Raw genomic sequence first — 230,686 nt, forward strand, 5'->3', positions numbered from 1 at the left:
TCCGATTTAAATTCCACTCAGGTACGATTAGAAGCCGTGAAAATACGACAAAAAGATAGGCTTTGTAAAGCCGGAATGCGGTTTTGTTTAGCCCCATCAACGATAAACGAGCGTCGACCGGCAATGGTACGAAAGCCCCTGCCGATCGACGACCCGCTGACTGTCAGCCCATTATTGACAACTAGAGACCTTGCAACCTTTTTAAATAGTATGTCAAAGAACCCAAATCAGCCGACCGACGACATAGCCCTTCTAAAAAATTGGCCGTTAGATATCGTTCCTGCCCTATAAAGAGCGGAAGAACCCAAAAGTAAACGTTTTACATCTGCGATTCACCTTTCGCGCATTCGCTCTTTCGCTCTTTAAAATCTACCACCACGCCTTAAAAAACCGGTATTCTTCCACACCCAGCAAATGCTTCTAAAGAACGGAAATTTTGGCTTCAAAAACTCATCGTCATACCGTCTACCGCTCTGGCCTATTTAAACCAAACGGATCCTATCGCCCTATTGTAAACCCTGTCACCGCTGGGCCTGGTGTATGGTTGTTTCTACTTACTGCCCTACATCTTGCTTTTATTAACTCTATGTGGGATTTTAAAAAAACAGAAACCAACTATCTTCTATCACTTTTCAAAATTTGTTAAACCGTCCTTGCTCTGCATAGCATTTCCATTAAATAACTGCTGATTGTCTGATCAATGGCTAATTTTCAACAGTGAATCAAGTTTTTACCCGCAATGAGTATGTTTAACCGTTTAAAAAGTTATGTTCAGCTAATTAAGTAAATTAGCTTATTTTGCTAGACTAATCTTTGAAGCCTAGCCAGTGTCATGTCTCATTTGCCAGCGTTACCGCCTGAAGGCCAGATTGAGCTATTCCTTGAAACATTCAGTTCATTACCGACATACGGTATTGGCCGAAAGCCGGAGAATGAAATCATTCTTTCAAACGGTAAGATTAGTGGGCAGCACGCTCGCCTGGTTCGCTGTTCGGCGTCCTGTTTTATGCTGGAAGATCTGACCAGCAAACACGGCACTTTTGTTAATGATGTACGGATTAGCCGGAAAGTGGTTGGGCTGGATGATAAAATACGCTTTGCTGATGCGGAATACACCGTAAAACAGCTACTTGGCCTTTTGGTGGACAAGCATCCCTCGTCCGTAGAAACCAGAAAAGTTCTGCCTGAACCGCACCGGGCAAGTAAAGCAAACGCAACGCTGGAATTTGCCCCTGAGTTTGCGGAATTACAACAGGTTTATGAACAGTATCCTAAACTCCGGCGGGACTGTCGAAACCGTGAAAAAATGATTCGGACAGGTAGCGTTATTCTATCCTCTCTGGTGGGGGTCAGCGCCGTATTGACAACGGGGGGTGGGGCCGTACCGTTTATCCAACTGATGTCGGGAGCAGGTCTAAGTATGTTAATTCCGACGTTGTGTTCAACCCTGCTGTCAACTGACGAAAAGCTGGAAATTATTGATAAAGAATACCGGGAAAAATACCGGTGTCCCAATCCCGCCTGCCGGGACCCCTTCGGAACGCGTGAGTGGGAGTTGCTTGCCCAGCAAAAAACGTGTCGGCGGTGTCAGGCGGTTTGGGTTAACTAAAAAAAACTGCACTTCATCATTCACCTTTTGCGAGGCACCTCTATACATAGGCATCAATAACTTTAAAGCCTTTAAACCATGGTAAACCCATCCGAACAGACAGACCTGCACACTGATGCATATCCGCTGCCCCAGGCAACTGACTCCGCCAAAAGTGATTCGCTAAGCAAAAAGAAGATCCTAGCGATATCCGCAGCCGCCATGCTATTGGGCGGTGGGGTTTATACGGTTGCTGACGAGATTCAGAAGCAACCCAACGCAGAGACGGATATAGAAAGGAATAATGCCGCAAGCGAACCTAAACCAAACCTGCCGGTTGAAATTAACGTAGCCGGAAAGGTGGCAGATACCCAGTCTTTTGATCAGGCATTCAGGTCAGCGCGTGAAGAGGTAGGCATAGGTGGTGTTTTCAACTGGCAGGGACGGTGGTACAATACGTTTGAGAAAGAAGAGTGGGGGAGTTTGTCACTCGGGCAGCGGCAGGAATTCACCGAAATGATTCGGGGTGAAAAGCTTCCGGTTAAGCCGTACATTCCGGCTACGGACCAAACGGAAACCGCAGAAGATCAGGCTATACCGGCGGAAACTGAGCCAACCATTATTGAGGGCTCGTTGAACGGCCAGCCGGTCATGGGGCTGGATTTTGATCAGGACGGTATCATTGACACGGTCGTGCTGGATGGGGGCGATGGACACATCTACCGCGTTGTGGATGCAACCGGTGATGCCGGTCTGGATACGGTTTATCAGTATAATTCCCTGGATGGAGAGGTGGTAAGCATGGTTCGTCTGGAGCAGCCTTTTATCCTGTCCAATGACGACTTTAGCGATTCTCTGGAAAACGCGATGGCTCAGGAAGTGGTCGATTCAATCCTCGAACCGGAGGCTCCCGCACCGGAAACTGCCCCGGATTTGCCAACCGAATTCGAGGGTGTGGGCGAAGACGAAACTACCTACCTGGCCAATTTGCAGGAACCGGAAGATGACACGTATGTTAATAACGGCGATGTGCGCGACATGGATGAGTAATGGGCATGAACGGTTTTAAAATAACGCTTATTAATTGTTTATCCTGTGGTCGGCGTATCATGGTCCGGGCTGCCGACGCCGAGCGTGGCACCATCCGGTGTTCGCACGTGGGTTGCGGGGCCGATAACCGTTTGCAAACGGCTTTTCACTACGACCAGGCCATCGTGCAGGGATTGCCCGGATTTGGCTCCCTGACCTATCTGGGACACCCGGAAGTAACGTACCCGCTGCAATTCGGCCCGAACGTGATCGGCACCTCCGAGTCGTGTACGGTACAGGTCGGGCGATTTATCCACGAGGGCCGTTGCTTCATCAGCCGTCGGCATTGTACACTAACCGTTACGTTTGACCAATGGAGTGGCCAGCTACGCTATCAGCTTCAGGATGGAGCCCCCGAACCGGACCAGCCGGAAATACGCTCTAGTCTGAACGGCACGTATCTGAATGGATCGCTACTACAGAAAACCGAACAGATTGATCTGAATCATGACGGAATTATAACGCTCGGGGGAGCAGATCGATTTCGGCTGACGCATTATTTCATACCGCCAGCCATGCTAACTACTTACAAAGTTGAACTTGCCTTTAACCCCGACCGGACCGAGTAACCTATGTACATTACCATAAATCGCCCCGTAGCTTTTTCGCACATTGGACAGCGGACCAGCAACCAGGATACCGTCTATCCGGCGGTAGAGGGGGCCGATGATTCATCACCGCTTTTTCTGGTCTGCGACGGAATGGGAGGAGCGGATAAAGGAGAAGTTGCCAGCCAGTTGCTTTGCCGGGAGATTGGAGCCTATGCCGAAACGGCCCATTTTCCTGTTTTTGATGGGGAGCATTTAAAGGCTGCCCTGGAGCAGGCATACGCGGCCTACTACGCGTATTTGAAGCAGCACCCATTTGTCAACCGTATGGGTTCGACGCTCGCCCTGTTGCAGTTTCATGAGCAGGGAGCAACGGTCGCGCATCTGGGCGACAGCCGGGTTTATCAGGTGCGCGGTGGAAAAATCATCTTCCAGACCAAAGACCACAAACAGGTCAATGACATGGTGGAAGCCGGCATCATCACCGCCGTGCAGGCGCAGACGCACCCCTGGCGAAACCGGCTTAGCCGGGCCGTGGTCGTCAATGCCGGGGAGGTGCCCAGACCGTCGGCGGTGCCCGAGCCGGAGTTAAGCGTGTTGACGGATGTGAGGGCCGGGGATTCTTTTTTTATGTGTACCGACGGCGTTTTAGAGCAAATTGATGACTATGCGCTGGAAGCCATTGTATCGGGACCCGTGCCGGATCAGGCCAAAATAGCGTCGTTACTGGCGCTGTGCCACGATAAAACAAAAGACAATTATTCGGGCTATTTAATCAGCGTTAAGAACGTACAACAAACCTCCCCGGTGCCTAAACCTGTTGCAGTCCCCTGATTATGCTAACACTTTGGTTACTTGGCTTTTGGTTAGGAATGATGCCTCCGCAACCCGCAGTTACCGGGCAGACGTACGCGGTTGTGGTCGGTATTTCCGATTATCAGGCACTTACGTACGCCAACGGAGATCTGCGGTACGCCGATAAAGACGCCCGGCAATTTATTCAATTTCTGCAAAGTCGCTGGGGAGGCCGGGTTGCCACCTCTCACATCCGGCTTTTGACAAACCGGCAGGCAACGTCAGCTAACATCTTTGAGGCACTTCGGCTGTTTCGAAAGGCCGATGCGGGCGACCGCGTGATCCTCTACTTTTCGGGCCACGGAATGCCGGATAGCTTAGTGCCTTATGATGCCCAGCCCGGCGATGATACGCGGTTGCTGACCTACCGGGCCATCAAAGCCGCTTTTCATGCATCGAAGGCATCCACCAAATTATGCATTACCGACGCCTGTTTGTCGGGCGGTATGACCCAGTCAACCCAATCGCAGACGCTGGCGGAGTCGATAGCCAGGGAGGGCGGTAAAACAGGTACCGTCGCGATGCTGCTGGCCAGCCGGTCGACAGAGAGCGCCGTTGAAACCGGGCGGCTGGCCGGTGGGGCTTTTACGCACTATTTGTTGAAGGGCCTGTATGGACAGGCCGATTTGAATCGTGACAAAATCGTAACCATTCGGGAATTGCATCGCTACGTGTCTCCGCAGGTGAAACAAATCACGCGGGGTAAACAGGCACCGGTGTTTTACGGCCGCTTTTCCGATGATCTGGCCTTATCGCACCTTTAAAAAATTAACAGGATTGATGCACACTAATTTCAGCTAATGGCCCAGACGTTTACGTCCTTTCAAGAGTTTAAACGACGGTATCCCATTCGGCCCAATGATCCAGGCGCATCATTGGGCAGTGGTTCGTATGGCCGTGTCATTAAAGTGGAAGATCAGCTTGAAACCGAATGGGTTGCCATTAAAATCAGTGAATTTAAAGGCAATGATTTAAAGTCACTCAAGGCGGAGGTAGAGCTGGCCAGACGCGTGCCCCGACAGGCTAATATTGCCCGTTACGATGCCTGTTACCGGCTGGAAACCGATACCAGCATCAGCGATTTTGCCATCATGAAATACTATCCGGATGGTAATCTGGCGGATTTGCTCCAGCGCGAAACCCTGACGCCTGCTCAACGGTATGACATCACGAAGGGTATTTTGCTGGGGTTGCAGCATTTACACCGCCATCGAATTGTTCACCGCGATTTCAAACCCGCCAACATTCTGATTTCCCGCGATAATGCCGGACGGTTTATTCCTAAAATTGCTGATTTTGGACTGAGTAAACTAGTCAGTGATGACGAGCTTGATGCCTCCGATTTTGATCTGAGCGACGGGCGGGGAACGCCATCGTACAAGGCCCCCGAGCAAATTGAAGGCAGTAAAGTCAGCTTTAACCTCGATTTGTGGGCCTTTGGCATTATTCTGTACGAAATGCTAACGGGCGAAAAGCCGTTTCGGTCCGAGTTGCGCAACGCCAGTGAGCAATCCATTCGGCGCGAAATCGAAAAGAAGATTGTCACGGTAGAGTTACCACCCCGGCTTGCCGAGATCAATGAACCCTACCAGACCATGATCCGGCGGTGTCTGGTACGGGATATTCACGCGCGGGTTCGCAAGGAGGAAGAACTGCTGGACCTGCTGGACCAGATTCCGCCATTGATGGAGGAGGCCGAAAAACTCGTCGAGCGGCAAGCCTACGAACAGGCAATGGCGCTGTATGAGAGGGTGCTGGCCAGGCGGGAAAATCATCCGGAAGCGGAAAAGAAAATAGCTCAGTGCAAAGCCGGCATTCAGCAGCAGCACATTACGCATCTGCTCCATGAAGCCGACCGTTTAGTGGCCTATCGGCAGATGGAGGGGGCTAAAGACCGCTATGAGCAGGTGTTGCAGCTTGATCCGGCGCAGGAAACCGCCGTTCGTGGACTGGCTTTCTGCATAGAACAGCTTCGTCCCAAAACCGTAGAGGCCGCAGCGGAATTGACGGATGTGTATGTGCCAGAAAGCACCGATCTTTTTGCCCCTCCGCCCGTTGCGCCCGAACCCGTTCCGACACCCAGGCTAAAAAAGCAGACGACACCCCCGAAACTCGTGGTCGCTCCGGCGGTTTCTCCGCGAAAAGCGGTGCCCAAAAAAGTAGTGTCACAACCGGTAGCCCAACCTTCAGGATGGCGCTTTCCGTGGCGATTTATTGCCCCGGCGACGGTATTGATAGGAGGGATGGTTTGGTATTTTACTCAGGAGCCCCCCGTCGATGGCCACCTTGTTCAGGGGCAAAAACCGTCCTCCGGATCGGTAAAAACAACTGCTGATGCTATGGAAGTGGTCAATACCGTAGGGGATACACCACCGGCAGAACGCACTGAGCCCGGTTCTTTTGTGGATACCAAAGCCGCTCATAGTAAGCGGGTTAATGTGGCTCTGGGAAAAGCGCGCCAAGCTTTTGAACAGAAAGATTACGAAACCGTCCTTATGCTGACAAACAGCGCCCTTCTACTGGACCCGACCCGCCAGGACGTAATGGACCTGCGGAATGCCGCCGAGCAGGAAAGCAAAAAAAGTGAGAAAAATCCAGCGGGGAATAATACCCAACAAACGCCCGATGTTGCAGCTAACCCAATCGAACCTTCGGAGGATGATAAGCGTCTAAAGGCACAGAAGGAATTTCAGGACCGGTATGAACTGCTGATGGAGGAAGGCACCAAAGCAATTGGCAGTAATAACAAAGCCAGGGCAGCAGCGACCTTTACCAATGCCCAGACACTGGCCAGAGAACACGATCTGAATACCGTCAAAGCCGATGCGGCCTATGCCGATTGTATGCGTCGGGGTCAAAGCTATTTCAATCGGGACGAATTTGAAGGTGCGAAAGACTGGTTTCTGGTGGCACAAGCCTTAAAGGATACGGAGGAGGTTCGCCGAAAAATTAAACAATGTTCTAACTAGGATCTAATTCGATGAGTAAACCATTACGTCTGTTTATTCTTTGCCTTCTGCTGACTCAAGGGCTGTCCGCCAGCCCGGTGCTGGCCCGAACCCATAGCGTCGTCCAGCTGGTCGATGAGGAGTATGATCGGTACAAAAAGAGAGGGGATGATTTCTTTAAAGAAGGCAAATATCAGGATGCCCGTCGGCAATACCAGAATTGCCTTGAAGTACCCGGCTTCGAAAACGACGCCTACGCCAAAAAACGGATTGAAGAATGCAACACAGGGCTGACCTTACGCCAGAAAGTGGAGGATGCCACCCGGCAGGGGCAGAGTAGTCAGGCGGTTGATTTGTTACACCAACTGCTTCACCTGAATCCCGAGGATGCGATTACGATGGGGCAACTGGCCGACCACTACGAGCGCGAAGCGAATAAGCTGTTTAACCAAAAACGCTACCAGGAAGCCCGGCAGAATTATACAGAAGCCATCCAGTTTGCCAACGCGACCAAAAAGGAAACCCTGCAAATCCAGATTCAGAACATTGAAAGGATTCTAACACCAAAACCCACCAAACGAATTGGTCTAAAGGTAGCTACCGGGGTGGTGGCCGTTGGCGCGGGGGCTTTTGCGCTGCTGCTACGGAATGACTATCAATCGAAACTGAGCGCCCTGAATCAGATCAGTCAGAAAGCCGATCCCAACGGTACGGGCATCATCGACAACCGTGATTTATACCGTCAATATGAGGATGCCTATAAAGCCGCTGAAGCCGCTAAACAGAAGAACGGCTTGTTTACGGCCTGTGTTGGAGTAGCCGCCGTGGCTACCTTGGCCGAAGTGTATTTGCTGGTGCGGAAACCCCGGCCCCGCCCTTCGGCATTTCGCTGGCAACCGGCTTCGCAATCCTGGGGTCTGGCCGTTCGGTATTCATTCTGATTACTTTTATCATCTGATCTGATGAAATCTATTTCTACCTTTTTAGTAAGTAGTCTATTGGTGTGCCTCCTGGGAGGTGTTTTTCTGAGCTGCGAAACCTGGGAACTGCCCGGCCGCAAAACGCAACGCAACTGTGTGAAACCGGCGGGTAGCCTCAACGCCCAGATTCAACAGAAAAAAGTTGATTTTTCCATTTCCAATAGTGCCGGAACCATCGACAAGGTTACCTGGGATTTTGGTAACGGCAGCACGACGGTTACCACGGGCCTGACCGTGAGCTATACGTATCCGGAAGCGGGTAGTTTTTCGGTTAAAGCCACACTCTCAAATACCTGCGATAATGAAACCATCCTGTCGCGCACGGTGGAGATTATTGAAGAAGTAAAACCAGCGCTGAGTCTGCAACCTGCCTCTGTAGGCGTGACCAACGCCAGTGTGAGTTTTGTGATTAATCATCCCGGCAATCCGGCTGCGGTTGAATACGGTATTTGCTATTCATCAGGTAATCCCACGCCTGAGGTGGGTAATGACTCCGTTATTCGGGCGGCAAATCCAACGGTGGGCAGTACACTAACCGTCCAACTAACGGGTTTAACGGCCAACACGAAATACTATTGCCGGGCCTACGCCAAATTACCGTCCGGCGAAGTTGTGTACAGCGCGACAACCGAGTCTTTCACAACGCAGATCGACACACTCGCGCAGGATTTGATTGCCGCCATATCCTTCACCGAGGGGTCCCAGTCGGATGCCAGTGGGAACAACAACCATGTCACGCTGGTTGGTAACCCAGAATTTGTGCAAGACCGTAAAGGAAAAGCCAACTCCGCGATTCAGCTGGATGGTCAGAACGACTACTTTTATATGAACGAGAACAGCACCTTACGCCCTCAGTCGCTCTCGGTTAGCATCTGGATCAAGCCCATCACGGTCAACCGTAGTATGCAGATTTATAATAAGTCGCGCTTTAGTGACGGTGCTTTTGAAATGTACAGCTCCCTGATCCGGCCCAATACTGGAGCGCCGGACATTGTTATCAACACCGATATCAAGCAGAACAGCAACTGCCAGGGCGGCATCGGCTGGCAAACCTTTACGTTTACGAGCAGTATTCCGCTCAATACGTGGCACCATGTGGTGATGGTCTACAGTGGAAATTCCGCCCAGATGTATTTCGATGGTGCGCCCCTTTATACCAAAGCCACGTTACCAAAAAATACCATTGATGAATGTCCGGGTGGGGAGTTAAAATTTGGCGCCCAATCCGCCCAGTTCCCCAATTACTTTTATGGTTCGCTGGATGACATTCGCATTTACCGTAAAGCACTAACAGCCAGCGAGGTTCAGGCGTTGTATAACCAATAAACAATACCGTTACTGAATCTTCCTGAGCACCCGCTGCGCCAGCGATTGATAAGGGTGAGTCCGATCCGCACTGATTTGTTTCAGTAGGGGTAAGGCTCGCTCTTTTTGATTGTTCTTGACGTAGGCCAGGGCTAAAAACCACTCGGCTTTGCGGTGCAGTTCGTTCGAGGAGGTTTGCCGGGCTTTTACCAGCAGCGGAATGGCCTGGGCCGCCTGCTTATTGGCCAGATAACTCAACCCCAGCAAATAGTTTTTATACGCTACGGTTTTTTTATCGGCGGGCAAGACCTTTAATTGCTCGATAACCCGGTCGTACCGGCCCGCTTTGTAATTAGTTAATGCGTCCAGAAAGGTTGTCCGTGTTTGGGCGGAAACCTGATCAGTGGGGAAACTTTTCAGTAAGTCGTCGTTTGCATTGGCCGTCACGGTTTCGGTGAGGGCAAGGTCCGCCTGCCGACTGGCGGTTTGCTCGTAAGCGTAGTAGCCAATTCCCAGGACCACCACCACCGACGCAGCCGCAGCCCAGTAGGGCCAGCGGAGGAGAGGACGCACCGGGGCCGGTTGTTCAGCCGTTGGTTTACTGGCGGATAAAGAAGCTTTATAGGCGGTTCGGGTCTGCTCAAGCCGTTGCTGAATGCCCAATGCCCGAAGGCCCAGCCGGAGCTCCCGCTGGCGATCTACTTCCGCCGACAAGTCTGCATCGGTTTGAATATCGTTTTCGAACGAAGCCCGATCCATCGCCGACAATTCGTTGTTTAAATAGGCTTCAATTAACTCAAATTGGTTTTCCGACAGTTTCATAACCCTTCCTTCTTGGCGGTTTGCAGGTACAGTTCTTTCAGCCGCTCCGCGCACTGATACCGTTTCGATTTAACGGATTCTTCTTTCATTCCCAGCCGCTGGGCAATGTCCCGTAAAGACAGTTCTTCGACATAAAACCACTCCAGCAGGTTCCGGCAGACATCTTTTAGCTGGTGCAACGACTTCTGTACGGCGCTGACAATGGTCATTCGTTCCAGATCCTTCTCCACATCGCCCGTATCGACAGCATCAATCCGGGTGGGCATGGGAGCATGGTGCCGAAGCCGGGCGGAATTCAGTTCCGTCAGCCAGACCCGTTTGCAATATTCAAAGGCTACCGTTGTAATACGCGCACTCGCCTGGAGCTGGTATTTGCCGATTTCAAGGTTCAGCAGAAAATTCATCAGCCCTTTCTGAAACGCATCTTCGGCATCCATTTCTGTCCCATTGTTGGTAAGTACCCAGTTCCGGAAAGACGGAAATACCGTCGAATATAAAAATTGATACGCCCGTTCTTCGCGCCGAAGAAGGGCCTGGTAAAAATCTTGGTCGGTTTCGTAAACCGGCAGCGGTCGGATTGCCATAAAAAAGAGATACAGACGAAGATAAAACCCGACTCCCTGCCAATCTACGAACCAACGGTTATTTGATTAATCGGCAAAGGCATGAAAAGGTAATCGGTGGATCGGCAAATAAATTGATAAAAAGTAAATCCCTTTCCATTCACCTATTCCGTGTGCCCCCGATATACTTCCAAAATCGGTTCAAAAACCACTTCGTAGCCACTACCTGTAAAATAACTACCTCATGGATGTCTCATCAAAGTATTTTGCGCTGCTCAGAAACCCCGGTCCCGATACCCTCAGGCATGTCTGGCGATTTTGGCTCGACATCCGCCGGGTTGGTAAGGTACGCGAGCTTTTCTCGTTTATCCTGTGGGAAATCACCCACCGGCTTTATCTCTACCAGTTTACCAATCGCTATATCCGCTTTACCCAGCACCCCGGTTTGCTGATCGACCACCCGCATACAACGTCAGACCAGATGCTGACCAGTTCCTTCTTACGGGAAAATGGCCTGTGCTTCCGGCCCATAGCCATTGACTGGAAGTTTTGTCTGCAAACCACCGACGGCCTGCGGTGGGGCAGCCGCTTTTCCGAGCCGAACGCTTTGTATTGCAGTGATGAACAGAGCCAGTCGGCAACGCTTGTGCATGAGTTTGAGCACCCGATCACCTCGCTTTTTATCAGTCGGCAGAATGCGCTGTTCGTCTGCTCCAACGGTATTGTTTACAAAAGCGATCACCAGCGTGTTGCCTTCAAACCGGTTTTGCCGTTTTCGTCCTCCATCAGCTACTTTTTGTTCAACAACGGCATGACCGAACTGCCCGATGGCACGCTCCTGATCGGGGAGTACGGATCAATCTGGCAAGGGCAAACCTGGCAGAACCTGGCCTTTTTATACTTCTCGACCGATGGCGGTGATCGCTGGGAGATGTCGGATTTTCTGATCCGGCAGGGTGTCAACAAACACATTCATCTAGTCAAATACTCGTCGGTGTTGAAAGCTATTCTGCTGACCGATGGCGATAATAAAAAGCAGTTATGGATCAACCGCGCACTGGCTGACCTTACCCAAAAGACGGCTTCCCCAAAAACCGGCTGGCGTTTGCTGACCCGGTATCATCACCAGACGGGTGGTTATACGGCCATGGCAGAAACAGGCGAAGGGGTGTTATTCGGCAGTGATTATTTGGGCGGAACCAATTTTATCGTCCAGACGCACGACGGCAAACGGCTGGAAAAGCGGGTGTTGCCTGACCCATACCGGCGTAGTCCGGTGATGAACATGGTTTGCCGCCAATCGCCGTCCGGGACCGAAATTTGGGCGGCTTCCTACAGTTGCCTCTCGGAAAAGGCCCGGAGCTTAATCATGTGTACGCAGGATGGGGGCAAGACCTGGAACCGGGTGCTGGAATTTGACGGCACCAAACAGCAGGTACGGTTGGTAAACGCTCCGGCGGATGGTTCGGGGGAACTCCTCATTTCGGTTACCGATTTCGGCAGTAATCCGAACGGCCAGCGCCACCGGGTTTACAGATTAGAACCGTCCCTCAATCATTAATTAATCCCAAGCACGTAGTAATTATTTACGCATCTTATTTAACCTCAATCTATTATGTTTCGATCGATTACTTTCTTTATTCTATTGTCAGTTAGTTTATTTTTAGGCGGTTGCTTAAACGACCATCCTGGTCCGCAGGATTCCGGCGGCTGGCGAACCTTAGCTGAACTGCCCGGGTCCACACCGTTTTTTCTCGTCAATCTTCAGGGTAATCTCTACGCTGGAACCGGTACCAGGGATAGTCAGTACCCCCTTCTTCTGACCAAGCTCTGGCAGTATGATGCTGCGATGAATGTCTGGAAACCGAAAAAGGATTTTCCCGGTAAATTAACCGATGGACTCAGTTGCTTCACCGTAAACAATAAAGTATACGTTGGCTTATCAACAACCGGTGAGACCGCTCCCAACTCCAGTTTTGGTCAGGAAGTTTATTCCAGGAATTTTTATGAATATGACCCGGTTACAGATAGCTGGCAAACCATTGAGTCGCCACCAAGTTACGATTTTTTAGCCTATACCCGTTTTGGTGCCGGAGCGACTTCGTTCCATTACAATCAGAAAGGAATTGTCTTATGGGGACTGTATCGATCTGGTAGCCAGCACTATCGGTTTAACGTTGGAGGGGCACTTTATGACGCGGCAAAAGGGTGGAATCCCGTCAGTATAACGATTCCGGATCTTCCGCCACTTCCCCAGATTCATGACGAACAAATGCAAAAGCAACTGATGACCAGCCGGGTTGTTCGTCAGAGAGGCTTCGGATTTGCGATTAATAACCGGATTTATACGGGAGGGGGTGATACCCGCCATTCGTCTATCGGTGAACCCTTTTCCGGGTATGAGGACGTTCGTAAAGAGGTTTTGTCCCGCGAGTTCTTCGAATTTAATGTCACGGAAAAACCGGACAGTCTGGCCATGGTTGTCAGCAAAACCCTTAGAACCCCTTCCCCAGACTACAATTTAATGTTAGCACGTTATGCTTTCGCTCTGGACCAGACGGGTTATATCATTATGAATAACGGCCAGTTGGTCAGTTTCACGCCCGCTACGAACCAGTGGCAGAAATTTGATGCCCTTTCTGATGCCCTTTCCAGCCCGTTGGTGTTAGGGACCGACCTGAACGGGAAAGCCTATTTTATCAATCAGGCTCATCAATTACTGGAATATACACCCAATTGATTAAAGTAGTACGTTTATCAAATCAAAAAGCCATTCAAAGTGGTTGGTGTAGTTATAACGGCACCGACCACTTATTTTTTGCGAAAACTACCGGCCATCAGGAAGCCATCCGTTGCCGGAAGTAGATAGTTTTCAGAAAAGCCCTTTAATTAGCAGGCACGGGCTGACTTACCGGGCCTGCTTAACTTTCAGGGTAATTTAGCGTAACGATATGACAGGATTAAACAGGTTTTTACTTTCGTCCGTTTGCGTTCTATGTCTGGCGATGCCGTCCCTGGCCCAGCAGAAATATGAACGGGAATACACGATTAAACCCAGTGCGGTTCCGGAAAAGGCATCCAAGTTTATTCGGGATGTTTTTAAAGGAGCCAAAATTCACTGGTACGGGGAGGAAAGCCTGAAGCAAAAAACAATAGAAGCCAAATTCAAGGTAGCCGGGAAACGGTACAGCATTGAGTTTGACCCCTCCGGCGAGGTTCAGGACGTGGAGATTAGAAGTAGCTTTAATGCCATTCCCTCCGAAACCCGGGCAGTTCTGACGAAACGGTTAAACCGGGAATTTGATAAGTTCAAAGTGGTAAAAACGCAAATTCAGTGGAAGGCCGATAAAAGCATCTTACAGCAGGCACTTGTAGCCGAAACCGCCCCTAAGTCGGTACAAGTCCGCTATGAATTAATCCTGAAGGCCAGCAAAAAACGGATTACCAACTACTATGAAGTACTTTGTGAGAAGAGTGGTGAGGTGGTGAGTATTCATGAGATTATACAACGTAATACTGACAACCTGATTTACTAAATGTATCCGGCTCTAATTGCTTTCTGCCTTTTGTTTCTGGGACTCATTCCCGCCTTTTCTCAACACAAGTACATGAGGGGTACGCTTACTCAACTGAATGTTACTTTGCCGGTTGCCAAAAAGTTTAAACTCAATACGAAACTGGAATCACGGCAAATCTTTGCTGAAAAAGAGCTGAACGAAGTGGCAACCAATCAATTCCGGTATGAGCGTACGGATCTGGCCCTGGTTCTTACCCGGAAACTAACTGTTAATACGACCCTGGGCGGTGGCTACCTGCTCCGGTTGGAAGACCGTGAATTTACCCATCGACTCATCCAGCAATTTAATTATGTTAATGCGCTTGACATGATTATACTGGCTCATCGTGTGGTGACCGACGAGACATTCCAGCCCGGCAAACCTGCCGAAGTCCGGCTTCGGTACCGGCTGGGAATGGAAAAAGCCCTGAATGGAAGACAGATCGACCCCAAAGAGATGTATGTAAAATTTAATAATGAATACCTGGGCATCTGGTCCAACGCTACCACCGACCTGGAGATTCGGGCCGCTTTGGCTCTGGGATATAACTCGGCGGATACCAATAAGATTGAACTGGGTCTGGAATACCGTGTCAATGAATTTAATCAATCCGAAAAAGCACACCAGCTTTGGGCAACCATCGGTTTGTTTGTTAGCATCTGAACCGCAATGAGAGGTAAACGCTTCCGGGGTACCCTGCTTATTCTTTTCGACAAAGCCGTAAATCCGCTGCAACTAATTTCAACAAATTATGTACAAAAACATACTATATTTGTTGTGAGTTAAACAGGGCGGGTCGACTGCTTTATCACAGGCAACGCAACCATGAACTACCATTTTCTCAAGCAGCTACTCGATTACGCAGAAAACTTTGAACGGGATGTGTCAGCGCCCGAGCAGCAGACGGTAGCCAGTTTTGCAACCTGGCTGCTTAACCAGGCTGCACAACCCGTCCACAATACACAACAGGAAGGGGCGTTTGGGCAGGTGTTACCCGATACGCTTATCAGTATCATGGTTTCGTATCTGTATCGCTACGCCCGGCTATACAGCAAAAAAGTCATTGACGCTTCACCCCTGACAACGCTCGACGACTTCACCTACCTGGTTATCCTTCTGAGAAAGGGCGATTTACCGACAAAAACTGATTTAATTGAGCGGAATATCCACGAAAAAACCACCGGCACCGAAGTTCTCCGCCGACTGCTGGCCCACGGTCTGATTGAGCAGTTCGACGATCCGAACGACCGCCGGTCCAAGCGGCTCAAACTGACCGACCGGGGCCGGGCTGTAATGCTTGACCTTATGCCGCGCATGAGCCAGGTCGCTACACTGGTAGGCGGTAACCTGACGGACACCGAGAAGACTCAACTGGTTTACCTGCTGACGAAACTGCATCAATTCCACAATCCCATTTTCCTCGACGAGCGCAATGAGCCCATCGAAAAACTACTGGAGCATGTGACCCCAAAAAAATAGTACGATATCGTACAACTTTTTTTATGCGCTCGTGTTAATGGTACAAAATATCACTACATGGAATGAAGCTTTTACATTGGTACACTGTTTTATTAAGTTGCCTGTCCTTATCGGTTCTGGCGCAAACCACGCCCACCGGAATTATCATTGGCAGCGTCCGGGACCGGAGCACCCAGGAACTGCTCGTGGGTGTAACGGTGCAGGTCGACAACGCGACTCAGCCCACCGGGCAACCACAAGGTACTACCACGGACGCCAATGGGCGTTTCCGGCTGGAATTGCCGGTAGGTAGCTACAACCTGAAGGCCACTTACGTAGGTTACCTGCCTGGGGAGAAGTTTAACATCAGTGTCTCGTCGGGTAACGCTAACGAAAGCAACTTTGAGCTGGAAGAAGAAAGCAAGCGGCTGGGGGAGGTTGTTGTCACGGCTAACCGCGCCACGGCGGCCGTATCGTCGATCAGTACGCCCAACTCCATTCAGCGTCTGACCACCGAAGAAATCAAGACCAACCCCGGCGGTAACTTCGACATCTCGAAAGTTATTCAGACCCTGCCGGGTGTGGGCGGCTCGGTAGGCGGCCTGCGCAACGACATCATTATCCGGGGCGGGGCGCCCAACGAAAATGTGTTTTATCTCGACGGTATTGAGATTCCGCTGATCAACCACTTCCAGACACAGGGCGGTACGGGTGGTCCGCAGGGCATTCTCAACGTTTCCTTTATTGAGGACGTCACGCTGGCGTCGAGCAGCTTCGATGCCCGCTACGATAACGTGTTGGCGTCGGTATTCCAGTTCCGGCAGCGCGAAGGTAACCCCAACCGTCTACAGGGGAACTTTCGGCTCAGCGGCACCGAAGCGGCCCTGACCACTGAGGGGCCACTGGCTAGCAACACGACGTTTCTGGCCTCGGTCCGGCGGTCGTATCTGCAATATTTCTTCCAGCTTATTGACCTGCCCATCCGGCCCAATTACTGGGATTTCCAGGCCAAAATTACCCATCGCATTAACAAGAAAACCACGCTGACCGTCCTTGGTGTGGGGGCCATTGATGAGTTCCGTTTCGGTGTGCCACGTCAGACAACCCCCGACAAGGAATTTGTCATCCGGCGCAACCCCTTAATCAACCAGTGGAACTACACGGGCGGTTTGAACCTCCGGCGGCTAATTTCCAACGGTTACCTCAACGTTGCCCTGAGCCGCAATGCCTTTGACAATGCCCTCGACCGCTTTGAGGACGGGCGTACCGGCGACGAATCAGCGCGGGTGCTGCGGATACGCTCCCGGGAGACGGAAAACAAGCTGCGCCTGGACGTCAATCAGTTCGTAAACGGCTGGCGGTACTCAATGGGCCTGGTAGCGCAGTATGTGCAGTTCAGCAACGACCTGGCCGCCGGGCTGCGCAACGAGGTGCGCGATTCGCTGGGCACCGTCATTACACCTGCCCAACGGGTCCGTTCGCTGTCGACTATTGACTTTGCCCGATTTGGGCTATTCGGGCAGGTGAGCCGCTCGTGGCTGGATAACCGGCTGGGTGTGTCGATGGGCGTGCGAACCGACGTAAACACCTTCACGGACAACGGCTTGAATGCCCTGCGGACACTCTCGCCCCGGCTGTCAGTTAGCTACGCGCTCAACGACCGCTGGAGCCTGAACGCGTCGATTGGCCGCTACTTTAAAATACCCACCTATACGGTTTTGGGCTTCCGCGATGAGTCGGGACAACTGATCAACCGCAACGTCGACTACATTGCCTCCAACCATTACGTAGCGGGGGTTGAATACTTACCCAAACCAACCACCCGCTTTACAGTGGAAGGCTTCTACAAGCAGTACAGCCGCTATCCGGTGTCGGTGCGCAACGGTATTTCGCTGGCTAACCTGGGCAATAACTTCAACGCCATTGGCAACGAAGCCGTTACAAGCACGGGTCGGGGACGGGCTTACGGCATGGAGGTATTTTTTCAACAGAAGTTAGTCAAGAATCTGTTTGTGGTGGCCTCATATACGTATGTGCGCTCGGAGTTCTCGGGCAGCGATGGCGCGTTGCGGCCCTCGGCCTGGGACAATCGTCACCTGTTTTCGGGCCTGCTGGGACGGAAGTTTCGTCGGGGGTGGGAGATGGGTCTGAAATACCGCTACGCGGGTGGCGCCCCTTATACCCCCTTCGATCTGGCCCAGTCGCAGCGTAACTTCCTGACGCTGGGTGAGGGCGTACTGGATTATAGCCGACTGAATACGCTCCGGCTACGGGCTCTGAACCAGTTCGATTTCCGCCTGGACAAGAAGTGGAACGCCCGCCGGTTTACATTCGACCTGTTTCTGGACGTGCAGAATGCCTTTGTGCTGCCTACACCCGGCTATCCCGAGTTCGTACTAAGCCGCGCCCCCGACGGTTCGGGCTACCTCACCACCGACGGTAAGCCCCTGCAATCCGATGGTCAAAACGGCATTCCCACTGTGCTGAACAGCGCCGACCCGTTCGTAACGCCGACCATTGGTTTCATTCTGGAATTCTGATTCTGGATACTCTATTCATTCTTATATCACCCGTTGGCTTAAAGAAACGCAGACAGCCCCGTGAAGCTCACGGGGCTGTCTGCGTTTCATCTCCTCATGTTAAATTCCCTCAGGGGATTTTCAGCAGCGTTCGATGCTGAACGTTGGGTGCCTCCCCAACTTGTAGAAGATAAACCTCCGGCCTCAACCCGGCCTTCGGCTGAAGCAACTAAAGATGAGCCCGCCAAAGCTTCCTTCGACGGGCCAATGATCCCCTTGTGGCATATAACCACGCCTGCTTTCAAGCTTATGTATGATCTCAACTGTTGGACATACTCGATACAACTGACCTTATAACTCGGATAAACAGCAATTTCTGTCAGCTGATCTACCGCCAGCTCCGTTTGCAGATCTACCCGAAAACCCTACAGCTCTATGAAGAGAGGTAAAGGCCGGATTTAAGCTTTAATCGTATTATAATAAACAGATAGATGAATCCGCATGGCTTGTTGAAATTCTTCGGAGGTGCCTTCTTTCAATATTTTAAATAAATCATAATGAGAAACCGGATCCTTAATCACGGCATGCCCTCCCGGTTTCGACAAGGATGTAAAAACGTGTTCAAAAACCGGGAATAACAAACTTTGAAATCGCTGGAACGTTTCATTGCCCGTCATGTCATACAACTTGCCATGAAACTCAATCTCATCTTCTTTGGAAAGCAAAGGCAGTTTTTTTTGCTTTTCAACGATCAATTCCAGCTCATCCAGTGCCTTCGCCGTTTTGCGGGCAAATAGAAAATCGGCGATACCCATCTCCAGAATCAAACGAAGTTCGAAAATATCATTCAGGCTGCTCTGACTTAAAATCAGTGGGTTAAGTACTTTTTCGATACTAGCCAACGGATCCGGCTGAGCCATGACCATTCCCCGTCGGGGACGTGTTTCAATCATTCCCAGCATCCGCAATCGACTTAGGGCTTCCCGCACCACATTTCGGCTTACGTTTAACCGTTGCGCAATCTCCTGCTCATTCGGTAAAGGATCGCCGGGTTTAAAGGCATTCTCGGTAAAAAATTCCCGCAGACTGTTTTCAACACGATCCGTCATCGACAGACTCTCCAGCGGTTCAAGCAGACCAGATTTGGTATTCATCTTCTATTAGTTTGGTACAAAGGTAAGGCAATCCGGTAGTAAAGCGGGTACTTTTTGAAGGAGTATATCTTTTTTGATACAATTTTATTGAAGTTAAAATACTAATATTACATTTGTCCTACAAATGAAAAGATAAAAACTAATTTGCCTTAACTGCCCAAACCCGTTACATCATTCTATGATCTAATCCTTTACCCCCATGAAAACACCGCTAAAAACCGTATTAAGAACTTTTATCCTATGTTGCTGGTGCTGCATTGGGCTGGGAGTATACGCGAAAGCACAAGGTCAGTCGGTTCGCGGAACCGTTACTTCAAGCGCAGACCAAAACCCCTTGCCTTTTGTGACAGTTGTTGTTAAAGGGACCCAAACCGGCGTGACAACCGATGCAAATGGAAAGTTTACCATCAATGCCGCCAATGGCAGCGTACTTGTTTTCAGCTACATTGGCTACCAAACGTCGGAAGTTAATCTTGGTAATCAAATCGAGCTTACCGTAACGCTGGACCCCGATCAAAAGACCCTCAATGAAGTGGTCGTGGTGGGCTACGGTTCGCAATCGCGGGAAACCGTCACGACCTCGATTTCGAAGCTGGATACCAAGGTGCTGGAAAATATTCCGTACGCCAATGCCGCTTCAGCCCTCCAGGGAACGCTGCCGGGCGTTCGGGTGCAAACGACCACGGGCCAGCCGGGAGCCGCTCCCCGCGTGATTATCCGCGGGGGGACGTCGATCAACAACCCCGACGGTTCTTCACCCCTTTACATCATCGACGGTGTCATTCGTTCGGACATGAACGACATCAATGCCGACGATATCGAAACCTTGCAAGTGCTCAAAGATGCTTCGTCGACCTCCATCTACGGAGCACGGGGCGCCAACGGGGTCGTTATCGTTACCACTAAAAAAGGCAAAGCCGGCAAAATGCTGATTACCTTCCGGCAGAACACCACGTTCTCGCAACTGGCCAAGCGCTACAACATGATGTCGGCGCGGGATTACGTCTATTACGGACGGCTAGGGGTGCTGAATTCAGCCATGAAAATTCCGGAGCGCATGAGTGTCCTGTCGATTGCCAACAGCTTCGGCACCGGCAATGACCTGAGCAACCGGACTTACTCGACAGTTCAATACCTATCGCCCGATAACCAGCACAAGCTGAACGAAGGCTGGGAAAGCATTGCTGACCCCGCTGACCCGACCAAAACCCTGATTTTCAAGAATACCGACTGGCAGGATGTGTTGTTCCGCACGGGTGTTTCGCAAAACTATTACGTAGGAGCCTCTGGCGGCACGGAAAAAGGGAGTTATAACCTCGGCCTCGGTTACCTGAAAGCCCAGGGAATTACGATCAACACGGATTTCCGACGGTTTACGTTCGACTTTAGTGGCGATCTGAAACTGCGCGAAAATCTGAAAGTGAATGCCTTCACCAATTTTACCAACTCGGGCAACAACCAGGTTTTCAGCGAGAACCAGATTTTTCAGCGTGCCCTGGCCCTGCCACCCACGGCCAAACTGTATTTCGAGGATGGCACCCTGTCGCCCGGTTTTAACCGCTCGATCGGTAACCCCCTCTATCACCTCAGCCGGTTTCCGAACGATAATAAACTGCACCGCCTGACACTGGGCGGGGGTCTGACCTGGAATATTTTACCGGGACTTACCTTCGAACCGTCTGCCTCCTTGTATCTCGTCGGTGCCGACAATAACTCGTTCCAGCAATCGTACCTGAACGGTCCGCTGGCGTTCATCGACTCCCGGGTCGCAACGTCCTCCCGTTCTACCCACTGGCAGCAGCAGGTTGACGCCATTCTGTCGTACACCAAATCCATCAACGACCACGGATTGGATTTCATGTTCGGCAGTTCGTATTTCGACCGCAAAATATCAGCGCTGTCGGCAACCGGGCAGGGAGCTTCCACCGACATCATCCCGACCCTGAACGCATCGGCCACCCCGCTTTCCGTTAGTAGTTCGGTTACTCAGCAACGGATTCTCAGCTTTTTTGGCCGGGCCAATTATAACTACGCCCACAAGTACTTGCTGTCGCTCACCGCACGGTACGATGGGGCCTCCAACCTCGGAGCCAGCAATAAATGGGGGTTATTCCCCGGCGCGTCGGTGGGCTGGAACATTCACAACGAATCGTTCTGGAAAGACCTCGGCGTTGCCCGGCTCGTGAATACGCTCAAACTGCGGTCGAGCTACGGAGTAAACGGGAACCTCGGCCAACTGGGTGATTTCCAGGCCCAGGGCACCTACAGTGTAGGGACGCGCTACGACGGCGCAGCCGGTATCCAGAATACCGTCATTCCGAACTCGAACCTCAAATGGGAGCAGACCCAGACGTACGACGTCGGGATGGACATCGGCTTGTTCAACGGACGGCTGAATCTGTTGGTGGATTATTTCAACAAACGCACGGATAACCTGCTGACGAACCTCGAATTGCCGCTGGAAACCGGTTTTACATCCATCCTGACCAACTACGGTAGCCTGCAAAACCGGGGGGTCGAAGTAGAAATTTCGGGTAACATCCTCCGGACCCAATCTGGTTTCAACTGGAACGCGAGCTTCAACATAGCCACCAACCAGCAGAAAATCCTGAAACTACCCGACAACGGCAACGAGCGAAACCGCGTCGGTGGTGTGCAGGTCTACGATCCGGAGACCGGTAAGATCGAGTGGCGCGGAGGCTTGCAGGAAGGTGGCCGGATCGGCGATTACTATGCCTACAAGCAGATCGGTATTTTTGCAACCGACGAAGAAGCCGCTGCCGCACCGCGCGACATCATTGTTCCGCTGGCCGATAAAACCAAATTCGGGGGCGATGTCAACTGGCTGGATGTGGACAACAACAGCGAAATCAACTCCTACGACCGGGTATACCTGGGGAATCCGTTCCCTCGGGTAACTGGCGGAGCAACGACCTCCCTCTCGTACAAAAACATCGACCTGACCATTCGGGCCGACTATACGCTGGGGCATACCATTTACAACTATACCCGCGCCATGTACAACGGGCAGTTTGTGGGTGAAAACAATGCCTCGACCGACATCCTCCGTTCGTGGCAAAAAGCGGGTGACCAGACCGATATTGCCCGTTATTACTACGCCGATCAGCAGGTACAGAGCAATCTCTTCCGCCAGAACTCCTACTATTTCGAAAAAGGAAACTTCCTGGCGTTGCGCGAAGTCACCCTGGGTTACAGCTTTCCTTCAGCCCTGACCTCGAAAATCGGCCTGAACAACCTGCGACTGAATTTCACCGCCAACAACCTTAAGTATTTCACCAAATATTCTGGTCTGAATCCGGAAGAAGGCGGTCAGGACAACGGACGGTATCCGGTTCCGAGAAACTACATCATTGGTCTGAATGTGTCATTCTAAGCAGCAAACGATCATGAAAAATCTTATAATCACCCTGTTAGCCAGCACGCTCTTCCTCGCCTGTAGCAAAGAGCTGGATATTACCCCAAAAAGTCAGATCACGGCGGGATCTTTCTGGAAAACCCAGGACGACGTGATCGGCGCCCGCAACGGGATGTACGTCCGCTTCCGGGCCTTCACCAACTTCAATTTATATTACCTCGGCGAAGCCCGCAGCGAAATCATGGGAACGGGTATTCTCAATGCCGATTTCCGGATTCCGTATTTCCAGAACCGGCTGCACAAAATCACCGCGCCGGGTCCTGACTGGGGAAGCATCTATACGATTATTCACGATGTAAACCTGATTCTAAAATACGGGTCCACTATTTCGTTCACCTCGGAAAGCAACAAGAACACCATCCTGGCCGAAGCCTACACCATGCGGGCGTACCTGTATTACATTCTGGTCCGCACCTGGGGGGGAACGCCCCTGATGCTCGAACCAACGGAATCGTCTGACCCGGAGAGCATTTACAAACCAAGGGCCAGCGAGGAGGAAGTGTTCAACCAAATTACGGCCGATCTGAATAAGGCATTGGAACTGTTCCCGAACAACGCCAACTCAAACCGCCGGAGTGCGTGGTCAAAACCGGCCGCCAACGCCCTGAAAGGAGACGTTTACCTCTGGATTGCCAAACGACGGAACGGTGGAGAAAGCGCCCTCAATACGGCCCTGGCGGCATTACGGGAAGTCCAGCAATCCGATGTTTCCTTACTGCCCAACTTCGCGGATGTATTCAACAATGCTAACAAGGGCAACAAGGAGGTTTTGTTTTCGGTCCGGTATAATGAGCTGGAAGCCGTCAACAACTACGCCGGTGATATGTACATCCGTGATGCCGATTTACCACCGGGCGTCGATGCGGCTACGCTGCAAAAAATCGGCCTCGGGGGTGGTTTTAACTGGTGGGCCCCTTCCGAAACCATGCGGAAGCAGTTTTCGGCCGACGACAAACGTAAGGACAAGTCGTTTGTGGAAATTTACGGCAAGAATGCGCAGGGAAATCCAGTTTATTACACGTCAATCATGACCAAATTCAGCGGTTATGTCGACGCCAACGGTCGGCGGTTTCTGGATGACATCATCATTTACCGCTACGCCGATGTGCTTCTAATGATTGCGGAAGCCAAAAACGCGCTGGGGCAGGACCCCTCAGCGGAAATTAACCTGGTCCGTCAGCGGGCCTACGGTGATCAGTTTGAGAAACACCGGTTTGTGTCATCAAGCAAAACCGCCAACGACGACGCCATTCTGAAAGAACGGCTGTTCGAGCTGGCTTTCGAAGGGAAACGCTGGTGGGATCTGGTCCGGTTCAACAAAGCCTTCGACCTGGTGCCATCGCTCGCCGACCGCAAAGGACAGAACAATCTGCTCCTGTGGCCGATTTCCGAAACCGTCCTGGGCCGCAACTCCAAACTGGTTCAGAATCCGGGCTACGAATAGCCTCCAGGCGTAGTTGTTAGCTGGCTTAACAACCGGTTAACAACTATGCCTCTAACAACGAAACAATACGTACTCATATTTATCTCATGACGCAACCCGTTTTAGGCGGCCTGTGGCCTGCCTTATTTACACCGGTCAACCCTGATGGAAGCCCCAATTTGCAGGAGCTTGAAAAAATAGTTCAATTGTGCATCACCCAAAAACTTGACGGGATTTATCTGTTGGGCTCAACGGGACAGGGGTTTCTTTTTACCGAAAAACAACGTGGAGAAGTTGCCCGTGTAGTTCTGGAAACCGCGAACGGAGCCTTACCGGTTATCGTTCAGGTGGGTTCGCTCAACACCAACGAATCCGTCCGGTTGGCCGTAGAAGCCCAAAAACTGGGTGCTTACGGCATTTCCACCGTTGGGCCGATTTATTACCAGGGTGGCTTACAGAATACATTAGCGCACTACCGGGCAGTCGGCTCGGCCATCGACATTCCGTTCTACCCCTATCATATTGGCAACCAGAGTGTATTTGGTGGGGATGCGCGTCAATATATTCAGCAACTCCTTGCGTTGCCCAATATTGCCGGGATGAAGCTGACCACGCAGAACCTGTATGAGATAAGCCTGATGCATATCCTATCCGAAAACAAACTCACCTTATTTAGCGGAGCCGATGAGCTGTTTTGCCATGCCACCCTCTGCGGTACGGCGGGCGCGATCGGAAGTTTCTTCAATCTCTGGGGACCGGAATGCAAGTTCGTTCGGGAAGAATTTGTCAAAGGAAACTTTGAACTGGGAAGCCGCTTTATGCTAACTTTTCAGGATATCATTAATGAGGTTCTGCCAAATGTCTGGACGTTCTTCCAACAGGCCATGCAGCTCAAACACGGCATTGACATTGGCCTCCCCATTGCTCCGCTAGGAATGGGTAATACACCCTGGGCGGAGAAAGACATCATTGCAATCTGCGACCGAATTTCTGCCGTCAGCGGGCTGGTGAATCCCTAAAACCGACCAACCGAAAACCCTGTTATGAAACTATTCTGCCTCAACCCTTCCCCGGTTCTTACGCACTACAACCCGCTTATCCGGTTGTCGGCTTGCTGGGCGATTGCGCTGCTTGGAATAGTTTCTGTCCCCGGGTTTTCGCAGCAGAAACGGTCTGATACCGAATCGTTCGGCATGCGGCTGCGACAACTACCAACCGCGAAATCTGCGGTTTACGAACCGGTTTATGTAGCCTCCGCGCCCAGTAATGAAGCGACAATGATTCGCCGACAAAACGGCAACCTGTCGATTTTTTACATCAACCGCCCCGGTGAAGCCGATAAACTGCTGTCCATTTCCTCCGCCGACGGTATTCAGTGGACCGAGCCGGTGGTCGAGTTTGCCTTACCGGGACAGGCTTACTACGCTAACCGGGTGCTGGAAGATTCGCAGGGTGTGCTGCATGCTATTTTTCACCTCTGGGCAACGGGTCAAAATGGTTACCGGGGCAGGCACCTGGATGTGTGGTATTGCCAGAAATCGCCGTCCGCAACAACCTGGAGCCAGCCCCGGAAAATACTGGATGGCTACGTTGGCTCCATGCGTAGTTTTCTCCAGCTCCGCAATGGGCGGATGCTCATGACTTTTGCCAGGGCCAATCCGGAGCGGATGGAAAAACCGGTGAGCGGACAAACCGATTATGGCTGGAACGATGTTGTGGCGCTGTATTCGGACGACAACGGTCAGCACTGGAAACCGTCGGGCAGTACCGTTCGGGTAGCCATCGACAATTCGATGCCGGTCCGTTACGGAGGGGTTGAACCCAACGTCATTGAACTCGCCGATAGTCGGCTCTGGATGCTCATTCGGACGAATAAAGGTCGTTTGTACGAATCGTACTCCACCGATCAGGGGCAGACGTGGAGTCCGGCACAGCCCACGCGGTTTATTTCGTCGGACTCGCCGGCCGAGTTGTTGCGGCTTTCCGATCAACGCCTGCTCCTGTTTTTCAATAGTAATCAGCGGTGGGACAACCCCCATAGCTATGCCGCCGGAGGGCGGGAGGTGCTGCACGCAGCCATCAGCCGGGACGATGGAAAAACCTGGACCGGTTTTCGGGAAGTGTTAACCATGCCATCGACCCAATCCGCCCGAAATGCCAAGAGTGACCGGGGAACTGCCTATGCATCGGCCGCCGAAACCACCGACGGAAACGTGGCGCTGGTCGCCGGACAGGGCGAAGCCCGGTCTATCGTCTTATTCAACCCCAACTGGTTGGACCAGACCAAAGCCGCCGATAACTTTGCCAACGGACTACACCAATGGACGCTGTATGATGCCGACGAATTCTGTCAACTAACGCCACTTTCCCCAAAACAAAAGGTATTGCAGCTTACAGGCTCGGAAGCCATCTGGAATTTCCCGGCCCTCGCCAGCGGAGGCATCAAAATGGACCTGAAAATACCACAGAACCCGACGTCAGTATCCCTGACGCTGACCGATCATTTTTCCATTTCTTCGGACTCTCTGGCGGCTCAACACGGTGTAGTTAGTTTTGTAGTTCCCCCGACCGTACAGACAAAAACCGGGAAAATGGCCGTTGAAATCCGGTGGGATTGTAAAGCCGGTAACGCTCTTTTGTACGTAAATAACCGACTGATTGATCAAACATCCTTACGTCGAAAACCGGACTTCGGGGTCAATTACCTCCGTATTGGTCCGACGAAAACTGGAGACGTATCGTCCAAATTATTCCTCCAGTCGGTTTCCGTGATTCCAAACAAAGAAACAAACTGAACCCTCCTAAACCCTTAACCCATTCACCATGAAGGCACCTAACTCTTTCAAACACTTCGGTTTCCTGCTGCTTTTTGGCCTGCTGACCAGTGTTCCGCTTTTCGCGCAACTCGACAAAACCGGCGGCAGTACCACCACCACCGGCTCCTGGATTGCCCCCAAAGTGGAAGAAATGCCGGACATGAAAATGGGACCATTTGTGCGGCTTGCCGACGGCGGTATCCTGACGGTTCATAAAACCAAAAGCCTCATCAGCCAGGACGAAGGCAAAACCTGGACCGAGTATACCATCTTCAGCGACCCCGAAAAGTTTGAAATCAGCGACGAACGGGCTTTGATCCGGACCAGAAAGGGAACCATCATTCTGGCCTGCATGAACATGAAAGAACGGTCGGAGTGGAACTGGCAGGAAAAAATTTCTGACTCGCCGGGCGCCACCTTGCCAACCTACGCCATCCGTAGCCTCGACGGCGGCAAAACCTGGGAGAAAGCCCAGAAATTGCACGACGAGTGGACGGGGGCCATTCGCGACATGATCGAAACCAAGAATGGCAGCATCGTTTTTACGTCCATGAAAATACGTCACAATCCGGGTCGGCATTCGGTGCTGACCTACACCTCCAAGAATGAGGGCAAAAGCTGGACCCCAAGCAACATCATCGACCTGGGCGGAATCGGTCATCATGGGGGCGTAACCGAGGCAACCGTGGAGCAGTTGAAAGATGGCCGGTTGTGGCTATTGATGCGCACCAACTGGGGCACCTTCTGGGAAGCCTACTCCAAGAACGACGGCATCAACTGGAGCGGTTTCAATCCGACCAAAATCAGCGCCAGCTCGGCCCCCGGTCTGATCAAAAGACTGCAAAGTGGCCGGTTGGTGCTGGTCTGGAACCCCCGGTTTCCACAAGGAAAGATAGAATATCCGTTGAGTGGTGGTGATAACCAATGGTCAGAAATTCCGGCCAGCAATCACCGCGAAGAATTGACCATCGCTTTTTCGGATGATGAAGGCAAAAGCTGGAGCAAAACCGTCGTTATTGCCCAGATAGGAAAACAGCGTTGGCTGTCATACCCGTATATTTTTGAACAGAAACCCGGCATCTTGTGGATTACGACGATGCAGGGTGGGTTGAGAATCAAGCTCAACGAAAAAGATTTTATACGCTAGGCTGTCCGGACAGGCAACCGATCGGAATCGTATCTCTAGTATGAGTTGTTAGCGCATCTGCAACCGAGTGGTCGCGGAAAGCGGATTGGAGACAAACAATGCCCCTAAACCCTTAATCGATCTAATGATGAACGTAATTAATAAAGTAAGGTATACCGTTTTACTGGCCATCTCAACGGTTGTGGTTACGACCTCATCCTGGGCCCAAACCAGTGTTCTGGATAAAACGGGGGGAAAAACCACCACCACCGGCTCCTGGATTGCCCCCAAAGTGGAAGAGTTGCCGGACATGAAAATGGGGCCGTTTGTGCGGCTTGCCGACGGCGGTATCCTGACGGTTCATAAAACCAAAAGCCTCATCAGCCAGGACGAAGGCAAAACCTGGACAGAATACCCGATTTTCAGCGACCCCGAAAAGTTTGAAATCAGCGATGAACGGGCTTTGATCCGGACCAAAAAAGGGGCCATCATCCTGGCCTTCATGAACCTGAAAGAACGGTCGGAGTGGAACTGGCAGAAGGAAATTGCGGATTGGCCAGGCGCAATCTTACCGACCTACGCCGTTCGTAGCCTCGACGGCGGCAAAACCTGGGAGAAAGCCCAGAAATTGCACGACGAGTGGACGGGGGCCATTCGCGACATGATTGAAACCAAGGACGGCAGCGTCGTTTTTACATCCATGATGATGCTCCACAATCCGGGTCGGCATTCGGTGCTGACCTATACCTCCAAGAATGAGGGCAAAAGCTGGACCCGCAGCACCATCATCGACCTGGGTGGAACCGGTCACCACGGCGGGGTAACGGAAGCGACCCTCGAGCAGCTGAAAGATGGTCGTCTGTGGCTGTTGCTACGCACCAACTGGGGGCGTTTCTGGGAAGCCTACTCCAAGGACGACGGAATCAACTGGAGCGGTTTCAATCCGACCAAAATCAATGCCAGCTCGGCCCCCGGTCTGATCAAAAGATTGCAAAGTGGCCGGTTGGTGCTCGTCTGGAATACCCAGTTCCCACAGGGAAGAACGGAATACAAATTGAGTGGTGGCGATAACCAATGGTCAGAAATTGCGGCCAGCAATCACCGCGACGAGTTGGCCATCGCTTTTTCGGATGATGAAGGCAAAAGCTGGAGCAAAACCGTCGTTATTGCCGAAAAAGGCAAACAGCCCCGGTTATCCTATCCGTATGTTTTTGAACAGAAACCCGGCATCTTGTGGATTACGACGATGCAGGGCGAATTGCGGGTCAAACTCGAGGAAAAGAATTTTTTGCGCTAAAAACAAGACCGTAACCCAACAGCAATCATGCGATTTTCAGTACGATTTCTCCTAACGGTTTTTTGTTTTGGCATCAGCTTAGCGGTTTTTGCCCGGAAACCGGCGACAACCAATAAAGATAATCTGACAATTGTGGCCTTCGGCAACTCCATTACGGCCACCCGGAAAACCGTCAATCAGGTGTTTGCCCAGCGCCTGCCGCATCTACTCAGCCAGAAAGGGGTAAGCGCCACGGTGATCAATGCCGGAATTCCGGGGAGCCATACCGGGCGGCAAACCGACCATAATTTATTCAAAATCCGGCACGCCCTCGATCGGTTTGAGTCGGATGTGCTGGCGAAACAGCCCGACCTGACCATCATCGGTTTTGGCATCAACGACGCCCATATCGACAAGGACGGCCCAAATGGTCCTTCGCGCATTCCGCTGGAAAAATACCGGGAGAATCTGTCGTACATGATCGAATCACTCCAGAAGCAGGGCAGCAAAATCATCCTGACGGTTCCGAATCCACTCGGCCAGAAATACCCGGCCTACCAGAATGAACGGTTGCAGGGTTACGTCAACACCATTCGGGAATTTGCCCGGAAATACCGCACCGGTCTGGTCGATAACAACCAGGCGTTTCGGGCGTACCAAACCCGGACGGGAGTGAGTTTTGACTCCCTTATGCTCGATGGCGTTCACCCCAACGACAAGGGGCACGAACTCATTGCCGAAAACATGGCCAACGAAGTAGTGCGGGTTGTGGGCCATAAAGTCAACCCCGACGACAAAAAGCTGGTACTCCAGCTCAACCCGGGTCCCGACAACCCACGCAACAGCGAAGGTGATTTTGTCACTCTGAAAGATGGCCGTATTCTGTTCATTTATTCCCGATTTACCGGCAAGTCGGCCAGTGACTTCGCGTCCGCTTCGCTCGTGGGGCGGTATTCCAGCGACGGGGGTAAAACCTGGACAACGGAAGATGTTCCTATTGTCCGAAATGAAGGAAATATGAACGTCATGTCGGTTTCGTTGCTGAGGCTCAAAGATGGCCGGATTGCCCTGTTTTACGCCCGGAAAAACTCCATGCACGATTGCATTCCCATGATGCGGATTTCGACGGATGAGGCTAAAACCTGGAGTGAGGCAACGCCCGTGATTACGGATCGCAAAGAATATTTTGTCTTAAACAACAACCGCGTGATCCAGTTGGAAAGCGGTCGGATTCTGGTTCCGGTTGCCTTGCACGAATCTCCGGTTGATCCCGTATTCAATGAGAGACGATTCAATGAAAGAGGTCGCCCCTTTTGCTATTATTCCGATGATCTGGGTAAGAGCTGGAAACGCAGCGAAGAAATTGCCAATCCGGACAACGTAGTGTTACAGGAACCGGGTCTGATTCAACTGAATAACAACCAGACCATGATGATTATCCGGACCGACGCTGGTGTTCAGTATGCTGCCTACTCAACCGATCAGGGCGCAAGCTGGAGTCCGGCCAAACCCACTGACATCGTTTCTCCGGTGTCGCCCGCAACCATTGCCCGCATCCCCAAAACCGGTGATTTGCTGATGGTTTGGAACAACAATGACATGAAGGAGGGTAACCCGATCAAAGGCCGACGGACCCCTATGAATATTGCCGTATCGAAAGACGAAGGCAAGACCTGGACACACGTCAAAACCATCGAGGCCGACCCCGACGGCTGGTACTGTTACACCGCCATTCATTTTGTGGGCAAAAAAGACATCTTGCTGAGCTACTGCGCCGGAAACCGCCCCAAAGGAACGGGTCTTTCGGTCACCAACGTCACCCGGCTTTCGCTCGACTGGATTTATGGAAAAAAGAAATGAGACGCCAGACAAGCCATAAAAGATCTGCTGGTCAGCACCGGACGGTCAACGCCGTTAAAATCCCGACCTTACCGGCACGCCGGGCAACTGCGTGACATCCGATTTTCACCAATAACTAACCCCCGAAAACCATGACCAAAACTGTTTATAGTCTTTTCACCCTATTTATTCTTTTCCTACTCGCTCCCAAAACCATTCAGGCACAGACCGGACCCGGTTCCAGTATTGCGTTGCAATTGAATCCCGGACCCGATAATCCGCGCAACAGCGAGGGGGATTTCATCACGCTCAAAAACGGGCATATTCTGTTCATCTATAGCCGGTATACGGGCGGTTCCACCAGCGACCACGCCCCGGCCTATCTGGCCAGTCGACTTTCAAAAGACGGTGGAAAAACCTGGACGCAGAAAGATGAAGTGGTCGTCGAAAAAGAAGGCGACATGAACGTCATGTCCGTTACGCTGTTGCGGCTGCAAAACGGTAAAATCGCGCTTTTTTACCTGAAAAAGAACTCCGAACAGGATTGTATCCCCATGCTGCGGATCTCGGCCGATGAAGCCAAAACCTGGAGCCAGCCGGTGGCGTGTATTACGGATAAGCAGGGGTATTTTGTCCTGAACAATAACCGGGTCATTCAACTCAAAAACGGACGGTTGTTGATGGCCGTAGCGCTGCATCAATCATTGGGCGGCAAATGGCAAAATCAGGCTACCCTGTTTAGCTATTATTCAGACGACAATGGGGCAACCTGGAAATCAAGCCCGGCAGTCCCCAACGCGCAAAATGTTCTGACGCAGGAACCGGGGGTTGTCGAGCTGAAAGATGGCCGCATCATGATGATCATCCGGGCCGGGGGCGGTTTTCAGCAAATGTCGTATTCAACCGATAAAGGCCAGACCTGGAGCCAGATTGAAGCGAGCAATCTGCATTCACCCGTTTCGCCCGCGACCATCGCCCGCATTCCGTCCACCAAGGATTTGCTGGTGGTCTGGAACAACAACGACGGCAGCAATCCGGCTATCAAAGGCAAGCGCACGCCGTTGACCGTGGCGATTTCCAAAGATGAGGGCAAAACCTGGCAGCACGTTCGCAACATCGAAACCGATCCCGATGGCTGGTACTGCTACATTGCCATTCATTTCACCAAAAAAGACGTGCTGCTGGGCTACTGCGCTGGCAGTCAGCAGCAGAAAACGCATTTGTCCGTCACCCGGATCAACCGGCTGAATCTGGCGGCTTTGTATAAGTAACCCGGTTTTCCATGAAACAGAACGCGGTTTTTTCCCGCCGGAAATTCATCCGGGCGGCTGGCGTGGGCGCGGCTCTGCCAACGGTTTGGACGCAGCCAAGGGCTTCGGATCAGGAGCAGCTTCAGACCCTGCTGACGAGAAAAGAATCCAATATCTGGCTATTCACCGGCGACAGCATCACGCACGGAGCCAAGCATACGCACGGTTTTCGCAGCTATCCCGAAGTTTTTGCGGAGCGGATTCGCTGGGAACTGAAACGGGTCCGCGATATTGTGATCAATACCGGCATCAGCGGCAACGCAATTCCGAATATTCTCAGTGACTTCGACTGGCGCGTGAGTCAGTTCAAACCGGCGGTCGTATCGCTCATGATCGGCACCAACGACTGCGCGCGGGCGGGAATGACACCGGACCTTTTTGCCCAGAACCTGACCACCATCGTCGGGAAAATCCGGGACCTGGGCGCGGTGCCTATTTTGCATACGCCAAACCCGATCATTCTGGAAAAAGCCCCGGAGCGCAGGACGTTGCCGGAGTATATTCCAGTCATTCGGAACGTCGCGGAGCAAAAACAGGTCGTGCTGGTCGATCATTTTAGCCACTGGCAAAACACAACCGATATTGATGTAAACCGGGAGTGGCTGAACGATCCGCTGCATCCGGGGCCGCGTGGCCATCAGGAAATAGCCCGTCTGCTGTTTAAAACCCTGTCCATTTTTGATCCGCAGGAAGCCACCTGTGGAGGACCGTATTATGAAGGAGAACACTGAAATACCGTACGCCGTCCAGCTCGCCGGGGTGGGAGCGGGGCCGCACGTTCTGCTGACGGCGGGTGTCCACGGCGACGAGTACGAACCCATGCTCGCAGCCGCCAGCCTGATCCGCGAACTCGACGGGAAACTGGCCCGGGGCCGGGTTACGATTGTGCCGGTAGTCAATAAAAGTGCTTATGAACGGGCCAGCCGCTGCGGGAACGACGGGCTGGACCTGGCCCGAATCTGTCCGGGAAAACCCGACGGGACGGTTTCGGAGCAAACCGCCGACCGCATCAGCGCGCTCATCCGGACGGCGGATTATTACGTCGATATGCATACCGGCGGACTGGCGTACGATATTTACCCCCTGGCCGGTTACATGCTGCATCCGTTGCCGGAGGTGCTGGAAAAACAGCAGCAGATGGCGCTGGCCTACAACCTGCCGATGGTCTGGGGAACCGATCACCGACCAGACGGCCGAACCCTTTCGGTAGCTCGTGACGCAGGCATTCCGGCCATTTATCTGGAATACGGTGGTGGAACCGGCCTGCGCGAGTTTGTCGTCACGGCTTATAAAGACGGTTTTATCAACCTCCTCAAACACCTGGGTCTGATCAATGAACCCGCCCGGACGCTGCCGGAAGCCGAACGGTTTTGGGTGGAGGATTACCGCAGCGACAGCGGGTATTTGCAGGCCAAAATGCCTTCACCCGCCGACGGTATTTTTAAGGCCGCCGTGCAGACTGGCGAGTGGGTTCGGGCGGGGCAGCGATGGGGTACGATTATCAATCCATTTTCCGGAGAAAGGACGGAAGTGGTGGCTGCCGAAAACGGACTGGCTTTTTTGCTCCGCACCACCGTAAACGTCCGGAAAGGAGACGCGCTTGGCGGTATTTTGCCCATCGAAAAAGCCGGTAAACGGATCATTCATGAAGGATAAAAAAGTGGTCATCATCACCGGAGCCGCTGGGGGAATTGGCAGTGCCACGGCCGCCCGGTTTGCCGAAGAAAACTACCGGCTGGTGCTTTCGGATATCGCCGAAGATCCGCTGAATGCGTTGGTGGAGGAGTTGAAAAACCGCTACGATGCTGAATGCCTGCCCATTCCGGGCGATCTGGCGGAAATACCGTACCTGGAACAGCTTGTCGACCAGCCGCTTGAGCGGTTTGGACAAATCGACGTGCTGGTCAACAATGCCGCCTGGCGCACGCTGGAAACCTTGCGGACCATGACGCTCGAAACCTGGGAGAAAACCCTGCGGGTGTGCCTGACAGCCCCGGTTTTTCTGACCAAACAGGTTGCGCAGGTGATGGAAAAACAGGAACAGGGTGGGGTGGTGGTGAATCTGTCCAGTGTCATGGCCGACCGGCCTTCCGGCTGCGGACCGGCTTATATTGCGGCCAAAGGAGCACTGGAAAGCCTGACGGCAGAATTGGCGATTACCTACGGCCGCAGCGGCATCCGGGTGGTGGGCGTGGCCCCGGGTTATATTGACACCGAACTCAGCAACGATTATACTGACCCGGAAGGGGAGAACATCAGCGACACGCTGACCCGCGCGCTGACCGATTTCATCCCGCTCGGGCGGGGAGGGCAGGCCCGGGAAGTAGCCGAAGCGATTGTCTGGTTGAGTTCTCCGCAGGCGTCTTACATCAGCGGAACGACGCTCACCATCGATGGCGGTTTTAAACCCAATTTCAACAACTATTCCACCAAGCGAACCCAATTCCCCGACGCGTTTTGAATACGATCTGGAAATACCAAAACCACTTACCCGCCGTCGCGCCCCAGTACCGGATGCTGCTCGGCGAAGGGCAGACCCCGCTGGTCCGGTCACGCTCGATTGGCGCTTTGCTGGGCGTTGACAACCTTTATTTTAAGCTCGAAAACCTGAACCCGACGGGCTCGTACAAAGACCGTTTTGCGGCCGTGCTCGTCAGTGAGATGAACGCCAAAGGTCAGAAAGTCTGCATTGCTACCTCCAGCGGGAATACCGGCGCGGCTTTGTCGGCCTACTGCGCGGCTGCCGGAATCACCTGCATTTTGGTAGTAGTTGATGGAGCGCCCCTGCCCAAAATCCGGCAGATGCAGCTGTACGGGGCGCAGATTTTCATGGTTCACGGTTTTGGCAAGGACCCGGGCGTTACCGCAACGGTTTTTAATGAACTGGAAAAACTGTGTGCCGCCAACGACCTGCCGCTGCCCATTAGCGCCTACCGGTATTGCCCCTCTGCCATGCAGGGCGTTCAGACCTTGGCGTCCGAAATTCTGGAAACGCTGGCGGGTCAGGTCGATCATATTTTTGCCCCGGCAGGTGGGGGAGGGTTGACACTGGCGGTTACCAACGGCGTGCTTACCGAACAGCCGGACGGAGGGCGCACCAGGGTCAACTGCGTACAACCCGAAGGCAACGACACCATAGCCAGTGCCTTACGAACCAACGAACCCCGGGCGCGGGCCGTTGCGCAATCGACCACCACGGTCAGCGGGTTGCAGGTTCCGGGCGTTATCGACGGCGACCGGGTGCTGGAAAACTGCCGCAAAACCGGCGGCACCGGCTATGTGGTAACCGACGAGCGGGTGTTTTTCTGGCAGCAAGCACTGGCCCGGCAGGAGGGTATTTTTAGCGAACCGGCCGGTGCCGTAGCCCTGGCGGGGCTGGAAGACGCCATTCGTCGGAAGGAAGTAAGCCGCAGCGAAACCGTGGTCTGTCTGGTTACCGGCAGTGGTTTCAAGGATATGGCTTCTGTGGAAACGAACTTCGGATTGCCTGCGGTACAAACCGTGGAGGCCACCCGGACAATTGGCCTGATCCAGCCTTATTTATAAACCCTTGACCCTGAAACCAATGACGCAATCAAAACCGTCTTTTTATCCGTGGCTTGTCGTGGGCCTGCTCTGCGTGGTCGGTTGCCTGAATTACCTCGACCGGATGATGATTACCACGATGCGGGGTTCCATTCTGGCGGAAATTCCGATGACCGATGCGCAGTTTGGCTTGCTCACGTCGGTTTTTCTCTGGATTTACGGATTGCTAAGCCCGCTGGCGGGTTTTCTGGCCGACCGTTTCAACCGGAGCCGCGTCATCATCGGCAGCCTGTTTGTGTGGTCGATTGTCACCTGGTTTACGGCCCGGGCCACTACGTTCGAAGAACTGCTACTGACCCGCGCCCTGATGGGCATCAGCGAAGCCTGCTACATTCCGGCGGCTCTGGCCCTGATTGTCGATTACCACCGCGGAGCCACCCGTTCACTGGCGACAGGTATCCACATGGGCGGTATCATGATCGGGCAAAGTCTGGGGTTTGTGGGTGGCTGGCTGGCCGAAAAACACAGCTGGAGCTACGCCTTCGGGGTGTTTGGTCTGATCGGAGTGGGGTATGCCGTGTTGCTGGCGTTTACTCTCCGCGACCCAGCCCGTCCGGCGCAACCTGTACTATCGAATGCCAGACCCGAATCACCCATTCGTTTTAAAGACGCTATTACCGACCTGTTCAGCCGAAAAGCGTATCTGATTGCGCTCACCTTCTGGGGGCTGGGCGGTATTGTAAGCTGGCTGGTGGTGGGCTGGCTGCCCACGTATTACAAGGAGCATTTCAACCTCTCGCAAACCGTGGCCGGGCTTTACGCAACGGGCTACTTCCACACGGCTTCGCTGGTGGGCGTGCTGACGGGCGGTTTTCTGGCCGATCGCTGGAGCCGTACCAACCCGCGCGGCCGGATTCTGGTACCGTTTATCGGGCTGGTGATTGCCGCACCCGGAATTTTCATCGCCAGTAGCACGAGTATTCTGCCGGTTGCGATTGTCTGTTTCATGATCTACGCGTTCACCCGCACTTTCCTGGATGCCAACATGATGCCGATTTTGTGCCTGATTGCCGACGAACGGTATCGGGCGACGGGCTACGGCGTGCTGAATCTGGTCGCCTGTATTGTTGGGGGGGTGGGGCTGTACGCGGGCGGTATGCTGCGCGACGCCGACATCGACCTCAGCCGCATGTTTCAGGTGGCCGCCCTTACCATGCTGGTTTCGGCCGCCCTGCTTTACACCATTAAACCCAAACCCGAAGACATTTCCGAAAGTCCGGAAATTGAAAACAAACCTGTTTTGAAATGACGTTAGACGAACTAAAAAACAAACTATATGTGGCCGTGCTGTCGGACGTACTCGATCAGTTGGGGTACACGAATCAGGCAACCCGCATCCCTTTTCACGCTTATACGGATATTCCCAAACTGCTCGGTCGCTGCAAAACGACGCTCTGGGCGGATGTATTCGACGTTGACCCGAATCCGTACGACCTGGAACTGAAAGCCGTTGATTCCTGCCAGCCCGGCGATGTGCTGATTGCGGCCGCGGGCGGCTCCAACCGTTCCGGAATCTGGGGCGAATTGCTCTCGACGGCGGCCCGCAACAGCGGTTGCGTGGGCGTGATCGTGCACGGCGGGGTCCGCGACATCGACAAAATGCGGGCCATGCAGTTTCCGGTTTTTGCCACCTCGCGCAATCCGTACGACAGCCAGAACCGTCAGCGGGTGATTGATATCGACGTGACGGTGGAAATCGACGGCGTTGCGTTCCGGCCCGGCGACCTGGTGATGGCCGACGAAGACGGTATTGTGGTCGTTCCCAAAGAAGTTGAAGAGCAGGTTATTGCGGCTGCGTTGCAGAAAGTTTCCGCCGAAAATACCACCCGCGACGCCATAAAAAACGGCATGAAAGCCGAAGAAGCTTACCAAACATTCGGAGTATTATGAGCAAAAAAGAAGTAGTATCGGGAGCGAATCTCCCCAAAAGTCATTTGCCTTTTTCCCCCGGTATCATTTCGGGCGATTACCTGTTTGTGTCGGGTCAGGCGTCGGTAGATGATACTGGCGCGATTGTCAACGATACGTTTGAGGGCGAATGCCGCCGGTCGTTCGAGAACCTGAAACGGATTGTGGAAGCCGCCGGGGCCAGTCTGGACGATGCCGTGCAAGTCCGGAATTACGTCGGCAAGCAGGAATACCTGGCCGAATTCAACGCCATTTACCGGGATTATTTCGGTGCTCCCTATCCGGCCCGGACCACGCTCATCGGCTGCCTCGGCGACCTGCTGAAGTTCGAGGTCGATGCCGTGATTTACATCGGAAAACCGACGGATAAAAAGTAGGAAGGGCAAACCGCTTTGCCGGAACGTCTCACGTACCAAAATCGTCGAAAACCGTTATTCCGTTTGACTACCATGCATTATACCGTCGAAAAACTCCTTCATGTGCCGTACTATACCGAGGGTCCGGCCGTGGATCGGGACGGAAATTTGTATTTTACCAACCTGACCGGGGGCGAAATTGGGCGGCTGGACGCCGGGGGCGGCTATTCTGTTTGGGGAAAAACCGGCTGTCCCAACGGGCAGCTCATTCTCCCGAACGGTTCGCACCGGGTGTGTGACCCACAACGCGCAGCCATTCTCCAGTTTGGCCGGGACGGAAATTTCGAAAAGGTGATTGTAGAAGGTCATTGCGCCGGAACGACCGTTTATTCTCCCAATGACCTGATTGCCGATTCTGGCGGGAATCTGTATTTCACCGACTCGGTTCGAACGTCCGGAAACGTATTTTTCAAAGGCGCTGACGGAACGGAACGGGTGGTTGCCACCGGCATTGATTACCCCAACGGGCTGGCGCTATCTGCCGATCAAACGCGGCTTTTCGTGGCCGAAAGTTATCAAAACCGCATTCTGGTGATCGAGCTGGCCGAACCGGGCGTTCGCCAATCCGACGTGCGGGTTTTTGCCAGCCTGCCGACGCACCCGGCCGGAAATCCAATCGGCAATCTGCCCGACGGTCTGGCGTTTGATCGGCAGGGCCGCTTGTGGGTCGCCCACTACGGTATGCAGGCCATTCAGGTACTGTCGGCGCAGGGCGACTGGCTTTTTTCCCTGGATACCACCCTGCCGTTGACCAGCAATCTCTGCTTTATCGACGACCAGCCGCACTGCCAGACGGTTCTGGTGACCGGCGGTTTTGGCGAACCGGGACCGGGCGGGGTGGTTCTGGTTACGGTTTATCCCTAATCTGTCGAATTATGAACTATGCTTATCTTTTTATACTGGTTATGTTGACTGCTTTAAAAACCGTAGCTCAACCGGCTATCGAGTGGACTGAATTACCGGCGCTCCCGGGCGGAAAAGGCTGGGCCGGGATGTATGCGGGGGTGAGCCACGGGGCGCTGATTTGCCTGGGTGGCGCCAATTTTCCCGAGAAATACCCCTGGGAAGGCGGGAAGAAGAAGTGGTACGATGAAATATACGTGCTTGCCGATGGGAAAAACTGGCAAAAAGCAACGGAAAAGCTGCCCGTTCCGGCAGGTTACGGGGTGACGGTTTCCTACCAGAATACGGTTATTCTGATTGGCGGCAGTAACGAAAACAGCCACCTGAACCGGGTAATGGGGTACGAATGGAACGGAAAACGCCTGCAAACTTCCCAGTACCCCGATTTGCCGACCTCCCTGGCCAACATGGCCGGCACGCTGGTTGGCGATGTAATTGTCATTGCGGGCGGAAGTGTGTCGCCGACGGGGGCGGCCTTGAAAAAATGCTACGTGCTGGACCTGAAAAACCGTTCGGCGGGCTGGCAGGAAATTGAGCCCTGGCCGGGACCGGAGCGGTTGTTTCCGGTGTGTACCGTTTACCAGGGCGACTTCTACCTGTTTGGGGGCGAAACCGTGGGGCTGAATTCCAAAGGTGAAAAATACCGGTCTATTCTGCTGGATGCCTACCGTTTACGACTTGATCGGAAAAACGGCCAATGGGCTGCTTCGTGGCAGTTGCTGGCACCGATGCCCCGGGGAATGTCGGCGGGCGGCACGGTTTTACCAATCCTGAACAACGACCGGTTTCTGTTCTGGGGCGGAGTCGATGCCGTTACGGCGGCTTATAAACACCCGGCGAGCCATCCCGGAATTATTCAAAGTCTGCTGTATTATTTTCCGGAAACCGATAGCTGGGAGTTTATTGGCGAGCAAACCCGTATTCCGTCGCGGGTGACGCTGCCGGTGGTGTTCTGGAACAATCAGTGGGTGTACGTGAGCGGAGAAATCAAACCGGGGATTCGGACCCCTTCGGTCGTGAGTGTAAAATAATGGAATCAACGATGAAGTATACGCTTTTTGGGGAGTATCGGTTTTCGCAGCTCACGCTCGGAACCGTTCAGTTAGGCATGCAGTACGGTATCTCCAACTCGGCGGGCGTACCCGACCCGTCCGAACGTTTCCGGATGCTGGAGTACGCGGTTCAGGCCGGGATCAACACCGTCGATACGGCCCGGCAATATGGTCAATCGGAGCAGGTGCTCGGTGATTTTCTGGAACAAACCGCTGAAAGCGATAGCCTGAATCTGGTTTCAAAGTTTAAAATCAATCCGGATGTATTGCATGACCCGGAGCGGGCGTGGGTGTCGGTGCGCGATAGCGTAGCAGAATCGCTGAAGGCGCTGCGAGTCAGCCAGTTGCCGGTTTGTCTGCTGCATAAAGGAGCCGAACCGATGGGGGAGGTGATGAAAATTCTGCCCACCCTTCTGTACCGCCTGAAAGAAGAAGGACTGATTGCCATTGGGGGCGTTTCGGCGTATTATCCGGAGGATGTGGACGCATGTCTAACGGAAACCGTGATTGAAGCGCTCCAGATTCCGGTGAATATTTTTGATCAGCGGCTTTTGCAGCGCGGTACGCTGGCACGGTTGCAATCGAAGCTGGTTTTTGCCCGCAGCGTGTTTTTGCAGGGCCTTTTTTTCATGGACCCCGCGCAGTTGACCGGCAACCTGACTGGCGCTAAACCGTATTTAGAGCAACTGCAAAAGCTGGCGGAACAGGCCCGGATGACGGTGGCCCAACTCGCTTTTTCGTTCGTGCGGGATTTCTCCGCTGTAGACAGTATAGTATTTGGAGCCGTTAACGAGATGCAGGTTCGGCAGAACGTCGAGCTGCTGGCGGGGCCGCCTGTTCCGCCGGCCGTACTGGCTGATATTCAGGCATTTTTTGGGCATGTAGAAGAAGAAATCATCACGCCCGGCCTGTGGGCTCCGGCCACATAGGTTCGGCGGTTTTTACACTTTGTAACCGTTTATTATGAATTCATTGTTCAGTTTGACCGGTAAGGTCGCTATTGTAACCGGCGGGGCAGGTTTTTTCGGCACACCCATTTCTCTGGCGCTGGCCGAAGCCGGGGCACAGGTTGTTATTGCCTCGCGGGATGGCGAGAAGTGCCGGAAATTTGCCGAAACTCTTCAGGAAAAAGGCTTGCTGGCCGAAGGCATGGCCCTGGATCTGGAAGAAGAAACCTCGATTCGGCAGTTCGTTCAGGCGGTTAAAGAGCAGTTTGGCCGGATTGATGTGCTGGTCAACAATGCGGTTTCGCGGGACGGTTTTCAGAATCTGGAAGACATTGACAAGGCAAGCTGGGAAAAAGCCCAGCGGATTAATTCCACCGGGCTGGTGCTGATTACGCAGGCTGTCGTTGAAGTGATGAAACCGCAGCGGTCGGGGAGCATCATCAACATCAGCTCGATTCAGGGGGCGGTCGGCCCCAATTTCCCGGTTTATGGCAATACGGGCATGACCAGCCCGGTCAATTACACATACGACAAATGGGGCATGGTGGGCTTTACGAAGTGGCTGGCGAATTATTACGGAAAAGACAACATCCGGGCCAACTGCATCAGTCCCGGCGGGTACGGTCCGGGGGTGGCGCAAATGAGCGGAAAAGATGAATTTATCGAAAACTACAAGCGGCTGACGCCTTTGGGTCGCTTCGCCGACGATGACGATATCAAAGGGCCGGTTGTCTTTATGGCGTCGGATGCGTCCGCTTTTGTTACCGGTCAGAATCTGCTGGTCGATGGCGGCTGGACCAGCTGGTAATGGGAAACACACCTTTTTGAACGGCTATGCTGACCCGGGTAGGTCCTGGATGCCTTGTCTTAATAAAACGTTACCCTTGTAAACAACCTGTTGCTGACGCTATCTTTTTAAATGGCAAATGACTGTCTGCCAACTCTTCATTGGTAGGCCCTCCGGGATCATCATCGGTTTTTAAACAAATTACGCAGACAGGGATTTATAGAAGAGAGCCGTAGCATTTCGCCAACGGCTTTATGAACGAACCATTAAGCGTGTTATGCAACAAGACCCGAATCTCGACAACGTGCGACTCGACATTGAGGCCGTTGGATTTACCCTGGACGATGACCTGAAAGCCTCCGTACTCGATGCGCTGACCAAGCTTCAGCGTTATTATAAAGGGGATGTCATTACGGCCGACGTGTATTTAAAACTGGAACCCAACCAGCGCAACAACGAAAAGCATGTGGGCATCAAATACGGTGTACCCGGCAACGATGTATTTGCCGACGACTCCGGCGACGACTGGTACGGCTTGCTCAACACCGTTGCGGCCAAGTTACAGCGTCAATTGGAAAAGCGCTTCGGCAACCACACCAACGATAACCGGGCTGACCTGGACGAAATTGATCCGGCCAGTTTAGCCTAGATTTATCTTTATCTATCCAGTCGCCCGGTTTTCGAAGTGAAGACCGGGCGACTGCATTTCTGATGAATAATTTTGGGCTTTTAAACTGCTCCGTTGAAGCCTTTCTTCTACTCCTATTTCTGATCAGGCTGTAGTTGAAGACTCTTTTCAAAGGTGTTTTTTAGCCCCTTGCTCATCACACCAATATTGTATAGATTCTCCTAAATAGTAGCTTCATCCGACGATTCTCATCAAAAAAACAGGATGATTCGTATTCTCCTGCTTCTGATTACCGAACAGAATTTACGAAAGATGTCCAAAGGAGGCAAGATATATATGGTTTTAAGTATGCACCTGTCAATAGGTATAAATACCGTATACTAAGATAGTGTTTTTTTATAATGACACTATAAATATATGTCAATGAGGTTAATTAGATTTGAAAAAAAGTTACTAAAACCCTCAACAGTGACCGCTCTTTAGGCTATTCGACCTCTTATGAACATCAACTTCTTGCGGCTCATTGCATTTCCCTTAAAATCGTTCTCGTATTTAAAAATAATGATTCTTACTTCACTGCCTACTCTTCACGCTTGTTTCTACAATTCGCGGAGATAAATGCTAGAATGTACTGATCGTTTTACTCATAGTTTTTTATATAAATAAAAAACTGACGGGTGGTTGCTTGCCGCCATATGGTGATCGTCAATTTCAAACTGGACTGGAGTTAGTAGCGGTATACGTTTAAAGTCATCCATAAATAGTTTATGAAAGCCACGTCCTGATTCGATTACGGTTCCACCATGCACCACCTTTTACGTTCCTGCCTGCTCGGTTTTCTGCTTTTGATTAGCTTCATTGGCAGGTCCCAATCCACATCCCGTATCCGGCAAGCGCCCGCGCCGGAGTGGCGTTTGCCCGTTCAACCGGGTGGCCATATGCCATCGGCCAAAACAGTAACCCAAGGGTACTTTGTTTCCTTAATTGACATTCAGACACATCTGGAAAAAAAGGCGCAGTATGTTCACCTGATCCGTGAAATCATCTCGCCGACGGGTGTTCAATATGGCTCAGAGGTTTCTGTGCTGTTTAACCCAGCTTATGAACAGCTGACCTTTCATAGTCTAACCATTCACCGCGATGGCAAAGCCCGGACGGTACTCAGGCCGGAAATGATTAAGGTCGCACCATTGGAATCCGAACGGGATCGCTTTGTGTATTATGGCCTTTTTTCGGCCTCCATTCATTTGGAAGATATTCGCAAGGGCGACCGCATCGAGTATGCCTACACGATAACGGGTAGAAACCCCATTCTGGGGGCCGCCTATTCCGATGACATCTATTTTACGGCATCAGATCCCTTACCACACCGTCACCACGTTCTGATCAGTAACTCCAGCCGGGCGTTGTCGTTCCGGTCCTTTAACCAGCCACCTTCATACCGCACGATTAAGCAAGGCGAACAGACCGTATACGAGTGGAATGCATACGATCTAAAGCCCATCTCGCCGGAAGATTATATGCCCGCCTGGACGGATGCTGCTCCCCATTTACAAATTAGCGAGTTCAATAGCTGGTCGTCGGTGGTGGATTGGGCCCAGCCCCTCTACCAGGTTGCTGCGGCTTCACCGGCTTTACTGCAACTCGTGCAGGAGTGGAAGCACCAGAGCCAGGGGAATGCGCTTGCGTATTTACAACAGGCCGTCGCTTTTGTCCAGAATGACATTCGGTACCTGGGCATTGAAATGGGTGACTACTCCCATCAACCACACTTGCCCGAGCAGGTGCTACGTCAGCGGTATGGGGATTGTAAAGATAAATCCCTGCTGCTTTGTACACTGCTGAAGGCGGGTGGTCTGCCAGCCTATCCGGCTTTAACCAATACCATCAATGGAGGTGAATTGAATCGTTTATTACCGGCGCCAACGGTGTTCAACCATGTCATTGTTTGGACTTCGCTCAATGGCAAAACCGTCTGGATTGATCCTACGCTGACCAGCCAGCATTGGCAGGATGGCTACTATATTCCTCCCTACGGCCATGCCCTGGTGATCCGGCCAGGAGAGAAAATGCTTCAGCCGGTAGCGTCTGCCCATCGGGGCAAAGTTCAAATTTCAGAAACGTTTACGATACCATCCCCCCGCACTCCTGACTCGCCAGCACGCTTATATGTGGAGTCTGTCTACAGCCACAACCACGCGGAAGATCTTCGTAATCAGCTCGCTAGCCAGAGCCAGGCCGACCTGGAGAAGTCATACTTAGCCTTTTACCAGCAGACCTATCCCGATCAGCAGGTAGAATCTCTGGATTCGATTATGATTCGCGAACGGGCCTCTACCCACAATCTGGTTACAAACGAAAGCTATCAGATTAGCAATTTCTGGGAGAAGGATAGCGCAACGGGGCAATCGATCTTAACGATTCGCGGTAATGTACTTGCCAATAACCTGCGGGAGTTACCCAGAGTAGCCCGAAAATATCCCTTAGCACTCACATTTCCGTATGAACTGGAATATACCATCCGTTTAAAATTACCGGAAGACTGGAATAGTAACACCGACTCCTGGAAGATTCGCCGAAACTCCTACGAGATTGATTTTACGAGCATTTACTATCCAGCGGACAGCCTCATAACGCTCCACTACCGGTATAAAACATTAAAAGATCATGTACCGGTGGAGGAGATCAAGAACTACCGGGCGGATCTGGATAAACTAACGCAGGAGCTAAACTATCAACTATCGTTTAACGAAAATGCTTCTACCCAGGCTGAAGAGTTTCACTGGGCAACGGTTTTGATCGTCCTGATAGCCTTTGTAGGGTTTGGCTGGCTTGGCTGGCGGACCTATCATTATGATCGTCCTATACCAATCGAAAGAGAAATTGATCCTCCCCTGCCTATTGGTGGATGGTTAGTCCTGATGGGGATTGGGATTGCGCTCTCCCCCCTGCTGATTGGGTATGATCTTTTATCCTCTCCTTTATTTCGAACCCTCACCTGGGAAACCATCGAGGCCAGATGGCCGAATCAGAAAGTACTAGCCTACGGTATTTTCTACGCCGAACTGCTGGTAAATGTGTTCCTGGTTTGTTCGTCTGTTCTGATGGGGATTTTATTTTTTGGGCGACGGAATACATTTCCCTTTCTTTACAGCCGGTTTCTGGTGCTTAGATTTGCGCTACTGCTGGCCGATGCGATCTTAATAGAGCAACTTCTGGGGCTTTCCCTAGACAAAGAAACCATTCGAGATGTGTTACGGACCTTGTTTCATGCCATAATCTGGATACCTTATTTACTACGGTCGCAACGGGTGCAAAAAACCTTCGTCAAGAGCGATCAAAATCGATTGTCCAGTAACGACGAGCTTGTATCCATTATAAGCTCAATTTCAGAAAATGATGCTTCACAAGATCGGCCGCAAACATGACGGATAAGCACCGACCCAATTAGCCGCATCAGACTCATTTAGTAGTACTTCGGTTAATTTTTCATTTTAGAAAATAGTATGGCCGTTGCCTTAGACCTCTAAACATAGGAGGGGCTAGGGCAACGGCTCTCTTATTTTTTACTGCACCAGTCTTTAGGTTTATAAGATGAAGACCGGTACTACATTGTATGTACGGTGGTAGCAATCCGGCTTTCCCGAACTCATCTGGACGTTTGCAGATACGCCGGATGGCGTCATAACGCTCGCCAGTTTCTGGCTGGTTTGACGATAAACCTTCCCTTGAATAGACACCTCATTTGACGTACGAAATATCGACAACCTTCCCCACTCATTCACGAATAAGATGACCGTTAAAACTGTCTGGTAAAATAGAATATATGTACTATTTAACGAGCGTGAAAAAATACCGTAAAATCACAAATCACAGATTGGATCGCTTACATCCTTATAATACATCCGGCTCTGCTTTAAGCATCGCTTAGTAGATCTTAACGTATAGATAATAATAGCGCTAAATCGGCCTATTGTATCATTTGATACCACTTAATCACTAAATAAATCGAAGTAATAAGTTTGGCATTGTCTATGCAATAGGATGATCAAGGCTTTAGAACAACTTAATAGCCAACCTTGCCGCCGGGACTTACGTAGCTGATTTATAGCAGATTACCTCCGAAACCCCTACTGCAAAGCACAGACTAAAATTAACGCTCATCTTTCATGAATTACTTTTACAAAAAGGCCACCGTTAACTTTAATTTATGGCTATTTAATTCCTCTAATGTTGGCAAACACAACCTATCCATTGCCTCTAATTAGGCCCACTTCCGTGGTTTAGCCTTTACTAGTTCAGTCACTTTCTATTTCTTTTTTATCACCCTTGCCCCACTTAAATAAGTGAGGCCTGCTAGAGAACTGTCTCCACCGTAACTGTAAATTATATCATCATGACTATGACTCAACGTTACCTTCTTATTTATTTTTTAAGCGTTTTTGTTTATCAAATTGCCACCGCGCAAACGGCGATCTTTAACGCCAGCCCCTCGGCTCAACCCGGCTCGGCCATCAGCCTGCAGGGACACTTCGGGGCCACGGCCAAAGCCTACCTCGCTAAAGGCACCTCCACCTCGAGCGTCACCTTGCCCATCCTGGTGCAGAGCGCCAACCAGGCCACCGTCCAGATCCCGGCCAACCTGGGCCTGGACCTCTACCAGGTCTGGATCACCGACAACGGCCAGAACAGCCCCAAAGTCTTCGTCAACCAGGCCTGGGGCATGCACTTTGACTCCCCCGAGGTGGCCCCCGAAGGTACCTTGCGCATCTTCGGACGCAACCTGCAACTGAGCACAGCCTCCCCCAAAGTACGCTTTGTGGCTGCCAACGGCACCTCCCTGGATGCCACCGTCCAGAGTGGTGACGCCTACTCGCTGACGGTGAAGGCCCCCAGCGGTTTGCAGCCCGGCAGCGTCTACAGCGTCTGGGTCACCAACGGCCTGGGCGGCTCGGTAGGCGAAACCAAAATGAGCAAGACCATCACCGCCATCAAAGCCGGCACCGACTACTTTAAGCTCAATGTGGGCTGGGCACCCAAGCTGGACTTCTACACCAATGTCTATAATGTCAAAACCGACGCCCGGCTCAGCACCAAAGCCAAGGGGGATGGCAATACCAGCGATTACAAAGCCATCCGGGATGCCATCAAGAAAGCCAATGCCGATGGGGGCGGCATCGTGTACCTGCCTGAGGGCACCTACAAGCTGGAGTTCCCCGACAACTTCGAGGGCATCCGTATGCTCGACCGGGTGGTGCTGCAGGGCGAAGGCCAGGACAAAACCATCATCAAGTTTGGCTACAACACCAACTCCGATAAAGTAGGCATTTATTGGCCAACCAATGTCAAACAGGCGGGTCTGGCTGACCTGACGCTGCTCAATGTGGACAACGATGCCAGCATCATCACCAACATGCGGGGCAAAGGCAGTGAAATGTTTCTGCAACGCATCCGCTTTGACCTGGCCAAAAGCAACTGGATCTGGCTCAATGGCAGCGACAAGCTGGTGATTGCCAACTCGACGTTTACCCACGGGGTGGACAACCAGTTCAGCTACCGGGGCCCCTTCATGCTCAATGGCAGCACCAACTTTGTCTTTGCCAACAACCACATCACCTTCGCCGTCGACGGCATCAACATCGATGATACCCACGGGGGCGTCTTTGAGAACAACAAGATCTACCGCGACGGCTCGGCCCGCTACCCCACCACGCTGGTCAATCACGTGCTGGTGATGAACTTTGCCGACAACGTGGCCGTGCTCAACAACCTCTTCAAAGTCATCAACGGACCAGCTCAGAACAGCAACGATGGCGAGACGATCATCGCCGAAGGCGGAGGCAAGACCCGCCCCGATGAAGAGACGGGCACCGTCAGCGGGGCTTCGGCCACCACCCTGCGGGATGATAGTAAGAACTGGGGTAGTGTCAAGCAAAGTCCGGTGGTAGCCATTGTAAACGGCAAGGGCATGGGCCAGTGGCGCAAGATCGTCAGCCGCAGTGGCAACACGCTGACGCTGGACCGGGCCTGGGCGGTGGTGCCGGAGGCAGGCAGCCGGTATGCCATCTTCAACTGGGGTGCCCAGAACTGGCTCATCAAGGGCAACACCATGGAAGGTAACCGACGGGGCATCACCCTATATAAGAATGCCACCACCCAGGTGGCCATTGTCGACAACACGCTGCTCAACAGCGGCTCGATTGACCTGATGCCTTCCCAGCAGATGCGGGGCAGTATGCAGACGTTGATTCCTATGTATAACAACCAGATTGTGGGCAACAATGTCTCGAACACCGACCGCAGCAATGGCAACTTCATTGGGATTCACCCGGTGCAGCACGCCCAGGAGAAGACCTTCGGGACGACCTCGATCGGGTTGGAGATGCGCGGCAACCGGCTGACGGCGGGAGTTCCCAATGTGGGGGCGGTGGTGGATGGGGATCCGTATCCGGAGGGGTATTTGAACTATCTGGAGTACCACCCGCCGGGCAAGTTCTATGTTGATGAGCAGATTCCCTCGGTGCTGGGCAGTATCCTGGAGAACAACACGGCTATCAACTGTGATCATGCGATCTACTTCAACAGTGGCACCTACAACACGTATGTGTGCAACACGGTGACGAGTAATGTGAAGAACCTGGTGAATGATGTGATTTTTGATAAAGTGAGCCACGGGGCGGTGCAGACGGGTTCATGCACGCCGATAGCGGCTCAGCTGACGGCGGATGCAGGAGCGGACCGAACGCTGGTGCTGCCCACCAACAGTGTGGTGCTCAACGGGGTGGCCACCAGCAGTCCGGCCGGTAACATTGCCAGTGTGTTGTGGGTAAAGGTATCGGGTCCCAACCCGGCCATCTCAGGACAGAGCACCTTGAATCTGTCGCTGAGCAAGATGCCGGTGGGTACTTATGTGTTCCGGCTGACGGTGAAGGATAAACAGAACCGGCAGGTGACCGATGAAGTAACGATTGTGGTATCCTCATCGACCTCATCATCTTCGTCGCCAGTGATCAATCAGGCTCCGATCATAGCAAATGCTTTAATAGATCAGCGTGCTACAGTTGGCAATAACTTCACGTATGTTGTTGATGCAGGCAGCTTTACTGATTCCAACGGGGATGCACTTACTTACAGTGCTACGCTGGAAGATAACACAGCTCTGCCTTCCTGGTTAACATTCGACGCCAACACCCGCAGCTTCAGAGGCACACCGCCGAGTGGCAGTCCTTCCAGCATCACGGTTAAGGTGACAGCTAATGATGGCAAGGGCGGCAGTGTCAGTGATAGTTTTGTAATTTCTATTAGTGTTATTAATACAGCACCCGTACTGGATTCAATTGGTGATAAGTCGATCATCCTGGGGCAAAACCTGAGCTTTACCGCACGAGCTACCGACAATGATGTGCCAACGCAAAGCCTGACCTATCAAGTATCGGGCGGTAGTTCGGCGAGCCTGAACGCCAGCACCGGTGCCTTTACCTGGACGCCCACGACCAGCGGCACGTTTAGCTTTACCGTTAAAGTGACTGATAATGGTTCACCCGCACTGTCGGACGAAGAAGTGATCACCGTAACTGTTAATCCGGCACCCACTCAGCAAACGGTGGTTAGTTTCAGCTTGATGAATGCGGACACAGAGCAGGAGATTCAGGTGCTTAAAGAGGGAGACGTTCTGAATCTGGCCATGCTTCCTACTTCCAATCTGAACATTCGGGCTAATACAAATTCTACGGTAGGCTCGGTGAAAATGGTGTTGAGTGGCCGACAAAGCCGTACGCAAACCGACAATGGAGCGCCCTATGCCTTGTTTGGAGATAAAAGCGGAAATTACAATAGCTGGACGCCGGCAACGGGTTCCTACGCGCTGACCGCTACTCCTTACAGCAGTTCGGCAGCGAGTGGTGACGCAGGCACCCCGTTGACCCTAAACTTTACGGTGATCAACCAGGCCGCAAAGGCTCGATTAGCAGACGCTGAATCCGCGGATCTTCAGGTGGTCGTTCTGGGAAATCCGATTTCTCAAAATGAAGTTCGGTTTGATGTGCGCGGAGCTGCTGGTCAGCCGGTACAGGTACAGGTTGTGAACATGAAGGGCCAGATTGTCAATGAGCAACAAATTCAGCAGGCCAGCGGACAAGAACAACACGCTTTGTCTGTAGCAGGGCAGGCAGTCGGTACGTTCCTGTTGCGGGTGAGTACCCCAACGCAGAGCCAGACGGTGAAAGTGCTGAAAATCCAGTAAGAAGTATTTAATTTTACTATTCCGGTCCAGACAGGCATTCCAGCTTGTCTGGACCGTCTTTTTGTTACGTCAACATTTAACAGTAGCAACAGTATTTTGTCTCTACTTTGTTTAACTATCATTAAACAAACTTGCTAATTTTCCGTTATTTTGTCGCAGGGCAATTAGGCATATTGCTCAAGCCCGTACGGAACATGACTAACATTTCTCAACCAGTTAGCGATTTACTTAAACAAATCCAGAAAGTTGAAATCGCCATTAGCCAGATAAACCATACAACCATTTTTCCATCCGAATTCTGCATCCTTGATACGCTACAGGCTAAAAGAAAACAACTTGAGGAGCTAAAAAAACGCCGGACCACCTTCCATACTACCCTCCAGCATCTACAAGTTAATTAGTAAAAACGGTTTTGTCGGGCGGTCTGATTGGCCATTTACTTATTATCTGCTCTGTAAACAAGACTCGTTAAGTCCTGATAAATAAATACTTATCATTGGCAAACCAATCCATAGTACGTAGCTGCTTCCTTTTTATATTGAATATCCGGAAGAAGAAAGAAGCTCACACTCGTTTTAGTTAAAGGAGCTTGTGGATCACATGGTTTTGTTAACATACAAAACCGTTCACTTTTCTCATCAATACGCTATCTATGGAAACAGAAAGTCATTTAGAGCGGTTTATAAACGCTCAGCAAACCGATTACTTCCGGGCCCTGACTGAAATCAGAAACGGACGTAAAGAAAGCCACTGGATGTGGTATATCTTTCCACAGATCAGGGGGCTGGGTTTCAGTGAAACGGCTCGATTTTACGCCATCCATGATTTGAAGGAAGCGGGTGACTATCTGGCGCACCCGGTTCTGGGTAAACGGCTGATTGAAATTTCCAGCGCGCTGCTGGCAATTGAGGGAAAAACCGCTCACCAGATTCTGGGCAGTCCCGATGATCTGAAACTGCGGTCGAGCATGACCTTATTCAGTTTACTTGAAAATACCGACCCGGTTTTTCAGGCGGTTCTGGATAAATTCTTTAACGGCTTACCCGACCAGCGAACCGTTGAACTGGCTGGAGCAACTAAATAATACCGTATCGAAGGGGGAGGGTAGCCGTCCGGATAGGTCAGAACCGTAATCGATCTTTATGAAAATCGCTACGTACAATGTAAATGGGATTAACAGCCGCTTGCCCGTGCTGCTGCGTTGGCTGGCGGAAACGGCGCCTGATATTGTATGCTTACAGGAGTTGAAAGCGCCCCAGGAAAAATTTCCGGAGCAAGCCTTGCAGGATGCCGGTTATACGGCTTTATGGCAGGGACAAAAAAGCTGGAATGGGGTAGCCATTCTAAGCCGAGATCCCGCGATTCAGGAGGTCTGCCGATCGCTTCCGGGGGATGCTGAAGATCTGCAAAGCCGTTATCTGGAAGCCCGGGTTCAGGGTTTACGGGTAGGATGCCTTTATCTGCCGAATGGAAATCCGGCGCCGGGCCCCAAATTTGACTACAAACTATCGTGGTTGGAACGCTTTCAAGCCTACGCAGCCGACCTGCTGAAAACCCAGGTACCGGTTATCTTAGCCGGTGATTATAACATCATTCCTACGGAAGCGGATGTGTACAAACCTGAGCGGTGGCTGGACGATGCGCTGTTCAGGCCCGAAAGCAGAACGGCTTTTCAAACACTGCTTGCCCAAGGCTGGACCGATGCCCTGCGAAAGCTGTATCCGCAGCAGCGGCTGTATACCTATTGGGATTACTTCCGCAATGCCTACAGCCGCAATGCCGGTTTGCGGATCGATCATTTGTTGCTCAGTCCCCCGCTGGTCAGTCGGCTAATTGCGGGTGGGGTAGACCACCCGGTTCGTGGCTGGGAAAAAACAAGTGATCACGCACCCGCCTGGATTGAACTGGCTGACGTTTGAGGTGTTGCTATCGGTTTAACGCAGGAAGCTCTATTTGATCCAGATAGGGAGTGAGCCGTTCCACGCGCGTAAAGGAGCAGATGCAAGTACCTTTCCCGTTTCTTTGTCGTGGCACATCTCCGCGAAGAAGTCATTAAAACTGTAAAGATGACGAACACGGCAAAAATCCTCCCGAACGGCGAGTGGTACACCCCATAATTTTAAAGCGCCCTGTCGGATAAATAAAGGTTTATTATCATACTCTTCACGCGCGACTTGCATACCGGGAAAGTAGATTAAAGGGTTTATTCAGGTTGCAGGACGATTTGGAAAGTGGCGTGCAAAACTAACGAAGAGCGAATGGCTTTGTTATAAAGTTGCGCTTCTATTTCTCAGCGAGTTTATCAATCGTGGGCATACTACACTGAGTTTCACTACGCATCCGGGATTACTAAAATTCTGGCCCGATTTATGCATCCTCTTATAGTATTGCGTGATAACCACCGTTTCTTATACTGATCCGGGCCATACTAGGCCCGGTTTTTTAATGTAACTACGTAATAATTTGATACTTGAGAAAAAAGCTTGCAATTAGTTAAGTTACATATGTATCTTTAGGAGTTAGTAAGTATCTATCGTACTATGAAGTACAATACTACCCTTTTTTTGTCCTCCCGGGTCCGGGCCACCAGTAACTTGTTTTTTTTCCATCCCAGTAATACTTTGAGGGGAGGTAGGTGTATCTATAGATGCGGATAAAACCAATTCGTTACAACTACCATCTACTCGCTTTGATCCGGGCCTAGTATGGCCCGGATTTTTTTACTTCTTCTAATCTATTTCCGACTGCCCACTTGAGAAGATGTCGTTCCGCAAAAAAACGTTTTAGGTAAGCCAACCCGTTTATAGGGTCAAAATAATAAAGCTTGGGCACTTTACGTAAGACGCTCTACAAAAGCCGTTTAAGCCTATAAATAACAATACGGACATATATTAATATAGAAAACAAGTTTCATTTTTTGTTGACTATCCGGAACTTGTTAGTAACTTACAGCGTAGTTAGTACATTCCCTCGGCAACGGCTGCCGTTGACCGTCTTTCATCTTTTAACTTCGCCCCGAGTACCGTCTGCGAAAATCGCATGATGACCGTCGTTTTTTAAACCTGCCACTTCATTGTAGCACGTGTAAGTTAAACCTCATTTCCTTTTTCTGCTTTCGCCCGATGATCGCAGCGATCGGTTTATAAATGAACGCCCATCCGATGATGTTAAAGGACCGAAGCGCCCAACCAACCGATGCCGAGTATGCCCTCATCCGCAAAGCTCTGGAAATTATTTCCGGCAAATGGCGTCTATACCTTATCCTGCTCCTGGGTGAGCATACCCTGCGTTACAGTGAACTCCGCCAGCGACTGCCCGCTGTCAGTGAGAAAGTACTCGCCGGTGAATTAAAAGCCCTGGTCTTGCTGGGAGTTATAAGACGAGATGTTTTCGCCGAAATGCCTTTGCGGGTGGAATATACATTAACCCAAAAAGGCCGATTAGCCTTACCGATCCTGCAACAGATGCCGCAAATCGGTCGAATCTTTAACGAATGTTTTGATGCAACTTAAATTCACCAACGCCAGTCGATCCCAATTCTTTGTTACCGTACGACAGCGAGTCGACGCTTATTTTAAGGAAAACAAGCTTTCTCCCCACGCCAACAGGGCGATGTGGACCAAAGCCAGCTTCTTTTTAGGAGGTTATCTGCTGCTTTATGGCTTGATATTATCCAACCAGTTTGGTCCCTGGACCATGCTGATTATGGCGATTGGACTGGGTTTATTTGCCGCTTTCATTGGCTTTAATGTATCGCACGACGCCATACACGGTGCATTTTCCTCCCGAAGCTGGGTAAATCGGCTGTTGGGGAGTAGTTTTTATTTAATTGGTGCCAATCCGTACGTCTGGAAAATTTCGCACAATGTAGTCCACCATACCTACACCAACATTCCGGGCCACGATGAAGATATTGAGATTGCGCCGGGCCTGATTCGGGTAGACCTTGATGAGCCCTCCCGGCCCTGGCAACGTTTTCAACACTGGTATGCTTTTCCGCTGTATTCACTGGCTTCGCTCTCGTGGGTTTTTCGGAAGGACTTCCTGAAATTTTTCTCTGGAAAAATCGGCCAGCATGACAATTCGAAGCACCCTTTCAAGGAATATTTTATTCTGTTTGGGACCAAGGCTGCTTACTATTTCTTTTTTCTGGTGCTGCCCTACCTCGTGCTGGATTTAAATGGCTGGCAATTAGCGTTTGGTTTTGTGATCATGCACCTGATCGAGGGGCTGGTTCTGGGGCTGGTCTTTCAATTAGCCCACGTAGTGGAAGGCACGAGCTTTCCGGTTCCCATCAAGGGGGTAGGTATTGAGGAATCCTGGGCGGTTCACCAGTTGCGCACAACGGCTAATTTTGCCCCCCGCTCGGCGGTAGCGGCCTTTTTCTGCGGAGGACTCAACCGCCAGATCGAACACCATTTGTTTCCTAAAATCTGCCACATTCATTATCCGGCGATTACGGAGATTGTGAAGCAAACCGCCCAGGACTTTGATTTGCCTTATCTGGAAAACCAGTCGTTTTTCTCAGCCTTGCATTCGCATTACCGGCTGCTGAAAAAATTAGGTCAGCCGTCCGATGCGTCGGTTGCGTAGTAAAAACTAGGGCATTTTTGCACTGGATTACTCAATATGTTGTTATTACTATAGACACCCTATCAACAGCGTGTCGGGAGTTATGATTAAAAAAGCTATAACATGGACCAACTAACTGCTAAGCTCAAAAAAATGCAGGAGTATTCAACGCTGACCGCCGGTGGCTATTCTCTGACAAATTTTCACTTGTCAAATGCCTACGATGGTCAAAGGACGCTTCGGCTTCATTTTAAGCGGAAAGGCAGTATCCAGCCCACCGCATTTGATATTTCCATCCAGTACCTTGGTAATTATATCGTCAATTACAAGGATCGTAGCCAGGATCTGCAACAGCTTAATTTCCCTGACTATGAATCGGTAATTGCTTATTTAACAGCAAAGTGAATCATACCTTTCGTTACGAAAGGTAACAGTATGGATACGCAAACGGTTTAACGCAGCGGTTCACAAATCAAAAAAACCAACATGGCAAGATCACAAGGAACATTTAGTAAAAAAGAAAAAGAAAAAGCCCGCCTGAAAAAAAGGCAAGACAAACAGGACAAGAAAGACGAGCGAAAAAACCAATCTAGCAGGGGCCAAAGCCTGGAAGAAATGTTTGCTTATGTAGACGAAAACGGAAATATTACTTCCACTCCTGTAGACGTTACCAAAAAGCATGTAATCAACCCGGAAGATATTGTTATTGGCATTCCAAAGCAAGACCCTTCTGAGGCCGAGGCACCGGGTAGAGAAGGTGTGGTTACTTTCTTCAACGAATCAAAAGGATACGGCTTTATTAAAGATCTACGTAGTCAGGACAGTGTTTTCGTTCACATACGGGGATTAGTTGACCCGATCAAGCAGAATGACAAGGTCGAATTTGAGGTTGAAATGACCCCGAAAGGTGCGTCTGCTATCAATGTCAAACGAATTGGATAAGCTTAATAAGACCGCGGAATTGCGCTGAGCCGGTATGTTAGCCGGGCAACTAACCCGAACGGGTTAGTTGTAAAGACCGCGCTATTCCTGTTGACTGATTCTTCCTCTTATCAATAACAGTACCTTCATCTCCCTGATTTTGATTATAACAAAGGGAGTGGGATTCGTATGAGGTCTTAAAAAAGGCCGGTTTATACGGACCATCGGGAAACAGCCCACCTTTTAAAAAGCCGCTCTCCACGTCGTCTATTCTTTAAGATGAACGCCAGAAGCCACCCGAAGGTAAGTAGCAGGATAAGCCAGCAAACTATCTCCGGAAATTGCAGGCTGTTGCTATGCCTACAAGAGTGCGAGGGTTCAGAATGGCACGAATATATAGGGTTACTTTAACGTTCTGCTGAGACGCGGGCGGTAACGAAATGGGCGTTCGTGTACTTAATTTATACCTTCTGTATACCAAAAACTGCGATTCATAGGCTTTTACAGAATTGGCTTTCGTCTGACAATTACCTTTAGACCTATAAAGTAATGTGCAAAGCTATTAACAAGCCCGGCCCAATGGCCGGGTTTTGTTTTAAACGGGAGTTTATACCTCCCAGCGCCACACCGCTTTTGCCTATCCCGTTCAGGTGGCTTTTTATGGATTACGGAAGCAGCGAAACGTGCGTTCTTTTAAAATCCATGATGGCACTAAAAACCTGTAGGAGCTAAATCATTTGATATGCAGGACGGTACAGGATAACTTTCTTAAATTATACCAAAAATATTGGACGCAAAAGACAGCATAATTTCAACAGCCTCTTACCATGAGGAAGCCAGCACCCGTTCCTGAGGATGAATCCCATTTAGGTGACCTCTGGAATCGTTTCCGACAAAATGATGAGAAGGCTTTTGACGAGCTGGCTAAACGCAGATACCGGCTGCTGTTCAATTATGCAACACGGTTTACTAAAGACAGCGAACTGATTAAAGATTGCATCCAGGACCTTTTTCTGGAATTATGGTATCGCAGGGCGCGCCTTACGGATACAACGTATGTGACCGTTTACCTGATCTCGGCCCTGCGGAACAACCTTTTACGCAAACTTAAAGTCAATAACCGGCTCGACGACTCTGCAGATATTGCCACGAGTTGCGAACGGTTTACGGACAATCTTACGGTAGAAACCATCCTGATCAGCTCCGAGTCCATGTCTCAAAAGGAACGCGAGATCCGAAATGCCATCAACCGGCTTCCCAGACGTCAGCAGGAGGTTATTTTTCTGAAATTCTACGAAGGATTGTCGAATGATGAGATTGCCAGGATTATGGAGATCGAGCGGCAGACGGTTGCCAACTTCCTATACAGGGCCATCAGCCAGCTAAAAAACGACCTGCCTTCAATTTCTCACCTTATTCCGCAACTGTTTCTCTTCTTTGCGTCAGGCTCCATCTGGCAATTAACAGACTGACTATCAAAGCATACCATCGTAAAAACACCTTCAATCTGGTTTTAATCAAATAATTACTATAATTTTTCTTAATTAAAGGGTATCGCCTTGTGCATATGTACTATTTCATTGTATGGTTCAATGAACAGTAAAACATGCAGGATTACGCGCGATACGATATTAAAGATTTTCTGGCAGATGAGCCCTTTTGCCGATGGGTGCTTCATCAGAAACCCGCTGATTGTGCATTCTGGCAAAACTGGCTCCAGAAAAATCCAGATCGCGCAGACATTGTTAGATCCGCCCGGGAGCTAATCTCCGAAATTCACCACGCACAGCATTATCTGACGGACGAGGAACTCCAGCAGGAACTTAGCCGTCTTACAGCCGCCCGAAAAGCCGCAACGGAAGACCAGACCTACAGCGAACCGCCGAGGAGGTCATGGTTTGGTAAATTCGCCCTGGTGCTTACGGCCCTCTTCTGCGTGGTCGGCTTCTGGTACTTCTATACTTCTTTCTCAACGAATTCGGGTCTGTTGAAGGTCGGCCAGAAACCATTAAAGGATCATAAAAATGGACAATGGACCCAGGTGACCAACAACCAGCGTACGCCGAAATCCATGTTATTGCCCGATGGTAGTAAAGTGACCCTTTCACCGAGAAGCCGGATTAGTTACCCGCTGCATTTTGAAAAAAAACAGCGGGAGGTTTTGCTGAATGGCGAAGCGTTTTTTGACGTCATCCGAAATCCGCAAAGCCCTTTCAAGGTCTACACAAGTGATCTGGTCACGACGGTTTTGGGCACCAGCTTCACAGTAAAAGCATTTGACCAGGACAAGGATGTACGCGTTGTCGTAAAAACAGGAAGAGTGACCGTTGCAGCAACCACCCCCGAGAGCAAACCGGCAGATTCTCAAACTAATCAGCTCATTCTGCGGCCCAATCAACAGGTGATTTATCACCGCGAGGACCAGAAAATGAAACGGTCCTTGATTGAAAATCCATTGGAAGTGGGGCCTGCGGAGGTGATACAGCAAAATCTGGTATTTGAAAATGCACCCGTTGCCAGTGTATTTGATTCACTCCAGAAACGATATGAGGTCCAGATCATTTACGACGCCGACCTGCTGGCCCATTGCCAGCTCACGGCCGAACTGGGGCAGGAGCCGCTATTTGAAAAGCTCGGCATGATATGCAAAGCCATACAGGCGCGTTACGAGCTGATCGACGGCCAGATCGTGATTCACGGAAGTTCTTGTAAGTAGAGTGTACTGTATAAAATTACTATTCCAACCCCTTAATTAACTTGAAAATGCGTCAATTCAACCATCCGCCCTGAGGCTAAAACGCACAAGCCGAAGATGCTGGAACATCCCCGGCTTGCCTTTCCCCCTTTATCACGCTATTGATGAATCCGGTTCGCTAAGACCGGAACAGGGGACCTTTGTACCTCATTTTTTCAAAAAAGCATACAGACAAAACTATGAAAATTAGTACCAAACCCATCATGATTATTCTCAAAATCATGCGAATATCAATTTACCAGCTAATCGTGTCTGTGCTTTGCACGTCCCTGGTGGTAGCCAATGACGGCAAAGCGCAGGAGTTATTGAACCGACGGATCTCCCTGGATCTGGATGATCAGAAAATAAGCGTCGCGCTTCGGCAGATCAGCCAGCAAGCCGCCGTTCGTTTTATGTATAGTCCGCAGGTTATCCCGGCAGATCGTAAGGTGACGTTACACGTTCGTAATGAGCCGCTTCATGTTGTCCTGAAATCGCTTTTCGAGCCGCTCCATATCGGATATGAACTTTCGGGAAATCAGCTTGTCTTGAGTAGTACTTCAGACTTAAAATCCCAGGCAACCGGGCAACCGGAAGAGGCCCGTCCGCTCGATAAAATCATAAAGGGGTCTGTCAGGGACGAAAAAGGCGCTCCGTTGCCGGGAGTAAGCATTGTTGTAAAAGGAACGCAACGCGGCTCGGTAACAGACACCGAGGGCCGGTTTGAAGTGAGTGTTCCGGACAGCAATCCTTCAATTATATTTTCATTTATCGGTTACCTCAGTCAGGAAATCAGGGTTGGCAACCAGAGTGATCTGCAAGTGGTGCTGAAAGATGATCTCAAAGCGCTTGAAGAAGTGGTTGTGGTGGGGTACGGAACCCAGAAGAAGGTGAACCTGACCGGTTCGGTGGCTTCCATAGAAAGTGAAGAATTGCTGAAAGCACCATCAACAAATATCACCAACTCGCTGGTTGGCCGGTTGCCGGGACTCATCGCCGTGAATGGAAATGGCAAACCGGGTGCTGGCTCTTCCATCTCGATTCGCGGAGCCAGCACCTTTGGGGACAACAGCGCCCTGATTGTGGTCGATGGCATCATCCGGTCTTTTGATCAGATTGACCCCAATGAGGTAGAAAGTATTTCCATCCTGAAAGATGCTTCGGCCACGGCGGTGTATGGTTCCAGAGCCGCCAATGGCGTTATTCTGGTCACGACCAAACGCGGTGCAACGGGCAAGCCAACCTTTCATTACAACGGATTTGCGGGCATTCAGCAACCTACGCGCTATCCTAAAGTTATGAATGCCTACCAGTATGCGACAACCAAAAACCAGGCCCTGCTGAACCTGGGCAAGCCATTGCAATATTCAGATCAGCAGTTGGAAGACATTCGCACGGGTGTTATCCCGGAATACGACTGGTACGGTAACACCCTGAAAAACAACGCTTTTCAGACGCAGCAGAATTTAAGCGTCAGCGGTGGTTCTGATGCCGTCCGCTATTTCCTTTCGATGGGCTACCTCAATCAGGATGGCATGTACGATCAAATTAACTTTCAGCGGTATTCGATTCGTACCAACGTGGATGCCAAAATCAATAAAAACTTCACGATTTCGGCCGATATCGACGCCAGCAACCGAAACACCAACCAAAGCGCCTATGCGCCGGAAGCCATATTTGACGATATCGTGGCGGCTTATCCGATGGACAAAGCCTATAATCCGGATGGAACCATCTTTTATACCCGGGAACAGCATCCCGTTGAAGAGATCAAAACCGGTTATAACCGGATGAAAAACAACATTCTGCAAGCCACCTTAACGGTGAAGCATGAACTGCCGTTTATCAAGGGCCTGTCTGTAATGGGCCGGGCTTCGTTTGGCCGCGAGTATTCCAATAACAAGCACTATAATGTGCCCATTTTCATGAACCGCCAGGATGCCGACGGCAATACGCTGGAAATCTATCCGTACGGCGGCTGGAATGGCAAAACAGCATTGACGCAATCCTTCAATGAGTATAACACGACTACGCTGAATGCCTCACTGAATTATGCCCGCAGCTTTGGCGCACACGAGTTCGGCGGCTTGCTGTTATTTGAACAACTGGATGCCAAAGGCAATAACTTTTATGGCTTCCGGACCAATTTTCCGGCGCAGGGGCTTGATGAATTCTTTTACGGAGGAGAAAGCCAGAAAGATGCCAACGGCGGTTCTTTTACCGACGGTCGCCGGGGAGCCATTGCCCGGATTAATTACACGTTTCAGCAACGGTATTTGTTTGAGGCTTCCTTCCGGCGCGACGGCTCGGTGGCTTTTCCAGCTACGAAAAAATACGGTTTCTTCCCCGCCGTGTCAGCCGGATGGAGAATTATTGAAGAGCCTTTTCTTAAAAACAACACGGCATTTGCCTTTCTTGACAACCTCAAGCTCCGCGCTTCCTACGGGGTGGTCGGAAATGACCGGAATGTCTATACCGGCTATATGTTACGTAACCCGACCTTTCAGTATCAGCAGGTTTATAACCCATCGGGAACCATCGTATCGGGCACCGAAGGACTATCTAGCATTACACCGGGCATTTTACCCAATCCAAACGTAACCTGGGAGACGGCATCTGTGTCTGATCTGGGTCTGGAGGGGTCGCTTTGGCGGGGCAGGCTGCAATTTGAAATTGATCTTTTTTATAAAAGAACCTCCAACATTCTGCGTACGCGCATCCGCTCCATTCCCGGAACATTGGGTGCGCAGTTGCCCGCCGAGAATTATGCCAAAGTGGATAATCGGGGAATCGAGTTTATGCTGACGCACCAGAATAACATTCAGGCTTTGAAATACTTTGTGAAACTGAACGGAAGCTTTTCCCAAAGCAAGGTGATTACCCTGGATGAACCCGCCAACACCCCCGATTATCTGCGGCAAACCGGGCGACCACTCGGCTTCATTACCGGTTATAAAGCACTGGGCTTTTTCCAGACAGACGAAGAAGTAGCCGCCTACCTGCCGCAATTTAATGGCGGACAGAAAGCCGGGGATGTTAAATACGCCGACATCAACGGCGATGGAAAGGTGGACGCCAACGACCTGACCATTATTTCAATGGATAACAATGTGCCCAAAATGATCGGCGGGTTGTCGTTCGGCGGGTCGCTGAAAGGCTTCGACCTGAATATATTGTTTCAGGCTGCGGGCCGGGTCAGGCAGATGCTTTACGGGGCTGCGCGGGACTTTTTTCAGGGTGGTTCGCGCAATACATACGTCGATCTGCTGGATTACTGGTCACCCGAAAATCCCAATGCCCTGTATCCTCGTCCCTGGGAAGGCCCGAATCCAAACAACTCCCTCACCTCCAGCCTCTATCTGCGAAACGGTAGTTATGTCCGGCTCAGGTCCATTGACCTGGGGTATTCCCTGCCTTCCGATTTCGTCAAAAAAATCGGCGTCCGGAATGTTAGAGTCTATTTTGCGGGAGCCAATCTTTTTGTTTGGTCAAAAATGAAAATGTTTGATCCGGAAATCGAAAACACCACGGGCACCTACTATCCGCAGCAGCGTACACTGAACCTCGGCCTGAACCTTACTTTCTAATCAGTTACTGTTTACTGTCATGACAAAAATAATTGCCAAAACACTGCTGGTTGTAATGATTTTTATGACCACCGCCTGCAAGGAGGATTTTCTGGAACGCCAGGCGACTGATTCGATTCCCGAGGGAAATATCTTTCAGGATCCGGCGCTGATCCAGCTTTTTGTAAACAATATGTATCTGGATGTGCCTGCTTTTGAGCGTAATCTATACGATAACATTACCGACGAATCGCGCTGCTACTGGGGTGGGGGGCCAAGAAATGTGGTTCAGGGGCAATGGTTTCCGGACAACAATCCAATGGAATACTGGGCTTACGGGCCTGTGCGGAAAACCAACATGTTTCTGGACAAAATCGACGGGGCTGATATTGACGAAGAGCAAAAAACAAATTTCAAAGGACAGGTAAAATTCCTTCGTTCGATGCTCTATTTCAATATGATCAAACGCTATGGCGGTGTGCCGATCATCACAGAGCCGCAGGGACTTGATGACGATCTTTTTGTAGCCCGACAAACCACCGACGAGAGTTTTGCCTTTGTGGTAAAGGAACTCGAGGAAGCCATTACTCTTTTGCCGGAAACGCATGGAAGCCGGGCCGTGGATGTGGGGAAAGCAAACAGGCAGTCGGCAAAAGCCTTTCTGGGCCGGGTGCTGACCTACTGGGCCAGTGCCTTGTATAATCCGACAGGCGATGTTTCGCGGTGGCAAAAGGCGGCTCAGATCAACAAAGAAGTAATGGACGCGGGCACGTACAAGCTTCACCCCAACTTCCGGAATATCATGCTCGACAAAAACAATGAGGAAGAGATTTTCAGCGTGCAATTCCAGAAACCATTCCGTGAGCATGGCTGGGATTCGTGGGGTCAGCCCGACTCACAATCCAAGCAGGATGCCGTAAACCGTAGCCCGGTGCAGGAATTTGTAGATGCTTTTGAAATGAAAAACGGAAAAGCGATTAATGAGCCAGGTTCGGGTTACGATCCGGCCAATCCCTACAAAAACCGGGATCCGCGGTTTGATGCGACGGTACTTTACAATGGAGCCACGTTTTTCGGCTCGACCATTTATATGTACGAAGGGGCGCCAATCGACGGTATTAATCTTCCGTATGCAACGATTACGGGGTATCTGCTCCGCAAAGGCATGAACGAAAGCAACAAGGATTACTACGGCGGTGCGGGTAGCGACCAGAACTGGATCGAGCTACGGTATGCGGAAGTGCTTTTGAATTATGCCGAAGCAAAAAACGAGGCATTAAATGGGCCCGATGCGTCGGTTTACACAGCCATCGAAGCCGTTCGCCAGCGCGCCGGGCTTGTGCCTTACCAGCTGCCTGCCGGGCTGACCAAAGCACAGATGCGCGAACGCATCCGGAAGGAGCGGTATATCGAGCTTAGTTTTGAGGGAAAGCGTTATTGGGACCTCAGACGCTGGAAAATCGCCGAGGAGGTACTAAACGGTAAGCAGTTCAACGCCATGTACATTACCAAAAACCCGAACGGTACCTACTCGTACAAAGCCAAGCCGGTAGACGGTATTCCGTATGTTTTTCAGGAAAAAATGTATTTCATGCCCATTCCACAGCGCGAGATCGAGAAAAATCCCAACTTGAAACAAAATACCGGGTGGTAAACAAAACCGCCTTTTTCTGACTAAGCCCGTTTTCTATGAATCGTACATTGCAGCACATCTTTCTGGCCTTGCTTCTTTTTTTGCTCCCCTTGGGAAAATGGGCGAACGGCCAAACGCCCAGTCCCGGTTTTGCGCCCAGGAATGGGGATCATATCATTCTGCTCGGGAACACATTTGCCGACCGGATGCGTCACTATGGCTACTTTGAAACCCTGCTTCAAAAGAATTTCCCTGATAAGCATCTAACACTGCGGAATATGGGGTGGAGCGCCGACGAAGTGGGCCTACAGCCGCGACCGCTCAATTTTCCAGGTTTTGGCGAAAAAACAAAAAGGCTCACCGAAGGGCAAAAAGAGGTCAAATTTCAGGGGTTTACGCACGAAGGCGAGCGTATTGTCATGCCGGTTGCGCTGAATTTCGAAGGGCTGAACCAGGACTTATACGACCAGAAGGCTGACATGATATTCCTCTGCTTTGGGATGAATGAAGCCTTTAAAGGACCAGCCGGTTTGCCGCAGTTTGAAAAAGATCTCGATGTGTTTATCCAGAACCTGCGGAATAACAAGTACAATGGCCGGTCGGCTCCGGTACTGGTGCTGGTTTCGCCCATTGCGCATGAGGACCTGGGCGGCAATTACCCCAATCCCGACGAGCATAATAAAAACCTGGCCTTGTATACCCGAGCGATGCAGAAAGCCGCTGCGGCCAAAGGGTTGTATTTCATCGACCTTTTTGCGCCGTCGCTGGCAAAAATGAAGCAGAAAGGAGGGGAGAAGCTGACCATCAACGGTATTCACCTCACCGACGTCGGCTATAAGCTGGCGGCAACCTGGATGGGTCAGTCGCTTGGTTTTGGGAAAATGACGGACCTGAACACCGAAAACAGCAAAAAGCTACTTGCGGTGATCAAGATGAAGGACGATCATTTTTTTTACCGCTGGCGGGCTGTCAACGGCGAATACATCTACGGTCGCCGACGGGAACCGTTCGGGGTGATTGCCTTTCCGCCCGAGCTACGCAAGCTGAACCAAATGACGGCCGCGCTCGACTCGGTGATTTGGGAGATGGGAAAAAGCAACACGGCCGACACCTACCAGAAAGCCCTTGACATTGTGGATCGAAGAGGTAAACCGGTCGATCCGACGCTTATTCCGGCTATTCCCATGACGGGTCGGCAGGGGGAAGCCGCCAAAGCAGCCGCCCACGCGCACCATGAAAAAACGTGGCCGGCCACAACCGAAACGTTTAAGCTCCCGGAAGGCTACGAAATCAACCTGTTTGCCTCGGAAAAGGATTTCCCGATTGAGAAGCCCGTCGCTATGAATTTTGACGCGCGTGGACGGCTTTGGGTGGCTACAATGCCAACTTATCCCCAATACTTCCCCGGTATTCCCGTGCACGACAAGATTGTGATTCTGGAAGATACCGATGCCGATGGGAAGGCCGACAAGCACACTGTTTTTGCCGACGACCTCTATCTGCCGCTGGGCTTTGAATTTGGCGACGGCGGGGTGTATGTTTCCCAGGAACCGGACATCCTGTTCCTGAAAGACACGGATGGCGACGACAAAGCCGATTTCCGCGAAATTGTGCTGACCGGTTTTGGTTCGGAAGACAGTCACCATGCCACGCACGCCTTCACGTTCGGGCAGGACGGCGCCCTGTATTTCAACGAAGGCACGTTCCTGAATACACAGGTTGAAACACCATACGGCCCCATTCGCTCCTACGCGGGGGCGACGTACCGGTACGAACCGCGCACGGCGAAGCTCACCCATTATATTTCCTATCCGTATTACAATCCGTGGGGGAGTGTTTTTGATAAATGGGGAATGCACCTGATCGGTGATGCGTCCGACGGTTCCAATTATTTTGCCCCGCCCATGACCGGCAATGTTACGTATCCGGACAAGCACCCCAGAATAGAAATGTTCACCGAAACGCGGGTCAGGCCAACGGCGGGCATCGAGATTGTGTCCAGCCGCCAGTTTCCGGATGAGGTACAGGGTGATTTTCTGGTCAATAACAACATCGGTTTTCAGGGTACGAAGCAGCACCGTATTGTGCCGCGCGGCTCCGGCATTGGCAGCAAGGAAGTAGAGCCAATCCTGCAATCGTCCGATCCCAATTACCGCCCGATTGACATTGAATTTGGTCCGGATGGCGGCTTATACATCGTTGACTGGTACAATCCCCTGATTTCGCACGGTGAAAACCCACCGCGCGATCCGGCCCGGGATAAGTCCCACGGTCGGGTCTGGCGCATTACGTACAAAAACAAACCGGTTCTGAAAATCACCGATGTGTCCCGACAAACCGTGCCCCAGCTTCTGGAGAATCTGAAAGCGCACGAAGACCGGTTTCGCTACCGGTCACGGGCGCAGATCCGGGAAAAGAAAGCCGCCGATGTTCTGCCTGAATTGAAAAAATGGGTGGCTTCGCTGGACAAAAAGGACCCGCAGTACGAACACCATCTTTTGGAAGGATTATGGCTTTATCAGGATTTTAACGTCGTGGAGCCGAACCTTCTGAAAACCGTACTCCAGGCCAAAGAACCGCAGGCCCGGGCCGCAGCCACCAAACTGCTGTTGTATTGGCGCGACCGCATTCCCGGCTCGCTGGAACTGATGCGGGCAAGGCTCAACGACGAATCGCCACGGGTGCGGATTGAAGCGGTGGTGGCCCTGAGCTTTTTCAACTCCGAACAAGCGGTAACGGCGGCAATGGATGTGTTTAAATACCCCACGGACTATTATCTAGATTATGCGATCCGGGAAACGTTCCGGTTTTTGAAACCGATCTGGCTGGCCGGGATGAAACAGGGGAAAAACGTTGCGAGTGGTCAGAGTTCAGCCAACCGCTATCTGCTGAGTCTGGCATCAGCTCAGGAACTGGCGGCCTTGCCGCAAACCCCCAATGTGCTGACCGCCCTGCTCACCCGGCCCGATATTGATCTGGCCCAGAAACAGGAAGCGGTCAAACGGCTTGTCAAAGAACAAAAAACAGGTCCGGTTACGGTGTTGCTGACGGCTATTCGGGAAGAAGAACGAAGCCGGAAGACGGACCAGCCTACTGCTGCGCAAAATGCCCTGATTCGTCTTTTACTGGAATCTGATCCAGCCGAATTGAAACAAAACGGGGCAGCGTTTACCCGGCTGGTTAGTCAGGATACAAGCCGGGTTATGCAGGCAACCGCCCTTGCCGCCGTCATCACCGCAGCCCAATCAGACCAATCGCTGCAAACGGCAAGGCAGGAAAAACCAGAAGCGTACCTGACCGGTATTTCGCTGTTGGCAAATCCGGCACTCAAGGCTTCTTTTTATGGAAAAGTAAAGGAACTGGCCCCCAAAATACCGGCGACTGCGTATCCGCTACTGATGCAAATGACCCTGGAAAATGAGTCGAAGACCGAATCAACCAGTGATCTGCTGGCTTCGCTGACCCGCACGCCCGAATCGCTGCAAAATTCGGAGTCCTTTGCCAAAGCCATTCGGACGATGAAAAACATGGTCAATGCCGTTCCGCAACGGAACCGGAAGGCCGTGCTTTCCGCCCTGGAAACGCTGGGCACCATTGAACTAAAACTGGTGGCCATTGAAGCCAAAATGGCGTTTGACAAAAAATCCTTAACCGTTCCCGCCGGAAGAGCCGTTACGCTGGTTTTTGAAAACCCGGATCTGATGCCGCATAATGTGGTCATCGTAAAACCCGGGTCGGCCGAAAAAGTGGGTGAAGCTGCCGATGCCATGGCAAGTTTGAAAGACGGTTTTGAAAAACACTTTGTGCCGTCCACGCCGGATGTCTTGTTTGCCACGCCACTGGTCAATTCCGGAAAGAGTTTTCGACTGGAATTCAAGGCCCCGACGCAGCCCGGCGAGTATCCGTTTATTTGCTCATTTCCGGGCCACTGGCGCGTCATGCAGGGGATATTGACGGTAACGGATACCAAAACGCCCTAACATGAAAGCACGGTTTTTGCTGTTTGCCTTTTTCTTTCTGTTTTGCGCACGGAACACCCGTGCGCAAAACTTTCAAAAACTGTATCCCGGTGCAATCCCTAACGCCATTCCCGGTCCTAATCAGGAGGTTTCCACGGCCAATGAACTCGTGGATTCGCTCACCTCGAAAGTCTCCGTCCCGAGCCTGGCCGTGTTTTTGCCACCCCGGGAACGGGCGACTGGAACTGCTGTCATCATTTGCCCCGGAGGTGGTTACGGCACCCTGCTGACCAAACGGGAAGGAACAGATGTCGCCAAAGCTTTTAACAAATTAGGGATAGCCGCCTTCGTCCTGAAATACCGGTTGCCCAGCAGCAGCACGATGAAGGACCGTTCTATCGGGCCGGTTCAGGACGCCCAGCAAGCGATTAAAACCGTTCGGGAACGCGCAGGCGAATTCGGAATCGACCCCGCAAAAATTGGCATCATGGGCTTTTCGGCGGGTGGGCACCTGGCATCCACGGCAGGCACGCATTTTAACACCCGTTACATTGATGTAACCGGCAAAACGAGCCTGCGACCCGACTTTATGATTTTGGTAAATCCCGTTGTCAGTTTCAATGACAGCACGGGTCATATCGGATCGCGGGACAATTTGCTCGGCAAACAAGCCAGCGCCGAAAAGATTCTACGCTTTTCCAATGAGTGGCAAGTCGGAAAGTCTACTCCGCCTGCTTTTCTCGTGCATTCTGGGGCCGATACGGTGGTTCCGGTTTCCAATAGCATCCAATTTTATGAAGCGCTCAACAGAAACGGGGTGAGCGGAGCCTTGCATATTTACTCGAAAGGCGAACACGGTTTTTTGACCTATCCGCCTTTTGAAGAGTGGTTTGAGAGGACTGTGGAGTGGATGAGGGTATCGGGATTCAGGTAAAAGTTACTCTTTCCTGTTTATGTTATTGCGGATGTACAAGGTCGTGATGCCCTGCTTGAGTTGAATAGGGTAGGTGGCCAGCTCCCGATCAATTAGTTTGCTGTCATATGGCACGGGACGCGTAATGTATTGAGGATCAATAAAAATGATGTTTAACCGCTCGTGAACCTTGCCTTCCACCCGTTCGGTATGTTTCAATAAGTGTTCCATCGAACTAGCTGTCTGGGTGTTGGTATCATCCTCAAAGAAGCGGAAGGAACAATACCAATACATATAGTAATGGTGGTAATTACTAAAGCAAAATTGAAAACTATCAGGATCATCCCGGATTTGTCGAAGCAGTTCGTCGGTACGTTGTAATTCCTGCTGCTGTCCGATGCTCAGACGCCCGACCAGGGAATAATTAAACAGCTTCTCGCGGTGTTCCCGTATTTGCCGCATTGCTTCCAGGGCTTTTACGTTGCGGTCTATTTTATATTTATGTTTTGAAAAAAAGGATAAGGAGATAGCGGGTTGGCCGAAATTTACAAGTTTAAGGTTTTTGAAGGGTTGCCCCGGGCGGTAGTAGGGACGGTAAAATTCCATGTGCGTTACCGGAACGAAGTAGAATTCGAGTTGAGGATCGGAGGGTAAAGCACTGACCTGGTTAACAATTGGCTGAAGAGTTACAGCATGATCCTTCAAAGATAAGCGAATGGCATCCAGCGGAGCGTTATCAGTTCTCTTTCCCATATTTGAGATTATAAGTTATCTACTACATATATTTACTTTAAAAGTAAACTCTCATTCTATTTTTTACAACTTTTCTTTTTGATTTTTTTCAGTTTTGGCTTAACTGCCTATTATGATCTTTAAAGAATATTAAGGTATTCTTTTTTAGATAGAAGATTGATTTAAGATTGGGGGTTTAACCTTTTTAACTTAATTACCTTATTACCAGATTTGTATCGATAGAAGCGCATACTGATAAACTACAGATTGCAGTCGATAAACTACAGATTGCAGTCGGCAGACTACAGATTGCAGTCTAAAAGCTACAAATTACAGTGCAATCGGCTACAGATTGCAGTCGGTAGAACTACATATGACAGTCGATAAAACTACAGATTGCAGTTTTATCGACTACAGATTGCAGTCGAATCTTCCTACTAGAAGCAGGTTGTCTAAAATGGAGATCATATTGGATTTTCCTGACTATTCGCAAATAAGAAAGATTCTCTGTTATGCCTAAAACCCGTATTTAACTGCAATCTGTAGTTTTTGCTTTACTATAAACTACAGATTGCAGTCGATAACCATACGATTAAATAGGCCACAAGAGCATTAAAAAACTACAGATTGCAGTCGAACAACCGAAAATAGCCTTTGGAAAACCCCTGGCCCCTGTAAAAACTACAAATTACAGTCGGAGATGCTTGGGGAAATTCGGAAAAGCTACAGATTGCAGTCGGTTCAAAAGACGAATGATGAGTGGCTGGTTTTTCTCTCATTATTAGGTCACTTCGGCTTTCAAACTACAGATTGCAGTCGGAATAATACCGGTAATGACCTTCTTGAAACTACAGATTGCAGTCCAAAAGGCTTTATACTATTCGATAAACTACAAATTGCAGTCGATAATAACTACATAGATCGCTTGCATGTAGCGAGTATGTAACTTACCTTGTCAATGCATCTGTTTCGTTATGGCAAAATCGAAAAACAGCAACCAGGGTCTACAATTATCCATCGGAAATCTTCTGGAAGAAAAGCCTGTCAGCATCCGGGAGCCAATGAACTTACTGATGCTGCTGATGCAGCAGGAAGTTCCTTTATCCGTTCTTCAGCGCCGGTTATACTGGCTTATTCTGCGGGAGCTAAAAAGCTCTCAGGTTTATGACCGGGATCAAAAGATTCCTATTCCGGAAAAAGACCAGCGTTTTACCTTTCATTACAGCGAGTTATACAGCGGTCATACAAACCAGACCGTTCGGGACGCGATAAACGAAATTCACAAGCTGACGGTTAAAATTCAAACGGAAAAAGCAAACCTAACCAGCGTCACCGTATTTCCGGTTGCCCATTACGAATCTGGAGAAGGCACGATTACCGTCGATGTACACCGTTACGTAATACCGCTTATGCTCCGGATTACGGAGGGATACTCCAGTTTTGTTTTGTACCATGCCTTGAAGCTTTCGAGTGATTATGCTCAACTGCTTTTTTCCTTGTTATCCCGGTTTAAAAAAGACCGTTCCTGGCAAATTTCCATTGCGGAACTTCGGCCGTTGCTCGGTGCTAAAAACGTGGCCTATGACCGGTATCATAATTTCCAGGCCCGTGTGATCGACATTGCCCTGAAGCAAATTAACACCAACACTAACTTAAAGGTGACCTATAGCCAGGTCAAAAAGGGCAAATCGGTTGTCGGTCTGAACTTTCAGATCCAGACCGATGAAGCTTGGTTGAAGGAGGAAATTAAACGAGAGGTGCAGGAGTATCTAGCTAAACCGTACGATGAGAAATGGAAACTGGTTAGCAAGTACTTAATGGATTACGATTGGAGTTTTTCGCTGGCCCAAAAAAATCAGATTTTACAGAGCGGTAAAAATATTGATACCTTTCTAAGAACCTACGTGTACATTCTCCGCGACGAGTCCATTCAGGATTATAATGCCTACATGGGTAAGGCTCTTTTCCAGTCGTCGGCTGATAAAAAGTAAACCTGTTCGCAGGAGAATCTAATCTAAAAAGACTTAGTTATGAATTCGAAATTTCACCAGTTGGTAAATTTTAATTTTATATGAATTGATGAAAGTACATACCTTTACTTCTCAATTTATGAGAAGATTATGGCAGATGTCATCACTCCTACTAAGCTGACCCACGCACTAAGTCATCATACTAAAGACCCGTACACGGTCAGTCAACTAATTCACTATTTTGCTTTGGAGCTGCCGAAGTCGAGCAACTACCCCCGGCACGCACGCGCTTATGTAGACTATTGTCTGCAAAAAGGGGGAGTACCAGATGCCAGCAGCTTCGCACAGTACACCACCGACTTGCCCCCCAACCGGGTATCACCCATTCGGAAATTTATGCTGTTTTACCAGCGAATTGGACAACCACGGGTAGTCCCTGACCCGAAACCGTCAAAGATCCCTCCAACAGCTAATGACCTGATCCAGCGCTTCATCCAGGAAGCCAAGACCCTACAGGGTGAGCGATCCAGACAGACCTACACCAAGGCCCTCACTACTTTCTTTGCCTATATGAATCGGCAGCAGCAGATGGGTAAACCAGCGTCCCTGTCCGGTTTGACTGTTACCGAATTTGTGCATCATCTACTAAAAGAGAATTACTCGCCTTTTACCATCAACCTGTATCTATCGGCCGTTAAGCAATTGGCGATCTGGTGCATTGGCCAACGGGAGGCACTCATGTTGACGGAGATTCAGCTCAGTAACCTGGGCGATATCAAGGCGGTCCGGGGACTGACTATTGATCGGCGCACTGTCTCCTCTACAGTATAAAGCAGCAATCAAATTTAACTGATAGACTATAGTGGTAAGCTAAGGTATTGAAAAACAGCCTGAAAAAGTTCGAGTATATCATTACTTCTGATAAGTAAATGTTATCAGAAGTAACACGAAATGTTTTGAAAATAAAAAGGGTTTATTTGAACTGTAATCTGTGTCCCTCTGCCAATGCCGTTTACAAGGTTGACTAGTAGGGGCATTTATTCCATTTAACAAACGGACGTTTAATAAATGTTAAACTAATCCCAAAAGCCTATATTTTAGAATTTTATCCAGCTAACCTTTATACGCTGTCGTTTGGGATAGACTTTTGGGGCGAATTAGCAACTGAGCCCATCAGAGTACAGACGGCTAAGTTGCCGATTACTAGAACAGTGATTTTTTGTAGGAGGTCCTTAATTTCAATAATTGCCGAAGCGGGCGGGCTGTCCCGAACTCTCTACTTTGGATTAACTCAGTTTTACTGGGAGACAACACGTATTGTTGGCTGATGGCTTGCTGAGCTGTTCAACCAAACCCGACCTAAAATCTCGGTAACTGACTCCAACGATACGTACGATTTTTACGCTATATACGACTACGTCAAGCATCTGTTGTATATCATGGGTGCCAAAGATGATGTTACGGAATAAATAATTGGTAACGTATTATGCAGGAGCGGCCCCTTCAAGCCCTGCTCTCGCAAGTCTTGCCAGGTCCCAAGACTATTTGCAACGCGACATCAGTTGAATTAGTCATGGCTAGTGAAGGTCTTACTTTTTTAAATGAACGTTTGCAAATTTTATAAAATTACTCCAATCGTAGGCCGTTAAGTTATGCTCACCTTCCCGATTATGATAACCCAGTATCGAGTTAATTATGGGTTGGTTTATAGCAGGTGGATTGGCATTAAGATTTGACGTCAGGCCGTATAATCCATATACCTTCTCCGCATTTTTTAAGGCTAAATAGGTTCCCGTTGGATCCGCCCATAGATCTTTCGAAGCATTGGTCGCATAAAGTGGCCTTGGGGCAATGGCTGCAATGAGCATATGCTGATCCACCGGTAATACGTTTTCTTTGTGATTGAATTTCTTATAATTTGTAGCAAACCAGTGCGGGAAAACGGTATTGATTCGATTGATCCTTTCGCCAAACTGCCTGCGCGCCAGGGCCGCCCCGGTATTACCCGAACAATTCGTCATGCACATCGCAAACCGCTGATCCTCGGCGGCCGCCCATAACGAAGCTTTACCGCCCCGGGAATGTCCCACTACGGCTACTTTTTTCGCGTCTATAGTGGTATCTTTTTCAAAATAATCTAGCACCCGGCATGCGCCCCAGGCCCAGGCACCAATAGCCTTCATGCCGTCATTAGCCGTCAGTTGCTCCGGATACAGTTGAAGCACCCCGTTGACGTAGGTAGCCGTATCATCAGGAGCTAGATCGCTAACGTGAAAGGCTGCAATGGCATACCCGCTGTCGATTACCATCTCGGCGGGCCAGAAGTCGCTTTTTTTCGCCCGGGTCGGGTCCGTATTGTCTTTGCCCCGATTATTAATCAGCAGAAAAACGGGGACAGGGCCTTTCTGCCTGTTAGGCACAAAAAGCACCAGATTGATTTTTACCGGATTGTTGTTCTTAACAACCTCAATAGTAACTTCTTTCAAGGTTGCTTTACCGGCCATGGCGTCGGCATTTTTATTTTTTATCGAGTACGTAAGCCGGTCATACGATTTAGGCATTTGGCCGTATACGTTCTCTTCAAAAAGTTTAATGATTTCGGGCCGTCTTATCGTTTCCCATTCCGTCTTAGTCTGTACCTTCTTGCTTTTGGTGGTCTTTAAAACGTCCGGTAACGTATAAGGCGGCACTTTTGATTCGTCATAATTTGCCTGAGCAGCATTTTGGGCTTGTACCTGGATGAGTACAAGAAATAAAAAGAAGGAGAAGGCAAAACGGCTTAAAAACAGCATGACGATGGTGTAAGGTAAAATTATTGATTATTAACAGCGTTCACCTTTGGTAGTGTTTATTTTATCAAAGGTGAACGCCCGAATTCATGGCTAGTTACTATCAACTACTTCACGTCTGGCAAGACAAATGTATGCTTATTGGAACGCTGGGTATCCGGGGTTTTGCGTTAATGATTTATTGACATCCCGGGCGGCCTGCGGTATGGGCAACAAAAGTACTTTCTCCTTAACCCAGGGTTTGGTATCCACCTGAATTTTGTCGTAGTCGGCCCGGTTGGCTTTAATAAAATCTAAAAAACGGCCTCTGCGGTTGAGGTCAGAAAAAGCACCGGCAGGCTCCCAGATAAATTCCATTCGTCGCTCGAAGAAAACCGCATCCAGGACTTTATCTTTCATCAGATCGAGGGGCTTTGCGTCTAATCCAGCCCGTACCCTAACCAGATTAACCTGCTTCATGGCATCGGTCGAACGACCTACCTCATTGAGCGCTTCGGCATAGTTTAATAAAACTTCAGAATACCGGATAATCGGCGCATTAATTCCCGAGTTGACTAAAGAGGCTTCCTGCCAGTATTTGGTCACAATATAGCCGGTCCGGGTGTAAGGGTTGGGGAAGGTGAGCGGCATAACGAACCCAGGCATTTCCGGATGAGACTCACCGGGTCCGATGACGACCCCGTAATACCGCTGGTCTTTGATCTTGCCGGACGCATCACGCTCAATCGCGTTGATCCAACTCGTCTGCGGCACAAAATTACTGTTAGCTCCCCGGCCTATATAAGCGGCCGGAGCTCCTCTCGGCGCCGACCTCACATCCAGGCCATTGCCTTCGCTGGCGTCATTGGCGGATGAATATTGGGTGGAAAAGACAATTTCTTTGTTGTTTTCATTACTCTTCAGAAATACGCTCCTGAAATTGGGAAGAAGCCCATAAATTCCCAGGTTGATGATGGCTTCGCTGGTCGTTACGGCTTCCTGGTATTTTTGTTGCCACAACTGAGCCTTTACCAGAAAAGCCAGGGCGGCCCCCTTCGTGGCCCGGCCGATCTCGTTTCCTGTCCAGGTCGCGGGCAAAACCGTAGCCGCTTCGGTTAAATCCGTTTCCACCTGCTTCCAGATGTCGGCGGCTGACGAGCGCGGAATATCCAGTTTAGACGAGGCATTCAACTCGGCGGTGACCAGCGACACCCCGCCGAAATAATTGACCAGTTTGTAGTAAAAGATGCCCCGCAGGAATTTTGCCTGGGCCAGAATCGACGACTTCACCTCAGCGGTCAGGTTATCCATTTGGGACACCCGGCCAATGACAAAGTTGGCCCGGCTGACGCCCTGAAAAAGCGCCGAATACATCTGGCCAATATACAGGTTATTGGCCGGCAAACTCAGCATTTCCAGTTCAACCCGGGGGGTGTTTTGATCCTGCTCGTACAAATCACCACTCATGGTCCAGTCTAAATTGGCCGCGTCGACAACGTTACCAAAGGTTGCCTCCGATTGTAATTGACCGTATACCCCAATCAGGGCCGACTGCGCATCCGCTTCGGTCTTGAAGAAGTTAGCATCCGTGAGCACGTCCGTCGGGATGACACTCAGATATTTATCGCCACACGATGTCGTTAATACCAGTAAAAAGATGACGATAAGGCTTGATATTGCTTTCATGTCGTATGATTCAAAGGAGTTAAAAAACGATGTTAAGTCCGCCCGTTATGGTTCTTGGCAGCGGATAAACGCCCGTATCGATGCCCGCATTCAGCGGATTAGCACTACCCACTTCCGGATCGAATCCCGTATACTTGGTGAAGGTGAACAGGTTTTGGGCCGTAACGTAAAGTCGTAAACTCTTGACGGCATTACGCGTCGCTTTCCGAATGACGTCAGCGGGCAGATTATAGCCCAGCGCGACGTTACGAATCCGCAGATAATCGCCATTTTCAACGTAGAATGAAGATGCATTGGAATAGTTTCCGTTAGCGTCGGTGAACTTTAACCCCGGCTGGTCGTTGATACCGCTGCCCGGTGTCCAATGGTTCAGAATATCCTTCACACCGTTGATGATCCCGTTTCCATTGTAATACTTCATCTGGTAATTAGTAATCTTGTTGGCGTGATACAACTGGGAGCCGGTTATCCCCTGCAACAGCAGATTCAAATCAAACCCTTTGTAGGAAAAATCCGCGTTTACCCCATACGTTAAATCGGGCCAGGGTTTTCCCAGATTCACTTTATCCGCGTCGGTTAGAGCCCCATCACCATTCACATCCCGGTATTTGAAATCACCCGCAATGGCGTTTGGCTGGAACGTCTTGTTAATCTCCTGACTCGTCTGATAAATGCCATCTACCACGTAGCCGCGGTAATACCCAATCGGTTCGCCCACTTTTGTATAGGTCATCGTCATGCTGGAACCCGCCAGGGTAGGGCCAACAATGGGTTGACCAACCCCCAAACTGATGACTTCATTTTTCAAAGTGGAGACGTTGGCACTGACGTTGTAGCGGAAGTCGCCCACTTTACTCCGGTAGCCGAGCAACAACTCTATTCCGGTGTTTCGCACCTGTCCCCCATTGACACTCGGCGCATTCTGGAAACCGGCTTCTAATGAAACCGGTAAACTGATCAACATGCCGATGTTATCTTTTTTATAGTAGTCAGCGGTTAGGTAGAGCTTATCGCCAAAAAACGAAGCGTCGAGTCCGATGTCCAGTTGCTGCGTTGTTTCCCACTTCAGGTCCGCATTGCCCGGCCGCACGAGCGTGGAACCAATAATTATGTTCTGCGATCCGGTTCCCAGCGTATAATTGTCGGCCGCATTGCCGTTGCGAATGGTGCTCAGGTACCCAAAAGCAGGAATCGCATCACTCCCCACCCGACCCCAGCTGGCGCGGAGTTTCAAATCATTGACGACCGTCTTGAGCGGGGTCATGAATGCCTCCTCCGAGATGCGCCAACCGCCTGATAGGGCCGGAAAATAACCCCACTTGTTGTTGGGGCCAAAGTTAGAAGACCCATCCCGGCGCAGGCTGGCCGAAAGCAGGTACTTATCATTGAACTGGTAATCGATACGGCCAAAATAGGAGGCCAGGGTAGCGTTACTGTTGGTGCCGCTCGTGGTCCGTAAACTGACATCGCTGGCGTTGATCACCTGTAACTCTTCGCTTAGGAATCCGTTGCCCGTTGCTGAAATCGTATTGAACCGGTTTTTCTGAGCGCTCTGGCCTATTACGGCAGAAAACGAATGGTCACCGATTTGTTTTTTGTAAGAAAGTGTATTTTCAATTAACCAGTTAAACCGGTTGTCAAAACTCTCCGACAGGGTGGCGCGGGGCCGTACATAAAATCCCCGCTGAACTTTACCTTCCCAGGAACGTAGCCGGTTAAAGTTGGCGTCAATGCCCACACTGGTTCTAAACTTCAGACCTACCGTAATTTCATATTCGCCGAACGTACTGCCGTAGATCCGGGAACCAAATAGTTTATTATCAATTGATTTGGCTTTTAACAGAGGATTGTCTCCGTTGCTGGTATAGTAAACGCCATCCCCAAAAAAAGGCGCATCCGGGGCTAGGGTCGGAAAAAACTGTTGGGCCAAGTTAAAAATACCGCCCTGCATAGGGTCCGTATTTTGCCCTTTCGATTCAGTACTGGAAAAAGCCAGCGAGCCGCCAAAATTTAATTTATCACCCGCTTTCAAATCGGCCGTAGCCCGAGCGGTATACCGCTTATAATACGTCTCGATAATGGTGCCTGCCTGATCGTTATAGCCTAAGGAAAGCCGGGCTTTGAGATTTTTTGTCCCGCCCGAAATGCTCAGGTCATAATTTTGTACGGGTGCCTGCCGGAAAATAAGGCCCACCATATCCGTTCCTTCCCCAAACGATTCCGGATTGACCCACTCTGGATTCGGTTTTATGCCGGAGTTAACAGCCATTTCGTTGGCCATGGTGGCAAATTCACGTGCGTTGAGAAACTCGGGCTTTCGCCATAACCTTGCCACTCCCGCTGAAGCATTTAGGGTAACGACGGCCGCTCCTTCCTTTCCCCGTTTGGTGGTAACCAGAACAACCCCATTGGCACCCCGGGAACCGTAAATGGCCGCCGAAGCTGCATCTTTCAACACCTCAATGGATTCGATGTCATTCGGATTAAGAATTGACATGGCATCGATGCCGTAAGAGCTACCCGGAACGGCCATACTTTCTCCACCCATAGGGACCCCGTCAATCACGTATAAAGGTTGATTGGCGCCCGTTGTGCCGACGCCCCGAATGCGGACGGAACTGGCACTACCGGGGGCTCCACTCGTTTGGGTGATATAAACGCCGGGTACCTTTCCCTGGATAGCGGAGGTAAAATTGCTGGTATTCACTTTCTGAAGATCAGTGGAATTGACGGATGAAATGGCACCGGTCAAATCCTGTTTCCGCTTGGTTCCATAGCCAATGACGACGACTTCATTAAGCACCTGATTAGACGGGGTCAGGGATACGTTCAGTTCGGTTTGGCTCTCCGTTAGTAATTCTCGCGTTTCAAAGCCAATGAAACTAAAGACCAGCACCGCATTGCCGTCGGGCACCTGAAGGCGGTAACGCCCGTCAGCATCGGTGGTGGTGCCTTGCTGGGTTCCTTTCAGGGTGATACTGACGCCTGGTAGGGCCTGACCATTGGTCTCGTCTTTAACAATTCCCTGGATGACCTTCTCTTTGGGCGAAACCGGCCTCTGCTCCGTCAGCACGCCGGCTGGATTACCCGGTAAAGCCCCTGCGGTAGAAGGTGGGCTTGAAACGCCAGCGATCACGACGTATCCACCGGTTTTCATGCGTTTGAAAGATAGGCCAAACGGACCTAGCAAATGGGTCAATACGGTCTCGACGGGTTCGTTAAACCGCAGACGGCTTTCGGGTATGCGGAAGGGATCGAGCGTACGGGCTTCGTAAAGAATGTTGACTTTATAATGGTTTTTTAGCTCGGAAACCGCTTCGCGAAGCGACCGATAAGTTACCTGTTCGGCCTGGCCATTCGATTGGGGAAGCCGCTCGGCGCGCGCCAGGGTTTGCGCCTGACAGATGGATCCCAAACACCCTACCAACAGAAAACTAGGCAGGAATAGACGTATTGCTTTCTTCATAAGATTAAGGAAACAGGAACACTTAGTTGTTATGTTGAGAAAAGGTGACGCGATCACGCTGGCGAGTTACGCGGATGGATAATAGTTCTTCCAAGGCACTCAGGAGTTCGTCGACGTTTGCTACGTTGTAGGTCCCCGAGACCTGCCGCACGGCCAGCGACGACTCTTTAATTTCTACCTTAAGTCCAAAATCGTCCTGAATCATCTGGCCGATTTCCGTTAACGGGGTATCATCGAAAACATACTGCCGATTTTTCCAGACACTAAAGTCGTTAGGGCGGGTCGACGTAGTCAGCTCAAGCGCCTGTTTGCGCTCATTGAGTGTTACCTTTTGTCCGGGCGTCATCGTCAGCGTTTTGCTGGCCTGCTGGACAGGCTGATAATGCAGCTTTACTTTTCCGCGTATGAGCACCACGCGGGTCGCGCGCTGACGGGACAGTACGACAAATTTCGTTCCTATAACTTCGATATCGAGCTGCCGGTCGGTATGCACGACAAACCGGCGATGATCCCGCAGGTGCGTTACGTTGAATTCAGCCTCACCGGTTAAAAAAACGTCCCGTTGTGCCCCAAGGCTTAACCACCCGAAGCGCGAAAGCCGTAGTACTGAGTTAGCATTTAGAACAACCCGGCTACTATCGGGCAACACAAGCGTTTGAATCTGCCCACTGTGGGTAGTATAGGTTTTGTACAAAATGGACGTACGAAACAGCCAGCTCGTTAGGAGAACGACTGACATGCTGGCCGCTGCCAGCCAGCTGGCCCAAGACCGGGTAAAGAAAGGCTTGACAAGAGGGTCCTCGTCTTGCGGGACTGCTGATGTTGTCGGCTGAGTGCCTGTTAACCGACGACGAAATCGATCTAAACCTGCTGTTTCGTCGGCTACATACTGCGGATGGGTGGTTTCCCACTCAATCAGAGTTTCGTAATAGGTTGACCGGTTATGAGCGTCCTGTAACCAGTCTTCGATAAGCTTACGTTGCAGCGATGTCACCCTTCCGGCATGATAATCAAGCAGTAAGGCTTTCGTGACTTGATTCATCTTTAAGAGGATTTACGTTTTTTTGCATAGAGAAACAACTAAATAATAACGGTCAGAATTGAACCAGGCCCAGCAGCAACACCCCAGTCCACAGGGGCCGAACCGCCTGTCGAAGCAGGGACAAGGCTTTGCTCATGTGCGTTTCTACCGTTTTGACACTGATGGCGAGTTCTCCCGCAATCTCCTGGTATTTCCGTCCTTCAAACCGGCTCAGCAGAAATACCCGTTTGGTTTGCGGGGGTAGTTGGTTGATGGCGAGTTCAATGCTCTGATACAACTCATCGTACTGGACGATCTCCGAAGGCGAAGGTTCATGATCGATCAGGTTAACCAAGTCAACGTCCGTTCCGCGTCGGGACTTGCTGAGCTCCCACCGAATGTAATCATAAGCCCGGTAGCGGACGGCTTGCATGAGATAAGCTTTGTAAGAGCTCTTGATGGTCTTATATAATTTTTCCTTATAAAACTGGTAAAAGACTTCAGAAACAATATCTTCGGCTACTTCTTTTGAGTAAACAAACCGGCTGGCGTGGCTGCATAGAGCCACATAGTATTTGCGAAAAAGGGCCTCACAAGCCTCCCGCGGATTGGTCTCCCATACCCGTTGTAGTTGCCACTCTGGATTGTTTTCCAGACCCGTAGACTCAGCAGGCCTGAGTGGTCGAATAAGGCTGACAGGGTTATCTAATGGCTGAAACAGAGGCTCGTGCATCGGCAAATAGCTGATTCAGGATTATAGCTATAAAGCTAAGTCGAGTTTGCCGGGAAATACCCTGAGTTAATAGGTACTTTTTTAATAAAAAATTTCATGTATGTTTTTCCGCAGAGCAACACCACGTTTATGGACGTCTCCGCTAGCCGGGAAAAGGGAGTAGGGAGCCATGAAACCCTAGTGCTAGCTGATTCCTTGTTGAATGCCCCTCGGCGTTTGTGGTGAAAGTTAAGGTAGTAGACGGTTGGGCTAATTAGCCTTATATTTTATCTACCAGCAGTGTGGACTTGCAATAGTTTACTGAAGGAAGATTAAGCAGCCATTGCACTTTCGTTGAAATAGGTTTCATATTGACAAGGAGTTAAACAATCTAGAAGCGGTCGTCCAGGCCCAGTCCCAGGTGCCTGCCCCGCGTTGAAATAGACTTTAAACCAGCCATCGCCCCCGGCACCGTTGGGCTTGGGTGATTTGCCGGTTCCATACGGATAGACCTTGCGGGAACCTTTCTCGCCGTAGAAGTCGCTGGCGTTGGGGAAGCGCAGCCAGGTGTCGTTGTGTTCGGTCAGCGAGTTGCCTTTGCCCACCCGGTTGCGCCACTGAAAGATGTACTCTCCGGTCCGGTTGATTTTGACGGTGGTTTCGATCAGACCCACGCCGGTTCTTGAAAAGTTTTCAGCCCCGGTCCATTCAATGTATCCGCTGCCGGTATAGCCGCCAACAGCGGTTTTTTTCTGCCAGCCCGAAGGCAGGCCCAGATTCTCGGTTTCAATAACGACTATCCCGTTTTTTTCCTCATAAGGAGCCGGGCATGGAGTGCTTTGGCTCAAGGCTAAGGTTGATGTCCCGAGCACGAAAAGGCTACCAAGCAGAACGTAGAGAAACGTTTTCATAAGGAGGGTTTTAGTGAACAGCGTAGAAGACTCTCGCCATACAAATGAAGGTAGAAATCTTTCTGGGCAAAACCTAGATACAATAGATTACGGCCATAGGTATTCCGGTGAATGAAGGTTCTGATTCAATCTCGGTGAATGGTACATATACTGATGAAGCAAGGGGAGCGATTAAGAAGCCTAGTTGATGTATCTACTTCCGGATAGATTCCCCTTACTGTAGAGCGACAGAATTCGATTATCGAATCCTCCACCCAGACTGGACTGGCGTTTGCCAATAATCGCACTGGCCAACCGTCTGGGGCCGGTGCGATTGAATGAAGCTTCCCGATCCCGAGGTATTTCTACCTCAATGGGGCTGTGAGCCACTTTTGTACGCTTAATGCCTCAGTCGATGGCCTGATTTGAATTCGCTACAGTATCCCGTTGGAAGAAGAACTCTACAAAGTAAAAACGTAAAGGGAATATTACTGAAGCTTTCTGAGCAGTCTCAGCCAAAATGCAATAAAGCATTTAACACTATGCCTTAATATATCCCGAAATGGCCAAAATCTCATCAGGGATGGAGCTGGTTTATCAATAGAATTACTGTATAAGCCATCAGAAGAATGATTCGATCGTACTCCAGCAGAGTGGAACCGGTAGGATAGCCAATGTTATGTTTTTATAGCATAATATTATTTTTTCTTAACAAATCTTTGTCATTTTGTTGAATTTATGATTGGAAAAATCATATTTTAACGTAAGATCATTCCATCAAACCCTTTAACAACTTAATCCAGAGACATATGATAAGAATTTTACAATGCACTTTGTTGATTTTGTTATATTCCCAACCAGGTCACTCACAAAATAATCCAGCCCAGAACCGCTAGACAACCCATTACTGGCCAGGTAACCTCTGCCCAGGATGGCTCCGTTGTTGGGGTTAACGCAGTTATAAAACTAAAAATAGCCCAACTTAGCCGAGTTAGCCGTAGCGATTCTAGAAGAAGTCAGCCACATAGAAAAGGACACTAATTTGGTGAAGCCGTTTTTCAATAGCCTTTATGACAGATTAATTCACGAATCAATAGTGAGTACTCCAGGTAAGGAGACGTTTCTCCTCGCCTGCTTTTGCAACATGTGAATACCTTTTTCTTATACCAATTATTTTGCCGTTTTATTATTCATCTTTATTCCTATTTACCTATGTTCAAAATCATTACGATTAAAAGAAAAGGATCCTTATTCCTTCTGTGCAACCTGCTTTTTAGCCTAAGCCTTTATGCACAGGTGCAGGTTTCCGGAAAGGTAACCGATGCCTCAGGGGCCACGTTGCCCGGGGTGAGTGTGCTCGTTAAAGGGACAACGACCGGCACTGTCACCAATTCCGATGGAATTTTTACCATCTCAAATGTTCCGAATACAAATTCTACCCTGGTATTCTCCTTTATCGGATACACCACCCAGGAAACCGTTGTGGGCACCAGGAAAACTATTAACATTAGTCTGGCTGCGGCAGACAATCAGCTTAGCGAAGTAGTCGTTATCGGGTACGGTACCGCTAAGCGAAGCACGCTTACTGGTGCGGTATCACAGGTTGATTCTAAAGTCATTTCTGTGCAGGCTAACTCCACGGTTACCAGAGCCCTTGAAGGTGTGGTCCCCGGGATTCAGGTTTCTGCCGTTGATGGCCAGCCCGGTTTGGACATGGGTATTCGTTTACGCGGAGCGGGCTCTACCAGCCAGAACAGCTCCAATGCCCTGATCGTGATCGATGGTGTGCCCACGGAATACCCCAATGCATTGTCTTCCATCAATCCAAAGGATATTGAAAGCATCAGCGTGCTGAAAGATGCCGCTTCCACTGCCGTTTACGGTTCGCGTGGAGCAAATGGGGTTTTGCTTGTGACGACTAAAAGAGGAACAAAAGGCAAACCGAATATTTCGGTACAAACCCGGGCTGGATTCAATTATCTGGGTGGATTGCGGTTTGATCTTATTGATGATGCCAAAGACATTTATGAACATGCCTGGCTGGCCATCTACAACTCCGCACGCTACGGTGTGAACGGCGGATCATCTACCGACGGTAAATTCACGACGAATGTGGCCAATCCAAATATGTCTCATGAAGCGGCCGGTTTGTTTGCCAGTTCCCATTTATTCGATTACACGGGATCAAAGACAAACTTTGCCATGAACCTGTTGGGGAACTACATGGCCTATGACGTGCCGGGCGCTGTGTATACCACCACCGGTAGCGGAGCCAATGCCAGTGCGACGATGTCGGGTGCGTACCTGATTGACCCTACTACGGGCAAGTTGAATCCGAATGCAAGACCACTTTGGGAAGCCGGATCGTACAAGGATTACTTTTTCGAAAAAATGTTCCGTCAGGAGCATACGGTATCGGCAAGCGGTGGCTCCGATAGAATGGATTATTTTGTTTCTGTAGGCATGCTGGAAGATCCTTCTTATATCAGAGGGTCGGCATTCAAGCGTTACAACGCACGTACAAATGTTAATGCACAACTCACCAACTGGCTGAAAGTAGGAACAAATCTGGGGTACAGTATGCGGAATACCCAATCTCCGGCTACCCGTTTCGGACGTAACCCCGGAACCGTGCAGCAAAACGCGTTCAGGTGGGTGAATGGGCAGAATCAACTCGTACCGTTGTTCGCCAGAGACCTTCAGGGAAATATCCGTAAAAATCCGAACGGCACCGACATGGTGTCTGATAATGCGAATGATACCTATTCTCCTCTTGGCGTTCAGCCCGGTACTTTCCCCAACGGAACCACCAGCCAACCGCTTTATGCTACCAATCTGATCGACCTGTTGGATAAAGACATCGATCGTAGGGAATCGCACGACTTGAACCTTAAAGGGTATTTCACGGTGAGCTTCCTCAAGAATTTCAGCTTTACAAACAACATTTCGTATGACCGCTTTACGGAAGAGCGGACGCGTTACGGTACGCCTGAGACGGGAGCAGTAGTGGGTATCGGTGCGATTGGAAAGTATTATACGAACACCGGCGTTTTCAACACGCAACAGCTGCTTAACTGGGGTCAAGAATTTGGTCGTCACTCCGTTACGGCACTGGCTGCCCATGAATTCTATCAATTTAAAAGTGATCTGGTGAACTTTGCCTCCGCGTATTCTCTGATCAATGGGTTTACCGGCGCAGGTAACTTCACCAGCCGGTACAACACCGCGGGCGCACCGTTCGGTGTTCCGGGTTATGGTGGAGACATCACGGCCATGGATAGCTATTTTGGCCGGGCGGTGTACAACTATGACGACAAGTATTTTGCGGAAGGCTCGCTGCGCAGAGACGGTTCGTCTAAATTCCGGTTCAACGAGAATCGCTGGGGAACATTCTGGTCTGTTGGTGGTGGATGGCGTATTTCTCAGGAAAAATTCATGCAGAGATTCAATAACGTCATCAACGAATTGAAAGTACGGGCCAGCTATGGAGTTATCGGTAACCAGAGCGGTATCAGCAACTATTCGGGTTATCAGACCTGGAGCTACGGTGCGGTTTACACAAACTCAACGGCTGGAACCGGTATTCCTGCAACCTACACACTTCAGCAAGGTGCTGCCGTAAATGATAAATTAACCTGGGAAAACACGCATACTGTCGATGCCGGTATCGATTTCACCCTTTTAAACAGGAGATTGAGTGGAACCATAGATGTGTACAACAAGAAGACGGTAAACTCCGTGTTTGCACAGCCTCTTGCCTCTTCAATGGGACAAGCTTCACTCACCCTGAACAGCGCTGAAATTGTCAACCGCGGTGTGGAAGTTGCCCTGGACATCAAACTCATCCAAAACAAAAATATCAACTGGAGCATCGGATTGAACGGTACCCACTACCGCACCATTCTGACTAAATTTCCCAAAAGTGTAGGTTCGCCATCATTGGGCGGAAACTTTACAGGCTCCATCGATGGATGGGGAATTGCAAATGGCGGTGCTACCAACTCCGGCCAGATCATGTACCTGCGTGGTGAAAATAAGGATTACTACAACCTTTATCTCTACAAGTACGCGGGCGTGGATCAGAGCACAGGTTTGCCCTTATTCCATCACACCGTTACGCAGGCAGACCAGGATGCAGGACGCTTTACGGATAGCAGAGTGGGAAGCATTGTGAGCACAACGAACTACACGCTGGCCAACCGGTATGAAATGGGTAGTGCCATTCCAAAAATTATTGGTGGCTTTTCTACAAGCTTTCAATATAGAGGTTTCGACTTCACCGCTATCCTGGCCTACCAGCTGGGGGGAAAATTCCTGAGTGTGGAATATGCCAACCACCTGTACAGATCGGGGAACATAGGAAACGCATTATCGAAAGAAGTATTGGGAAATACCTGGACACCTGAGAACACAGACGCTAAATTCCCGATGACATTTTATGGAGATACGTTCTTTACGGGCGGGTCTACATTTGGGGCATGGCAATATACCGATCTGGCTTTATTCAGCGCTTCTTATCTGAATATCAAAAACCTCACCTTGGGTTATACGCTTAGTGGCGCCATCCTGGACAAGTTGAACACAAAAAGTATACGGGTGTATGCATCCGGCGACAACCTGACCATGTTGACGGCTCACTCAGGTATAGATCCGCGCATGTCGCTGGTAGGTGGAATGGAAGTAGGGGCAGCGGTGTATCTGCCTATGAGCACCTTTTCGGTGGGTATTAATTTTAACTTTTAATTAGTCGAGAGATGAGTATTCTAAATAAATGGATAACGGGTTTGGCAGTTTCGGGTATGCTGCTATTTTCTGGGTGTGCCAATAAGCTGGAAGTGGAGCCACCACACAGCATTACCGACAAGCAAATAGCCGAACTTCTAGCGTCGGGTGACGAGGCCAAGATCCGGATCGTCATGGGTGGAATGGCCAACGCCATGCCCCTGCTGTTCAACAACGCGGGTGCCACAGGTGCGGGCGTTGCGGACATGTATTATTCCACTCAGGGACTGGATGTCAATCGCTCTCTTGAAGGAAATGATATCATTCTGGGTGATCAGGAAGGGCTGAACGTACTCTCCGGTTCAATCGAATATCAGCTCGGTGACTTCATTGGATCTGCCAACGCCAAGAATGGTAATTACTGGAGGTATGGCTGGTTTTGCATTACGACTGCTAACCAGATGCTCAATTATCTTCCGGATGAAACCGTGGCCAGCAACAACTTTCTGAAGGAATGTAAAGCCAGAGGATTGTTTGCCAGAGCCTATGGGTACAACTACCTGATGGAAAATTATCAGGACGCCTTCCTGCAGGGCGGAAAGGACAAACTTGGCCTTCCGTTGTATGACCGGTTTCAACCCACTCAGGAAAACAAGCCTCGTGCATCTGCGGTAGAAACGTATGCCTTTATCAAAAACGACCTGAACCGGGCCATTACATTGTTCAAAGAGGCTGGGATTGGCTATACTGATGATATAACCGATATCGATCTGGCTGTGGCCAATTTCCTGCTGGCACGTGTATCGATATGGACTGGGGACTGGGCTACGGCGATCAGTGCGTGTAATGAGATTCTGGCAAAGTATCCAACGTTTCTGAGCCAGGCACAGTACGGAGGTAAGAACATAGGCACCGCAGCAGATCCCGAAATAAGGCCGGAAACCAATGGCTTTCTCAATAATGCGCAAAATCCGGAGGTCATTTTAGGTTTCCCGCTTGGTGCTGCTAACACTTACTTTACCGCTTACATGAACCCCTTCGGTAGAGGTAACGGAGGGCTGGAGAGAGCTTACAAGCGGATTGATAACCGACTGTATGAAAAAATAGCACCCAATGATTTCCGTAAAGATGCATTTTCGCTGGCACCAATTGGCAACTACACCTATCCGCCAAACAACACGGTTGCCTTTATCCCTTCTTACACGAACCTGAAATTCGCAGCTACCCACGGATTGAACAGCAACAACAAAATTGATGTGGGCGCTTCAACGGCGTTTTACATGCGTACTTCGGAAGTACTGCTTATGAAAGCAGAAGCTGAAGCGATGTCGCCAGCCACAGAAGCTGCTGCCAAAGCAACGCTCGACAGGTTGTTGGCTGCCCGTACCAAAGCAGGAATGACACCGCTAACTACGGCTACTTATCCTGCGATGCAGGGACTCACCACTTTACAGATGGTGCAGCTACAAACCCGCATTGAACTATGGGGTGAAGGCGGCCGCGAGTTCTACAACAACAAGCGCTGGAATATTCCTGTGGACAGAGCCAGCTCTGCTAACCATGTTACCAAGTCCAGTTTACCGGTAGCCAATATGACCCTTCAGATTCCCGAAGATGAAATTTTGTACAACCCGTTGGCTGTGCAGAATTAATCAATTTTTGAAGGTAAAAAAGAGAGGTGGCCATTGCGGACCACCTCTCTTTTTTTGGGCTTTGCAAAATAGTGAATCCTATAGGGCTGTCGTGCAAAACGGCCATCCGGGATTCCGGATGGCCGTTCGATAAATGCGTTCTTTTCACCACAGTTACCAGGTGATCAGTACTCGAGCCGGATTTCTGCCTGACCTGAGAAGGGTTTTATAGACACGGTTTCCGTCTGTTTGTTATAGATCCCTCCCGTTACATTCACGGGCTTTTTACCAGCGGGGTGTGGGACACGAATCAACACTTCGTTCGGCTTACGAGCATCCGGGCAATTCACGGTAGCGGTGATGTACCCCTTGTCTACTTCCGAAACGACAGTCGCCGAAACCGGACCGAAATAGCTCCTGACATTACTCAGCGTTATTTTTTTGCCCTGCTCCAGCCATTGGCGCGGTACGGTATTGAACAGCTTGAGGTTGGGCCCATCTTCCAGATAAAGCATCCAGCGCGTTTCCATCAGAAACCAGGCTTCCTCATGCGTCTTGTGCGGACTGACTTTAAACAAATGCTCCCAAAAGGTGTAGGTTTCCCGATCAGCATGGGCCGCAAACGTGTGGTAGTAGGTGCTTAAAAACGGTTTGGTCATACTCAGCTTGGCCTGCATCCAGTTGTGGCGGCTGTAATACGGCTGGCTAAACGCCGAATTTTCCTGGTAAAAAAGCTCGCTATGGTAGTTCAGAAGGTTTTTGGCGGCTGGCTCACGGGGGTCCAGTACTTCGCAAAACACCAGATACATCGGCCCCAGCATTGCATCCGGAGCTGTAAACGTACCATGCGACCAGAAGGTCTCGCGTTTCTGGTACATATTTCTCAACCCGGCCCCTTCCGTCCAGGGCGGGGCCGTTGGACACCAGGTGCCATCGCCCAATGGAACCACCGGCGACAAAGCCATTGAAGTAAAAAACGACTGGCGGATATCTTCTTTCCAGGCGTCTGCTTCCTTTCGGATTCGTTCAGATTGGGCGGGGTCAACACTGGCCAGCATCTCGGCACTGCGGCTCATCCCGAGGTAGGCATAGCCGTTAAGCATAAACTGGTGAAAATGATCTTCGGGGTCCGCTACTTTTCCTTCGATCATCCCGTATCCCCGTCCGCGTAGTTCTTCCTTCTTGTTCCGGTTGCGCCAGGCGATCAGGTAATCACAGGATTTGAGGAGCTTTGCTTTTATCTTCTCGACCCATTCCCGGTCGTTCGTATACCGGAAGTATTCGCCCATGCTCCACAAGGCCGCCCCGGTTTCGACCATGTACCCGTTAAAATTCTGGATAAAGCCGTCTTCGTGCTGCTTATCCAGAAAGTAATTCAGCGACCGCCTGGCCACATCGTTCCATCCCATGGAGTTGTAAAACTGAATGATCGGCGCACTTTCCGTTCCAATGGGTGAATAAACGCCAATGTTCGGGGCAAGCGTGGCGTCGGGTTCATTGCCGTACGTAATCAGGTCGAGGTGTAATAATCCGGCCTGGATCATCTCGTCAATCCGCTTTTCGGGGACGTGAATTTGTGCGGCTTTCTCTAATTTGGCGAGCCAGAAATCCCTGCTTTCGGCGTAACGCTGCTCAAAGGTCTGCATCGCCAGTTGTGCCGCGCGCTCATTGGAAACGGGACTGTGGGGGATGAAAAAATCAAACCGCGCTTTTTCACCGGGTTGCAGCAAAATAGCCATTTCTTCACTCGGCAGCGGTTTTCCGTTCAGTTTGGAGATGCAGAAAACCTTTTCTTCTGAATAGGCTGAAAAGCCGGTCTTTGCATCGAAACGATACGGAAATTTCTGCCACCAGGCAGTGCCCGGACGGGGCGTCTTGAACCAGGCGTAACGCGGCACGGAGCCGGTATTTACGACCTCCGATCTGAAAAACAAAACGGTTTCCTCGTCCGGATTGAGCGCTTTTCCTGTTCTGGTGTTCACCTGTTCCTGCTGCTCCTTGGTGAACATGTGACCACCACTGTAGCTGTCGGCCACCCAAAAATCGGTTCCTTTTAGTTGCGTCAGGGGTGATTTTTCGAGCGCTACAAACGTGGTCGACTTATAAACTACATCATCGTCGGTCAGCGTTGAGTGCAGAATCGGCAACGTGCCCTGTTCCAGCTGGCGCGTGACATTCTCCTTTACGCCAACGCCCCGACCATACGTGTACAGATAATTTACCGGTTCATTTTTTGTCTCGGCCAGTCGCAAAGCCGTCGACGACCATTTCGGTGAAATAATAGACGCTTCACCCTGGGATGCGTCCGAGAGGTTTTCGGTAATCTGGAAGAGTCTGAAATCCCGACTGGTCCCCAACCAGGTGGGTACGGTCATGTTCCGGACCTTCTTCTCGACCGAGGCAAAGGAAACTTCGCCCTCGGTTTCAATCCGTTGCAGCTTGGTCATTGTGTTGCGGGAACGTACGGCGGTCTCCACCTCCTGGTACGACCGTCGATCCGCGGCATTCAGGACTACGACGCCATAATCCGGCATATAAATAGGAGAATTGGCCGTAACATCCCGAAGAAAAAAAGAAAAAGGGTTTTTAGTCGTTTTGATGGAAACCACGGTAGATCCGCTCCCATATCCAGTCTGGGCGCTGTCAATTGCGATCAGGATGCCCGGCCGACTGCTGGCCCCCACCTGAAAGCCATTGGCTTTGATCTTCCCTTTTCCGGCTACCCGTTCGATTTTACGCAGAACACCGTGCTGTACCTGAACCGTACCGGATGGCGACGTACCATCTTTCCACTCGACCCTGACCTGTATGGCTTGCTGAGCAAAAGCCTTTGATTCCAAAACCACCAGCAAAACAACGAAGGCATTGGAAATCCATTTGTAATCCATAATTGAGTGTATTGGCGACAGTTTTTTGTAAAAGGACCAAAGGATGGATTCTTAACCCTTTCAGTCTGGTGTTTACCGACCCGGCAAGGTCAGGCCGGTGGAATGGGCGGAATAAACCGACGGTTTCTTTCGGTCGGGGTCCGTAATGAGCATGGGGGTTAGGTTGGCCTGTTTCACGTCATCGAGCACAACGGCAGGACGGTAGTCTTTTTTCAAACAGGTTAGTTTTACGTTGTCGAATCGGATATTCTGCGCATGGCGTACATAAAAACCCCAGGCGGGCAGTTCGCCGAACATGGAGAAATCCGGGTATGCGGTTGGTTTCTCGGGTACTTTATCGAGCGCCTTGAGCGGTACGTTGGCCACCATCGAAGTACCCCCACCCGGATACACAATTTCGACGTTTTTCAGCGTCACATTATTGACCAGCGCATCGGGCATACCGACAATCGACGAGGGTGATACATTCCGGGGCATGTCTTCGATCGGGCCTTCGTACTCATAACCCGCGTCGGCTTTCGTCGCGGGCACCTCCACCCGAATGTTCGTCAGCCGAACGTTTTCAAGACGGCCTTTCTTCCCTTTTACCCGTTCGCCGATGCGCAGAAAAATGGCGTTTCCCGTATTGATAGCCACCAAACTGTCAATCATTACGTCCTCGACAAAACCACCGTCCACCGCTTCCAGGGCGATGGCGGAGCGGTACGTATCGTAGACTTTATTCTGGACCATCCGGATGTTTCGAAAACCTCCGTAGCTGGCTGTACCAAATTTAATCGCATTGGCACTCGACCGGATGGTGCAGTTGCGGACGTAGATGTTCTGACAAACCTGCGAGGCTTCGTGCGATTTCAGACAAATACCGTCATCGGATGAATCGATGTAGGAGTCGGTAATGCTGACGCTATCCGAATCCACAATGTCAATACCGTCATTGTTCCAGTAGGCTTTGCTATCAACCGTTATACCCGCCAGCTGCACGTTGCGGCACTGATCATAAATCTGCACCCAACTCGCCGAATTGCGTAACGTTACGGACTGAAGTTTTAACCGCTGGCAGCCCTTAAAGTATAGAAGCACGGCGCGCGCTTCGGCCTCGGGCCGATCATAGCGAAACAAGTCTTTGACGAGTCCTTTCTGAATCACATTCACGACGTTACGGGCCAGTTGACGCCCCTGCCCGTCGATCACCCCTTTGCCGGTTATGGCAATATTTTGCTGATTTTCGCCAAACACCAGCGCCGTCCAGATGTGCCGATCGTAGTCGAAGGGATTGAGAGACCCCATCAGCACGGCTCCTTCCTCCAGGTGCAGCGTTACGTTCGATTTTAAATGAATCGACCCCGTCAGATACCGTCCGACGTAGAACACCAACCGTCCACCCCCATTGGAATGAATGTAATCAATCGCGTACTGAATGGAACGCGTGTTGAGGGTGGCGCCGTCCGAATAAATGCCAAAAAACGACGCCGGATAATCTTTGGCCTGAGCGCTCAGGTTAGCCCAGAGCAGAAGCAGGGCAGCTCGTAGATAGATCATGGATCCTGTGGAGGAGTTGAGGTAGTAAAATTGATTATCAAAATCGGTCTATCGGCTATAAAACTAACTATCGGTAGCGGAAACCAGTAATAAAGGCCGATAAAATGGTACAAAAGCATCATCCTTTGCTAATAAACTGGAAGTCCCGCGTTGGCCGAAGCACTATGTTTACAGGAATAAAACTATGAGTATTCTTAGAAAAATTAATACATAGTAAACACGTACGAATTATCTGTAATACATTTCGACTTTTAACACTATTTGGCTATTCATTCCTTTCAAGCGTTACCAATGAAGATTCTATGGGTTAATTTCCTGGCTCTCTTTTCAATTTTACCAGCCTACGGCGGCCATCAAATTCCGGATCTGAAAATCAGTAATCTGCGAACAGAGTATTTAGTCAATCCAGTCGGGATTGACGTCACCCAACCCCGCCTGAGCTGGGAGCTGGTTTCTGCCAGGAAGGCACAGTCTCAGTCGGCTTACCAGATTCTGGTTAGTACGGACTCCCTCGCTCTGGTAAACGATGTCGCTAATGTATGGGATTCGAAAAAAGTGGACTCTGACCGAGCCAGTCAGGTGCGGTACAGCGGCAACAAACTGGTTTCCCGGACCAAATACTTCTGGAAAGTCCGGGTCTGGGATGCCGGGAAGAACGTTTGTTCGTGGAGTGCTATCGCCAGCTGGTCGATGGGACTGCTCAATAAAGCGGATTGGCAGGCCCACTGGATTGGCGCACCGGCAGAAAACGTCCCGGACAGTGCAAAATTTGACATCTGGCACAGCTTTCAGTCGGGTTTCAGCACCACGGAGAATGCCGTGAACCAATGGGTTACGGTTGATTTGGGCGCACAGCAGGAAATCCGTCAGATCAAACTGTACCCCGTCGATTATAAACTCTACGCCAATGGATATCTCTTCCCCAAACGGTTCAAAATTTTGGTATCGGCTACCGCTGACTTTAAAAAAGCAACGGTCGTTGCGGACGAAAGCGCTCGGGATTACGAACTGAAAGGGCTGGAACCGTACAGTAAACCGATTCCGCCCACTACTGGCCGGTACATCCGGGTCGTGGTTAGTAAACTCCGAAAAACGGACGAGGGGAAGTATGCTTTCGCCTTCGCTGAGCTGGAAGCCATCAACGCCCGTTCCGATAATGTTGCCTTGAAAAAAACGGTCGTGGCCTCCATTCCCTACGCTGCGTATCCCGCCTTTTCAGCGGAGAACTGGAGCCCGGCCAACTTGACGGATGGGGCTTACACCGGCAGCTCGGCTAATCGTAAGCCGTTCAAATCGTCCATACCCGCATCCCCTTTGTTGCGGAAGACCTTCACGATAACGAAAAATGTTAAGCAGGCCACCCTCTACGCGAGCGCTTTGGGACTGTATGAGATAACAGTAAACGGAAAAAAAGCCGGAAATCAGGTGTTGGCCCCCGAGTGGACCGATTACCACGAACGCGTTCAATACCAAACCTATGACGTTACCAGGTATCTGAAAAAGGGTGTCAACGTGATGGGGGCGATGCTGGCCGATGGTTGGTACGCGGGCGGCCTTTTCTCCCACCCCGATCGGGGGTCGTATGGCTTTGACCGGCGGTTGATCGGGCAGTTGGAGCTCTTGTTTGACGATGGGACCCGCACGCAGATCGGAACCGATGCCAGCTGGAAGCTATTGGAAAACGGACCCATCCAGACGGCCTCCCTCTTCGACGGCGAAACGGTTGATGCGAAACGGTTGCCCGCCCGATGGATGGAGCCTGATTTTGACGACGCTGCCTGGAAACCCGTTACCGTTGACAAAACCATCTCCAAAACACTCACCGCCCAACTCAATGAGCCGATCCGAGTGATCCAGGAAATTACGCCGGTAAAGGTGGTGAAAGTGAAGGACGGTACGTACATCTTCGACCTGGGTCAGAACATAGCGGGTTGGGTACACCTTAAAATTCCGTACAATCCGGCTCAAGCCATTACGTTCAGGCACGGTGAAATGCTGGACGAACAGGGGCAACTTTATGTCAGCAATCTGCGGGCGGCCAAGCAGATTGACGTATATATACCCGGGTCAGAAAAAACCATCGACTACGAACCGCGCTTTACGTACCACGGCTTCCGGTATGTCGAGATTTCCGGTCTTACCCAGGAGCCTGAATTAACCCACGTTACGGGGAAAGTGGTCGCGTCGGCTGCGCCGTTGGCTGGTACGTTCGAGAGTTCGTCGCCCGATCTTAATAAATTGTGGGCCAACATTTTATGGACCCAGCGGGGGAACATGCATTCGGTACCGACCGACTGTCCGCAGCGGGATGAGCGGGCGGGATGGATGGGCGACGCCCAGGTGTTTGCCCAGACGTCTATCTACAATCTGGACATGAGTGCGTTTTTCACCAAGTGGGTGCGGGATATTGCCGATTGTCAGCGAGCCGACGGACGGTACCCGGATTATACGCCACAGGTTGACAAGTGGAATCGCTATTGCAATGCCCCCGGCTGGAGCGACGCGGGCGTCCTGGTCCCCTGGCGAATGTACGAGAACTACGGCGATACGGCCATTCTGGCCCGCCAGTACACGTCGATGAAAGCCTACCTCCTGCACATTCTCGAAACCAATCCGGATTTGTTGTGGAAAAATGACCGGGGGAACATGTACGGCGATTGGCTGAACGGCAATACTATCATTGCGGACGACTATCCGAAAGAGGGGGGCAAGGTGGATAACGACATCTATTCGACGGCCTTTTTTGGCCATTCGACCCGAACCGTCGCCAACGTTGCCCGGCTCCTGGGTCATCAACGGGATTACGTGTTCTACGATTCACTGGCCACCGCAATAAAGGCACGGTTTGTCAAGGAATACGTAGCCGAAGACGGGACCATTGCTGGCAACACGCAGGCGGCTTACGCCCTCGCTTTAGAATTTGACCTGGTGCCCGAAAAATTGAAGAAACAGGCTGCGGCCCACATGGTCCAGGCCATCAAGGCGTATGATTACCGAATCTCGACCGGCATTCAATCGACGATCCGGCTGATGAATCAGTTGTCAGAGTACGGGTACGCCGATGTGGCCTACAGATTACTCGAAAGCCGCCGGTTTCCTTCCTGGATATACTCCATTGACCAGGGAGCAACCACCATTTGGGAACGCTGGGACGGCTACGTCAAGGGCCGTGGTTTTCAGAACGTTGGTATGAACTCGTTCAATCATTACGCCATCGGGGCCGTGGGTGAATGGATGTACCGAAGCATCCTGGGCATAAACGCCGACTCTGCCGGTTACAGGCACTTTACCATTAAACCGCGGTTAGGCGGCAGCCTGACCTGGGCCAAGGGTTCTTATCATTCCATTGCCGGAAAAATTGCCGTCGACTGGAAAGTCGACAACGGCACCTTCCGGTTAGCCGTTCAAATTCCGGCGAATACAACGGCTACCGTGTTCCTGCCATCCAGGAAAAGCATCAGCGAAAACGGGCAATCCATCCTGGGATCAACCGATATCCGGATTGTTGAGACCACCGACGCAGGGACTGCCTTACTCGTACCATCCGGTAGTTACACGTTCAGCGTCGCCTTATAGGGTAAGGTTACAAGGCTCTGCTGGATTGGGGTTCGGTTTCCCAGGTACTAAGCGTCGCGTGACAACGCATCAGAATGAATTTGACGAAACGATGAGAGGATTAAAAGATAAAATTATAGTCATTACTGGCGGCCTGGGCGATCTGGGCTATGCCACCGCCGTCCGCATGGCCGAAGAGGGTTGTGTGATTGTTCTGGTTGACCTTCAGCCTGATGCGGATCATAAGGTCTCCGCTTTGGGTGCTCATTTCTGGCAACTGGATATTCGTGATGAAACGGCGGTGGCGGAAACCTGTGCGGCCATTGAGCGCGAAATTGGGCCCGCTCACGTGTTGATCAACACCGCAGCCCGCTTTATTTTCAAAGGGGTAGACGCCACGGCGGACGAGTGGCAGCAGATCAACGCGGTGAACATTGGTGGTACGTCGCTGATGACCAAGTACATCGTTCCGCAAATGAAGAAAAACGGCGGGGGCAGTATCATTAATTTTTCGTCGGTGAGCGGCTTTGTCGGGCAAGCCAGCTTTGCGACCTACAACGCCACCAAATTCGCCATTCGGGGATTAACGAAATGCTGGGCGCAGGATCTGGCGCCTTTTGGGATCCGGGTAAATACGCTTTGCCCCGGTTACATCTACACCCGTGCCTTTATTAACTCATGCGAGAAATTAGGCCTGGACATCGACGAAGAAGACCGTCGGGCGTCGGCGATGCACTTACTGAACCGGCAGGGACGCCCGGAAGAAGTAGCCGCGGCAGCCGCCTTTCTGGCCAGTGACGATTCGTCCTTCATGACCGGCAGTGACTTACTCGTCGATGGCGGCTACTTAGCTAAATAAACAATGAAACTGGTCGATCTTTCTCATCCCCTGATCCACGGGCAGCAAACGTTTCCGTCTGACCCCAAGCTGAGCATCGTTCCGCACGGAACGACCCGAACGTTGAAATACAATATTACGCAAATCGTCATGGGATCGCATCAGGGAACGCACCTGGACGCGATGTACCACTTTCTGGACGATGGCAAAACGCTGGACCAGATGCCTCTGGAATGGTTTTATGGAAAAGTGCACGTACTCCGTATTCCTAAAGCCGCCCGGGAAGAAATTACTGTCGATGACTTTATGCCGTATGAGCAACTGCTGGTTTCTGAGGCTAAAATCATCTACGACACGGGCTGGTACCAACACTTCGGGCAGGATGATTTCTTTGAAAATTTCCCGTCGCTGACGCAGGAAGCCAGTGCGTATCTGGCCGACCGAAACATCCGGATGCTGGGCATGGACACCCCGACGCCCAGCCGCGACTGGTACGAAGTGCATCACATCCTGTTGAAAAAAGAAATCGTCATTGTGGAAAGCCTGACAAATCTGGATCAGGTTCCTGATGAATTTACCTTCATGGGATTTCCGCTCAATTTACAGGGCCGCGACGGCTCCCCCATACGGGCCGTGGCTCAATTCTGAACGTCGACATTCCATGAAAGCACTGTTTTATCCGGAGTTTAAAAAACTTACGATTGCTGAACGGCCTTTGCCTTCGTTTTCCGAGGAGGAGGTCCTGCTGAAAGTACTGGCTTGTGGCATTTGCGGGAGTGAGCTGGAAACCTTTAAAAACCAAAGTCCGCGCCGGATTCCGCCTTTAATTATGGGTCATGAGTTTTGCGGAACGGTTGAGGAGGTTGGTTCCGACGTTATGGGTTACACGAAAGGCGATCGGGTGGCCAGCAATAGCGTAGTGGCCTGCGGAACGTGCGACCCCTGCAAACGAGGCTTGACGAACGTATGCAAAAACCGGCAAATTTTCGGGATGCATCGGGGCGGGGCCTTCGGGCAGTACGTGAACGTACCGGCCCATTGCCTGGTGCCGATGCCGGAGACGATGACTCCACAGGCCGCCTGTATGGCCGAACCGCTGGCCAACGGGATTCATATCGTTAATCTTACCCGGCACTTATCCCCTAAAAAAGTTCTGGTGATCGGTGCTGGGCCCATCGGACTGGTTACGCAGCAGGCCTTTCAAGCGCTGCTGGGCGTAACGGTGTACGTAGCCGATCTGCGGCCTGAACGGCTTTCCATTGCGCGGGAATTAGGCGCTGCGGCCACCATCCATTCCGCGGAGGAAGACCTGGTTTCCGCTATTGGTCAATTGACTGAGGGGGAAGGAATTGATCTGGTTGTCGATGCCGTGGGAAATTCTCAAACCAACCAGCAGGCCCTGCAATCCATTCGGCCGGGCGGGGCCATTGTGCTTATTGGGCTTTATGAAAACTCCCAGCCATTTTTTACCTACGACATTATTTTAGCCGAAAAGCAAATCATTGGCACCTACGCGGCTACGCAGCAGGAAATCAACGAATCGCTGCATTTGATCGCTTCCGGGAAAGTAGACGTAACGTCGTGGGTTCACTATTACTCGCTGGATGACGGAGTGACGGCCTTTACCAACATGATGACGGCCAAGGCGGCTCACATTAAATCGGTTATTCTTTTTTAACCCTCTTTTCTCGCCAGGCATTCGCTATTGCGCATCCTTTGACGCTACCTTTTTATGACTACCAGCACGAAGAAAATTGTCATTACGGATCACGGCTTTTCGAACATCGACCCGGAGCGAGCCGTGTTGGCACAATCGGGCTATGAGCTGATCGACGCCCAGTGTAAAAACGAAGCCGATTTATTGGCGGCCACCAAAGATGCGTTTGCCTTGATCGTCCAGTGGGCACCTATTACGGAAAGCATCATCCGAAACCTGGATCATTGTCGGCTCATTGTGCGCTACGGTATTGGCGTGGACAATCTCGATCTGGCCGCGGCCCGGGAACGACAAATACCGGTTTGCAACGTACCGGATTATTGCATCGATGAAGTGTCTGATCACGCGATGGCTTTGGCGATGGCGCTACACCGGCAATTGCTATCAACGGATAGGCGGGTTCGGGAGGGCGTGTGGAAAATCATTCCGCCCGGTACGGTTCCGGCCTGTAGCGATGCCATGTTCACGACGCTGGGATTCGGACGGATCGCGCGGGTTGTCCACCAAAAAGCCGCTGCGTTCCGGTTTAAACTGGCCGCATTCGATCCCTTCGTAAGCGAAGAAGCCATGCGGGCACTCGGGGTTCAAAAAATAACGCTGGAGGAAGCCCTGGCGAATTCAGATATTCTCTCCCTTCACTTGCCCCTTAACGACCAAACCCATCACCTCATCAATCGGGAATCGTTAGCGAACATGAAGGCCAATGCGGTGTTAATCAATACGTCCCGGGGCGGGTTGATCAACACGATAGACCTGGCGCAGGCACTAACGGAAAATAAAATCGGTGGCACTGGTATTGATGTCTTTGAGCAGGAACCGCTTCCGGATGCTCACCCGATTCGTCAGGCCCCCAATACGATCCTTACCTCGCATACGGCCTGGTATAGCCAGCGTAGCATTCCGATTCTTCAGCAATTTGCCGCCGAAGAAGTGTTGAGAATGATAAATGGGGAACCGCTAAAAAATCGGGTGGCTTAGTAATTATTCAGCCGGATTATTGACCTGAAGCTGGTATAGTGACGTTTGAAAGTGCAACGACTTATGCTTTAACTGGAATTGTTTAGGTGATAGTTTGGTGTAGCTTTTAAATTGTTTGTTAAAGTTTGATACATTTTGAAATCCGCATTCAAAACAAATCTGCTGGATACTAAACTTGTGCAACATCAACAGCTTGCAGGCATAGCCAACCTTCAGTTCATTGACAAATTGAGAAAAGGGCTTTTGCATACGTTGTTTAAAATACCTGGAGAAAGCCGTCGGACTCATGTTGGCAATATCGGCAGCATCGGCCAACCGAATGGATGATTTAAAATTATTCATGATATAGGCATGGACCTTATTTAATCGATCATTCGTGTTCTCATTACTATATTGGTTATAACCCTCGCTGGACAATACCATCAACTCTTCAGAATCAGCCAACAAGCTAAGGATTTGTAATAATTTAATTAATCTATTAACACCACTTAAAGCTTGGACCTGATACATTTGACTGATAATCGCGGACTGGGTTTTGCCCATTATTTTGATTCCTCGCTGGGATAGTCGCAGAAACTTTTCTACCGCATACAATTCGGGCGTTGTAAAAAAAGTCTTTCCTAAAAAGTCTTCTTTAAAATGAATAACGAGCGCTTCTGATGACTGATTATTCTCTTTTGAAGCATCGGTTTTCCAGGTATGGGCTAGATTTTTTCCAATAAAAATCAGATCATTTTCAGCGTAGCGATCAATATGGTCACCGACAAATCGGGTCCCGGAGCTTTTAACAATTAGTGTTAATTCGTATTCGGAATGGTAATGCCACAGGCCCGGAAAAGAGCCGTTATACGTAAAGTGATTGACACTGAAAGAATCAGTTTCTGTTTTTTTTACCTTTAAAAGCAGAGGATCCATAATTTATAGTATTCAACGCGTTCTATAAGCCTTATTCGGCACAAATTAGCATAAATGGACGAACGAAAAGGATTTTATTGCGGAGACTTCCGCCAACAGGTTATTTAGCGGATGAAAGCTAGGGATATAGGAAAACCGGCCACAGATCATTTGCCAATGCCAGTTCAGTCAGGGTGAAGGACTCAACCAGCGTATTCTCTCTTTGTACAGCATAGGACGGTCTTAAGAGAGGAATTGCGCCGACTGGGTTTACCGGTTTTCAATGGGCGGCATAATAAGTGCAATGTCATTTCTGTTTACCGTCTTCTTTCTACGTTCCGTAACGTTGTTTTAATGATTCTTGATACCAATCTCATTCTCTACCACCTTAGAAAGCAACGACCGCTACCGCCCGAAACCATCATACCGGTGGTTGACCTACGGTTTACGGCTGGTGAAATACAATGCCAATGACCCATTTGGCGAAAAAACCGTCTAAATGACCGATCTTCCATCAGTTTAAGGCGAAGGATACCCTTTCAAAAGTCTCGTATTTTTGTGCTGTTTATAGTGCTATATTTGACACTATTTGAATATATTTTCTAGTGCTAAATATAGGTATATCTGAGCTTTACATCAGATCTATCTGTTATGTATTAAGAGTAGTTTGAAATTGATCATAAAAGAAAAAACCGGCTCTTCAAGGCCGGTTTTTTGCAGAAGAAGATTACATGGTTCAATATTAGTTGACAGCCACCAATCGGGGAGCGGCTTCTATCTGTTTAGTGGTTAATGTGACTTCTTTAGTGGTTGTCTCGACACCGTTGCTGATGGCTACCTGATACACGCCATCGGGCAAATTGCTCACATCCATCCGCAGACGTACCGCTTCCTGCCGTTTGCCGATCTGCTGGGCAAACACCTCCTGACCGTTCGCATTCAACAGGCGGACCACCACCGCACTGCTCGTTTCTTTCTGGACGGCTACCTGAAGTTTACCTTCAGCAGTGGTGTGAATACCGGTTTGAAAAGCGGCTGCCTTCTTGGGTTTATTGGGATCGGCTTGGACGGTGTTGAAGCTGGCAGCAGTTAAGGTCAGGGCGATGAGCAGGGTGTTGAAGAGGGCTTTCATGGCGTTTATTGTTTAAATGTTGTTCCGTTTTGTTGAATCAAAGGTCGGCACCTTGGCCATGAAAGCCTGTCACAAATGAGTCAACTCCTGCTACTTTTGGGAAAAGCCGTTTTTGGCTACTGAACGACTGATGTCTTAGCCTGATATAGGTTGTCAGATTTACATCCCAAATGACAACTATGCAAGATCACATTCGAGACCTGCTCAGTCGGTTTCAGTACAGTGAGCAACTCAGAGAAACTGCTGTTTTTCGAATCCTTTTTGGTGGAGAAGAGGTAAGCCAGGTAGCGGATTCTCCTACACGGGTTGCTCAACTAGCAGGCTAATTACTGCTATTTTGAGTTCTTGTTGCAACACGATTCAAACGTACTATGGAAATCCGTGCGATTACTGAATTGTCCCTTTAACACCTCTAGAGGTCCACTTTTACTCGACTATATACACCAAAACTCCTTTCACGACCTTGGTTTACATCAAAATGTTGTCAACGGCCTGCATCCGTTGTGGCAGATTCTTTTCCCCTAGCATCTCACGAAGATCAATCTCAATCGTTCGACAGATGGCCGTCATGGGAACATCGTTAATACTGTTTTCGAAAGGATTTTCACTGGTATCCCCTACCACTTCCATGGTATAAAAAACCCAGGAAATGGCAACGGAAAACGGAATAGTCAGCCAGATATATTCGCCCCCCAGTTTGCCCAACTCGGTTAGTAGCCCAAACGGCAACAGAATTACAAAAATCCAGACGAATGCCTGACTAAAAAAGGCATATTGCCGGGGAAACGGAAAGGATTTGATTCGTTCGGCCGCTCCCTGCTGGTTGTAAAACTCCATCAATAGCCGTTCTAATTCGCAATGGTAATAGTCGGTCAACATATCCGCAGCCCGCAACGCCCGCAGTTGGGCCGATTGCTGCTTGATAATCTGGGCCGCTGGATTCTGACGTTTAATGAAGTATTCCACCTCGTCATCGTCCAGAAACATGCTTAGCTCTTTATCCAGTTGATTCTGCTCAAAGGCACTTTGCTCCCCCACAATTTCGGCTCCAATATTGCGGTCGTTGCTCCAGACCCAACGACTCCGTAGCTGCAACCGCAATGCATTAACATAAGCAATGTGGCGATAAATTAGCTGCTGCTGAATCTGATACAGTTCGAGCGGTGAACACGTACCCGCATTAGGAGCAACCGCAATGAAGTCGGCCACCAGCATTCCCCACGACCGACTGGCGTTGACCAAACCGCCCCAGATTCGGCGTCCTTCCCAAAGCCGCTCATAGGAGGCATTATTCTTGAAACCCACGTAAAATGCCACCGCCGTGCCAATGGTAGCAATCGGAACAAACGGGAGCCCCAGAAAATGCCAGCCGGCCAGCGTATATAAAAAATAAATGGCAGTAGCATATAAAAAAAAGAACACAACCGCCTGCCAGGCAAACCGGGCAACGATGCGAAGAGGTATACGTTTAGCGGTATACATAGACGTGGAACAATTAAGGGTAAACTCGTAAATCAGCCCGCGTAGTGCAGGGTTAAAACAGTAATATCATCAAACTGGGCGGCCTCACCGATAAACGTTTGAATATGATGGAGCAACGTATCGTTGATTTGTTTCGGGCGGGCCGCCGACGTTTCGGCCAGCAGAATATCCTTCACCCGTTGCAACCCAAACCGTTCGCCCAACCGGTTATTGGCATCAATAACGCCGTCGGTATAGGTAAAAAGCGTGTCGCCCGGTTCGAGCCTAAACGTTCCGGAGGTGTAGGGAAAATCGCTGTCGATGCCCAGCGCCAGGCCACCTACTTTCTTCAACACCTCCACCTGGTTGTTCTGCCGCAGAATAAGCGGTGGTTCGTGGCCAGCGTCAATGTATTCTACAACGCCGGTGGTCAGGTCCAGAATACCGATGAAAGCCGTTACAAACATCATCGACTGGTTATCCGTGCTCAGAAAATCGTTGACCCGGCCCACTTCTTCGCAGATGCTTCCGCAGCTTTTGCTGGAGAAATGACTCTTGAAAATGGCCTTGGTGATGGCCATGAACAACGAAGCCGGAACGCCCTTGTCCGACACATCGCCGATGATGAAAAACAGTCGGTTATCGTCCATCAGCAGGTAGTCAAACAAATCGCCCCCGACAACCTTGGCCGCTTTCAGAAACGCGTGCAGATCAAAATCAGCCCGGTGTGGAAACGGTGGAAACCGCTTCGGCAACATCGATTGCTGAATATCCTGCGCAATGTTCAAATCGTTCTGAATGGCCACCAGCTGATCGTGTTCCCGCTGCGAATGCATCAGCATTTCGATGTGCTGAACGGTTTTCGTGATGGTTATTTCCAGATCGTCGAAATTGATGGGCTTAGTCACAAAATCAAACGCGCCCCGGTTCATGGCCGTCCGGATGTTGTCCATGTCGTTGAAGGCCGATACCATCACCGCCTTCAGGTACGGACTTTTCCGGTCGTTCAGCTTCGAGAGAAACGTAAGCCCGTCCATTTCGGGCATATTAATATCGGACAGCACCAGACTTACATCCTGGTTTTCTTCGAGTTTTTCGAGGGCTTCGGTCCCGTTGGACGCAAACACAAACTCGAAAACCTTGTCACGAATCTGGCGCCGGAAACGCTGAGTAATCAGCATTTCCATATCTGATTCGTCATCTACACTGAGTATCTTGATCGTCATGGCTTTGAATAAATAGCAAACGGGCGCGTTGGCTGGCCCGGGTTATGGGTAATGAATTTCTTCGATTATTCCTGAACTGTGTTGAGCGGCAGGTTAATGGTAAAGGCCGTAAACTGGCCGGGCACCGAATCGACACTCAGTGAGCCTTTGTGCAACCCGTTGATGATTTCCCGACTGAGCGCCAACCCCAGCCCCGTCCCTTTACCCGCCGGTTTGGTAGTAAAAAACGGGGTAAAAAGCTTTTGCCGGACCTCATCGGGAATGCCCTCACCGTTATCCCGGATGGTGACAACGATGGAATCGACTTCTTTACGCGAAGCCACGGTAATGACTGGTTTATAGTCGTCGGGCTGTTTTTTCCGGCGTTCGTTCACGGCGTAACAGGCATTCAGCACCAGGTTCAGAATCACCCGGTTGAATTCGGAGGGCGCCAGCGTTACTTCCCCGACCCCCGGGTCGAGTTGAAACGCCAGCGACACCACAAACTCTTTGTCGCCCGCCCGAATGCCCTGGTAGGCCAGTTTGGTAAATTCTTCCAGCAGCGTGTTCAGGTCGGTTGGCACAAAATGCGCCCCATCGTTCCGGGCCTGCGCCAGCATCCCCTGAATCAGCCGCTCGGCCCGGGCGCTGTTTTCCCGAATACGGTTTATATTGCCCCTGGCCATGTCGAGCAGGCTGCTCAGTTCGTCCCACTCCGGGTGATCCTTTAATCGCTCCCCGATGTCGTCGACCTCCCCCATCAGGTCGATCGCAAGCCGGGCGTAGTTGCCAATAAAGCTGAGCGGATTCTTGAGTTCATGCAAAATACCCGCCGTTAGCTGCCCAATGGACGCCAGCCGATCCAACTGCCCGACCCGCTCCTGCAGGATGGCCAGCTCCGCTTCGACAGTCAGCGGAATGTGATGGGGGGAATCGGGTTCGGATACTGATTGGGATGGTTCCATAGACTTTTAGTAAAAGTGATAAAGGATGCTGAACGATTTTACCCGACCTGGGCTGGCAGCACCATGACAATTTCCGTGTACTCGCCTTCTTTCGAATTGATTTCAATTTTCCCTTTGTGTAATTCGACAATATCTTTGGTCATAAACAACCCCAGTCCCGTACCCTTCGACGTTGGTTTGGTGGTAAAAAACGGGCTAAACAACCGCGCCAGCTCACTGGATGGAATCCCTTTGCCATTGTCCCGAAAACGCAGCCGCACGTGACTATTTTCCAGCTCCGTTGCAATCTGCACTTCGGGCATAAACCCGCTGACGGTCTTGCTTTTTTCAAAGAGCGTATAGTATGAATTGCTCACAATATGCTGCACCACCTGCCCGAATTCGTACGGCAACAGTCGGGTCCGGACCGGCTGCGGGTCCAGTTTCAGAACCAGATTGACGCCCAGATCCCGGTATTCACCTTTCAGTTCCTGAATCAGCGTGCGCGTCTTGCTTTCGACAAAAATGTTGAGATCGGTTTCCAGAAAATCCCGCGACTTCTCCTTCAGGAGCCGCTGCATATCCTTCAGAATGCGGGTCGTGCTGTTGCTGTGTTCCTGAATTTTGGCCAGGTTCTTCTTCAGAATGCCCAGGTCGTCGATCAGATCGGCCATGACATCGGCGCTCACCCCGTCGGGCTGCTTCTGAAGCGTTTCGATGACTTCATCGATCATGTCATCGGACGATTGCGAAAAGTTGTTGACGTAGTTCAACGGGTTCAGAATCCGGTCTACAATGCCCTTGGTCAACTGCCCCACCGAGGCCAGTTTTTCCTGCCGGATCAGTTCGCCCTGCGCATTTTTCAGATCGTTCAGCGTGTGCTCCAGGTCTTCCAGCAGACGCGTTTTGATGAAAGCTGCAATCAGGTGCTCCTTCAGGTTCCCGATCATGTTCAGATCCCGCTGATCGAACGCATTCGGGCGAACGGTATTTTCGAGCGTAATAAACCCGTCAATACCGTCTTCGTTGCCAATCACCAGCGTCACCAGCGTCTGCGGGGGCGTCAGGTCATCCAGGGCATTGCCCAACGGCTCAAAATGCACTTCTTTTTTAAGGTAAATATTCTCCTGAATTTCGACGGCTTGCGACAAAAACCGCTGTTCGGCCTGCTCCGGGCTCAACTGCACCGACTCAACGTGCGACAGATCGTGGCTGCCTTTTAACGCCTTGTACCGAAACGTGCCGGTGCTTTTGTCGTAGAGCAGGAAACTCGCCCCATTCATATTCCGGATCACCGAAAACTTAGCCAAAACCGTCTGAAACAGGTTGGCAAAATCAATTTCGGCATTAATCGATTGCACGAAAAGGTCGATTTTCTCGAGCTGATCGTTCTTGATCGCCAATTCTTCCGACTGCTTTTCGAGTTCCGATTTCTGGTGAACGACCTCTTCCGTTCGTTCCTGAATCAGCGTTTCAAGCGCCTGCTTTTCCCGGACCACGGCCGCCAGCCGCCAGCGCACCAGGGCTACCAGTAACACGCCTGCTCCGATGACCAGCAACCCAATCACCCACCAGCGTCCGTACCAGGGTGGCAAAACCGTAAATGAATACGTGGCTTCCCGGCTGGGCAGCTGGTAAATAGTCCGGGCTTTGACCCGAAACTGGTAGGTTCCCGCCGGTAGATTGGTGTATTCTTTCCAGTTTTCAGCCGTCCAGTCTGACCAGTTTTTGTCGAAGTTTTCGAGCTTATACTGAAACTGAAGCCCCTTTGCCGTCGGATAACTGGCCGCCGAAAATTCGAAACTGATGGAATTTCCCTGGTACGGCAGAGCCGTTTGAGCCTTGTTTGGACCGGCGGACGATTCACTCGCGCCCTCAAAACCGTTGAACAGAACGGTATTTTCGCCCGTCCGGATCTGGCGGATCAGGGCATCGTACGGCTGGTCATACCGCTTCGAAACCCGGGCATCATACCGAATCAGGCCGTCGCGCCCGCCCATCCACACGATTCCGTTTCGGTCGGGATAAATTACATTGATCGGCGACGTGGAAACCGGCAGAAACGGTGTGGACTCCGCCCGGAATCCGTTCCGTTGTTTCTGGTAAAAGACCACCTTTTTTTTGTCACCGCCCACCGTCCAGAAGTTACCACGCGGGTCTTCCAGCAACGCGTTATGCCAGTGATCGGCCGCCGGCCGCCCATCATTGAACGGGTTAAAGGCTTCGAATCGGTCCTGCTGCGGATCGTAGCGGAAAATGCCTTTTTCGTTACACACCAGCAGACCCAGCGAGGTAGTCGCCAGTCGGTTATAAAGCAGCGTGGGCAACCCCTGCAAATTGGTGTACTGACTCACCTGGTTGGTAGCCGGCCGGAACTGGTGCAGCCCCCGGGTTAGCGTTTCGAGCCAGATATTCCCCTGCGGATCCTCCTCAAGTCCGAAAATCCGCTCATCGAGTTCCATAAAAAAAGAGGACGCAGCCCGCGGGTTGTCCGAAACCGTCAGCACCCGCAGCCCGTTCTCGGTTCCGGCGTACAACCGCGACGGATCGCGACGGGAGCCCTTCAAACTGAGGGTATATTCCTGGGTGATGGCTTTTTTCTCACCGTTCTTTACCCGGAACACGCCTTTGCTCGTGGCCACGTACAACGTTCCACCAACGTCGGCCAGCGCAAAACAACTCACACTCAGGCCCGGTACCGGCCGCACCTCCGACTGTTCGATCCGGAATAAACCGTTCACCGTAGCTAGGTAAACCACCTCGCCGACGCGCTTTATGTCCATCACCTCACCCATCTGCCGGGCCGATCCGCTAAAAAAAGAAAGCTGCGAAGGGATTTCGAGTTGAGCGATTCCGTTGTTGAGGGCCAGCCACAGATTGCCTTCTCGGTCGGGAAACATCGCATTCGTCATCTGGTCGGTTACGCCGGCAATGCCCCGGACGATTTGCTTTAGCTGGCCGTCGGGCGTCATCAGAACAATACCACCCCGGAGTGTACTGATCGCCAGCGACTGGTCGGGCAGACGGGTTCCGCACGTCGCCTGATTGACCGAGAGATAGGTATTCAGGGGGTTCTCAAAAGGCTCGACGGTATTGTTCACCAGTCGAAAACCGCCCTGATTACTGGTCACCAGCAGCGATTCGCCGGAACCCAACGGAAGCAGGGCTACGGCATCGTATAAAACGGGCACCTGACTGCTGCGGTTCACCGGAACCAGCGTTCCCGACCGGAGGATACTCAGCCCTTTGCGTTGCTGAAAAACGTAAATTTGCTGATTGCTCTGAAAGGCCGACAGAATATTCAACGTCGTATTCCACTCCGTCACCACGGTGCCATCCCAGCGAAACAGGGCATTTCGGGCGATGAAATAGATACCGTCGGGCGCTTCCAGAATGGCAATAATTTCGTTAAAGCGGCCTTTGACGTTCTGGCTCAGACTGACAAACTGGAGCTTTCCGGTTGGATCAGGCCGCAGATACCCAAACTCGCCGTTACCACCGACACAGATGTTGCCATTCTCCGCCCGCAGCAAAGAAGACACTTTGGAAATCGTTGCCGTCGGAATTGTCCGCCAGTCCAACCCGTCGTACTCCAGAACACCGGCAAAATTACCCATGTACAGAACACGCCGTTGATCCTGCGTAACGGCAAAGTTCTGACTGTGGGCATTGTATTGATCGGGCGAATAGAACCGGGCCGGAGGCACAATCTCATCCGCGGGCCCAGTTTGCCCCCAGGCCAGCGTTACACTGAGCAGCCAACCCAATGCCAGCCAAAAGCCCCGTACAGGACTCGGTTTCTTCCAGCGGCCTCGCGTTATTTGTTGGTTATCAATGCACATAAGACGGTTGTTTGTCGGCGTACCACGACTGGATAAACGGCCAGAGTCGAAGCTGCTCCGGCTCCAGCCCATCAGCCACCCGACGGCTTATTGCGGCCCGTTCCGAATCGGTTTGCATCTGGCGAACCAGTTCGGCAAAGCGGGCCGGATTCACTTGTTTCAAAACATACAGGGCGGTTTCGGCCACGCCCTCATCCGGCGCAATGGTGTGCGCAACGAGCAGGGTTGTCGGGTCGGCTGAATCGTTTTCGGGAAGTTCCAGCAACGCAACGGCTTTGAGCTGGGACGAAATGGCGTTAAAGTCTTTGTTGATGATGTCGCGCAGCCGCTGCCCCACCGACAGTTGCTGCTGCGGGTAATTGACCGAACACCGCCGAACCTGTTCCAGGAGCGGCATATCGGTAAACAAGGGTAGCAAATCGGATTTGACTTCATCCGGAACGGTGGTCGTTAAAAGCTCAATGACATACTCCCGAATGTCGTCGACCTGGTGGGTTAGCAATTCACTAATCAGGTCAAACCGATCATCACCGTACAGGACGGCCAGCCGGTTGAACAGATTCGGGATCACCCGTTTTTCTTCTTCGCATAACGCCCGGGCGATGGGCGACGACTCACCCAGAGCGTTCAAATCCAGCCGGGCAGCGGCCACCCACACCAGCAGGGCGATCTGCTCGTCAATCTGCTCCAGCACGTGCGAACGCTCAGTAACGGTAGCCCGGTGCCGCAACCGCTTCAACCCGTTGAATACCTGATGGCGAACCGCCAGAATGGGGTGATTCAGGGTAGTACGCAAAAACCGCAGACTGGTTTCTCCGCCAATTTCGCCAATAATTCCCGCCACCCGGATTTGCAATTCACCAACCTTTTGAGATTGGTTAAAAAACCGGATCAACGTCGGCACAACCGGCTCACCAATGGCGCACAGAGCCGAACCAGCCACTTCCTGATAAGCCGGCATACGCAGGTGTTCCAGCAAGCTGGGCCAGAGTTCCGACCGACCGGACTGCCCGGCCGCTTCCAGTGCCACCCGCCGAACCGACGGTTCGGCATCCTGCAACAGCGTCAACAGATGCTTGTAGGCATGATACCGATCGGAACGACCCAGTGCTTCAGCCGCCCGAATGCGGCCTTCGGTTTGGTCCGAACTCACCAGCGTCTCGATTTCCTGAAAAGTAAAAGCGGTAGCGGTTGTCGGTCGCGCTTCGGTCGGTTCGGTTTCAGGGGATGCCTCATCGGCAGAATCAGCGGACCGAATGGAGCGCAGGACGGCCAGTTGAAGCATATCGCGGTAACCAGCCTGCACCCGGAAAGCCAGAACGGACCAGCCCACTGCGATGGCCAGAAAAAGGTAGCTCAGTTCCACCAGATCGATAAAACCCACATTGGTCAGCAGCAACAGCAGCAAACCCGGCAGCAGGCTGCCCAACGCTTTCGGAACGCTCTCGATGTAGCTCTGCAAGGACGTTCGTTCCGCCAGCGGAATCGGCTGAAACAGTACCTGAAAAGCGGGCTCACTGATCGCTTTCCGCACCGAACTCATCAGAAACCGGCTGACGGCCATCAGCGCAAAAAACAGTGAGGTGGTCCCGTAAAACGTGCCGTAGATTGATCCCAGGGCAAAACTTCCCGCCAGCCCCAGCGGCAGCAGGATGATTCCCGTCCGGATGGAATACGTGCTGATGAGCTGGTTATAAAGAAAGGATTTGATCAGCAGTTCGATCACCGCGCAGATGCCGAAGAAAATACCCAGAAAGCTGGCCAGTACTTCTTTATTGGGAAAAATCTCCTTCGAAAGAACCGTAAAGAGGTACTCGACATAAATCAGACCAAAAACCGGCATAAAAGCCAATAGAGCCAGTAACCTATAATACGGTTTCCGGTTGACAGAATCGTCGGCCAGCGCAGGAACGGTTTCCGGCGAAACGGCCGCCAGTGGACTCAGGGCCAGCCGCTCGCCAAATTTCCGGTAAATAAACGCCATCAGACCCACGCAAAGCAGTAGGAAAAAGAGGCAGATAAACAGCAGATCGTGGGTCGACATCACCTTCAGCAACAGCGGAACGGAGAAGTAGCTAAAAATTGACGCGACCACTTCGCCGGTGCTGATAAAGCTAAACAGCCGTTTGGACTGGCTCAGTTTGAAAATCCGTCCGGCGGTGGCCCAGAACGTAATACCGTTCACGAAAACAAACACCCGGTTCCAGAGAAACAGCATAAAATAGAGCCATTTGTTGGCGCCCGAACTACCCACCAGCACCAGCCCGCCAATGGAAAGCAGCAGAAAAACCAGCAGATAGCCGTTCACCCGCACAAAGCTGGCCCGTTGCCGTAAGCCCTTCACCGCCTGGCCCAGAATATAGACCAGTGAACCACTGGCCATAAACGCCAGCGGCATTTGTGTCCGATCAAAATTGATCAGAAACAGGGACGTTGTGGCCGTAAAGAAAACCGCTCCCGCAGCCCCCATCAGCAACGAGTAGGCCACGAACAACCAGACGGTTTCTTCTTCTCCGGCCTGCAAACTCAGGAGCTTAGCGATTGTGTTCCGTTGCACTTGCATCCGCTGGACGATTATGAAGGTTGTATTCCATAAAAAACAAGGGCCATTCGGGGCGCTCGGGCACATTCCGCAGCTCACAAAACGGCGAGAAGCCCAGTTTGAGCAGGGAGTTCACCCGGAAGGCCAGCTGCGTGGAGGTCACAACCCGGCCAACCTGGTGCCGGGCCGCCATCTGAAGACGGGCCTGATCGAGCCGTTTCGACAGCCCCAACCCCCGGAACTGCGGATCGACCACCAGCCGGTTGAACGACGCAATGGTTTGCCCCGCTAAAACCGCCCGGCAGGAAGCTGGTAACAGATTGGCATACGGAGCCTCTTCAATGGTTGGATGCAGACTCATGCGGGCCGAGGCCACAACGCGATCCTGATCCCGAATGATCCAGTGAAACGCCGTTTCGTCCAGTGGTTCGATCCACGACTGTTTGGTAAAAAAAGCCGGATCAGCGCCGGGTTCATGGCGCCAGGCCAGCACCCGCAGGGCACCAATTTCATCCATCCGATCCGGAAAAATGACCTCCTCGGGTTGGTAAGGCTGGGGTATGACTAGCGTTTTCATATCAGTTAAAAAATCTGGAGGGCTCGTAACCTGTGCATTGCATTCTGACTCCGGGAGCCTTACCGCCCGCTTTCCGGCGGGCTTAACGTGTAATAAAGTCCCACCGAAACCGTCCGGCGATCCTGCGGAAACCGCGCGGCATAGTTGCTGCCATCGGCTTCCCGGATGCCCGGCACGAAATATTCCGTATTCAACAGGTTACGGACCGACGCCTGCACCGACAGTCCCGATACCGGAATCCGGTAGGTCAGGTTGGCATTCAGCACCACAAATGGATCAAACCGTTGGATGGGATTAAGACTGCCCGACGTGCCCTGGCCTGTTTTCCGGGCGCCCACATAATTGGCCGAAACGTACCCACCCAGCCGGGCGGTAAACTGGCGATGCAGCCCGGCATTGGCCATGAAATCCGCAATGTCGCTGATGCGCAGACGGGCATCGTGGTCCCACGGATTGGTGTACGTAAAATTCCACCAACCGTTCCATCCCGTGGATTTGAAGGAACCTTCGCCCTGAAGACCCCAGATCCGGCGTTTGCCAATTGCCTGAAACTGCTGCGTTTGCCCCGACTCGAACGGTACGAAAGCCGTACCAACAGCATTGCTGTAATTGGCCAGAAAACCGACAACGTTCATGCTCCACTGTTTGGTAAACTGGTAGTGCGTGCTGAATTCCAGGTTATTGACCCGTTCGGGCAGCAACGTCGGGTTCGGTAGCTGGCGGGTGGCGGTTGTGCCGTATTTCTGGAGGAACGAAGCATCTTTAAAGGCTTCCGCATACATGGCCTTGAAGATGGCCCGGCCCCGGCTGTAAATAGCGGCCAGCCGGGGGTTTACCACCGTCCCGTAACCGCCATTTTTCCGAATGCGGTTGTAATCGGCCCGCAGTCCGCCGACCAGTTTGAGCGCGCTCATTGCCTGGTACGTCACCTGGGAATACACCCCGACATCGGCGGTTTTGAAGTTATTACCGCCCGGCAACATAATGGCTAATCCGCCGGTTTCGTCGGCCAGCGCCCGCGATGACGTGATGTAATTGCCCTGAATCAACCCGCTCCGGAATTCAACGCCCCCACTCACACTCACTTTAGCCGTTGGAAACCAGAACAGTCGTAGTTCGTTGCGCAGTTGCGTCGATACGCGGTGCTGGTAGGTGGTAGTAGCGGTCGGAACCGAATCCCGGGCCAGTTCCAGCAAACCCAGGCGACCGTTGTAATACCCGTTATAGGTTACCAGACTGGTAGCGCCACTGATCTCGTGCAGCAGGTACGAAGCCAGGTTGAGGATCTGAAATTTTTCACTGAACGCTTTGGTGTAGGTGATCGAAAAAGCGCGGTCGGCGGTGACCCAACGCGGGTTCTTGTCCGTCGCCAGCGTCGAACGGTTCGTATACCAGGGCATGGCCCCTTCATCGGTTTTCCAGTTCAGGTACGAAATGGTCAGGTCTTTGAATTCCAGCTTGGCGCGCACAAACCAGTCGCGTTTGGTATTGCTGAAGGTGACGGGCTGGCCGTTCAGCACGTTTCCAAACAGGTTGTTGTCCAGTCGGGCGGCCCGGTCGGCGCCCTGCGGACTTAACCGAATGGCGGTGGCTGTACCGTCGGGGGCGTAATCGACCGAAAACAGGTTGCTGCCGGGAAAACGATTGGTCAGGTTGGTGCGCCTGATGTAGTCCTGCGCTAAATAGACGCCGTCTTTATTGGTACCCGTCAGATCCAGTCGCCCCGTATAGTCGGCGGCCGTTCGGGAGCCGAAGTTCCACTCCGGATACCGCGACAAATCCATTTCCTCCGAGCGAAAATACCGTCCCGTTACCGACAGCGCCACATCCGGGGTTTTTGCCGTCAGCACCCCGTCAACGTGTTGCCGTTGCAGCGATCCCGCCCGCATCTGCCCCGTAAAAGCGACCTGGCGACCCGGGCCGGGCAGTTCCCGAAAATTTCGGGTAATGATGTTGATAACCCCCATGAACGCATTGGCCCCGTACATGGTCGAAGCCGGTCCGTAGATCACCTCAATCCGTTCGATATCCGACAAGGGGTATTGCGGAGCAATCAGTACTGAATTGGAAACCAGGTCGTTTTCTTCGACTCCGTCGATCAGAATCAGGGTGCGGTCGTTGGAGGTGGAGCGGTACCCCCGCTGGTAAAAATTCGAATAGCCCAGTCCGTTTCCCTTGATCATATCAAAACCGGGCAAATCGTGCAGGGCCTGTTCCAGCGTCTGGTACCCCCGTTGCACCAAATCTTTCTGCGTCAAGACCACCACCGTAGCCGGTACGTAGAGCAGGTTTTCGGCCCGCTTGGATACCGATGTTACCTGCACGATCTGTTCCTGAAAATCACGAACCTGCTGAAACAGGGCTTTATAACGGGGAGACGACGAGAAATCCGGTTCAAACTTCGGGTTAAGGGCCAGCAGTTGGGCAATTGCGCGGGAGCTTTGCGGGAGCGAATCAATCGCCAGGTACGTCATCGACAGGATCTTGTACCCCTGCACGCGTGCATTTTCGCTAAAACTTTTTTCCAGACAAGGCGTCAGCAGCGAAAATACCTCCTCAAACTTGCCGATAGCATACTGCTTCTCAGCCTCGGGAATAACCACCAGCTCATCGCAGCGGTTTTGCCCCCAGACCGGCTGGCAGACCCAACCCGTCAGCAGCAGGGTAATGACTCCAATAAAACCGTATAACTTCGTCATGGTATTGGCTTCTGATTCGGTGTCAGTCGGGCTTGACTTTTTCGTAGGTGATGTCTTTGCCGATGTACTTATTCCATTCGTCAACCGTCAGATTTCGCTTCACTTTTTTCAGCAATTCATTGTACAAATCCGCAGGGTTTACATTCCGGATGCGCACGGTTCGGTCGGCCCCAGCCGCCACCAGCCGTTTTCCATCGCCGGAAAACCGTACGGCCATCACCCAGGAATCAAAATCCTGAATTACAATAGGTTGCTGCTGATGAATGAGATTCCCCGCATCCCGGATCTGGATGGTCCAATCGGCACTGCAACTGGCCATCAGCTTTCCATCCGGCGAAAAAACAAGGTCGTTTACCGTCGATGAATGCCGCCCCGAGAGCAGACTCCCATTTTGGGCCAGATTCCCGCCCGTCATCTCCCAGGCATACAGCAACCCCGTCGACGTACCGGTTACCAGTTGCTGCCCATTCGTACTGAACGCCAGGGCGGTCACGCGGTCGCCTAGTTCCCGGCGCGTTAGAATCACCGGTTTTGCCGCCAGGTTTTGCGGATCGAAACGCAGCAACCGCCCGTTGCTCGATCCGCACAGCAACTGCTTTCCATCGGGCGACAGCCGGGCGCAGTAGATCGGCAGGGCCGTCTTCGTATTTTGCAACGAATCGAGCCGGTTGTCTACAAACTGCCAGCTGCGAAGCTGTCCGTCGGTGCTAATCGAAATCAGGCGCGAACCGTCGTTTGTGTTCAGCAACGACAACATGGGGCCGGTATGGGCTTTGACGGCCAAGGGTGCGTTTTGCGCACGGCTAATTTCCCAGCGGTACAGCATCCCTTTTTCGTTGCCGCCCCACACGGTTTTACCATCCGGACTGAACGCCACCGACCGGATGCCGTTCAGGTTCTGGCGCGGAGCCGCCAACGACTGCGGAGCCTGATCGGGGGTGTCGTAGGACCAGAGTTTGATGGTTCCGTCGTCGCTGCCCGACGCGATGACGTTCCGGCTTGCGCCCGGTTGCACGGCCAGCGCCCGGACAACATCCGTGTGCCGGCGCAAAACCGTACGGGTATTGGCGGCTTTCGAGAGCGCATTGAAGATATCCGGATTGTCGGGCAGTCCGCCGTTGCGGAGGTTCAGCTGATACGCTTCCAGGGCCAGCAGGGCGGGTAAATCGTCCTCGCTATTTTCGGCCATTTGCAGCGCCTGTAACGACAAGGTGCGGGCCACGGCTTTCCCCCGTTGCTGTTCGGCATACTGCTGGGAGCGCACCGCCACGGACCGCTGCGTTTCGGCGTCTTTCTGCGACAGTTCCGCCCGATTGCGTTGTTGTTCGGCTTCTCTGCGGGCCCCATCGGCCTGTTGTTTCTGGGCCACGGCCATTTGCCGGGCCGCTTCCGCTTCCTGGCGTTTCAGTTCGATGGTTTGTTGCCCCCGTACCGCAATGACCCGTTGTTCTTCCGTCAGGTGCCGCTGCTGCTCCGCCATAAGCTCCTGCTGTTCGGCGATTTTTTTCTGCGTAATGGCTTCCCGCGTTTGTTCTTCGGCGCGGTTTCGCTCAAACAACGCAATCTTTTTTTCGGCAATAGCCGCTTCTTCACTTTGTCGCGCCTGCGCCCGTAAAACCGCTGAGACAATCAGGAAAAAGAGCGAAACCAGCGAACCGATTCCGAGAAAAATAGCGAAAAACCGCGCCCGACGGAGTTCTCGCTTCTGCCGCTCCTCTTTGCTGCGAACGGCAAAATCATACTGATCACGACTGTATTCCAGAAAGTTAATCACCCGTTCCAGGTACGGATCATACCGGTTGGCCCAGCCGGGTGTCGGACGGTTTTCGGTCAGCCACTTCAGGCCAATCTGCAATTCCGGGTTGACCCACAGGCCCGTGCGCCCTTCGTGATACAGCGTGGCCGAGTTGCTCACCTGCCGATAAAACTTGGCCGAATCCACTTCCTCCTTCACCCAGGTATGAAGCCGGTCCCACAGGTGAATAAGTCGTTCGTGGCTCAGGTCAATGATCAGCCCGTCCTCGGTGTTCACCGTTGTGGATGGCGTCAGAAAGGCAACTTCCGGTTCCCGAAACCGGTTCAGGACGTTACATAATAAGCCACTGTCCAGCCCCGTCACGTTTTCCATGGCCCGCACCGATAGGGGTTGAACCAGACCGGTATTGCCCGCATTCAGGACGATCAGCGACTTAAATATTTTCTCGGTTACCAGTCGGCTCCGCTCGTCGGGCAGGTTCTCATAAACCTCTTCGGCGTGGACGGTAATCGCCTTCTGCATGGTGCCGATGGCTTCATAATCGCTCACTTCGATCTGATTACCCGAGGTGCGCTTTAGCTGCCAGTAGTTCCAGGTACGCATCAGCGCGTGTTGCAGAATCGGCAGTTGATCAACCTTTTCGCCAATGTCCGATAGCAAACGATCGATCAGCTCCTCCGAAATAGTGGCACCCATCACCTGCACCGGCGTTACGATGGCCTCCCGGACTTCGTCGCGGGTCATCTTGGGCAAGAGGTAATAGCCGTTGTTGATGGCTTCGGTAAGTCCCTCGTAATCGGTGCATTCGTCCAGATAATCCGAGCGCATGGTCAGCACCACGTAAACCGAGGACGAAGCATGATGACTCAGCGTCAGGATCAGGTTGATAAATTGCATGACTTCACCCTGATCCTCGTCTGCCTGGTGGTACCGGAAAAGCTCTTCAAACTGGTCGATTACCAGCAAAACATTGGTCTGCTTACACCAGTCCAGCAAGGCTACGGAATCAGTCCGCAGCCAGCGTTCCACTTCCTGCGGACTAAACCGTTCGGCAAAGGCATGATTCTGCCGACTAAACGTCTGATGCAGGCTCTGCGCCAGATTACGGATCGGCGTGGCTTCCGGATTAAAAAAAACCACCTGCCACGGGTCGTCGGTAGACGCTTTCAGGTTTCCGCTCACCAGCTCGGGAATAAGGCCGGCTTTGACCAGCGACGATTTTCCGCTGCCCGACGAACCGATAATTGCCAGAAAACGCGAATAGGCGAGTTTTTCCTTCAGGTTACGCAGTTGGCTTGTGCGCCCAAAGAACAGGTAGGCATCTTCCTGTTCAAAGCTCCGCAATCCGGGAAAAGGATTTGTATAGGTGATCTTATTGTATACCTCGACCATTCCGTAACCCGCCGTTAATTCGTACCTGCTTACTTTTCACCGATTCTGGAAATGAAAATGTTACGATTCCGGTTGTTGACAAACTCGTACCGAAACTCGTCAATACCGTTGATCGTCAAATAAATACCCATCCCTCCAATGGGTCGCTCTTCCAGCGGCTGGGTAAAGGTTTCTTCGCCGGGCAAATCGCGCTGGAGGGGATCAAACGGAGTGGCATCATCTTCCAGCGTCAGGATCAACTGCCCATCAGCCACCTCCGTAACCACATCGACTGAGCCGCTCCGCCCGGCCTCTTCGTAGCCATGAACAATGATATTGGTGGCTATTTCATCGATGGCAAGCATCAGATTGTAAGCGGCTTTTTTGGATAAACCGACCCGCTGCGCTTCTTCTTTGGCTACCTGACGGATGTCAGCCAGCGAATCAAGCGTACCCGGAAACGTTTTGCGTTCCATCGTTATCGAATTGAGAGTTGATACTGCTCAGCCAACGGGCTGATCGATTGGGACAGTGAAAGCTTATTCGCTGTATTGTGGCGGGTTGAAACGGCCGATGGCCGTCTGGTAAAAATCTGGAAACTCAGTACCCACCTTTAACCGTGCCACAGCCAGGCGAATACGCTCCCACCGGGCCGGACCCGAATGATCCGGCCTTAGAGGTACTGGTCCACAATGTTAATACTGTGGTGAAGACCGGTTTTTTCCAGCGTTTCCACCACCGATTCCTGCGGTTTTACCATATAAACCGCCAGGTGCGTACCCATTTTCTGCTTGGCAAAAATCAGGACCCGCAACCCCGCCGATGAGATAAAGGTCAGGTTTTCGACAAACAGCACGAGTTCATCCGGCTGTTCGACGGCCAGCCGTTCAATTTCTTTCTGAAACTCCCGGGCCGAGAGGGAATCGACTTCGCCGATCAGCGTGATTTTGGCTACTTTTTTGGCTTCTGCCAGTATTTGAAAGCTCATAGTTGATCTTTTTTTAGAATGACAACAGGATTATTTTCCAATCAGAATCACGATGCTGCGGGCACCCACCAGAAAATCGGTCTGGTTCTCGAGTTCGGGCTCCTGACCCACATCAAAACTATCCTCGCCGTACCCCATATCGGTATTGGCAACGAGGTGCCAGCGTTTGCCTTCGGGCAAGGCTGGCAATTCAAAATGCAACCCATTCCAGTACATATTCATGGCGACGTAGACCATGTCGTCCTTGACGATGCCCTGCTTGGCGTGGTCGCCACAGAGCAGAAACGCAAACGACCGACTCGACTCCGACCAGTCGCAGTTCCAGGCTTTGGTACCGTGGAAACTGATATCCGGAAAACCGCTGCTGGCGTAATCCCAGTACTGGAAAAAAGTCGGGCTGCGCAACACCGGATGGTGGCGTCGAAACTGAATCATGCGCCGGGCAAACTGGTACAGATCCGCATTTGCCTCCAGTTGCGACCAGTCGAACCAGTTCAGTTCGTTGTCCTGGCAATAGGTGTTGTTGTTCCCTTTCTGGGTCCGGCCCACCTCATCGCCCATGAGCACCATCGGAATACCCTGACTCACCATCAGAATGGCAAAGGCGTTCTTGACCTGCTTGTGGCGCAGGAAATTGATGGCCGGATCATCGGTTTCGCCCTCCCAGCCGCAGTTCCAGGAATTGTTGTCGTTGGCGCCGTCGTTGTTGTTTTCGCCGTTGGCCTCGTTATGCTTTTCGTTGTAGGCAAACAGATCGTACAGCGAAAAACCGTCGTGACAGGTGATGAAATTGATGCTGGCCGTCGGTCCGCGCTGGCTGTACAAATCCGGCGACCCGATGAGACGCTGCACCATTTCGCGAACCATACCCGACTCGCTTTTCAGGAACTTACGTGCCGAATCCCGGTATTTTCCGTTCCACTCTGCCCAGCGTCCGTAGGCTGGGAAGGACCCCACCTGGTACAAACCGCCCGCATCCCAGGCTTCGGCAATTAGTTTGCATTTGGCCAGAATCGGATCATACGCCAGCGATTCGAGCAGGGGCGGATTGCTCAGCGGGCTACCGTCCGGAGCGCGGCCCAGAATGGCGGCCAGATCGAAACGAAAACCGTCGATGTGGTAATCCGCGGCCCAATACCGCAGGCAGTCGAGCACCATGTTCCGCACGACCGGGTTGTTGCAATTCAGCGTATTGCCTGTTCCCGAAAAGTTGAAGTAATAGCCTTCCGGGGTGAGCATGTAATACGTTTTATTGTCGATGCCCCGGAACGAGATTGTATGCCCCCGGTGATCGCCCTCGGCCGTGTGGTTAAACACCACGTCAAGAATCACTTCGATGCCCGCTTTGTGCAGTTCCTTGATGAGCGTTTTGAGTTCATCGACCTGCATTCCGAACTTCCCTGTGGCTGCGTATCCGGCTTTGGGCGAGAAGAAGTTAACTGTACTGTAGCCCCAGTAATTCACCAGCACTTCGCCGGTTGTGGGGCTTTCGCGACTGTTTTCCCACTCGTCAAACTCGTAGATCGGCAGCAACTCGATGCAATTGATACCGAGTTCTTTCAGATACGGAATCTTCGCCCGGATGGCGCTGAACGTTCCCCGGTTCTTCACCCCGGAACTGGGGTGCTGGGTAAACCCGCGCACGTGCATTTCGTAGATCACCAGGTCTTCAATCGGCGTTTCGAGCGGGTGATCGTTTTCCCAGTCGAAGTCCTCGAAAGCCAGCCGCGAACGGTACGGATAGATGTTGTCCCAGTTCGGTTTGGCCAGCCAGGTGTCGCGCCCGCCGGTTACTTTGGCGTACGGATCGCTCAGGATTTTCGTCGGATCGAAGCGGTGGCCCTGGGCGGGGTTATACGGCCCGTCCATGCGATACCCATACTCAAGCCGTTCGTAGTCGAGTTCAAAGACGATCATGCAGTACACATTCCCGATCCGGAACTCATCGGGAATCGGAATTTCGGCAAACGGTTCGGCTTCGCCCCGCTCGAACAGCACCAGCGTGCAGGACGTGGCCGCGCTCGAATAGATGCTGAAGTTCACGCCGTTGGCAACCATCGTAGCCCCGAACGGCAGCGCGTGCCCGCGCCGGAACTTGATGCCCTGGTGTTCGTGGGTCGGGTAATAATCAATCCGGTTCTCGATCATGATCAGGCGGTTTTAAGGATAGTCAGCCCTTCGTCCAGCGTTTCAGCCAGGCTGAAGAAGGCCAGAAAACCCGTATTGGCCATGATGTCCTGGATTTCTTCGGAGGTTCCGACCAGCACGACTTTGCCGTTTTTGGCCTTAACCTGCCGGTAGATCATCAGCAGGACCCGCAACCCGGCACTGGACAGAAAATCGACGTTCGTTAGATCGATGATGACCTCACTTTGTCCCTGAATGGCCGTCAGTGCGGTTCGTTCGAAGTCGGGTGCGGTTTTGCTGTCGATGCTTCCGGTGGCCTCGATCAGGGTAATGGTATCAACTGTACTGGATGTTACATTCATGCCTTTAAACGTTAGGAGTGGCTTATTGAACCGGAGTCAGCAACACTTTGACGCGCACCTGCTGGTCGGTATCCGGCAGTTTCACCGTCAGGGCCTGGGCATCGAAATTCGCGTACGGCTGATCATCGATAAAGCATTCGCTGATGACGACACTGCCTTTGGGTAAAATGTCCGGCGAAACGTACAACAGGTTGTCCTTGAACGAATCCGGATACGGTTTGAAGTAGAAATAAGTCGGCTGCTTGGTAATCAACAGATTGATGTAAACCGTCGACAGGTAGCAAAGCTCGGTGCTGTGGTAGGCGCTCATCGAGTGGCTGCCCTTCAAGCGTTCGGTGCCCAGCAAGTACGGCATCCCGTTGGAGAATACGTTGAAGTAAACCCCGCCGTCGTCGGTATCGAGGAAGAACGCGTTGTAGAACGAAGCGGCTTCGCGAGCCTGCTTTTCGTACTCTTTATCGTCCAGCAAACCGTGCATAATCAGGTACGCCAGAATGGCCTGCTCCTGCTGCCACCAGGCTTTCCGGTCGTGCCACACAAACCGGTGGTATTTACCGCCCGCTTTGGATTCGCGTTCCACCACATCGTACCAGCCACCGCGCTGCTGATCGGAACCGACGGCGGGCATCAGTCCGGCAATTTTATTGGCAAATTCGAGGTATTCCGGTTTCGGATTCAGCGAATACATCCGCATCAGGTTCCAGGCAATCTTCAGGTTATGCCCCACCACGGCCCGGTTTTGCTGCCAGCCCCAGGTTTGGTCCTTGCTCCAGTCTTCCATGAATTTTTCCTGAACGAACGGGCTGTTCTCGTAGTCCGGGAAATACTTCGTAATGGTATCGAAGGTATATTCCAGAAAATCGGCGTATTTCTGCTCGCCCGTGGCCAGGTAAAGGTTCACCAGGTAAGCCGGTGCGTGGTCGCCCACGGAGTTCCAGTTTTTACGGGCTCGGTTGTGCGCCAGCGATTCGTCGCGCGGGTCGAGACCGATGGGGTCGATGTGTGAGAAATAGCCTTCTTTCTCGTTGTCTTTGAAGTATTTCTCGAACAGATCGATGGTTTTTTCAATGTCGAACAGGATCTTTTTATCCCCCGTGATCCGGAAAGTCTGGGTCGGTCCGGCCAGGGCATAAATCTGCTCGTACATCGGAATGGAGTAATAATCGTCCCCAAATTCGGACGTGAGCAGTTTGGTTTCCTTATCGCCGTCAACCTTCAAACCGTGGTACCAGTAAATGAGGTTATCGTCCTGATCGAAAAACCGCATGTGTTCGCGCAGGTACTCCGTTCCTTTCTCGGCCCCTTCCAGAAAGGCGTCGTTACCGGTCAGCATATACGCCGAGGCAAACCCGTAGATCATCCGGGAGATGGTATCGGTTTCCTGGAGGTAGTCACCTTTTTTGGCTCCGCCCAGGTGCAGCATCGTACGGTATTTCCGGTAATCAATGGATTCTTCCGGGTAGTTGAACTGCCATTTCAGGTAGCTTTTCGCAATGGAATTGATTTGCTGAATCCACCAGTCCTGGGTTTCGTGCCGGAATTCGAGCGGTTCCTTGCCGGGAAAAATCAGCCACTGGGCTTCAAACAGCGGTTCGTCGTTTTCCACACCGGGGTAAAACGTGCCGTAAGCGTGTACGTACTGCCCTTCCTGCGACAGCATTTCAAAGATCACGGCCGTGGCATCCTGGTAGCCCTCATCCAGATTCCGGACGCTGCGGGCGTAGGTGGTGGGAATCAGGTTCAGTTTAAACGAACGGCCATCGGATGTTTCGAGAAAAAAAGCCCGTTCTGACGGGATAAATTCGGTTACGTAACCCGAAATCGTATCCGAAAACGTAAAGTCAATACGCATGTTGGCCGTTTTGCCCAACTGTCCGTTGGTGCCTTGAGCCGGTTTTTCCACTTCGGTTTCCATAAAATTGGAGTGAGGTTTTGGAGTGAGATTGATGTCTTGCGTGATACGGAAAATCAGGCGTCCTGATCGGTATAGCCCTGACTGATTTCGACGATATTGCCGTCGGGGTCTTTGAGCCAGACGGTTTTCCAGCCCGGAATAAAATCGCTGAAATCGAGCGGCCCCAGCGTGATCTCGGCCGCGTCGCCCAGCGCCTGAACGGCTGCGCCGACATCGGTGACCTGAAAAGCCAGGTGCCGGACACCCGGATAATGCGGACCGTCGCCAGCCGGGGCCGGCAGGTTGGGCAGCTCGGCATCGGCCCGGAAAAGTTCCAGGTAGACCGACTGATCATTTTTCAAAAAAACGATCTCATTGTCTCCACCCAGCGGAACCACCCGCGCCCGACGGAAGCCAAAATGGGCGCTGTAAAACCGTTCGGTGCGGACGGGGTCGGCACACGACAGTGCGATGTGCGAAAAAAGCAGGTTAGCCATACAAGGGAGGTGAATTAATCGGCGAGTAGTTCAATGATCTTCCGGGCAAAAAGGTGGGCGTGTCCGCCGGATCGGCCTGTTACCAGATCGCCGTCGACCACCACATCCTCGTTGGTATAGAGGGCACCGTAGGCTTTGGCGTCGCCGATCAGGTTGTTATGGCACACCAGCCGCCGACCCTTCACCAGTTCCGTTGCGGGCGCCACCAGCCACAAACCGTGGCATATAATGCCTTTCAGAATCGATTTTTCGGCAAAAACCCGTTGTAGAAAAGCCGTGGCCGGGGGAATTTTGTCGACGTCTTCGGTATACCGCAACCGATCCGATACCATGCCCGAAGGCACGATAATGGCTGAATAACTACGCAATTCGTCGTCGGTGATCGACTCAAAACTTTCCCAGCAATCCATCGGGGCCCGGTATTCGTGGCCTTGAAACGTGATTCGTTCCTGCCCCCAGAGCCGCGTCAGAAAATGCAGTTCGGCCCCTTCTTCCGGGAAACGATATTTATAGTAAAAGATCTCGTTCTCGTAGTAATCGCTTTCCAGCAGAATACCGATTTTTTTTCCTGCGAGCTTCATAGCGGGCGGTTAAAAGGTTAGGAATCCCTCTCAGGCCAGTGAGCCATCGGGGTGTTGAACCATGCCCGCAAAGTGGATGGCAATCCGGCCGTCGCGCAGCACCCAGCTGTCGGCAAAGCGCATGTTGCTCTCGCCGTCGGCAGTGGTCATCGTGATCTGTTCGGTGATCATGAGCGTCTCGGGCGCTTCGGTTTCGGCCCAGAATACGATGTCGGTTTCCAGACCGTCGATGCCCAGAATCCCTTCCATGTGCTGGCGAATCTGCTCGCGTCCCTGGTAGATCAGCGGTTTTTTCATGAAGCTGCTGATCAGCAGCGCGTCGTCGGTGTATTGGTCGAGGAGGGCTTCGATGTTCTTGTCGAGAATATGCTGGATATGCTCCTTGTACATCTGCCCCAGTTTGCTATCGGGAACGTTTTTCATAGAGTTAAAAAAGAGGAAGGATGGGTTACCACGAATCCGGTTTTACATCTGGAAAAGCATTACATCGGACATGACCAGCGTTAGCGGCAGGCGGTAGTCCGGGTATTGTTGCTTGATCCGGTTGATCAGTTCTTCACCTTTCAGGCCCGCCAGCACCTGCTCTTTGGCAAATTCCAGGTAGGTGATCATGGTCGGGAAAATGGAGGCATCAGTGGGGTCGCCGTGGCCCGGAACGATTACATTGTAATTCTTCTCCTGAAAACCGCGTAACACCGCAATCCAGGCATCAAAGCAATAGTCGCCATCGGCGGTTTTTTCGCCGAAATAAGGGTAGGCACCGTTGTAAACCAGGTCCTGCGGCAGCAGAATACCGTAGTCCGGCAGTTCAATCACCAGGTTGACGGGCGCTTCCGTATCCGTTATTTTGATCAGATTCAGCGTCAAACCGTCGAAAACAAACTCCCCTTCGGCCAAAACCTGATCGGGCGTCACTTTTTCGGACGGAATCAGCGCAGCCGCTTTTTCGCCGTGAATGTTCCGGTGGTAGTTCAGGACAAAATCCGCCATCTGGTTGATCCGGTCGATAACGTCTGGCAGCGCATACAACGGATAATCCCGGAACGTGGCCGCGCCGAACCAGTGGTCGGGGTGGTAGTGCGAGATAATGACCCGGTCGAGCGGTTTGCCCAGACTTTCGATGTACGTCCGAAGTTCGTCGGCATGCGGTTTCAACTGAAGCGTATCGACCAGCAGCAGCTTCGTCGGGGTTTCGATCACCTGCGCGTTGACCAGTTCGCCGTCTTCGGGAGCCTGCACACAGTGGATCGTAAACGCATCGCGCTCAATGGTTTTTACCGAGAGGTACGTAAGGGTTTGGGTAAGCATGACGGTTTGGGAATAAAGATTCGTTCAGTATCCGTGAATTAGAGCGTAGCCGATCCTTCGTGGTATTTCAGATCGTCGACCACGTACCGGGTAATTACCGGCTGGTCGCCTTGCAGCTTCACCTGCCAGGTCTGGTAGGCATCGGCCACGATGCGCTTGCTGGTGGCTTCGGGCGCATTCCAGACGCTAGCTTCCCACTGCACAATGACCTTCACCTCGGCCTGATCGCCCTGAATCGTGGGCGTTACTTCTTTCAGGGTATGCACCTCATCGAAAAAGATCCGGATGACCCGCTGAAACCAGCCTTCAAACCCGGCCCATCCGGTTATGGTTGCTTCGGGAAATACCATTTCCAGTTCTTCATCCGCCAGCAGTGGAAGCAGTTCCACCATCGGCGCATGAACGTCTAATTTTTTATACCATACATCGGCCAGAGCCGTAATGGCTTCTTGTGTCAGTTGCTGTGACATCGTCTCAGTGAACGGTTTTCAGTGAAAAATAGAATGACAGGAGCCGCCCGGATCAGCTTACTGACCGCAGGCAACACTCACGAGGTCAGGGTTGGAATCACCCGCCAGGACTAAATCAATCAGGAACGGTTTATCGTCGGCCAGCATCCGCTCGATGGCGGGCTGAATCTCCTCCACCTTCTCGACGCGCACGGCATCTACGCCCATTGCCCGGGCCAGCTGATCGAACTGAATCGCCGGATACGAAAGGTCAAAACTCAACGGAAAGGCATGTTCGGCAATGGTTCGCTCCTTCCAGTACTGGCTGATATTGAGCTGGAGCAGCTTGTACGATCCGTTATTGCAGACGACAAACTTGGCCCCGGTTTTGTGTCGAACGGCCGACCAGAGCGTCTGAATCGTGTACATGCTTCCACCATCGCCCGAGAAACCAATGACGGTTTTGGACGGATCGACCATTTTAACCCCGATTGCGCCGGGAAAACCAACGCCCAGCGAACCGCCCCGCGTAATGAAATAGCTACCGGGCTGTTGCGGAGGAATAAACCGCTGCAAACCGGGCGAACTCGTCAGGGCCTCGTCGAAGATGACCACATCGGACGGCACATACCGCGCCAGCACTTCGGCGAAGTGTTCCATTGTGAGGGCACTTCCTTCGGCGGGCGGAGCGGGAGCCGCTTTCCCGGCTTTGGCTTCCGAAAGCTGCCGGATTCGCTCGCTGACTGCCTGCCGCTGCTCCGGGCTCAACCGGCGTTCCAGCGCATCGGCCAAAAGCTGTAACGAGAGTTTGGGGTCGCTGATAACACCCAGGTCAACGCGGTGATTCTTAGCGATTTCGTAGCCATCCAGATCCATATGAATGACCTTTGAACCCGCTTTGTAAATATCGTCCAGCCGCGGAAAAACCTCCGGTACCATGTAGGTTCCCACGATCAGGTTCACATCCCCCTGGCTGGTCATCGGGTAGCTGTAGTCGCCAAACATGTGGCCGGTCGTACCCTGATACAGCGGGTGGGTATTGTCCATAAACACATCCCCGAAATCAACACCGTACACCTTCGCACCGAGCAGTTCGGCCACGCGGGTCAGTTCGGCATTGGCGCCCGAATACGCTACACCGTCACCGGCAAAGAGCACCGGCGTTTCGGCATCTGCCAGCCATTCGGCGGCCTGTTCGATCAGTTTCGCTTCGGGCGCGACCCGGGTCGACGGCAGACTCGTCGGAAAAACCGGCTCGTCGTTCAGTTCATCGAGTACATCCATCGGCAGACAGACGTAAACCGGTCCCATCGGGGGCGTGGCGGCTATTTTGATGGCCCGGCGAAGCGTCCGTAACAGCGACTTCGACGAATGCACCAGCGTGGCATATTTGGTGACGGGTTCCATCATGGCCACCAGATCGTTCGCCATCTGGGCGTCCATGTTCATGTACTGTAAGCCCGCATCGGCACCAATAACCACCAGCGGAGCGTGCCCCCGTTTGGCCTGGTACAAAGCCCCCACGGCGTTGCCGATTCCCGGCGAGCTGTGCAACTGCACGAGCGTCGGTTTTTGGGTAGCCCGGGCGTAGCCGTCGGCCATCATCACCGCAATGGATTCCTGCAACGTCAGGATGTACTTCATGTCAGGATATTCCGACACCGCGTCCAGGAAGCCCTGTTCAACCGTGCCGGGATTTCCAAACATATGGGTCATCCCATCGGCCAGAAACTGCTCGATGATTTTCTGATTACCCGTTTTACCAGCCATACCGTTTCACGCCCTGATCCAATACCGCAACAAACTGGTCGCCAAATTCAAATGCACATTGCAGCGACCGGGCCGTAATGAACGGGTAATCCACAATGACGGAGGTTTCCTTGCCAAAATTTCCGTGGTATTGCCCTTCTGGTCCGACTGCATCCGCCAGGATGTATTCCAGGCAATATGGCGGTGGTCCCATGTTCAGGTCGGTATGCAGAAACCCGGTTCCATCGTGGTAATCATACTCAATACAGTGTCCAGTGACGTGTTTTCCGCGAATAATGGAGATCCGTTCGTTGAAATCGCGGGCAAAAACCAGGGGCGCAACGCCGTAGCAAATGGCGCCAATCGGCATATTTTTCTTATAAAAAGCCAAGATAATGTCGTGTACCCGCTGGTTATTCACCATATCGATAATCGGGCCACTGCCGCCCACCACGAGCAGGGCAGCGTATTCTTCCGTCAGTTTTTCCTGCGCAACTTTGACGTCGGCGAAATACTTTTCAAACTCCCGCAGAAAGTTAGGGACCGAAAAATAAGGGCGCTCCGGAATGATTTCCGACATATTAATCCGCTCGTCCAGCCGGTTCGATGCTTCGAAGGCCTTCACCATTTCGGCGGCCTGCGGAGTGGTTACGGCAATCCCTAACGGAGGATCAATATACGTCGTATCATAGCTGGGTGGCAGCGCTTCGGCTTTCTTGCCTGTAGGGGTAATAAATTCAACGGTGTAGCCCGCTTCTTCCAGTTTGGTCAAGGGAGCGACCAATTCAATCCCCCAATAGCCGTATTCCGACAGAATGGCTAAAATTTTCTTTGACATAAGAAGAACTATTTCGATTAAAAAAGAGTGAAAGGCACGCAGCACACAACAGACTCTGCACACCATAGGCAGCGACTGCCAGGATTAATAAGACTGGAGAAATACTAGTTAACCAACAAAAAATAGTAGGGAGAATCTAGGATTCTGGAGGACGGACAGTTCATAATGAAAGAGGATTTAGGTGTATGCTTTCGAAATATTACCTTTCAAAGGTAAGCTATCACTTTCCTCTTTCGAAAAATATGTCGCAAACGACAGAGCCAAAGGAGCCAACGACCGGCTTTTGGGTGTGAGAATAATTTGGAGACGTTAGCGCATTAGAAAATGCTGAATAAATTCATCTTTATACACCCGGCCCAGCGGAATAACGTGACCGGCAATCTGGACTTCATAGTCGTTGAAGGCTTCAACCCTTAGCAGGTTAACCGCATACGACCGGTGCACCCGAACGAAGGAAAGATTGGACAGCCGTTGCAGCAATACTGCCAATGATATCCGCAGGACAAACTTGCGGTCGGGTGTAACGACCGTTGTGTATTTATCTTCGGCTTCTATATATAGAAGCTCGCTCTGATAAATGCGTACAAAATAGTAATTCTGCTTCAGGAAAATATTATCCCCGATTTGCAGAATCGTTTCACCGTCGCGTACCTGATTCGTCGGAATTGCTGGTGGTGCGCTTTCGGACTTCTCCGGTGTAGATCGGACGGCAAAGTTACTCAGGGCAATTTCGATGGCAATCCGCAGATTGTCAATGGTAACGGGTTTGGTCAGATAGGCCGCAGGCATGGTCACTTTCGCTTGTTCCAGCGTACCACGATCGGTCAGAGCCGAAAGATAGATAACCGGCACGGGGCGGTGGGCCACCATCTGCCGGGCTGTTTCAATCCCGTTCCAGTCGCCCTTCAGATTGATATCGCAAATCACAATGTCGACCGTTTCCTGCTGGAAGAGTGCCAGGGCCCGATGGCCAGTTGACGCTGTTCCGGCAATGGAATAGCCTTCTTGCTCTAGTTTTACACAAAGATCTAGGGCCAGAATGGCTTCGTCTTCGACAATCAAAATTGTAACGGGCTGGACTGAAGTAGCTTCCATTAGGATTATGTTTGACACTACTATTATTTCCAATTTGTAGTGCCTTCTGTGTCAACAAGGCTGTAAGGCGTGATTGACACTAAATTACTATCAAATAGGTATAAATCATAAGTAAAGGTATAATTATCAGACTAATAAATTACCTTTCCCTTGTAAAACAATTTGTTTACAACCTGATAAAATAATAGTGCTATACCCTTTACCAATAGTCTTAGCCCCAAAGCCAGTACTATTTCTACTAGATCAGGTTTGGTATGATTCGTGTTTAATTTCTGAATTACCGCATACTTATATTATGGCCCTTTTTATGCGGCTTGTCATCGGCCAACGGCTATCCATGTGTATCTTTCGAAAATAGATAAATTCATATCGTTGATTAAATTATTGACATTATAAGTCTGATCAAACTGCCGCAACCCAGACATCGTTTTTGTAACTCATTATAATGAATCTTAAACTATTCCTTTCTTTAGCCATAGCTATCTTACCCATTCAGGGTATAGCACAAACCGATTTCCTGCCTGACTCACTCCGTCACGCTCCAGATTCGGTCAAAACCTGGACTCTCCGGGAAATTGGTGATTCTTTAATCTTTGCTGGGCAGATTACAACGGCCAAACAGGCTTTTGTGCAAGCTCTGGCTATTGCCCAGAAATCCGGCCGGCCCGCCGATATCGGTTTGGGTTATCGGGGTATGGGCTACTGGCACTCCAATGTGGGTGAATATGATCAGGCCGTTACCTGGTACCAGAAGGCATTACACCAATTCGAGCAGCAGCAGCGTACGCGGCAATACATTAAAACTTTAAGTTACATCATATTTTGTTACACCCGGCTCCATCAGGACAAGCAGGCGCTGTATTATATCAAAAAGGGGATTTCCATGGCTAGTAAAGAAGGCTATACGGATCTGCTGATTGCTTTCTACAATGGGTATGCGGTTTACGCCGACCAACACAAGCAGTTTAAGGAAGCGCTGCAGTACCGCAAAAAGATTCTGACCTACTGGAAGGAAAAGAAAGCCTGGCAGGAATACTACATTTCTCTTTTTAATATGGGATTGTTGTATAAAAATATGAAAGAATACCATCGTTCGGAACAGGCCTTCCGGGAAACGCTGGCCTACACCCAACGGGTTCATGACACGTATTTGAAGGGATATGTGCTGGCGGGTATACCATACGCCCTGATTCCGCTGGGCAAATTGGATGAAGCCGAAAATTTCTGCCAACAGGCTATTGACTGGATCGATAAAACCAATACAGAAAAACACGCCCTGCTTGTCGACATTAATGATCATCTGGGCCGAATTGAGGAAAAGCGAGGTAATTTTCAAAAGGCCCTAATGTATTACCGACGTCAGGTGGTCCATAAAGACAGTGTTTTTAATGCCGAAAAGATCAAGCAGGTCAATGAACTGGAAGCCCGCTACCAGAACCGAGAAAAAGAAGAACAGATTCGCCAGTTGGCAGAAACCAACGCCCGCCAGACCCGCCAGATCTGGATAGGCTCGGGGGGCGTAACAATTTTGCTGATTCTGCTGGGCACTTTATATCATCTTTACCGGCGCATCGGCCAGAGTCGGCAGAAAATTCGGCAACAGTCAGAGCAATTGACCTTGATGATGAAGGAACTCCACCATCGGGTCAAGAATAACTTAGCGATTGTCTCCAGCCTACTTTCGCTTCAGGCAACGCACCTGAAAGACGAGAATGCTCTGGAAGCCGTTCGGGTCAGTCACCAGCGGGTCGAAGCCATGTCGCTCATTCACCAGCGGCTCTACCAGACAGAGGAAGTCACCACCATTGATATGCAGGCTTATCTGACCGATTTGACCTATGGGCTGATGAAAGCCTACGGTTATCAGCCAACGGAGTTTGATCTCCAACTGGATATCCAGGTGATCAATCTGGATGTGGATGTGGCAACTCCCATCGGCCTGATTGCTAACGAACTTATAACAAACTCGTTTAAACACGCTTTTCCAGGCATCCCCCATCCTAGGCTAGTTATTAAACTGGATTCAATTCCTGGAGCTGCACTACCTGGGGTAACGCTGGAAGTACACGACAACGGACCGGGCATTGAAACTCGTAACTGGCAGAAACTCGACCGGCGTAGTTCGTTTGGTAAGCAACTGGTCGTTATGCTTACTGACCAGATGGAAGGTAAGCTAGAATTGTTCCAGCAAAATGGTGCTTTATTCCGGTTGTCTGTTCCGCAAACTCGCTTGTCAGCGTAGAAGAGTTTGACACAGGCAGTGGCGCTATGGTATTTTACGAGAGCATCAAAAAGTGTGGGGCTACTGGTAGACTTTACTAGTTTAGCCTATAACCGATCGGCCCAATGGAACTACAGCCCCCTTCTCCAGTTGCCCCAACAGAACAACCGGGTGAGTCTGGCTCAACTCCATCACATCTTTCAAGTGGAAATAGTTAGAAAAACCGGCATCTGTACAGCTTTTCCCCTGGCGCTTGCTGCTTCAAGAAGGAATTAACGAGTATGGCTGAACGATCCATTCACATCCATAAACTACTTACTTATTTTATTGCCAGCGTATGGCTGATCAACGGCCTGGTGTGTAAAGTCCTCCAGCTGGTCCCCCGCCACCAACAGATTGTGGCCCGCATCTTAGGAGAAGACTATGCTCCCCAACTCACCCGGCTTATTGGCTTTTCGGAGATCCTGCTGGCCGGATGGATTCTTTCTTTTCATCAGACCCGCCTGTGCGCCTGGACCCAAATCCTACTAGTCGTCTTAATGAATGCCATTGAGTTCGTCCTGGCCCCGGATCTGCTGCTCTTTGGCCGCCTAAACGCCCTCTACGCCTTGCTGTTTGTGCTGCTGGTTTACAGCAACGAATTTGTGTTCAACTCCCGGCCCGACTCTGCGAAGTATGTTTGATTTTCTCAGAAACCACCCCTTTGCCGTCGAAGCGTTTTTTGAGTATTCGCTGGTGCTCACCTATGCGCTACCCCAGCAGGATTTGCAACCTTTGATTCCCGAGTGCCTGAGGCTGGACACGTTCCAGGACCGCTGGGCGTTTGTGGCCCTGGCCCTAGTGCAAACCAAAGCCTTACGCCCCAAAGGACTGCCCGCCTTTTTGGGCAGCGACTTCTTTCTGATGGGCTACCGCATCTTTGTTCGCTATGCCACCCCTACCGGCCGACACCTGCGGGGCTTGTACATCCTACGATCCGAAACGGATAGTACCCGCATGGCCATGCTGGGCTCGGTCTTCACTCACTATGGATTCACGGCAACGGATATTGACCAGCACGAGCAGGAAGACCGCTTGCAGATCCGTTCGCAAAAATCGGGGGTGGATATCCTGGTCAACACCCACGTGTCAACCGGCTTGCCGCTACCCGCCCACTCTCCTTTCCCTTCCTGGCAACAAGCCCGGCGGTATGCCGGTCCTTTGCCCTTCACCTTTTCGGTGGATCCCCACCACCGGCACGTGCTGATCGTTGAAGGGCTGCGTGAGCAGTGGCATCCTAAGCCGGTGGAAGTTATCAGAGCCCGGGTGCCGCTGCTGCAAGCGGCACCCTTTCAGCACAGCCAGTTGGCCAGCGCTTTTATCATTCGACAACTCCCTTACTGGTGGAAACCCGGTCAACGTCAACCATGGAACCCATAAGAAAACCCTTTCAGGGGGTGGTTAACATCCTGCGCTTTAACTGGCACCTGTACGCCTGGGCGGGTGGTCTGGTAATCCTGCTTTGGCTGGTAAGCCCCCTGCTCACCAGCCCCTACAGGGTCTGGTTCCCGCTTATCGCCTGGCTTATTGTCCTCGGTACGCTAACCTCGCTGCTGGTCTCCTTTTACGTTTATGACCGCTCGAATCTATACCGCTTTTCCTGGCTGAACGCCGTGTTTGACACCCCGCCATCCACTCTCTTAACTTTTCATGCGGGGTTTGATGAGACCAGCGCCCTGTTGCAGCAGCGATTTCCGCAGGCCCACCTGCAAGCGTTTGACTTTTATGATCCCCAACGGCACACGGAGGTGTCCATTCAACGGGCCCGGAAGGTGTATGCTGCCTATGCCAACACCCAGTCCATCCAAACTTCCCAAGTCCCCCTACCGGACGGGGTAGCCGATGGCATCTTTTTGGTGCTGGCCGCCCACGAGATCCGCCACCCCGCCGAGCGGATTCACTTTTTTGGCGAGCTTCGGCGGGTGCTCAAACCGGCGGGTAAACTCATTGTCGTCGAACACCTGCGCAACCCGCTTAACTTTCTGGCCTACAACATCGGCTTTTTCCACTTTCTCTCCGAATCGGTTTGGAGAACCACGTTCCGCAAGGCCGCCCTGCGGCTGAGTCGCCGGTCGAACATCGCTCACTTCATCACGGTTTTTGTCCTGGAAAAGAATGATCACGCAGCTTAATATCGTTGGAGGAGTGTGCATTTTATTAGCGCTGCTGCACGCCGTGTTTCCTTCTTATTTTCACTGGAAACAGGAGTTAAAAGCCCTCAGCCTGCTGAACCGGCAGTTGATGTACGTGCACACCTTTTTCATTGTCTTGACGGTGTTTTTCATCGGGCTTTTATGCCTAACTGCTGCCAAGGACCTGGTCACCACCCGGTTGGGAAACCGAATAGCGCTGGGCCTGGCCATTTTTTGGGCTCTGCGGCTCTGGGTGCAGTTCTTTGGCTATTCGGCTCAGTTGTGGCGGGGCAAACCTCTGGAAACGGTGGTGCACGTCGTGTTTTCACTCCTATGGCTTTACTTCACCGCTATTTTTTTCATGGTTTTCTGGAGTGGTTGGAAGCTTTATCCATTCGCCCACTGATCGATCATCTGAGTACTTGTCGGGTCCCTTTACAAAGGAAACGAATGGGTCTTTAGTGCTCTTGGCTAGAAAATAGATTTAGCCGATCAAAGCAAACTGCGTAGAAGAGACGTAAGTTCTTCGGCCTTGTTAATGGTCATAAAGTGCCCGCCACCCACGACGGGAATAGCCCCCTTCACATAGCGAAAAGGCAAAATCCGGTCGGCCTGCCCGTGAATATGGATCAAGTTGGGCGTGGGCGTCTGGTGGGTCCAGGTGACGATCTGATCAATGGCCCAGCTCAGAAACGCCGGGTCGGTTTCGCGTAAAATCGTCGCCAGCAACTGCCTGTCGGCTTTGCTATGGGTGCAAAAAAACCAGTTACTCAAAACCGTGGGCCGTTTCATCCACGCGGTCGGCAGCAATTTATGAAGCCGCAGCTGACCCGCCAGCCGGTAATAAAAGGGGATTTCCTGCCGGGTCTTTGCCGAGGCAATTAGAATAACCTTTTCGGTTGGGATGAGCTTGGCCACTTCCACGGCCATAATCCCACCAAACGAAAGCCCAATGAGAACGGGCTTTTCCTGGGTGATCTGTTGCCCCAACCGCCGGGCATACTTTTCGATAGTTTCGCCGGAAGTGGGCGGGATCCAAGTGATAAACGTGACGGCAAAGCCCGACCAATCCAGGTTTTTAAACACGCGCTCATCGGCTCCTAACCCACTGAAGATATAAATCGGTTTCATGTTTGACGACTGCTAGCATCCGTTACGAAATCGGAATGCTTGTTTTTGAAAATTTGTTTCGTTTAATAGATTAAATAGAGCTGCTCAAATGGAAACTCTCATCGAAAAGCCCACGTTGCACGAGCAACAGGTCGCCCGCGAATCGCTAGTGGGCTTGAGCTCGGCGATGCAGGGGCGGTCCGATCAGGTGACGATTCAAATCCAGGAAAACCACCAGGCCATTACCCTTCCCCGAAAAGTGCTGAAACTGCTCTCTTTTATTCTGTCGAACATGGCCAGTGGAAAGACGGTTTCCCTGATCCCCTCGGATTCCGAGGTCAGCACCCAGCAGGCGGCCGATCTATTACGGGTTTCCCGGCCCCATCTGGTCAAATTGCTCGGGCAAGGCGCTATCCTTTTAAAAAGTGGGCACTCACCGCCGTATCCTGCTGGAAGATTTACTGGCTTATAAAGCCGGGCAAAAGGGTCAGCGGAAAAGGCAGTTGCAACGGTTAGCCCACAAGCTCAGGAGCTAAACCTGGGGTATGAATGATTCATTCGATTCCGTTGACGGCGCTGCTCGATGCCTGTGTTCTGTACCCAGCTCCCATTCGGGATCTCTTGCTCCATCTAGCGGATTTCGAGTTGTATCAGCCCAAGTGGACCACTAAAATTCATCAGGAGTGGACCCGCAACCTGCTGGTGAATCGGCCTGAATTAACCCGGGCACAGCTTCAGAGAACCGTCAAGGCGATGGAGAAGGCCTTTTCCCGACGCTACAGTAAAGCAGTATGAACCCCTGATTGGATCGGTGAATTTACCCGATGAAGACGATTGTCATGTCCTGGCGGCAGCCCTACGTTGTCGGGCGGATGTGATTGTCACCTCCAACCTGAAAGGCTTTCTCAACGCGTATCTAAAGTTGTTCGAAATCGAGGCTCAACATCCACAAACGAGTAGGTTGTCATGGTAATCCTGCTCAAGATGGTAGAAAACAACCGCTCGACAGTCAGACTAGACATCTTCAATATCAAACTCCTTGCTGACACTCGACAAGACCAAGGTCAAAGAAAGCTGGCCTTCCGTGGGTGAGCTGGTTGAGATTTGCTCGATTGACCAACCATTTTGCAGATCGGCATACAGGGAGGAGTCATTGGCGGCCCAGTGAATAATATTTTCTTCACCCGCCAACGCTAGTTTTGTCAGGGTAATCACTTTATACTTTTTCATAGCTTTAGAAAATTAAGGTTGTTTCCAGAGAGGCTAAACGTTCATTCGTTGCTGTTTGGGGTCCACTATTTTCGATAGATAACAGAAGCGGGCCCAAAAGGTCACCGGCAGCAAAAAATTGTTAGCCAGGCCATGCAGGCAGTAGCACCGCTGCATGGTCCGCAAAATGAACTGCTCCGGGTTTGGGGATCAATCAAATGCTGCAATCGGTTGTTTACCGGTGCCATCTCGGAAAGGATCGGTGTAGCCAATGCATTCCGCTTATCGGAAGGCTTGGTAATGCTGGTGGGGATAATTTCTTTCTTTACCCCAACACTGATGCTGTTAGGAAGAAAGGAACCGGTTGTTGATAATGAATAAATTTCACAGCTGATTTTATAAACTAAAGTGATCAATCGAAATGGAAACGAAAGCTATCTTACAACTGGCAGAACGTCATGGTCTTCAACTAAAAGACGAAATCAGCTTTAATGAAATGGGCATTGATTTTAAAGTGGGATTCGCCACCGAAATCAATGGTACGAAATGGGTACTGCGCATTCCTCGGCGCGATAACCTGGCCGGGCAGATCGAAAAAGAAAGGAACATTCTGAACCTGGCAAAGAAATACCTTTCAGTTGCTGTACCTGACTGGAAAATCGCAAGTCCAGAATTGGTGGCTTACCCCCTGCTGGACAATAAACCGGTCCTCACCTTTGATGCCCAAACCTATGAAGTGAGTTGGAACATGGACCAGGAAAACAATCAGTATACCCATTCCTTGGCAAACGTATTGGTTACGCTGCATCAAATACCGGTTCAGAAAGTAAAAGATGCCGGATTAAAGGTGCTTTCGCCCCAGATGCTTCGGCCGGAAATACAGGAACGGCTGGAAACGGTAAAAGCGGGTTAGGTATAAGTACCGCCCTGGAAAAGCGTTGGCGCCAATGGCTGGATAACGATGCCCTCTGGCCGGATTTTACAACGTTCGTGCACGGTGATCTCTATGCGGGGCATATCCTGGCGGCAAAAAATGGAGCCATTAGCGGGATTATTGATTGGTCGGAAGGTCAGGTTAGCGATCCGTCCATTGACTTTTCGGGGCATCTTTCTGTCTTTGGAGAAGAAAGCCTGAAAGAACTATTAAGCGAATACAAAAAGCTAGGCGGTATGGTCTGGGAGGGTATGTTTGAACAAACCGTTGAGCGCCACGCTGCCGCTCCGTTGTTATACGGTCTTTTTGCGATTGCAACCAACAGTGATACCCATATTGAAGCCGCTAAGGTACAACTGGGTCTGGTATAAGTCAGAAACTCGAATAGTAGCACTTATCGTTTGAGATGTGTTACTATTCAAGTTTCTATTGTCGAGTCACGACGTTAGGAAAGAATATCGACTACGTTTATGCGTCTTCATCTTGATGTTAAAATCCCGGTCGTTGAAGGCATTGACGCCTAAACGGGCTGGAAGTACCTACAGTCGTTCGACAGTTGCCTGGTTGCCGGTGTGATCATCATAAATATTGCTAACCCCTCTTTAGGCCTTGCCGCTCGGATCGGCAAGGCCTTTTTGTTGGAGCAAACGACACGAACATCTTCAGTCGCATCTGGGGGTTTGTCTCTTATCGATCATGTTACAGGGGGCTTAACCGTAAAACATCATAAGAAGCAGCAAATCGATTAAGAAAGACTTCTGATAAACGTTTCAGCGGCTTCATTCACTTGCTGATGCCTTTCCAATAAGCCCTGATGACCTCCAGGGGCTACCGTTACCAGCTGAGCATGCGGCAGGTGCTGGTGCATATACTCACTGGCCACCGGTTTAGTAAGACGGTCTTTATTGGCAGTTACAACCAGAGTCGGTACCATGATGGAAGGAAGCTCATGAGTGACGTCATACTGGAACATTCCTAAAACACCTCGGGCCGTCACCGCGGGTGGAGCCAGCGTAGAAAGCAGCGTACTGAAATCCAACTGTTTGGCCGTCTGGGTACCGGTAAAGGTTAGCAAGCGGGTCATGATATGGGCGTTGCCGTTGAGGTAACTCATCCAGCGGGACATCCAGATCAGCGGTGATAGAATAATCAATAGCCAGCAAAGCGGAACCAGCACCGGCTTCTGAATCGCCGTCATCAGCGGAGCAAACAACAGAATCGTGCGTACAGGATTGGTGTAAGTGGTATGTTGCAGAATAACGCCTTTAATCATCTGGCGGAGGTTGGGCGCCTTGGCTAACAGGGTCAGAATGGTCATGCCGCCGATGCTGTGGCCCCATAGAATGGGGTTTCTGACTTGAGTGTGTTCGATCACCGCCTTGAGGTCAGCGGCCATTTTGTCCAGTGAAAAATCCCTGTTGGTGGGCCGGGTGGATTTGCCCAGTCCCGGTAGATCCATCATGATCAGCCGGTAGTTAGTTTCAAAGTAGGTACGCTGATAATACCAATTCTTGATACTAGCGTTCCAGCCATGGACAAAAATAATGGGCTGGCGGTCTTCCGGGCCGTAGTACTCGATGTGGATGGTGCTGCCATCAGGCCGCTTTAGCGTATCGTGCTTGTCGCTTTCAAACATATGGGGTTCGGGCTCCTGCGGACGATTCGTGCTCAATAGGGCTTTGATCAAAAACCGTCCCAGCAAAATGAAAGCGAGTAAGGCAATGGCTCCATATAAACAGCGCTGTGCGTACGCATCGGAGGGCGTGTCATCAAACAGGTACCACTCCCGCCAGAGGTAATAGGCGATAATAGGGTAAGCAATAGAGAGCAAGTCGGCGATCAGATAGGCCAGGATCAATAACGGCATACAGAGACGGTTAATACAAGGTGAAACAAAAGCGAAACACACGGCCCAAAAGGGAGTGTGTTGTCATTAACCCGCTTGATCTAACTTAGTTACAGTAAATGAGGAATTGGAGAAAAGGTAGTTGAAAGACGCCTAGCAACCGATCTATTCTGAATATGGGCAGCCCCCGATTGCCCAAAGTGGAAGGGGTTGTTCGAGTCGATAGCAAGTACATGCAGTATATTGAACACGGGTACGAAGAGCTGTACGACTTAAAAGCCGACCCCCACGAAAAGCAGAACCTTGCTTCTTCTGCGGCTTATCAGGCGAAATTGGAAGCGATGAGAAAGCGCTATGCGGTTCTTAAAAAGCAGGTAAAGTAAGGATATTTCAGTAATACCCTTACACCAATGGAGCCAGTTGGCAATGGAAAAACACCCTTTTTGAACGGCCAAATTGCCCCAGATGAGCCCTGGATTTGCTTTGGTGGAAAATTGGGCAGTTTTTGTTGAGTGATATGCTACAACAGTTACGCACCTACTATTATCATCGCCAGCATCTGATCGAACAGTTGATGACTTATACCCACAAATGCATAAAGCGCTCCAGTTGATAAATCTTCGCTTAGAGATAGCAATTAGCGACAGTACCAGTAAGTCGGGCTTGGCGATTGTTAAGGCTATTTTAGGAGGTTAACGAGACCCCCATGAGTTGGCTTCTTTAGTGAACATTCGGATGAAACGATCCAAAGAGGAGATTGCTCGACCGCTACATAGGAGTTGGCGATAGGAATAGCTCTTCGAGCTAAAAGCGAACCTGAGCCGCCCATACCAGCAGGCTTTATCCGACTGTGATCAAGTTATTGAACAAGCTCTGCGAAGGAGGACGACACTGGTCAAGGATATTCATAAGTTTGGCTTTGCCAGTTGGCTACGGTTGGTGCCCAACAATAAAATCAGTGGTGGGCGCATCATCAGTTATCATAAAAAGGCTCAAGTTAAAGTCGCCGTTCAAAAGGCCAGAGAAGCGGGCTTACGGCAAGTGCAACGGTTTTTAATAGCCCTAGAATTAAGCCAGGATGAGTTGGTTAGGTTATTTTCAAAATCCTCTTTGTCAGAGGGATTGCCACTAGTTGTATAGAAATCCGTTTGCCGTTTTGGTGATTGTTACTGCTTGTCACGTCCTAGTTTGATGATTGTTACTGCTTTTAAGGAAACTTGCACAGTTTTTGTACGATCTCTGTAGGATTAGTCGCCATTTAAATCAGTTGGCATACACTATATACTGCTGCCCTATTGGGCCCTTCATGAAAAGCTTTATTACTCTGTTACTGGCCTACAGTCTTTTTTCCTATTCGTCTCAGGCCCAGATCAGCCAGATACGCTTCAAACATATCACGACCCAGGAAGGACTTTCCGAAAGTAATGTGACCTGTATTTTGCAGGATAAGCAGGGATTTATGTGGTTTGGTACGCAGGACGGACTGAACAAATACGATGGCTACTCTTTTACCATTTACCAGAACGAGCCGCGTGATCCTGCCAGCTTAAGCGATAATTATATCCTGTCCCTGTATGAAGACCGGAAAGGACGACTTTGGGTAGGGACGGACGATGGTGGCTTATGCCTGCTCAATAAACAAACTGGAAAATTTACCGTTTATAAACACTCAGATACCAAGACGCCTGGTAATAACCGTGTTACGTCTATTGCTGAGGATCGTCAGGGTAAGCTCTGGATTGGAACCGATGAGGGCCTTATGCAATTTAATCCCGAGAGCCGGACGTTTATCTACTACCGGCATCAAGCCGGGATACCGGGCAGCCTAAGTCATAATCTGATCAGGGATGTGCTGGTTGATCGCCGGGGGCAAATTTGGGTGGCCACCTACGGAGGGGGACTGGACCGGCTGGATTTGACAACACGCCAGTTTCGGCACTATAAAAACCGTGCGTCGGATAAAACTTCACTGAGCCAAAATACACTCAAAAAGCTATTTGAGGATGCCAATGGCCGACTTTGGATTGGCACCGAAGGAGGTGGATTAAACCTTCTCAATGCCGATCAAACAACGTTTACCCGTTTTCGGCATAATCGTGCAGTATCCACTTCCATCAGCCATGACGATGTGAATACCATGCAGGAGGATGAAAACGGTAATTTATGGGTCGGTACTGAAAATGGAGGCATTAGTGTGCTGAACAAAAGCCGGACAGCCTTTACTCGGTATTCTTACGATGAAAATAATCCCTACGGTCTTAACAACGGCTCGATTTATGCCATTTTCCGGGATCGAAATGGAAATATGTGGGTCGGAACCTACAGCGGAGGAGTCAACTTCTTCGATCATCAGCCGGGCAAATTCGAACTCATTCAGAAAGACTTGCGGAATCCCGATGGCCTTAATAATACCAATGTTACGGCGGTGCTGGAGGATCATCAGGGCAATTTGTGGATGGGAACGGACGGGGGCGGCCTGAACGTCCTGTTGAAAGGCACCAACCGCTATCTCCACTACCAGCATAATCCGGATAATCCACGAAGTATTGCCAGTAATTACATCATGAGCCTTTATCAGGACAGTGATCGGAATATCTGGGTAGGCAGTTATAAAGGGGGGGTAAGTGTATGGCAGGAAAAATCCGGCGACTTTCTCAATTATACCCAGACAGATAATGACAAAGGACTCAGTCAAGAAACGGTGAGTACGATGGTGGAAGGAGAAAAAGGGCAAATCTGGTTGGGCACTCAGGGAAATGGCATTAGTCGGTACGACAAAAAAACCGGTCGATTTACCCATTACCGCCCCAATCCAGCCCGGCCTGACAGCCTGATTCAGGGGTATATCAGTTCGTTGCATTATGACCACAGTGGCACGGTATGGATTGGCACCGAAGGCGACGGTGTTAGTCGGTTCGATCCCAAAAGCGGCATTTTCAGGGCCTATCATCATGACCGGGCCAATACAAACAGTTTAAGCCATAACCTGGTGATCAGCCTGTACGAAGATAGTCGGCGGCAGATGTGGATTGGCACATATGGTGGTTTAAACCGCTTTGATCCCAGCACCCAGTCGTTTACCGTCTACAAGGAAAAGCAGGGACTGGCCAATAAAGTGATTCAGGGAATTGTCAGCGATCGGCACGGGAACCTGTGGATAAGCACAAACAAAGGCCTATCGAAGTTCAATCCCCAAACGAAAACGTTCCGAAACTACGATGCCGGGGATGGTCTTCAGAAAAGTTCGTTTAACCGCATGGCCGTTTTTAAAGGACCACAGGGCACCTTATACTTTGGTGGCATCAGCGGCCTGAACCGCTTTCATCCCGATAGCCTCAGGGATAATTTGGTTATTCCGCCGGTGGTTATTACCAATCTACGGATTTTCGATCGGCCTGTTTTGCTCCGATCCCGTCAGATTACCCTCTCGCATAGTCAATCAACGGTAACATTTGAATTTGCGGCTTTAAATTACTCGCAACCGGAGCGGAATCAATACGTGTATAAACTGGAAGGTTTTGATCAGGACTGGAGTTTGAAAAGCCTTAGAAGAACGGCTACCTATACCAATCTTGAACCGGGCGTTTACACGTTCCGGGTGAAAGCCTCCAATAACGATGGCTTCTGGAATGACCAGGGGACTACCTTTCGGGTGATTATCAAGCCGCCTTTCTGGCAGACCTGGTGGTTTAAAATAAGCGTAGCTATTCTGCTGCTGATTAGTACGAATCTGATCCACCAATGGCGGATCAGATCCCTCAAAAACCATAAAAAGGAACTCGAAAGGCTGGTCAGCGAACGGACAGCGGAAGTACTTTACCAGAAAGAAGAACTGCAAAGTCAGGCGGAAGAACTGCAAAGCCAGACGGAAGAACTGCAAAGTCAGGCGGAAGAGCTACAGAGCCAGACCGAACATATGCAACGGTTGATTGAGCAGCTCAACGAGGGGCGTAAAAAAGAACAGGCCGCCCGGCAGGAAGCCGAAAACGCCACGAAAGCCAAAAGCGTGTTTCTGGCCACGATGAGTCACGAAATCCGTACCCCGATGAATGGGGTGCTGGGAATGACCTACCTATTGCAGGAAACGGAACTGTCTAAAGAACAGCACGAATACGTCGAAACGATTTACCAGTGTGGGACCAATTTACTGGGCGTGATCAACGACATTCTCGACTTTTCGAAAATAGAATCAGGTAATCTGGAACTGGAACAACACGATATTGACCTCCGAAACTCCATTGAAGAGGTTCTGGACCTGTTTGCCACCAAAGCGGCCACAGTGGGACTGGATTTAATCTATCAGGTTTGTCCACAGGTGCCTCAGCACATCGTCAGTGACGGGTTGCGCCTGCGTCAGATCCTTATCAACCTGGTTGGTAATGCCGTTAAATTCACCCATAAGGGCGAAGTGTTTATTAAGGTAATGCTAAACCGGTGCATCAACGATCAGGAATTGGAGCTGGCGTTTCAGGTGCGCGATACCGGTATTGGAATTGCCGAAGACAAATTACAGCGGCTTTTCAAAGCCTTCTCACAGGTTGATTCCTCAATGACCCGCAAATACGGCGGAACGGGGTTGGGGCTGGCCATCAGCGAACGGTTGGTCAGACTCATGGGCGGAGAAATTACCGTCGAAAGTCAGGAAGGCCAGGGAACGGTGTTTACCTTCACCATTCGCTGTCAAGCGCGAGCACACCCGCAGCGGAACGCTATTTTGACCTATACCACTGATTTGGTGGGTCAACGAGTGCTGATCGTTGATGACAGTCAAACCAATTTGGAAAGCCTGCAAGGCCAGCTCGCAGCGTGGGGATTAAGCCCGTCCATTGCTTTATCTGGTCAGCAGGCCCTGGCGCTGCTGACGGCCGACTCCGCCTTTCAAGTTGTGCTGACCGACCTGCATATGCCGGGCATGAATGGGGTCGAGTTGGCCCGGCAGATCAAGATCAGTTACCCCCGGCTTCCGGTCATTCTACTACGCTTCCTTGGGGAAGAGTCTGGGAAAGACGATAGTCGTCTATTCTCGGCCATTCTTACCAAACCCATACACCAGCAGCAACTTTTCGATTTAGTTGGCCGGCACCTTAACTTATCCCAGGAAAGTCCGGCGGTTGCTTCCCACCCCATACAGCAAAGTTTATCCACCGATTTTGCGAGTAAAAACCCTCTTACTATTTTAGTGGCAGAAGATTATCCCGCCAACCAAAAGTTAATCCTGAACATTCTAACGAAGCTTGGTTATGCCCCCCATTTGGCCCAGAATGGGTTAGAAGCGGTATCGATGCTGCAAAATCAGGCTTTTGATGTCATTCTCATGGATGTGCAGATGCCCCATATGAATGGCTTGGAAGCGACCCATTGTATTCGCCAGCGACCCGGTCCCCAGCCTGTCATCATTGCCATGACTGCCAACGCCCTTAAAGAAGATCAAGAAAAATGTCTACAGGTAGGAATGGATGATTACCTTTCCAAACCTTTAATGCTCAACGCCTTGAAAACAGCCTTAGAGCGGGCTTCGGCCCGAAAAAAACAAACGACTTAATGGGTCTATCAAATAGCAACAAATGCCCTAAAGTTTAATTCTCAAATGTAGCAAGTCCAATTGTATGTGGAATAGCTGGAAAGAAAATCACCACTCCGGACCAGTTCATGGTTTAGAAGTTACCCGCATCCATTTTTGGCCTTTTCCCAAGAAGCTGATCGGCTCACAATAAACCGAAAACCATACCAATAAGCCTGATGATGACACCAAAGAGAGCTAGTTATAGGGTTAGCCTTCTTTGGTGCTTATCATTTTTATCGAACCCGAACGCACTAAAAGACTGGATTGTTTTCCTGGCAACTTATATAGACACGACTTTGCCCTTCCGGCTTTCCTGAGCAGCCTGGATGAATGAAAATATTTCCAAGGTTTCAGTGGGTGACACAGGTGCTTTACCCGTATTAAAAAAGCGCACAATGGATTTAACCAATGGCTCGTAGGTAGCGAACGGGCCAAGGGGCGCGATTCCTTTTTCGCCGAAAGCCGTTCCGGCAATATTGGCGGCTCCTTTTCGAATGCCCCTGACCGTGCCGATGCGGCCATCTTCCCAAACGCCTACCACCACATCGGTGCCTTCAGTATGGCTGCGGCTAACGGTCTTGCAACCGGGTCCCATAACGGTAAACAACATTTCCACCCCGTGGATGGCGTACCAGGCCAGGTCGAGATGTCCTTTGTCGATTTCGGCGGGGGTATACACATCGGCACCCGTCACCCGGCCAATGCTGCCGCCCACGACCTTTTGCACATTGGCATCAAAACGCAGGGCCGAAGAGCTGAAAATGGGGGTATTGTATTGCTCGGCGGCCTTGAAAATGGCTTTGGCTTCGGCCAGCGAAGGCGCAATGGGTTTATCGATGAAAACCCGCTTTCCGGATTTAAATACCGGCATGGCCTGCTCCAGATGCACCCGTCCGTCGTTCGATTCCAGCAAAACGACATCTACCTCGTTCAGCAAAGCCTCAATAGAATCAACCAGCTTGACGCCCATGCCCTGAACGGCGCGGGTAATTTCCGGTTTCATTTTGAGCGCCGAAACAATGTCCTTACTGCCGTGCGGATAGGCGGCCGTCACCCGATACCCCAGCATATCGGAGCCCCCGTTATAGATCATTTTGGTAAACACTTCACTGTGGCTGGTGTCCAGCCCAATAATACCGACTCGTTTTCCGGCAACGGTTTCCCGGTCGCGGCCCAGAGAAATCCCGGCGGTTCCTAAGCAGGTGGCCCCGATTGAGGCATATTGCACAAATTTGCGTCTGTTCATAGTAATTACGTACTAGTTTTTTATGGTCTACTTTCTCACACCCAGGGGCTTTTTTGAGGAGTACATTACAGCTTCGGTCGCTACCATTTCGTAGACCGGATCAGGATTCAGGATTTTTATCTGTACCTGATGCGTTCCTTCCGGAAGCTGGTACCGCCAGAATAATTCCGTTCGTCGGTGGGCGTTCACTACCGGCAGACTGGCTTCTTCCAATAACTTACCATCCACATACAACGCGGCCCGCACAGGGGTATCGGGAGCCTCCCGCTTCGTTTTACGGACATGCCCCCGCAGCACAAAGCCGATACCGCTGGCGGTGAATTCGATACCGGTGCTGCTCACCTGATTGACGGTTTGCTTATGATCGGGAAAATGACCAGCGAAGCTTTCCTCAAAAGCCACGGTTTTGACGGGTTCCTGCCGAATCTCAACGGTATTTTCGAGCACTTTTCCGCCCTGGCGGGTGATGTTCGCCAATGCATGCCGATACCCCAGTTCATACACCTTCGAGAGTGACAAACTGGTGTAGCTAAAGTTGGTCTGTTCCGCTTTGCTGAGAGGATTCAGCCAGTAATCGGGAATGTGGCTATAACCAAGCATGGTGCCCAGTACCCCGCCCGCCGTAGACGGATTACAGTCCGAATCCTGACCCGCCCGCGTGGAAATCTCCATGGTTTTTGTAAAGTCCCCGCCCCCGTACAGCAGTCCAAGCACCACGTAGGCCGAATTGAGTTTGGCATCAATATCGAGGGGATGAAAAACACCATCGGGACACCCAACATCCTCGGTCCATTTCCGCTGGATTTCAAACCACGTCCGTTTCCAGTCGTTCGGATAGGCTTTGTGCCATTTAATGACGTCGGCTACGCATTGGTAAAACTGGCTCCGGGCCGGAATGGCCTTCAGGGCTTTATTAACAACGACCTTCACGTCGTTACTCCGGAACGCCTGCGCGTACAGATTGGCCACAAACACGCCCCCGTACCACCCATCGCCGTAATTCATGATGTGACCGACTTTGTCGGCAATGGCCGACGCTGCGTTTGGCATGGCCGGGCTCATCAGGCCGGCAAAGTCTGCTTCGATCTGAAAATCAATATCATCGGCATGCGGATTATGAAGCCAGTGGCCCGACTGCGGGGGTCGCATTCCCTGCAGCACATTATACCGTCCGGCCTGGTTGGCATGCCAAAGCTCATAACCTGAGCGGGCATAGGCGAGCGCAAACGAATCGGCAGGAGCCTCCAGTCCCAGTCGTTCAAACACTTCCACGAACGTCAGGTCCATGTAGATATCGTCGAAAAGGCCGGGGAAAACCCGCATGGCTTCCGCTACATAATCGTCGTGCCACTGGATGGGTTGATAATCCTGAATAAACGTTCCCTGGTACACAAATTCGGTCGGCCAGCCGAACGTCACTCCAATGGTTTGCCCGGCCCAGCCCCCTTTGATTTTATCGCGGAGGACGTCTTTGGTTAACTTCAGTACGGGTTGCTTGTCGCGCAATTGCGCGAACGATGCGTTAGAAATAGAAAAACAGAGCCATAGCAAAAGTGCCCCCGGTAATCTCATTACAGTTTTCATAGTAAGTTACGGTTTTAATCAGCTTGCTAAGGACGTTCAAAGATCATCTTATCGATGTGGAACAAAGCCCGTTTTGCATCCGGGTTTCTGAACACAAAATAGAGGTGGTGCTTACCCGTGGTGGGCCTGATCGGCAAGCTGACTTCCTTCCAGCCGGTTTTGAGGTCACTAAGCTGGCCCGCCGGTACGTTCAGTCGTCCCACTTCCGGACCGTCTTTGGCGTCCAGATGAACCGTAATGGTTCCGCCCGCTCCGTGCTCCTGGATGCGCAGTTTTACGCTTCCAATCCCCGTTAGATCAATACCGTCGAAACGAGCGTATTTTCCGTTGATAATGTTACTGATGTACGAAACGTAACCGGTATTGAGCGTAGCAATCACCACCCCGACGTTACCTTCCGCGTAATCTTCCATTTCGATCTGCGGATGGCGTAGAACAACGTAACTGCTGGCCGTCAACGGGGGCATGGACGGGGTTCCGCCGTCGGTATACGATGCCTGCAACACATACGCTCCTTCCACGCCTTTCCCCACATGGCGATCGAGCGGCAGCGAACCGGCCAGGGGCAGCGATGCATGCTGTTTGGTCAGGCTCAGGATGTAATCGGTAATTTCCCCGGCTTTCTCCGGCGTCAGGTTGGGATGGGGAGGCATCGGATAGGAACCCCAGTTTCCGCTGCCGCCCTCAATAATCTTGGCCACCAGCCGGGATTTGGCATCCGGGTCTCCGGTATACCGGCGGGCAATTTCCTTCAGGGCGGGGCCAATCGATTTCGTATCGACGGTATGGCAGGCTTTACAATCCTGGGTGTCATAAAACGCCTTCGTCGCAGCGTATTTTACGTCTTCATTGCCCGCCGACAGCACGCTCGCCAGGTCTTTGCCAAACGGCAGATAATCGAACGAAAACCGGGTCCGCGTTTTCGCAATGGGTTTATCTTCCCGATCCGTGACGGTAACTTTATAGTCAAATTTCGTATTGTCCCAGTAAAAGCTCTGGTTGGCGCTGCTGCCAATGACCACTTTCGGCGGTTCATTGCCGACCCGAATCTGGGAGGTGGTAGTGGCCGCTGCTCCCTGCGAATCCGTCACCGTCAGCACCACGTCGTACGTCCCCGGCTTTTTGAAAATGTAATCGGTCTCGGCCCCTTTCAGGCTAACGGAACCCACTTTCCAGGTGTAGGAAAGCTGATCGCCGGGGTCAAAGTCCTTCGACCCTTTGGCCGAAAAATGCACGGAAAGCGGCACTGCGCCCACAGTTTTGCTGACCTTGGCAACGGCAATCGGTCGGCGGTTGCCTTCGCTGTATTCAACCCGAATGATGCCCGAATCGGTATTCTTGGCAAACCAGTTTGTACCGTAGGCCAGAATGTATACGGCGCCGTCTTTGGCAATCTGCATATCCATCGGAGCCACCACATTCAGTTGGGGCAGGAATGGTTCCATGCTGACGTAGTTGCCCTGCTCATCCATCGTTACGGCCATCATCCATTTCCGAATCCAGTCGTAGATCAGCAATTTGCCATTGTAGTAGGCCGGCAGTTTGTAGGGAGCATTCGGATACCGGTCGCTGTAATAAACCGGCCCCGCCATCGCACTGGCTCCACCCCGACCCACCAGTGGCCAGCGTTTCGACGGACCTTTGCCGTACCAGATAAAGGCGGGTTGGGCGGGCGGCAAATTTTTGATACCGGTATTGTTTGGAGAGTTATTGACCGGAGCAGCCGGATTTTGCGGAGGGCCTTCCTTTTTGGTGGCAAAATCGTATTTCGGGAAAGCTTCGTTCGCGCCCAGAAAATACGGATAACCAAAGAAACCGGGCTTTCTGGCCTGGTTGATTTCGTCGTAGCTCAGTTTTCCTTCCTCCGCGGGCACTTCGGTATCCGGGCCTACATCACCCCAGTACACATAGCCGGTTTTGGGGTCCACGGATACCCGGAACGGGTTGCGGCAGCCCATAACGTAGATTTCGGGATGCCCCTGCGAACCGTCTTTGGGAAACAGGTTACCGTCGGGAATGCTATAAGTCCCATCAGCTTCGGGCTTGATGCGCAGAATCTTCCCCCGGAAATCCTTGCTATTGGCCGAGGTTCCCTGTCCGTCCGAAAGTTGTCGCCCCGGCCGTTCGTCGGTGGGGTTGTGACCTTCGATCTCTTCGGCATTGGTGTTGTCGCCAATGGACAGGTAGAGCAGCCCCGCCGGGTCGAAGGTGATATAGCCCGCCGAATGACAGCAATACGTCCGTTGCGTCGGTACTTCCAGCAGCACCTTTTTCGAGGCCATATCCAGCACCCCGTTGCGATAACTAAACCGGGCCAGTTCGCTCACATTGCGGTTGCCCCCCAGGCCATAATACAGGTAAACCCAGTGATTTTTCTCGTACTGCGGGTCCACCGCTACTCCCAGCAAACCGTCTTCAATACCGCTGAAAACATTAAGGTGGGCAACCGTGGAAAGCGTTTTCGCCTTTGCGTCATACAGCCGCAGGGCTCCTTTGCGCTCGGCAACCAGCACACTATAATCGGGCAGGATAGCCATCTGCATGGGTTCATCGAAACCGGATGCCAGAATACTGTGGGTAAACCGGGTGCTATCGGGTCGTCCCTCCTGACTGACCGCAGCAGCGTTTGCCGCCCGTTCATACCGGAACAAAGGGGAAGATAGTCTTTCGGAAGTCGATGATCCCCAAAAAAGTGAATATAAGGCCAACAGACCCGCTGGCCAAACAATAGTTCTACTCAAAATAATACAATTTTAGTAAATACGGTTTCTAGTTTAACGATAGCTCCATCATCAGGGGTAAATGATCCGAAGCATACGTTTCATTCACAGTGGCGTAGGTCAGCCTTTTGAATTGACGACTTGCTTTCTTGCTGAGCATCAGATAATCCAGCGTCCGGTTGGGCCGGTCGGCCGGGAAGGTCCATTCGCAGTCCGTACACGGTTTTTCCAGGTACCGGATTAAGCCGTTGATAACTGGATTGGAAGGGGTTGTATTAAGATCCGCGCCCAGAATCACGGGCAACGTACGGTATTTACGCAGAATTTCGTTCAGTTGCCCAATCTGATGCGCCCGGTCCTGGTCGCTTAAATGATCGAGGTGAGCCGACAGGAAGACGAGCTTTCCCAGGGGCGTTTTCACGGTAACGGCCGCCACCGCCCGCACTTCAGCCTCCGGATGCCCCGACACCACCGACAAGCGGTAGCTTTCGGCTTTTATAATGGGAAAGCGGGACAGAATAGCCACCCCGTAATCGCCGTTGCTCCGGTCGATGGCCTTGGCAAAGTGATAATATAGTCCGGTTCGCGTTCCGAGTTCCCGCGCCTGATCCACGCCCTTGCCCGAGCGATCGGTGAACGCATCCACTTCCTGAAGCGCCACCAGATCCGGTTTGACCCGGTTGATGACCTCCGCCGTTGCCGGCAGATCGGTGTACCCCCATCCTTTGGAGGGCGGGCTGGCAATCCGGATATTGTACGACATCACCTTGAGCGTTTCCGGCCCCTTCGACTGCCCGAAGGCCGAATGAAACATGGCTATGACCAGCCCTACGGTTTTTACAAGAAATACGCCTTTTCTCACGAGTTCAATCCAGGTAAAATTCAAATTCATCAAACGGTTCCGTGCGCCAGGCCAACTGCCGGGTTGCGGGCGAAATGGCAAAAAGGGGCGAAAAGGTTTTTACTTTAACCGTCCGCTGGTCCGGCAAAAATTCCAGAATCCGGATCCACCCGTCGCCCCCGTTTCCTTTCCAGTTGCCGCCTTCGTTCTGGGCATTGAACAGCATTTGGTTCACCACCCGGCCCGACCGGTTTTTATCCGTCCGAAACCCCACGTGCCCGGCATGGGAAGCCACATCGATGATATGCCCGCAAACCACCAGACCGAGGTTGTCGGCTGGCTGGATGAGCTGCTTCCAGAGGTCATCGCCAAGGGTATAATCACTGAATCCGGGCGGATAGTCTTCTTTGGTAATGCGTTCATTGTTCCGTTGCGTCGAACGCATATAGCTATGCGTCAGTACCACGCCCCGGTGTTGCCGATAAGCCGGTCGGGCCGCGACGGACTTCGCCCATTCTACCACGGCTTTCCGGGGATTGAATTCCAGCGAAAACACCAATAGCGGTTTGCCAAAGGGTGGCCGGAACTCATAACAGGCGTTTTCCAGGGTTCGCACACCGGCAGCATTGGGTGCCATTTCCACCAGCAATGACTGATTAAGCGGATTCCGGACCGGCGGGAAATAACTGTTGAACTGGGAATAGCGGTTTTCGGAGCTGCCCGTGCCATAATCGTGGTTGCCGGTGCAAAGGATATACGGTAGCTTTCCGTCGAGTTTCCCGAACGCATCGCTGACGCATTTCCACTGCGAACCGCTCAACTGATCCCCGTTTTCCTTCGGCCGTTCTGTGATGTAATTGTGCTCCACCAGATCGCCCGTGCAGAGCACCAGACCGATGTTCAGTTTTTGCCGGTTGTCCTCCACCCAGGCCAGCATCAGGTCGAGCAGAGGCTGGTTCCGGGCAAACTTGGTGTACCCCTGCGGGTCGGGAATGATCACCATCGACCAGGAATCTTTATTCGACAAAGCCGGTGCCGAATAGCCCTGCGCCCCAACCTCGTCAGGCCACATCCATACAGTGATCAGGGCCAGCAAAATACGCCCCATCACTTTCCGTAGTTGTAATACCATACCAGTAAAAACGGCACCCGGCTGGTTAGCCCCTCCGGGTGCCGACGGTTCAGGGTTTGTTGTATTTCATTTTGTACACCATCACGCCCGAGTTAGTCGCTGCGTTGGTGGCCATGGTAGCGTAGAGATACACCTCATCGCCCCGTACATCCGCTACCAGGTCGCCATAGCGGTTGTAGTTGGTTCCGCCGTAGGCTTCGGATTGAAAGAGCATGAAGTCCGAATAGCCCGCCGAACCCGGTTGTTGACCGAATTTTGACGGGTCATTGGTTTCAAAAACTTTGATGTGGGTGGCATCCCAGGCGTAATAGCCCTGAGTCAGCAGGGCGGTAAACTCCTCTCCACCGACCCGGAAGGCATTAAAGCCCAATATTTTGTAGTAATGGTTTTGCTTGGCCATCATCGTTTCTTCCATGTCGGGCGTAAAGGACACAAACCGGCTGCCTTCCAGAAGATTCGGATCCGAAGCGTTGTAGTTGCAGTAGGTCAGGTAGTGATCCGACGAAGCATCCAGGGACTTTCGCTGAATGTGCGCATACGTCCAGGGCGAAGCCGAAGCGTAACGCAAAACCGTCGGTTCGGTCGATACCGCAACGCCGTCCCGGAACTCCCAGTAGTACACCGTATTGGTACCGTTGGTGGTTGCGTAGACGTAGGCTTTGCCCGATTTCAGGTTACCAATCACACTGACCTTTCGACCCAAATTCACCGGGCAACCGGCAGAAGCGGGGTAATTCAGGATCAGTTTCGGGGCCGCATCCACGTTTTCGTAGTAGTAGACCATGAAACCCGCCGAATAAATATTGTAGCGGTTGACGATGAAATGGTCCGCATTGTCGGCCACCACCTGCATACAATACGTGGTCGGCGGGGCGATGGACTTCACCAGTTCGCCTGTATTTTTATTGAGCACCCGCAGGCCATTGTCCATGCCCGTATTACCGCCGTTGAAGTCGGCCACCAGCAGATGCTCGCCCACCACGGCTATCCCCGAAATGTTGGTACGCTTGATGCCCAGAGCCTCGGACGATTTAAACCAGACTTTGGAGAAAACCGTTTTGGGCAGGGCCGGAACGACCTTAACCACATGCCGGGTAACGGCACCGTCGCCGTCCTTCACGGTTACAGCAATGGGTGCAGAGAAATCGGTGATCTGCCCCAGAGCGGGCTCGATGGTGCTGTTGTGCCCCAGGCTGGCAAACGTTTTCAGGCGTTTGAGGTCCAGCGGGTTTTCGTCCGTTGACGGCACCCGGATGACAATTGTGTCGTCATTGGCATACGGCCCCGGCTTCGTGGCGGGGTATTCGATGGATTGGCCCGGAATCGAAACGGCGAAGTTGAGCAAGCCAACACGTTCCGTAACGCCTTTATCCAGGTCGACCTGTTCGCAGGAAAATAAAACCAGGAGGGCAAACAGGCAACCAACGGTTTGGTATAGATTGAATCGTTTCATGGGTTCAGACAAATCATGGTTTAGGAAAACCGTTTATTTCCATTCGTCAAATTGCTGGATCAGTGCATTGCGCTGTAACTCCACCGAAGGAATCGGGAAACGGTTGTATTTTGGCAAGTAAACCCGCTTTCGGCCGTTGTCGGCATCTACTTCGCGGTAGGTCGTGGTACTGTCGTTAACCATGACCGGCACACGCCCTTTCGCACTGATGCCGTTCAATTCGGTCTTGGCCAGATCCCAACGACGCAGGTCCCAGAACCGATGGCCTTCAAACGCCAGTTCGATCATCCGCTCGTGACGGAGCAACCGCATAAATTCTTCTTTGCTTCCGGCGGTCACGGCCTCTTTGAACCCAGCCCGCGCCCGAACGCGGTTCAGGGCCGCCAGGGCCTCCGACAGATTTCCCTGTTCGGCCAGGGCCTCGGCCTTGATCAGCAATACCTCGGCATACCGCATGAAGTAAAAGGTCAGTTCGCCGGGCTGAAAACCGGTATCCTGCGTTTTGACGGATCCATCAAAAAACTTCCGCATGTAATACCCCGTGCTGGTGGTTCCTCCGCCCACGGCATACCCGTCGACGCCCCCTTGGCGCGTATCGATGGTGCGCCCTTTCCAAGATGCGCCGTGGTACAGAATGGAAGCATAAAACCGGGGTTCGCGTCCGACGTAGGGCTTGGCCGCGTGCGCCGGGTTGGACCAGCTAAAGTCCGTTCCGTCGGCCATCTGATACGCCGACACCAGATTATCGGTCGGACTGATCTGGGAGTATCCCTTGTCGCCCGGAGGGCAGAAGAAATAATCAAACGAATAGCCAAAATTGGGCGAACTGTACCCAAATTCAAGGATACTTTCCTTGTTCTCAACGGGCTGCGAACGCCGGTTCTGGAACAGCTTTTCGTAATCCGGATGCAGGTCGTATAATCCCAGAGCTTCCAAAGCCGCCACCGCATCCGAAGCCACTTTCCAACGCTGGGCGTACAGCATGGTACGGGCTTTCAGGCCCAAAGCCGCGCCTTTGGTGAGTTTACCGGCCAGGGTGCCGGGCACCGTAAGCGGTAACTGTTGGGCGGCAAAATCCAGGTCGGCAGCAATGAAACTCCAGACTTCCTCCGGGTTGTTGCGGGCACGCTGGGAACCGTCGGGCAGCCGGTCGAACAGAATGATACTGGCACCATACCGCTTCGCAAGTTCAAAGTTGACGTAGGCCCGGAAAAAACGCACCTCAGCCTCGGCCCGCAACCGGGTAGCTTCCGGCAGTTTCCCGCCGTACGTCTGCATACCGTCCAGAAATTCGTTGCAATTCCGAATCCAGGTATATCCCCATTCCCAATTGCCCAGCGGATTTTCGCCTGGGGTGATCTGGGCCGATCCGAGGGTGATCCGGTTCTGGTCGGCCGACGGGGTGTTCATTTTCAGAATGTCCGAGTAGGCATCCTGGTTGACGTGGGGCGTGTAATATGTCTGGCCAATGAGCGGATAAAATTTATTCAGTGATAGTTCCAGGTTGGCTTCGCTCGACCAGGCTACTTCCTCCCCATAGACATCGGTCAGTTCCGGCTCCAGACTACAACCCGACAACAAGGCGATACAGCAAGCCAGGGCAATATTTATTTTGGAAATAATTTTCATAACTCCTGCAAGTAAACAAGTAAGACACAGTGGATTAAAACGACAGGCTCAAACCGCCTTCGAACAGCTTCTGCTGCGGATAATACCCCTGGTTCACATCGGGCATTTCGGGGTCGAGGTATTCCAGGCCGGTCCAGGTGAACAGGTTGCTACCCGAGATGTGAAACCGCAACCCTTCGATCTTCATCCGCTGGGTCAGGCTACGGGGCAGCGTATACCCAATCTGGAAGCTCTTCAGGCGCAGGTATGACGCGTCACGAATCCACCAGGACGAGAATTTCCCCCCGCTCTGGGCCGAAAGTGTGCTTAAACGTGGGTATTTGGCGTTCGTATTTTCCGGCGTCCAGGCTCCTTCTGCCAAGTATTTGGGCGAGTTGCCATCCTGGTAGAAAGCCATTGTATAGAAGGTATTATCGTAGACATCCGAGTTGCTATACAAACCCGACAGCGCGACATCCGCGATGGCTGCGCCCTGGAAAAAGACGTTAAAATCGAACCCTTTGTAACCACCCCCGAGGTTAAGCCCGAACATCATTTCGGGCGTACTGCTGCGGCCGATGATCGTCCAGTCCTGGTCCCAGGTGATCCGACCGTCGCCATTCAGGTCTTTCAGTTTAACCTCGCCCACCCGGGTCGGCCCGAAAAGCGCACTGTTGGCAATTTCCTCTTCGCTCTGGAACAGGCCATCGGCCACAAAACCGTACTTCATGCCGATCTGGCGACCCGTACGCCGGGCGTGATCGGGCACATTGACATTTTCGGTGGTTTCGACAATCCGGTTGCGCGCCCAGCTGACGTTTCCCCGCGCGTTGTAGTAGAAATCACCAAACGTTTTGCGGTGGCTCAGGATGAGTTCGAAACCACGGTTATCCACCACCCCGGAATTGATGGTAGCCGGGTAGTAACCGCCCATCGACGGTGGCATCAAACCGCTCTGCGACTGAAGGATGTCTTTGGTAACATTGTAAAACACATCGGCTTCTACCCCCAGCAGACCGTTCCAGAGCGAGCTTTCAAAACCCAGGTTATATGAGGTGGTCGTTTCCCATTTTATGTCCTTGTTTGGCACCCGGCTCACGTTCAGCGACCGAACCAACCGGTTTCCGATCATGGCTACCGGATTGGCGCCCATCGCCAGGGTTCGCAGGTAGGCGTAATTGCCCACCGCATCATTCCCCAGCTTACCGGTGGATGCCCGCAGTTTGAGGTCGTTCACAAACCGCACATTTTCCTTGAAGAAAGGCTCGTTCGAAATTCGCCAGCCAACGGCCAGGGCCGGAAATAATCCCCAGCGGTTGTCAGACGGTAACCGGGTCGAACCGTCGTACCGACCGGTGAATTCGGCCAGGTATTTACCCTGATAATCATAGGTCAGACGGGAAACATAACCGGCCCGGTGGAACATCGAATGCCCGCCTTTAACGAGATCATTGATCACCTCCTCGCCGTAGTTCAGGTCCATAATATCGGTAATCGGAAAACCGCGTCGACCGGCCGACATGGACGTGCCATTGCTGCGAATGTATTCGTATAACAACATCCCGCCCACTTTATGCGCTCCGAAGGTTCGGTTGAAATTGATCGACGGTTGCAGGGTCGTCTGCCACGAATCGGCAAACCACTGGTTGATGGTCGCCATTCCGGTCAGCGAATGGCGGGCGTAGGTTTCCGTAAACGTGCGGGTCGCGTTGTTGTAAACCGAGAGCAGGTAAGGCAAAACCGCTGATTTACGCATGCTGTACCCTTTGTCGAACGCGCCGTTTACCCGCGCGCTCAGACCTTCCAGAAACGGGAAGTCGTACTGGAGTGAAATATTTCCCTGAAGATTATTGGCCCGGGTGTCCTGCGTACCGGAAAGATCGCGGGCGGCCAGGGGGTTCTGGTTGCCATTGCCGGTGTTAAAACTTCCGACCGGCATGCCGTCTTTATTGGTGGGTTGCAAAAACGGATACGACATCATGGCCTGGCTGAAAATCGAGGCATAGGAGTTGCCCAAACCCGCCGACAAACCGGGCTGTTCCGTCGTTTCATCCCGGATCGCAATGCCGAACGTGGCCTTAAAGCGGTCGGAGACCTGGGCATCAATATTGGCCCGGAAGTTATAGCGGTTGTTGTTCGTGCGGGCAATGATCCCCTGCTGGTTGTAGGAGCCCACCGACACAAAGTATTTGAATTTTTCAGTGCCGCCATCCAGCGACAGATTGTTGGTATAAATGGGCGCGGTCTTTTTGAACAGCAGATCAAACCAATCGGTATTGCCAAACACGCCTTCCGGGTCGCCGTTGTTGATCCGGGCAATTTCTTCCGGTTTGAAACGGCGGGCGGCTTCGGCAACCCCGTCCATTTCCTGCGCTTTGTTGTACCAGTACGCGTATTCGGAACCATTCAGAAAATCCGGAAACCGGGTGTTCGAACTGAGCGCCAGTGATGAGTTGTATGTAATGGTCGGTTTCTGGACACTCCCCCGCTTGGTCGTAATCAGAATGACCCCATTGGCGGCCCGGGCTCCGTACACGGCCGCTGAGGCCGCATCTTTCAGCACGGTGATGGATTCCACTTCATCGGGATTGATCTGCGGGAAACCCCTTTCAATACCATCAACAATAATCAAAGGGCTGCTTCCGCTCAGCGTGTTCATCCCGCGAACCAACAGAGAAGCTCCATCAGAGCCGGGTTGCCCGCTCGATTGCCGGGTGACCAGACCCGGCAAACGGCCCTGCAACATCGACGACAGGTTGGCCGTGGGAGCGGTTTTGATTTCGGCGGAACTCACCTGCGCGACCGATGAAACGAGGCTTTGCTTGGTCGTGGCGCCGTACCCCAGTACGACCACATCTGTCAGCGCTTTGTTTTCGGTCTCCAGCACCACCCGGATGCTGGCGGTATTTTTAACGGTTACTTCCTTGCTGACAAAACCGATAAACGACACCACCAGCACGTCCCCGATTTCGGCCTGTAGGGTAAATACGCCTTTTTCATCCGTGGTCGTGCCAACGCCCGGACGGTTTTTGATCAGAACGGAAGCCCCAACCAGTTCACCCCCGGCGGCATCGAATACCTTTCCCGTAATGGGCGCCAGGGCTTCGGGAGCCGCAGGCAGGCTTTCGGTGCGGACTTCCCGTTTTTTCCGGATCAACACCGTCGCCCGATCAATGGTATAGTAAAGCGGCTGTCCTTCCAGGCATTCATCCAGAATGGTGTTCAGGGGGGCATTCACGATATTCATCGTGACGGGTTTGGTCCCTTTCAGGTCGTCAGACACGTAGAGAAAATCTACGCCGGTCTGTCGTTTGAGAATTTTAAAGACCTCTTTTAAAGAAGCATTCTGGACCTTAATAGTGGCAGTCTGGGCGCGAACGTTGGCTGCGGTCACTTCCAGCACTACACACAATACCATGATGATACCCAGTTTCATAATGAGAAATAATTTCCTCAGGGGCGAAGCCAGGCTCCGCCGTGTAGGTAATACCCTTTCTTTGTACATTTGTGACGATAGGATTTCCTTTAATGGAGAAAGTTCACTGCATTTTTAGAGGAGCCTAACACAGCTTTCCAAGCTGTCGGGTCGGAGGTGTTCCAGCACTTCCGACTTTTTTCGGCCCAGGTTGGCGCGTGGGTGTTTGTCAGTTCATAACCGTGATTGTTTTGCCTTGCTGTTTAAAATGAATACCGCCCAGCTGTTCTAGGTAGGTCAATAGTCCTTTCAGATCTTTCGATTTGGAAAAGGTGCCTCCAAAACGTTTGTTGGGCACATGGCCTTCGTAAGTGACTTCCACATCGTACCAGCGCGCAGCCATTTTCATCACCGACCGCAGATCCTGATCGTCAAACACAAAATAGCCCTCCTTCCAGGCCAGCCAGCTTTCGACATCCACCTCCCGGATTTGCAACAATCCCGACGGTTCCGTGATGGCCTGCTGGCCGGGCCGGAGCGTTTCCTTACTGCCCTTGTTGGAGATAATTACCTGCCCTTCGGCAAGCGTGGTATAGACCTGCGGTTCATCCTCGTAAGCCGCTACGTTGAAGTGGGTTCCGGTGACGCGTACTTCGGTATCGCCCGAAACAACTTTGAAGGGACGGTTTTTGTCGGGGCTTACCTCGAAATAGGCTTCACCATGCAACTCCACAATCCGTTCTGAAACGCTATTGCTGGCCGGATAAATGAGTTGGGTGGCCGAGTTTAGCCAAACGGCTGTTCCGTCGGGCAATGTCACCTTGAACGTAGCTCCTTTCGGCACGGATAAGGTGTTTCTGCCGGAAGGGGCCGAAGCCGTACCCGCATCTTTATATTCCAGCCGCCCTTCACCGGTTTTTGTCACCTGGCTGCTCCCCTGAGTCGACAGTACCCCCGTTGCGGCCGCGTCGACCAGAATCGTCGAACCGTCGGCCAGGGTCAGCATGGCCTGGTTGCTGCCGGGGGCCACCGCTGCGGTATGGTAATGGGCTTCCGACGCACTGGAGCGGTTTTCTTTCGACCAGTAAAACCATCCCCCCACCAGCAGCAACGCCACCGATGCCGCGGCACTGAGCCAGGGCCACAGCTTTCGGGTAACTACGCGTTCCTCTTTCAAAGCCGTCTGAATGCCCGCCCGCATCCGTGCCCGCATCTGCTCACGCGCCCTGTCGCTCTCCCAGTTCCATTTCGACTGCGAAGACGTTTTCTCAAACCACAACTCCAGCAACTCGCGCTCCTCATCCGTGCAGGTGCCCTGACGAAAGCGCTTCAACAACTCTTTGATTTCTTCCTCTGTCATACGGATTGAGAGCAGCCTGTGGTCCGCTTGGACACAGGCTTACGCTGCCTTTTGACTGTAGTGTCAAAAACCGGGATGGTGGTAGTAGAGGATTGCAGAAAATTTTTGAAAAAATTGCAGTCAGCAGAGGACGGAACAAAGAAAAATGGTGGTCCACATGTGCTGTTCGTCCATAGCGGAGCGTAACTGCCTGAGTGCGTAATAGATTTGCTTTTTTACGGTTTTGTCCGAAATCTGCAATCGATCGGCGATCTCGGCATGCGACAGTTGTTCCCGGCGGCTCAGCAGAAACACCTCCCGCATCCGGTCGGGCAGGGCCTGAATCTGACTTTCCAGAAAAGTATCCATTTCCTGCGCCATCAGCTGGGTTTCCGGGTCGTTGGCCACTTCGTTGAAGAAGCTGAGTAGCGAAGTTCGGTAACGTTCCTCCGATAAGTTGAGACTAATGCTTTTTAATGCTTTATAACGGGCAATGGAAATCAGGTAGGCTTTTAAGGAACGAACGGCATCCAGTTCGCCCCGCTTCTGCCAGAGGGCAATAAAGGTTTCCTGAACCACGTCACTGGCCCCGTCGGGGTCTTTCAATACCTTCACGACATACAGGAATATGCTCTCCCAATACCGGTCATACAACTCGGTCAAAGCAGATTCTTTGCCCCCGTTGATAAAATCCAGTAATTCAGGATCAGAGGAGCTGGCGAACGGATTCTTGCTTCTATTACGGTCGATCACTACCCAGCAAGTATTGGAACGTTAAATAATACCGAGAGTAAATTTTTATGCTGGTGTAATTTATTACATAAAATTTCAATTATGAAGTTAAATCAAGATATTTCTAAACCTTGCTCTTTGATGTAGATACCTATTCTTAATTACACCTAGTGGTTTGTAACCTTAATGGGTAGAATCAATTGTTTCGGCGGGCCGATAAGTTAAGCACTTAGACTGTCCGGCAAAACTGGCCCATCTCAACAAACCTAAAGGGCGGCCCCATTGAACTCGGCAGTATACTTTCGTTTTGGTAGTTGTAGTTGGGATTGGTTCATGCCGGGCCGACGCATCGGCACACGAAGTTAAAAAGTTTCGTGTCCGGATTAATAGGACCATATCACTCATCCAAACTGTCGATCAAAGATATTGGGACCGATTAAATAATATATTTGAAGTTAGCTTAAAAAACTTGTCCGGAAACTGGATGGCGATTCGCCTGTTTTGGCCATGCATGAATAATCTGCTGAAATAAGCCGGATCGTTGTAACCCAGTTCGTAGGCGATTTCCTTTGCCGTGAGCGAAGTGTGTACCAGTAGCCGTTTAGCTTCGAGTATAATGCGGTTTTTAATCACCTCATTGGGCTGGGGCAGCCGAAGGCGGTTGAATTTGTGCGTGATCGTTTTCGGTGCCATGCACAGAAAATCGGCGTAATCGGCGACGGTATGCTTGGATTTGTAATGCTCTTCGACCAGCCGTGTAAACTTGCGGAAAAATTTCATATCGCTTTGCTGTTCGGTCACGGCGTTGTCCAAATGCTGCCTTTTCCAGGAGCGTGTCGCGCGGATCAGCAGTTGTTTCAGGTACGTCCGGACCATTTCTTCCAGCTGGCTGTCATTTAATTGAAACTCCTGAATCATTTCCTTAAACAAACAGCCCAGAAATGCGATTTCCTCTTCCGAGACCTCCACTTTGGGCATGTTGCGGATGTTGTTGAACAGCAAACCATCGCAGGCCACTTCCTGGTCGTGGATTTGAATGCAGTAAAAATCGCGGTTGTAGAAAATGAAATAGCCGCTTTCCGTCTCCGCTTCTTCGATTTGCAGGTATTGATTAGGGCTAATAAAGAAAAGGGTAGGTTGGGCCGTTTGATAAACCGAAAAATCGACCCGTAGCTTGAAGCCGGCCGGTAAATAAAGGATCTTGATGTATGGCTTATAGTCAGGGCCGTTGATCGCATCTACTTGCTGCTGACTTACCGGCAATAATCCCAGCGTCTTTAAGTTGTTGTTAAAAACGGTTGTACTCATGGCTATTTATGGGTGTGGTTGATCTATGTAATTGCAGTCCGTATTTGAAAGTACCTGCAAAGCTGCTGATGCTTTGCAGGTACGGTTGGGTGGTTAGCTTCTGGCGAATTTTTCGAGTTCGGCGTTGAATTTATCCATTTCCTCTAAGAAAAGGCCATGACCGCTCTTTTCAAATCTGACCAGGTAAGAGCCTTTGATGCCTTTGTGCAGCTGCTCGGCCTGAGCAAAGTCACACAATTTGTCATTCACCCCATGGAATATGGCGACAGGCATTTTGATTTTGGCTAACTCGGGCCGAAGGTCCAGGTCCCGCAGCGCGGTAATCGCTTGGGTGGTCGCGTAGGGCGATGCATCCAGGTTGATGCTTTCGAGCCATTTAATCGATTCCTGAGAAAGCCCGCCTTCCTGACCGGCAAAGCCTTTTCCGAAGCCTGCCACCAGTTGCTGCCGGTTGGTTTTGGTTTGCTGGATCAGCGCGGCAGCGTCCTCCTCCGACACGCCGTAAGGGTAGTCAGCGCGTTTTTTCCACGAAGGACCCGAGGCACCGAACAAGGCCAGCTTGGCGATATGCGCCCCATTGTATTTGGTTACATAGTGGAGTGTAACGGCACTGCCCATCGAAAAGCCCCCAAGCACGGCGTTTTCAATTTTCAGTTTTTCCAACACCACTTTAATATCGTCGGAGAACGTGTCGAAATCGTATTTACCGTAGGGCCGGTCGGATTTACCGAAACCGCGCAGGGAAATGCCGACCACCCTGAATCCTTTTTCAACCAGGTACTGGTATTGATATTCATACATCGCGTTGTTCAGCGGCCATCCATGAATGAGCACTACCGGCTGGCCCTCGCCCAGGTCAATCACGTGCAGTTTTACATTCTTTTCTACTTCAATATACTCTTGTCTTCCTGCCGACGCCGGCTTGCGGTTTTGTGCAAATAGCGATTGGCTGTGGATAAAGGTGAATAACAAGCCGATGGTCAATGCAATGGTTTTCATGTGAATAGCAAGTTTGAGTTAAAACCTAACCAGCTAACGGTTAGCCGGTTGTCGTTGAATTCGACATTGCAAAGTTGGCCTGTGAAACCGCGTGAAAGAATGGATAAAAAGCCAAGCGACTTGTACATTTTTCCCGAAAGGTAGATTTACCGGGCGTAGAAAGCCGCGAGTTGGCCCAACCGCCTTCTGACAAGCACGTTCTTCATCGGCTCGAACCGGGCCAGCTCGACATTGTTTTTCGTCACCACGATGTGGAAAGGCTGATTCAACTGGGTGGTGAGGTGATAGATTGTGGTAAGCTCAGCGAGATCCTCGGACCAGGCTGCCATGCCATATAATGAAGGAAAGGGCGTCTTGGCGAGCTTTTGATAAACTTCCGGCGCCTGGCTGATCATCATCGGCCGACCGCTTCGGAAACGGGTCTTTTCTAGCAGGGAGTCGATGTATTGATCTTCGGGCACATTCGCCAGGCGCCAAACATTTTTGGTGAATGGTGTCGGTTTGACTACTGAATGCTTTTCAGCAAAGTAGGGAGTGACCTGCGTCACCGCGTCAACTACGTGCGTGGCCTCGTGCAGCAGCACGTAAATGAGTGCATCCATATTGCCACCTTGGACACGTATCTGATAATCAGCCTTATCCACCGGATTAAAGCAGGTGTTTTCTTTCCAGGTTGCCCATTCTGAAATCGTCTCATCCAGCAAGCCCGCCCGAAACGTGATGTTGAACATTTTCAGTCCGCCGACTGAATCGAGTACCGAGGTTAATGCCGTGTTGGGCATATTATCCATGAAGCTGATGCTTTGCAAATGCTGTCTCAGAATACGCTGGTGTAAAGGCGGCAACACGGCAAGAGCATTGCGCACCATTTCTTTTTGAGACGGTGTCAGTTCGCGGTTAACAGGTTGCATTCCGGCCTCGCGGAACATTTTGAACACGCTTTCAGGCGCGGGTTGAATGCGTTGAAAAGGGTCACCTTGACCAATGGAATCCGGCTTCTGCGCCCAGGCAACCGATGAGAAAAACAGCGCTAACAAAGCAGAAATGGCAAGTGTAAGTCGGGGCTTTACGATCATTTTAAATAGGTTGTGTTTGATAGCGAATGGTTTCGTAGGAATGCTTCAGGGCTATAAGACATTCAGGAAGCAATTCCTGCGAATTTTTTGCCGGGGCTTTTACCCCTTGATGTGTAATGAACCGATAAGTGAACCGTCCCATTTGATATGGTATTGCATTATGGCAGGGCTGCCGGGGAATGTGCCGGTAACCTCGACGGTCAGCTCGGCCGCTAAACCATCTTCATTGAAATGGATCGGTTTTAGCTGCATTTGGTACTTTTTAGTCGCCTGCTGAATCCATTCTTTGATTTCGTCTCTGCCCGAATAGGAAGATCCTTCGTCAGAAACGGTGGCTTTTTCAGTAAAGTATTGCGCGAATGCGGTGCTATCCTGTTCATTCTGTGCCTTTACAAGGCCTGCTATATTGTCTGGGAGTCTCATCGCTGAAAGTTTTAAATTTAATAAATGGTTTCGTTACAATTAAAGCTGGATGCATCGGTCATAATCCAATCCGGCGACACCGTGAGCACCCGCACACGTTTCGGTGCGACCTGGTTCGACAGGCTTTTGCTGTAATTCACCAGACCCGCTTTCGCTGCCGCATAGGGGAGTGTGGAATCATAAAGGGGCAACTTCGCCTGGATGGATGCGATGTGGATAATCACCCCTTATCATGCCGGGCAAAAAGCCACGGTCCAGCCGCACAGGAGCAAGCAGGTTGGTTTGATAGCCGATTCCCAGTCCTGATCCGACAGCACAGCAAAACCGCCACAGGGTGTTTCTGAGCCGCCCATATTGTTGACCAGGATGGCCAGATGGCCAAATCGACCAAGTAAATCGTCGACCACATGCTGTGTCCCTTCTGGTTTGCTCAGATCGGCGGTGATGGAATGAATAGGATTGGTTTGTTCTTCCGGCTTGTTTCTGGCGGTAATGATTACCGTTGCACCTGCTTTCGACAGGCGATCGGCGATTGCTTTGCCTGTCCCTTTGGTGCCACCGGTTACCAGCGCGATCTGACCTGCCAGTTCGTTTTCAAAATTAAAGTCCATCACGTTGTTCGTTTGTTTAGGACAAATTTCGACAGTATGGTAGGTGATGACAAGTACGGATTTACGATTCAAATAGGGATAAATTTATCCCTATTGAACCGGGCAGAGCCTGTAGCTATACTTGCTTGCAGTATGTACGAAAGAAAGACCATGCCTAACCTGAATTGCGGGCTCGACCTGATCGGCGAAGTGCTTTATGGTAAATGGAAGATGCGGCTTTTATGGTTTATTAACGAAGGCTTTCAGCGCCCCAGCAAGCTGCAAAGGAAAATTCCGGGTGCAACCCGCCGGGTGCTGAATGTGCAGTTGAAAGAACTGGAAAACCACGAACTGGTGGGTAAAGTGATTTACCCGGTTGTCCCACCCAAAGTCGAATACTACCTCACAGACTTTGGCAAATCGCTCATCCCCGTCATTGGCGCGATAGGCCAATGGGGCGACCAGCATGACCAGCGTTTGCGGGAGCTCATTTTAAAGCACATGCAGCCTTAGCGTTTACCTGGCAAGCCTCTTGGAGAATTTTCTCCATTTCGCCAAGCAGGCCAGGGATTGGTGTATCACTGGTGTTGGTCAGGCAGAGCAAGCCATTGGTCGTTAACGCACCGATTGTCTGCTCCATTCCCTTACCTGATCGCACCACCGGGCCATAAAGCGATTTCAGTCTTAATGCGCCGAAATCCGTATCATAGTTGACCCGGACGAGATTGGTCACCATAATGTGATGGTTGAATGCGGTTTTCAAAACGTCGAGCATTTGTTGCCTATCATTATGACCAAAAACGATCTCCCGGAAGAACGACAGATAGTTTGTCACATACTTAACCGAATCGGTACCGTTTAGGCCAGCTTTGGCGAGCCTTACCAGGTCCCAGAACGCTAAATTTTCCTGCTCGAAAAACACGGACTGCGTGGTAATATTGAGTTCGAAATGATCGTCCAGGTTCAGCACCGCCCTTGTGCAAATGGGTGAGACGAGTTCCATTCTGGGCTCGGTACCATTCCGGGCGCATCCTTCTGCAAGCCAGCAGGACTGCCGCGCAGATGGCCCCATGCACTGTAGTATTTTCCTGTCGGGCACGTTCCAAAATGTTCCAGGTGGTATTTTCAGAGAACCGGCGCGATGAAACCAACGGTTTGACGATATCCGTGTTCATTTTCAATTCCAGCACCTTTTCCCCCCTCTCGACCTAATAGGCTGTCACCGGCTTTCAGACGCACCATTGCTTTCTTCTTAGAAGATTTGAAATCAAAAATGCCTGCTTTTTCATAGTTGGCAGATATAAGGTAATGATTCCTTTCTATCTGACACACTTTATGTAATAGTCGCACAAGGACTCCTTATTGACGAAAGTCAATGACATACTTGATCTGCCTCCATAATTTGCTCTCAAAAAACCAGAATGAAGTTAGCAGATTCCACTCATCACGCAAGCAACCTGCTTTTTAAGCAAGTAATCCAGATAATAGCTATCTGTTTGGGACTCATGTTTTTCCTTGGTATTGTTGCCGAGTTTTTTGTTCGTTCAAGATTAATTACCTGGCACGATCCCTATCAAACGTATAGGGCGATTAATGAGTCAATGGGGCTATTTTCAACCGGAATCCTTTCTTTTATTGTAATTATTATTCTTGACATAATTTTATCCGCCTGTTTCTATCTGCTGTTTAATAGCGTTAATTACAGCTTATCCTTATTGATGGCAGGACTCAGGTTACTTTATGTAGCAGTAAAAGGGGGAGCGATTGTTGGATTAGTTATAGCAAAGGACATTTATACCTCAACTGATGAACTTAACAAAGAACAACTTGATGTAGCAGTAAACCAAGCCTTTATTTTCTTGAAAATCCATCATACGGGTTTTGCTATAGGCTTAATATTCTTTGGTATGCATCTATTACTACTCGCCTTACTGGTGCAAAAACTTACTACCGCTCCCTACTGGATTAGTTGGTTTCTGTTTATAGCTAGTTTTGGCTATGTACTTAATAGCGTTGCCACCTTGTTTTTTTCTGATCATGCTCAGTTATTTAATCTTATAATTGGCGTCTTTATTGTTCCGATGTCCTTCTCTGAAGTCTTTCTGGCGGGTTGGTTATTTGTGAAACGACGTAAGATAGCCTCAATATTATCAGCCGTTTAACAGGCTTTTTTAGCAATCCTTTTTCGTATTCTACTCAATGTTTCTGGTTTTATCCCTAAATAACTTGCCAGATGATACTGCTGAATCCGGTTAATTAAGTCAGGTCTGTTCTCCAGTAGTTGTAAATAGCGTTTTTCAGGGCTTAATGTAATTAATGAAGAGCTTAAGTTTTGATACTTTCCAAACTCCTGGTTAACAAACAATCTGGACATCTTTTCGAGCTTAGGATTCTTGGCATACGATACCTCTATCTTATCCAAACGTCCGATAACCAACGTAGTTTGTTCTTCACAAATCCAGAAAAATTGGCTAGGTATATAGTTAGCTGCACTATCAAATGCCACAATAGCATCGCCTTCGGTGTAAAAAAAAGTTGTCTTTTCTTCGCCATCAATGAGTTCATACTGGCGAACCAGACCTTGAATGTTAAAGTAGCACTCTTTGGATATTTGCCCTTGCTTAAGCAAAACAGTGCCTTTGGCAAAAGTCTTATAAGACAGATCCGCTAATATAGAGGTTTTCTCCTCGGCAGTGAGTGCCACATAGTGTTCGATATAGGCCAGAATGGTTTGCTCCATCGTGCGAAAGTATTTCACCCACTATCACACTGGTGGTTGTATGATAGTGGAAAGCGGTAGCTTACAATTTAGCAAATTTATTGGTTTGTGTATTACCCTGAAATAGCCTTACATGAATAAGGACTTTACTTACCTTAACAATATATAAGCTCAGAAAGTCATGCTTTTCTGATTGAGCTCCTTTTTCATTAATCCCTTTCCTAACTTCTAGAAAACAACAGTCTGGTGAATCTGTACCGGCTGGTTTATTTATTAGTTGATCAGCTTAGGGCTTCCTAGGAGTTTCCGGTACTGGACAGTGAGACCACTAACAGCCAGGAAAAATATATGTCAGGAAAACAGGTTATACCATGTTCGTTAAAATCGTCGCAGGTTCTGGTTCATATAAACACGCAGCAGCCGTTCCAGAAACTTGGGCGTATTCACGTACACCGCAACATCCCCGTTGGCGGGTTGCTGAGGATTTAGCCGCGTGTATCCTTTGTCATCTACCGTGACATGGGCCGGTTGGGTCTTGAACAAATCGGGCCAGAGTACCATGCCCACCGCTACGGCGTCATACAACACTGGGTCGCGATCGTAGGCCCACAGCGTTTGCAGTCCACAAAGCGTACTGGTCAACGGACTCTGTCGCATCAGCAGCTTCTGCCGAAAAACCGCATCTGCCTTTACGAACGTCGTTACGTCCAGACCCGCGTAGGTAATGGGCACTCCACTGCTGACAAACTGCCTGGAAGCGGCCACATCCGCGCGCACATTCCACTCGGTATCGATGGTGGGAGAACCGTTGTAACCGATGGAAAAAGAACCAAACATGGCCACTACCCGCTTGGCCAGCTTCAGGGCTCCCGGATCCCGTTTGACCAGATCGGCCATGTTCGGTACGGGGCCTACCGAAATCACCGTTACCTCACCCGGGTATTTGCGCAACTGCTCCCGGATAAAATCCACAGCGGACTGGCTGATGGGCTTTTTGCGAGTGAAACCCTTGGCGTAGTAAAACTGATCGGCGTACCAGTTCGCCCGCTCGTCGGTCTGGCGAGTGTCGCGTCCAACCGCCACCGGAATGCTGTCCAGCCCCCATTCATACAGCATCTGACAGGCCAGTTGCGCACGGTCATCCGTACGGCCGTAGCAGGTCGTTATCCCTAAAACTTCCAGTTCGGGACTGGCGCACAGCAGAGCCAGGGCGTAGGCGTCGTCAATGTCATCGCCGAGGTCACAGTCAAAAATAACCTTGATACGGTTTTTGGCAGCCGGAGCGGTTGAGCGGGATTGTGCCATAGCGGTTAATTCAACACCCATCAACAAGACCACGAAACAGGCAATCCGCCAATAAATCTGGAACATACGCAGCTGAAATAGTGAAAATGAAGAATAGGATTGGTGGGTTTAGTTCGTCAGGGGCCAGGCGGGTTTCAATTCCCAAACGTCCAGCGAGATCAGGGTGGCGGCCCCGCCTTCACTGAATAAATCCAGTCCCATCCCTTTTACATCGTTGTTAAAAATACCGCTGCCGGTTTGTCCGTTCACAAAAACTTCCAGCATCGAGCGGTCCAGAAACAGCCGCATTCGAACCCGCTGGCCTTTTTTGAGATAAGCCGGACCCTGACCCAACTCCGGATAGGGAGCCGGTATCTTCAGGTTGTCCATCGCCCCGAACTGGTCTTCGGTAACATCATAAAAAACCTTCGTGCCACCCTGACCACCTTCTGCCGTGCGGACCTTCAGGCCAAACCGTGTGGCCGTTCCGGGATCAAACTCGGCGATAATTTCCAGTGCATCGCCCTCTATACCCGCCAGTAAATTCGTAGCGCCGGGCTGAACGAGCCTATTCTTTCGCTGCTCATGCCTGCCGCGCAGGGCTTCTACTTCGGGCACCGGTTCCTGCCGGAGCCGGTCTCCCTCCCGCGTCAGAATTCGGGGCAGCACGTGCGCGCCGTACCAGGGAATACCGTCCACCTGACCGGAGGTGTACAGATGCATGGCCTGAATGATCCGGCGCTCGGTTCCTCCCGGCCCTTTGTGGTCAATCGCCGATGGATTGAAACAATGAAACGGGTTCAGGTAGTCCAGCAGTTTACCCGTCGGGTCATCCGGTATAAAGGCGGGTTTCTCTTTATCAAACCGACCAACCCAATATTGTACAGGCCGCGTTCCGGTAATCAACACGTGTTTGTCACCGAAGGGCAGCAGGTACGGATACTCGGTAAAGCCCTGCCGCTGCTGGTCGCTGCGCGGTGCGGGATGCTTGCGGGCATCGAAAATTGTACCCCGTTCGGTCCAGTTTACCAGATCGGGCGAAGAAAGCAGAATGATGGCGTCGCCCAGATCGCCGGGGCGTTCCCCCCAATGCTGGCGCGTAGTGAGCGAATACCAGGTGTTGCCATCTTTCCAGGTGTGTCCGTCGTGGTGCACCATGCCCGTCATGACGGCCTGCTTATCAGTGAAGGACAGCAGATCGTTGTAGCTGCGAGCCAGCACCCCGTATTTCCCATCTTTGCCGAGTGCCGTGTAAAGCGTACTCAGCCGCTGTTGGTCGTCAAAAAACAGATTAGCCAGCCAGATGCCGTTTACGTCCAGATCAGAGTCGGGCCAGAGTGCGATGGGACGGTCTTTCCAGTGAATCAAATCGTCACTGACGTAGTGCGCCAATGGATTGCAGGCCAGCAGCGACACCAGGTTGCGGTAACTGAAAACATGGTATTGGCCCTTGTAATAAAACGCCCCCGCCGGATCAAGAATGGCGTCCATTGGAGCCGTCAGGTGGTAGGTAGGGCGTTTGGGGTCGCGGGCCATAAACTGGCGCATGGAAAGTCCCAGGCGCTGGCAGGCAACGGTGTCTTTCTGACGGGAAGCCGTAAAAAAAGCGTGGTAGTCGGCCAGACAGCGTTGCGCATCGGTAACCGGCCCTGGCCCCGTCAGCGCTGAAACGCCGGACACGCGGGCCAGTTCGGCATCGCTCAGAGCGCGGTTCCAGACGGCCGCGTGGTCCATACTGCCGGTAAAAAGCCGCTGGAATAAAAAGGCAATGACGGGTTTGGGGAAACTTGAAACCGGCGGATTGTCGATCCGCCATCCACCCAGCACCGTCGGCCCCGTGAGGATGGCCCGGGGTTTTCCCGGTACCGAAATGTGGTTCAGTAGCTGCCCATCCACCACAAAATCCAGAAAACCCGCCCGATACCGGACCGCCACATCGTGCCAGGCATTCAAGGTCAGCGGAGAAAGCGGAATTTCGCGGTACATGGCCCCCTCGGCATCGGCAACACCCAGAATCGCAACCGCCAGCCCGCTTTCGTGGATTACCAGTGAAAACAGGTTGGTGTGAAACAAGCCACCCGTTTTGGTGGCTTTTACGCGGGCGAATACCGTCAGGGCTTCCGGCCCGGGAAACGGTTTTTCGCCCGGTGCAGACTCCAGTGCCAGCCAACTGCTGCCGTCGAACGTGGCCACGGTTCCGTCACCACCTCGTTTCCGGGAAGCCGCCCGTTCGTCGTCGGCCATCGGCACGCCTGTTTTCACGCCCTCACCTTGAGGCTTCAGGCGTGGGTGTTTGCCCGTTGCATCGGTCCCGTCGGCCAGGTGCCAGACCACTTCCGCGTCCGACCAGGGCGCAGGCAACCGGGCGGCAGGTTTCGTTTGAGGATAGCCTTTCAGCGCCAGCGGAATCAGCAAAAACGTCAGACCAGCTAATTTTAACATTCCGGGGACAATTGGTTTCATTCAAAAAGCCACCCGATTTCTCAGGTGGCTTTAAATCTACTTAATAACCAGGATTTTGAATCAGGGTATTTTGCCCACCGATGGAACTATTGACAATTTCGGTCAGCGGAATGGGCAGGTATTCGCTTTTACCTTTCGTGAACGAAGCCCCGTTCAAATAGGGGCGTTTTGTTTTCTCGGCGGCAAAATAGGTGTTGAGAACCGTATCGGCAATGCCCCAGCGCACCAGATCGTAAAACCGGTGGCCTTCCATCGCCAGTTCCAGCCGTCGTTCAAACCGCACGGCTTTCCGGGCAACCTCTTTGGAGGTCCAGGCAACCGTATACGGTTTAATCTGGTAGTTGGCCGCGGGCTGGTTGGTTTCATTGCCGCTGGCATCCAGTTCCTTCACAACGCAGTTTTTGGCTCGGTTGCGCACCAGATTGACGTATTCCTGCGCTTTTGCCAGACTCCCCACTTCTACTTCACACTCAGCGGCCCAGAGCAGAATATCGGCAAACCGGATGACGGTGTAATTATTGGCGTTCGGACCCATCGCCCAGCCCACGGTTGTCGACAGCGTGCCTCGTTCTTCTTTGCGGTACGAGCGTTTCTTGGGCGAATACGGCCCGGCATCACCCGCCGGGTTGGTCCAGTTGTCGCCCCCGTGCAGCCCCCAGTTCAGGTAGGGAATTCCCCGGCGACCCACGGTATGATCCAGACGCGGATCAAGGGGCGTAGTTTCATCGGGCGTGAACGGATCGGTCGACCGCAGGCCGTCGTCGTTTTTCAAGTCGGACTGATTAAAGGTGTCCAGCAGCGGCAACCCATTGGCGTCGGTTTTAAACGCGTTGACCAGGTTCTGCGTAGGCTGGAAAAAACCGCAGCACTCGCCCGGCCCCACCAGCGGAAAGTTCAGGTGTTCGCCGTAATTGGCGTTGGCGCTCGAACCGCTGCCGTCATTGACGGAGGACTGCACGGCGAAAATAGACTCCTTGCTGTTTTTGGTCGAAATCTGAAAGTTATCGTAATAGCAGTCGTTCAAACCGTATTTGAGCCCGTTTGGCGTTACACCATTGGCAATCAGGTCTTCCAGCAGCGGCCGGGCTTCGGCAAATTTATTTTGAAACAGGTACGTTTTCGCCAGAAAAGCTTTGGCCGCCCAGGAATTGCCCCGGCCCACATCCGTTTGAGTAGCGGGCAGATTTTCCTGCGCAAACTGAAAATCGGCTTCGATGAACGGCCAGGCTTCCTTGTCGTTGGGTACTTTGGTGTCAAACATCGTTTCGTCGATGATGGGCACGCGGTAGTAAATTTTGCGCAGCTCAAACATATAAAAACCCCGCAGAAACCGCGCTTCGGCCCGAAAGCGGGTGGCCGTGGCTTCGTCCAGGCCCGTAGTTTTGGCGACAGCCCGCAAGACATCGTTGCTTCGCGAAACGCCGTCGTAGAGGGCAATCCACTTATCCGGCACAAAGTTGTTGGAAGGCAGTACGTTGTTTCGTTCAAAGGCGTTAGCGTCGGCCAGATCGGTCTGGGTGCTGCCCTTGTAAGCGTCGTCCGAAGCCACATCGCCAATCAGCCAGTTAGAGGCCGCTGAAGCCCGGCCTTCGTTGCGACCCAGCCAGCCGTCGGAACTGGCCCCCACGCCGTCGAGCAGCGAGTAGGCGCCGATCAGCAGGGAGTTGATGCCGTCGCGGGTCAGCAGTTGAGATTCGCTGGCCACCCCCAGCGGTGGGGTTTGGTAAAAATTATCGGTACAGGCTCCGGCTCCGGTAATGAGCAGACCAGTTATGATATAAAGTCGTAGTTTCATGGGTAACAGCGTTAAAATCGGATTCGCTTTCGGCTTAAAAAGTAAGACTCAGACCCACGGTGAAGGTGCGGGCCAGCGGATAAACGCCCCGGTCCACACCGATATCGCGGTCAGCACCGCCCCCGTAGTTGGCCAGGTTTACTTCCGGGTCCAGACCGGAGTAGTTCGTGCTGGTAAAGAAGTTGGTGCCCTGGACGTAAACGCGCAGCCGATCAACTTTCACTTTGTTCACCAGGGTGGTCGGCAGGGTGTAGCCGATCTGGAGATTTTTACCCCGCAAATACGACCCTTTTTCAATGAAGTAAGTCGATGCCTGCGACTCATACCCTGCCGCCAGCGAGTTGATCTGCGGTAAAACAGCATCCCGGTTTTCGGGCGTCCAGCTATCCAGAATCCGCACGCTGCGGTTGCCGGTAAAGTTCTGGAAATCCGTACGCCACTTCTGGTAGTTGTACAGATCATTGCCCGACACGCCCTGGAAGAAAAGCGCCAGATCAAACCCTTTGTACTGAGCGCTCAGGTTCAGGCCGTACGTGAATTTGGGGTGCGGGCTGCCGATAAAGGTCTGGTCGCTGTCGTCAATGGCGCCGTCGCCGTTCACATCGCGAAACTTGAAGCGGCCCGGTTTGTTGTACAGCGCCCGGTCACCGCCCTGCGTGGGGTGAGCATCGGCTTCTTCCTGTGACTGAAAAATACCGTCGATTACAAAGCCGTAGAACGAGGAAATCGGATGACCGACCTTGGTGCGGGTGACCGAGGGCTGGCGGGTGGCAAAACCGGTGATGAACGATTCAGGACCGCCGTACAAATCCGTCACAACGTTGCGGTAGGTGGACCAGTTCAGACCAATATCAAACTTCAGTTCGTTGTTGACAGCCGAGCCGTGATAATTCACCAGCGCGTCGAACCCCCGGTTTCGGATACCACCGATGTTCACGGCGGGCCGACGGTTTTGTCCATCGGTGGCCGGGCTCGGAATTTCCAGTAATAACTTGGAAGACTGGCGATTGTAGGCATCGAGCGTTACATCCAGTTTTCCTTTGAACAGGGTTACATCCAGACCCAGGTTTGTCATCGTCTGAGCTTCCCACTGCGCCGTCGGGTTGCCTTGGGCGGCTACCTCAAAACCAGGTACAACCGTCGTATTGGCCCCGTTGATGGGGTACGAGGAGGAATTCAGGTTTGAGCCGTAGGTGGTGTACTGGTTATACGGGTTGATTTCCTGGTTGCCGGTTTGGCCCCAGCCCGCCCGCAGTTTCAAGTCGTCGATAAAGGAAACGCCTTTCAGGAACGATTCTTCCGATAGCCGCCAGCCAGCGCTGAAAGCCGGGAACGTACCCCAGCGGTAGGTCGGAGCAAACCGCGAGGAGGCATCCCGGCGCAGGGTCGCCGAGAGCAAAAACCGCTCTTTAAAGGCGTAATCCACTTTCCCGAATACCGAAAACAACCGCGTATCCGAACCTGAACCCGACGAACTTAAGACCGTCGAACCGGCATTGAGGTATTGAAAATCGGGGTTTTCAAAGGCGAAATTAGCCTTGGAGGTCGAGAAATCACGGTATTTGTTCCGGACGGCTTCCGTGCCCACAAAGGCCGAGAGGTTGTGGAAGTCGCCGAGCCGTTTTTTGTAAGCCAGCGTGTTGGTCCAGGTGATGTTCAGGTTGTAATTAGACGAAACCTGCAATTGGGCATTCTGCGCCAGCAGAAACGATTCGGGAGCCGCCGGAGCGAAATTCGACAGGTTCCAGTTGCTGTTGTCTACACCCAGGCTGGTGCGCAGGGTCAGGTCTTTAATCAGATCGACCTCCGCGTAGACATTCCCGAAAACCCGCGACGTATAGCCGTGGTTGTCCCTGTTTCGGTACAGCCGCGTGTACGGATGATCTACCCAGGAGCGCCCCCCGGCGAAATTACCGCCTACGTCATAGATCGGCATAAACGGCGGCATCTGATAGGCCAGCACCGCGCTGTTTTCGTCCCGAATCAAACCGGCTACCTGATCCGTATAGGCAAATTGAAGGTTTTCGCCCACCCGAATGTTTTTCTTGATGGTAAACTCGGTATTGGCCCGCAGCGAATACCGTTTGAAGCTGGTGAATTTGACAATCCCGTCCTGCGCATAGTAACTGCCTGAAATGGCGTACCGGTTCTGGGCGTTGCCGCCGGTGACCGAAAGGTTGTGGCTTTGCATCGGAGCGGTCTGCATGACTGTATTCCACCAGTCAGTCCCCGTTTTGTTGGCCTGGGCAAACATGAATTTGGAAATACCGTACTGCGGATCTTTGGGGTTGTTTGTGTAGTTTGCAGGGGCCACACGCGGGTCGCCTTCCATCGCTCCGCCCTGCAACAGCAGGTAATCCGGAATCCGGGGCTGGGCACCGTCGCCAAACGTAGCATCAACCGGGTTGCCGGTCGTCGGGCTTACGTTGCCGATGTTGCGGTAGTTTTGCCAGACCACATCCGCGTACTGCTGCGTGTTGAGCATTTCCGGGCTTTTGGTGGGCGTTTGAACCCCATAAAAGGCATCGTACGTGATTTTGGACTGTCCCTGCTTTCCTTTCTTGGTGGTAATAATGACCACCCCATTGCTGGCCCGCGCACCGTAGATGGACGCCGTGGAAGCATCCTTGAGTACTTGCAGCGTTTCCACATCGTTGGGGTTGATCTGGTTCAATCCGCCCTGCGTCGGAACCCCGTCGATGATATACAGCGGATCATTGCCGCCGGTGATGGAGCCAATCCCCCGAATTCGAACCATGACGTTTCCGCCCGGCTGCCCGTCGTTTCCGATGGTAACCCCGGCCACGCGGCCCTGCAACTGCTGACCCACGTTGTTGGCGGGAACGGCCTGTAAGTCTTTCGCCGAAACCGTCGAGACGGACCCCGTTACGTCCCGCTTGGCCTGGGTAGAATACCCCACCACGACAACTTCATTCAGGCTTTTGGTGTCCGGCGTTAGCTGTACGGTAAAGGTCCGCTGGTTGCCGACGGTCTGCTCGAGAGCCTGATACCCTACGAACGAAAAAACCAGCACGGCATCCGGCCCCGGAACGGTAAGCTGAAAATTTCCGCTGCCGTCGGTGGTGGTGCCCTGCGTCGTGCCCTTGATCGTAATGGTTACTCCTGGCAGACCGTCTCCGTTGTCGGAAGCCGTTACCCTACCCTGTACCGGAAAACTTAGACTGGCACTGGCAAGTGTAGGGGAGGCAATTACACCAGTACCTGGCAGCGAAGCGAGCGGGATTTCGATACCGGGATGTTGCGGAGAAAACGAAACCGGCGGATTGGGGTTGGTGCGGCTGCCCCGGATCAGCAGGGAGCCATTTTTCATTTTTCGGTAGCTCAGACCGTGCGGTTTCAGCAGCTTGTTCAGTATCTGTTCGATATTCTGATGGGTCGTAGTTGCGTAACTCCCCACCTGAATACCGTCCACGATTCGTTCCGCGAACAGAATATCAACACCGTATTGACGGCTGAGATCGTTCAGAACGTCTTTCAATTGTTTGCTCTGGGGACTGGATGGATTGCCCCGCTGTTGGGTAGCGCCCTGCGCCAGAAGCACCAATTGTGCCCGTCCCGGCGAAATTCCGGCCAAAAGAGACCCCAGCAACAGGGCTCCGAAGTACTGTTGGCGTAACCTATGAAACATAAAAAATGGGTTTAGGATTATTTATTGAAGGGTATCTACCGGTTGAAGTTCGATGTGGTTTCCCTGGTGAATGGCCCGTAAATCAAGGATGGTTTCCAGGGCCTGGATGAGTTCACTGGCGGTCTGGGCTTTAAACTGTCCCGATATTCGTTGTTCGGAAAGCGTTGAATCGGCCAGCGCCACCTGCACACCAAACTGGTCCTGTAGAAGCTTGAGCACGTCCGCTACCGGGGTATTGTCAAAGTGATAGCGGTGGTGTTTCCATTCCGAAAACTGTTGGGGGCGGCCCGTTTTTGCAATTTTCAGCCGACCGGTGGTTTCGTCCAGACTGACAATATCGCCGGGCCGCAGGTTGAGTTGTTTGCCGGATCGGTAGTTGATTTTCACCCGACCCTTCTGAAGCGCCACGCGGTTGGTGTTGTTCCGGGTATAAACGACAAACTCCGTTCCCAGCACTTCCACGTCGAAATCATCGTCGGTTTTCACCACAAACCGACGACGGTCGGGCTGCCGGGCCACGTTGAATTCGGCTTCTCCCCGCAGCCAGACTTCCCGCGCGCCTTGCCCGAGATCGAATCGGGGAATGGTCAGGCTGGAATTGGCATTGAGGGTTACCAACGTACCGTCCGCCAGGCGTTCCTGATGAATTTCGCCGTAACCCGTCACTACCGTTTGGTACATCCACCAGGAGCGGCTGAGGTATAGCCCCGTCATAAAAAAAACGACCAAAACGGCGGCTACGGCTAAAAAGCGTCCCTGAAACCACCTTGGTAAAAGCGATACATTCCGCCCGGTTTCCGAGTCTGCGTCGGCCGAAGCCTGGTCGATTCTGGCCAGAAGCTTATCGAATTCAATGTCATCATTGGTCACCAGTTGCCAGTTTGTTCGTTCCCATTCTTCCAGCCACTGGTAATATAACTCCCGGTTTGTGGGCTCCTTCAGCCACTCATTCAGCAGATTACGCTGCAAGGGAGTGCTGCGTCCGGCAAAGTGCTCAAAAATAGTTTCTTTCTGAAAAGGCGTATTCATGACGGTCTAACGGTCTCAGTAGGGAGTAATGGGGAGTGATTAAGTGGGTTAGTACGAACCGATTACGCTGAGAAGAAGCCCAGTAAAAATCAGAGCTTTACGCAGGTGGGACAGGGCTTTCATGAGGTGTGCTTCCACGGTTTTTAGCGAGATATGCAGTTCGTCGGCGATTTCGCGGTGCTTCTTGTTTTCGAAGCGACTCAGCAGAAAAACCCGCTGGCACTGGGGCGACAGTGTTCGAATAGCCTGCTCCAACCGCTGGTACAGTTCCGTCACCTGAAGGATTTTCTGAGGGTCATCATCCGTATACACAGCTTCCTCCATTTCTTCATCAATCGGGTCCTGGAGCATCGACTTCTTCCATTCCTCCTGTGTGTAGTTGTAAACCCGGTTGCGGACGGACGTAAACAGATAAGCCCGATACGAACCCGTAATGTGGAGGTGGGACTGGTTTTTCCAGAAGTTCAGAAAAATCTCGCTGACAATGTCGCAGGCCAGTTCCCGGGAATACACAAACCGGACGGCGTGGCTGCACAGGGGCCGGTAATACCGCCGGAAGAGCAGTTCATAGCCTTGCCGTACATCCAACTCAAACGCCTGTCGGATCAGGTATTCCTGATTGGTCACCTTAGAGTCTACATGTAAATGCAAGGGTGAAGGCTCTTTACTGTTCGGGGTCGGGAAAGGAAGCATTGGCAAGCGGGTTAACGAATAGCTGTCTATAAGCAATGACAGAAAACACCCACCTTACCCTTAGAAAGATGTGATCTAATTTAGAATTATTTTTTACTTTTTGACTGCTGGTGCAAAAGATTGGGCTTTAAGTAACAGTTTTGGCCTTAATTAAAGACAGCTTAACTATGGACAATCTTGTTTTCCCTCGCTGAAGAGCCCGGTCCGATCCTCAATCTTTGACCGGCTCAGAATTTAGGTGGACCTCATCACCAGCGTCAACAGTTGAATAAATTGTACCTACCGCAGGCACACACGTGATCGCCCACAAAGCACCTTCCCAAATAGTGATATTTTTATTGAACAATCTGTGTTCGATTAGAAAACCGGAATATAGATCATCAAAGTAAATTTTAATCGATTTGATGATGCCCTGTGATTTATTGATTGGCGCTTCTACTTTCAAAAACCCCTGACCAGTGAACACCGTGCACGGTTCGTTATCAGGAATATAGCTTTCTTCGCTTTCAGGCGCTGTGGTTAATCGATGTCCGCCATACAATCGCCAATTTCCTAATCCAAAATTTGTATTATCTTCATAAAGCAGGTTTGAACCATTTAATTTAGAATAATATAAAATCCGCGGGCCTCGAGAAATGCCTACAATCAGCAGGCAATCTTTTCCGTAACAATACACCGCGTCCCAATCTCCATAAAGTTCTCTGACGACTTTCATAGAATACCGTATAAACTAATCATAGTCAATCTGCTTGCTGTATGTTTTGAGAGTCTTGAAGGCTTGATATACAAGGTTGCGTGCGGATTGGACATTCAGCATCATGATGCCAGCTATCTTGTCGTATTCCATGTCTTCATATATTTTGAGATGTATGGCTGTGCGTTGTCTTTTTGACAACAATTTCAAAGAGAGAGACAACTTTATACGCTGCTCCTCCTTACTTTGTTCCGCAATTAAAGCTTCTTCATAAGACCTGGTAATGGTAGAATATTCGCAGAAGTGGCTGAAGAATTGAACCTGCTGTTTAATTCCATTTATCTGATCAATAATATGGTAGCGAAGGGCTTTGAACAGATAAGGTTTTATTACCATTACACTGCTTAGTCGTTCCCGGGAGAACCATAATTTTTCAAATAGATTTTGAATACTGTCTTCTACAATTTCTGCACTATCTATTAAGGACATACCATATTTCAATAAGCTTTTATAGTGCATCCGAAATATTTTAGCTAAGGCCCCTTGATCACCGTTTCTAAACTCCTCCCAAAGCGAAAAATCTTCCTGATTACAGGCATACTGATAAGAACGTGTTTTCATGGGTTACGGGTTTAACGTTTAACACTGGATAAGGATGTCTAGAAAAAGTGTATATTCTGTACACACCGCATGCGCGCGACAGAAAAGACGACTGAGAATAATATTTCAATATTTAGCCTATATTTAGAATATAATTTTACAGTACCTCTAATTATCAGGACAATTGACTATAGAATAGCCATCAACAACATTGTATTTTCAAATATATAGTAACGCACGTCGAGAAGGATTCAACGATATTGGCCAATCCATACACTATTTTGTAGTAGTTTAATAAATGGCTCGTCGTAGTTACCAATTCCTGGAGGGAAACCAAATGAAAGCACTCTATAAACCGATTTCGGCCTTAGCAAACCATTCGATTAGTGTCGATAAACAGGAAAGTCAGGCGTTTGAATATCCCTGGCACTACCATCCGGAATATGAACTCACGTATATTTTGACCAGTCCGGGTGTGCGCTATGTGGGAAACAGCGTTGAGAATTTCTTCGAAGATGATCTGGTTATTGTGGGTCCTAATTTGCCTCATGCCTGGATAAATAACGACAACCAGGGACCACCATCAAGCGCAGTAGTTATCTATTGGAACCAGGAATTTGTGGAAAAGGGATTTTTACAAACCCGAGAATTTGGGGCAATTCAACAGCTACTGAAACTGTCGGTAAAAGGAGTGAAGTTTCATTCGGCCGTAGCAATCCAATTGAGAGAGAAATTTCTCCACCTGGTTACGTTACCGCCCTTCGAGCGAATTATTCTTTTCGTTCAGATTCTGAACGAACTAGCAACTACTACTGACTACTATTTTTTATGCGAACAAGGCTTTGACCATGACTTAAATGTGATTGATAACGAGCGGATCAACATTGTTTACCAATACATCAAAACGCATTATCAACGCAAGATAACGCTGGCTGAAATGGGCGAGCAATTAAAGATGAGCGGAGAGTATTTTTCGAGGTTCTTCAGCCGAATCATGAAAAAAACATTTTTCGAATTTCTCAATGAATACAAAATTAACGTGGCTTGTCGTCTTCTGATCGAAACAGACATGCAGATTGCTGAAATCGGTTATGCTTCCGGATACGAAAGCTTAACCTTCTTCTACCGGCAATTTAAAAAATTCAAAAACTACCAACCTTTAGAATACCGATTAAGTTTTAGAAAATCAGGCGTATGAACCTGGGTAAAACAGCCCATCGCAAGGCGCTTCCTGTGGCCGCACAGAGTGATTTTACCAAAACCGCCAGTAAATGAAAAACCAGGCCACGGCATAAATGGCAAACCAGAATTTTATTTGCTGCCACCAGGGACGCACCAGCATACCGTCTTCCAGATCGCGCAGCCAGGAGAACTTCCACAAAAAAGGCTTATACTGTTCAGAAGTTGGGGGTGTAGTGAAATATGAAACGAACGTAATCAGGGCCATGGTCAGTACCTGAGCGATGGCAGCAACGTATAACCAGTTGAGTGTTAGGTCAAGAGCCCAGAATAAAACCGCCAGCGCAATCTGAATCGCCAAACCGCCCAGCATTCCGGCGATGGCTCCGGCATAGGTCGTCCGTTTCCAGAAAATACCCATGAGCAGGACGGAAATAAACGGTGTTGCCATATAAGTAACGCCCGTCTGAAAATATTTGAACATACCCACGTTGGCGACAACCGGCGAAATAAGGGCGGCAATCATCAAGGCCATTCCACCGGACACCTGGCCGGTGGTAATCAATTCTTTGTCACCGGCCTTTTTTCGCCAGAATCGTCGGTAAACATCCAGTGAAAAAATAGTGGCCACTGAATTGGTAAGGGCACTAACCGATGCCATAACAGCGGCAAAGAAGCCTGCCAGAATAACACCGCGTAATCCAGATGGAGCAAACACCGCCAGGGCATAAGGGAATGCCTGATCCTGATTGTCAGGCAGTAAGGATGGTCCCTGGCGCATTACATCCAGCCAGTGATAAACAATCAGACCCAGCAGACAGGTAACCATCGGACGAATGATGTTGATAAACCCGGCAAATAGCAAGCCCATCATCCCATCCCACGTACTCCGGGCTGATAAAATCCGCTGAACCATGACCTGATTGGAAGATTGATAAAATAAGAATACGCCGAAAGAAGCCAGAATCAAGCCCGCAAACGGTGCTTCTTCGTCAGATGCCGGGCGATATAGGTGGAAGCGATCGGGTGCCGCCAACGTCATCGCTTCCCAGCCGCCGGGGATTTTACCCAGGGCCACCAGAAACAGCAATACCCCTCCGCCAATGAGCATCACGCACTGAATGGCATCAGTCCACATAACGGAACTGAGTCCCCCTAACAGCGTATAACTGGCTGTCAGCAACAGGATTCCCGCGAGCACGGCCCACTGCGGCCAACCGGTTAGTTCTCCCAGCGTTAAGCTGCCACCGTATAAAACCGGTGGTAGAAAAATAAAAACATAACCTACCAAAATAACGCAGCTATAAATGGCCCCACAGGCCGGGCCAAAGCGACGATTGAGTAATTCCGGAACCGTGACGATTTTATTGCGCAGGTACAGCGGAATAAAGAAAACCATCATCAGCGTATACGTTGGCAAACACCACCATTCCCAATTGGCAATCGCCAAACCGCCTTTGTAGGTCGCCCCGATGGTTCCCACGATTTGTTCGCTTGAAACGCTGGTGGATACAAAAGCTGCCCCGATGAGATACCACGGCATTTTGCCCGAAGCCAGAAAATATCCTTCCGTAGTGCGCACTACTTTTCGGGCCGCCAGCAGGCCGACGACGACCACGACCAAAATTTCAGCAATAATAATGATACTATCCAGGAGCGTCAGGTGGAAATTGTTCATACGGAATACGGAAAGGGGAATTCGTTGGTGTAAAAGCCACCTAATTTTGATTGGTTAGGGTAAAATCCGATGCGTTAGGCCGCGTTGGTACGCATCAAGTCGCGTGAAACCTTCGGCATACCGGCACCCGGCCCCCAGCCCCCGGAAGCGGGCCTGAACCTCAACCATGCCGAGCAGATCGGTATTTGCCAGTTCCTGCATGGCCACCACCTGCGACCGGTGGCAGGCCAGCATCTGCATTTTGATTTCAAAAACCGCGGTGATGTCTACATATTCAGTTGGTAGAAAACCAATCCCTCCCAGATTATCCATGTAATAGACCTGTGCCTGTCCAAACCGGCAAGCCGGGCGTTGCTGGTTGGGAATGTGGGGCAGCCCTTTCTGAAAATAGGAATCGAAAACCAGTTGCCCGACGTACCGATGGTCCGGGTGGTAATCGTTGGGCGAGTGCGTGAAAATCACGTCTGGATCAGCTTCGCGCAAAATGTCGATCATGATTCGGCGTTGCTCCTGATTCGGAAAAACGTGCTCGTCGTCAATACCCGCCCAAATGAGTTTCGCTCCCAAAATAGCCGCAGCTTCCCGGGTTTCTTTTTCCCGAATAAAGGCCAATTCAGCCGGTGGAATCTGGGCGTCTCCCATATTTCCGCTCGTGAATACGGCAATTGTAACCGTGTGCCCGGCCTGGGAATACCGCGCTAGTGTTCCTGCACAGAGGATTTCGACATCATCGGGATGGGCGGCTACACAAAGGATGTTCATCGGTTTTTGTTCCATTACAACACCCCATACCGGTCAAAAACCGTTCGCAACGAGTCCCCGTTCAGCAAATCGATCCGCGATTGATTTTCTTTTGTCACTTTCTCATAGGCCTGCAAAAGTACCTCATCTTCAAGCCCTTGAGGAATAACCACAATTCCGTCAAAATCTGAAAAAATTAGCTCGTGGGGATGAACCAGTACATCTCCACAGCGTACGGGTACGTCATAGGCCATCACCCGCCCTCGACCCAGGCTATCCAGCGGACGAATACCGCCGTAGAAGACCGGAAAATCCATTGCCATGATTTTACGGCAGTCACGAATCATGCTGTCACAAATACAGCCTGTGGCGCCATTTCGTTTGGCGATGGTACTCATTAACTCCCCCCAGGGCGCGTTGGTACCGGCGGGGTCGGTCGAATGCACCACAACATCCCCTTTACCCAGTGCGTCCATGGCTTCAATTTCCAATCCGTACGGATCGTCCATGACGTAGTCGGTATCCATCCAACGGAACGTCCGCGCCCGGCCAACAATAACGCAGTTTTCCGGATCCAGCGGGCGGAGACGATGGTGCATGGCCTGATTCCGGTAGCCCATACTGTCCAGCACATCACACACCACTGGAACATACAGGTTCTCCCTGATCCAGTTGAACCGTTCCTCGTCCGTAATAAAGTTCAAGGTAGTTTCCATAGTTATAGGCTCATTATAAATTGACACAAAAACGTTTGACGGCCTGTTCATCGATTTCGATTCCCAATCCCGGCCCCTGTGGAACGGGGATATACCCTTCGGAGTCCATTTTCACCGGATTCTGAATCACTTCCCGCAGCATCGGGCTGTCTGAAACATTATATTCCAGAAAAAGCGCCCGGGGCAGCACGGCATTGACATGAAGACTGGCCGCGGTCAGTAGATCCGTCAGCCAGGCGTGTGGACAAACATCAATACCGGCGTGTTCGGCCTCCCAAATAATTTTCCGAGCCTGCGTAAAGCCCCCGCAGCGCGATAAATCCGGCTGAACCACATCAATACCACCCCGGCTGATCAGTTCGCGGAATCCCCAGGCGGTGGCTTCCTGTTCGCCAGCGGCCAGGCGGGTTCGAACACCTGCGGCTTTTACTTTGCCGTATCCGTCGTAACATTCGGGGTGCATGAAATCTTCGAGCCAATAGATGTTGTACGGTTCCAGCGCCCGGCACAAATCAATGGCATCGTACGCCGACCGGTTTACCATCCAGCCCGGATCAATCATCAATTCGACGTCGGGACCGAGTGCTTCACGGGCTGCGGCTACCAGCGCAATATCCAGCTTGCGGTTTTGACCGAAGACGCCCCAGCCAAACTTTACCGCCGTAAATCCTTTCTCGAGATAATATTCACAGGATCGACGGATGGCGTCGGGGGTTGGCCGGAAAAGCGTGGATGCATAGGCCCGTACCCGGTCGCGCCGGGCACCACCGAGAATTTTGTAGACGGGTCGGCCAATGGCCTTGCCGATCAGGTCGTGGCACGCAATATCGAAGCCGGATAAAATCTGCATCGCCACCCCCCGGCGGCCAAAGTAAATCGTACCCCGGTAAATTTTATCCCATAGGCGCTCAACATCAAAAGGGTCTTCACCGATGACCAGCGCCCGCAATCCTTCAAAAACGCCCGAGCCGCTTTCGGGGGCATTGACCACGGCTACGCCTACGTGCGGGGCCGTTTCCACGTCCGACCAGCCCACCAGCCCCTCGTCCGTACTGACCTTCAGCAACAGGCAATGTTTTACGCCCCTAGCTTCTTCACTGTCTTCCGGCGCCTGGTATTTATAAGGGGATTCCAGGATAAAGGCTTCAACGTCCGTAATTTTCATGCGATCTATTTTTCCAATGTTTCGTCAAAAGTAAGGGCAACTTTCAAGGCCCGATCATGGTGATTTTTAGCCAGGTCGAAGGCTTTTTCCCACTCTTCAAACCGGACAGTATGGGTGATGATTTCGTGCAGGGCCAGATCAGGATCACTCAGCTTGGTTAGAGCTTCGTCCAGCCGACTTTCGTCGTTGCAGGCCCCCACAATTTCCAGTTCCGACAGGTGCAGGGAAAACAAATCAAGCGGCACAGGTTGAACCAGCGCACTGAAAACAACGAGCCGTCCCCGGGGTCGGAGCGCCGACAGGCAAACCGTTGCCGCTTCCGCAGAACTTACGGCCAGTATCGCCACATCGACCGACCGGGTTGCCGGAACATCCACGATTTCGACACCCGGTATTTGCTTGAGTCGAAACGGTTCGCGACCCACCACCAGCACCCGGCTGGCCCCGGCCTGAAGCGTCAGTCGCGCAATCATGTTTCCGAAGGGCCCGTCTCCCACCACCAGCACCACCCGATTTCGGACATCCCCCGCACGGGCAACGGCCTGTAAACAAACGGAAACCGGCTCCAGCAGCGCTCCGACCGGGAAAGAAACGTTCGGCGGCAGACCCCTAACCCGGTCGGCACGTTGCACAAAATAGGTTGCAAAAGCGCCGTCACGGTCATAGCCCAGATGACCCATATTGGCGCAAAGATGGTCCAGACCCCGGCGGCATTCCGCGCAGGTTCCGCAGGGAACGACGGGATGAGCAGCCACCCGATCACCGGGAAAAAACTGGGTAACTTCCGAACCACAGGCCACCACAATTCCGGCGGCTTCGTGTCCCAGCACGCGAGGCAACGGGATCTTAAACGGATTAGTCGCCAGATCGTGCAAATCTGAAGTACAGATGGTAGCGGCCTGAGTACGAATCAAAACTTCATCCGGTTTGGGTACCGGAACGGGAAGCTCCACGTTAACTAAATTCCCGATTCCTTGCATTTGCAACCCCTGCATGAGTAAGGGATATTTCATGATCGGAGGAGTGCGATGGGATGCGGCAGCCCCAAAAGACGAAGACTGTCGCGGTGAATAATGCCTTCCAGAACCTCCGACGGAATGGGCGGTAAGCCGCTGGTCCCCAATACCGCGTTGATGCCTCGAACACCGATCAGTGACGAACCCGTAGTGGTAAATGGATAATCCGATCCGAAGAGAACTTTCGCGTCCGCCCGGTATTCCACTAAAAGGCGCATGGAATTATAAAACTGCCACGGGCGGTAATACAGGGCGGATAAGTCAGCAAAGACATTGGCGTGACGCCGAATGACGGCAATAGTTTCGCCCTCCCACGGATGTCCGAGGTGGGCCATTACCATGCGTAAATCCGGAAAATCAACAGCTACCTGATCGAAATAAACGGGCCGGGAATAGTCCAGCGGGGTGCCGCCAACAAAGGATGTTCCGGTATGGAAAAGAATCGGCAACCCGTGTTTGACGCAATACCGGTAGATCTCGTAACAACGCGGATCACCCGGATGAATGTTTTGGTACAGGGGGGCCATCTTGACGCCAACCGCGCCCAACTCCTGATGTCCGCGTTCGAGTTCCTCCATGTAATTGGGCAAAACCGGGTCGATGGACGTAAAGAACAACAGGCGCTCCGGGGCTCGCGCGACGTGCGCGGCCACTACATCGTTGGGAATGTTCCAATCCGTCTGGGAAGCCTGAAGGCCAAAAACGATGGCAACATCGGCTTCGCGGGTAGTTTCCAGATGCCGTTCGCCCACATCGCCCCAAGAGGATGCATCCACTCCGCAGCGCGCCATGTCAGCCAGTAATTTAGGCCCAAAATCCAGGTCCGGTCGAAAAAAATGCGTATGAATGTCAACAATCATAATTCTCTACATATCAGGTAATCAACTCGTTGCAAACTATCACTCCAGCGACCAGTAATGAACGGCCCAGGGTTCCAGCTTGACGGTCAGCTTTTGTGTCCCCTGTTTAATCTGAACAAAAGGCTCAGGTCGCAGCCGCTGGTTTTCATCGTTTCCCGCTCCGGTTGCATCCAGCACAATGTGGCGCGTCCGCATGGCTTTGGGTAAATCCTTCAAGTTTACTTCCACTTCAACGGCCTGGTCCGAAAAATTCCAGAGCATTAGATTGTGCATCTGAAGTTGGAGATCGTGTGCGGCAAAACCGTGTACCTTGTCACTCGTCGAGCTAACCTTAAGCCGTTCTCCAGCCAGGCGGGAAAGGAGTTTGAACGTGAAATACGCCGGACGAATCTGGTTCTGGTAGTCGATCAGACCGCTAAACTGGGCCTGCCGGTTCCACCACCGGGTCATAAATGCCGTCCCGGACGGTGAGAAGACTTTGGCAAACGTTTCGTAGGAGACGTACCAATCGCGAATGTGGTAATAACACGACCAGTCCAGCCCGGCATCTTTCATCTGCCAAATGGTTTCAGCCACGTAGCAGGGTTGGTAACGGGGGTCCAGAATCGGATTAAATAAATCCACATTCCATTCATCAATAATGGTTTCGGCTTTCAAATCCGGATGCTTTTTCAACAGACCCTGCACGTATTCAATTTGGTTCCGGATCGCCTGCGGACTGTTGTTGTAATGGTGCCAGGAAACGAAATGCAGCGGAATTTTTTCCTTGGAACAGGCATCCAGCAAGGCTGGTAAAATAGGGGACTTAAACCACGCCAGGGCCGGACCTCCCACGCGGGCGGTGGGGTCAGCGCGGAGCACGGCCGCTACCGTATGTTTATAATACCGGGCGTAACTCTCCGGTTTAAACCGGTAGGGAGTACCGCCATCTTCGCCAATGTCTACCTCATTGCCCACCTCCCAGTACCGAATCCCGGCATTCCGGTCCCGGTAGTGTTTCACAATAGTATAAACAAGCTCTTCCCATTGCTTGTAATCCGTTGGTTCCACAATGTCCTGATCTATTTTGGGGAAGAGAACTTTAGGTTTCACGCACAGCGCCATCAGGGGTTTGGCACCGGTTTGCAGAATGGACGCTACCATACTGTCGAGGGTCCTGAAATGGTAGGTGCCGGGTTGAGGCAGCACATCATAATATTCACTGACGAAAAGCCGGATGATGCCGGGCTTCAACGCGCGGATTTCGGTGAGCCGACTCGACAGCATCGGTTCTTCAGAAAGACCGCCCTGTCCCAACGCCATCTGTTCCATCCGCATCGGCCCCATTTTCTCCCCAAAACCCACGTTGACCTGAACCGGTTGTGCCAGCAGAGCACCTGAAAGATTCAAAAAGGCAGTAAGAAGAAGTGGGTTTAGTTTCATAATTACACAGTTAGACGTAAGATAAAAGATTTCCCAACCTTTGACTACTCATATTTTGCCGTCACCAGAATGGTTCCGGCAGCTGGTTTCGGAATGCGGACCCATTCCTGCCGGGCATCGAAATCCTTCCACGGTTTTCCATTGACCAGCACGGTTCGCAGTGGTTTTTCCTGCGGGTGCCGAAACCGGACGAGGAGTTCGTTGGGCGGATTACGGTTGGAAAGTTCGACGCGCGCGGTGATCTGGCCACTAGCAGTATGGCTCTCCATGGTAAAGGATAGCGGACCAAAATAGGTGGGTGCCTGTCGAACCGTAATCTGTTTGCCTTCTTCCAGCCAGGGCCGCGGCACAGCCTGACCGATTAGCAACGTCTGATTTTTGCGTTCATTCAGCAGCATGTTCCGGAGAATTTCGAACCAGGCGCCATCGGTACTTGGCGGTCCGTAATACTGCCCCCAGGCCCAACGGTGTTCGACGGGTGAAAGCTGGTGGTGTGAAAAACCGCAAGCCATCAGACTGTAAAACGCCCGAATTACGGCTTTAGGCTGGTCACGCTGCGAATACACACTGGCTTGCTGGACGTACACCGGTTCATTGGCGGCCCCCTGATTTTTCAAAAACAGATTGTCTTCGTGGTCATGCAGCATCGCCGTTGTCAGCCAACTCCGGGGATCTACGGCTTCTAGCCGGGACAGGTGTAACGGGCCACAATCTACATCGGTTGGATACCATTGTTCCATCATACGCCGGGGCGTCATGGCGTCGGTTGGCACAAAATTACTCCAGCTCCCGTCCGCCAGTTGCACCACTGCGGACCGCACACTGCTGCGGGAAAACGCCCGTTCCACATCCTGCTTCAGCTTCGCGGCTACCTTCAGCACTTCGCCTGCCCGTGGGTATTTGTGTACAGACAGTGCCTGTCCAAACAGGTCCAGACCCGCTACGAAATAAGCCTGCGAAAAGGCCCACTCCCGTTCGGCGTGGGTCAGGTCGTTCAACGGAGCACGAATCAGGCCGGTAGCGGCACTGTCCTGACTTGCCTTCGCCACCTGAGCCAGACACCAATCCAGGGTTTTGAGGGACTGGGGGAGCAGCCGGTCAAATCCGGCCTGATCCCGAGACAACAGGTAGTTTTTGGCAATCGCGTACAAATGGCCCGGTGAATACACGCCCCAGTTAGCAAAACCGCCAATCCGCCCGTCGGGCTGTTGCTGACTTTGAAACATAGCCGCAATCTCGTCGTTGGCTACCTGCCAGTGTCCCCGCAGTCCGTACAGCATGTAATCCACGTAAACCACCTGATTGATGGGCCAATCCGCGTTTTTCTGTCCGTAGGCGGTGTTGGCATACGGTAAATCCATGTGTGGTCTTCCCTGTTCATCCATTCGGTGTCTGGGCAAAATCAGCGCATGCCACAGATTGGCGCGAAACAGATTATTTACCTCTGGCTCGGGCACCTGAAAAGTCGCACCCTGACGCAGCCAGTTTTCCCAATAATTGACAACCTGGAGACGCGCAGCGGCAAAATCCACGGCTTTGAGTTTTCCGTGATCCGTTTCGGCCAGTGGCGGAGAGGATAGCTTTGCCAGAATTTCCCGCGTTTCCCCCGGGTTCAACGCTCCCGTGCAGCTGAGTTCAACCGAGGTCGTGGCTGAATCGGATGGATTGATCTGAACCGAAAATCCGGGACCGGTTTCAAGCAATAACCAGATGGTGTTAGACTTTCGATCCACCACGGCCCAATCAGGACCTATTTTTTTCGCTTCCAGCACAGCATTTTTCACTTCGCTAGTCAGTCTAAAACCGACGGCAACCGGCCCCGCTTTTCCCGAAAGGCGCAGTCGAGTGAGCATGACACCCGATGATTCGCCGGACCTACCGCCCGGTGTTGTGGTTAAGGGCGCCACCAATTGCTCGATTTCGCAAAACTGGCCACCACGTTCCAGCCGGGTAACGCAGATCGGCAACCCATTGACGAGGGTTTGGGACTTCCATTGGCTTTCCGGCCACAGCAAATCAAATCGAAATCGGTGGGGGGAGGCAAAATCGGGCCTGACATTTGCCCAGCGGTCAATCGCAATTTTGTACAGCGACCCGTGCGCAGGAGCCGTTACAATCAGATGCCCCCTTGTTCCTAAATACTTTGTTTGCCACGGAACATCCCACTGGTTGGGGTTTCCGAAATCTTCCCAGCGGTTTTTAAATTCGCTCAGGGTTGCATCCGGCGCCTGCTGGACCTGATCGAGCGTTCGCTGGCCGGTTAGCGAAGCCAGATGTTTCACAAATTCAACCGGTTTGTCGGCCAGTGTAACATAAATACCGTGTTCCGGGAACCACATCGCTCCGTGCCGCAGGAGTTGTTCCAGCGCCACCGAAAAGCCCCGGGTTCCATCGTCGGCCAATTGAATGGTCAGTACCGGGGCATCCGGTTGCTGCCAGGTATCGTCTTTCAACCGGGCCGACTGGCCGGGCGAACCGTTTTCCATTAGATATCCCCACATGGCATCGTTCTTTACCGTGTACGAGTCTTTATGGGACGCCAATTTCCGCGGTATCGCCGTCGGTTTGGGCCAGCTCACCTCCGCCGTTAGAACATCAATATCGCCGGGACCCGTATTCAAGACGGTTTTGACGCCCACGAAGTCGTTTTTTTCAACGTTCTGTCCGACCACTTTTGCAATCTGCATCCCGGCGGAACGGGCCAGCAATTGTACGGAGTAAACCGTCTTTTTTTGAACCCGCTGGCCAAATTCGATCCGTACCGACGCCCGCTGACCTTCCGGTTGCTGAGCGTAAACCGATATTCCAGGACTCGCAAAAAACGCGTGCAGCAAAACCGCTGCGTAGCAAAACCAATAAGCTAGCTTTTGAAAAAGAAACATAGGCAGTAATATAAGCTCCGCCGGAACGGATTGGCAAACTCAATAATTGGGATTTTGGGTTAATTTCGGATTTTTATCGATGGCCGACTGCGGAATGGGAAGTACGTAATTTTTTTCCGGATAAAAAGTTTTTGCCCCACCCGCAGCCGGAATAACCGTGTAGACCGGTTTGCCGCCCACCATGTCGATTTTCATGGCGTGGACCGTTCCATTTAATACCTTTTCGGCCAGTTTCAAACGCATCAGATCAGGCAGCCGCTTGTCTTCAAACGCCAGCTCAACCCGACGTTCGCGGTGAATGGCAACCCGCATCTGGGCCTGCGTCATTCCCGGCGATAGCGGGGGCAGCTCCGAGCGCGCCCGCACCAGGTTAACGGCACTATAAACCGACTCGTCGGGCCCCACAGCTTCGTTCTGAGCCTCAGCGTAACCCAACAGCACCTCCGCGTACCGGAACAGGATGAGATTGGCGCTATTCTGGTTGTTGTTAACACTGGCGTATTTGGTGTTCATGCCTTTCCGCAAATAATACCCGGTTTTGGTGGAAACACTGCTGTTGTTCAAATCCGTGGCATTCAGGCTCCCTACACCCTGCTTCATGATCATCAGGTCGCCAAGCCAGGTTGATCCGTCGTAGACAATGGACTGGTAAAACCGTTTCTCGCGGTTCACATACGGGTTTTGGGGATCATAACCCGAACCAGGGGCGGTAATGGGCAGCCCGTTCGCCATCGCATATTCGTCCACCAGATCCTGGGTCGGATCGACGTGTCCGAAACCCGTCAGGGTGCCGTACACAAACCGGGGGCCCAGGTAGGATTCTCGGTAGTTCGCCAGCCCGGTTCCGCCCAGGTGTTGCCGGTCGAAAATTACCTCCACGTTGTTGTTATTTTCTTCAAAAAACAAGGTGTTATAATCGGGAAATAAGGTGTAGGTTTTCAGGTCCATGACGCTTTTGTACGTAGCAGCCGCCAGCGCCCATTTGGCTTTATCATTGGCGGCATTGTAGAGCGGACTGGCGTTGAAAAGTTCACACCAAGCCTTTAGGGTCAGAGCGGCTCCCTTGGTGGCCCGGCCTGCTTCAGCCGTTGTGGGCAAATCTTTCGCAGCAGCCGCGCATTCATCCGTAATAAATTTAACGGTTTCTTCCGGCGTATTACGGGCCCGGAAAATGGCATCGCCCTGCGTGCTTTGGTTGAGCACATCGGTAATGATTGGGACGCCACCGTGGGCTGTCCATAGCAGCATGTAATAATAGGCCCGTAAAAACCGGGCTTCCCCCAGTCGTTGCGTTTTCCAGGGGTCAGACAACGCAGAAGCCGTTACCTTCGTGATAAACAAATTGCATTTCCGAATCTGCGTATACAAGGCCCAGCGGTTGGGCGCGTTGCTGGGGGTATAAATAGAGGCTCCGTATAAGATACCGCTGACGCGGCCCGCCTGCCCATTCAGGGAATTATCGGAATAGTTTTCCCAGGGATCACCGATGTCCATTGTGGGAATTCCGGCGTATACATCATGTAAAAACAAGTCCGCGTTGGCAGTACTCGACCACAGGGTGGCATCAGACACCTGATCGCGCGGTTCTACTTCCAGGAAATCTTTGCAGGAACTGATGCTCACCAGCAGGAAAATCAGCAGGCTGATTGGCTTGTAAGAAGTGATGGGTTTCATAATCAGGCTCGTTAAAAGGTGACGTTTAGACCCGCAGAAAAGACTTTTTGCTGTGGATACGACCAGGGACCGTTGGGTTGCCAGGAGTTGTTGGGTCCGATTTCCGGATCATAATTTACCAGCTTGGTCCAGGTGAGCAGATTTTGGCCGGAAACGTAAATTCGTACGCTCGGAATTTTGATTTTCTGGGTAATCGCAGACGGTAGATTATACGCCAGGGTTGCATTCTTCAACCGCAGGTAGCTTGCATCGCCAATCCAGAAAGAAGAAATCTGGGAATTATTAACCGTGGGCGACGAGGTAAGCCGGGGATTCTTCGCATCCGGATTTTCCGGAGTCCAGTAGTCAAAATTCTGGACGTAGGGCAACATCGTATCCCAGAACGGCATAATGGAAGAAGGCTGATAATACCAGTTCACGCGGGCCGTACCCTGGAACAGCAGATCAAGGGTAAACCCTTTATAGCGTACCGTCGGCGCAATACCGTAAATAATCTGAGGGGTAGCAGCCGCATTTCCGATGGCTGTCAGGTCGTTGTCATCAATCCTGCCATCGCCGTTCAAATCAGCATAGCGAATATCACCCGGTTGTACTTTTCCCCAGGGCTGGGTAGCGATCCCGCTTTTTAAATTGCCGGATTCATCGAAGTCACTAACCTGAAAATAGCCCAGATCCTGGAAACCAAACTGTGTACCCAGGGAGCGACCGGTTAACCGGCGATTTGGATTGTTGGCGGTAACGCCCGACTCAAAGACCTGGAGTAGTTTGTTTTTTGCGTAGGTGAAATTGCCGCCCAGTGATACCTGAAGATCGTTCGAAAACCGGTGATTGGCCGAGACCGACAAATCGATACCACGGTTATCCATAATTCCGGCATTTACCTGACTCAGGGCAACGCCGTATTCCGCCGGAACGACCACGTCGGGATTGACGAGCATATTGGAGCGTTTTTCGTAGAAATAGTCGGCTTCAATCGTAAACCGGCCTTTCCAAAGGGTTGCTTCCAAACCAATGTCGGTTTTTTTTGCCCGCTCCCAGGTAATATTTGGGTTGGACTCCGCCCGTTCCCGAATACCCTGTACGGCATTCTTGTTGATCACGTAATTCGTTCCCAGCACACTGAAGGTACTTAGGTACTGGAAGGCGCTACCGGCCAGTGCCCCTACTTCGCCGTACGAACCCCGGAGCTTCAGGTTATCGAGCCAGGCGACCTGATTTTTCAGGAACGGTTCTTCCGATAGCCGCCATCCGAGCGAAAAGGCAGGAAAAAAACCGAAGCGGTTATCCGACGCAAAGTAATAACTACCATCGTAGCGCCCGCTGGCTTCCAGCAGGTATTTGTCGGCGTAATCGTACGTCACGCGGTAGACCAGCCCCATTTGCCGGGCTGAACTCGAAATACCAGCCGTGCTCATATCGGCCTGGCTGGAACTACCCAGATTGATTTCGTCCACCAGCAGATTGAAGTTTCGGCGGGTGGCGCTTACGCTGAGTAAATCATTGGCTTTGGCTTCGAAAATACCCAAGGCACTCACGGTGCTTTTGCCAAACGAGCGGTTATAATTGAATCCCGCCTGGTAGGTAAGTTGACGCCCCTGATCAAAACCCTGGCTCAACGACGGTTTGGTCTGACCAAATATGCCATCTTTGATCACATACGGTTTTTTCGTTGTATCGATGGACGCTTTTTGAACCGGTAACGTCCACGTCTTATTCATAACCGTGGTGGGATCGTAAGCTATCGTTCCCTTCAGTTTCAACCCGGGAATAAAGGGAATGTCCTGTTCAATCGATAACTGAGAGTAAAGCGCCGAGGTATTGATTTTCTGATAGCCACTGTTGAAGAGACTGCCCGTGACAAACGTTCCGTACATGCCGTTGCTATACTGGAGTGGACCGTAAAGCGGGTGCAGGTAACCGATCAATTCAAAGATCCGACCCGTGGCAATGGAGGGGTACTTTGCCTGTTGAACATAGCCATTCAGGTTCAGCGAAACACGGGTGGTCCGGGTTGCCTGCGCGTCCAGGTTAACGGCCAGGTTATACCGGTCTTGCCCCGTGGCGGCCCACATGCCTTCCTGGTGTTGATACCCCAAACTGGCGTAATATTTCGCTTTGTCAGTTCCGCCCGACAGTTCCAGGTTGTGCGAAGTCAACAAGGAGTTTTTGTTGATCAGGGAACCCCAGATATCCTTAAAAGTCGGGTAAGCATCCGGATCGGAACCATCCTGATATTTTTGGAGGGCATAATTGGAAAACGGAATCGGTAATCCTTCGTTTTGGGCCGCGGCATTCCGCAGGGTAGCGTATTGATACGAATTAACATACTCCGGCAAAACCGTTGGATTCTGAAATCCAACGTAGCCATTATACGTCAGCGACGGTGCGCCGGTTTTTCCGCGTTTGGTGGTGACTAAAATTACCCCGTTTGCGCCCGCTACACCGTAGGGAGCCACGGCTGCGGCATCTTTCAAAACCGTGAATGACTCGATGGTATTGGGGTCGAGTTGCTGGAAACTCCGGGGAATGTTATCGACAATGAGCAGTGGCTGATTGCCACCCGTGGACGAAACACCACGAATAAAGATATTTGAACCATCGCGGCCCGGCTCGCCCGAACCTTGTTTCACAATAACCCCTGACAGCCGACCACCGAGGCCGTTACTGAGGTTTGTAATCGGCAAAGCCGCTACTTCGGTGCCTTTAAGTGTTGATACGGCAGCCGTTACGGACGTTTTCTTCTGAACCCCATAGCCGACCACAACCACTTCATTGAGCGATTTACTGTCCGCCCGGAGGGCAATATCCAAAACAGTGCTGGTTCCGACAGTTACCTCCTGGCTTTCGTAGCCGAGAAAGCTAACGACCAGCACCGTTTTTTCGTCGGGAACGACTAGCGAAAACAGCCCTTTTTCATCCGTCGTTGTGCCGCGTTGACTCCCTTTTATAACGACACTGACACCCGGAAGGGCTTCATTTTTTTCGGCGTCTACCACCTTACCTTTTACCGTAAAATCATAGGCGGGAGCGACCGTTTTCGGGTTGGACAAGACCGGAAAGCTCAAATCAGCGGCCAGTGCGGTTCCGGAGAAGCTAATTGCCACCAAAAGCTGGAGACATCGGATCCGAATGTTGGCGAAAACCGCTGTGCTACAAAGTAATGCTTTTTCCATAGCTAGGGGTCGTTTTATGATTAAGAAGTTGGGAGAGCGTTCTGGCTAGAGTGGTAGAAAGTCAAAACCACCCTTAACACGGCAATAGGGGCGTCGTGTACTCATTTTCATGAAATAATATTTATTTCATGAAAATGCGCTTAGTGTTTGTAAACGGACGTTGTGAAAACGGTATAGATTCTAAAACTTTCATCAAATTGCTTTTGACAAGCGATCCCTTACTCGCAGTAGTGTCTTGGCCTTCTAAATAGTTGGAGCCGTAATCTTAGAAGAATCTGAGGGAAATGCGGGAAAGCTCCCGATCTTCTTCATCCCAAAACATAAAGTCTATAAAAAAACAACGCCAACCGCAGTCCAGCTTTTTTACAAAAATTAATAATGACGCCCTCATTGCTTTTTAAAAATCATTTATAACTTTGTTACACAAAGTACTTTTATTTACTATTAAATTATGAATAAAAGATTGCTGGTCTTAAGCTGGCTTGAGAAACCTGTTAAAAGATGATAATGGATTGGTCTATGTGAGGTGAAAGACTACTTAGAGGATCTTAATAAAAATTTTGAAAGTCGGGCTCGACTCGGGATTATGTCAGTCCTGATGGTAACAGACTGGGCGATTTTAGCTTTCTAAAGGAAACCCTTCAACTGACTGACGGCAACTTGGCCAGTCATTTGTGCGCCCTGGAAGAAGCGCCTTATCTGCAAGTAGAAAAGCAGTTGGCTGGGCGCAAACCCAATACCCAGTACCGGGCCACCCGGCAGGGAGCGGTAGCGTTCAAGAACCACTTAAATGCCCTGGAGCGTTTAATCCGGTCCAATAAAAAGCTTTAAGCCATTATTTTATGCATTTCAACTTTGCAACAAAAAGTACTTTTAGTATTATTCAGTCTGTTATAAGGTAATCGCCCAGAAGCTATGAGCCTAACAATTACCAATATCTCCAAGACATATTCCAATGGTCGCACCAGTACGGTGCAAGCCTTAAAAAATGTAAGCCTTACGATTTCCAATGGCCTGTTCGGCCTGCTCGGTCCCAACGGGGCGGGCAAATCCACCCTCATGCGCATCCTGGCGACATTGCAGGAACCGGATGCGGGCAGCATCCACCTGGGCGACATCGATGTGGTCAACCAGCCGAATCGGGTACGCCAGACGCTGGGCTATCTGCCGCAGGAATTTGGCGTCTATCCGAAGGTAAACGCCGAGAGCCTGCTCGATTACTTTGCCGTACTCAAGGGCTTTTCCAACCGCCAGTCGCGCCGGCAAGTCGTCGAAGCGCTGCTACGCAAGACCAATCTGTGGGAGGTACGCAAGCAGAAGCTGGGGGGTTATTCTGGTGGTATGCGGCAGCGTTTTGGGGTGGCGGTGGCTCTACTGGGCAATCCAAAACTGCTGATCGTGGACGAACCAACGGCTGGGTTGGACCCCGCTGAGCGGGTGCGCTTTCTCAACCTCTTAAGTGAACTGGGCGAGAACAGTGTGGTCATCCTTTCAACCCACATTGTCGAAGATGTCAGCGAACTCTGCACCCGGATGGCCATTATTAACCAGGGCGAAATCCTGCACGAGGCCGAACCGCTGAAGGCTATGGAAGCCCTTAAGGGACGCATCTGGCGAAAGATCATCCCGAAGAATGAGCTGATCCACCTGGAGCGGGAACACAAGATCATTTCCACCAAACTGCTGAGCGGGCGCACCCTCGTCCATATTTACAGCCAGGAATCGCCCGGCGACTTTGAACCGGTGCAACCCGATTTGGAGGACGTTTACTTTGCGGTCATGGCGGGTTATGTTGGAAACCGTAAATCAGCTGCGGCCTAATGAAGTGCTGGGAAATTTTCCGATTCGAGCTTACTTATCAGCTCCGTCGCCCCTGGCCCTGGCTCTTTCTGGTGGTGATGGTGGTATTCGCTTTCTTCTCGACGCGAATAGCCATTCTGCCCGTTACCCTGCCCCAGGATTTCATTCTTAACTCCCCGTTCATTATCACGTCGGTCACCGTCTTTAGTTGCCAGATCTGGCTGCTGCTCGCGCCGGCCGTCGCCGGTGAGGCCGCTGCGCGGGACCGGCAGACCCGTATGCACCCGCTTCTGTTCACCAGCCCGGTCCGCAAAGCGGAGTATCTGGGGGGGCGTTTTGGGGCCGCTTTCGCGCTACAGGCGCTTATTTTGCTGGGGGTACAAGTGGGCAGCCTGCTGGCCGTCTATGGACCGGGCGCCAATCCCGAGCTCACGGGCCCCTTTCGCCCAGAGGCTTACCTGGCCGCCTACGGTTTTCTTGCCTTGACGAATGCGCTGGTCGCGACGAGTTTCCAGTTTGCCTTCGCAATGCTTACCGGTCGGCCAATGGCCAGTTACCTGGGCAGTCTGGTGTTGTTTTTCCTCTCCTACCCTGTGACCTTGACGCTGTACGGTTCCAGGTTGCACCATCGGGCGCTGCTGGCGGACCCCATTGGCATCCTGGCCATCATGAACGAGATGATGTCGAATTGGACTATCGTTGAAAAAAACGTTCGCTCCTTTACCCTGGAAGGCCCGATGCTTTGGAATCGGCTGCTGTGGGTCGGCATCGCCCTAGGCATGCTCGCCATCCTCTACCGGCGCGTTCGCCTGGTACACCCTGTTCCCACCGATTGGTGGAGCCAATTCACCCCACGGTTCACTACGAAAGTAAAGTCCCCCGCCCCTACCGGATTCACCCGCCTAAGTAGATCTATTCCACCCGCTCGTCAGTCATTTGGTTTCAGGACAAATCTAGGTCAGACCCTCGCCGTGGCCCGCCGTTCCTTTCAGGGGATTGCGATGAGTCCGGGTGGCCTTTTCCTGCTGCTCATCTTCCCGATGCTGGTGACGTTCACGGTGCTGGTGAAGATGCAGCACTGGGGCGTACCCCTGCTGCCACGGACGGCTTATCTATTAACTAGGCACCTCACCGGTGTGCTCACCTCCCCCACCAACTATTGGGTAATGGTTCCGCTCTTTACTATCTACTATGCGGGCGAGCTGGTCTGGCGGGAGCGCGACGCCGGGTTGAGCGAGAGCGTCGATGCGACGCCAGTGCCGGAATGGGTTCTGTTCCTGGGCAAGCTCCTGGGTCTGGGGCTCATCCTGGCCACCTTGATGGGGATTATGATCGTTGTCGGCCTGACGGTTCAAGTGATCAGAGGGTACTACCCATTCGAGATCATGCGATACGTGCAGGTCCTGCTGGGACTGAAACTTGTTGACTATCTGCTCTTCGCTACCCTTGCTATGACGGTGCAGGCGGTGGTCAACCAGAAATACCTTGGGCAGCTGTTCACCCTGATCGCCTATCTAGTTATGGTCTTCTCCTCATTTCTGGGCATTGAGCACCCCCTGCTGGTCTATGCCTCGGGCCCGGAATGGTATTTCACCGATATGCGTGGTGTTGAATCGTCCCTCGGGCCGTGGCTATGGTTCCGGCTGTACTGGGCCGCGTGGGCCGTGCTGCTGGCCGTGATCGCCAGGCTGCTGTGGGTTCGCGGCAAGGAGCAGGGCTTAGCAAGCCGGTTGAAAATCGTCCGGCTTCGGTACACGCGGGCCACGGCGGGTTTCGCCCTGCTCGCGGTGGGCCTTCTTCTCTCTCTGGGGGGCTTCATTTTTTATAACACGAATGTACGCCATGCATACGTTACCGACGATGAGCAGGTGCAACGCCGGGCCGACTACGAGAGGCACTATGGGAAGTACGAAGGGATTGCCCAACCGACGCGGGTAGCCACGCATCTGCACATTGAGATCTACCCCGACCGGCGGGAAGCGACGATCCGCGGCAGCTACCGCCTGGTTAACCGTACCAGGGGGCCGATCACCTCCGTGCATCTGGAACCGGCTTTCTACGTGAAGACGCGTATGCGGTTTGATCGGCCAGCCAGAGCGGTCGTGGCCGATGAGAAGCTTGGCCACTTCATCTACGCGCTGGGCCAACCGCTCCAGCCTGGCGACTCGCTGACGCTCCGCTTCGAGGTAACGTTCGAAGCCCGGGGTTTTGACCCTCGGGGTCTTGGCAGTACCGGAGCAGGGCAGGCAATTCTGGAGAACGGCACCTACTTCACGGGCGATGCCCTACCCATCATCGGCTACCAGTCCCAGCGTGAACTCTGGGGTGCCGACGACCGGCGCAAGCACGGCCTACCTCGGCAGGTCACGCTGCCAGATCCGGGTGACATCGATCCGCGCGTAGCGGCCGATGCCCCGGCGATCTTCGAAGCCATCATCGGCACCTCCGCCGATCAGGTGGCCGTGGCCCCGGGCGAACTACGGCGCACGTGGCACCAGGGAGAACGACGTTATTTTCAGTATGGCACCGACGTACCGATCATCGGCCGGTACGTCTTTTTCTCCGCTAACTACAAGGTGCACCGTGAGCGTTGGAAACACGTCGATCTCCAGGTTTATGTTCACCCCGGCCACACCGAGCACCTTAACCGGCTGCTCCGCAGCATCCGGGCCTCACTGGCGTATTATTCGGCGCAGTTCGGCCCTTATCCGCATCGCTTTCTGCAAGTCATCGAACAGCCCGGCAACTTCATGGGAATGGGCGTAGATGGGAGTGGCGTGATCACCGGTGGGGAAGGCTTCTTTCAACTGGATCCGAAGGGGGCGGGTTTCGATGCACTTTTTGAGATTATGGCCCACGAAATGGGGCATCAATGGTGGGGCATGCAGCTCCAGGCGGCCTTTGCGGAGGGGGGCGGGGTCATTTCCGAAAGCCTCGCCTGGTACTCGGCCATGCAGCTCGTCAAGAAGGTGAAGGGCCGGGAAGCCCTCCGGCAGTTTATGAGCATCATGCGCCAGCCGGACCCTTGGCCCCCCATGCGCACGGGCCTGCCGCTGCTGCGGGCCATGGACCCGTGGGCCAACTACCGCAAAGGTCCCTACGCGATGCATGCCCTTAGCGAGTATGTAGGCGAGGCCCGGGTGAATAGAGCCCTTCGTAGGCTCATTGAAAAGAAGGTCTCATCCCTGGCCACGACGATCGATCTCTACCGGGAGTTGCAGGCCGTCACGCCGGACTCGCTTAAACCCCTGCTGCACGACCTGTTTGAAGTTAATGCAATCTGGACCTTCAACACCCGGCAAGCGACGGCGAAACAGACAGCGGCAGGCCATTGGCAGGTAACTTTCGAGGTGGAGGCCCAGAAGGTGGTGGCCGATAGCGCCGGTGTGGAAACCAAGGTGCCGGTGAATGGCTGGGTAGAAATCGGCGTATTCGCTCGCGCCCAGCCCGGCCAGAAGCTGGGTAAGCCGCTGTACCTGCGGAAGCACTTCATCCACTCCGGTAAGCAAACCATCATAATAATGGTGCCCCAGAAACCGGCGCGGGGCGGAATAGACCCCTACAGCCTCCTCGACTGGGAGGAAGGCGATAATATCGAGGAAATACAGTGATGAAATTCGAAAATCGTTTGGTTTGAGGTGAACTATTCGTTTCGCCAGGTGTCGACAGGGCTGCTGTTCGCCTTTTTTATGTTTGGCTTTCGCATCCTTCGGATGGTTACGTTAACGGATGGAACCCCGCTAAATGGGCCCGGCACGATTGCCTTTTTTACGGTCTTTGGCAGCGTGATCTGGGTGGTCATCGGGGAGTCATTGCGGGCAATGCCGCGACCCGCGATACGCAGACACGGATGCATCTGATTACGTATACGGTCCCGGTGAGCAAGCTTAGCTACCTGGGGGCACGATTCCTGGCCGCTCTCACCACCCTGAATGCCTTGAGATTCTGCTGATCCTTTATGCCGACATGCTTCTTTCTATTTATGGTCCGGGGGCCAAAACGCAGTTTGTGGGTCCGTTCCGGCTGGCGTCCTATTGGACTAATTATGCCTACCTGGCCTTGCTGACGGTCGTTGCTGCGACCTCCATAGTGGCCGGGCCATCGCCAGCTACATGGCCAGCATCGGCATTCTCCTATTCTCCCAGTTCGGCGGCACGACGGTACGGTTCGCCCTGGAATGGAAAGTGCTGGGCAGCCTGCTGGAGATGGAAGGCTGGACGCCCATCGACAAGAATACAGCGAAGCTTGGCAGTTCTTGCTCAACTGCTTCTGGCGGGTTGGGTCAGCAAAGCCAGCTTGCTCATCAATGGGCTGTTGGACCGGGCCGCCGGGCGGTTGGGTACGCACTAATAATAGGCGTTGGCGTAAAGCACTTAAGCTGGTCAAGTCTTGAAGTACTTGACCAGCTTAAGTGCTTGATTTGTAGACTGCTCTCTAACCACAGGGGAAATGAAGCGGCTGAAGGTTGAGAAAGAATCAGGGCATTATAGATGCCCGTATGTTCGCAACAGCTTATATTGGTTTGTGGACTGAAGAGCGGTAGGGTTTTGATAAGTTTGAGAGCCACCTTGATGCCTGTCTCGGAGTTAGGTGACTGAGTCTGCAAGACGATGGACTTGCCATCAAATACAGCCCAGTCTAGGGTAGCCTTCGTCAATACCAATGTAATAGCGAATGTCTATGACTAATTTTAGAGTTGAACGATTAGCTTGCGGTTTACTCGATACCTTGCTAAAGGGCCTGTATCCCACATTTCTATCACACCGGCGACCCGGTCGAGTCTTGGCAAGCGGCACAGACCAGCCTCTGAATCGGCCCATGGGTCTGTAGCCCAGCCGAGCGATAGGATGTGCTGGTCCGTTTTGCTTACCAGCAGGCTACTCCATTCCTGGAATAATCTCACCTCACAAACCTAAAGGCCGACGCGGTTTGAATCGTATGGATACGAAAGGTGTGATGAGCATAACTTTGGTTGACATAAGGACAGTTATAAAATACAATTCATTACTCCTGGCCCAGTTCAATAAATAGACTCCATTTCATTTCATGTTGCGTAAACATTTGTCCAGCATTTTGTGGCAAATCCACGTCACCGAGCTTGTTATCTCTACCCAAGCTGCACCAAGCCAGCCTTGACCGGCCTTGTCGGCCGCTGGAGAAAAGGACCCTATCCCTCCAGAATGGCCCTTACGGTGGCAACCAACACAGATATAGGCTCATATTATTATATTTAAGCCGATTAACCTAAGCCCTCAACGACGTGTTCGCTAACCTTTGCTTTATATTGCTATGTATGCTGGCCATGCATCCGTTGGTGGCACAGCCCTTTACCAGCCGTAACCTGAGCCTTCAACAGGGCTTACCCGAATACTATGTTTCAGGCATCGTGCAGGATAAGGCGGGTTTCGTCTGGATCGCTACCCGCGACGGGCTGGCCCGTTTCGACGGCCGACGCTTCAAGCTCTTTCGCCATCAGATTCGAAACCCCAATTCATTAGCCAATAATGTGATCACTTCGCTCCAGGTGGTCTCGGACAGCACCCTGCTGGTGCAAGTAGAGACGGGTATCATTCAGCTATTTAACCCCCAAACCGAACAGTTCAGAAACTTGCTCACTCAACAACGGCTCGATCAGGACCATGCCCATGTGAGCAATGTTCTATTAACTTCTGATGAACGGCACTTCTGGGGGCGATGGGAACGGCAATTGATCCATTATTCCCCCCGACAGGATCGAATCACAAGCTATTCTTTACCCGACCAATTCCTACCGAACAGTGTTTTTGCCGGGAATCATCTGCTGCTCGACTCCACACCGCATCGTATCTATGCGCCGTTTGCGGGCGGAATGGCCCAGCTCAACACCCAGAAGGGTCAGTTCCACGCCTGGCCCTTTGCCCCATTAGGGCAGCAAGGAGCCGTCGAAACCTACTCTGGCATTCCGGTTGCCCGACGCGCTAACGGCGAATTGTTAACGGTGGCTCCCGGCCAGTTAGTCGCTTTCTCTCCCCGCACCCACCGTTTCCGGACCATCCCCATTCCTGACAAGCTGTCAACGCTAGTCGGCGTGTTGCACAGTGCACTCGATGGCAATGTCTACTTTACCTACGGCATGACAGTTTACCGGTTGACCCCCGACGACCGGATTACGCCCCTATGGACGGCCTCCCGCATCGATTATCAGAACTACTTTCACGCGCTGCTGCTGGACCGTTCGGGCGTTCTTTGGGTGGGCACCAACGGCGACGGCGTGCAGCAGATTGACCTGAGAGCCTTACCCATCAGGACGTATTCCTACCGGGTCAATTACCTGGTCGATGTATTCTCCGGCGAGCTGGGACTTAAGGTGCCGGACTATATCAAGTCCAATGAGATGGCTTACACACTACGCTGGAGTAAAGGGATGCGCTACCTGGCGGGCTGGATGGATGCGCCTTCATACCGCCTGTTACGGGCTGATTCGGCTCAACACCAGTTTCAGCGATTATTAGCCCTAAATGAAACTCACCATTCCGTGGCAACGCCCTTAAGATGGGATCACCCGGCCAGCTTTGGCTGTATGTCCCCTTCAAAGGCATTCTTCACACCGATACGACGGGGCGGGTGCTGGCCCAGTGGCCTTTGGTACTTGACCGGGTAAGTGATATTGAGCCCATGGGTACCTGGGTTTGGATCGGCACCGAGTTTAACGGATTATACGCCTATGATCTTCGCAGGCGGCGCATCGTGCGTCAGCTGCGCTACCAGGCCCAGGATTCCACCTCGCTGGTTTCCAATCAGGTCTGGTGTCTGGCCGCTGACCCCAACGATCCCGGCGTGCTCTGGGTGGGTACCCAGGAGGGGCTCAGCCGGGTGGACACCCGCACGATGCGCTGTCAGAACTGGACCGAACAACAGGGACTTCCCAACGCTACCATTAACTGCCTGCTAACCGACGCCCGCAAGCGATTGTGGTTTAGTACCTTCCAGGGTATTAGCCGACTCGACCCCCGAACCCGGCAGATGCGGCACTTTACCACCGACGATGGGCTTGGGGATATTGAGTACAAACGCCAGCACGGTGCCCAACTGCCCGACGGGCGGCTGGCCTTCGGGGGCGCTGGCGGCATGACGGTGTTTGATCCCCTGGCGCTGGAGGATTCGCCCCAGCCCATCCCCGTGGCGTTGACCGCCCTACGGATTGGCAATGTGCCGGTTGAACCCCGTCCGGTAGGATCACCCCTGAGGCAGTCGATAAACGCCACCTCAACGGTATATTTAAACTATAGCCAGAACTTTCTGAGCCTGGAATTTGCCGGTTTACAGTACAACAAACCCACTACCCTTCAGTATCGCTACCAGCTCCGTGGCGTAGATGCCGACTGGGTCTACGTGGGCAACCAGACGGTGGCTAACTATACCCAGCTGGACCCTGGCAGCTACGAGTTTCGGGTCAATGCCGCTGATGCGTTGGGCAACTGGAGCCCGCTGGTCAAAACCCTGCGCATCCAGATCACGCCACCCTGGTGGGGCACCTGGTGGTTTTATCTGCTGGTCAGCCTGGCGTCTCTATCGGCTATGTACGGGCTATACCGCTACCGGTTAGCGCAGGTACTCAAACTTCAGCATCTTAGGAATGATATCGCCCGAGATTTGCACGATGAGGTTGGCTCCTCCCTCAGTACCATTGCCATCTATTCAAAAATAGCGCTTCAACAGCCAGGAACATCCACCTTTACAAGTGAACCCCTGTTAGTGAAAATTGCTGAACAGGCGAATCACGTTATGGGATCGATGAACGATATTGTCTGGAGTATCAATACCAGGAATGATGCCTTCGAGAAGGTGTTCAGCCGGATGCGCGAAGATGCTTTCCAACTCCTGGAGGCCAAAGGATACACGCTGCATTTTGATTTTGACGAAAATCTGCACCGCACGAAGCTAGACATGGAAAAGAGACGCGACTTTTACCTTATTTACAAGGAAGCCCTAAACAACATTGCCAAATACGCGAATGGCAGAAACGTATGGATCAATGTCCATCTACGGAATTTAACAATTGATCTGCTCATTCGTGATGACGGTCTGGGCTTTGAGCTAAACGCCGTTGGCAGCCAGGGGAACGGTCTAAGTAATATGAACTACCGTGCCCGGGCCTTGAAAGGTACCCTACGCATCGTTTCTGAGCCTGGTAAAGGAACCACGCTTCAGCTGAGCTTTTGATGCATCGTATTGGCTAACGAATTTAGTGTAAATAAGCTATTGCCCCATGAGTTTGTAGCCGCTAAGTTTGCGACCATTTCGAGCGGAGTGAAAACCAGTTAAAATCGACCAGATGACCATGATTAAGGTAGCGGTGTTCGAAGATCACAAAGGCAGGCGCGAAGCGTTGGAGTTGCTCATTAGTCTTCAACCGGATATGCACTGCAGTGGGAGCTTCGGGGATTGCCGCAACCTGGTGGACAACCTTAAAGGCAATCCACCCGATGTTACGCTTATGGATATTCACATGCCTAATGTCGACGGCATTGAAGGCGTGAAACTACTACAGCGCTATTTTCCCAGCACTTACATAATTATCCAAACGGTTTTTGAAGACGACGAAAATATATTCAACTGTTTAACCGCCGGGGCCCATGGGTACATCTTAAAACAGGCTTCCAATGACAGGCTAATTGAAGCCATTCATGAAGTTGTGAATGGGGGCGCGCCCATGACGGCCTCTATCGCCCGGCGGGTACTAGAATATTTCAGCAAACGCTCCAAACGAAATACGGAAACGTATGACCTTTCCAAACGAGAAATCGAAGTACTGACCGAATTAGTCAATGGCTTAAGCCAAAAAATGATTGCGGCCAAACTGTTTATTTCCGTCCATACCGTGAACAACCATATTAGCCGTATATACGAAAAGCTGCACGTGCATAGCGTATCGGAAGCGGTGGTCACCGCCATCCAAAAAAACATTATCTAGAACCAGAAGCTGTCGGGCAGGTCAATAAATAGTGTATTTACGTCATTGCCCCCCTTTTGTTGGCCCCCTAATTTTGTGACGTTCTTTCAGGGCTACACCGGAAGTAGCCACAAGACGACGATATCCACATCATTCTTTATCTGCCGGAAGCCGCACAGATAATACACGCTTATTCTGATTTATTAAACCGAAACGGAAGGTAATAAATAGGCTTGGGAAAGTCTTTATTGTCAAAAGGTATCCTCTTAAAAACCACGTGGCTCCGTTTTGCTGGCCGCTCACAACCAATCAACGTTCTCAATCAATATAAACACAAAAGTTATGTCTTTACAAACTATTCTGACTACTCGCCGGAAATTTCTGGAACGCTCAGCATTGGGAGCAGGGGGTTTACTTCTTTCCTCATCGCTATTACAAAGCTGCATGAAAGATCACAACTTTCCTGGTCCCAATACACCTCCGCTTTTAGGTGACGCAAATATGGATTGGAATGAGGCAGTAAAAAAAGCCGTCACGACAGGGCTTGGAATGATTCCCGAAGCCGGTGAATTCATTGAGCCTTTGGTTGACATCTTTTGGCCCAACTCCGGCAATAGCCCATGGAACCAAATCAAAGACCAGGTTGACCAGTTAATAAACCAAAAACTCAATACCTTAGTCTTTAACCAGGCAACAGGCAAGTTGGATTCCTTGAAGCAAAATATGCTAGATTATCTGCAGGCAATCAAAAGCAGTACACCAGCGGGGATAAACAGTCAATGGATAACTGTTACAGAACTTTTTGTTAATAGTGAAAGTAGTTTCACGACAGCTGGGTACGAGGTGATGCTGTTGCCCTTGTATGCGCAGTTTGTCAACATGTATCTATCGATCTTACGCGATCCATTACTCCCTACCAAGCCAGGTTCTGGTGTACTTAATGGGACAAGCTGGGGGATGACCGATGCTAACATCAGCGATCTTAGGACAAGATTGCAAAAGTATATCACTGGTGCTCACGATTATACCACTACCTGGTATAATAACGGCAGAACGAACGTGGCAAAAATTGAGCGGGATGATGCGAAGGTCGAGCCTTTTCGGTCCACCAACGCCTATAACCGCCAGATGACGATGCTGGTTCTTGATTATATGGATTCCTGGACCTATTATGATGTTACCGCATATCCCAATGGAGCGCCAACAGCCCTGTTTACCCGCGAAATTTACTCGGACCCGTATGGCAACAGAGTAAATGTCGATCGTAATACCCCAGCCTTCGCTTTACCGTCACAGGCAACCCAGTTTCCTACTCAGGTAGTCGTATGGGGCAACAAGGACATTGGTGCGGTTCAGCTAACCTACCCAGCCGGTGGCGGACCCGGTGGGGTTACGACAACGTCCCGGATGGGTGATAATAAGAGTGGCAATCCGAACACATTTTACCCATCGGCGAACGAGCCGATTCTTGGTGTTTCAGTGTCCTATGACTATCCTGGAAATTACAACTTGACTATGGTTATCAACACGCTTCAGTTCACTTTGGGCTACTCCGGAACTACACCCATCCTGTCTCCGCAGCTGGGCCAGAAATTAGGACAATTCCGAGTAAATGTCGGGTATGATAATTATGCGCTGTCGAGTATTTATATTGACGGAGTCAATGAATCGTTAGGGCAATACGCCAACTGCATCGTGTTTGGATTTAAGCGCTTCTCGCGCCCTTAGTAAAAAGCCCCAACCAACAATCAGTGGCTGCTTTTCCCCAAAGCCTACCCTAACCTTGCCATACCGGTGGGTCTGATCACCGACGAGTTAATGGCGGTTCGTCAGGCGTATTGGGGCTCGGTTAAAGCGCGCGCTGAAGCGCTCAAATAGCCTGCCTTATTCACACCGAAACGCATATTGATCCATGGCCCGGGCAATAGGCCCGGCCATTTTAGTCTGGGGTAGGCTGCTGATGGCTGTTAATCAATCTTAAGAATCTCTAACTACTCATAATGCATTCTGTTCTTGTCGTAGGTGCCGGACCTGTGGGTCTGGTCATGGCTGCCGAACTGGCCCGGCACGGTGTTCCCTGCCGAATCATAGACGCCCTTCCTCAACCATCTCCCTACTGCCGGGCCCTGGGCGTGACCACCCGAACCCTCGAGGTCTGGGAGGATATGGGCATCCTGCGCGATACGATGGACGCCGGAATCTGGATCAGTGGCCGGCGAGTAACCATTGCCGGTAGACCCGCCCAGACTTATCGTGAGGATTTGAGCCAGTTCCCGTATGCCCACACTTCGCTGAGCATTCCACAGCCTTTGACCGAAAGCATACTGACCCGGCATTTGGCGTCCTTCGGTATCTCCGTTGAGCGGGGGGTTACTCTCACGTCATTAACGCAGGATGATAAAACGGTTTGTGTCCGGTTGGAATCAGCGGATGGCAAGACGGAAGAAACGCAGTTTCGCTATGTAGTGGGTTGTGATGGTGCGCATAGTTTCGTTCGCCAGGCCGCCGGTATCGACTTCGAAGGGGAGATGATGCCTTTTGAGTTCATGCTGGGCGATGTGCAGATGGACTGGCAACTGCCCCGTGGCTACGCATTCCAGTCGATCCAGCCCGCAACCCATGCCGCTCCCGAATTTTTTGTGGCCATCCCCTTACCGGAGCCTAATCGGTACCGGGTCTCGATGCTGGCACCAACAGATTCAACCCCAGACCGAGCCGGTACGGATCATGGGATTCAGTCTGAACGAGCAGCACCCGGTCTGGAATTACTTCAGGCTAAAGCGGATCAACTGGTGGGGGAACCCATTCGGTTAAGTGACCTACGGTGGTCTTCTATATTCCGGATCAGCATGCGTCTGGCCCGTTCCTATCAGGCGGGCCGGGTCTTCCTGGCCGGTGATGCGGCACACATTCATCCTCCTACCGGTGGGCAGGGTATGAATACCGGTATTCAGGATGCCTATAATCTGGCCTGGAAGCTGGCTCTGGTGCTAAGAGGTAAGTCACCGATGAGTCTGCTGGAGAGCTATACGATGGAACGGCGGCAGGAGGCCGAAAACGTCATCGAGCGATCGGTTCGGGCTTCGATGAACACGGGAGCCGCTGGCTTTAAAACGGATAAGCTGGCCGATACGCAGCTGACGGTTTCTTACCGCCATAGTCCCTGGGTTGAGCCGGTTTCGGATGCGAATTGGTCATCGGCACTGCAGCCCGGTGATCGGGCACCGGATTGTCCGGGTTTACGGCGGCAGGGGGTGGGGTATCCCTTTCGTCTCTTTGATGTCCTGCGGGGAACAGCCCACGTCTTATTGCTTAATCTGCCAGAGCCCACACAAGGCAGCCTGGATGATCTGCATGCATTAGCCGCACGCTTACGAGACGAGTTTGGGGAAGACCTTGGTTTGTATCTGCGGATTGTCGTCATCAGCCCACAAGCGGAGGGGATAAGTTATTTCCCCCAGATCACCTGGGTGTATGACCCCGATGGTTCATTTGCCCCTACCTACAGCTCACCAAACGAATCCAGTTGGCTGATCAGACCCGATGGTTACATCAGCTGGTGTGGAACAGGCTTAAACAACAACCATCTCTTCTTCTATCTGCAGAAGCTATTCGCAACCCATTGAGTAGAGTATTAATCAGCCTGGCGCCAGGGCGCTGGCGGGCTAGCCATTTTCAAATGCATCAAATGTCTTAAGAAAATGAATCAACCTGTTGAAGACGCTATACGGCTTGTCGTTGGCTTTTTTACTGTCATAGTAATCGTGCTGCTGGTGATCGGTAAGGCGTTGTATCAAAGTGGTTACGGCAGCAACTGGTAGTAGGCTGATGTCGGTGGGATTCGTATCCTACCGGCTCCAAGGGAGCTACTTAACTAGCTGTAAAGCCCGTAACCAAGGCAAAAGCCAGGAATGTTGATTCGCCGGAATCGCCATTGATCAGCGTCAAGCGCTCGCTGAAAACACCAGCCAGTAAGCCTTACCGCGCTGTTGATTTCAGCTTACCCATGTAAGACAGCGAGAGTTATCCCTTACTCATAAAGTTAAAACCTAGAACTAGTAACTTATTCCACCATGAAATCAATCCTATTCACCCTGAACCTATTTCTTAGTGTAGCCATATATGCCTGCCAGTCTTCTGAGGAAACCGGCAAGCAACCGCCAGGTCAAACCGCAGCGGAGCAACCTACGGCGGATTCCATCCTGCGAGACACGCTCACCAACAGCCAGGGTATCAAACTGGCGATGGCATACAACAACGCTAATCGTACCGCTACGTTCGTGCTAGCGGGGGAAGTAATTCACCTAAAGCAGGACACGCTGGCTGCGGGAATAAAATACCGTAACGCCGAGTACGAATACACCGAACATCAGGGTACGATGACACTCAAAAAAGGAGATAAAATTGTCTTCAGTAATCCGTGATACCGGGCTCTGAGCTTTACCCATGCTAACGACTTGCCATTCAAACCCGGCTTTGCAGCTTTTAGGGCTGATGTGTTTTCTTTTTTTGGGGAACGCATGGGATGCCTTCCCTCAAACGGTACCGCTGGGCATCGACTCGCTTCGCCACCTCGATCCCATTAGCACAGCAGCCCGTAAGCAGAGTTTTACCTACGCCACCAAAGATTCAACCCCGTTGATGCTGGACGTTTACCGCACCGGCGATAGCCTGACGGCAGGGAAAAAACCGTGTGTGCTCTTTGTCTTCGGCGGAGCCTTTATCGCGGGTCGGCGGGATGATAGCCTGTATAACAACTATTTCAACAGCCTGCTGGCCCATGACTATGTGGTTATTTCCATGTCCTACCGGCTGGGTTTGAAAGGGGTTAAGAACCTGTCTAAATATAACATTGCGCCCCTGCAGAAAGCCATTGCGATGGCTGTAGAGGATGTCTATGATGCCACTGCCTGGATCATCGATCATGCCGGACAGCTGGGCCTTGATCCAGATCGAATCATTCTGTCGGGCTCCAGCTCGGGGGCTATCACGGTTCTGGAAGCGGAGTATGGTCGTCGAAACAACAAGCCATCCGCCCAGAACCTACCGGTGGGGTTTAACTATGCGGGCATTGTCGCTTTTTCAGGGGCCATTTTCAGCGTCGATGGGGCCGTAAAATTTAAAGTTCCTCCGGCACCAACGCTGCTGTTTCATGGCACGGCGGATAAAATGGTCCCTTATGAGCAGGTTCGCTTTCTCAACCGGGGCCTGTTTGGGTCCTCTTCGCTTGCCCGAACCTTCAAAGCAAACGGATATCCCTACTACATTTACCGGGCCGAAGGATTGGGTCATGAAGTATCGGTTCTGCCCATGATTGATCATTTGCCCATCATCCTGGATTTTCTCAATCAGTTTGTCGTGCAGCGTAAGCCTTACCAAGTAGACGTTTCGTTTAAAGATCCAACGATCAAACCGATGATGTTACTGACCCCAAAGGAGTTGTTTAAAAAATTACAGCCCAACTAAAGCAAGGTTTTAGCCACTCCATTGACTAAACAAAGTGGCCATCATTAATGATGGCGGTAGGCCCGTTGAGCTCATTGAGACGGAGCTGCCCGTCGAGGAGTTGTGGGATACGGCCCAAAAGCAGAAGGATCTACAAATCGATGGTTTAAACCCGGGGAAGCCCTACGTTCATCATAGTACAGAACACCCAGCATTACATTCAGAGCCATCCCCTCCTGTGGGTTATTCCAACGCTCCTGCTGAGTAATTCCGATGATCCGGAGGCATCACCAGAATACCACTAAAATGGCCACTTTGTGGGGACGCCCCTTTGTTCCGCCATCGGGTCAAGTTAGTCAGAACGAAGCGCCCATTCAGAGCCGGGGCACTCATTACCCAACCCATTTGTCAGTATTCATTCACATTTTTCAACTAGGTAAACCAATGAAAATTCCTGTACATGCGAAGCCGATTTCACCCCGACTTCTGGGAGGGCTCCCATATTCGGTCGCAGTGATTCTTCTGGGGGTCATCACCCTGGCGGCCTGTAGCGACGACCATCGGCTGCCGCCGGTCAAAGAAACATCCCTAACCGATACCCACAAACAGATTGCCCTGCTGTGTATGCTTTCCAATGTCAACTATGATCTCATAGCTGCATCGCAGGAGGAGTTAAGACAGAATACGCTAAAGATAAATGATCTCCTGCAAAACAACGCCGACGTGCGGGCCTATATTGGCACCGACTGGCAGGTCGTTTGGGGGCCGGAAATTTCCAACAGCCGAAAGAAATCCAGCACCAGCGCAGTCGACAGTTTCGTTACAGACAATACGATGTATGTGGCCCGAGGCACCGACCTGGCCACGGGCAAAACTATACATGTGGTGGCCATAGCAGGTACGAATGCGGTATCGCGAAAAGGCGCAATCTTAGAAGATTTCAATGTACTCGAAGAAAAGGACTGGGGCGCTCCCGCTAGTGGTAAAATCAGCGCGGGCAGCGCCGTGGGCTTCAATATCCTCAGCTCGATGCGAGACGGGGCCACCGGAAAAACTCTACTCGAGTTTCTGGCCACACTGGGCGATGCCGGTCCCACTGAGGTGGCCTTTACAGGCCATAGTCTGGGCGGAGCCCTCTCGCCCCTGATGGCCCTCAAATGCATCGAGTGGACAGAACAGATGGGCTACACCAACATTACCATAAGCGTCTATCCGATTGCCGGACCGACGCCGGGCAATAAGGAGTTTGCCATTTATGCCGCCCAGAAATTTGGTAAGGGCTACCACTCGGTCATCAACGAGTACGACATTGTTCCCCATAGCTGGCAGAAAGATATGTTTGAAAAGATTCCGTCGCTGTACAAAAACGCCCCCCCTTTCAATCCGGGTGGTAACCAGGGGTTTGGGTTACCGCTCAAAGACCAGTTAGCGTTTAATGGGCTAAAAGCGATTATCGATCAGAAAACGTATCAGCGCATTGCTCCTGAGCGGGAGTTTGTCTTCCAGGGCCGAGCGAATGTGTATGCGGATGGGTCGGGTAGTTTTTTCAAGGAAGCTAAGTATCAACATGTGCTGGCTTATTACAAGGACGCCTTCGAATTTCCTCAATCGATTATGGATGTCCTCTCAAATTAATTTCCGCATAAAAACGCCTGCTCACTTCAGGAATTTAGTTCAGCTTTGGCATAGTATTGTCTTGATCCGTACACGAAGTCAATGAACATTCGTGTACGGATCAAGACCGGCTTTTCATCACATCGCCGGTTTGGACTTGCAACAAAATATTGGACAAATATCTAAGCGACATTCTGTAATTGTCTTTCACAATATTCAGAAGGAGAAATATATCTCAATCCTGACCGGGCTGCCGGCGCAGTGCCTTCTTTGACGCTTGTACCGCCGGGTTGCCCCGCAGATCTTCATACACTCAAATATGGCGTTTTTGCCTGTGCTCGTGTAGAGAAATACTGTTAATAGACTACCCAACTTCAACTTTTTGAATAGGATCGCAGAAGCGAAAGCTTTCTGCCACAGCCTTCATCGGCGCTTCAATTTTTCCGGACTTATCAGCGGTAAACTCTCTATTCAGTATTTTTTGCGCCGGATGTGACTTACCAACTTATTTTGTTTTTTGCCTGACGCCGATGGGATGCTTACGCCAATAATAGCCACTACAACCCCCGGCGGACCTGCGCTAAAATAAAATATTCGTAGTAATGGATTAACAAAGAGTTGATTAACTGCCATGTAAAAAAGTATTGAACTGGTGGCAGGAGACCTCAAAAACTCAAACAAAGAAAGGACATGTAATAGGTTGGGTAAGTCGCTTCTATAAGATATACTCTCCATCCACGGCTTCGATCGGTTTGGGAATCTCAGGTGCATGAAGCGTTTGCATGACGTTAATTTCAATGGTGCGCACTAGCGAATCCAGCGGTATGCTGGCCGGATTGCCATCGAAGGGATTGATCAGGTTCAGCCCATTTAAGTGCGTTACGTGAAAGACAAACCCAATCAACCAGCCTAGCCCAATCGACCACATACCTGCCTCTTCGGCAATATCGATCGTCAGAATGAAGATCATTAGCCAGATGAATACCCGAGTAAAATACACATACGTAACCGGAAACAGCGTGTTTTTGATGCGCTCACAGCGGCCCATGCTGTCGCTAAAGCGAACCAGCAATTCATTCAGGGCCAAAAAAGCGAAGCCATCCATCTGGTCGGTTTCGCGCAACTTCTGCAGATCCCGCACCTGTAAATCCAGTACGCCAGCCGGGATATTGGAGTAGTGGGTGAGGGTGGCCAGATCGGTCGGCTCCAGATAACTCTGATAATCGGGTTCTTCTGTATTACGTAAACTTTGTTTGAGGGCATACAGGAAACTTAAATTACGGCGTATTAACCGGACGGCCAGCTCATTTGGGTGGGCCTGGTCCGTAACTGGGTCAATGTGCAGCTGGGTGTAGGCCAGCAGTGAGCGGGTCCAGGAGCGGGAGTCATTGACTAAGGCCCCCCAGATGGTGCGGGCCTCCCACCAGCGGCTATAGGCCTGGTTGTTGTTGAAGCCAATGAAGAAAGCCAGCGTCGTGGCTAACAAGGCCGGAATATTGTTGGGAATATGAGAAGTTCCTCGGAGTATATAAGCTTCTAGTAGATAAGCACCCGTACACAGGGCAATCATCCACAAATCAACTTTCCAGGTGATTCGGACGACCCGGCTGAGTCGTAGATCGGGTTTGAGCAGCATGAAATTAAGTTTGGTTAGTCAAATATAAGGGCACAGGGGTGGTTAGGGAAATAGTGTAAATGCGCTATTGTCCCCAGTATTTGTAGCCTCTAAGTTTGTGACCATTTCGAGCGGAGTGAAAACCAGGTAAAATCGACCAGATGACTATGATTAACATAGCGGTGTTCGAAGATCACTAAGGCAGGCGTGAAGCGTTGGAGTTACTCATTAGTCTTTAACCGGATATGCACTGTAGTGGGAGCTTCGGGGATTGCCGCAACCTGGTGGACAACCTCAAGGAAAATCCATCCCATGTTAAGTCTGAGGAATTACAAATCATTTATTATTAAGCTCTGCCATGAAAAAGATAGTGAACACTCGTATTATTCAACTATTCCTTTTTGGTACGCTGCTATTAGTTACCATCAGTTGTATGGACAAAGACAAGGATGACGTTGATCTACGGCCGGGCAAGGGTATGCTCATTGATCACGGGTATATTCCTGTAATGGTAGCGGGACATTACGACTTTGCTTTAAATGAATTTCAAATGGCCGCCTACACGAATAATTTTGTATATGTGGCCACCTCGGATGGTCTATGGAAAAACAATCTTCTCACAAAGGAATGGTCCAGAAGTGGTTTTGAGGGCAAGAAGGTCTCCTGTATTTTCAAACATCCTGCTATTGAGAACAAGCTTTTTGCCGGTATTGTACCCGCCGAACATAAAACTGAAAAATCATTGTTTATATCCAATGACGGCGGAGTAACCTGGAAGGCGGCACAATCACCGGTTCACAATGATTTGGATAATCGGTATGAAACGTATGTTAGTATGGCGGTACGGCCAACGCATCCCGATCACATTTATGCCAATTTAGAGGGAGGCACCATGATCGCCGTATCGACAGATGGAGGAATCAATTGGAAGCGAATGAATAATGAGAAGGATTCCTATCGGGGTTATCAAAGTAACATTGTTTTTTTACCCGATAACCCCAACCAAATCTTTCAAGGAAGTGAAAATCCGTTAGATGATGCCTGGCTAGGCCGATATGACATTGATGCGAAAGATCCGGTGGTGCTGACCAATTTTACCAAAGTGGTGGATAGAAGCGTTTTTGGAAATCGAAGGCCGGTAGAACTGAAGACAAACGCGTATACAGGAAACAGCATTTATGTCGGTCAGGAAGGGGCATTGGCCAAAGTAAGTGGGACAACCACCAAATTTATCTTTAAAGCCGAAGAAGGCCATCCTACATTTCCGTATGTGTATATTTATGGTATCTGGATCGATCCCAAGGATCCCAATCATATTCTGTTCGGTGGAGCAGTCAATGATAATCAAACATCCTTAAGCTTGTTCGAAACATTTAATGAAGGAAAACAGATTACGCCGGTAACTCAGGATGCCACGTTGGCCACGGCCCAAGTTACCAAGATACTGGCAACCAATACGTATCCTGCAATCGTTATATACGATCCCAGTACTGAAAAGGTCAGGCTTTTGCTGTATAAGTCAAAGTAAAATCTATATCTCACTCGGCCTGTAGCCACCGAGTGTAAACTATCATCTGTTATTTTTTATTATCGAGGAATAAATTTTTAACGGTATCGTAGTCATCGTTGGGATTGATCTCCTTCATTTGAATTTTCCTACGCTGGTCGTCCTGGATGCCGTGTATAAGAAGCTGCCCTATGCGCTTAGGTGTTAGCTCAGTAGTAATGCCCAGATCGCAAAACCGTTTGCCAGTTTGCCGAACCATCCACGAGGCTTATGAGCAACGGTTACGCCGAGCTGATCCCCTAACTATGTAAACAAATATATGTTGAATCCATCGTGATGAAGTATTGTTCCTAAAAATTCCCCAATTTATAACCGATTAATACGGGCTTAAATCAGTGAATTTATAAGCGTTCCGCTTTTCTCTTAACGGATACCATTTTGAAGAACCTATTTACCAGTCGTTGGTTGAAGTTAGTCAGCCGTGTCGGTAGCGCTTACTATCGTTTTTCATCAAGGCGATGTCTTTACGGTCTGCTTGCATTAACTGCCTGCCTACTCGGTTTTAGCCCTCAGGTGGCCGGCCAGCAACAAACAATTTTTCAGGGGGAGATGGAGCTTGGCAGCATAATCTCGTCGAAAGCCACAACCCCATTCTGGCTGCGCACCAATCACTATGGAATCATTCCTCGGGAGGCTCCCGCCGGTATTTTTCAGGCTGCAATCCAGAAACACTACCGCCAACCTGATTCGGTCCATACCCAAAAGGTTGACTGGAGCTTTACGCTTAATCCGGTTATGACCCAGAACCAAGCCGACCGACTGAAGCTATTTTTGGTGGAAGCCAACCTGAGCGTTCGCTTTAAAGCCCTTGAGTTATATGTGGGCCGACGCCGGCAGGTGACAGGGTTGGGAGATACCACCTTGACATCGGGTTTTTATGCCGTTTCGGGCAACGCCTTGCCTTTGCCTAAAATACAACTATCGACCGTTGGCTACGCTCCTCTGCATTTTACCGGCGACTGGGTAGCGATCAATGCGGGTTTAGCTCACGGATGGTATCAAATGGCGAGCTTGCAGGGTGTACGGCTGCATCAGAAATACTTCTACCTGCGGCTGGGCAAGCCAGGGTCTTTAATAAAAGGCTATATGGGCCTTAATCATCAGGTCCAATGGGCGGGACACGCTGAATATCTCAAACAACGCCCGGATATTGCCGACGCTAACGGGTATTTTCCTTCGGATTGGAAGTTTTATCGGTACGTTTTTTTTTCGTACACGCCTAAAGACTGGGCGAAGGTAGCAGGATATACTTCATTTGATAGTTACCGGGTGGGCAATAGCCTTGGCAGTATTGATATTGGCGTAGAATTCAATTTGCCGTCGGGGCGCTGGTTGGCCTACCATCAGCATGCCTACGATGACGTATCGGGTATTGTATTTAAAAATGTGCCTGACGGTCTTTGGGGGCTTAGTTACCGCCCTGGGCCTGGACAGCAGACTGCTTTTCAAATTAATCGTATAACGGCGGAACTGCTGACAACGACGAATCAATCGGGGGCCACCTTCTACATCCCCGGTAGTTCTTACCAGGGGGGTGATAATTACTACAACCATAGCCAGTATGCCCAAGGCTGGTCTTATTTAGGTCGGACTATAGGCACACCTTTCATTGCGCCCCGTCAGGACTTTGATCCTGCTTCTGCCTTAGCCGCTGGCGCTTTTTTCTCTAATAATCGGGTGACAATGGGGTATATAGGCGCTCAGGCGATTTACCGCAAAGCAACCCTGCTATTACGTACATCGTACAGTTGGAACGCCGGAACTTTTAGTCAGCCTACGCCCGGTACCCTGGTTCAGTTTTCAATGCTGGCAGGGGCTCAGATACCCATTACCCGATACAAGGTGTTACTGATGGCCAGTGCCGCCCTGGATACCGGTGATTTATACACCCCTGCAATTGGTGGTTATATCGGCTTAAAAAAGAAGTGGTAACTGTAATCGTTAACCTGCAGCGGTGTCTGAGTGTGTGTGAAAATCAGGACTTCGGTTGATAAGTAATCGATTCAATTTTTTACTTTGTCATTATTATGAGTCCGAAAGAACAATCTGACATCCGGCGCAATCGGAGCGCCGGAGCGGGTATAGTTCCGGGGAGAACTATCAGGCGCTGGAACAACGGGAAATTGTGGGTTTTATTCCCCCACACGGCAAATAAAAAGCAGATCGTCAGGACTTTAGGTATGCTGCTGCTACGGACAGTTACCGGTGCCGGCAGGGCAAAACGCTGGCGTTTGACCGCTTGGTGACCGATCGGGATGGCAACCCAAAAAAGCGCTACGTCTCCAAATCTTCCAACTGCAAAGGACAGCCTTTGCGGGCCACTTGTATTCAGACGAAGGCCCGCGAAAAGCGCTTGCATCAGACGGCTTACAAGGCCGAGTATGAGCGGATGCTTAAGCGGTTAGCCGCTCGAAGCGGCAAGGCTCGAAGCCGACAGGGGCCGCCACGGTTGAACCGGTTTTGGGTAGTCTGATCAATTACTACGGCTTAGGCAAAATTGGCGTCCGAGGCCAGGCCGCAGCGACTAAAGTGATGTATTTAGCGGCCATAGCTTACAATCTTAAGAAATATCTGCGCTATTAAATTGGTAAGGGTTTGTCACAGGCTTCGGCAATGGTCGTTCACTTAATGGACAATGGCTTTTTGTACCTTCGGACTTTTGCAACAGCCACTATGATTATGTTAAGAGACTTTTCTAAGAAATTAGCGCAGGGGTTCTGGCAGAACTGCTGAAGAAAATAAACTCATAGATCTTTGAAGGGTCCCTTTTTTTCTACTAGCAAGAACAATAATGACCACGACCATTGCAACTACGAATTCACTAGCTTCCATAAAGATTAAGTTCTTTGAACAGGTTATGTTAATCTTAAGTGTCTATCAGACGTAGTTCATTGCTCTAAGTCACACAACAAGTATGACTAAGGTTGCACTTTATGCACTATCCGCTCAATTTACTTACGTTCCGTACTGGTTATTGTCCGACGTGGATCATCTTTAGGGAAGCTTATATAAGCTTCCCTAACCGCCAACTAAAAGGAAATTCCATTTATCATATGTCACAACACGGGCCTTTTCCCTCCCGAGCGACGGTCCCCTTTTCAAAGGACAAACCGCCTTCTCTCTATGGCTTATCTTCGGGGTTTGATCTTAGAATATTTCATTAACATAAGATAGCTTATAAAGCTTAAATAAGTACAATTTTATAAAAGCTGTGAAGGCCTATATTCGAATCGTAATATAGTTTATATTGAGTAAGATCTTGTTTTTAAAAGGTGAATAGCTAATACCAAGTAGAGATTAAAATGGACAATCCCTTCTCCCTTTCCAATAGTTGTTTGTACTTAAATTATTTTACTTGTAAATGAATTGAAAAAAGGGAGTTTAATGGACAAACTGGTGGAAAGGCTCTATACATTACCGAACGCAAAAAGAGCCAGGAAGCCCTGCACTACAACCACCTCTGGCTGACGCAAGCCATGCGCAGTGCCCGGAAGGCAAGCCATTGTGGGATTTAGCTCTCAGGAAGAGGCTCAAACCCTTGAAGGTTGGTTGGTAGGATTCACCCCGAAGACCGCCCCAATGTCCACGCCCGGGCCGACAATCGATTGACCAGCGCAAAGAGTTTGAGGTAACTAAGCCCACCAACGACCAGGATTAAAACGTACTTTCTCCTACCGCTTTTAATCGCCTGCTGGAGTCTTCTTTCTGATCAGCTACAGGCTCAGCCAGCAACGAGTCAGGCCAGCCGGGCGAAACCCAGTTGATTTTGCCCACCATGACTGCTATTTTCCAGCCCGCCCTGAATTTCCGGTTCCAATTCCTTTAAAACCTGTTCAAACGCTTCAAGAAACGCCTGTATATGCTTTTCTTCATGTGCAAACATGAGGTAGAGCGCGGATGAAGCCAAAATTCCTTTTTCCAGCATTTTAGCGATGAACTTGGTCTTAACCAACCCAGAATGCGGACCCAATTGAAACTGAAGGGTGGGTGACACGGGCATCCCGCCGACCTGCAAACCGCAGCCCGGATAGCGCGCGGCAATCTTTTCCAGTGCTTCTTTCCAGGCCACTCCCCTGCTCCAAAGGCTTTCGTGGACATTCAGCGCCTTCATCTTTTTGAGTACCGCGAGTGCCGCAGCCGTACCAACCCCGTCGGTCCAGTAACTGGAAGAGATAAAACTCGCATCGGCTTTCAGCATGATGTCGTCGCGACCAATCACCACCCCGAATGGAAAACCGTTGCTCATTGCTTTGGCGTACACCACCAGGTCGGGGGCTACCCCAAACTTGGACAACGCCCCCGGAAAACCGTAGCGGAGACCGCTTGTAACTTCATCAACCACAAATACGGCGCCCGATTCCCGGCAGCGGGCTGCGACGCGGTTTAAAAAATCATCCTGCGGATATTGCGAGCGCATCGGTTCCATCACCACGCCGGCCAGGTTACTCCCGAGTTTATTCAAGGCCGCTTCAAAGGATTCGAAATCATTGTACCGGAACGGAACCGAGGTGCCGCGAAGCTCCCGGGGCACCCCTTTGGGTTCCAGACCGGGTAACAAGTGCCCATCCAGCGCGGTATCATCGCTCAGGTTGGCCGCCAGATACCAGTCATGCCAGCCATGATATCCACAAAACGCGATACCGCTTTTACCCGTGGCCGCGCGTGCGATTCTTACCGCCTGGACTAATGCATCACCTCCTCCCCGGGTATAGCGTACTTTTCCCGCCCAGGGGTGCAGCTCCAGCAGGAGGTCGGCCAGCTCAACTTCCTGTGGATTGACCAGTGAGGAGTAGGAGCCTAACAGCACTCTTCGTTGTACCGCTGCATTGACATCCGGATCCGCATAACCCAGCAGGACAGCACCAATACCCCCGGCAAAATCAAGGTAACGCCGACCGGCTAGATCCCAAACCTCGCAACCCGATGACTTGGAAAAATAAGCAGGCCACTGGTGCTGATCAAACATTTCGGCCCGCTTGGACAGGAGCCCGGTTCCTCCCGATATGACTTCGCGCGCGTGTTTCCACAACTCTGGCCCCGTTTCTTCTTGCGGTACGGCCTGTTGGGGAAGATGCGGTTTTAATAACCGGAGGGCGTTGTTCAAAAATAGATCGCTGACATCCTTTTGGGTCAAACCGGTATCCTCACAGGCTTCCCGTAGGGTCAGCAGGGACTCGATGCCTACCAGGGTCATTTCACTCGTCGTCGGCGGTCGGTGTTTGAGATCAATTAGCTCGGGGTGGAGCCAGAAGAAATAGTCGCCCGTCGTAACACATCTGCCCCGCAGCTCGCTGACAGGAAAATCAGATCCCCAAAGCACGCGTCGCGGCCCCAGAATGCGCAGTGCAGCAGCGAATGACTCTGATTCGGTTACGGCGGAGGTATCAATCACCACGTTGTCGAGATCCACCACCGAATACAATCCGCTGCGGGCGTTGCGGTAGTTAAAGCTGCGACCAACATGAGCCAGGATCAGGTTGACATTGGGATATGCTCGGCAAAGCCGTCTTACTTCCCGTTGGTTGTCCGGGTCCTCCATCGCACCGTCCCGGACAATGTGCAGCAATAAAACCCCGTTGATTTCATGGAGCAATTCCCAAAGCCATTCGGGGACATACTCCGTCAGGGAAGCGTTCATGGTGTCGGGTCGGCTGGCGTAGCAATGGTACACTTTTACCCCGCAAAATAACCCACTCCGTAGATCACGGGCTACCTGTTCGGGTTCATCCTGCGGAGAGACCACCATCAGGGCCCGGCTCAGTGCGGTCCCGTTTTCCTTCACTTCGGTGCCAACCCAGCTATTGATTTCCGGACGAGCGGCATTTTTATGGGGCATTCCAAAATAAAGGCCGTGGATCGTCTTCACCGGCATATATTGAAGAAGGGCGTCCCGGTGTTGTTTACATCCTAAAACCCCGGTGTCTTTGAGAAACGGAAAGGTGCCCGGAGCAAAGTGTGCGGGATGGTACGGATGGGTGTGAATGTCATAAATTTCGTCGGGCATAAAACCTTGTAACGAAGACACACTTAATTGATGGTCGGTGGCGGTGAGTTCAGAATTGTATTTCATAATTTTTACAAGGCTGATTCCTTTTGATCGTTTTGTTGGACCGTGATGGATTCCGGGGTTGGTTGTATTTTATACAATAGAAAGGCGCACAACGCCAGCAGTACGGCACCAGTTTGAAATACCGTAGACAGGTCAACCTTGGCATCCCGCAGCGCACCGCCGGCATACAGTCCGATGCCTCCGATAATACAGCTGAAGAAGTTCAATATCCCGTAGGCGGTTGCCCGGTAGCGCTCATCGGTGATCAGGCACAGAATAGGCATCATGTTGCCGTCGGTGAAGATGCGTGTAAACGAATACAACATAAAGCAGCCAATGGCCACCGACAGGATGGTGGTATGGCTGGCCAGAAAAATCGCGGGAGCCGCCAGGCATAACCCAACTACCGGCACTAAAATTCGCCCTCGGGGGTTTTTACGGGCCCAGCGGTCAGCCAGGATACCGCCCGTGATTACGCCAATGAGGGAGGCCGCGTGAAAATAGCCGGTTGAGTAGACACCAGCCATCGTTTGGGAAAGGTTAAAGTTTTCTTTAAAATAGGTCGGGAGCCATCCTACGATCATCCATCCGATGATTCCAAGCAAACTCCAGCAGGTTAAAGCAAAAATAAACCCACGACGCCCCAGGAGGTCTTTGACGGCTGCCCGGAACTTTACCTTTTCGGGTTGGTGAAGGCCCTGGGCTATGGTTGACGGTTGTTTTGGCGCATCTTTGAGCGAAAAGAGAAGAATCACCGCGTATCCGATTCCGATCATCCCGAAAATAAAGAAGGGATAGTTCCAGCTATGGTCGGTGGCCAGCCAGCCACCGACAAAGCCCATGCTTTGACCGACCATAATACCGGCCATGTGAATCCCGTTCGCCAGCGAGCGGGTAGAGCCTCGGTGGTAATCCATGATCAGTGCGACGGCCGCCGGGGCATAACACGACTCGCTGATACCCATCAGGGCCCGGGTTACCAGTAACGATTCGAAACTGGTGGCGTAGGACGTGAGCCAGGTTACCGCCGACCAGACAAAAAGGCTTCCAATAATGACCCGGCTCCGGCTAAACCGGTCGGCCAAGAAGCCCGCAAACGGACTCAGAATTCCGTAGATCCACAGGAATACCGCGGTTAGCAAACCAAACTGGGCATCGGTCATCGGAATGGCTTCCACGAGCGAGCTACGCATGGTGGTAATCATCATTCTGTCCAGATAATTCAAGGCCCCCACGACACAGAGCATGGCAACAATCAGCCAGGGATAAGATTTAAATTTCAAGGGTTAAAGGGTTAAAATAAGAGATTTATGATCGTATTATGTAGCTGCATACCCATTCCGGACTGGCTATTCTGAACGATGCAGGCGTGGTATCTACCCCCAGCTCAATCGACAGAAACCTAGCTCCTGATTGGCTATTTCGTCAAAGAATTAATACTTGGAGTCGACCGTGATATTCAATCACAACTGGCATAACGCTTCTTTGCAATATTATATATTGCTGCCGATCCGGTCTTGTACTTCTTTATTTAATACTAATACAATTTTTCGGTTAACTATGAATCTCACCGAGAGTTGATGATTTTGAATAGCATTGACGTTTTGACAGCTTATTATATCAGTGTAAGGCCATTTCAGCGTAATTCAGGCAACTAATTGCAGTGTGTTATGTTAATCACAACTCTACCTGGTAGCGGAGTGCAAATAGTAATAGATTCTCATCAATCCCTCCTTTCACGGATTCAAGTAACGTTCTGAAAAATCAATAGGCAAGCATACCGTCAAACTGTGGCCATTTTTTCATCCGTAAAATCAACTTGTAGTCTTCATACTTAGGCTTATCTTTGTCAGTAACTTAACTTAAAAGTGAAGAATCACGTAACGATCCGGCTATTTAGAGCGTTTGAGCAAGTAAACTATTATACGTTTTGGGTAGAGGATAGGCCCCAATCGGAGACAGATGACTTCTTTACCCGTTTTGAGCACAACCAGGCATTAAGCCACGACCTAAACCTACTAGTCACCTGGTTAGTAGAAATCGGTCAGCGCCGGGGAGCCAAAGTCCGGTACTTTCGCTTTGAGAATAATGCCCAGGCACTCCCACCACCCGCTCGTATCATGGCCGAATTAGGTGATGACTATTGCCGGCTTAGGCTGTATGGCGTTCGCCTGTCTGACCAGGTGGTTATATTAGCTAACGGTGGCCCAAAAACCAGCCGTACAGTGCAGGATAGCCCCGAGTTATTGGCTCACTTCCGGTTTGCCAATAAGATGGCAACCCAGATCCTAGAGATGATGCTGTCTGGTGAGTTAACCCTTAAAGGGAAACAAATTAACCAGATAGAGGCAATTGAACTTTTAGATTAATAAACACTATGGATGCTTTTGATCGGATTGCGGCCCGTACTCCCGCTCAAACCCGGCGAACTGTCGCCAAGATGCTGGATGTAGCCGACCGGATTCACGACATTTTGCAACAAAAAGGCATGAGTCAAAAAGACCTTGCTGTCGCCCTGCGTAAGTCAGAGTCCGAAATCAGCAAATGGCTGAGTGGTACTCATAATCTGGAGCTAAAGACGATAATCCGAATTGAGGAAGCCCTTGGCGAAGAGATTCTGGTTGTTCCCCGACAGCCGCTCGCTGCCTGACACAGTTATCGTTGCTTGTAAGTTAAGTAGTGAAATGGACCATAAGCCAGTAGGTATAATTTCATACTGCCACCCTAACGGGGAACCGTCTGGCAACAGGGTACCTCACCAAGAGGTGGAGGATTTTGTATTAATCTGCTTCTTAAAAGTGCCGAAGATATGTGGTTTCTTGATGAATACAACCAACTGACTCCTAACCGCATCTTCTCGAAAATGATCTACACTAGTTCGTAATTTTGTGACCGGTTCACCGACGGTCGATCGCTGCCGTGCGGATACTTTTATGTTATTTGGATATTGGGCTGGCTGTTGGCCCAAAAGCCGTGGATTGTGCCCATCCGGCACGACGAAGTTAAATCGCCTGGAGGAATAATCTGGGCGTTGCGGAAGTAAACCTGACCGCTGGTGAGCTTGAGCAAATTGAAAAAGAGGCCTCCAACATCACGATTCAGGGGGTTCGTTATCCGGCTGAGATGGAGAAGAAAAGTGGTCTGTAATTACGAAATGTCTGTATCAGTAAATGCCTTTTTCCAAGATAATACATGAATACATGAGGCTTTCATCGTCTCACAAACCGCTGGTTTTGCAACGTAGTGTGACTTTTAAAGTGCATCAGGGATATAACTACAACTATCAGGAATTTGAACACACCGTTCTGGTCAGGATGGAGGACATTTGTTTTATAAAATTTCAGGTATGGAACAAATGAAAAAAGTAACTTTAGGTACCCAGGGATTGCAGGTGCCACAAATTGGTTTAGGCTGCATGGGCATGACCGGGTTTGCCGGTAATGACATGTATGGGAAAGCCCATGAAGACCAAGCCATCGCTACGATTCACCGTTCGTTTGAGTTAGGCGGCAATTGGCTTGATACAGCCGATTTGTATGGCCCTTTCGACAATGAAAAGCTGATTGCCAAAGCGGTGGGCAACAGCCGCCACCAGTATATTATTGCTACAAAATTTGGGTGGGAAATTGATGATTCCGGTACGCTTACCTGGACCATTAATGGCAGGCCAGATTATGTACGAAAAGCTCTAGAGCGTTCGCTTCAAAATTTGAAAACCGATTACATCGATTTATTCTACCTGCACCGCCTTGATAAGAGCACACCCGTTGAAGAAACCGTGGGCGCCATGGCAGAATTAGTGCACGAAGGGAAAGTTCGCTACCTGGGTTTGTCGGAGGTGTCGGCAGAAACGGTGCGAAAGGCCAATGCGGTGCACCCCATTACAGCGGTGCAATCCGAGTATTCGTTGTTTGAAAGAACGGTAGAAGCCCGTGGTATTCTCCGGGAATTACAGGAAATGGGGGTTGGTTTTGTCGCCTATTCTCCATTGGGCAGAGGCTTTTTGTCAGGAGCAGTACGAACCATGGATGATTTGCCAGAAAATGATTTCCGTCGGCATATGCCTCGTTTTCAACCCGCTTATTTCGATAAAAATATTGAGCTCCTTCAGGCAATTGAAGCCCTGGCGAACCAAAAAAACATTACGCCTTCTCAGCTTGCATTGGCCTGGGTGCTGAAAAAAGGAGCTTTGCCAATACCCGGTACAAAACGCAGGACGTATCTGGAGCAAAATATGGAAGCGGCTTTCGTGGAGTTGACCGACTCCGAAATGGAAAAACTGGAAGCGATTGTCCCGTTGGGTATCGATACCGGTAATGCGTATGATGAATTTGGAATGGGCCTGATTGATTAACTTTCATTCGCCGATGAATGCCGACCACAAAAGCTAGCGGCATTCATCGGCGAGAGATTTTACGCCCGATCAACGCTATTTTCTTGTTATGAAGAATATCCAAACCATCACCGAGTTTCACCGGCTGTTGTCGCTGCCGGAGCCACAGCATCCGTTGGTGAGTGTGACGCAATCGGAACTCTGTAAATTTGAAGCCGGAGGTCCCTGGGCTCAGTTTATTCACCAGTTTTACTGTATTGCCCTGAAACGGGATGTGAAGGGTAAAATCAAATACGGGCAACAAACGTATGATTATGATAAAGGCATCCTGAGTTTTACCGCCCCTCGGCAGGTCCAATCGCTGGATGTACAAACCCTGGAATGCGGTACGGGTTTGCTATTGATGTTTCACCCGGATCTACTGCTCAGGCATCCCTTGGTAACCACTATTAGCCAATATGGTTTCTTTTCGTATGCCGTCCACGAAGCGCTGCATTTATCGCCCACAGAAGAAGAGGATATTAGTGCTCTATTCAACAAGATAGCCCAGGAGTGCCAGCATATTGATCGACATACCCAAGATATCATTCTGTCGCAGATCGATCTTTTGCTCAACTATTCCAATCGGTTTTACGAACGGCAGTTTATCACTCGGAAAAACCATACCAGCGATTTGCTGATAAAATTTCAGGCGATTGTTGATGGCTACTTCAATTCTGATCAAGCAGAAGAAAAAGGGTTGCTGACCGTGCAGCAAGTGGCAGCCGCGATGCATCTGTCTCCCAATTATTTGAGCGATATGCTTCGGTTTCATACCGGTCAAAATGCCCAGCAACACATTCAGCTTCGGTTGATCGAAAAAGCCAAGGAAATACTGGTTATTAGCAGCTTGACAGTAGGTGAAATAGCGTATCAGTTAGGCTTCGAGCATCCACAGTCTTTCAGTAAGTTTTTCAAAGCAAAGACGCATCTGTCGCCTTTGGAATTTCGAGCTTCGTTTAATTGAGGTGAATGGTCAATTCATTCACCTCAATTAAGGACTTCCCAATTTTAGCGAATGGCGACAAGCTACTTCTTCTCAAAAAATGCTCCCACTTGAGACGAAATAACGTTGGTGTGTCTGCTTCAGAAATGGGGCGTATTTTGAAGCAGTTCTACACACTTTCTTACTTTTTAAAATCCGTAATACGACTCCCATCATACCGATATACCCCATCAGCCCCGAACCATATACTACCATCACTAGCTTCTAAAATCCCAAATAGCATCCTGCCTTCTTTGGGGTTTAGCTCCGTTACCAGCGGTGTTTTATTGGACAAGGTCTTTGCCTCATAACGAGAAAGTACCCAACCCTGGGCAGTTTCTGAACTCGTCCAAATGTTGCCCTTTTTATCTTCGTAGATATACCCCACAAAATTCTGGGTGATGTTGGTGAATGTGCTGCCATCATAGCGCCAAAGGCCATTCGTGCCACCCAGCCAGATCGTACCCATTTTATCTTCAATAATCGATCGAACATTGGTAAAAGGTTGGCCCATAGAAGTTGTATTGGTAAATGTTTTACCGTCATAAACGAA

The 230,686-nt window shown here is 51.3% G+C and carries 167 protein-coding genes and 3 pseudogenes (1 of these 170 running past the window's edge); 92 read left to right on the forward strand and 78 right to left on the reverse strand.

Going from position 1 to position 230,686, the window contains the following annotated elements; translation table 11 throughout:
- The 9 genes from LX87_RS29010 to LX87_RS22890 form a co-directional block, all read left to right on the forward strand.
- Positions 1–291, forward strand: a 291-nt coding sequence (locus LX87_RS29010) for a hypothetical protein (RefSeq protein ID WP_211325358.1), incomplete at its 5' end; no start/stop codon positions are given.
- A gap of 541 nt (positions 292–832) precedes the next feature.
- Positions 833–1,609, forward strand: a complete 777-nt coding sequence (locus LX87_RS22855) for an FHA domain-containing protein (protein ID WP_111630623.1) — start codon at positions 833–835, stop codon at positions 1,607–1,609.
- A gap of 78 nt (positions 1,610–1,687) precedes the next feature.
- Positions 1,688–2,638 (forward strand): hypothetical protein, encoded by a 951-nt coding sequence (locus LX87_RS22860; protein WP_111630624.1) that lies wholly within the window; start codon positions 1,688–1,690, stop codon positions 2,636–2,638.
- Between the two features lie 59 nt (positions 2,639–2,697).
- Positions 2,698–3,246 carry an FHA domain-containing protein gene (locus LX87_RS22865; protein ID WP_229310782.1) on the forward strand — a complete coding sequence of 183 codons (549 nt, stop codon included), beginning with the start codon at positions 2,698–2,700 and terminating at the stop codon, positions 3,244–3,246.
- 3 nt (positions 3,247–3,249) lie between these two features.
- Positions 3,250–4,059: a PP2C family protein-serine/threonine phosphatase gene (locus LX87_RS22870; RefSeq protein WP_111630625.1), complete on the forward strand. Its 810-nt coding sequence runs from the start codon at positions 3,250–3,252 to the stop codon at positions 4,057–4,059.
- A gap of 38 nt (positions 4,060–4,097) precedes the next feature.
- On the forward strand, positions 4,098–4,844 hold the full coding sequence (locus LX87_RS22875) for a caspase family protein (RefSeq protein ID WP_229310783.1): 747 nt from the start codon (positions 4,098–4,100) through the stop codon (positions 4,842–4,844).
- A gap of 36 nt (positions 4,845–4,880) precedes the next feature.
- Positions 4,881–7,049 carry a serine/threonine-protein kinase gene (locus LX87_RS22880; RefSeq protein ID WP_111630627.1) on the forward strand — a complete coding sequence of 723 codons (2,169 nt, stop codon included), beginning with the start codon at positions 4,881–4,883 and terminating at the stop codon, positions 7,047–7,049.
- Between the two features lie 11 nt (positions 7,050–7,060).
- The gene (locus LX87_RS22885) at positions 7,061–7,969 is read left to right on the forward strand and encodes a tetratricopeptide repeat protein (RefSeq protein WP_111630628.1); all 909 of its coding nucleotides are present in this window, start codon (positions 7,061–7,063) and stop codon (positions 7,967–7,969) included.
- 21 nt (positions 7,970–7,990) lie between these two features.
- Positions 7,991–9,334 (forward strand): LamG-like jellyroll fold domain-containing protein, encoded by a 1,344-nt coding sequence (locus LX87_RS22890; RefSeq protein WP_111630629.1) that lies wholly within the window; start codon positions 7,991–7,993, stop codon positions 9,332–9,334.
- A 9-nt stretch (positions 9,335–9,343) separates the two neighbouring features.
- On the opposite strand, the gene LX87_RS22895 is transcribed toward LX87_RS22890, so the two are convergent.
- Positions 9,344–10,135, reverse strand: a complete 792-nt coding sequence (locus LX87_RS22895; RefSeq protein WP_111630630.1) for a tetratricopeptide repeat protein — start codon at positions 10,133–10,135, stop codon at positions 9,344–9,346.
- Positions 10,132–10,719 carry an RNA polymerase sigma factor gene (locus LX87_RS22900; RefSeq protein WP_111630631.1) on the reverse strand — a complete coding sequence of 196 codons (588 nt, stop codon included), beginning with the start codon at positions 10,717–10,719 and terminating at the stop codon, positions 10,132–10,134. Before LX87_RS22900 ends, LX87_RS22895 begins: the two co-directional genes overlap by 4 nt.
- Before the next feature lie 223 nt (positions 10,720–10,942).
- On the opposite strand from LX87_RS22900, the gene LX87_RS22905 reads away from it, so the two are divergent.
- From LX87_RS22905 to LX87_RS22930, 6 genes are all read left to right on the forward strand, one after another.
- On the forward strand, positions 10,943–12,259 hold the full coding sequence (locus tag LX87_RS22905) for an exo-alpha-sialidase (RefSeq protein ID WP_111630632.1): 1,317 nt from the start codon (positions 10,943–10,945) through the stop codon (positions 12,257–12,259).
- A 54-nt stretch (positions 12,260–12,313) separates the two neighbouring features.
- Entirely contained in the window at positions 12,314–13,438 is a 1,125-nt protein-coding gene (locus LX87_RS22910) for a Kelch repeat-containing protein (protein ID WP_111630633.1), read from the forward strand.
- Between the two features lie 211 nt (positions 13,439–13,649).
- Entirely contained in the window at positions 13,650–14,234 is a 585-nt protein-coding gene (locus LX87_RS22915) for a hypothetical protein (RefSeq protein ID WP_170139432.1), read from the forward strand.
- A 72-nt stretch (positions 14,235–14,306) separates the two neighbouring features.
- The gene (locus LX87_RS22920) at positions 14,307–14,918 is read left to right on the forward strand and encodes a DUF2490 domain-containing protein (protein WP_170139433.1); all 612 of its coding nucleotides are present in this window, start codon (positions 14,307–14,309) and stop codon (positions 14,916–14,918) included.
- A 162-nt stretch (positions 14,919–15,080) separates the two neighbouring features.
- On the forward strand, positions 15,081–15,734 hold the full coding sequence (locus LX87_RS22925; protein WP_111630636.1) for a MarR family winged helix-turn-helix transcriptional regulator: 654 nt from the start codon (positions 15,081–15,083) through the stop codon (positions 15,732–15,734).
- A 62-nt stretch (positions 15,735–15,796) separates the two neighbouring features.
- Positions 15,797–18,253, forward strand: coding sequence for a TonB-dependent receptor (locus LX87_RS22930; RefSeq protein ID WP_111630637.1), 2,457 nt, complete (start codon positions 15,797–15,799; stop codon positions 18,251–18,253).
- 437 nt (positions 18,254–18,690) lie between these two features.
- On the opposite strand, the gene LX87_RS22935 is transcribed toward LX87_RS22930, so the two are convergent.
- On the reverse strand, positions 18,691–19,386 hold the full coding sequence (locus LX87_RS22935; RefSeq protein ID WP_111630638.1) for a FadR/GntR family transcriptional regulator: 696 nt from the start codon (positions 19,384–19,386) through the stop codon (positions 18,691–18,693).
- 199 nt (positions 19,387–19,585) lie between these two features.
- On the opposite strand from LX87_RS22935, the gene LX87_RS22940 reads away from it, so the two are divergent.
- The 34 genes from LX87_RS22940 to LX87_RS23115 all read left to right on the forward strand — a co-directional run bounded on the left by LX87_RS22940 (position 19,586) and on the right by LX87_RS23115 (position 69,399).
- Positions 19,586–22,780, forward strand: coding sequence for a SusC/RagA family TonB-linked outer membrane protein (locus tag LX87_RS22940; RefSeq protein ID WP_111630639.1), 3,195 nt, complete (start codon positions 19,586–19,588; stop codon positions 22,778–22,780).
- Between the two features lie 13 nt (positions 22,781–22,793).
- A complete protein-coding gene (locus LX87_RS22945) occupies positions 22,794–24,266 on the forward strand; it encodes a RagB/SusD family nutrient uptake outer membrane protein (RefSeq protein WP_111630640.1) in 1,473 nt (490 codons plus the stop codon).
- A gap of 86 nt (positions 24,267–24,352) precedes the next feature.
- The gene (locus LX87_RS22950; protein ID WP_111630641.1) at positions 24,353–25,264 is read left to right on the forward strand and encodes a dihydrodipicolinate synthase family protein; all 912 of its coding nucleotides are present in this window, start codon (positions 24,353–24,355) and stop codon (positions 25,262–25,264) included.
- A gap of 24 nt (positions 25,265–25,288) precedes the next feature.
- The gene (locus LX87_RS22955) at positions 25,289–27,040 is read left to right on the forward strand and encodes a sialidase family protein (RefSeq protein ID WP_111630642.1); all 1,752 of its coding nucleotides are present in this window, start codon (positions 25,289–25,291) and stop codon (positions 27,038–27,040) included.
- Between the two features lie 28 nt (positions 27,041–27,068).
- Complete coding sequence (locus LX87_RS22960; protein ID WP_111630643.1) at positions 27,069–28,208, forward strand: sialidase family protein; 1,140 nt, start codon at positions 27,069–27,071, stop codon at positions 28,206–28,208.
- A gap of 124 nt (positions 28,209–28,332) precedes the next feature.
- Positions 28,333–29,484, forward strand: coding sequence for a sialidase family protein (locus LX87_RS22965; RefSeq protein ID WP_229310785.1), 1,152 nt, complete (start codon positions 28,333–28,335; stop codon positions 29,482–29,484).
- Between the two features lie 27 nt (positions 29,485–29,511).
- Positions 29,512–31,323, forward strand: a complete 1,812-nt coding sequence (locus LX87_RS22970; RefSeq protein ID WP_111630644.1) for an exo-alpha-sialidase — start codon at positions 29,512–29,514, stop codon at positions 31,321–31,323.
- A 131-nt stretch (positions 31,324–31,454) separates the two neighbouring features.
- Positions 31,455–32,573, forward strand: a complete 1,119-nt coding sequence (locus LX87_RS22975) for a sialidase family protein (protein WP_111630645.1) — start codon at positions 31,455–31,457, stop codon at positions 32,571–32,573.
- 11 nt (positions 32,574–32,584) lie between these two features.
- On the forward strand, positions 32,585–33,343 hold the full coding sequence (locus LX87_RS22980) for an SGNH/GDSL hydrolase family protein (RefSeq protein WP_111630646.1): 759 nt from the start codon (positions 32,585–32,587) through the stop codon (positions 33,341–33,343).
- Positions 33,327–34,268, forward strand: a complete 942-nt coding sequence (locus LX87_RS22985; protein ID WP_111630647.1) for a succinylglutamate desuccinylase/aspartoacylase family protein — start codon at positions 33,327–33,329, stop codon at positions 34,266–34,268. The genes LX87_RS22980 and LX87_RS22985 overlap by 17 nt, the downstream gene beginning before the upstream one ends.
- A complete protein-coding gene (locus tag LX87_RS22990; RefSeq protein WP_111630648.1) occupies positions 34,258–35,073 on the forward strand; it encodes an SDR family NAD(P)-dependent oxidoreductase in 816 nt (271 codons plus the stop codon). Before LX87_RS22985 ends, LX87_RS22990 begins: the two co-directional genes overlap by 11 nt.
- A complete protein-coding gene (locus LX87_RS22995; protein ID WP_211325359.1) occupies positions 35,070–36,158 on the forward strand; it encodes a PLP-dependent lyase/thiolase in 1,089 nt (362 codons plus the stop codon). Before LX87_RS22990 ends, LX87_RS22995 begins: the two co-directional genes overlap by 4 nt.
- 19 nt (positions 36,159–36,177) lie before the next feature.
- Positions 36,178–37,446, forward strand: coding sequence for an MFS transporter (locus LX87_RS23000; protein ID WP_111630649.1), 1,269 nt, complete (start codon positions 36,178–36,180; stop codon positions 37,444–37,446).
- Positions 37,443–38,087 (forward strand): RraA family protein, encoded by a 645-nt coding sequence (locus LX87_RS23005; protein ID WP_111630650.1) that lies wholly within the window; start codon positions 37,443–37,445, stop codon positions 38,085–38,087. Before LX87_RS23000 ends, LX87_RS23005 begins: the two co-directional genes overlap by 4 nt.
- Positions 38,084–38,482: a RidA family protein gene (locus LX87_RS23010; protein WP_111630651.1), complete on the forward strand. Its 399-nt coding sequence runs from the start codon at positions 38,084–38,086 to the stop codon at positions 38,480–38,482. Before LX87_RS23005 ends, LX87_RS23010 begins: the two co-directional genes overlap by 4 nt.
- A gap of 72 nt (positions 38,483–38,554) precedes the next feature.
- Positions 38,555–39,385, forward strand: coding sequence for an SMP-30/gluconolactonase/LRE family protein (locus tag LX87_RS23015; RefSeq protein WP_111630652.1), 831 nt, complete (start codon positions 38,555–38,557; stop codon positions 39,383–39,385).
- Between the two features lie 41 nt (positions 39,386–39,426).
- Entirely contained in the window at positions 39,427–40,455 is a 1,029-nt protein-coding gene (locus tag LX87_RS23020) for a hypothetical protein (protein ID WP_146624538.1), read from the forward strand.
- 11 nt (positions 40,456–40,466) lie between these two features.
- The gene (locus tag LX87_RS23025) at positions 40,467–41,405 is read left to right on the forward strand and encodes an aldo/keto reductase (protein WP_170139434.1); all 939 of its coding nucleotides are present in this window, start codon (positions 40,467–40,469) and stop codon (positions 41,403–41,405) included.
- A gap of 34 nt (positions 41,406–41,439) precedes the next feature.
- The gene (locus tag LX87_RS23030) at positions 41,440–42,231 is read left to right on the forward strand and encodes an SDR family NAD(P)-dependent oxidoreductase (protein WP_111630655.1); all 792 of its coding nucleotides are present in this window, start codon (positions 41,440–41,442) and stop codon (positions 42,229–42,231) included.
- Between the two features lie 256 nt (positions 42,232–42,487).
- On the forward strand, positions 42,488–42,859 hold the full coding sequence (locus LX87_RS23035) for an HPF/RaiA family ribosome-associated protein (RefSeq protein ID WP_111630656.1): 372 nt from the start codon (positions 42,488–42,490) through the stop codon (positions 42,857–42,859).
- A 782-nt stretch (positions 42,860–43,641) separates the two neighbouring features.
- Positions 43,642–46,266 (forward strand): DUF3857 domain-containing protein, encoded by a 2,625-nt coding sequence (locus LX87_RS23040; protein ID WP_111630657.1) that lies wholly within the window; start codon positions 43,642–43,644, stop codon positions 46,264–46,266.
- Between the two features lie 974 nt (positions 46,267–47,240).
- Positions 47,241–51,080 carry a putative Ig domain-containing protein gene (locus LX87_RS23045; RefSeq protein ID WP_170139435.1) on the forward strand — a complete coding sequence of 1,280 codons (3,840 nt, stop codon included), beginning with the start codon at positions 47,241–47,243 and terminating at the stop codon, positions 51,078–51,080.
- Positions 51,081–51,732: 652 nt separating this feature from the next.
- Positions 51,733–52,164, forward strand: coding sequence for a DUF1810 domain-containing protein (locus LX87_RS23055; protein ID WP_111630660.1), 432 nt, complete (start codon positions 51,733–51,735; stop codon positions 52,162–52,164).
- A gap of 58 nt (positions 52,165–52,222) precedes the next feature.
- Positions 52,223–52,999, forward strand: coding sequence for an exodeoxyribonuclease III (xth, locus tag LX87_RS23060; protein ID WP_111630661.1), 777 nt, complete (start codon positions 52,223–52,225; stop codon positions 52,997–52,999).
- A gap of 1,242 nt (positions 53,000–54,241) precedes the next feature.
- On the forward strand, positions 54,242–54,592 hold the full coding sequence (locus tag LX87_RS23070) for a winged helix-turn-helix transcriptional regulator (protein WP_111630663.1): 351 nt from the start codon (positions 54,242–54,244) through the stop codon (positions 54,590–54,592).
- A complete protein-coding gene (locus LX87_RS23075; protein WP_111630664.1) occupies positions 54,582–55,673 on the forward strand; it encodes a fatty acid desaturase family protein in 1,092 nt (363 codons plus the stop codon). The genes LX87_RS23070 and LX87_RS23075 overlap by 11 nt, the downstream gene beginning before the upstream one ends.
- 102 nt (positions 55,674–55,775) lie before the next feature.
- Entirely contained in the window at positions 55,776–56,057 is a 282-nt protein-coding gene (locus tag LX87_RS23080; protein ID WP_111630665.1) for a hypothetical protein, read from the forward strand.
- Between the two features lie 81 nt (positions 56,058–56,138).
- Complete coding sequence (locus tag LX87_RS23085; RefSeq protein ID WP_111630666.1) at positions 56,139–56,594, forward strand: cold-shock protein; 456 nt, start codon at positions 56,139–56,141, stop codon at positions 56,592–56,594.
- Between the two features lie 806 nt (positions 56,595–57,400).
- Positions 57,401–58,045 carry an RNA polymerase sigma factor gene (locus LX87_RS23090; RefSeq protein ID WP_111630667.1) on the forward strand — a complete coding sequence of 215 codons (645 nt, stop codon included), beginning with the start codon at positions 57,401–57,403 and terminating at the stop codon, positions 58,043–58,045.
- Between the two features lie 134 nt (positions 58,046–58,179).
- Complete coding sequence (locus LX87_RS23095; RefSeq protein WP_111630668.1) at positions 58,180–59,289, forward strand: FecR family protein; 1,110 nt, start codon at positions 58,180–58,182, stop codon at positions 59,287–59,289.
- A 218-nt stretch (positions 59,290–59,507) separates the two neighbouring features.
- Positions 59,508–62,894 carry a TonB-dependent receptor gene (locus LX87_RS23100; RefSeq protein ID WP_111630669.1) on the forward strand — a complete coding sequence of 1,129 codons (3,387 nt, stop codon included), beginning with the start codon at positions 59,508–59,510 and terminating at the stop codon, positions 62,892–62,894.
- 19 nt (positions 62,895–62,913) lie between these two features.
- On the forward strand, positions 62,914–64,527 hold the full coding sequence (locus LX87_RS23105; protein WP_111630670.1) for a RagB/SusD family nutrient uptake outer membrane protein: 1,614 nt from the start codon (positions 62,914–62,916) through the stop codon (positions 64,525–64,527).
- Between the two features lie 35 nt (positions 64,528–64,562).
- Positions 64,563–68,486, forward strand: a complete 3,924-nt coding sequence (locus LX87_RS23110; protein WP_111630671.1) for a PVC-type heme-binding CxxCH protein — start codon at positions 64,563–64,565, stop codon at positions 68,484–68,486.
- 1 nt (position 68,487) lies between these two features.
- On the forward strand, positions 68,488–69,399 hold the full coding sequence (locus tag LX87_RS23115) for an alpha/beta hydrolase (RefSeq protein WP_111630672.1): 912 nt from the start codon (positions 68,488–68,490) through the stop codon (positions 69,397–69,399).
- 3 nt (positions 69,400–69,402) lie between these two features.
- Here the strand turns inward: LX87_RS23115 and LX87_RS29140 are convergent, their stop codons facing one another.
- A complete protein-coding gene (locus LX87_RS29140) occupies positions 69,403–69,840 on the reverse strand; it encodes a hypothetical protein (protein ID WP_229310786.1) in 438 nt (145 codons plus the stop codon).
- A 1,244-nt stretch (positions 69,841–71,084) separates the two neighbouring features.
- Between LX87_RS29140 and LX87_RS23130 the strand changes: the two genes are divergently transcribed.
- The gene (locus LX87_RS23130; protein ID WP_111630675.1) at positions 71,085–72,101 is read left to right on the forward strand and encodes a replication initiation protein; all 1,017 of its coding nucleotides are present in this window, start codon (positions 71,085–71,087) and stop codon (positions 72,099–72,101) included.
- A gap of 225 nt (positions 72,102–72,326) precedes the next feature.
- Positions 72,327–72,911 carry a phage integrase N-terminal SAM-like domain-containing protein gene (locus LX87_RS23135; protein ID WP_229310787.1) on the forward strand — a complete coding sequence of 195 codons (585 nt, stop codon included), beginning with the start codon at positions 72,327–72,329 and terminating at the stop codon, positions 72,909–72,911.
- A 758-nt stretch (positions 72,912–73,669) separates the two neighbouring features.
- Here LX87_RS23135 and LX87_RS23140 read toward each other — a convergent pair.
- The 6 genes from LX87_RS23140 to LX87_RS23165 all read right to left on the reverse strand — a co-directional run bounded on the left by LX87_RS23140 (position 73,670) and on the right by LX87_RS23165 (position 82,644).
- A complete protein-coding gene (locus tag LX87_RS23140) occupies positions 73,670–74,872 on the reverse strand; it encodes a glucuronyl esterase domain-containing protein (RefSeq protein ID WP_111630677.1) in 1,203 nt (400 codons plus the stop codon).
- 135 nt (positions 74,873–75,007) lie between these two features.
- Complete coding sequence (locus LX87_RS23145) at positions 75,008–76,534, reverse strand: RagB/SusD family nutrient uptake outer membrane protein (protein WP_111630678.1); 1,527 nt, start codon at positions 76,532–76,534, stop codon at positions 75,008–75,010.
- A gap of 19 nt (positions 76,535–76,553) precedes the next feature.
- Positions 76,554–80,000, reverse strand: a complete 3,447-nt coding sequence (locus LX87_RS23150) for a SusC/RagA family TonB-linked outer membrane protein (protein WP_111630679.1) — start codon at positions 79,998–80,000, stop codon at positions 76,554–76,556.
- 22 nt (positions 80,001–80,022) lie between these two features.
- Positions 80,023–81,042 (reverse strand): FecR family protein, encoded by a 1,020-nt coding sequence (locus LX87_RS23155; protein ID WP_111630680.1) that lies wholly within the window; start codon positions 81,040–81,042, stop codon positions 80,023–80,025.
- 52 nt (positions 81,043–81,094) lie between these two features.
- Positions 81,095–81,754 carry an RNA polymerase sigma-70 factor gene (locus LX87_RS23160; RefSeq protein ID WP_111630681.1) on the reverse strand — a complete coding sequence of 220 codons (660 nt, stop codon included), beginning with the start codon at positions 81,752–81,754 and terminating at the stop codon, positions 81,095–81,097.
- Between the two features lie 311 nt (positions 81,755–82,065).
- On the reverse strand, positions 82,066–82,644 hold the full coding sequence (locus LX87_RS23165) for a hypothetical protein (RefSeq protein WP_111630682.1): 579 nt from the start codon (positions 82,642–82,644) through the stop codon (positions 82,066–82,068).
- A 1,191-nt stretch (positions 82,645–83,835) separates the two neighbouring features.
- Between LX87_RS23165 and LX87_RS23170 the strand changes: the two genes are divergently transcribed.
- Together LX87_RS23170 and LX87_RS23175 are read left to right on the forward strand one after the other, a co-directional pair.
- The gene (locus tag LX87_RS23170; protein WP_170139436.1) at positions 83,836–87,366 is read left to right on the forward strand and encodes a SusC/RagA family TonB-linked outer membrane protein; all 3,531 of its coding nucleotides are present in this window, start codon (positions 83,836–83,838) and stop codon (positions 87,364–87,366) included.
- 11 nt (positions 87,367–87,377) lie between these two features.
- Entirely contained in the window at positions 87,378–88,997 is a 1,620-nt protein-coding gene (locus tag LX87_RS23175) for a RagB/SusD family nutrient uptake outer membrane protein (protein ID WP_111630683.1), read from the forward strand.
- Positions 88,998–89,161: 164 nt separating this feature from the next.
- Here the strand turns inward: LX87_RS23175 and LX87_RS23180 are convergent, their stop codons facing one another.
- Positions 89,162–91,864 carry a glucosidase family protein gene (locus LX87_RS23180; RefSeq protein ID WP_111630684.1) on the reverse strand — a complete coding sequence of 901 codons (2,703 nt, stop codon included), beginning with the start codon at positions 91,862–91,864 and terminating at the stop codon, positions 89,162–89,164.
- A 72-nt stretch (positions 91,865–91,936) separates the two neighbouring features.
- Positions 91,937–93,403, reverse strand: a complete 1,467-nt coding sequence (locus LX87_RS23185; RefSeq protein ID WP_111630685.1) for a glycoside hydrolase family 28 protein — start codon at positions 93,401–93,403, stop codon at positions 91,937–91,939.
- Between the two features lie 291 nt (positions 93,404–93,694).
- On the opposite strand from LX87_RS23185, the gene LX87_RS23190 reads away from it, so the two are divergent.
- The 5 genes from LX87_RS23190 (at position 93,695) to LX87_RS23210 (ending at position 100,491) form a co-directional block, all read left to right on the forward strand.
- Positions 93,695–96,979 carry a family 78 glycoside hydrolase catalytic domain gene (locus LX87_RS23190; RefSeq protein WP_111630686.1) on the forward strand — a complete coding sequence of 1,095 codons (3,285 nt, stop codon included), beginning with the start codon at positions 93,695–93,697 and terminating at the stop codon, positions 96,977–96,979.
- Positions 96,980–97,070: 91 nt separating this feature from the next.
- Positions 97,071–97,817, forward strand: a complete 747-nt coding sequence (locus tag LX87_RS23195) for an SDR family NAD(P)-dependent oxidoreductase (RefSeq protein ID WP_111630687.1) — start codon at positions 97,071–97,073, stop codon at positions 97,815–97,817.
- Positions 97,818–97,820: 3 nt separating this feature from the next.
- Positions 97,821–98,444: a cyclase family protein gene (locus LX87_RS23200; protein WP_111630688.1), complete on the forward strand. Its 624-nt coding sequence runs from the start codon at positions 97,821–97,823 to the stop codon at positions 98,442–98,444.
- 13 nt (positions 98,445–98,457) lie between these two features.
- Positions 98,458–99,474, forward strand: a complete 1,017-nt coding sequence (locus LX87_RS23205) for a zinc-dependent alcohol dehydrogenase (RefSeq protein ID WP_170139437.1) — start codon at positions 98,458–98,460, stop codon at positions 99,472–99,474.
- A 54-nt stretch (positions 99,475–99,528) separates the two neighbouring features.
- Positions 99,529–100,491 (forward strand): C-terminal binding protein, encoded by a 963-nt coding sequence (locus LX87_RS23210; RefSeq protein ID WP_111630690.1) that lies wholly within the window; start codon positions 99,529–99,531, stop codon positions 100,489–100,491.
- 3 nt (positions 100,492–100,494) lie between these two features.
- On the opposite strand, the gene LX87_RS23215 is transcribed toward LX87_RS23210, so the two are convergent.
- Positions 100,495–101,406, reverse strand: a complete 912-nt coding sequence (locus LX87_RS23215) for an AraC family transcriptional regulator (protein WP_111630691.1) — start codon at positions 101,404–101,406, stop codon at positions 100,495–100,497.
- 340 nt (positions 101,407–101,746) lie between these two features.
- Here LX87_RS23215 and LX87_RS28890 point away from each other — a divergent pair, with 340 nt between their 5' ends.
- Positions 101,747–101,884 carry a hypothetical protein gene (locus LX87_RS28890; protein WP_170139438.1) on the forward strand — a complete coding sequence of 46 codons (138 nt, stop codon included), beginning with the start codon at positions 101,747–101,749 and terminating at the stop codon, positions 101,882–101,884.
- A 243-nt stretch (positions 101,885–102,127) separates the two neighbouring features.
- On the opposite strand, the gene LX87_RS23220 is transcribed toward LX87_RS28890, so the two are convergent.
- The 22 genes from LX87_RS23220 to LX87_RS23325 all read right to left on the reverse strand — a co-directional run bounded on the left by LX87_RS23220 (position 102,128) and on the right by LX87_RS23325 (position 130,802).
- Positions 102,128–102,517, reverse strand: coding sequence for a T9SS type A sorting domain-containing protein (locus LX87_RS23220; RefSeq protein WP_111630692.1), 390 nt, complete (start codon positions 102,515–102,517; stop codon positions 102,128–102,130).
- 468 nt (positions 102,518–102,985) lie between these two features.
- Positions 102,986–103,999 carry a bestrophin family protein gene (locus tag LX87_RS23225; RefSeq protein ID WP_111630693.1) on the reverse strand — a complete coding sequence of 338 codons (1,014 nt, stop codon included), beginning with the start codon at positions 103,997–103,999 and terminating at the stop codon, positions 102,986–102,988.
- 32 nt (positions 104,000–104,031) lie between these two features.
- Positions 104,032–105,204: a PP2C family protein-serine/threonine phosphatase gene (locus LX87_RS23230; protein ID WP_111630694.1), complete on the reverse strand. Its 1,173-nt coding sequence runs from the start codon at positions 105,202–105,204 to the stop codon at positions 104,032–104,034.
- A 65-nt stretch (positions 105,205–105,269) separates the two neighbouring features.
- A complete protein-coding gene (locus LX87_RS23235) occupies positions 105,270–106,148 on the reverse strand; it encodes a sensor histidine kinase (RefSeq protein ID WP_111630695.1) in 879 nt (292 codons plus the stop codon).
- 38 nt (positions 106,149–106,186) lie between these two features.
- Positions 106,187–109,969, reverse strand: a complete 3,783-nt coding sequence (locus LX87_RS23240; RefSeq protein ID WP_170139439.1) for a sensor histidine kinase — start codon at positions 109,967–109,969, stop codon at positions 106,187–106,189.
- Positions 109,959–112,532, reverse strand: coding sequence for a HEAT repeat domain-containing protein (locus tag LX87_RS23245; RefSeq protein ID WP_170139440.1), 2,574 nt, complete (start codon positions 112,530–112,532; stop codon positions 109,959–109,961). Before LX87_RS23245 ends, LX87_RS23240 begins: the two co-directional genes overlap by 11 nt.
- A complete protein-coding gene (locus LX87_RS23250) occupies positions 112,504–113,088 on the reverse strand; it encodes a GNAT family N-acetyltransferase (protein WP_111630698.1) in 585 nt (194 codons plus the stop codon). The genes LX87_RS23245 and LX87_RS23250 overlap by 29 nt, the downstream gene beginning before the upstream one ends.
- A gap of 59 nt (positions 113,089–113,147) precedes the next feature.
- Positions 113,148–115,787 (reverse strand): TonB-dependent receptor plug domain-containing protein, encoded by a 2,640-nt coding sequence (locus LX87_RS23255; protein WP_111630699.1) that lies wholly within the window; start codon positions 115,785–115,787, stop codon positions 113,148–113,150.
- A gap of 22 nt (positions 115,788–115,809) precedes the next feature.
- Positions 115,810–118,935 (reverse strand): WD40 repeat domain-containing protein, encoded by a 3,126-nt coding sequence (locus tag LX87_RS23260; protein WP_111630700.1) that lies wholly within the window; start codon positions 118,933–118,935, stop codon positions 115,810–115,812.
- A gap of 29 nt (positions 118,936–118,964) precedes the next feature.
- The gene (locus LX87_RS23265) at positions 118,965–119,390 is read right to left on the reverse strand and encodes an ATP-binding protein (RefSeq protein WP_111630701.1); all 426 of its coding nucleotides are present in this window, start codon (positions 119,388–119,390) and stop codon (positions 118,965–118,967) included.
- A gap of 197 nt (positions 119,391–119,587) precedes the next feature.
- The gene (locus tag LX87_RS23270; RefSeq protein ID WP_111630702.1) at positions 119,588–119,902 is read right to left on the reverse strand and encodes an STAS domain-containing protein; all 315 of its coding nucleotides are present in this window, start codon (positions 119,900–119,902) and stop codon (positions 119,588–119,590) included.
- Positions 119,903–119,932: 30 nt separating this feature from the next.
- Entirely contained in the window at positions 119,933–122,050 is a 2,118-nt protein-coding gene (gene glgX / locus LX87_RS23275; protein ID WP_111630703.1) for a glycogen debranching protein GlgX, read from the reverse strand.
- A gap of 2 nt (positions 122,051–122,052) precedes the next feature.
- Positions 122,053–122,391: an STAS domain-containing protein gene (locus LX87_RS23280; protein ID WP_111630704.1), complete on the reverse strand. Its 339-nt coding sequence runs from the start codon at positions 122,389–122,391 to the stop codon at positions 122,053–122,055.
- A gap of 22 nt (positions 122,392–122,413) precedes the next feature.
- The gene (locus tag LX87_RS23285) at positions 122,414–124,306 is read right to left on the reverse strand and encodes an AGE family epimerase/isomerase (RefSeq protein ID WP_111630705.1); all 1,893 of its coding nucleotides are present in this window, start codon (positions 124,304–124,306) and stop codon (positions 122,414–122,416) included.
- A gap of 53 nt (positions 124,307–124,359) precedes the next feature.
- Positions 124,360–124,782, reverse strand: a complete 423-nt coding sequence (locus LX87_RS23290) for a VOC family protein (protein ID WP_111630706.1) — start codon at positions 124,780–124,782, stop codon at positions 124,360–124,362.
- Between the two features lie 14 nt (positions 124,783–124,796).
- The gene (locus LX87_RS23295; protein ID WP_111630707.1) at positions 124,797–125,363 is read right to left on the reverse strand and encodes a DJ-1/PfpI family protein; all 567 of its coding nucleotides are present in this window, start codon (positions 125,361–125,363) and stop codon (positions 124,797–124,799) included.
- A gap of 30 nt (positions 125,364–125,393) precedes the next feature.
- Complete coding sequence (locus tag LX87_RS23300) at positions 125,394–125,786, reverse strand: nuclear transport factor 2 family protein (protein ID WP_111630708.1); 393 nt, start codon at positions 125,784–125,786, stop codon at positions 125,394–125,396.
- A gap of 42 nt (positions 125,787–125,828) precedes the next feature.
- Complete coding sequence (locus tag LX87_RS23305; protein WP_111630709.1) at positions 125,829–126,671, reverse strand: MBL fold metallo-hydrolase; 843 nt, start codon at positions 126,669–126,671, stop codon at positions 125,829–125,831.
- Positions 126,672–126,709: 38 nt separating this feature from the next.
- Positions 126,710–127,141: a hypothetical protein gene (locus LX87_RS23310; protein WP_111630710.1), complete on the reverse strand. Its 432-nt coding sequence runs from the start codon at positions 127,139–127,141 to the stop codon at positions 126,710–126,712.
- A gap of 57 nt (positions 127,142–127,198) precedes the next feature.
- Positions 127,199–128,890, reverse strand: coding sequence for a thiamine pyrophosphate-binding protein (locus tag LX87_RS23315; RefSeq protein WP_111630711.1), 1,692 nt, complete (start codon positions 128,888–128,890; stop codon positions 127,199–127,201).
- Entirely contained in the window at positions 128,880–129,707 is an 828-nt protein-coding gene (locus LX87_RS23320) for a type 1 glutamine amidotransferase domain-containing protein (RefSeq protein WP_111630712.1), read from the reverse strand. Before LX87_RS23320 ends, LX87_RS23315 begins: the two co-directional genes overlap by 11 nt.
- A 309-nt stretch (positions 129,708–130,016) precedes the next feature.
- Positions 130,017–130,802: a response regulator gene (locus LX87_RS23325; RefSeq protein ID WP_111630713.1), complete on the reverse strand. Its 786-nt coding sequence runs from the start codon at positions 130,800–130,802 to the stop codon at positions 130,017–130,019.
- A gap of 445 nt (positions 130,803–131,247) precedes the next feature.
- On the opposite strand from LX87_RS23325, the gene LX87_RS23330 reads away from it, so the two are divergent.
- From LX87_RS23330 to LX87_RS23350, 5 genes are all read left to right on the forward strand, one after another.
- A complete protein-coding gene (locus LX87_RS23330) occupies positions 131,248–133,044 on the forward strand; it encodes a histidine kinase dimerization/phosphoacceptor domain -containing protein (RefSeq protein ID WP_111630714.1) in 1,797 nt (598 codons plus the stop codon).
- A 260-nt stretch (positions 133,045–133,304) separates the two neighbouring features.
- Positions 133,305–133,706 carry a DoxX-like family protein gene (locus tag LX87_RS23335; RefSeq protein WP_111630715.1) on the forward strand — a complete coding sequence of 134 codons (402 nt, stop codon included), beginning with the start codon at positions 133,305–133,307 and terminating at the stop codon, positions 133,704–133,706.
- Positions 133,699–134,442 carry a DUF2071 domain-containing protein gene (locus LX87_RS23340; protein WP_111630716.1) on the forward strand — a complete coding sequence of 248 codons (744 nt, stop codon included), beginning with the start codon at positions 133,699–133,701 and terminating at the stop codon, positions 134,440–134,442. Before LX87_RS23335 ends, LX87_RS23340 begins: the two co-directional genes overlap by 8 nt.
- The gene (locus tag LX87_RS23345; protein WP_111630717.1) at positions 134,430–135,194 is read left to right on the forward strand and encodes a class I SAM-dependent methyltransferase; all 765 of its coding nucleotides are present in this window, start codon (positions 134,430–134,432) and stop codon (positions 135,192–135,194) included. The genes LX87_RS23340 and LX87_RS23345 overlap by 13 nt, the downstream gene beginning before the upstream one ends.
- Complete coding sequence (locus LX87_RS23350) at positions 135,178–135,600, forward strand: hypothetical protein (protein WP_111630718.1); 423 nt, start codon at positions 135,178–135,180, stop codon at positions 135,598–135,600. The genes LX87_RS23345 and LX87_RS23350 overlap by 17 nt, the downstream gene beginning before the upstream one ends.
- 86 nt (positions 135,601–135,686) lie before the next feature.
- On the opposite strand, the gene LX87_RS23355 is transcribed toward LX87_RS23350, so the two are convergent.
- Positions 135,687–136,325 (reverse strand): alpha/beta hydrolase, encoded by a 639-nt coding sequence (locus tag LX87_RS23355; protein WP_111630719.1) that lies wholly within the window; start codon positions 136,323–136,325, stop codon positions 135,687–135,689.
- 88 nt (positions 136,326–136,413) lie between these two features.
- Between LX87_RS23355 and LX87_RS29145 the strand changes: the two genes are divergently transcribed.
- Positions 136,414–136,776 (forward strand): excisionase, encoded by a 363-nt coding sequence (locus LX87_RS29145; RefSeq protein ID WP_229310788.1) that lies wholly within the window; start codon positions 136,414–136,416, stop codon positions 136,774–136,776.
- A 77-nt stretch (positions 136,777–136,853) separates the two neighbouring features.
- On the forward strand, positions 136,854–137,099 hold the full coding sequence (locus LX87_RS23365; RefSeq protein WP_111630720.1) for a hypothetical protein: 246 nt from the start codon (positions 136,854–136,856) through the stop codon (positions 137,097–137,099).
- Positions 137,100–137,318: 219 nt separating this feature from the next.
- Here the strand turns inward: LX87_RS23365 and LX87_RS23375 are convergent, their stop codons facing one another.
- On the reverse strand, positions 137,319–137,534 hold the full coding sequence (locus LX87_RS23375) for a hypothetical protein (RefSeq protein ID WP_111630722.1): 216 nt from the start codon (positions 137,532–137,534) through the stop codon (positions 137,319–137,321).
- Between the two features lie 132 nt (positions 137,535–137,666).
- On the opposite strand from LX87_RS23375, the gene LX87_RS23380 reads away from it, so the two are divergent.
- Positions 137,667–137,894 carry a hypothetical protein gene (locus LX87_RS23380; protein WP_111630723.1) on the forward strand — a complete coding sequence of 76 codons (228 nt, stop codon included), beginning with the start codon at positions 137,667–137,669 and terminating at the stop codon, positions 137,892–137,894.
- A 40-nt stretch (positions 137,895–137,934) separates the two neighbouring features.
- Positions 137,935–138,818: pseudogene (locus LX87_RS29335) on the forward strand (macrolide 2'-phosphotransferase).
- Positions 138,819–139,192: 374 nt separating this feature from the next.
- On the opposite strand, the gene LX87_RS23390 reads toward LX87_RS29335, so the two are convergent.
- On the reverse strand, positions 139,193–140,314 hold the full coding sequence (locus tag LX87_RS23390; RefSeq protein ID WP_111630724.1) for an alpha/beta fold hydrolase: 1,122 nt from the start codon (positions 140,312–140,314) through the stop codon (positions 139,193–139,195).
- Between the two features lie 155 nt (positions 140,315–140,469).
- Between LX87_RS23390 and LX87_RS23395 the strand changes: the two genes are divergently transcribed.
- Positions 140,470–140,676 carry a DUF4976 domain-containing protein gene (locus tag LX87_RS23395; RefSeq protein ID WP_111630725.1) on the forward strand — a complete coding sequence of 69 codons (207 nt, stop codon included), beginning with the start codon at positions 140,470–140,472 and terminating at the stop codon, positions 140,674–140,676.
- 923 nt (positions 140,677–141,599) lie between these two features.
- Positions 141,600–145,835 (forward strand): two-component regulator propeller domain-containing protein, encoded by a 4,236-nt coding sequence (locus LX87_RS23400; protein WP_111630726.1) that lies wholly within the window; start codon positions 141,600–141,602, stop codon positions 145,833–145,835.
- Between the two features lie 301 nt (positions 145,836–146,136).
- Here the strand turns inward: LX87_RS23400 and LX87_RS23405 are convergent, their stop codons facing one another.
- From LX87_RS23405 to LX87_RS23475, 15 genes and pseudogenes are all read right to left on the reverse strand, one after another.
- Entirely contained in the window at positions 146,137–147,102 is a 966-nt protein-coding gene (locus LX87_RS23405) for a Gfo/Idh/MocA family protein (protein WP_111630727.1), read from the reverse strand.
- Positions 147,103–147,129: 27 nt separating this feature from the next.
- Positions 147,130–148,686: an ADP-ribosylglycohydrolase family protein gene (locus tag LX87_RS23410; protein ID WP_111630728.1), complete on the reverse strand. Its 1,557-nt coding sequence runs from the start codon at positions 148,684–148,686 to the stop codon at positions 147,130–147,132.
- Positions 148,687–148,712: 26 nt separating this feature from the next.
- Positions 148,713–151,337, reverse strand: a complete 2,625-nt coding sequence (locus tag LX87_RS23415) for a PQQ-dependent sugar dehydrogenase (RefSeq protein ID WP_229310790.1) — start codon at positions 151,335–151,337, stop codon at positions 148,713–148,715.
- 118 nt (positions 151,338–151,455) lie between these two features.
- Complete coding sequence (locus LX87_RS23420) at positions 151,456–152,298, reverse strand: endonuclease/exonuclease/phosphatase family protein (RefSeq protein ID WP_111630729.1); 843 nt, start codon at positions 152,296–152,298, stop codon at positions 151,456–151,458.
- A complete protein-coding gene (locus LX87_RS23425; RefSeq protein ID WP_211325363.1) occupies positions 152,273–153,379 on the reverse strand; it encodes a metallophosphoesterase in 1,107 nt (368 codons plus the stop codon). Before LX87_RS23425 ends, LX87_RS23420 begins: the two co-directional genes overlap by 26 nt.
- Positions 153,380–153,428: 49 nt before the next feature.
- Complete coding sequence (locus LX87_RS23430) at positions 153,429–154,832, reverse strand: DUF5018 family protein (protein ID WP_111630730.1); 1,404 nt, start codon at positions 154,830–154,832, stop codon at positions 153,429–153,431.
- Positions 154,833–154,865: 33 nt separating this feature from the next.
- Positions 154,866–156,461, reverse strand: a complete 1,596-nt coding sequence (locus tag LX87_RS23435; RefSeq protein WP_111630731.1) for a RagB/SusD family nutrient uptake outer membrane protein — start codon at positions 156,459–156,461, stop codon at positions 154,866–154,868.
- 34 nt (positions 156,462–156,495) lie between these two features.
- Positions 156,496–159,876: a TonB-dependent receptor gene (locus LX87_RS23440; protein ID WP_170139442.1), complete on the reverse strand. Its 3,381-nt coding sequence runs from the start codon at positions 159,874–159,876 to the stop codon at positions 156,496–156,498.
- A 208-nt stretch (positions 159,877–160,084) separates the two neighbouring features.
- On the reverse strand, positions 160,085–161,215 hold the full coding sequence (locus LX87_RS23445) for a FecR family protein (protein WP_111630733.1): 1,131 nt from the start codon (positions 161,213–161,215) through the stop codon (positions 160,085–160,087).
- Between the two features lie 120 nt (positions 161,216–161,335).
- Complete coding sequence (locus LX87_RS23450) at positions 161,336–161,947, reverse strand: RNA polymerase sigma factor (protein WP_111630734.1); 612 nt, start codon at positions 161,945–161,947, stop codon at positions 161,336–161,338.
- Positions 161,948–162,343: 396 nt separating this feature from the next.
- Positions 162,344–163,234, reverse strand: a complete 891-nt coding sequence (locus tag LX87_RS23455; protein WP_229310791.1) for a helix-turn-helix domain-containing protein — start codon at positions 163,232–163,234, stop codon at positions 162,344–162,346.
- A 93-nt stretch (positions 163,235–163,327) separates the two neighbouring features.
- Positions 163,328–164,233, reverse strand: coding sequence for an alpha/beta fold hydrolase (locus tag LX87_RS23460; RefSeq protein ID WP_111630735.1), 906 nt, complete (start codon positions 164,231–164,233; stop codon positions 163,328–163,330).
- A 146-nt stretch (positions 164,234–164,379) separates the two neighbouring features.
- Positions 164,380–165,309, reverse strand: coding sequence for a hypothetical protein (locus tag LX87_RS23465; protein ID WP_111630736.1), 930 nt, complete (start codon positions 165,307–165,309; stop codon positions 164,380–164,382).
- 99 nt (positions 165,310–165,408) lie between these two features.
- Positions 165,409–165,732, reverse strand: coding sequence for a nuclear transport factor 2 family protein (locus tag LX87_RS23470; protein ID WP_111630737.1), 324 nt, complete (start codon positions 165,730–165,732; stop codon positions 165,409–165,411).
- A gap of 17 nt (positions 165,733–165,749) precedes the next feature.
- A pseudogene (locus LX87_RS23475) lies at positions 165,750–166,343 on the reverse strand (SDR family NAD(P)-dependent oxidoreductase).
- A 132-nt stretch (positions 166,344–166,475) separates the two neighbouring features.
- Here LX87_RS23475 and LX87_RS23480 point away from each other — a divergent pair.
- The gene (locus LX87_RS23480; protein ID WP_111630738.1) at positions 166,476–166,835 is read left to right on the forward strand and encodes a winged helix-turn-helix transcriptional regulator; all 360 of its coding nucleotides are present in this window, start codon (positions 166,476–166,478) and stop codon (positions 166,833–166,835) included.
- Here LX87_RS23480 and LX87_RS23485 read toward each other — a convergent pair.
- Both LX87_RS23485 and LX87_RS28895 read right to left on the reverse strand, forming a co-directional pair.
- Positions 166,810–167,325: a hypothetical protein gene (locus LX87_RS23485; RefSeq protein ID WP_229310792.1), complete on the reverse strand. Its 516-nt coding sequence runs from the start codon at positions 167,323–167,325 to the stop codon at positions 166,810–166,812. The two genes, LX87_RS23480 and LX87_RS23485, sit on opposite strands and share 26 nt — an antisense overlap.
- A 122-nt stretch (positions 167,326–167,447) precedes the next feature.
- A complete protein-coding gene (locus LX87_RS28895; protein WP_170139422.1) occupies positions 167,448–167,654 on the reverse strand; it encodes a hypothetical protein in 207 nt (68 codons plus the stop codon).
- An 89-nt stretch (positions 167,655–167,743) separates the two neighbouring features.
- Here LX87_RS28895 and LX87_RS23490 point away from each other — a divergent pair, with 89 nt between their 5' ends.
- Entirely contained in the window at positions 167,744–168,484 is a 741-nt protein-coding gene (locus LX87_RS23490; RefSeq protein ID WP_111630739.1) for a DUF4386 domain-containing protein, read from the forward strand.
- Here LX87_RS23490 and LX87_RS23495 read toward each other — a convergent pair.
- From LX87_RS23495 to LX87_RS23535, 9 genes are all read right to left on the reverse strand, one after another.
- Positions 168,481–169,062, reverse strand: a complete 582-nt coding sequence (locus LX87_RS23495) for a Crp/Fnr family transcriptional regulator (protein WP_111630740.1) — start codon at positions 169,060–169,062, stop codon at positions 168,481–168,483. The genes LX87_RS23490 and LX87_RS23495 overlap by 4 nt on opposite strands.
- A 357-nt stretch (positions 169,063–169,419) precedes the next feature.
- The gene (locus tag LX87_RS23500) at positions 169,420–170,346 is read right to left on the reverse strand and encodes a nucleoside hydrolase (RefSeq protein WP_229310793.1); all 927 of its coding nucleotides are present in this window, start codon (positions 170,344–170,346) and stop codon (positions 169,420–169,422) included.
- 108 nt (positions 170,347–170,454) lie between these two features.
- Positions 170,455–172,767, reverse strand: a complete 2,313-nt coding sequence (locus LX87_RS23505; RefSeq protein WP_170139443.1) for a glycoside hydrolase family 32 protein — start codon at positions 172,765–172,767, stop codon at positions 170,455–170,457.
- 61 nt (positions 172,768–172,828) lie between these two features.
- Positions 172,829–174,583 carry a RagB/SusD family nutrient uptake outer membrane protein gene (locus tag LX87_RS23510; RefSeq protein WP_111630742.1) on the reverse strand — a complete coding sequence of 585 codons (1,755 nt, stop codon included), beginning with the start codon at positions 174,581–174,583 and terminating at the stop codon, positions 172,829–172,831.
- A 34-nt stretch (positions 174,584–174,617) separates the two neighbouring features.
- Positions 174,618–178,232, reverse strand: coding sequence for a SusC/RagA family TonB-linked outer membrane protein (locus LX87_RS23515; RefSeq protein WP_229310794.1), 3,615 nt, complete (start codon positions 178,230–178,232; stop codon positions 174,618–174,620).
- A 21-nt stretch (positions 178,233–178,253) separates the two neighbouring features.
- Positions 178,254–179,261, reverse strand: coding sequence for a FecR family protein (locus tag LX87_RS23520; RefSeq protein WP_111630743.1), 1,008 nt, complete (start codon positions 179,259–179,261; stop codon positions 178,254–178,256).
- Positions 179,262–179,309: 48 nt separating this feature from the next.
- A complete protein-coding gene (locus tag LX87_RS23525) occupies positions 179,310–179,912 on the reverse strand; it encodes an RNA polymerase sigma-70 factor (RefSeq protein ID WP_229310795.1) in 603 nt (200 codons plus the stop codon).
- Positions 179,913–180,165: 253 nt separating this feature from the next.
- On the reverse strand, positions 180,166–180,669 hold the full coding sequence (locus LX87_RS23530; protein WP_111630745.1) for a hypothetical protein: 504 nt from the start codon (positions 180,667–180,669) through the stop codon (positions 180,166–180,168).
- Positions 180,670–180,684: 15 nt separating this feature from the next.
- Complete coding sequence (locus tag LX87_RS23535) at positions 180,685–181,269, reverse strand: RNA polymerase sigma factor (RefSeq protein WP_111630746.1); 585 nt, start codon at positions 181,267–181,269, stop codon at positions 180,685–180,687.
- 316 nt (positions 181,270–181,585) lie between these two features.
- On the opposite strand from LX87_RS23535, the gene LX87_RS23540 reads away from it, so the two are divergent.
- A complete protein-coding gene (locus LX87_RS23540) occupies positions 181,586–182,446 on the forward strand; it encodes an AraC family transcriptional regulator (RefSeq protein ID WP_170139444.1) in 861 nt (286 codons plus the stop codon).
- 54 nt (positions 182,447–182,500) lie between these two features.
- On the opposite strand, the gene LX87_RS23545 is transcribed toward LX87_RS23540, so the two are convergent.
- From LX87_RS23545 to LX87_RS23590, 10 genes are read right to left on the reverse strand one after another with little or no spacing between them, the layout of a single operon-like run.
- Positions 182,501–184,105: an SLC5 family protein gene (locus LX87_RS23545; protein ID WP_111630748.1), complete on the reverse strand. Its 1,605-nt coding sequence runs from the start codon at positions 184,103–184,105 to the stop codon at positions 182,501–182,503.
- A gap of 54 nt (positions 184,106–184,159) precedes the next feature.
- Positions 184,160–184,867 (reverse strand): PIG-L deacetylase family protein, encoded by a 708-nt coding sequence (locus tag LX87_RS23550; RefSeq protein WP_170139445.1) that lies wholly within the window; start codon positions 184,865–184,867, stop codon positions 184,160–184,162.
- Between the two features lie 14 nt (positions 184,868–184,881).
- Complete coding sequence (locus LX87_RS23555) at positions 184,882–185,562, reverse strand: RraA family protein (RefSeq protein ID WP_111630750.1); 681 nt, start codon at positions 185,560–185,562, stop codon at positions 184,882–184,884.
- 13 nt (positions 185,563–185,575) lie between these two features.
- Positions 185,576–186,727 carry a mandelate racemase/muconate lactonizing enzyme family protein gene (locus tag LX87_RS23560; RefSeq protein ID WP_111630751.1) on the reverse strand — a complete coding sequence of 384 codons (1,152 nt, stop codon included), beginning with the start codon at positions 186,725–186,727 and terminating at the stop codon, positions 185,576–185,578.
- 5 nt (positions 186,728–186,732) lie between these two features.
- Entirely contained in the window at positions 186,733–187,740 is a 1,008-nt protein-coding gene (locus LX87_RS23565) for a zinc-dependent alcohol dehydrogenase (RefSeq protein WP_111630752.1), read from the reverse strand.
- A complete protein-coding gene (locus LX87_RS23570) occupies positions 187,737–188,603 on the reverse strand; it encodes an amidohydrolase family protein (RefSeq protein WP_111630753.1) in 867 nt (288 codons plus the stop codon). Before LX87_RS23570 ends, LX87_RS23565 begins: the two co-directional genes overlap by 4 nt.
- Positions 188,604–188,642: 39 nt before the next feature.
- Positions 188,643–190,025 (reverse strand): GH39 family glycosyl hydrolase, encoded by a 1,383-nt coding sequence (locus tag LX87_RS23575; protein ID WP_111630754.1) that lies wholly within the window; start codon positions 190,023–190,025, stop codon positions 188,643–188,645.
- Positions 190,026–190,069: 44 nt separating this feature from the next.
- Positions 190,070–192,907: a hypothetical protein gene (locus LX87_RS23580; protein ID WP_146624539.1), complete on the reverse strand. Its 2,838-nt coding sequence runs from the start codon at positions 192,905–192,907 to the stop codon at positions 190,070–190,072.
- A gap of 39 nt (positions 192,908–192,946) precedes the next feature.
- Positions 192,947–194,581 carry a RagB/SusD family nutrient uptake outer membrane protein gene (locus LX87_RS23585; protein WP_111630756.1) on the reverse strand — a complete coding sequence of 545 codons (1,635 nt, stop codon included), beginning with the start codon at positions 194,579–194,581 and terminating at the stop codon, positions 192,947–192,949.
- An 11-nt stretch (positions 194,582–194,592) separates the two neighbouring features.
- A complete protein-coding gene (locus LX87_RS23590; RefSeq protein WP_111630757.1) occupies positions 194,593–197,754 on the reverse strand; it encodes a SusC/RagA family TonB-linked outer membrane protein in 3,162 nt (1,053 codons plus the stop codon).
- Between the two features lie 586 nt (positions 197,755–198,340).
- Between LX87_RS23590 and LX87_RS23595 the strand changes: the two are divergent.
- From LX87_RS23595 to LX87_RS23655, 12 genes and pseudogenes are all read left to right on the forward strand, one after another.
- Positions 198,341–198,585: pseudogene (locus LX87_RS23595) on the forward strand (winged helix-turn-helix domain-containing protein).
- A gap of 84 nt (positions 198,586–198,669) precedes the next feature.
- Positions 198,670–199,575, forward strand: coding sequence for an ABC transporter ATP-binding protein (locus LX87_RS23600; protein ID WP_111630758.1), 906 nt, complete (start codon positions 198,670–198,672; stop codon positions 199,573–199,575).
- Positions 199,575–203,165, forward strand: a complete 3,591-nt coding sequence (locus LX87_RS23605) for an ABC transporter permease (RefSeq protein WP_111630759.1) — start codon at positions 199,575–199,577, stop codon at positions 203,163–203,165. The genes LX87_RS23600 and LX87_RS23605 overlap by 1 nt, the downstream gene beginning before the upstream one ends.
- A 355-nt stretch (positions 203,166–203,520) precedes the next feature.
- On the forward strand, positions 203,521–203,904 hold the full coding sequence (locus tag LX87_RS28615; protein ID WP_146624540.1) for a hypothetical protein: 384 nt from the start codon (positions 203,521–203,523) through the stop codon (positions 203,902–203,904).
- Positions 203,905–204,814: 910 nt separating this feature from the next.
- A complete protein-coding gene (locus LX87_RS23615) occupies positions 204,815–206,194 on the forward strand; it encodes a ligand-binding sensor domain-containing protein (protein WP_146624541.1) in 1,380 nt (459 codons plus the stop codon).
- Positions 206,086–207,756, forward strand: a complete 1,671-nt coding sequence (locus LX87_RS23620; RefSeq protein ID WP_111630762.1) for a sensor histidine kinase — start codon at positions 206,086–206,088, stop codon at positions 207,754–207,756. Before LX87_RS23615 ends, LX87_RS23620 begins: the two co-directional genes overlap by 109 nt.
- Positions 207,757–207,874: 118 nt before the next feature.
- Positions 207,875–208,507: a response regulator transcription factor gene (locus LX87_RS23625; protein ID WP_211325364.1), complete on the forward strand. Its 633-nt coding sequence runs from the start codon at positions 207,875–207,877 to the stop codon at positions 208,505–208,507.
- Positions 208,508–208,828: 321 nt separating this feature from the next.
- Positions 208,829–210,214, forward strand: coding sequence for an insecticidal delta-endotoxin domain-containing protein (locus LX87_RS23630; protein WP_111630764.1), 1,386 nt, complete (start codon positions 208,829–208,831; stop codon positions 210,212–210,214).
- A 272-nt stretch (positions 210,215–210,486) separates the two neighbouring features.
- Positions 210,487–212,112, forward strand: a complete 1,626-nt coding sequence (locus tag LX87_RS23635) for an FAD-dependent monooxygenase (RefSeq protein WP_111630765.1) — start codon at positions 210,487–210,489, stop codon at positions 212,110–212,112.
- 447 nt (positions 212,113–212,559) lie between these two features.
- Positions 212,560–212,910, forward strand: coding sequence for an MliC family protein (locus LX87_RS23640; protein WP_111630766.1), 351 nt, complete (start codon positions 212,560–212,562; stop codon positions 212,908–212,910).
- A 22-nt stretch (positions 212,911–212,932) separates the two neighbouring features.
- Positions 212,933–213,952, forward strand: coding sequence for a carboxylesterase family protein (locus LX87_RS23645; RefSeq protein WP_111630767.1), 1,020 nt, complete (start codon positions 212,933–212,935; stop codon positions 213,950–213,952).
- Between the two features lie 423 nt (positions 213,953–214,375).
- Positions 214,376–215,566, forward strand: a complete 1,191-nt coding sequence (locus tag LX87_RS23655; protein ID WP_111630769.1) for a lipase family protein — start codon at positions 214,376–214,378, stop codon at positions 215,564–215,566.
- Positions 215,567–216,260: 694 nt separating this feature from the next.
- On the opposite strand, the gene LX87_RS23660 is transcribed toward LX87_RS23655, so the two are convergent.
- Entirely contained in the window at positions 216,261–217,181 is a 921-nt protein-coding gene (locus LX87_RS23660) for a bestrophin family protein (protein ID WP_111630770.1), read from the reverse strand.
- A gap of 337 nt (positions 217,182–217,518) precedes the next feature.
- On the opposite strand from LX87_RS23660, the gene LX87_RS23665 reads away from it, so the two are divergent.
- The 3 genes from LX87_RS23665 to LX87_RS29405 all read left to right on the forward strand — a co-directional run bounded on the left by LX87_RS23665 (position 217,519) and on the right by LX87_RS29405 (position 221,310).
- Positions 217,519–218,688 (forward strand): WD40/YVTN/BNR-like repeat-containing protein, encoded by a 1,170-nt coding sequence (locus LX87_RS23665; protein ID WP_111630771.1) that lies wholly within the window; start codon positions 217,519–217,521, stop codon positions 218,686–218,688.
- Positions 218,689–219,105: 417 nt separating this feature from the next.
- Positions 219,106–220,659 carry a capsule assembly Wzi family protein gene (locus LX87_RS23675; protein ID WP_229310796.1) on the forward strand — a complete coding sequence of 518 codons (1,554 nt, stop codon included), beginning with the start codon at positions 219,106–219,108 and terminating at the stop codon, positions 220,657–220,659.
- A gap of 528 nt (positions 220,660–221,187) precedes the next feature.
- Positions 221,188–221,310 carry a hypothetical protein gene (locus tag LX87_RS29405; protein ID WP_111630775.1) on the forward strand — a complete coding sequence of 41 codons (123 nt, stop codon included), beginning with the start codon at positions 221,188–221,190 and terminating at the stop codon, positions 221,308–221,310.
- 1,153 nt (positions 221,311–222,463) lie between these two features.
- On the opposite strand, the gene LX87_RS23690 is transcribed toward LX87_RS29405, so the two are convergent.
- Positions 222,464–224,797 carry an aminotransferase class III-fold pyridoxal phosphate-dependent enzyme gene (locus tag LX87_RS23690; protein WP_111630776.1) on the reverse strand — a complete coding sequence of 778 codons (2,334 nt, stop codon included), beginning with the start codon at positions 224,795–224,797 and terminating at the stop codon, positions 222,464–222,466.
- Between the two features lie 5 nt (positions 224,798–224,802).
- Entirely contained in the window at positions 224,803–226,059 is a 1,257-nt protein-coding gene (locus LX87_RS23695) for an MFS transporter (RefSeq protein ID WP_229310797.1), read from the reverse strand.
- Positions 226,060–226,644: 585 nt separating this feature from the next.
- On the opposite strand from LX87_RS23695, the gene LX87_RS23700 reads away from it, so the two are divergent.
- From LX87_RS23700 to LX87_RS23720, 4 genes are all read left to right on the forward strand, one after another.
- Complete coding sequence (locus tag LX87_RS23700; protein WP_111630777.1) at positions 226,645–227,145, forward strand: hypothetical protein; 501 nt, start codon at positions 226,645–226,647, stop codon at positions 227,143–227,145.
- Between the two features lie 8 nt (positions 227,146–227,153).
- Positions 227,154–227,426: a helix-turn-helix domain-containing protein gene (locus LX87_RS23705; RefSeq protein ID WP_111630778.1), complete on the forward strand. Its 273-nt coding sequence runs from the start codon at positions 227,154–227,156 to the stop codon at positions 227,424–227,426.
- A gap of 705 nt (positions 227,427–228,131) precedes the next feature.
- A complete protein-coding gene (locus LX87_RS23715; RefSeq protein ID WP_310587945.1) occupies positions 228,132–229,130 on the forward strand; it encodes an aldo/keto reductase in 999 nt (332 codons plus the stop codon).
- A gap of 88 nt (positions 229,131–229,218) precedes the next feature.
- A complete protein-coding gene (locus tag LX87_RS23720; protein WP_111630780.1) occupies positions 229,219–230,115 on the forward strand; it encodes a helix-turn-helix domain-containing protein in 897 nt (298 codons plus the stop codon).
- Between the two features lie 160 nt (positions 230,116–230,275).
- Here the strand turns inward: LX87_RS23720 and LX87_RS23725 are convergent, their stop codons facing one another.
- Positions 230,276–230,686, reverse strand: partial view of a ligand-binding sensor domain-containing protein gene (locus LX87_RS23725; protein WP_211325365.1) — the final stretch only. Its footprint extends 615 nt past the window's final position; 411 of the gene's 1,026 nt are visible here — the last part of the coding sequence; its start codon lies off the right edge, out of view — the gene reads right to left on this strand; its stop codon occupies positions 230,276–230,278.

This window comes from Larkinella arboricola, assembly GCF_003259745.1.
Lineage (GTDB): Bacteria > Bacteroidota > Bacteroidia > Cytophagales > Spirosomataceae > Larkinella > Larkinella arboricola.

Bases quoted from the DNA above. Each gene is read 5' to 3' on its own strand.
- LX87_RS22855 (WP_111630623.1), top strand. From the start codon at position 833: ATGTCTCATTTGCCAGCGTTACCGCCTGAAGGCCAGATTGAGCTATTC.
- LX87_RS22860 (WP_111630624.1), top strand. From the start codon at position 1,688: ATGGTAAACCCATCCGAACAGACAGACCTGCACACTGATGCATATCCG.
- LX87_RS22865 (WP_229310782.1), top strand. From the start codon at position 2,698: ATGGTCCGGGCTGCCGACGCCGAGCGTGGCACCATCCGGTGTTCGCAC.
- LX87_RS22870 (WP_111630625.1), top strand. From the start codon at position 3,250: ATGTACATTACCATAAATCGCCCCGTAGCTTTTTCGCACATTGGACAG.
- LX87_RS22875 (WP_229310783.1), top strand. From the start codon at position 4,098: ATGATGCCTCCGCAACCCGCAGTTACCGGGCAGACGTACGCGGTTGTG.
- LX87_RS22880 (WP_111630627.1), top strand. From the start codon at position 4,881: ATGGCCCAGACGTTTACGTCCTTTCAAGAGTTTAAACGACGGTATCCC.
- LX87_RS22885 (WP_111630628.1), top strand. From the start codon at position 7,061: ATGAGTAAACCATTACGTCTGTTTATTCTTTGCCTTCTGCTGACTCAA.
- LX87_RS22890 (WP_111630629.1), top strand. From the start codon at position 7,991: ATGAAATCTATTTCTACCTTTTTAGTAAGTAGTCTATTGGTGTGCCTC.
- LX87_RS22895 (WP_111630630.1), bottom strand. From the start codon at position 10,135: ATGAAACTGTCGGAAAACCAATTTGAGTTAATTGAAGCCTATTTAAAC.
- LX87_RS22900 (WP_111630631.1), bottom strand. From the start codon at position 10,719: ATGGCAATCCGACCGCTGCCGGTTTACGAAACCGACCAAGATTTTTAC.
- LX87_RS22905 (WP_111630632.1), top strand. From the start codon at position 10,943: ATGGATGTCTCATCAAAGTATTTTGCGCTGCTCAGAAACCCCGGTCCC.
- LX87_RS22910 (WP_111630633.1), top strand. From the start codon at position 12,314: ATGTTTCGATCGATTACTTTCTTTATTCTATTGTCAGTTAGTTTATTT.
- LX87_RS22915 (WP_170139432.1), top strand. From the start codon at position 13,650: ATGACAGGATTAAACAGGTTTTTACTTTCGTCCGTTTGCGTTCTATGT.
- LX87_RS22920 (WP_170139433.1), top strand. From the start codon at position 14,307: ATGAGGGGTACGCTTACTCAACTGAATGTTACTTTGCCGGTTGCCAAA.
- LX87_RS22925 (WP_111630636.1), top strand. From the start codon at position 15,081: ATGAACTACCATTTTCTCAAGCAGCTACTCGATTACGCAGAAAACTTT.
- LX87_RS22930 (WP_111630637.1), top strand. From the start codon at position 15,797: ATGAAGCTTTTACATTGGTACACTGTTTTATTAAGTTGCCTGTCCTTA.
- LX87_RS22935 (WP_111630638.1), bottom strand. From the start codon at position 19,386: ATGAATACCAAATCTGGTCTGCTTGAACCGCTGGAGAGTCTGTCGATG.
- LX87_RS22940 (WP_111630639.1), top strand. From the start codon at position 19,586: ATGAAAACACCGCTAAAAACCGTATTAAGAACTTTTATCCTATGTTGC.
- LX87_RS22945 (WP_111630640.1), top strand. From the start codon at position 22,794: ATGAAAAATCTTATAATCACCCTGTTAGCCAGCACGCTCTTCCTCGCC.
- LX87_RS22950 (WP_111630641.1), top strand. From the start codon at position 24,353: ATGACGCAACCCGTTTTAGGCGGCCTGTGGCCTGCCTTATTTACACCG.
- LX87_RS22955 (WP_111630642.1), top strand. From the start codon at position 25,289: ATGAAACTATTCTGCCTCAACCCTTCCCCGGTTCTTACGCACTACAAC.
- LX87_RS22960 (WP_111630643.1), top strand. From the start codon at position 27,069: ATGAAGGCACCTAACTCTTTCAAACACTTCGGTTTCCTGCTGCTTTTT.
- LX87_RS22965 (WP_229310785.1), top strand. From the start codon at position 28,333: ATGATGAACGTAATTAATAAAGTAAGGTATACCGTTTTACTGGCCATC.
- LX87_RS22970 (WP_111630644.1), top strand. From the start codon at position 29,512: ATGCGATTTTCAGTACGATTTCTCCTAACGGTTTTTTGTTTTGGCATC.
- LX87_RS22975 (WP_111630645.1), top strand. From the start codon at position 31,455: ATGACCAAAACTGTTTATAGTCTTTTCACCCTATTTATTCTTTTCCTA.
- LX87_RS22980 (WP_111630646.1), top strand. From the start codon at position 32,585: ATGAAACAGAACGCGGTTTTTTCCCGCCGGAAATTCATCCGGGCGGCT.
- LX87_RS22985 (WP_111630647.1), top strand. From the start codon at position 33,327: ATGAAGGAGAACACTGAAATACCGTACGCCGTCCAGCTCGCCGGGGTG.
- LX87_RS22990 (WP_111630648.1), top strand. From the start codon at position 34,258: ATGAAGGATAAAAAAGTGGTCATCATCACCGGAGCCGCTGGGGGAATT.
- LX87_RS23000 (WP_111630649.1), top strand. From the start codon at position 36,178: ATGACGCAATCAAAACCGTCTTTTTATCCGTGGCTTGTCGTGGGCCTG.
- LX87_RS23005 (WP_111630650.1), top strand. From the start codon at position 37,443: ATGACGTTAGACGAACTAAAAAACAAACTATATGTGGCCGTGCTGTCG.
- LX87_RS23010 (WP_111630651.1), top strand. From the start codon at position 38,084: ATGAGCAAAAAAGAAGTAGTATCGGGAGCGAATCTCCCCAAAAGTCAT.
- LX87_RS23015 (WP_111630652.1), top strand. From the start codon at position 38,555: ATGCATTATACCGTCGAAAAACTCCTTCATGTGCCGTACTATACCGAG.
- LX87_RS23020 (WP_146624538.1), top strand. From the start codon at position 39,427: ATGTTGACTGCTTTAAAAACCGTAGCTCAACCGGCTATCGAGTGGACT.
- LX87_RS23025 (WP_170139434.1), top strand. From the start codon at position 40,467: ATGAAGTATACGCTTTTTGGGGAGTATCGGTTTTCGCAGCTCACGCTC.
- LX87_RS23030 (WP_111630655.1), top strand. From the start codon at position 41,440: ATGAATTCATTGTTCAGTTTGACCGGTAAGGTCGCTATTGTAACCGGC.
- LX87_RS23035 (WP_111630656.1), top strand. From the start codon at position 42,488: ATGCAACAAGACCCGAATCTCGACAACGTGCGACTCGACATTGAGGCC.
- LX87_RS23040 (WP_111630657.1), top strand. From the start codon at position 43,642: ATGCACCACCTTTTACGTTCCTGCCTGCTCGGTTTTCTGCTTTTGATT.
- LX87_RS23045 (WP_170139435.1), top strand. From the start codon at position 47,241: ATGACTCAACGTTACCTTCTTATTTATTTTTTAAGCGTTTTTGTTTAT.
- LX87_RS23055 (WP_111630660.1), top strand. From the start codon at position 51,733: ATGGAAACAGAAAGTCATTTAGAGCGGTTTATAAACGCTCAGCAAACC.
- xth (WP_111630661.1), top strand. From the start codon at position 52,223: ATGAAAATCGCTACGTACAATGTAAATGGGATTAACAGCCGCTTGCCC.
- LX87_RS23070 (WP_111630663.1), top strand. From the start codon at position 54,242: ATGATGTTAAAGGACCGAAGCGCCCAACCAACCGATGCCGAGTATGCC.
- LX87_RS23075 (WP_111630664.1), top strand. From the start codon at position 54,582: ATGCAACTTAAATTCACCAACGCCAGTCGATCCCAATTCTTTGTTACC.
- LX87_RS23080 (WP_111630665.1), top strand. From the start codon at position 55,776: ATGGACCAACTAACTGCTAAGCTCAAAAAAATGCAGGAGTATTCAACG.
- LX87_RS23085 (WP_111630666.1), top strand. From the start codon at position 56,139: ATGGCAAGATCACAAGGAACATTTAGTAAAAAAGAAAAAGAAAAAGCC.
- LX87_RS23090 (WP_111630667.1), top strand. From the start codon at position 57,401: ATGAGGAAGCCAGCACCCGTTCCTGAGGATGAATCCCATTTAGGTGAC.
- LX87_RS23095 (WP_111630668.1), top strand. From the start codon at position 58,180: ATGCAGGATTACGCGCGATACGATATTAAAGATTTTCTGGCAGATGAG.
- LX87_RS23100 (WP_111630669.1), top strand. From the start codon at position 59,508: ATGAAAATTAGTACCAAACCCATCATGATTATTCTCAAAATCATGCGA.
- LX87_RS23105 (WP_111630670.1), top strand. From the start codon at position 62,914: ATGACAAAAATAATTGCCAAAACACTGCTGGTTGTAATGATTTTTATG.
- LX87_RS23110 (WP_111630671.1), top strand. From the start codon at position 64,563: ATGAATCGTACATTGCAGCACATCTTTCTGGCCTTGCTTCTTTTTTTG.
- LX87_RS23115 (WP_111630672.1), top strand. From the start codon at position 68,488: ATGAAAGCACGGTTTTTGCTGTTTGCCTTTTTCTTTCTGTTTTGCGCA.
- LX87_RS29140 (WP_229310786.1), bottom strand. From the start codon at position 69,840: ATGCGGCAAATACGGGAACACCGCGAGAAGCTGTTTAATTATTCCCTG.
- LX87_RS23130 (WP_111630675.1), top strand. From the start codon at position 71,085: ATGGCAAAATCGAAAAACAGCAACCAGGGTCTACAATTATCCATCGGA.
- LX87_RS23140 (WP_111630677.1), bottom strand. From the start codon at position 74,872: ATGCTGTTTTTAAGCCGTTTTGCCTTCTCCTTCTTTTTATTTCTTGTA.
- LX87_RS23145 (WP_111630678.1), bottom strand. From the start codon at position 76,534: ATGAAAGCAATATCAAGCCTTATCGTCATCTTTTTACTGGTATTAACG.
- LX87_RS23150 (WP_111630679.1), bottom strand. From the start codon at position 80,000: ATGAAGAAAGCAATACGTCTATTCCTGCCTAGTTTTCTGTTGGTAGGG.
- LX87_RS23155 (WP_111630680.1), bottom strand. From the start codon at position 81,042: ATGAATCAAGTCACGAAAGCCTTACTGCTTGATTATCATGCCGGAAGG.
- LX87_RS23160 (WP_111630681.1), bottom strand. From the start codon at position 81,754: ATGCACGAGCCTCTGTTTCAGCCATTAGATAACCCTGTCAGCCTTATT.
- LX87_RS23165 (WP_111630682.1), bottom strand. From the start codon at position 82,644: ATGAAAACGTTTCTCTACGTTCTGCTTGGTAGCCTTTTCGTGCTCGGG.
- LX87_RS23170 (WP_170139436.1), top strand. From the start codon at position 83,836: ATGTTCAAAATCATTACGATTAAAAGAAAAGGATCCTTATTCCTTCTG.
- LX87_RS23175 (WP_111630683.1), top strand. From the start codon at position 87,378: ATGAGTATTCTAAATAAATGGATAACGGGTTTGGCAGTTTCGGGTATG.
- LX87_RS23180 (WP_111630684.1), bottom strand. From the start codon at position 91,864: ATGGATTACAAATGGATTTCCAATGCCTTCGTTGTTTTGCTGGTGGTT.
- LX87_RS23185 (WP_111630685.1), bottom strand. From the start codon at position 93,403: ATGATCTATCTACGAGCTGCCCTGCTTCTGCTCTGGGCTAACCTGAGC.
- LX87_RS23190 (WP_111630686.1), top strand. From the start codon at position 93,695: ATGAAGATTCTATGGGTTAATTTCCTGGCTCTCTTTTCAATTTTACCA.
- LX87_RS23195 (WP_111630687.1), top strand. From the start codon at position 97,071: ATGAGAGGATTAAAAGATAAAATTATAGTCATTACTGGCGGCCTGGGC.
- LX87_RS23200 (WP_111630688.1), top strand. From the start codon at position 97,821: ATGAAACTGGTCGATCTTTCTCATCCCCTGATCCACGGGCAGCAAACG.
- LX87_RS23205 (WP_170139437.1), top strand. From the start codon at position 98,458: ATGAAAGCACTGTTTTATCCGGAGTTTAAAAAACTTACGATTGCTGAA.
- LX87_RS23210 (WP_111630690.1), top strand. From the start codon at position 99,529: ATGACTACCAGCACGAAGAAAATTGTCATTACGGATCACGGCTTTTCG.
- LX87_RS23215 (WP_111630691.1), bottom strand. From the start codon at position 101,406: ATGGATCCTCTGCTTTTAAAGGTAAAAAAAACAGAAACTGATTCTTTC.
- LX87_RS23220 (WP_111630692.1), bottom strand. From the start codon at position 102,517: ATGAAAGCCCTCTTCAACACCCTGCTCATCGCCCTGACCTTAACTGCT.
- LX87_RS23225 (WP_111630693.1), bottom strand. From the start codon at position 103,999: ATGTATACCGCTAAACGTATACCTCTTCGCATCGTTGCCCGGTTTGCC.
- LX87_RS23230 (WP_111630694.1), bottom strand. From the start codon at position 105,204: ATGACGATCAAGATACTCAGTGTAGATGACGAATCAGATATGGAAATG.
- LX87_RS23235 (WP_111630695.1), bottom strand. From the start codon at position 106,148: ATGGAACCATCCCAATCAGTATCCGAACCCGATTCCCCCCATCACATT.
- LX87_RS23240 (WP_170139439.1), bottom strand. From the start codon at position 109,969: ATGTGCATTGATAACCAACAAATAACGCGAGGCCGCTGGAAGAAACCG.
- LX87_RS23245 (WP_170139440.1), bottom strand. From the start codon at position 112,532: ATGCAAGTGCAACGGAACACAATCGCTAAGCTCCTGAGTTTGCAGGCC.
- LX87_RS23250 (WP_111630698.1), bottom strand. From the start codon at position 113,088: ATGAAAACGCTAGTCATACCCCAGCCTTACCAACCCGAGGAGGTCATT.
- LX87_RS23255 (WP_111630699.1), bottom strand. From the start codon at position 115,787: ATGACGAAGTTATACGGTTTTATTGGAGTCATTACCCTGCTGCTGACG.
- LX87_RS23260 (WP_111630700.1), bottom strand. From the start codon at position 118,935: ATGGTCGAGGTATACAATAAGATCACCTATACAAATCCTTTTCCCGGA.
- LX87_RS23265 (WP_111630701.1), bottom strand. From the start codon at position 119,390: ATGGAACGCAAAACGTTTCCGGGTACGCTTGATTCGCTGGCTGACATC.
- LX87_RS23270 (WP_111630702.1), bottom strand. From the start codon at position 119,902: ATGAGCTTTCAAATACTGGCAGAAGCCAAAAAAGTAGCCAAAATCACG.
- glgX (WP_111630703.1), bottom strand. From the start codon at position 122,050: ATGATCGAGAACCGGATTGATTATTACCCGACCCACGAACACCAGGGC.
- LX87_RS23280 (WP_111630704.1), bottom strand. From the start codon at position 122,391: ATGAATGTAACATCCAGTACAGTTGATACCATTACCCTGATCGAGGCC.
- LX87_RS23285 (WP_111630705.1), bottom strand. From the start codon at position 124,306: ATGGAAACCGAAGTGGAAAAACCGGCTCAAGGCACCAACGGACAGTTG.
- LX87_RS23290 (WP_111630706.1), bottom strand. From the start codon at position 124,782: ATGGCTAACCTGCTTTTTTCGCACATCGCACTGTCGTGTGCCGACCCC.
- LX87_RS23295 (WP_111630707.1), bottom strand. From the start codon at position 125,363: ATGAAGCTCGCAGGAAAAAAAATCGGTATTCTGCTGGAAAGCGATTAC.
- LX87_RS23300 (WP_111630708.1), bottom strand. From the start codon at position 125,786: ATGAAAAACGTTCCCGATAGCAAACTGGGGCAGATGTACAAGGAGCAT.
- LX87_RS23305 (WP_111630709.1), bottom strand. From the start codon at position 126,671: ATGCTTACCCAAACCCTTACGTACCTCTCGGTAAAAACCATTGAGCGC.
- LX87_RS23310 (WP_111630710.1), bottom strand. From the start codon at position 127,141: ATGTCACAGCAACTGACACAAGAAGCCATTACGGCTCTGGCCGATGTA.
- LX87_RS23315 (WP_111630711.1), bottom strand. From the start codon at position 128,890: ATGGCTGGTAAAACGGGTAATCAGAAAATCATCGAGCAGTTTCTGGCC.
- LX87_RS23320 (WP_111630712.1), bottom strand. From the start codon at position 129,707: ATGTCAAAGAAAATTTTAGCCATTCTGTCGGAATACGGCTATTGGGGG.
- LX87_RS23325 (WP_111630713.1), bottom strand. From the start codon at position 130,802: ATGGAAGCTACTTCAGTCCAGCCCGTTACAATTTTGATTGTCGAAGAC.
- LX87_RS23330 (WP_111630714.1), top strand. From the start codon at position 131,248: ATGAATCTTAAACTATTCCTTTCTTTAGCCATAGCTATCTTACCCATT.
- LX87_RS23335 (WP_111630715.1), top strand. From the start codon at position 133,305: ATGGCTGAACGATCCATTCACATCCATAAACTACTTACTTATTTTATT.
- LX87_RS23340 (WP_111630716.1), top strand. From the start codon at position 133,699: ATGTTTGATTTTCTCAGAAACCACCCCTTTGCCGTCGAAGCGTTTTTT.
- LX87_RS23345 (WP_111630717.1), top strand. From the start codon at position 134,430: ATGGAACCCATAAGAAAACCCTTTCAGGGGGTGGTTAACATCCTGCGC.
- LX87_RS23350 (WP_111630718.1), top strand. From the start codon at position 135,178: ATGATCACGCAGCTTAATATCGTTGGAGGAGTGTGCATTTTATTAGCG.
- LX87_RS23355 (WP_111630719.1), bottom strand. From the start codon at position 136,325: ATGAAACCGATTTATATCTTCAGTGGGTTAGGAGCCGATGAGCGCGTG.
- LX87_RS29145 (WP_229310788.1), top strand. From the start codon at position 136,414: ATGGAAACTCTCATCGAAAAGCCCACGTTGCACGAGCAACAGGTCGCC.
- LX87_RS23365 (WP_111630720.1), top strand. From the start codon at position 136,854: ATGATTCATTCGATTCCGTTGACGGCGCTGCTCGATGCCTGTGTTCTG.
- LX87_RS23375 (WP_111630722.1), bottom strand. From the start codon at position 137,534: ATGAAAAAGTATAAAGTGATTACCCTGACAAAACTAGCGTTGGCGGGT.
- LX87_RS23380 (WP_111630723.1), top strand. From the start codon at position 137,667: ATGCAGGCAGTAGCACCGCTGCATGGTCCGCAAAATGAACTGCTCCGG.
- LX87_RS23390 (WP_111630724.1), bottom strand. From the start codon at position 140,314: ATGCCGTTATTGATCCTGGCCTATCTGATCGCCGACTTGCTCTCTATT.
- LX87_RS23395 (WP_111630725.1), top strand. From the start codon at position 140,470: ATGGGCAGCCCCCGATTGCCCAAAGTGGAAGGGGTTGTTCGAGTCGAT.
- LX87_RS23400 (WP_111630726.1), top strand. From the start codon at position 141,600: ATGAAAAGCTTTATTACTCTGTTACTGGCCTACAGTCTTTTTTCCTAT.
- LX87_RS23405 (WP_111630727.1), bottom strand. From the start codon at position 147,102: ATGAACAGACGCAAATTTGTGCAATATGCCTCAATCGGGGCCACCTGC.
- LX87_RS23410 (WP_111630728.1), bottom strand. From the start codon at position 148,686: ATGAAAACTGTAATGAGATTACCGGGGGCACTTTTGCTATGGCTCTGT.
- LX87_RS23420 (WP_111630729.1), bottom strand. From the start codon at position 152,298: ATGAATTTGAATTTTACCTGGATTGAACTCGTGAGAAAAGGCGTATTT.
- LX87_RS23425 (WP_211325363.1), bottom strand. From the start codon at position 153,379: ATGGTATTACAACTACGGAAAGTGATGGGGCGTATTTTGCTGGCCCTG.
- LX87_RS23430 (WP_111630730.1), bottom strand. From the start codon at position 154,832: ATGAAACGATTCAATCTATACCAAACCGTTGGTTGCCTGTTTGCCCTC.
- LX87_RS23435 (WP_111630731.1), bottom strand. From the start codon at position 156,461: ATGAAAATTATTTCCAAAATAAATATTGCCCTGGCTTGCTGTATCGCC.
- LX87_RS23440 (WP_170139442.1), bottom strand. From the start codon at position 159,876: ATGAAACTGGGTATCATCATGGTATTGTGTGTAGTGCTGGAAGTGACC.
- LX87_RS23445 (WP_111630733.1), bottom strand. From the start codon at position 161,215: ATGACAGAGGAAGAAATCAAAGAGTTGTTGAAGCGCTTTCGTCAGGGC.
- LX87_RS23455 (WP_229310791.1), bottom strand. From the start codon at position 163,234: ATGAGTACAACCGTTTTTAACAACAACTTAAAGACGCTGGGATTATTG.
- LX87_RS23460 (WP_111630735.1), bottom strand. From the start codon at position 164,233: ATGAAAACCATTGCATTGACCATCGGCTTGTTATTCACCTTTATCCAC.
- LX87_RS23465 (WP_111630736.1), bottom strand. From the start codon at position 165,309: ATGATCGTAAAGCCCCGACTTACACTTGCCATTTCTGCTTTGTTAGCG.
- LX87_RS23470 (WP_111630737.1), bottom strand. From the start codon at position 165,732: ATGAGACTCCCAGACAATATAGCAGGCCTTGTAAAGGCACAGAATGAA.
- LX87_RS23480 (WP_111630738.1), top strand. From the start codon at position 166,476: ATGTACGAAAGAAAGACCATGCCTAACCTGAATTGCGGGCTCGACCTG.
- LX87_RS23485 (WP_229310792.1), bottom strand. From the start codon at position 167,325: ATGGAACTCGTCTCACCCATTTGCACAAGGGCGGTGCTGAACCTGGAC.
- LX87_RS23490 (WP_111630739.1), top strand. From the start codon at position 167,744: ATGAAGTTAGCAGATTCCACTCATCACGCAAGCAACCTGCTTTTTAAG.
- LX87_RS23495 (WP_111630740.1), bottom strand. From the start codon at position 169,062: ATGGAGCAAACCATTCTGGCCTATATCGAACACTATGTGGCACTCACT.
- LX87_RS23500 (WP_229310793.1), bottom strand. From the start codon at position 170,346: ATGGCACAATCCCGCTCAACCGCTCCGGCTGCCAAAAACCGTATCAAG.
- LX87_RS23505 (WP_170139443.1), bottom strand. From the start codon at position 172,767: ATGTTAAAATTAGCTGGTCTGACGTTTTTGCTGATTCCGCTGGCGCTG.
- LX87_RS23510 (WP_111630742.1), bottom strand. From the start codon at position 174,583: ATGAAACTACGACTTTATATCATAACTGGTCTGCTCATTACCGGAGCC.
- LX87_RS23515 (WP_229310794.1), bottom strand. From the start codon at position 178,232: ATGTTTCATAGGTTACGCCAACAGTACTTCGGAGCCCTGTTGCTGGGG.
- LX87_RS23520 (WP_111630743.1), bottom strand. From the start codon at position 179,261: ATGAATACGCCTTTTCAGAAAGAAACTATTTTTGAGCACTTTGCCGGA.
- LX87_RS23530 (WP_111630745.1), bottom strand. From the start codon at position 180,669: ATGAAAGTCGTCAGAGAACTTTATGGAGATTGGGACGCGGTGTATTGT.
- LX87_RS23535 (WP_111630746.1), bottom strand. From the start codon at position 181,269: ATGAAAACACGTTCTTATCAGTATGCCTGTAATCAGGAAGATTTTTCG.
- LX87_RS23540 (WP_170139444.1), top strand. From the start codon at position 181,586: ATGAAAGCACTCTATAAACCGATTTCGGCCTTAGCAAACCATTCGATT.
- LX87_RS23545 (WP_111630748.1), bottom strand. From the start codon at position 184,105: ATGAACAATTTCCACCTGACGCTCCTGGATAGTATCATTATTATTGCT.
- LX87_RS23550 (WP_170139445.1), bottom strand. From the start codon at position 184,867: ATGAACATCCTTTGTGTAGCCGCCCATCCCGATGATGTCGAAATCCTC.
- LX87_RS23555 (WP_111630750.1), bottom strand. From the start codon at position 185,562: ATGGAAACTACCTTGAACTTTATTACGGACGAGGAACGGTTCAACTGG.
- LX87_RS23560 (WP_111630751.1), bottom strand. From the start codon at position 186,727: ATGAAAATTACGGACGTTGAAGCCTTTATCCTGGAATCCCCTTATAAA.
- LX87_RS23565 (WP_111630752.1), bottom strand. From the start codon at position 187,740: ATGAAATATCCCTTACTCATGCAGGGGTTGCAAATGCAAGGAATCGGG.
- LX87_RS23570 (WP_111630753.1), bottom strand. From the start codon at position 188,603: ATGATTGTTGACATTCATACGCATTTTTTTCGACCGGACCTGGATTTT.
- LX87_RS23575 (WP_111630754.1), bottom strand. From the start codon at position 190,025: ATGAAACTAAACCCACTTCTTCTTACTGCCTTTTTGAATCTTTCAGGT.
- LX87_RS23580 (WP_146624539.1), bottom strand. From the start codon at position 192,907: ATGTTTCTTTTTCAAAAGCTAGCTTATTGGTTTTGCTACGCAGCGGTT.
- LX87_RS23585 (WP_111630756.1), bottom strand. From the start codon at position 194,581: ATGAAACCCATCACTTCTTACAAGCCAATCAGCCTGCTGATTTTCCTG.
- LX87_RS23590 (WP_111630757.1), bottom strand. From the start codon at position 197,754: ATGGAAAAAGCATTACTTTGTAGCACAGCGGTTTTCGCCAACATTCGG.
- LX87_RS23600 (WP_111630758.1), top strand. From the start codon at position 198,670: ATGAGCCTAACAATTACCAATATCTCCAAGACATATTCCAATGGTCGC.
- LX87_RS23605 (WP_111630759.1), top strand. From the start codon at position 199,575: ATGAAGTGCTGGGAAATTTTCCGATTCGAGCTTACTTATCAGCTCCGT.
- LX87_RS28615 (WP_146624540.1), top strand. From the start codon at position 203,521: ATGCTTCTTTCTATTTATGGTCCGGGGGCCAAAACGCAGTTTGTGGGT.
- LX87_RS23620 (WP_111630762.1), top strand. From the start codon at position 206,086: ATGGGATCACCCGGCCAGCTTTGGCTGTATGTCCCCTTCAAAGGCATT.
- LX87_RS23625 (WP_211325364.1), top strand. From the start codon at position 207,875: ATGATTAAGGTAGCGGTGTTCGAAGATCACAAAGGCAGGCGCGAAGCG.
- LX87_RS23630 (WP_111630764.1), top strand. From the start codon at position 208,829: ATGTCTTTACAAACTATTCTGACTACTCGCCGGAAATTTCTGGAACGC.
- LX87_RS23635 (WP_111630765.1), top strand. From the start codon at position 210,487: ATGCATTCTGTTCTTGTCGTAGGTGCCGGACCTGTGGGTCTGGTCATG.
- LX87_RS23640 (WP_111630766.1), top strand. From the start codon at position 212,560: ATGAAATCAATCCTATTCACCCTGAACCTATTTCTTAGTGTAGCCATA.
- LX87_RS23645 (WP_111630767.1), top strand. From the start codon at position 212,933: ATGCTAACGACTTGCCATTCAAACCCGGCTTTGCAGCTTTTAGGGCTG.
- LX87_RS23655 (WP_111630769.1), top strand. From the start codon at position 214,376: ATGAAAATTCCTGTACATGCGAAGCCGATTTCACCCCGACTTCTGGGA.
- LX87_RS23660 (WP_111630770.1), bottom strand. From the start codon at position 217,181: ATGCTGCTCAAACCCGATCTACGACTCAGCCGGGTCGTCCGAATCACC.
- LX87_RS23665 (WP_111630771.1), top strand. From the start codon at position 217,519: ATGAAAAAGATAGTGAACACTCGTATTATTCAACTATTCCTTTTTGGT.
- LX87_RS23690 (WP_111630776.1), bottom strand. From the start codon at position 224,797: ATGAAATACAATTCTGAACTCACCGCCACCGACCATCAATTAAGTGTG.
- LX87_RS23705 (WP_111630778.1), top strand. From the start codon at position 227,154: ATGGATGCTTTTGATCGGATTGCGGCCCGTACTCCCGCTCAAACCCGG.
- LX87_RS23715 (WP_310587945.1), top strand. From the start codon at position 228,132: ATGAAAAAAGTAACTTTAGGTACCCAGGGATTGCAGGTGCCACAAATT.
- LX87_RS23720 (WP_111630780.1), top strand. From the start codon at position 229,219: ATGAAGAATATCCAAACCATCACCGAGTTTCACCGGCTGTTGTCGCTG.